Origin of the sequence: Streptomyces sp. 3211.6, from assembly GCF_003634815.1 — a bacterium.
Taxonomy (GTDB): Bacteria; Actinomycetota; Actinomycetes; order Streptomycetales; family Streptomycetaceae; genus Streptomyces; species Streptomyces katrae_A.
Genome location: NZ_RBXC01000001.1, coordinates 6351607 through 6582292 on the forward strand (window position 1 = coordinate 6351607; position 230686 = coordinate 6582292).

196 protein-coding genes, 2 tRNA genes, 5 pseudogenes and 2 riboswitches (2 of these 205 running past the window's edge) are annotated in these 230686 nt (G+C 73.6%); of the genes and pseudogenes, 128 read left to right on the forward strand and 75 right to left on the reverse strand.

Going from position 1 to position 230686, the window contains the following annotated elements; translation table 11 throughout:
* From BX286_RS29205 to BX286_RS29275, 15 genes are all read left to right on the forward strand, one after another.
* A protein-coding gene (locus BX286_RS29205; protein WP_121016763.1) for an AMP-binding protein crosses the window boundary here: on the forward strand, positions 1-395 show its 3' end. Its footprint begins 2875 nt before the window's first position; 395 of the gene's 3270 nt are visible here — the last part of the coding sequence; the start codon falls outside the window, past its left edge; it ends in the stop codon at positions 393-395.
* Positions 392-2809: an amino acid adenylation domain-containing protein gene (locus BX286_RS29210; RefSeq protein ID WP_121016765.1), complete on the forward strand. Its 2418-nt coding sequence runs from the start codon at positions 392-394 to the stop codon at positions 2807-2809. The genes BX286_RS29205 and BX286_RS29210 overlap by 4 nt, the downstream gene beginning before the upstream one ends.
* Positions 2806-3531 (forward strand): 4'-phosphopantetheinyl transferase superfamily protein, encoded by a 726-nt coding sequence (locus BX286_RS29215; RefSeq protein ID WP_079430520.1) that lies wholly within the window; start codon positions 2806-2808, stop codon positions 3529-3531. The genes BX286_RS29210 and BX286_RS29215 overlap by 4 nt, the downstream gene beginning before the upstream one ends.
* 121 nt (positions 3532-3652) lie before the next feature.
* The gene (locus tag BX286_RS29220) at positions 3653-4900 is read left to right on the forward strand and encodes a tryptophan 2,3-dioxygenase (protein ID WP_121016767.1); all 1248 of its coding nucleotides are present in this window, start codon (positions 3653-3655) and stop codon (positions 4898-4900) included.
* Positions 4900-5751, forward strand: a complete 852-nt coding sequence (locus tag BX286_RS29225) for a hypothetical protein (protein WP_121016768.1) — start codon at positions 4900-4902, stop codon at positions 5749-5751. Before BX286_RS29220 ends, BX286_RS29225 begins: the two co-directional genes overlap by 1 nt.
* On the forward strand, positions 5748-10193 hold the full coding sequence (locus BX286_RS29230) for a non-ribosomal peptide synthetase (protein ID WP_121016770.1): 4446 nt from the start codon (positions 5748-5750) through the stop codon (positions 10191-10193). Before BX286_RS29225 ends, BX286_RS29230 begins: the two co-directional genes overlap by 4 nt.
* Complete coding sequence (locus BX286_RS29235; protein ID WP_121016772.1) at positions 10190-14725, forward strand: condensation domain-containing protein; 4536 nt, start codon at positions 10190-10192, stop codon at positions 14723-14725. Before BX286_RS29230 ends, BX286_RS29235 begins: the two co-directional genes overlap by 4 nt.
* The gene (locus BX286_RS29240) at positions 14722-16308 is read left to right on the forward strand and encodes a GNAT family N-acetyltransferase (protein WP_121016773.1); all 1587 of its coding nucleotides are present in this window, start codon (positions 14722-14724) and stop codon (positions 16306-16308) included. Before BX286_RS29235 ends, BX286_RS29240 begins: the two co-directional genes overlap by 4 nt.
* A gap of 57 nt (positions 16309-16365) precedes the next feature.
* On the forward strand, positions 16366-17682 hold the full coding sequence (locus tag BX286_RS29245) for an MFS transporter (RefSeq protein ID WP_159036703.1): 1317 nt from the start codon (positions 16366-16368) through the stop codon (positions 17680-17682).
* A gap of 100 nt (positions 17683-17782) precedes the next feature.
* Positions 17783-19126 carry a class I adenylate-forming enzyme family protein gene (locus BX286_RS29250; RefSeq protein WP_121016775.1) on the forward strand — a complete coding sequence of 448 codons (1344 nt, stop codon included), beginning with the start codon at positions 17783-17785 and terminating at the stop codon, positions 19124-19126.
* Complete coding sequence (locus BX286_RS29255; RefSeq protein ID WP_100862524.1) at positions 19123-19899, forward strand: SDR family NAD(P)-dependent oxidoreductase; 777 nt, start codon at positions 19123-19125, stop codon at positions 19897-19899. Before BX286_RS29250 ends, BX286_RS29255 begins: the two co-directional genes overlap by 4 nt.
* Positions 19893-20159 (forward strand): acyl carrier protein, encoded by a 267-nt coding sequence (locus tag BX286_RS29260; RefSeq protein WP_121016777.1) that lies wholly within the window; start codon positions 19893-19895, stop codon positions 20157-20159. The genes BX286_RS29255 and BX286_RS29260 overlap by 7 nt, the downstream gene beginning before the upstream one ends.
* Positions 20160-20171: 12 nt before the next feature.
* Entirely contained in the window at positions 20172-20951 is a 780-nt protein-coding gene (locus tag BX286_RS29265) for a thioesterase II family protein (RefSeq protein ID WP_079430529.1), read from the forward strand.
* On the forward strand, positions 20951-21409 hold the full coding sequence (locus BX286_RS29270; protein ID WP_079430530.1) for a hypothetical protein: 459 nt from the start codon (positions 20951-20953) through the stop codon (positions 21407-21409). The genes BX286_RS29265 and BX286_RS29270 overlap by 1 nt, the downstream gene beginning before the upstream one ends.
* Before the next feature lie 115 nt (positions 21410-21524).
* The gene (locus BX286_RS29275; protein ID WP_100862523.1) at positions 21525-22280 is read left to right on the forward strand and encodes a thioesterase II family protein; all 756 of its coding nucleotides are present in this window, start codon (positions 21525-21527) and stop codon (positions 22278-22280) included.
* Positions 22281-22301: 21 nt separating this feature from the next.
* On the opposite strand, the gene BX286_RS29280 is transcribed toward BX286_RS29275, so the two are convergent.
* A complete protein-coding gene (locus BX286_RS29280) occupies positions 22302-23072 on the reverse strand; it encodes a GNAT family N-acetyltransferase (protein ID WP_100862522.1) in 771 nt (256 codons plus the stop codon).
* Between the two features lie 84 nt (positions 23073-23156).
* Between BX286_RS29280 and BX286_RS29285 the strand changes: the two genes are divergently transcribed.
* Positions 23157-24119 carry a phosphotransferase family protein gene (locus tag BX286_RS29285; RefSeq protein WP_187344214.1) on the forward strand — a complete coding sequence of 321 codons (963 nt, stop codon included), beginning with the start codon at positions 23157-23159 and terminating at the stop codon, positions 24117-24119.
* On the opposite strand, the gene BX286_RS29290 is transcribed toward BX286_RS29285, so the two are convergent.
* The gene (locus BX286_RS29290; protein ID WP_121016780.1) at positions 24110-25696 is read right to left on the reverse strand and encodes an AMP-binding protein; all 1587 of its coding nucleotides are present in this window, start codon (positions 25694-25696) and stop codon (positions 24110-24112) included. The genes BX286_RS29285 and BX286_RS29290 overlap by 10 nt on opposite strands.
* A 92-nt stretch (positions 25697-25788) precedes the next feature.
* On the opposite strand from BX286_RS29290, the gene BX286_RS29295 reads away from it, so the two are divergent.
* The gene (locus tag BX286_RS29295) at positions 25789-26670 is read left to right on the forward strand and encodes a LysR family transcriptional regulator (protein WP_121016782.1); all 882 of its coding nucleotides are present in this window, start codon (positions 25789-25791) and stop codon (positions 26668-26670) included.
* A gap of 11 nt (positions 26671-26681) precedes the next feature.
* On the opposite strand, the gene BX286_RS29300 is transcribed toward BX286_RS29295, so the two are convergent.
* Positions 26682-27164: an Lrp/AsnC family transcriptional regulator gene (locus tag BX286_RS29300; protein ID WP_079432031.1), complete on the reverse strand. Its 483-nt coding sequence runs from the start codon at positions 27162-27164 to the stop codon at positions 26682-26684.
* Between the two features lie 165 nt (positions 27165-27329).
* Here BX286_RS29300 and BX286_RS29305 point away from each other — a divergent pair, with 165 nt between their 5' ends.
* From BX286_RS29305 to BX286_RS29335, 7 genes are all read left to right on the forward strand, one after another.
* Positions 27330-28337 carry a DMT family transporter gene (locus BX286_RS29305; protein WP_237293153.1) on the forward strand — a complete coding sequence of 336 codons (1008 nt, stop codon included), beginning with the start codon at positions 27330-27332 and terminating at the stop codon, positions 28335-28337.
* Positions 28330-29526 carry an aromatic amino acid transaminase gene (locus BX286_RS29310; protein WP_079430535.1) on the forward strand — a complete coding sequence of 399 codons (1197 nt, stop codon included), beginning with the start codon at positions 28330-28332 and terminating at the stop codon, positions 29524-29526. Before BX286_RS29305 ends, BX286_RS29310 begins: the two co-directional genes overlap by 8 nt.
* A 133-nt stretch (positions 29527-29659) precedes the next feature.
* Positions 29660-30283 (forward strand): hypothetical protein, encoded by a 624-nt coding sequence (locus tag BX286_RS29315; RefSeq protein ID WP_123995246.1) that lies wholly within the window; start codon positions 29660-29662, stop codon positions 30281-30283.
* The gene (locus BX286_RS29320) at positions 30280-31488 is read left to right on the forward strand and encodes an MAB_1171c family putative transporter (RefSeq protein WP_079430537.1); all 1209 of its coding nucleotides are present in this window, start codon (positions 30280-30282) and stop codon (positions 31486-31488) included. Before BX286_RS29315 ends, BX286_RS29320 begins: the two co-directional genes overlap by 4 nt.
* Positions 31485-32399, forward strand: a complete 915-nt coding sequence (locus BX286_RS29325; protein WP_079430538.1) for a DNA-binding protein — start codon at positions 31485-31487, stop codon at positions 32397-32399. Before BX286_RS29320 ends, BX286_RS29325 begins: the two co-directional genes overlap by 4 nt.
* Positions 32400-32491: 92 nt before the next feature.
* Entirely contained in the window at positions 32492-32971 is a 480-nt protein-coding gene (locus tag BX286_RS29330; RefSeq protein ID WP_079430539.1) for a DUF3574 domain-containing protein, read from the forward strand.
* Positions 32972-33133: 162 nt separating this feature from the next.
* The gene (locus BX286_RS29335) at positions 33134-35197 is read left to right on the forward strand and encodes a SpoIIE family protein phosphatase (RefSeq protein ID WP_121016784.1); all 2064 of its coding nucleotides are present in this window, start codon (positions 33134-33136) and stop codon (positions 35195-35197) included.
* A gap of 14 nt (positions 35198-35211) precedes the next feature.
* Here BX286_RS29335 and BX286_RS29340 read toward each other — a convergent pair whose 3' ends face one another.
* Both BX286_RS29340 and BX286_RS29345 read right to left on the reverse strand, forming a co-directional pair.
* Positions 35212-38013 (reverse strand): SpoIIE family protein phosphatase, encoded by a 2802-nt coding sequence (locus BX286_RS29340; RefSeq protein ID WP_079430541.1) that lies wholly within the window; start codon positions 38011-38013, stop codon positions 35212-35214.
* The gene (locus BX286_RS29345) at positions 38010-38996 is read right to left on the reverse strand and encodes a GlxA family transcriptional regulator (RefSeq protein ID WP_079430542.1); all 987 of its coding nucleotides are present in this window, start codon (positions 38994-38996) and stop codon (positions 38010-38012) included. Before BX286_RS29345 ends, BX286_RS29340 begins: the two co-directional genes overlap by 4 nt.
* A 113-nt stretch (positions 38997-39109) precedes the next feature.
* On the opposite strand from BX286_RS29345, the gene BX286_RS29350 reads away from it, so the two are divergent.
* From BX286_RS29350 to BX286_RS37925, 3 genes and pseudogenes are all read left to right on the forward strand, one after another.
* Positions 39110-39706, forward strand: a complete 597-nt coding sequence (locus BX286_RS29350) for a cysteine hydrolase family protein (RefSeq protein WP_100862516.1) — start codon at positions 39110-39112, stop codon at positions 39704-39706.
* A gap of 53 nt (positions 39707-39759) precedes the next feature.
* Positions 39760-40113, forward strand: a pseudogene (locus tag BX286_RS37920) (GntR family transcriptional regulator); the annotation flags it as partial.
* Between the two features lie 340 nt (positions 40114-40453).
* A complete protein-coding gene (locus BX286_RS37925) occupies positions 40454-40681 on the forward strand; it encodes a TetR/AcrR family transcriptional regulator C-terminal domain-containing protein (RefSeq protein ID WP_315974769.1) in 228 nt (75 codons plus the stop codon).
* A gap of 297 nt (positions 40682-40978) precedes the next feature.
* Here the strand turns inward: BX286_RS37925 and BX286_RS29360 are convergent, their stop codons facing one another.
* The gene (locus BX286_RS29360; RefSeq protein ID WP_100862514.1) at positions 40979-42127 is read right to left on the reverse strand and encodes a glycerate kinase; all 1149 of its coding nucleotides are present in this window, start codon (positions 42125-42127) and stop codon (positions 40979-40981) included.
* A 143-nt stretch (positions 42128-42270) separates the two neighbouring features.
* On the opposite strand from BX286_RS29360, the pseudogene BX286_RS29365 reads away from it, so the two are divergent.
* The 3 genes and pseudogenes from BX286_RS29365 to BX286_RS29375 form a co-directional block, all read left to right on the forward strand.
* A pseudogene (locus BX286_RS29365) lies at positions 42271-42741 on the forward strand (BCCT family transporter); the annotation flags it as partial.
* 45 nt (positions 42742-42786) lie between these two features.
* Positions 42787-43287: an NUDIX hydrolase gene (locus BX286_RS29370; RefSeq protein WP_079430545.1), complete on the forward strand. Its 501-nt coding sequence runs from the start codon at positions 42787-42789 to the stop codon at positions 43285-43287.
* 55 nt (positions 43288-43342) lie between these two features.
* Positions 43343-43771, forward strand: coding sequence for a hypothetical protein (locus BX286_RS29375; RefSeq protein ID WP_079430546.1), 429 nt, complete (start codon positions 43343-43345; stop codon positions 43769-43771).
* 4 nt (positions 43772-43775) lie between these two features.
* Here the strand turns inward: BX286_RS29375 and BX286_RS29380 are convergent, their stop codons facing one another.
* The 11 genes from BX286_RS29380 to BX286_RS29430 form a co-directional block, all read right to left on the reverse strand.
* On the reverse strand, positions 43776-44279 hold the full coding sequence (locus tag BX286_RS29380) for a methylated-DNA--[protein]-cysteine S-methyltransferase (RefSeq protein WP_079430547.1): 504 nt from the start codon (positions 44277-44279) through the stop codon (positions 43776-43778).
* Positions 44276-45772 carry a DNA-3-methyladenine glycosylase 2 family protein gene (locus BX286_RS29385; RefSeq protein WP_121016786.1) on the reverse strand — a complete coding sequence of 499 codons (1497 nt, stop codon included), beginning with the start codon at positions 45770-45772 and terminating at the stop codon, positions 44276-44278. Before BX286_RS29385 ends, BX286_RS29380 begins: the two co-directional genes overlap by 4 nt.
* A gap of 389 nt (positions 45773-46161) precedes the next feature.
* Positions 46162-47022, reverse strand: a complete 861-nt coding sequence (gene pssA, locus BX286_RS29390) for a CDP-diacylglycerol--serine O-phosphatidyltransferase (protein WP_237293154.1) — start codon at positions 47020-47022, stop codon at positions 46162-46164.
* Complete coding sequence (locus BX286_RS29395) at positions 47009-47665, reverse strand: phosphatidylserine decarboxylase (protein WP_045951332.1); 657 nt, start codon at positions 47663-47665, stop codon at positions 47009-47011. Before BX286_RS29395 ends, pssA begins: the two co-directional genes overlap by 14 nt.
* Before the next feature lie 186 nt (positions 47666-47851).
* Positions 47852-49057, reverse strand: coding sequence for an acyl-CoA dehydrogenase family protein (locus tag BX286_RS29400; RefSeq protein ID WP_079430550.1), 1206 nt, complete (start codon positions 49055-49057; stop codon positions 47852-47854).
* A gap of 2 nt (positions 49058-49059) precedes the next feature.
* Positions 49060-49572, reverse strand: a complete 513-nt coding sequence (locus BX286_RS29405; protein ID WP_079430551.1) for a MaoC family dehydratase — start codon at positions 49570-49572, stop codon at positions 49060-49062.
* Positions 49573-49576: 4 nt separating this feature from the next.
* Complete coding sequence (locus BX286_RS29410) at positions 49577-50551, reverse strand: CoA ester lyase (protein WP_079430552.1); 975 nt, start codon at positions 50549-50551, stop codon at positions 49577-49579.
* Entirely contained in the window at positions 50548-52617 is a 2070-nt protein-coding gene (locus BX286_RS29415) for a protein meaA (RefSeq protein ID WP_079430553.1), read from the reverse strand. The genes BX286_RS29410 and BX286_RS29415 overlap by 4 nt, the downstream gene beginning before the upstream one ends.
* A 31-nt stretch (positions 52618-52648) precedes the next feature.
* Positions 52649-53986 (reverse strand): crotonyl-CoA carboxylase/reductase, encoded by a 1338-nt coding sequence (gene ccrA / locus BX286_RS29420; RefSeq protein ID WP_079430554.1) that lies wholly within the window; start codon positions 53984-53986, stop codon positions 52649-52651.
* A gap of 415 nt (positions 53987-54401) precedes the next feature.
* Positions 54402-55217, reverse strand: a complete 816-nt coding sequence (locus BX286_RS29425; protein WP_079430555.1) for a TetR family transcriptional regulator — start codon at positions 55215-55217, stop codon at positions 54402-54404.
* Between the two features lie 163 nt (positions 55218-55380).
* Positions 55381-57183: a 3-hydroxyacyl-CoA dehydrogenase family protein gene (locus BX286_RS29430; protein ID WP_121016788.1), complete on the reverse strand. Its 1803-nt coding sequence runs from the start codon at positions 57181-57183 to the stop codon at positions 55381-55383.
* Between the two features lie 990 nt (positions 57184-58173).
* Between BX286_RS29430 and BX286_RS29435 the strand changes: the two genes are divergently transcribed.
* Positions 58174-58743, forward strand: coding sequence for a HEAT repeat domain-containing protein (locus BX286_RS29435; protein ID WP_079430557.1), 570 nt, complete (start codon positions 58174-58176; stop codon positions 58741-58743).
* A gap of 398 nt (positions 58744-59141) precedes the next feature.
* On the opposite strand, the gene BX286_RS29440 is transcribed toward BX286_RS29435, so the two are convergent.
* Positions 59142-60752 carry an alpha/beta hydrolase gene (locus tag BX286_RS29440; protein WP_121016789.1) on the reverse strand — a complete coding sequence of 537 codons (1611 nt, stop codon included), beginning with the start codon at positions 60750-60752 and terminating at the stop codon, positions 59142-59144.
* 1077 nt (positions 60753-61829) lie between these two features.
* Here BX286_RS29440 and BX286_RS29445 point away from each other — a divergent pair.
* The 4 genes from BX286_RS29445 to BX286_RS29460 all read left to right on the forward strand — a co-directional run bounded on the left by BX286_RS29445 (position 61830) and on the right by BX286_RS29460 (position 66909).
* The gene (locus BX286_RS29445) at positions 61830-62273 is read left to right on the forward strand and encodes an SRPBCC family protein (protein ID WP_079430559.1); all 444 of its coding nucleotides are present in this window, start codon (positions 61830-61832) and stop codon (positions 62271-62273) included.
* 296 nt (positions 62274-62569) lie between these two features.
* Positions 62570-63403, forward strand: a complete 834-nt coding sequence (locus BX286_RS29450; RefSeq protein ID WP_121016791.1) for a M55 family metallopeptidase — start codon at positions 62570-62572, stop codon at positions 63401-63403.
* Positions 63396-64880 (forward strand): M20/M25/M40 family metallo-hydrolase, encoded by a 1485-nt coding sequence (locus BX286_RS29455; RefSeq protein WP_261993542.1) that lies wholly within the window; start codon positions 63396-63398, stop codon positions 64878-64880. The genes BX286_RS29450 and BX286_RS29455 overlap by 8 nt, the downstream gene beginning before the upstream one ends.
* Positions 64881-64893: 13 nt before the next feature.
* A complete protein-coding gene (locus BX286_RS29460; RefSeq protein WP_079430562.1) occupies positions 64894-66909 on the forward strand; it encodes a prolyl oligopeptidase family serine peptidase in 2016 nt (671 codons plus the stop codon).
* Between the two features lie 62 nt (positions 66910-66971).
* Here the strand turns inward: BX286_RS29460 and BX286_RS29465 are convergent, their stop codons facing one another.
* From BX286_RS29465 to BX286_RS29485, 5 genes are all read right to left on the reverse strand, one after another.
* On the reverse strand, positions 66972-67247 hold the full coding sequence (locus tag BX286_RS29465; RefSeq protein ID WP_121014619.1) for a hypothetical protein: 276 nt from the start codon (positions 67245-67247) through the stop codon (positions 66972-66974).
* A gap of 71 nt (positions 67248-67318) precedes the next feature.
* Positions 67319-68227, reverse strand: coding sequence for an IS5 family transposase (locus BX286_RS29470; protein WP_398897937.1), 909 nt, complete (start codon positions 68225-68227; stop codon positions 67319-67321).
* Positions 68228-68307: 80 nt separating this feature from the next.
* Positions 68308-68583, reverse strand: a complete 276-nt coding sequence (locus tag BX286_RS29475) for a hypothetical protein (protein ID WP_121014619.1) — start codon at positions 68581-68583, stop codon at positions 68308-68310.
* A 71-nt stretch (positions 68584-68654) separates the two neighbouring features.
* On the reverse strand, positions 68655-69563 hold the full coding sequence (locus BX286_RS29480; protein WP_398897937.1) for an IS5 family transposase: 909 nt from the start codon (positions 69561-69563) through the stop codon (positions 68655-68657).
* A 30-nt stretch (positions 69564-69593) separates the two neighbouring features.
* Positions 69594-70319 (reverse strand): hypothetical protein, encoded by a 726-nt coding sequence (locus BX286_RS29485; RefSeq protein ID WP_398898905.1) that lies wholly within the window; start codon positions 70317-70319, stop codon positions 69594-69596.
* A gap of 38 nt (positions 70320-70357) precedes the next feature.
* On the opposite strand from BX286_RS29485, the gene BX286_RS29490 reads away from it, so the two are divergent.
* Positions 70358-70936, forward strand: coding sequence for a GNAT family N-acetyltransferase (locus BX286_RS29490; protein WP_121016795.1), 579 nt, complete (start codon positions 70358-70360; stop codon positions 70934-70936).
* Positions 70937-71217: 281 nt separating this feature from the next.
* Positions 71218-73206, forward strand: coding sequence for a DUF5107 domain-containing protein (locus BX286_RS29495; protein ID WP_079432034.1), 1989 nt, complete (start codon positions 71218-71220; stop codon positions 73204-73206).
* Positions 73207-73583: 377 nt separating this feature from the next.
* On the opposite strand, the gene BX286_RS29500 is transcribed toward BX286_RS29495, so the two are convergent.
* The gene (locus tag BX286_RS29500) at positions 73584-74411 is read right to left on the reverse strand and encodes a methyltransferase domain-containing protein (protein ID WP_121016797.1); all 828 of its coding nucleotides are present in this window, start codon (positions 74409-74411) and stop codon (positions 73584-73586) included.
* Between the two features lie 195 nt (positions 74412-74606).
* Between BX286_RS29500 and BX286_RS29505 the strand changes: the two genes are divergently transcribed.
* The 4 genes from BX286_RS29505 (at position 74607) to BX286_RS29520 (ending at position 79671) form a co-directional block, all read left to right on the forward strand.
* On the forward strand, positions 74607-75179 hold the full coding sequence (locus BX286_RS29505) for a TIGR03086 family metal-binding protein (RefSeq protein WP_121016800.1): 573 nt from the start codon (positions 74607-74609) through the stop codon (positions 75177-75179).
* Positions 75180-75415: 236 nt separating this feature from the next.
* Positions 75416-76675 carry an aminotransferase class I/II-fold pyridoxal phosphate-dependent enzyme gene (locus BX286_RS29510; protein WP_107502370.1) on the forward strand — a complete coding sequence of 420 codons (1260 nt, stop codon included), beginning with the start codon at positions 75416-75418 and terminating at the stop codon, positions 76673-76675.
* A 45-nt stretch (positions 76676-76720) separates the two neighbouring features.
* Positions 76721-78061 carry an MBL fold metallo-hydrolase gene (locus tag BX286_RS29515; RefSeq protein ID WP_121016802.1) on the forward strand — a complete coding sequence of 447 codons (1341 nt, stop codon included), beginning with the start codon at positions 76721-76723 and terminating at the stop codon, positions 78059-78061.
* Positions 78062-78261: 200 nt separating this feature from the next.
* Complete coding sequence (locus BX286_RS29520; RefSeq protein ID WP_121016804.1) at positions 78262-79671, forward strand: amidase; 1410 nt, start codon at positions 78262-78264, stop codon at positions 79669-79671.
* A gap of 359 nt (positions 79672-80030) precedes the next feature.
* Here BX286_RS29520 and BX286_RS37930 read toward each other — a convergent pair whose 3' ends face one another.
* From BX286_RS37930 to BX286_RS29535, 3 genes are read right to left on the reverse strand one after another with little or no spacing between them, the layout of a single operon-like run.
* On the reverse strand, positions 80031-80486 hold the full coding sequence (locus tag BX286_RS37930) for a MazG-like family protein (RefSeq protein WP_315974770.1): 456 nt from the start codon (positions 80484-80486) through the stop codon (positions 80031-80033).
* Between the two features lie 35 nt (positions 80487-80521).
* Complete coding sequence (locus BX286_RS29530) at positions 80522-81169, reverse strand: DedA family protein (protein WP_121016805.1); 648 nt, start codon at positions 81167-81169, stop codon at positions 80522-80524.
* A complete protein-coding gene (locus tag BX286_RS29535) occupies positions 81166-81942 on the reverse strand; it encodes an MBL fold metallo-hydrolase (protein WP_079430567.1) in 777 nt (258 codons plus the stop codon). The genes BX286_RS29530 and BX286_RS29535 overlap by 4 nt, the downstream gene beginning before the upstream one ends.
* 129 nt (positions 81943-82071) lie before the next feature.
* Here BX286_RS29535 and BX286_RS29540 point away from each other — a divergent pair, with 129 nt between their 5' ends.
* The 3 genes from BX286_RS29540 (at position 82072) to BX286_RS29550 (ending at position 86344) form a co-directional block, all read left to right on the forward strand.
* Complete coding sequence (locus tag BX286_RS29540; protein WP_079430568.1) at positions 82072-82476, forward strand: hypothetical protein; 405 nt, start codon at positions 82072-82074, stop codon at positions 82474-82476.
* Between the two features lie 154 nt (positions 82477-82630).
* Positions 82631-84853: a phage holin family protein gene (locus BX286_RS29545; protein WP_261993544.1), complete on the forward strand. Its 2223-nt coding sequence runs from the start codon at positions 82631-82633 to the stop codon at positions 84851-84853.
* A gap of 75 nt (positions 84854-84928) precedes the next feature.
* Positions 84929-86344, forward strand: a complete 1416-nt coding sequence (locus BX286_RS29550; RefSeq protein WP_079430570.1) for an amino acid permease — start codon at positions 84929-84931, stop codon at positions 86342-86344.
* A 77-nt stretch (positions 86345-86421) separates the two neighbouring features.
* Here the strand turns inward: BX286_RS29550 and BX286_RS29555 are convergent, their stop codons facing one another.
* Positions 86422-88002, reverse strand: a complete 1581-nt coding sequence (locus BX286_RS29555; protein WP_185117154.1) for an RNA polymerase sigma factor — start codon at positions 88000-88002, stop codon at positions 86422-86424.
* A 247-nt stretch (positions 88003-88249) separates the two neighbouring features.
* Complete coding sequence (locus tag BX286_RS29560) at positions 88250-89011, reverse strand: methyltransferase domain-containing protein (protein WP_079430572.1); 762 nt, start codon at positions 89009-89011, stop codon at positions 88250-88252.
* A gap of 69 nt (positions 89012-89080) precedes the next feature.
* Positions 89081-89180, forward strand: a riboswitch (ZMP/ZTP riboswitch).
* 74 nt (positions 89181-89254) lie between these two features.
* Here BX286_RS29560 and BX286_RS29565 point away from each other — a divergent pair.
* Complete coding sequence (locus tag BX286_RS29565; protein WP_079432038.1) at positions 89255-90100, forward strand: bifunctional 5,10-methylenetetrahydrofolate dehydrogenase/5,10-methenyltetrahydrofolate cyclohydrolase; 846 nt, start codon at positions 89255-89257, stop codon at positions 90098-90100.
* 28 nt (positions 90101-90128) lie between these two features.
* On the opposite strand, the gene BX286_RS29570 is transcribed toward BX286_RS29565, so the two are convergent.
* Both BX286_RS29570 and BX286_RS29575 read right to left on the reverse strand, forming a co-directional pair.
* Positions 90129-91604: an NAD(P)/FAD-dependent oxidoreductase gene (locus BX286_RS29570; protein WP_261993545.1), complete on the reverse strand. Its 1476-nt coding sequence runs from the start codon at positions 91602-91604 to the stop codon at positions 90129-90131.
* A 274-nt stretch (positions 91605-91878) separates the two neighbouring features.
* Positions 91879-92682: a helix-turn-helix domain-containing protein gene (locus BX286_RS29575; protein WP_121016808.1), complete on the reverse strand. Its 804-nt coding sequence runs from the start codon at positions 92680-92682 to the stop codon at positions 91879-91881.
* Between the two features lie 190 nt (positions 92683-92872).
* On the opposite strand from BX286_RS29575, the gene BX286_RS29580 reads away from it, so the two are divergent.
* Positions 92873-93178, forward strand: a complete 306-nt coding sequence (locus tag BX286_RS29580) for a 4a-hydroxytetrahydrobiopterin dehydratase (protein ID WP_079430574.1) — start codon at positions 92873-92875, stop codon at positions 93176-93178.
* Between the two features lie 51 nt (positions 93179-93229).
* Here BX286_RS29580 and BX286_RS29585 read toward each other — a convergent pair whose 3' ends face one another.
* The 4 genes from BX286_RS29585 to BX286_RS29600 all read right to left on the reverse strand — a co-directional run bounded on the left by BX286_RS29585 (position 93230) and on the right by BX286_RS29600 (position 97587).
* Positions 93230-93631: an RICIN domain-containing protein gene (locus BX286_RS29585; protein WP_261993652.1), complete on the reverse strand. Its 402-nt coding sequence runs from the start codon at positions 93629-93631 to the stop codon at positions 93230-93232.
* Positions 93632-93734: 103 nt separating this feature from the next.
* Positions 93735-94577, reverse strand: a complete 843-nt coding sequence (locus BX286_RS29590; RefSeq protein ID WP_185117153.1) for an aldo/keto reductase — start codon at positions 94575-94577, stop codon at positions 93735-93737.
* 178 nt (positions 94578-94755) lie between these two features.
* Entirely contained in the window at positions 94756-96579 is a 1824-nt protein-coding gene (locus BX286_RS29595; protein ID WP_121017760.1) for a long-chain fatty acid--CoA ligase, read from the reverse strand.
* Positions 96580-96735: 156 nt separating this feature from the next.
* Complete coding sequence (locus tag BX286_RS29600; protein ID WP_079430575.1) at positions 96736-97587, reverse strand: LysR substrate-binding domain-containing protein; 852 nt, start codon at positions 97585-97587, stop codon at positions 96736-96738.
* A 147-nt stretch (positions 97588-97734) separates the two neighbouring features.
* Here BX286_RS29600 and BX286_RS29605 point away from each other — a divergent pair, with 147 nt between their 5' ends.
* Both BX286_RS29605 and BX286_RS29610 read left to right on the forward strand, forming a co-directional pair.
* Positions 97735-98787, forward strand: coding sequence for a bile acid:sodium symporter family protein (locus BX286_RS29605; RefSeq protein ID WP_121016810.1), 1053 nt, complete (start codon positions 97735-97737; stop codon positions 98785-98787).
* Positions 98788-98796: 9 nt separating this feature from the next.
* Positions 98797-99225: a (2Fe-2S) ferredoxin domain-containing protein gene (locus BX286_RS29610; RefSeq protein WP_121016811.1), complete on the forward strand. Its 429-nt coding sequence runs from the start codon at positions 98797-98799 to the stop codon at positions 99223-99225.
* Here the strand turns inward: BX286_RS29610 and fdhD are convergent.
* Positions 99222-100067, reverse strand: coding sequence for a formate dehydrogenase accessory sulfurtransferase FdhD (gene fdhD, locus BX286_RS29615; protein WP_079432044.1), 846 nt, complete (start codon positions 100065-100067; stop codon positions 99222-99224). The two genes, BX286_RS29610 and fdhD, sit on opposite strands and share 4 nt — an antisense overlap.
* Positions 100068-100289: 222 nt before the next feature.
* Here fdhD and BX286_RS29620 point away from each other — a divergent pair, with 222 nt between their 5' ends.
* From BX286_RS29620 to BX286_RS29630, 3 genes are all read left to right on the forward strand, one after another.
* A complete protein-coding gene (locus BX286_RS29620) occupies positions 100290-101231 on the forward strand; it encodes a beta-ketoacyl-ACP synthase III (protein WP_079430577.1) in 942 nt (313 codons plus the stop codon).
* 147 nt (positions 101232-101378) lie between these two features.
* A tRNA-Leu gene (locus tag BX286_RS29625) sits at positions 101379-101463 on the forward strand.
* Between the two features lie 82 nt (positions 101464-101545).
* A complete protein-coding gene (locus BX286_RS29630; protein ID WP_121016813.1) occupies positions 101546-103228 on the forward strand; it encodes a serine/threonine-protein kinase in 1683 nt (560 codons plus the stop codon).
* A 316-nt stretch (positions 103229-103544) separates the two neighbouring features.
* Here BX286_RS29630 and BX286_RS37055 read toward each other — a convergent pair.
* Both BX286_RS37055 and BX286_RS29640 read right to left on the reverse strand, forming a co-directional pair.
* A pseudogene (locus BX286_RS37055) lies at positions 103545-104315 on the reverse strand (IclR family transcriptional regulator C-terminal domain-containing protein); the annotation flags it as partial.
* A gap of 761 nt (positions 104316-105076) precedes the next feature.
* On the reverse strand, positions 105077-105679 hold the full coding sequence (locus BX286_RS29640; protein WP_237293158.1) for a sigma-70 family RNA polymerase sigma factor: 603 nt from the start codon (positions 105677-105679) through the stop codon (positions 105077-105079).
* Positions 105680-106070: 391 nt separating this feature from the next.
* On the opposite strand from BX286_RS29640, the gene metG reads away from it, so the two are divergent.
* A complete protein-coding gene (metG, locus tag BX286_RS29645; RefSeq protein WP_100862494.1) occupies positions 106071-107786 on the forward strand; it encodes a methionine--tRNA ligase in 1716 nt (571 codons plus the stop codon).
* A gap of 215 nt (positions 107787-108001) precedes the next feature.
* Positions 108002-109201 (forward strand): glycosyltransferase 87 family protein, encoded by a 1200-nt coding sequence (locus BX286_RS29650; RefSeq protein ID WP_121016814.1) that lies wholly within the window; start codon positions 108002-108004, stop codon positions 109199-109201.
* 82 nt (positions 109202-109283) lie between these two features.
* On the opposite strand, the gene BX286_RS29655 is transcribed toward BX286_RS29650, so the two are convergent.
* From BX286_RS29655 to BX286_RS29670, 4 genes and pseudogenes are all read right to left on the reverse strand, one after another.
* Complete coding sequence (locus tag BX286_RS29655) at positions 109284-110096, reverse strand: hypothetical protein (protein WP_079430580.1); 813 nt, start codon at positions 110094-110096, stop codon at positions 109284-109286.
* Positions 110097-110237: 141 nt separating this feature from the next.
* Positions 110238-110894 carry a response regulator transcription factor gene (locus BX286_RS29660; protein ID WP_079430581.1) on the reverse strand — a complete coding sequence of 219 codons (657 nt, stop codon included), beginning with the start codon at positions 110892-110894 and terminating at the stop codon, positions 110238-110240.
* Entirely contained in the window at positions 110882-112207 is a 1326-nt protein-coding gene (locus tag BX286_RS29665; RefSeq protein ID WP_121016816.1) for a sensor histidine kinase, read from the reverse strand. Before BX286_RS29665 ends, BX286_RS29660 begins: the two co-directional genes overlap by 13 nt.
* 131 nt (positions 112208-112338) lie before the next feature.
* Positions 112339-112539 (reverse strand): annotated as a pseudogene (locus tag BX286_RS29670) (YfcC family protein); the annotation flags it as partial.
* A 168-nt stretch (positions 112540-112707) separates the two neighbouring features.
* Here BX286_RS29670 and BX286_RS29675 point away from each other — a divergent pair.
* Both BX286_RS29675 and BX286_RS29680 read left to right on the forward strand, forming a co-directional pair.
* Entirely contained in the window at positions 112708-113277 is a 570-nt protein-coding gene (locus BX286_RS29675; RefSeq protein WP_121016817.1) for a hypothetical protein, read from the forward strand.
* A gap of 65 nt (positions 113278-113342) precedes the next feature.
* Positions 113343-114119: a DUF4239 domain-containing protein gene (locus BX286_RS29680; RefSeq protein WP_079430584.1), complete on the forward strand. Its 777-nt coding sequence runs from the start codon at positions 113343-113345 to the stop codon at positions 114117-114119.
* A 74-nt stretch (positions 114120-114193) separates the two neighbouring features.
* On the opposite strand, the gene BX286_RS29685 is transcribed toward BX286_RS29680, so the two are convergent.
* The 3 genes from BX286_RS29685 to BX286_RS29695 all read right to left on the reverse strand — a co-directional run bounded on the left by BX286_RS29685 (position 114194) and on the right by BX286_RS29695 (position 116671).
* Positions 114194-115384, reverse strand: coding sequence for an MAB_1171c family putative transporter (locus BX286_RS29685; protein ID WP_121016819.1), 1191 nt, complete (start codon positions 115382-115384; stop codon positions 114194-114196).
* Complete coding sequence (locus BX286_RS29690; RefSeq protein WP_185117152.1) at positions 115381-115938, reverse strand: toxin-antitoxin system, toxin component; 558 nt, start codon at positions 115936-115938, stop codon at positions 115381-115383. The genes BX286_RS29685 and BX286_RS29690 overlap by 4 nt, the downstream gene beginning before the upstream one ends.
* 64 nt (positions 115939-116002) lie before the next feature.
* The gene (locus BX286_RS29695; protein ID WP_042817517.1) at positions 116003-116671 is read right to left on the reverse strand and encodes a helix-turn-helix transcriptional regulator; all 669 of its coding nucleotides are present in this window, start codon (positions 116669-116671) and stop codon (positions 116003-116005) included.
* Positions 116672-117006: 335 nt separating this feature from the next.
* On the opposite strand from BX286_RS29695, the gene BX286_RS29700 reads away from it, so the two are divergent.
* From BX286_RS29700 to BX286_RS29730, 6 genes are all read left to right on the forward strand, one after another.
* Positions 117007-117879: a helix-turn-helix domain-containing protein gene (locus BX286_RS29700; RefSeq protein WP_079430586.1), complete on the forward strand. Its 873-nt coding sequence runs from the start codon at positions 117007-117009 to the stop codon at positions 117877-117879.
* A 244-nt stretch (positions 117880-118123) separates the two neighbouring features.
* A complete protein-coding gene (locus BX286_RS29705; protein ID WP_100862488.1) occupies positions 118124-119482 on the forward strand; it encodes a 6-phospho-beta-glucosidase in 1359 nt (452 codons plus the stop codon).
* Positions 119483-119577: 95 nt separating this feature from the next.
* A complete protein-coding gene (locus BX286_RS29710) occupies positions 119578-121632 on the forward strand; it encodes an MDR family MFS transporter (protein WP_187344216.1) in 2055 nt (684 codons plus the stop codon).
* A gap of 452 nt (positions 121633-122084) precedes the next feature.
* Positions 122085-122825, forward strand: coding sequence for an ATP-binding cassette domain-containing protein (locus BX286_RS29720; protein ID WP_100862487.1), 741 nt, complete (start codon positions 122085-122087; stop codon positions 122823-122825).
* A 45-nt stretch (positions 122826-122870) separates the two neighbouring features.
* Positions 122871-124088, forward strand: coding sequence for a hypothetical protein (locus BX286_RS29725; RefSeq protein WP_148710300.1), 1218 nt, complete (start codon positions 122871-122873; stop codon positions 124086-124088).
* Entirely contained in the window at positions 124085-124675 is a 591-nt protein-coding gene (locus tag BX286_RS29730) for a hypothetical protein (protein ID WP_100862485.1), read from the forward strand. The genes BX286_RS29725 and BX286_RS29730 overlap by 4 nt, the downstream gene beginning before the upstream one ends.
* A gap of 334 nt (positions 124676-125009) precedes the next feature.
* On the opposite strand, the gene BX286_RS29735 is transcribed toward BX286_RS29730, so the two are convergent.
* On the reverse strand, positions 125010-125507 hold the full coding sequence (locus tag BX286_RS29735) for an NUDIX hydrolase (RefSeq protein WP_261993546.1): 498 nt from the start codon (positions 125505-125507) through the stop codon (positions 125010-125012).
* Positions 125508-125692: 185 nt separating this feature from the next.
* Between BX286_RS29735 and BX286_RS29740 the strand changes: the two genes are divergently transcribed.
* The gene (locus BX286_RS29740; protein ID WP_121016822.1) at positions 125693-127243 is read left to right on the forward strand and encodes an NAD(P)/FAD-dependent oxidoreductase; all 1551 of its coding nucleotides are present in this window, start codon (positions 125693-125695) and stop codon (positions 127241-127243) included.
* On the opposite strand, the gene BX286_RS29745 is transcribed toward BX286_RS29740, so the two are convergent.
* On the reverse strand, positions 127207-128274 hold the full coding sequence (locus BX286_RS29745; protein ID WP_121016824.1) for an ATP-dependent DNA ligase: 1068 nt from the start codon (positions 128272-128274) through the stop codon (positions 127207-127209). The genes BX286_RS29740 and BX286_RS29745 overlap by 37 nt on opposite strands.
* 75 nt (positions 128275-128349) lie before the next feature.
* On the opposite strand from BX286_RS29745, the gene ligD reads away from it, so the two are divergent.
* Positions 128350-129381: a non-homologous end-joining DNA ligase gene (gene ligD / locus BX286_RS29750; protein WP_185117151.1), complete on the forward strand. Its 1032-nt coding sequence runs from the start codon at positions 128350-128352 to the stop codon at positions 129379-129381.
* An 87-nt stretch (positions 129382-129468) separates the two neighbouring features.
* Here ligD and BX286_RS29755 read toward each other — a convergent pair whose 3' ends face one another.
* From BX286_RS29755 to BX286_RS29775, 5 genes are all read right to left on the reverse strand, one after another.
* The gene (locus BX286_RS29755; RefSeq protein ID WP_121016826.1) at positions 129469-130467 is read right to left on the reverse strand and encodes a superoxide dismutase; all 999 of its coding nucleotides are present in this window, start codon (positions 130465-130467) and stop codon (positions 129469-129471) included.
* A gap of 70 nt (positions 130468-130537) precedes the next feature.
* Positions 130538-131968, reverse strand: a complete 1431-nt coding sequence (locus BX286_RS29760; RefSeq protein ID WP_121016827.1) for an MmgE/PrpD family protein — start codon at positions 131966-131968, stop codon at positions 130538-130540.
* Positions 131965-132834 (reverse strand): cyclase family protein, encoded by an 870-nt coding sequence (locus BX286_RS29765; protein ID WP_079430594.1) that lies wholly within the window; start codon positions 132832-132834, stop codon positions 131965-131967. Before BX286_RS29765 ends, BX286_RS29760 begins: the two co-directional genes overlap by 4 nt.
* A gap of 56 nt (positions 132835-132890) precedes the next feature.
* Positions 132891-133754 carry a CoA ester lyase gene (locus BX286_RS29770; protein WP_079430595.1) on the reverse strand — a complete coding sequence of 288 codons (864 nt, stop codon included), beginning with the start codon at positions 133752-133754 and terminating at the stop codon, positions 132891-132893.
* Positions 133751-134986, reverse strand: a complete 1236-nt coding sequence (locus tag BX286_RS29775) for a CaiB/BaiF CoA-transferase family protein (protein WP_121016829.1) — start codon at positions 134984-134986, stop codon at positions 133751-133753. Before BX286_RS29775 ends, BX286_RS29770 begins: the two co-directional genes overlap by 4 nt.
* A gap of 213 nt (positions 134987-135199) precedes the next feature.
* Between BX286_RS29775 and BX286_RS29780 the strand changes: the two genes are divergently transcribed.
* From BX286_RS29780 to ccrA (BX286_RS29795), 4 genes are all read left to right on the forward strand, one after another.
* Positions 135200-135634: a MarR family winged helix-turn-helix transcriptional regulator gene (locus BX286_RS29780; protein WP_079430597.1), complete on the forward strand. Its 435-nt coding sequence runs from the start codon at positions 135200-135202 to the stop codon at positions 135632-135634.
* 19 nt (positions 135635-135653) lie between these two features.
* Positions 135654-137069 (forward strand): MFS transporter, encoded by a 1416-nt coding sequence (locus tag BX286_RS29785; protein WP_222842061.1) that lies wholly within the window; start codon positions 135654-135656, stop codon positions 137067-137069.
* Positions 137070-137192: 123 nt separating this feature from the next.
* On the forward strand, positions 137193-137780 hold the full coding sequence (locus BX286_RS29790) for a hydrolase (RefSeq protein ID WP_079430598.1): 588 nt from the start codon (positions 137193-137195) through the stop codon (positions 137778-137780).
* Positions 137781-137881: 101 nt separating this feature from the next.
* Complete coding sequence (gene ccrA, locus BX286_RS29795) at positions 137882-139204, forward strand: crotonyl-CoA carboxylase/reductase (protein WP_079430599.1); 1323 nt, start codon at positions 137882-137884, stop codon at positions 139202-139204.
* Between the two features lie 20 nt (positions 139205-139224).
* Here the strand turns inward: ccrA (BX286_RS29795) and BX286_RS29800 are convergent, their stop codons facing one another.
* A complete protein-coding gene (locus tag BX286_RS29800; protein WP_261993547.1) occupies positions 139225-140037 on the reverse strand; it encodes a TetR/AcrR family transcriptional regulator in 813 nt (270 codons plus the stop codon).
* Positions 140038-140188: 151 nt separating this feature from the next.
* Between BX286_RS29800 and BX286_RS29805 the strand changes: the two genes are divergently transcribed.
* Positions 140189-141385, forward strand: coding sequence for a CaiB/BaiF CoA-transferase family protein (locus tag BX286_RS29805; protein WP_121016832.1), 1197 nt, complete (start codon positions 140189-140191; stop codon positions 141383-141385).
* Entirely contained in the window at positions 141385-142245 is an 861-nt protein-coding gene (locus BX286_RS29810; protein WP_100862477.1) for a CoA ester lyase, read from the forward strand. Before BX286_RS29805 ends, BX286_RS29810 begins: the two co-directional genes overlap by 1 nt.
* 10 nt (positions 142246-142255) lie before the next feature.
* Here BX286_RS29810 and BX286_RS29815 read toward each other — a convergent pair whose 3' ends face one another.
* Positions 142256-143188: a GDSL-type esterase/lipase family protein gene (locus tag BX286_RS29815; RefSeq protein ID WP_079430602.1), complete on the reverse strand. Its 933-nt coding sequence runs from the start codon at positions 143186-143188 to the stop codon at positions 142256-142258.
* 114 nt (positions 143189-143302) lie between these two features.
* Between BX286_RS29815 and BX286_RS29820 the strand changes: the two genes are divergently transcribed.
* On the forward strand, positions 143303-143539 hold the full coding sequence (locus BX286_RS29820) for a WhiB family transcriptional regulator (protein WP_079430603.1): 237 nt from the start codon (positions 143303-143305) through the stop codon (positions 143537-143539).
* Between the two features lie 15 nt (positions 143540-143554).
* Here the strand turns inward: BX286_RS29820 and BX286_RS29825 are convergent, their stop codons facing one another.
* From BX286_RS29825 to BX286_RS29840, 4 genes are all read right to left on the reverse strand, one after another.
* Positions 143555-144526 (reverse strand): acyl-ACP desaturase, encoded by a 972-nt coding sequence (locus BX286_RS29825; protein WP_079430604.1) that lies wholly within the window; start codon positions 144524-144526, stop codon positions 143555-143557.
* 247 nt (positions 144527-144773) lie between these two features.
* Positions 144774-146420, reverse strand: coding sequence for an ABC-F family ATP-binding cassette domain-containing protein (locus BX286_RS29830; protein WP_185117150.1), 1647 nt, complete (start codon positions 146418-146420; stop codon positions 144774-144776).
* 198 nt (positions 146421-146618) lie between these two features.
* Positions 146619-147035, reverse strand: a complete 417-nt coding sequence (locus tag BX286_RS29835) for an SsgA family sporulation/cell division regulator (RefSeq protein WP_079430605.1) — start codon at positions 147033-147035, stop codon at positions 146619-146621.
* 179 nt (positions 147036-147214) lie between these two features.
* Complete coding sequence (locus BX286_RS29840) at positions 147215-147691, reverse strand: (4Fe-4S)-binding protein (protein WP_121017764.1); 477 nt, start codon at positions 147689-147691, stop codon at positions 147215-147217.
* 83 nt (positions 147692-147774) lie between these two features.
* Here BX286_RS29840 and BX286_RS29845 point away from each other — a divergent pair, with 83 nt between their 5' ends.
* The gene (locus tag BX286_RS29845; protein ID WP_261993548.1) at positions 147775-148911 is read left to right on the forward strand and encodes an oxidoreductase; all 1137 of its coding nucleotides are present in this window, start codon (positions 147775-147777) and stop codon (positions 148909-148911) included.
* A 76-nt stretch (positions 148912-148987) separates the two neighbouring features.
* Here BX286_RS29845 and BX286_RS29850 read toward each other — a convergent pair whose 3' ends face one another.
* Positions 148988-149287: a YciI family protein gene (locus tag BX286_RS29850; protein WP_079430606.1), complete on the reverse strand. Its 300-nt coding sequence runs from the start codon at positions 149285-149287 to the stop codon at positions 148988-148990.
* Between the two features lie 25 nt (positions 149288-149312).
* Here BX286_RS29850 and BX286_RS29855 point away from each other — a divergent pair, with 25 nt between their 5' ends.
* Positions 149313-150014: an endonuclease V gene (locus BX286_RS29855; protein ID WP_079430607.1), complete on the forward strand. Its 702-nt coding sequence runs from the start codon at positions 149313-149315 to the stop codon at positions 150012-150014.
* Positions 150015-150086: 72 nt separating this feature from the next.
* On the opposite strand, the gene BX286_RS29860 is transcribed toward BX286_RS29855, so the two are convergent.
* Positions 150087-151322, reverse strand: a complete 1236-nt coding sequence (locus tag BX286_RS29860) for a trans-acting enoyl reductase family protein (protein ID WP_121016836.1) — start codon at positions 151320-151322, stop codon at positions 150087-150089.
* A 96-nt stretch (positions 151323-151418) separates the two neighbouring features.
* Here BX286_RS29860 and BX286_RS29865 point away from each other — a divergent pair, with 96 nt between their 5' ends.
* The 6 genes from BX286_RS29865 (at position 151419) to BX286_RS29890 (ending at position 158737) form a co-directional block, all read left to right on the forward strand.
* A complete protein-coding gene (locus tag BX286_RS29865; protein ID WP_121016838.1) occupies positions 151419-151805 on the forward strand; it encodes an MmcQ/YjbR family DNA-binding protein in 387 nt (128 codons plus the stop codon).
* A 131-nt stretch (positions 151806-151936) separates the two neighbouring features.
* Positions 151937-153073, forward strand: coding sequence for a CaiB/BaiF CoA-transferase family protein (locus BX286_RS29870; RefSeq protein ID WP_121016840.1), 1137 nt, complete (start codon positions 151937-151939; stop codon positions 153071-153073).
* Positions 153073-154098, forward strand: coding sequence for an LLM class F420-dependent oxidoreductase (locus BX286_RS29875; RefSeq protein ID WP_121016841.1), 1026 nt, complete (start codon positions 153073-153075; stop codon positions 154096-154098). The genes BX286_RS29870 and BX286_RS29875 overlap by 1 nt, the downstream gene beginning before the upstream one ends.
* Before the next feature lie 8 nt (positions 154099-154106).
* On the forward strand, positions 154107-155249 hold the full coding sequence (locus tag BX286_RS29880; protein WP_079430611.1) for an acyl-CoA dehydrogenase family protein: 1143 nt from the start codon (positions 154107-154109) through the stop codon (positions 155247-155249).
* Positions 155250-155296: 47 nt separating this feature from the next.
* Positions 155297-156511, forward strand: a complete 1215-nt coding sequence (locus BX286_RS29885) for an acetyl-CoA C-acetyltransferase (protein ID WP_079430612.1) — start codon at positions 155297-155299, stop codon at positions 156509-156511.
* Positions 156512-156562: 51 nt separating this feature from the next.
* Positions 156563-158737, forward strand: coding sequence for a 3-hydroxyacyl-CoA dehydrogenase NAD-binding domain-containing protein (locus BX286_RS29890; RefSeq protein WP_079430613.1), 2175 nt, complete (start codon positions 156563-156565; stop codon positions 158735-158737).
* Positions 158738-158799: 62 nt separating this feature from the next.
* On the opposite strand, the gene BX286_RS29895 is transcribed toward BX286_RS29890, so the two are convergent.
* Both BX286_RS29895 and BX286_RS29900 read right to left on the reverse strand, forming a co-directional pair.
* Positions 158800-159075: a hypothetical protein gene (locus tag BX286_RS29895; RefSeq protein ID WP_121014619.1), complete on the reverse strand. Its 276-nt coding sequence runs from the start codon at positions 159073-159075 to the stop codon at positions 158800-158802.
* 71 nt (positions 159076-159146) lie between these two features.
* A complete protein-coding gene (locus tag BX286_RS29900) occupies positions 159147-160055 on the reverse strand; it encodes an IS5 family transposase (RefSeq protein ID WP_398897937.1) in 909 nt (302 codons plus the stop codon).
* A 196-nt stretch (positions 160056-160251) separates the two neighbouring features.
* On the opposite strand from BX286_RS29900, the gene BX286_RS29905 reads away from it, so the two are divergent.
* Entirely contained in the window at positions 160252-160791 is a 540-nt protein-coding gene (locus BX286_RS29905) for a hypothetical protein (protein ID WP_121016843.1), read from the forward strand.
* A gap of 30 nt (positions 160792-160821) precedes the next feature.
* Here BX286_RS29905 and BX286_RS29910 read toward each other — a convergent pair whose 3' ends face one another.
* Positions 160822-161553 (reverse strand): MerR family transcriptional regulator, encoded by a 732-nt coding sequence (locus tag BX286_RS29910; RefSeq protein ID WP_079430615.1) that lies wholly within the window; start codon positions 161551-161553, stop codon positions 160822-160824.
* Positions 161554-161638: 85 nt separating this feature from the next.
* Between BX286_RS29910 and BX286_RS29915 the strand changes: the two genes are divergently transcribed.
* Positions 161639-163528, forward strand: a complete 1890-nt coding sequence (locus tag BX286_RS29915) for a long-chain fatty acid--CoA ligase (protein WP_121016845.1) — start codon at positions 161639-161641, stop codon at positions 163526-163528.
* A 277-nt stretch (positions 163529-163805) separates the two neighbouring features.
* Here BX286_RS29915 and sph read toward each other — a convergent pair whose 3' ends face one another.
* Positions 163806-164795: a sphingomyelin phosphodiesterase gene (gene sph / locus BX286_RS29920; protein WP_079432055.1), complete on the reverse strand. Its 990-nt coding sequence runs from the start codon at positions 164793-164795 to the stop codon at positions 163806-163808.
* A 141-nt stretch (positions 164796-164936) separates the two neighbouring features.
* On the opposite strand from sph, the gene BX286_RS29925 reads away from it, so the two are divergent.
* A complete protein-coding gene (locus BX286_RS29925) occupies positions 164937-165827 on the forward strand; it encodes an oxygenase MpaB family protein (RefSeq protein WP_121016847.1) in 891 nt (296 codons plus the stop codon).
* A 36-nt stretch (positions 165828-165863) separates the two neighbouring features.
* Here the strand turns inward: BX286_RS29925 and BX286_RS29930 are convergent, their stop codons facing one another.
* Positions 165864-167366, reverse strand: coding sequence for a M1 family metallopeptidase (locus BX286_RS29930; RefSeq protein ID WP_079432056.1), 1503 nt, complete (start codon positions 167364-167366; stop codon positions 165864-165866).
* Positions 167367-167694: 328 nt separating this feature from the next.
* Between BX286_RS29930 and BX286_RS29935 the strand changes: the two genes are divergently transcribed.
* The 6 genes from BX286_RS29935 to BX286_RS29960 all read left to right on the forward strand — a co-directional run bounded on the left by BX286_RS29935 (position 167695) and on the right by BX286_RS29960 (position 174173).
* On the forward strand, positions 167695-168561 hold the full coding sequence (locus BX286_RS29935; RefSeq protein ID WP_079430618.1) for an SCO6745 family protein: 867 nt from the start codon (positions 167695-167697) through the stop codon (positions 168559-168561).
* A 96-nt stretch (positions 168562-168657) separates the two neighbouring features.
* Positions 168658-171096: a Tex family protein gene (locus BX286_RS29940; protein WP_121016849.1), complete on the forward strand. Its 2439-nt coding sequence runs from the start codon at positions 168658-168660 to the stop codon at positions 171094-171096.
* A 296-nt stretch (positions 171097-171392) separates the two neighbouring features.
* The gene (locus BX286_RS29945) at positions 171393-171845 is read left to right on the forward strand and encodes an ImmA/IrrE family metallo-endopeptidase (RefSeq protein ID WP_237293159.1); all 453 of its coding nucleotides are present in this window, start codon (positions 171393-171395) and stop codon (positions 171843-171845) included.
* Positions 171835-173031: an MAB_1171c family putative transporter gene (locus BX286_RS29950; protein WP_079430621.1), complete on the forward strand. Its 1197-nt coding sequence runs from the start codon at positions 171835-171837 to the stop codon at positions 173029-173031. Before BX286_RS29945 ends, BX286_RS29950 begins: the two co-directional genes overlap by 11 nt.
* 69 nt (positions 173032-173100) lie before the next feature.
* Positions 173101-173883 (forward strand): SDR family oxidoreductase, encoded by a 783-nt coding sequence (locus tag BX286_RS29955; RefSeq protein WP_121016851.1) that lies wholly within the window; start codon positions 173101-173103, stop codon positions 173881-173883.
* A gap of 65 nt (positions 173884-173948) precedes the next feature.
* Positions 173949-174173 (forward strand): hypothetical protein, encoded by a 225-nt coding sequence (locus BX286_RS29960; RefSeq protein WP_100862462.1) that lies wholly within the window; start codon positions 173949-173951, stop codon positions 174171-174173.
* A 72-nt stretch (positions 174174-174245) separates the two neighbouring features.
* Here BX286_RS29960 and BX286_RS29965 read toward each other — a convergent pair whose 3' ends face one another.
* Both BX286_RS29965 and BX286_RS29970 read right to left on the reverse strand, forming a co-directional pair.
* Positions 174246-175883 carry an ABC-F family ATP-binding cassette domain-containing protein gene (locus tag BX286_RS29965; RefSeq protein ID WP_121016853.1) on the reverse strand — a complete coding sequence of 546 codons (1638 nt, stop codon included), beginning with the start codon at positions 175881-175883 and terminating at the stop codon, positions 174246-174248.
* Positions 175884-175921: 38 nt separating this feature from the next.
* Entirely contained in the window at positions 175922-177184 is a 1263-nt protein-coding gene (locus BX286_RS29970) for an SLC13 family permease (protein WP_121017765.1), read from the reverse strand.
* 114 nt (positions 177185-177298) lie between these two features.
* On the opposite strand from BX286_RS29970, the gene BX286_RS29975 reads away from it, so the two are divergent.
* Together BX286_RS29975 and BX286_RS29980 are read left to right on the forward strand one after the other, a co-directional pair.
* A complete protein-coding gene (locus BX286_RS29975; RefSeq protein ID WP_121016855.1) occupies positions 177299-178267 on the forward strand; it encodes a GlxA family transcriptional regulator in 969 nt (322 codons plus the stop codon).
* Positions 178268-178537: 270 nt separating this feature from the next.
* Positions 178538-179182: a DJ-1/PfpI family protein gene (locus BX286_RS29980; protein WP_079430626.1), complete on the forward strand. Its 645-nt coding sequence runs from the start codon at positions 178538-178540 to the stop codon at positions 179180-179182.
* On the opposite strand, the gene BX286_RS29985 is transcribed toward BX286_RS29980, so the two are convergent.
* A complete protein-coding gene (locus tag BX286_RS29985) occupies positions 179151-179930 on the reverse strand; it encodes an enoyl-CoA hydratase/isomerase family protein (protein ID WP_237293160.1) in 780 nt (259 codons plus the stop codon). The genes BX286_RS29980 and BX286_RS29985 overlap by 32 nt on opposite strands.
* A gap of 80 nt (positions 179931-180010) precedes the next feature.
* Between BX286_RS29985 and BX286_RS29990 the strand changes: the two genes are divergently transcribed.
* Positions 180011-180670, forward strand: coding sequence for an HdeD family acid-resistance protein (locus BX286_RS29990; protein ID WP_079430628.1), 660 nt, complete (start codon positions 180011-180013; stop codon positions 180668-180670).
* Between the two features lie 94 nt (positions 180671-180764).
* Entirely contained in the window at positions 180765-181295 is a 531-nt protein-coding gene (locus BX286_RS29995) for an ATP-binding protein (RefSeq protein ID WP_079430629.1), read from the forward strand.
* 48 nt (positions 181296-181343) lie between these two features.
* Here BX286_RS29995 and idi read toward each other — a convergent pair whose 3' ends face one another.
* Both idi and BX286_RS30005 read right to left on the reverse strand, forming a co-directional pair.
* The gene (gene idi, locus BX286_RS30000) at positions 181344-181946 is read right to left on the reverse strand and encodes an isopentenyl-diphosphate Delta-isomerase (RefSeq protein WP_079430630.1); all 603 of its coding nucleotides are present in this window, start codon (positions 181944-181946) and stop codon (positions 181344-181346) included.
* 131 nt (positions 181947-182077) lie between these two features.
* A complete protein-coding gene (locus BX286_RS30005) occupies positions 182078-183328 on the reverse strand; it encodes a bifunctional class I SAM-dependent methyltransferase/N-acetyltransferase (RefSeq protein WP_121017766.1) in 1251 nt (416 codons plus the stop codon).
* A gap of 429 nt (positions 183329-183757) precedes the next feature.
* On the opposite strand from BX286_RS30005, the gene BX286_RS30010 reads away from it, so the two are divergent.
* From BX286_RS30010 to BX286_RS30080, 15 genes are all read left to right on the forward strand, one after another.
* Positions 183758-185533 carry a DUF5941 domain-containing protein gene (locus BX286_RS30010; protein WP_079430631.1) on the forward strand — a complete coding sequence of 592 codons (1776 nt, stop codon included), beginning with the start codon at positions 183758-183760 and terminating at the stop codon, positions 185531-185533.
* Positions 185530-186282 (forward strand): sugar phosphate nucleotidyltransferase, encoded by a 753-nt coding sequence (locus BX286_RS30015; protein ID WP_079430632.1) that lies wholly within the window; start codon positions 185530-185532, stop codon positions 186280-186282. Before BX286_RS30010 ends, BX286_RS30015 begins: the two co-directional genes overlap by 4 nt.
* On the forward strand, positions 186270-187331 hold the full coding sequence (locus BX286_RS30020; protein ID WP_121016857.1) for an iron-containing alcohol dehydrogenase family protein: 1062 nt from the start codon (positions 186270-186272) through the stop codon (positions 187329-187331). The genes BX286_RS30015 and BX286_RS30020 overlap by 13 nt, the downstream gene beginning before the upstream one ends.
* Positions 187309-188088 (forward strand): CDP-alcohol phosphatidyltransferase family protein, encoded by a 780-nt coding sequence (locus BX286_RS30025; RefSeq protein ID WP_079430634.1) that lies wholly within the window; start codon positions 187309-187311, stop codon positions 188086-188088. The genes BX286_RS30020 and BX286_RS30025 overlap by 23 nt, the downstream gene beginning before the upstream one ends.
* Before the next feature lie 8 nt (positions 188089-188096).
* The gene (locus BX286_RS30030) at positions 188097-188969 is read left to right on the forward strand and encodes a glycosyltransferase family 2 protein (protein ID WP_079432059.1); all 873 of its coding nucleotides are present in this window, start codon (positions 188097-188099) and stop codon (positions 188967-188969) included.
* Between the two features lie 109 nt (positions 188970-189078).
* Positions 189079-190014 (forward strand): ABC transporter permease, encoded by a 936-nt coding sequence (locus tag BX286_RS30035; RefSeq protein ID WP_100862454.1) that lies wholly within the window; start codon positions 189079-189081, stop codon positions 190012-190014.
* Positions 190007-190789 carry an ABC transporter ATP-binding protein gene (locus BX286_RS30040; protein ID WP_079430636.1) on the forward strand — a complete coding sequence of 261 codons (783 nt, stop codon included), beginning with the start codon at positions 190007-190009 and terminating at the stop codon, positions 190787-190789. Before BX286_RS30035 ends, BX286_RS30040 begins: the two co-directional genes overlap by 8 nt.
* Positions 190790-191117: 328 nt before the next feature.
* Complete coding sequence (gene hpnC, locus BX286_RS30045; protein WP_079430637.1) at positions 191118-192068, forward strand: squalene synthase HpnC; 951 nt, start codon at positions 191118-191120, stop codon at positions 192066-192068.
* Complete coding sequence (hpnD, locus tag BX286_RS30050; RefSeq protein ID WP_100862452.1) at positions 192065-193015, forward strand: presqualene diphosphate synthase HpnD; 951 nt, start codon at positions 192065-192067, stop codon at positions 193013-193015. Before hpnC ends, hpnD begins: the two co-directional genes overlap by 4 nt.
* A gap of 337 nt (positions 193016-193352) precedes the next feature.
* On the forward strand, positions 193353-194735 hold the full coding sequence (gene hpnE, locus BX286_RS30055) for a hydroxysqualene dehydroxylase HpnE (protein ID WP_121016859.1): 1383 nt from the start codon (positions 193353-193355) through the stop codon (positions 194733-194735).
* Between the two features lie 62 nt (positions 194736-194797).
* Complete coding sequence (locus tag BX286_RS30060; protein ID WP_398898831.1) at positions 194798-195898, forward strand: polyprenyl synthetase family protein; 1101 nt, start codon at positions 194798-194800, stop codon at positions 195896-195898.
* 117 nt (positions 195899-196015) lie between these two features.
* Entirely contained in the window at positions 196016-198076 is a 2061-nt protein-coding gene (gene shc, locus BX286_RS30065) for a squalene--hopene cyclase (protein WP_079430640.1), read from the forward strand.
* A complete protein-coding gene (locus tag BX286_RS30070) occupies positions 198076-198714 on the forward strand; it encodes a 1-hydroxy-2-methyl-2-butenyl 4-diphosphate reductase (protein ID WP_079430641.1) in 639 nt (212 codons plus the stop codon). The genes shc and BX286_RS30070 overlap by 1 nt, the downstream gene beginning before the upstream one ends.
* Before the next feature lie 5 nt (positions 198715-198719).
* Entirely contained in the window at positions 198720-199751 is a 1032-nt protein-coding gene (gene hpnH, locus BX286_RS30075; RefSeq protein ID WP_079432061.1) for an adenosyl-hopene transferase HpnH, read from the forward strand.
* Entirely contained in the window at positions 199748-201163 is a 1416-nt protein-coding gene (locus BX286_RS30080; RefSeq protein ID WP_121016860.1) for an aspartate aminotransferase family protein, read from the forward strand. Before hpnH ends, BX286_RS30080 begins: the two co-directional genes overlap by 4 nt.
* A gap of 58 nt (positions 201164-201221) precedes the next feature.
* On the opposite strand, the gene BX286_RS30085 is transcribed toward BX286_RS30080, so the two are convergent.
* Positions 201222-202040: a tyrosine-protein phosphatase gene (locus tag BX286_RS30085; RefSeq protein WP_398898832.1), complete on the reverse strand. Its 819-nt coding sequence runs from the start codon at positions 202038-202040 to the stop codon at positions 201222-201224.
* Between the two features lie 310 nt (positions 202041-202350).
* Positions 202351-202509: riboswitch (cyclic di-AMP (ydaO/yuaA leader) on the forward strand.
* A gap of 4 nt (positions 202510-202513) precedes the next feature.
* On the opposite strand from BX286_RS30085, the gene BX286_RS30090 reads away from it, so the two are divergent.
* The 8 genes from BX286_RS30090 to BX286_RS30125 all read left to right on the forward strand — a co-directional run bounded on the left by BX286_RS30090 (position 202514) and on the right by BX286_RS30125 (position 210196).
* Positions 202514-203527, forward strand: a complete 1014-nt coding sequence (locus BX286_RS30090) for a M23 family metallopeptidase (RefSeq protein WP_121016863.1) — start codon at positions 202514-202516, stop codon at positions 203525-203527.
* A 165-nt stretch (positions 203528-203692) separates the two neighbouring features.
* Complete coding sequence (locus BX286_RS30095) at positions 203693-204478, forward strand: SGNH/GDSL hydrolase family protein (RefSeq protein ID WP_079430645.1); 786 nt, start codon at positions 203693-203695, stop codon at positions 204476-204478.
* 257 nt (positions 204479-204735) lie between these two features.
* On the forward strand, positions 204736-205959 hold the full coding sequence (locus tag BX286_RS30100; RefSeq protein ID WP_079430646.1) for an MBL fold metallo-hydrolase: 1224 nt from the start codon (positions 204736-204738) through the stop codon (positions 205957-205959).
* Positions 205960-206178: 219 nt separating this feature from the next.
* Positions 206179-208086, forward strand: coding sequence for an ATP-binding protein (locus BX286_RS30105; protein WP_121016865.1), 1908 nt, complete (start codon positions 206179-206181; stop codon positions 208084-208086).
* A gap of 47 nt (positions 208087-208133) precedes the next feature.
* Complete coding sequence (locus BX286_RS30110; protein WP_261993655.1) at positions 208134-208607, forward strand: roadblock/LC7 domain-containing protein; 474 nt, start codon at positions 208134-208136, stop codon at positions 208605-208607.
* Entirely contained in the window at positions 208604-209032 is a 429-nt protein-coding gene (locus tag BX286_RS30115) for a DUF742 domain-containing protein (RefSeq protein ID WP_121016866.1), read from the forward strand. The genes BX286_RS30110 and BX286_RS30115 overlap by 4 nt, the downstream gene beginning before the upstream one ends.
* Positions 209010-209654: an ATP/GTP-binding protein gene (locus BX286_RS30120; RefSeq protein ID WP_079430648.1), complete on the forward strand. Its 645-nt coding sequence runs from the start codon at positions 209010-209012 to the stop codon at positions 209652-209654. The genes BX286_RS30115 and BX286_RS30120 overlap by 23 nt, the downstream gene beginning before the upstream one ends.
* Positions 209651-210196, forward strand: a complete 546-nt coding sequence (locus tag BX286_RS30125) for a GAF domain-containing protein (RefSeq protein WP_079430649.1) — start codon at positions 209651-209653, stop codon at positions 210194-210196. Before BX286_RS30120 ends, BX286_RS30125 begins: the two co-directional genes overlap by 4 nt.
* A gap of 30 nt (positions 210197-210226) precedes the next feature.
* Here the strand turns inward: BX286_RS30125 and BX286_RS30130 are convergent, their stop codons facing one another.
* Both BX286_RS30130 and BX286_RS30135 read right to left on the reverse strand, forming a co-directional pair.
* The gene (locus tag BX286_RS30130; RefSeq protein WP_100862444.1) at positions 210227-211126 is read right to left on the reverse strand and encodes a transketolase family protein; all 900 of its coding nucleotides are present in this window, start codon (positions 211124-211126) and stop codon (positions 210227-210229) included.
* A gap of 11 nt (positions 211127-211137) precedes the next feature.
* Positions 211138-211839, reverse strand: coding sequence for a transketolase (locus BX286_RS30135; protein ID WP_079430651.1), 702 nt, complete (start codon positions 211837-211839; stop codon positions 211138-211140).
* A gap of 156 nt (positions 211840-211995) precedes the next feature.
* Between BX286_RS30135 and BX286_RS30140 the strand changes: the two genes are divergently transcribed.
* The 3 genes from BX286_RS30140 to BX286_RS30150 all read left to right on the forward strand — a co-directional run bounded on the left by BX286_RS30140 (position 211996) and on the right by BX286_RS30150 (position 215053).
* A tRNA-Pro gene (locus BX286_RS30140) sits at positions 211996-212072 on the forward strand.
* A 589-nt stretch (positions 212073-212661) separates the two neighbouring features.
* Complete coding sequence (locus BX286_RS30145) at positions 212662-214074, forward strand: sulfatase (protein ID WP_121017768.1); 1413 nt, start codon at positions 212662-212664, stop codon at positions 214072-214074.
* Positions 214075-214153: 79 nt separating this feature from the next.
* Positions 214154-215053, forward strand: coding sequence for a formylglycine-generating enzyme family protein (locus BX286_RS30150; protein WP_100862439.1), 900 nt, complete (start codon positions 214154-214156; stop codon positions 215051-215053).
* 79 nt (positions 215054-215132) lie between these two features.
* Here BX286_RS30150 and BX286_RS30155 read toward each other — a convergent pair whose 3' ends face one another.
* The gene (locus BX286_RS30155) at positions 215133-217373 is read right to left on the reverse strand and encodes a sulfatase-like hydrolase/transferase (RefSeq protein WP_121016868.1); all 2241 of its coding nucleotides are present in this window, start codon (positions 217371-217373) and stop codon (positions 215133-215135) included.
* Between the two features lie 388 nt (positions 217374-217761).
* On the opposite strand from BX286_RS30155, the gene BX286_RS30160 reads away from it, so the two are divergent.
* From BX286_RS30160 to BX286_RS30205, 10 genes and pseudogenes are all read left to right on the forward strand, one after another.
* Entirely contained in the window at positions 217762-218310 is a 549-nt protein-coding gene (locus BX286_RS30160) for a rhodanese-like domain-containing protein (RefSeq protein ID WP_121016869.1), read from the forward strand.
* Positions 218307-220640 carry an arylsulfatase gene (locus BX286_RS30165; RefSeq protein ID WP_187344217.1) on the forward strand — a complete coding sequence of 778 codons (2334 nt, stop codon included), beginning with the start codon at positions 218307-218309 and terminating at the stop codon, positions 220638-220640. The genes BX286_RS30160 and BX286_RS30165 overlap by 4 nt, the downstream gene beginning before the upstream one ends.
* A 94-nt stretch (positions 220641-220734) precedes the next feature.
* A complete protein-coding gene (locus BX286_RS30170; protein ID WP_079430655.1) occupies positions 220735-221730 on the forward strand; it encodes an amino acid ABC transporter permease in 996 nt (331 codons plus the stop codon).
* Complete coding sequence (locus BX286_RS30175) at positions 221727-222512, forward strand: amino acid ABC transporter ATP-binding protein (protein ID WP_121016871.1); 786 nt, start codon at positions 221727-221729, stop codon at positions 222510-222512. The genes BX286_RS30170 and BX286_RS30175 overlap by 4 nt, the downstream gene beginning before the upstream one ends.
* 51 nt (positions 222513-222563) lie before the next feature.
* Entirely contained in the window at positions 222564-223589 is a 1026-nt protein-coding gene (locus BX286_RS30180; RefSeq protein ID WP_121016873.1) for a transporter substrate-binding domain-containing protein, read from the forward strand.
* 54 nt (positions 223590-223643) lie between these two features.
* Positions 223644-224078 (forward strand): annotated as a pseudogene (locus BX286_RS30185) (GNAT family N-acetyltransferase); the annotation flags it as partial.
* A gap of 138 nt (positions 224079-224216) precedes the next feature.
* Positions 224217-225353: an LLM class flavin-dependent oxidoreductase gene (locus tag BX286_RS30190; RefSeq protein ID WP_398898833.1), complete on the forward strand. Its 1137-nt coding sequence runs from the start codon at positions 224217-224219 to the stop codon at positions 225351-225353.
* Positions 225354-225380: 27 nt separating this feature from the next.
* On the forward strand, positions 225381-226766 hold the full coding sequence (locus BX286_RS30195; RefSeq protein ID WP_121016877.1) for an NtaA/DmoA family FMN-dependent monooxygenase: 1386 nt from the start codon (positions 225381-225383) through the stop codon (positions 226764-226766).
* Positions 226763-227809 (forward strand): LLM class flavin-dependent oxidoreductase, encoded by a 1047-nt coding sequence (locus tag BX286_RS30200; protein WP_121016879.1) that lies wholly within the window; start codon positions 226763-226765, stop codon positions 227807-227809. Before BX286_RS30195 ends, BX286_RS30200 begins: the two co-directional genes overlap by 4 nt.
* A 12-nt stretch (positions 227810-227821) precedes the next feature.
* Positions 227822-228940, forward strand: coding sequence for an LLM class flavin-dependent oxidoreductase (locus BX286_RS30205; protein WP_121016881.1), 1119 nt, complete (start codon positions 227822-227824; stop codon positions 228938-228940).
* A gap of 313 nt (positions 228941-229253) precedes the next feature.
* Here the strand turns inward: BX286_RS30205 and BX286_RS30210 are convergent, their stop codons facing one another.
* Positions 229254-229463 (reverse strand): hypothetical protein, encoded by a 210-nt coding sequence (locus BX286_RS30210; RefSeq protein ID WP_121016883.1) that lies wholly within the window; start codon positions 229461-229463, stop codon positions 229254-229256.
* Positions 229464-230352: 889 nt separating this feature from the next.
* On the opposite strand from BX286_RS30210, the gene BX286_RS30215 reads away from it, so the two are divergent.
* Positions 230353-230686, forward strand: partial view of an alpha/beta fold hydrolase gene (locus BX286_RS30215; protein WP_121016885.1) — the beginning only. The gene runs 443 nt beyond the window's last position; the window shows 334 of its 777 coding nt (coding positions 1-334); the start codon lies at positions 230353-230355; its stop codon lies beyond the right edge, outside the window.

The following is a 230686-nucleotide window of genomic DNA, read 5'->3' on the forward strand; positions in this document are numbered from 1 at the left end:
CGCTGCGGCGGCGCTTCCTGCGGGCGCTGCGCGACGAACTCCCGTTCAACGACGTCGTGGCGGCGGCCGGCGGGGACCGAGGCCACCGGATGCCGCTCGTACAGGTCTGCATGGCCTACCAGACGGATGCCGACGCCCCCCTGACCCTGCCGCCCGCCCTCTCGCGCCCCGCCCCGACCCCGGCCGGCGACGGTGGCTTCGAGCTCACCTGGGAACTCTGGCCGAACCATGCCGCAGCCGCGGACGGCGGGATCGCGGGCACCGTGCAGTTCCGCACCGGGGCCTTCCCCGCCGGCGCGGCCCGTTCGCTGCGGGAGCGGCTCGACGCCCTGCTCAGCGCGCTGGCCGTCCCCCCGCAGCCTTCCAGCCCCACAGAAAGTGACACCACCGGATGACCCCCCCGAGTGAAGCCGTACCGAGCCCCGTGGGGCCGGGGGACCTCCCCCCGGATGCCTGGAACGACACCGTCCGCCCCTTCGGCCGGGAGACCACCCTCCCCGCCCTGCTCGCCGGGACCGCGCGCCGGGTGCCCGGCCGGCCGGCGCTCCTCGACGGCACGCGGACGCTGACCCACGCCGAACTCGACGAGCGGGCGGAGCGGTTGGCCAACCACCTGCGCACGCTGGGCATCGGCAGGGGCTCCCACGTGGGCCTGCTGTCCACCCGGTCGGCGGAGGCCGTGGTCAGCCTCCTCGCCGTGCTCAAGGCGGGCGCCACCTATGTGCCGCTCGACATCCGCTGGCCGGCGTCCCGGATCCGGTCGCTCCTCGCCGGACTGGGCGTCAGCGCCCTGCTCGCCTCCCGGGACCAGCTCCCCACCGTCGGAGCGGTCCGCTGGGACGTCCCCAGCCTGCGGCACGTCGTCGTGCACGACCTGACGACCGAGGACACCTGGCCGGACTCGTTCGACGAGGAAGCCGTCGGCGACCTGTGGAACTACGTGGCGGAGCTGCCGGACCCCCTGCAGGCCGCGGGCTTCAACCTCGCCACCTCCTCCGGACACCTCTACACCGAGGACGAGGTGACGGCCTACCGCGACCACGTCGTACGACTGGCGCGCGAGGCGCTGCCCTCCGAGGGGGGCGCGGTACTGGAGATCGGCTGCGGTTCGGGTCTGATCACGCAGGCCCTCGCGCCGCACGCCGCGCGGTACACCGCCGTCGACCCCGCCGCCTCCGCGGTGGCGGCCGCGGCGGACCGGGCCGCCCGGGCGGGAGCCGCGCTCACCGGCGCCACCGCGTTCGCCCACGAGGCCACGAGCGCCCTCGACCACCCGGTGGACCTCGTGCTGCTCGCCAGCACCGTCCAGTTCTTCCCCGACATGGACTACCTCGTACGCGTCCTGGCGGACGTGCTGGCGAAACTGGCACCCGGCGGATCCGTCGTGCTCGCCGATCTCGTCGATCCGGAGCTCGGGCGGCACACCGGTCTCAGTGTTCCGCGGTCGTTCTTCGCGGCGCTGGAAAGGGCCGTCCCCGCAGCCGCGGTCAGGGTGCTCGGCCGCGACGGCGGGCAGTGGCCCGCCGAACTGGCCGCGCGCTACGACGTGGTGATCACGGTCTCGGCGCGGATCCCCGAGGACAACGGGCTGCGCGCGCTGCGCTCCTGGACCGGCTGGCACGTCGACCGGCGCCCGGCCGCACCGGTGGCCGGCGAGCCCGCTCCGCAGGACGTCGCCTACGTCATCTTCACCTCCGGGTCCACGGGGGAGCCCAAGGGCGTCATGGTCGACCACCGGGCCGTGGTCAACCTCGTCGACTGGATCAACCGGGTCCACGAGGTGGGAGAAGACGACCGGCTGCTGTTCGTCACCTCCTTCTGCTTCGACCTGTCGGTGTACGACATGTTCGGCGTGCTCGCCGCGGGCGGCTCCGTCCGGGTGGTGCCGGACGCGGCGCTGACCGAGCCCGACCTGCTGGTGGACCTGCTCGAACAGGAGCGGATCACCATCTGGGACTCCGCCCCCGCGGCGATGGCCCACGTCATGCCGTTCCTGGAATGCCGTGACCCGCAGGGGCGCGAGGACCTGCGGCTCGTCATGCTCAGCGGTGACTGGATCCCGGTGACCCTGCCGGACGAGATCCGCGGCGAGTTCCCCGGAGCGCACGTGCTCGCGCTCGGCGGCGCGACCGAGTGCACCGTCTGGTCGAACAGCTTCCCGGTCGGGGACGTGGATCCCTCCTGGCCGAGCGTCCCGTACGGGCGTCCGATGCAGAACGCCCGGTACTACGTGCTCGACGCCGGGATGCGGCCCTGCCCGGTCGGCGTCCCCGGCGACCTCTACATCGCCGGCACCTGCGTGGCCCTGGGCTACGCGGGGGCTCCCCGGCTCACGGCCGGACGGTTCCTGCCGGACCCGTTCGTCCCCCCGGGAGCACCGCGGGGATCGGAGGCCAGGATGTACCGCACCGGCGACCGGGCCCGCTGGCTGCCGGACGGGAACCTCGAATTCCTCGGCCGTCTCGACGACCAGGTCAAGATCCGCGGGTACCGCGTCGAACTGGGCGAGGTGCAGGCGGCGTTGACCCGGTGTCCCGGCGTCAAGTCCGCCGTCGTCCTCGCCCCGGAGACCGGGCACGGGCGGGAGCTGGCGGCCTTCTACGTCCCCGAGGCGGCTGCGGCCGGCGGCGGCGCCGGGGCGGCGCCGGACGAGGTCCTGGCGGCCCTGGGGGGCCTGCTTCCCGCATACATGATCCCCAGCCGTCTCAAGGCGGTCGCCTCCTTCCCGGTCGGCCCCACCGGCAAGATCGCCCGGGACCGGCTTCTCGCGGACACCGCGGCGGGGAACGCGCACCCGGGCGTCCGGTGACCCCGGCCGCGACCCCGGCGGCGGCGGAAGCGAGGACCACGGCGGGCTTCGCCGGCGGCCTCGCCCCACGGGTGTCCGTGTGGTCGATGCGCGTGCCGCCGGCCCACGAGCTCGACGCCCTCGACCTGTCCGTGCTCGACGCGGAGGAACGCCGGCGCATGACGACGTTCCGGCACGAGGCCGACCGGGTCCGCTACGGCTTCGCACACGTCGCCCTGCGCCGCGTCCTGGCCGCCCGGCTGGACGTCGATCCGTACGCGGTGCGGTTCGGCCGCGACCCCTGCCCGCTGTGCTCGGGGCCGCACGGGCGGCCCGTACTGGACGAACCCGCCGTACGGACACGGTTCTCCCTGTCCCACAGCGGCCGGCGCGTGCTGATCGCCGTCGCCGAGCCGACGGTGGGCGTCGACGTGGAAGGCATCCCGAGCGGAACGACCGTCACGGACGTGGGACGCGCCCTGCACCCGGCGGAGCGCGCCGCGATCGCATCGGTGCCGCTCGCCGGGCGGGCAGCCGCCTTCGCCCGGGTGTGGGCGCGCAAGGAGGCGTACCTCAAGGGCATCGGCACCGGCCTGGGGCGGGACCTCGGCAAGGACGACACCGGGTCCCCCATCGCGGGCTGGCGGCTCGTCGACCTGCCCGTGGACGACGCGCACGCGGCGGCCCTCGCGGTGCACTCGCCGCTGGCGCCGGCCGTCGACATACGCGATTCGCTGCCTTAGGGCAATTCTTTCGCTTTTCCTTTGCCGCCACCGGTGTGCGTATGCACAAAGAAAAGGTTGACAGGGTCGGTCTCGGTCAACATAGTTTTTTATCGGCAAGATCATACGTGGGGGATTCTGTATGTATTTCGACGAGGGGGAGTTCGGCCTCCCGGGACTCCTGCTGATGGAGCTTGATTCCTGGCAGCAGTCACCGCTGGCCGACGAGTTTCCCTATGCCAATGTCGTGCGCTACGTCAGATCCGTCGGAAAGCACTTCCTCGCGGCGCCCGTCGTCGAGGCGCTCGTCCGGGCCCGCGCCGGCGGCCCCGAGATCCCCGGTGACGACGCGAGCCGCGACCACCTGCGGCGATTCCTCTCGGTGGTGCTGGACAAGCACGACGGGACCTACGACTACACCACCTACACGGCCCTGGACCTGCTGCGCCCGCAGAAGGCGGTACCGCTTCCGGAACTCGAGGACGAGGTCGGCACGCGCATTGCGTTCCTGCTCTACGATGCCCTCGCATTCGAGAGCGGGGCGGCATTGGGCCACCGCTCCCAGCTGCCGTGCATGCGTCCCTCCCGGGAAGTCGTGGAAAAAAGAATGCGGCACGGGCTCCGGGTCGCCGTGGAAATGGATATGCTGAGCGGCAAGCCCCTGACCCCGAAGGTCTCCGGCCTGCAGGAGCGATTCGATCAGCTCAGCGAAGTGATCCGAGCGGCGCCGCCCGGGATGGCCGCCAGGCTGGACCAGACCCTCATGCCGGTCTACGTCATCCACGATGAATACCTCTTCATCCGGGTGCTCCAGTCATTCGAGTCGATATTCGAGTGCCTGGCCCGGCTGGCGTCGGAGGCGATCCTCAGGCTCGAAGCCCGGGACGCCGAAGAAGCCCTCCTGAGCCTTTCCTCGATCTCCCGGGTGCTGAGCGGCGGACTCCCGCTCTTCTCCCTGCTCGCCACGATGCAGCGCGAGTCCTTCGAGTTCTTCAGGAAGTTCACCGAGGGCGCCAGCGCCATCCAGTCCGTCAACTACAAGACCTTCGAAGCCCTGTGCGGCACGCCCGCGCCCGAGCGCGTCGAGTCCCCGGCCTTCCGGTCCGTTCCCCAGGTGCGCGGCCGCGTCCTGCAGAGCATGACCACCGTGCGCGGGGCCGCGGACGCACTGATCGCGAGCCACGCCCACGCCCCGGAGGTCGAGGCGCGCCTGGCCAGGGAGATGGCCCAGATCGAAGCCGTCCACCAGCGCTGGAAGCGAACCCACTACCGGCTGGCCGTCCGCATGATCGGCTCCGTCAGCGGCACGGGCTACACCGAGGGCACCCCGTATTTGAGATCCGTCATCGACAACCGGCTGTTCCGCCGGGCTGAGGAGACTACGCACTAATGGCACGACGCATCGAAGAAGGCCGGCCGGGCGAGGCCAAGGCGGTTCTCAACCCCAGCGAGCCCAACCCGCTCCTGCGTTTCGAGTACGACCGCGGCAGCAACTACGAGATGGACACCCGGATCACCCTCGCGATGGCCGCCCTGGTCCCCGAGGCGGAGCTGATCAACTCCGATCACCGGATGTTCCAGATCGTCCACCTGGTCAACGAGTACGTGTGGTGCTCGATGCACAACGAACTGGGGCGTGTGGCCGGGGCCCTGGACAACGACGACTTCGGGCTGGCCGGCCGGCTCATGGCCCGGACGAACGGACTGGCGGAACTGCCCGTCCAGTGCGTCCGGATCCTGATGGACCACCTGCCCCAGGCGAGCTTCCTGCGCATGCGCGACCACCTTCCGGCGAACACCAGCGGGCTGGACTCCCCGGGCGGACGCAACCTGCGCCGGGTCTGCCGGGCGGTGTGGAAGTCGTTCGAGGCCGCCATGAAGCGGGGCGGCGTGACCTCCAAGGACCTGATCGAGGAGTTCGCCCGGGAAGGGGGCGAGGCACCCGCCGCGTGGCTGAGCGGGCTCTCGACCGTACAGACCGGACTCCACGCGCTCGACTGCAAGCTCATGGAGTGGAACCAGCTCCACCTGCGCCTGGTCCGCCAGCACCTGGGCGGCCACCCGGCGGCGCGCACCGAGCAGACCTCCGCGGCCGACGGCGCCGACGGCCCGACGAGCCTGCGCGGTGAACCCGTGAACGAGCTCGAGCGGCTGTCCGAGCGCTCCGTCTTCCCGCTCCTGTGGAAGAGCGTCGACGACGCCTACCGGCAGGCGACCCCGGACCGGACCACGCAGATATGAGCGACGTCGTCACGGCCGGAGCCGAACAGCTCGACCTCTGGCTGGCCGCGAGCCAGGAACCGGAATCCTCCCGCTACAACGTTCCCGTCTGCCTGCGGTTCCAGGGCCGCATCGACGAGGCGGCCCTGCGGGTGGCGCTCGCGCGGCTGCACGAGCGCCACCCGGCACTGCGGTCCTCCTTCCGGGCGGACGAGGACGGCGCGGTGCGGCAGACCGTCGCCGAGCACGTCGAGCCCTCCCTCCGGGTCGTCCGGTCCGACCAGGACCTCGACGACGCGCGCAGGGCGGCCTGGGCCGAACAGGCGGGGCTCCGGCCCCTCGACATGACCACCCCCGGCCTCCTGCGGTCCGACCTCCTGCTGGAGCCCGCCGGAGCCGTGCTGGTCATGACGGGCCACCACATCGTGCTCGACGCCGCCTCCGTCGACCTCCTCGTGGACGACCTCTGCGCGTTCTACGAGCAGGCCACCGGGGCGCAGCCGGCCGGGGCGCGGGCGGAGGAGGCCGGGGAGACCGGGCAGGACGACGGCGGGGAGCCCTGCGGGCAGGCGGCGGAGGACCTCGCCCACTGGCTCGCGGTCCTCCACGAGTCCTGCGAGATGCTGGAGCCCCTGCCCGACCTGGTCCGCGGCGTGCGGCCCTCGTCGGCGGCGTGCGAGGAGGCCTCGCTCACCGGCGAGTCGCTGTCGGCCCTCCGGGCCCACTTCGAGTCCGCGCTGGTCTCCCCGGCGATCGGGGTCCTCGCGGGGTGGACCGCGGTCCTCCACCAGTGGAGCGGGCAGTCCGAAGGCCTGCTGGGCATCCCGTTCAGCGGGCGGACCGGTCCGGGCCGTGACGACACCGTCGGCCTCGTCGCACGGGTGCTCCCGGTGAGATCGTCCTTCGCGCCGCAGACCCCGTGGAGCGACCACCTGACGGCCGTCCGCGGCCAGGTGATCGAGTCCTTCGAGCACTCGGGCGTGGACACCGGCGCCCTCCGCGCGGAGCTCGCGGCGCAGGGCCGGCGCTACCCCGCCTTCCGGGCCACCTTCACCCACCGCACCGAGCCCGGCGTCAAGCGGCTGTCCTCCGGCACCACCGTCACACGGGCCGACGTGCGACTGGGCGCCGTCAAGCACGACGTGGCGCTGATGGCGGTCGAGGGCGACGGCGGCCTCACCCTGAAGCTGGACTACGACGCCGGCCTCTACCGGCCGGCGACCGCCCGGGCCATGCTCGACCAGCTCGTCGGCCTCCTGCTCGCCGCCTCGGCGAGCCCGTCGGCGCCCATGGGCGCCCTCCTGCTGGAGTCCGACGCGGCCGCCGCACCCGCGGACGGCCCCGCGGTCCCGGCCCCCCACCCGACGGTGACGCCGCCGCAGATGGTCCTCGACGCCGCGAAGGCCGACCCCGGCCGCATCGCGGTCGTCCACGGCACGCAGTCGCTCACCTACGGGGAACTGGTCGCGGCCTCCTCCCAGGTCGCCCGATGGCTCCTGGAGGACGACGGCCACGCCCAGGCTTCCGCGCGCCAGTCCGAGGAACTGGTGGCGGTGCTGCTCGGCGAGGGCATCGACGCCGTCGTCGCGTTCCTCGGCATCGCCCTGGCGGGCAAGGCGTACCTGCCGATGGAACCCGGGTACCCGGACGAGAAGCTCGCGGCGATCCTGCGTGACTCCGGCGTCCGCCGGGTGCTCACCTCGCCCGACGGCGTGGAGCGCGTCTCGCGCCTCGGCCAACCGGCGCACTCCGTCACCGACGTGCGAGCGGCCGCCGCCGGCCTCCCGGACGTCCCGCCCGGTGTCGCACTCCACCCCGACATGCTCCTCAACGTGCTGTACACCTCCGGATCGACCGGACGGCCCAAGGGCGTGATGCTGTCGCACCTGGGCGTCTCCCGGCTGATGCGGGGCGACGGCTACGTCCGCCTCGAAGCGGACGACAGGATCGCCCACTTGTCCCCGTTGAACTTCGACGGCGCGACCTACGAGATCTGGGGGGCGCTCACCCACGGCGCGCGCCTGGTGATCCTCGACCGGGAGCTGGCGCTCGCACCCGCCGGCCTCCGCGACGCCATCGCGGAACACGGCGTCACCATGCTCATGGTCACCACCCCCCTGTTCCACAACCTCGTCACCGAGGCCCCCGACCTGTTCCAGCACCTGCGGATCATGGTCTTCGGCGGTGACACGGCCGCGATACCGCAGGTGGCGCGTGCCGTGAAGTGGTGCGGTCCGGGAGTGCTGCTGCACGGGTACGGGCCGACCGAGAACTCCTTCACGTCGATGTTCACCAAGGTCGACGCGGTGGAGGAGGGGAGCCGCACGCTCTCCATCGGACGCTGCGTCCCGGGAACGCAGGCGTACGTCGTCCACGAGGGGACCTTCGACCTCGCTCCCGTGGGATGCCCCGGCGAGCTGCTGCTCGGGGGCGTCGGTCTGGCCCGGGGCTACCTCGGCGACCCGCGCCGGACCGCCGAGGTCTTCGTGCCGGACCCCTTCGGCGGCCGGCCCGGCAGCCGTCTCTACCGCACGGGCGACCGGGTCCGCCTGCTGCCCGGCGGTGAGATCGAGTTCGTCGGGCGCATGGACGACCAGGTGAAGATCCGCAGCCAGCGCATCGAGCTCGGCGAGATCCGCTCGGCCCTGCTCGCCGACGCCGCGGTCCGCGCCTGCCACGTCACCACCTGGCGCAACCCGCGCGGCGAGAAGGAGATCGCGGCCTACCTGGTGATGCGGCCGGGCGGCAGCTGGCAGGACGTGCGGTCCCGGACGGCCTCGGTCCTCCCGGAATTCGCCGTGCCGACCGCCTGGGCGGAACTGGACGAACTCCCGCTCAACGCCAACGGCAAGGTCGACTGGCGCAGGCTGCCCGCGCCGCAGCGCCGGTCCGCGCCGCGTCCGGCCTCCGCCGGCCGGCCGGCGCCCGCGCCGCCGCACGGACTCGACGCCGTCCGGTCCGCGTGGGGCGAGGTCCTGGGCGAGGTCCCGGCGGACGACGACGTGAACTTCTTCGAAGCCGGGGGCCATTCGCTCCTGCTGGTGCGCCTCCAGGCCATGCTGAAGCGGCACGCCGGTCTGGAGCTGGGCATCGCCGAACTGCTCAGGTACACCACCGTCCGGGCCCAGGCGGCACGGCTGGGCACCCCCGACGGACTCCCGCCGGCCGCCCCGGCCGCCGGCGCCGCCCGCGCCGACGAGCCGATCGCCATCATCGGCGTCGCCGGACGCTTCGCCCAGGCGCCGGACGTGTACGCCTTCTGGGACAACCTGCGGGACGCCCGGGACTGCGTGGCCGGCGCCGACGCGCCGGCGGTCGAACTCGGCGACGGCCGGCTGCGCATCGACCGCTGGGGCCTGCTCGACCAGGCGCGCGCGTTCGACGCCGAGCTGCTGCGGATGTCCCCGGACGAGGCGCGTGCGACCGACCCGCAGCACGGCCTGCTCCACGAATGCCTCTGGTCGGCCATGGAGAACGCCGCGGTCACCCCGGACCGGCTGCGGGGGCGCACCAGCGTCTACGCGGGCTGTGCGGAGACCGGGGCACAGGGATCCCCCGGCGAGGGCTCCCTCGCGGAGGACCTGTCCCGGGCCTTCACCTCCAGGCCCTCCTTCGCCGCCACCCGGTACTCCTACCGCCACGACTTCCAGGGCGAGAGCGTCATGGTCGACACGGCCTGCTCGACCTCCCTCGTGGCGGTCCACATGGCCTGCGCGAGCCTGCGCTCCGGCGCCAGCGACTACGCCTTCGCCGGCGGCGTGTCGATCGCCGACCCGGAGAACGGCGGATACGTCTACGAGCCCGGGATGATCTACGCGACGGACGGCGTCTGCCGGCCCTTCGACGTCCGCGCCACCGGAACGGTGGGCGGGGACGGCGCCGGTGTCGTCCTGCTCAGGAGGCTGTCCGACGCGCTCCGTGACGGGGATCCGGTCCACGCCGTGATCGTCGGCTCGGCGGTCAACAACGACGGCAACCGCAAGGCCGGTTACACGGCGCCCGGAGCGGACGGCCAGGTGGCCGTGCTCCGCAGCGCGCTGCGGGTCGCGGGCCGCGACGCCGGGGACCTCGGCTTCGTCGAGACCCACGGCACGGGCACCCGGCTCGGCGACGCGGTGGAGGCGACGGCGCTGGGCGAGGTCGTCGGGAAGCGGGCCGCCGCGCTGCCGGTCAGCTCCGTGAAGTCCGCGATCGGCCACTGCAACACGGCAGCCGGTGTCGCCGGCCTGCTCACCGCGGTCTACGCGCTGCGGGAGAAGGTCCTTCCGGGCACGGTCAATTCGGGGCAGCCGATCGAGGAGCTCACGCAGAACGAGAGCCTTCGCCTGCTGACCGCGAACGAGCAGTGGCCGGCCGGGGACGCACTGCGGCTCGCCGGGGTGAGCTCGTTCGGAATCGGCGGCACCAATGCCTGCGTGCTCGTGGAGGAATTCACCGAGCCGACTGGGGGGACCCATCAGTGACTGTACAGAACAGGGTTGAACCACCCTTCATCCTTCCCGTCTCCGCGCGGGGCGCGGCCGCCCTGGCGCACACCTCGACCGGTCTCGCGGCCTTCCTCGAAGACCGCTGGGGCACCGCCCTGGGGGATGCGGCGCACACGCTGGTACACGGCCGGGAGGGGTTCGAGCACCGCCTCGCCGTACTCGCCGGCGACACGGAGACCGCGGCGGCCCTGCTCCGGAACCCGAAGGACCCCTCCGCCGGCGTCCGCACGGGCGTGGCCGCCGCGGGCGAGTGCCGTACGGTCTTCGCCTTCACCGGCCAGGGCGGCCAGTACACCGGCATGGCGGCGGGCGCGTACGCCGCGTACCCCGAGTTCCGGGAGTGGCTCGACCGGGCCCACGCGCTGCTGGACGGCGTGCTGCCGTACCCGCTCCTGGACTGCCTGTTCGACCCGGACGGGGCGGAGCGGCTGGCCCGGACGGACATCGCGGCACCCGCGCTGCTCGCCGTCCAGTTCGGCCTGGTGCGCGTGCTCGCCAGGTACGGGATCCGTCCCGACGCGGTGCTGGGGCACAGCGTGGGCGAGTTCGCCGCCGCGGCCGTCGCGGGTGCGGTGTCCGAGGAGGACGCGCTCCTGCTGGTGGCCGAGCGCGGCAGGCTGATGGTCGAGAAGACGGAGCCCGGCACCATGCTGTCGGTCCGGTGCCGCCCGGGCTCCGCCTGGGACACCGCCAGGGTGGCCCGGCTGGTCGCCGACGAGCCCCTGGCGGCGGTCGCCGCCGTCAACAGCCCCCGGGACCTGGTGCTGAGCGGGGAGCGCCGGGTCCTGGAGAGGATCGAGGAGCTGCTGGGCGGCGAGGGCGTGCGCACGCGACGGCTGTCGGTCTCGCACGCGTTCCACTCCCCGCTCCTGCGCCCGATGGCGGACGAGTTCCACCGGGCCGCCGAAGCGGTCGCCTGGTCGGCCCCCGCCTCCGCCGCGTGGTTCAGCTGCGCCGCCGGCCCGATGGCCACGGCACCCGACGCCGCGTACTGGCGGGAGCACCTGCTCCAGCCGGTGGAGTTCTGGGACGCGCTGTCCCAGGTGTGCGCCGGAGGAACCCCGACCGTCCTGGTCGAGGTCGGCCCGCACCCCACGCTCCTCCAGCTCGCCGGGCAGCTGGCCGACCCGCCGGGCCTGGTGCAGACGCTCGACCGTGAGCGCGACGCGGCCGCAGGCCTGGCGGGAGCGGCGGCGCAGGCGTGGTGCCTGGGCGTGCCCGCGGACCTCACCGGCGGCGTGCCCGGCCGCCGGATCCACCTGCCGGGTTACGGATTCGACCGGCGGGTCCACTCGGAGCGACCGGAAAGCAAGCCGAGCCCGAGCCCGAGCGCGGGTACGACCGCGGGCACGGCCGCCGCCGTGGCGCCGGAAGCCGGCCGGCCGTCGGCACGTGACGTGCTCGAAGGCATCTGGACGGACCTGCTGTCCGTCACCCCCGAGGACTGCGCCTCGTTCGTCGAGGCCGGCGGGGACTCGCTGGCCCTGCTGCGGCTGCGCCAGCGCCTCGAGGCCGAGCTGGGCAGCGCGCCCGGCCTGGCCGAACTGCTGGACGCCGGCACCTTCGCGGCGATGCTCGCCCTGCTGCCCGAGCCGGCGGGGGAGCCCTCCGCCGCGGCCCCGGCCCCGGCCGCAGCCGAGGCTCCGGCCGGATCCCCGCGGACGGTGGCCTACCGGCCGTCCCTGGCCCAGCAGCGGATGCTGTTCGTGGACCTGATGCAGGACGACTCCAACCAGCACAACGTCACGCTCGCGGTGGACATCGCCGGCCGGGTGGACCCGGCCGCGATGCGGGAGGCCTTCACCGACGCACAGCGCCGCCACAGCGGTCTGCGCACCGTGTTCCACCAGCGGGGCGGGCAGTTCGAGACGGAGATCCTCGCCGAGCCGGGCGTGGAGCTCTCCGTCCTCGACACGGCACACGCACAGCCCGGCCCGCTCCGGCCGCTCACCGGGGACGAGGACGTCCGGGAATGGGTGCGCGAGCTGGGCGAGCCTCCCCTGCGCTGCTTCGCGCAGCCGCCCGTGCGCGCGACGCTGGTCCTCGGACCGGAGCGCAGCCTGCTGGTGATCACCGTGCACCACGCGGTGACCGACGCGACGTCCATGGGCGTCATGGTCGAGGACCTGGCGCAGGACTACCACCGCCGCCGGGCGGGCGACGACACCCCGGCCCGGGCCAACCGCCACCAGTTCCACGACGTCCTCGCCGAACTGGAGCGGGCCGAGCGCAACGACACCACCGGGAGCAGCGCCTACTGGCGGTCACAGCTCGACGGCGCGCCGGACCTGGTGCCCCTTCCCACCGACCGTCCCCGGCCCGAGGTGCGGGCGGGTGCCGGCGCGATGTGGGGCTGCGACCTGGACCCCGCTCTGGCGTCACGGATCCGCGCCCTGTCCGCGGAGCTGAACACCACACCGTTCAGCACCATGCTGACCGCCTACGCGGTCCTGCTGCGCCACCACAGCGGCGCCGACGACATGGCGATCGCGACGCCGGTCACCAGCCGGTCCACCGAGGCGGCGCAGCGGGTCTTCGGACTGATGCTGAACACCCTGGTGCTCAGGGTGAAGCCCGGCCACGACGAGTCGTTCACCTCCTTGGCGAGGTCCGTGAGCGCGGTGGTGCTCGAAGGGATCCAGCACTCGGCGTTCCCGTTCGACAGGCTGGTCGCCGAGCTGAACCCCAAGCGGCACCCGGGCCGCACCCCGCTGTTCTCCGTGATGTTCGCGATGCCGGTGGACTTCCCGCTGCCGGCCTTCGACGGCCTGCCCAGCCGGCCGGTGGAACTGCCCGGCATCGGCGCGAAGTTCGACCTGACCCTGTACGTCACTCCGGCCGCGGACGGCGGTCTGCACCTGGACCTGGAGTACGACCCGGCGCTCTTCGACGAGGCGACGGTCCGGCAGTGGGGCGCCGACTACACGCGGCTGCTGGAAGCGGTGGTGGCCGATCCCGGCAGCCGGCCGTCCCTGCCCGCGCCCGAGGCGTCCACGGGGAACACCGGACCGAAGGAAGGCACGAACATGACCGAAGACGGCGACCGGCCGTTCAGCGATCTCGAACGCTATGTCGCGGACCTCTGGTCCCAGACCCTGAAGACCGAAGTCGGCCGCCCCGATGACGACTTCTTCGCCATCGGCGGCCACTCCCTGCAGGTGCTGACCTGTCTGGTCGAGATCCAGGAACGCTACCCCGACACCACCATCCAGGACTTCTTCGCCTACCCGACCGTGGAGCAGTTCGCCGCCCGGCTCGCGGAACTGGGCGCGGAGGCGCCCGCGGCCCCCGTCCCGGAGACGGCCGGGCGCGCCGAAGCGGTCCCCGAGGCCCGTCCGGCCCGCTCCACCGGGCCGGCGGGGGCCGACGGCGGAGAGGTCCTGCTCACCGGCGCGACCGGTTTCCTGGGCGCGCACGTGCTGGCCGCGCTGCTGCGCGAGCCCGGCCGCCGGGTGACGTGCGTGGTGCGGGGCAGCGGGGAGGTCCCCGCCGGGGACCGGCTCGCCCGGGTGGTCGAGTACTACGTGCCGGACGTCCTTTCCGAACTGCCGGACCGGGTACGGATCATCGAGGGAGACCTCAGCACGATCGGCCCCGACGAGCTGGCGGCTTCCACCGAGGGGGTCCGGGAGCTCATCCACGCGGCCGCCGAGGTGCGCCACTACGGTCCGGACGACCGCTACGCCGCGAACAACATCGCCCCGACCGCCCTGCTCGCCCGCCTGGCCCTGGAGCGGGGCTGGCGCATGGCCCACATGTCCACGCTGTCCGCCGTCGGCCCCGCGCCCGGCGACGGTCCCCTGGTCACCCTGCGGGAGGACGACTTCGACCGGGGCGAGAACTTCGACAGCCCCTACGCCCGCTCGAAGTACGAGGCCGAACTGGCCGTCAGGAAGGCGATCGCCGACGGCCTGGACGCGACCGTGCACCGCGTGGGCACGCTGGTCGGCAACACCCGGACCGGAACGTTCCTGCCCGATCCGAGCGTGAACATGATGTACCAGATCCTGCGGGTGATCCTCACCTGCGGCCTGGTCCCCTCGGCGCCGGGGTGGGGCATGGACCTGACCCCCGTCGACTTCGCGGCCGACGCGATCCTGCGGCTCTCGCGCGACCCCGCCCACTCGGGACGCACCTTCCACGTCTCCAACCCGGTGAGCCTCCCCTCGACCGACCTCGCGGTCATCCTCCGCGACCTTGGCTACGCCGTGATCCCCGCCGCCCCGCAGGCGGTGGGGGACTGGCTGGGACGGCCGGGGGCCGACGCGGCCGACGCCAACGCACACGCCTTCCTCGCCCAGTTCGTCAAGCCGGTGCAGACCCTGGTCGAGTACGACGCGCAGGCCACGGCGGAGGCCCTGGGCGACCTGCGCTGCCCCCGGCCCGACGCGGCCCTGCTGCGCACCCTCATCGGCCACGGCATCGAAACAGGCTTCTTCCCGAAGTCCCGGCTCTGGGACTTCGCGACCCTCCTCGACAACACCAACGCGTTTGGAGCAGCACAGTGATCTACGACGTCGTCACCAACGACGAGGGCCAGTACTCCACCTGGCCGGCCGAGCGGGACCTGCCCGAGGGCTGGAAGCAGACCGGATTCCGGGGCGGCAAGGAGGAATGCCTCGGCCACATCGAGGCGGAGTGGACGGACCTCACGCCGGTGTCGGTGCGCGAGCTCCTGGAACCGCAGACCAACACCCTCGGCACGGAGCGCCTGGTCCTGCGGGAGCTGACGCCCGCCCAGGTGGCCGGGCTGCTCGACGAGAACGCCACGTCCGAGGACTGGATCGAGGGCTACCCGCTGCCCGGCAGCAAGAACGCCGCCACGGGGTTCGGGCGCCGCACCGCCGACCAGATGCGGTTCGGGTTCGGCATGTACCACCTGGTCCGCGCCTCGGACGGCCTGGTGATCGGCGAGATGGGCTTCCACCAGCCGCCGAACGGCGGTGCCGTCGAAGTCGGATTCGGCCTCGCCGAGTCCTGCCGCGGCGCGGGTTACGCCACCGAGGCCCTGACCGGGCTCGCCCGCTGGGCCTTCACCCAGCCGGGGGTCGACCAGGTCGTGGGCCGCACGCTGACCGCCAACACCCCCTCCCAGGGCGTGCTGACGCGGACGGGCTTCCGGCACGAGTCCCGCGACGGGGACATCGAGCGCTTCGTCCTCCGGGCGGCGGACCTCGCGCCGGTCTCCGAGCCCCTGGGCCTCGACGACGAGGGCGCTGCCGTGATCGCCGACGTGATCGACGCGCGCCTGCCGGGCGGGCGCCGCCACGAGCTGGTCTTCGCGCCCGGCACCGACCCGCTGGTCCGGGCGGTCCGGGAGGACGGCAGCACGCTGGCCTTCGTCCAGTGCGGTGCCCTCAAGGGCGTCGACGACAAGGACAACCACTTCCTGGACATCGTGGTACGCCCCGAAGCCGCGCGCCGCGGCCTCGGCTCGCGCCTGCTCGCCGAGGCCCGCGTCTTCGCCCGGGAGGAGGGCAAGAGCGGCCTGATCGCCGCCACCGCCGACGAGGACGCGATATCCGGCTCCTGGGTCCGCAAGCACGGCTTCGAGGTGATCGGCCTGCACGGCGTGAGCAAGCGCGCCCCTGGTGCGCCGGCCGCCGAAGCCCCCGACCACCTGGCCGTCCAGCAGGTGGACAGGGCCGACGCCGAGGCCGTGGAGGAGCTCGTCGCCCTCGCGGTGGCGACCTGCTCCGAAGTGGTGCTGCCCGGCGGCGTGAAGCTCAAGCTGGAGCCGGAGACGGTCCGGCACATCGTCCTCGGCAAGGGCGAGGGGGACGGCCTGCTGTTCATCTGCCGCCAGGACGGCCGGCCCGTCGGCTGGCTCGCGTCGGACTCGGTCCGGGAAGGCGGCGTGCGCCTGGTGGACGCGCAGGTGCTCGCCGAGTGCGCCGGTACCGGTGTGCTCCAGGCGCTGCTGGCCGCGGCGGCCGGACGGGCGGACCGGGAGGGGCTCACGGTGACCTCGGTCGTCGAGGAGAAGGGCCAGCCCGAACTCGCCGAAGCCCTCGTCCGGGCCGGCTTCGTACGCGAGAGCGGCCGGACGATCTGGCGGCTCACCCTCGACACCGCCGCTCCCCAGGCCTGAACCTCCCCGCCGGCGCCAGGGCACCGGCAGCTCCCGTCGAACCGAAAGATGCGCCCCATGTCCTCAACCAAGCAACATCCGCTCCACGTGATCGGCCTGCTGCCACGCCGCGCCCAGGCGCTGCTGGTCGCCAACGCGGTGAACTCCTTCGGCGCGGGCCTGGTCATGCCCTTCCTGCTGGTGTACTTCGGAGACGTCCGCGGCCTCGACATCCGGACCGGCCCCGCGGCCATCGCCGTCACCGGCCTGTGCTCGTTCTGCTCGGGGCTCGTCTGGGGCCACCTCCTGGACAAGTTCAGCTACCGGCTCGTGATGCCGGTCGTCATGATCATCGCCGGTGCCGGCACCAGCCTCTACGCCGTCGCCGACCGGCCGTGGATCGCGCTGGCGGTCGCGGCCCTGTACGGCCTGGGCATGGGCGGCGTGGGCACGGTCACCAAGACGATGTTCGCCACGGTGGTCCCCAAGGAGCACCGCACCCTGACCTTCGGTCTCGAGTTCACCCTCTTCAACGCCTTCGTCGGCCTCGGCGTCCTGGCCGGCGGCCTGGTCGCCGCCGGCACCCTGCGCAGCTACCAGCTGCTCTACGTGGGTGACGGGCTCTCCTTCCTCATCACCGCGGTGGCCTTCCTGGTGCTCCTGCCGAAGTCCGCGCAGCCGCAGAGCCCCCAGGCCAAGGGCGACCCCGACGCGCCCAAGCCCTCCTACCGCACCGTCCTGCGCACCCCGGCGCTCGCACTGGCCCTGTTCGGCATGCTGCTGTGCGCGACCGTCTCCCTCAGCCAGTTCCAGTCCGCGCTGCCGGGCTACGTCACCGTCAACGACGCGGTCACCCCGCGCGGGATCTCGGTGGCCTTCATCGCGAACGTCGTGGTGATCGTCCTCGCCCAGTTCCTGCTCATGCCGCGGCTCACCGGGGTGCGCAGGAGCGCCCTGATCTCGGCGTCGGGCGTGCTCTCGGCGGCCAGCTGGGTGTGCGTCTACTTCGCCGGCCTGACCTCCGGGACCGCCGCCGTGGTCACGCTGATCGCGGGTGTCGCGATCTTCTCGGTCGCCGAGGTCATCGTGATCCCCGTCGTCGCCGCGCTGATCAACGGACTGGTCACCGACGAGGTCCGCGGACGCACCAACGCCCTGTTCTCCTTCGTCATCTCCGGCGGGATGATCCTCGGCCCGCTGCTCACGACCGCCCTCCTCGACGTCAACGACGGCAAGGTGCTGATCGTGGTCCTGGCGGCCGGCAGCCTGCTCGTCCCGCTGGCCGGGCTCAGGCTCCGCCGGAGCCTGTCGGACGAGCACGACCTCCCCGAGGCGCAGACCCCGGACAAGGCCGAGGCCGCCCCTCAGGAAGAACCGGCCGCGGCCACGGCCTGATCCCCGCCGGGCCCGGGCCGGAGGCCTGCGCGTCCTCCGGCCCGGCGCCCCCGCCCTCTCGAAGAAAGACAGCACTGATGACGACTGCAGCGAGGAAACCGTGACGAGTTCACTGATCGACCGGTTCCGTGACTTCGGGGACACGGACGCCCTCGTCGTCGACGGAGTCCGGTACACGTACGCGAACCTGGCGGAACGCGTCCGTGACTGGCGCACCTACCTCGACGAACAGGGGGTCGGCGCCGGCCAGGTGGTGGCCCTGGAGGGCGCCTGCGACGCCGACGTGTGCGCCGCGTTCGTCGCACTGGCCGACCGGGGCGGCATCACCGTGCCGCTGCCGCGTTCCTCGGGTGCCAAGCGCGCGGAGTACCACGAGACCGCCGAGGTGGAAGTCGCCGTCGTCGTGGACGGCAAGGGGGGACGCGTCCTCGAGCGGACCGGCCGGACGGCGACGCACGCCCTCCACGGAGGTCTGCGGGACGCCGGGACACCCGGCCTGGTGCTGTTCAGCTCGGGAACCACGGGGCGCAGCAAGGCGATCGTGCTGGACCTCGGCAAGATGCTCGCGCAGTACGGCGAACCGTCCCGGGCGCGACGCACCCTGGGCTTCCTCAGCATCGACCACATCGGCGGCATCAACACCCTGCTGCACACCCTGAACCACGGCGGCACCCTGGTCACGGTCTCCGACCGCAGGCCCGACACGGTGTGCGCGGCGATCGCCTCGTTCGGCGTCGAAGTCCTGCCCACGACACCGACGTTCCTCAACATGCTGCTCATCTCGCACGCTCACGAACAGCACGACCTGAGCTCGCTGCGCCTGGTCACCTACGGCACCGAGCCCATGCCCCAGCGCACGCTCGAACTGCTCCACCAGGCCCTTCCGTCGGTGCGGCTCAAGCAGACCTACGGTCTCTCGGAGCTCGGCATCATGTCGACCAAGTCGAAGGGCGACGGCAGCCTGTGGGTCAAGCTCGGCGGCGCGGGGTTCGCGTACCGGATCGTCGAGGGAATCCTCTGGGTCCGCTCCGACACGGCCATGCTCGGCTACCTCAACGCGTCCGCCCCCTTCGACGCCGACGGGTTCTTCAACACCCAGGACGCCGTGGAGACCGACGGCGACTACGTACGGATCCTCGGCCGCGTCACCGAACTGATCAACGTGGCCGGGGAGAAGGTCTACCCCAGCGAGGTCGAGAGCGTGCTGCTCGAAATGCCGAACGTCGCCGAAGCCACGGTCTCCGGAAGGCCCAGCCACGTCACGGGAATGGTGGTGAAGGCCACCGTGAAACTCGTCAGCCCCGCGGACCCCCGTGAGGTCACCCGCCAGGTCCGCGAGTACTGCGGACGAAGGCTCGAAGCGTACAAGGTGCCGCTCGTCGTGGAGGTCTCCGACGCCGACCAGCACTCCGACCGGTTCAAGAAGGTGCGTACCCCCGCATGACAGAGAACACCGATACCCGCAGCACGATCGTGGAGAAGGACGCCGACGAGGGCCGGGTGGCCGTCGTCAGCGGGGGCAGCCGGGGGCTGGGACGCGTCCTGGTCGAACGCCTGCTCGCCGACGGCTGGCGTGTCGCCACCTTCAGCCGCTCCGCCTCCGACTTCATCGCGGAAGCCAGCGCCGCCCACCCCGAGTCCTTCTACTGGGAGGCCGTCGACCTGGGCGAGCCGGAGACGGCCCGCGGCTTCGTCCGCAACGTCCACCGCGTGTTCGGCAGACTGGACCTGCTCGTCAACAACGCCGGCATCGTGCGTGAGGAACTGCTCTTCACCATGCCGCCGAAGGCGATCGAGGCGCAGATCACCGCCAACCTGGTGGCCCCCATCATGCTCACCCAGGCCTGCGCCCGGGTGATGACCCGCCAGGGCGGCGGGGCCATCGTCAACATCTCGTCCATCAACGCCATCCGCGGCTACCGGGGCGTCTCGGTCTACGCGGCGGCCAAGGCGGGCCTCGACGGCTTCACCCGCAGCCTGGCCCGTGAACTCGGCGGCAACGGCATCCGCGTCAACTCCGTGGTGCCCGGCTACTTCGACAGCGCGATGACCGCGGAGATGCCCGCCGCCCACCGCGGACGCATCGAACGCCGGACCCCCCTCGGCAGGCTCGCCGCGGCGGACGACGTGGCCGACGCCGTTCTCTACCTCAGCTCCCCCCGGGCGCAGTTCGTCACCGGGCAATCCATGGTCATCGACGGAGGTCTTACATGCTGAACGCACGAGAGTCGATCGAGGCGGAAATCGTCCGCCTGGTGCAGGGAGCGGGCGGGGACGCGCCCGCGCTCTCCCCGGGGACCGACCTGGTCGGACTCGGCCTCACCTCGCTCATGTTCGCCGAACTGCTCATCGGCCTGGAGATGGAGCTCGGGGTGGACCCGTTCCAGGGCGAGACCTCCATCGTCGAGATGCGGACGGTCGGCGACCTGGTCAAGGCCTACGACGACGCGCTCGGCGCAGAGTCCGCGCGAGGGTGAGGGAGGGCGACCTTGAGCATCTGCGTTCTCCGCGGCCGGTCGACCGCCGTCGTGGAACCCGCTGAACTGACCCTGATCCTCCTGCACCACGCGGGAGGGTCGGCGGGGAGCTTCGTGCCCCTGCTGCCCCACCTCCCCGAGAGCTGGCGGATCCTGGCCCCGGAACTGCCGGCGCGGGCGACCGCACCCCGCCAGCCGGTCTGCCCGAGCGTCACGAGCGCGGTGGACTCGTTCGCCGAGGGGCTGAGCGGAGAACTCTCCGGCCCCTACGCGGTCTTCGGCCACTGCCTCGGATCGCTGATCGCCTTCGAGCTCGTCCACGAACTCGCGAAGCGCGGACACCGGCCCCTGTGGGTCGGCGTTTCCGGGAGCCCGGCGCCGCAACTCGTCGTCCCCGAACCGGCGAACGGCCGGCCCGAGGACTGGACGCGCGAGCAGTACGTCGCGTACATGCGCTGGCTGGGCGCCACCCCCGAGGAGCTGTGGAACAACACCGTCCTCGCGGACCGCATGATCACCGCGCTGCGCAACGACCTCGTCGTCAACCACGGGTACCGGTACGAGGACCGCGCGCCCCTGGCCTCTCCGCTCTCGGTCATGAGGGGGGACGCCGATCCGCTGGTCAGCGCCGAGGAGATGCGGCCGTGGTCCGACCACGCGGACGCCACGGACTTCCGCACCTGGCCCGGGGACCACTTCTACCTCTTCGACCGCCCGTCGGAGGTGTCCGCCGGGATCGTCGGCGCCATCACCGAAGCGGCCGCACGAACCGAGACGACGGGAGTCCGCTGATGGCGACCCGATCCGCCCGCGCCGTATGGCGGGGCCCGCTCTTCGGCGAGCGGCCGCAGGACGCAGGGGAGGGTTCGGTCTCCCTCGACTCGGTGGGCGCCGGCCTGCGGATGCGATGGAGCAGCCGGATCTCCGAGCCCGCCGGGGAGAGCACCCCGGAGGAGCTGGTGGCGGCGGCGCTGGCCATGGACTACGCGCAGTGCCTCACCCACAAGCTGGAGGAGCGAGGCCACCTCGCCCGGGTGCTCGACGTCGAGGCCACGCTCCACCTGGAGCTCGTCGAACCCGGCCGCCACTCCCTCACCTCGGGCTCCCTGGTCGTCCGCGGAGAGGCGGACCTGCCGCCCGACCTGTTCCAGGAGCTGTCCCTGACCGCCCACCGGGAGTGCTTCCTCGTCATAGCCCTGGACCTGCCCATCTCGGTCCGGGCGACCCTGTCCGCCCCGAGCGGCGGCTAGGCAGGTGCCGGAGGCCGGGTCCGCGCGGACGTGCCGCGCGGACCCGCCCGGCCTTCGCGGGAGACCGCGGGAAACACGAACGACCGACAGACGCGACGACGAGGTGCACACGAGCATGACCACCGGCTTGGACGGCGACACCTGGTTTCGCAGGTACTCCGCGACGGACACGCCCCGCCGCCGCCTGCTGATCCTGCCTCACGCGGGTGGCTCCGCGAACTTCTTCCACCCCTGGGGCCGCGCCTTCGACGACGGCACGGAAGTCCTGGTGGGGAAGTACCCCGGTCGCTACGAGCGGCTGGCCGACCCCTTCATCTACACCATGGACGAGCTCGCCGACCAGGTGACCGCCGCCCTGCTGCCCCTCGCGGACGTGCCCCTGACGCTCTTCGGCCACAGCATGGGGGCGTCGCTGGCCTACGAGGTGGTGCGGCGCCTGGAGCAGCGGCACGAGGTGCGGCCCGCCGCCCTCCACGTGTCCAGCCGTGAGGCCCCGCACCGGGTGCCTCCCCGGGACCTCTACCGCAGGGACGACGCGGCCCTGCTCGCCGAACTGCGCAGGCTCGGCGGGACCGACTCCGCCCTCCTGGACGACCCGGACGTCCAGGAGTTCGTCCTGCCGGCGCTCCGGGCGGACCTCACCGTCGCGGACACCTACGGCCCGCGCCCCGCCGGCCCGGTCGGCTGCCCGGTCCACGCCTGGATCGGCGACGCGGACCCGTCCACGCCGGCGCGGGAGATGAACGCCTGGGCCGATGTCGCGCCCGCCGGATTCCGGCTGCGGGTCCTGCCCGGCGGCCACTTCTACCTCGTCGAGCAGCGCGACGCGGTGCTGCGCGAGCTCTCGGGCCACCTGGCCGCCGCGGTCTGAGTCCCGGCCGGGGCGGCGGTGTCAGGTCCGCTGGAAGCCGTGGTGGCGGCCGATGACCGAGAAGCCGCGGCGCTCGTACCAGTGGCGCGGCCAGTCGTCCGCGTCGGCGGTCAGGAAGCGGGTGGCGCAGTGCGCGTCGGCGGCCCCCCGCAGGGCGGTGGCCAGTACCGCGTCCGCGTAGCCGCTCCTGAGGTGGAGTTCGGAGGTGATCAGGTCCTCGATCTGGGCCGTGCCCGAGGCCGCGTCCACGTAGAGGTCCGCCCACGAGGCGACCTCGCCCTCCGGGGTGCGGGCGCCGATGAACCGCACCGCGGCGGCCCCGCGCCGGTTGGTCTCGCGCCGGTCCACGAGCTGGCGGATCACCTCCTCGTCGGCGTCGGGCAGATAGCCGCGCCAGCGGCGGGCCAGCGGTTCGCGGAGCGCGTCCAGGTCCACCTCCTGCGCCCCGCCGCCGGGCGGCACGGGGCCCTCGTGCAGCATGACCAGGTAGGTGGAGCGGGTGTACCCGGCCCGGACCAGCGGTCCGGCGCAGGCCTCGCCCACCTCGTCGTCCAGGACCATGACCAGACGGTGCGACAGGTGCCCCAGGGCCTCGTCGGCCAGGCCCGGCAGCGCCCCGGGATCGGGCGTCCCGTCGATGACCACGTGGTTGTTGGAGTAGGAGAGCGCGAACTCGTCGTCGAGCGCGGCGAAACCGCCGGGGAGCTCGACGGTCCGCGCGGCCCGGCGGCGCGCGAAGCCGGCGAGGAAGCTCTTGATCTGGTCCATCTGCTGCATCTGCGAGCCGGTCATGGGGAGGAGCCTAGGCGGCCGGACCCGTGACCGCCGCCGAATTCCGCCCCCGGTCCGTGGCATATGCACGTAGGCTGGCCTGCCATGGAGACGACGGGGGAGTCCGAGGAGAGCTGGGCCGCCACGCGCGCCTGGGTGGACAAGACGCTGTCCGGTGGGGAGCGCGTCGAAAGCGCGGCCCTGCTCCGGGGCGGCTGGACCTCCACGATGCGCAGGCTGGAGCTGACGGGCGGGGCGGAGGGCCCCAGACCCCTGGTACTGCGCTCCTTCGTCCGGCCCTTCTACCTCCGGCACGCCGAAGGGCTGCTGACGCGCGAGGCGGACGTCCTGCGGCTGCTCGACGGCACGGACGTGCCCGCCGCCGCCCTCGTGGCCGTGGACGCGACGGCGCAGTACTGCGACCACCCCTCGCTGCTGATGTCCCTGCTGCCGGGAACGGTCCGCCTCGACGGTGAGGAGGCGGACCGGCGCGCCGGGCTGATGGCCCGCCAGCTGCTGGCCGTCCACCGGCTGGAGGTGCCCGGGCGGGACCGGCCCCGCGCCTACCAGGCGTGGACCTCCGCCGAGCGGGTCAGCCCGCCGGAGCGCACCCGCCGGCCCGGGCTGTGGCGGCGGGCCGTGGACGCCATCCGCCGCGACCCCCCGCGGCACCGGGCCTGCTTCCTGCACCGGGACTTCCACCCCGGCAACGTCCTCTTCGAGGGCGCCGGCGCTCAGCTGCGGATCAGCGGGGTCGTCGACTGGGTGGAGACCTCCTGGGGCCCGGCCGACCTCGACGTGGCCCACTGCTCGACCTCCCTGGCCCTGCTGCACGGGGTGCCGGCGGGCATGGGCTTCGCCGACCGCTACCTCGCGGCGGGCGGGACCCTGGCCGAGGACCCGGCCGACCACCTCTACTGGCGGCTGCTCGACGCCCTGGCCTTCGCCCCGGACGCCGAGAAGGTCGCCGTCCCCTGGCGGGGGCTGGGCCGGTCCGACCTCACCCCGGCGGTCATGACGGACCGGCTCGAGGACTACCTCGACGCCCTCCTCGTACGCTACGGCTGAGCCGGGGGCGGGCCGCCCGGCGCCCCCAGGGCCGCCGCCAGCAGCCGCTTGTCCGGCTTGCCGACCTCGGTCAGCGGGATCCGGTCCACGGTGTGCACGGCCCGGGGCGCGTACATCGCCCCCTTGTGCCGCGTCACGTACTCCCGGATCACCCCGGCTCCCGCGTCCCGCCCCGGTACGGGGACGACCGCGGCGTGCACCTCCTCGGTCCCGTCCTCCCTACGCACCCCGAACACCGCGCAGCGGGCGACGGCGGGATGGGCGAGGAGCAGTTCCTCCACCTCCGCCGGGTGGACGTGCCCGCCGACCACGACGACCTTGTCCCCGAGCCGGTCCACGACGAACAGGTGCCCCGAGGCGTCGAGGCAGCCGACGTCCCCGGTACGGATCCAGCCGTCGCGCAGCACCTCGGCGGTCGCCCCGGGCCGGCGCCAGTACCCGCTCATCGTCATCGGCGTCCGGACGACGATCTCCCCGGTCTCCCCGGCGGGCAGGGGCCGGCCGTCGGCGCCGCGGATCTCGATGGTGACGCCGGGCGCCGCCCGCCCCGCCGTCGGCCGGCCGCCGGGGCCCGTCACCCCGTGCTCGTGCGGCAGCACCTCGGCGATGTTGCCCGCCTCGGTCTGCCCGTACCAGCCGTGCAGCACCGGCCCGAAGGCCCGGGCCGCCTCCCGCAGCCGCCCCGCCGAGGCGGCGGTGCCGCCGTAGAAGACGCGCCGCAGGGCGGACAGGTCGGCCGCCGGACGGTCCGGATGGTCCAGCAGCTCGTAGAGCAGGGGCGGCAGGAGCCAGACGTCGGTGACGCGCTCCCTTGCCAGGGCGGCCAGTACCTCACCCGCGTCGAACGCGGGCCGGAGCACGACCGTGCCGCCGGCCAGGAGGGTGATGTCCGCCAGGATGCCGGCCATGTGCGCCAGCGGGGTGCAGGCGAGCACCCGGGGCCGGCTCCCGGCCGGGATCCGGCCCGCGTAGAGGGCCAGCGCCGCGGCGTACGGGCCGTGCGCCATCCGCACGCCCTTGGGGATCCCGGTGGTGCCGCCGGTGAAGCGGACGCACCAGTCGTCCCCGGGCCGGGCCGCGCCCGCCACGGGCAGGGGCGGCCGCAGCGCCGCCGCCGCGGTGACGTCCTCGAAGCCGGGGGAGGGCCCCAGCGACAGCGCGGCGGGCACCGCCGTCCGGGCCAGCAGCTCCCCGGCGGCCGCCTCCGCACCGGGCGCCACCAGCAGCGTCACCGCGTCGAGGCTCCGCGCGATCCGGGCCCGGGCCTCCGCGGCCATGCCCTCGCTCAGGAACACCACCCGGGCGCCGAGCAGGTTCACCGCGTACCGCGCGACCAGCGCCTGGGGCTGGTTGCCCGTCAGGAAGGCGACGGTGGAACCCCGCCCGACCCCGCGCTCCGCCAGCTCCGCCGCCGTCCGCAGCACCCCGTCACGGAACTCCCCGGCCGAGACCGCGGGCCCCTCCGCCGGGACCAGGGCGGGGCGGCCGGGGTCACGGGCAAGCACCTCCAGCACGGACTCCGCGTAACTCGTGTACGGATCGGGCCGGCCGGGACTGTTCTCGGTGTTCTCGGTCATGTTCCGCAGGCTAGGAGCGCACCGCACATGCGGTCCAAGACCGGTTCTGCCATGAAAGGATGCCCCCACGGTTATGAAGGGGGCCCGCCGCGATGGATCTGTCCGCCCTGCGCTGCTTCCAGGTCGTCGCACGCCACGAGCACATCAGCCGGGCCGCCGCCGAACTGCGCGTCGCCCAGCCCTCGGTGAGCCGCACCGTCGCCCGCCTGGAAGCCGACCTCGGAGTGGAGCTCTTCGAGCGCCGAGGCCGCCGCATCCGCCTGAACCGGCACGGCGCCGCCTTCCTGCGCCGCGTCGACCGGGCGCTGGGCGAACTGGAGGACGGCCGCCGCGAACTGGCGCAGGCGGCCGGCGCCGGCAGCGGCAGCGTGACGGTGGCCTCCGAGACCCTGATGACCCTGGCCGCCCTCCTCCCCGGCTGGCGCCGCGCCCGCCCCGGCGTGGACCTCCGGCTGCGCCAGTGCCCCGCCGACGCGATGGCGCACCTGCTGCGCACCCGCGAGGCGGACCTCTGCCTCGCCGCCGAGCCGCTCGCCGGGCCGGGACTGGAGTCGGTGGAGCTGCTGCGCGAGGAGGTGCTGCTCGCGGTGCCCGCCGGGCACCGGCTGGCCGGGCGTCAGGACGTCGCCGTGGCGGAGCTGGCGGGGGAGCCGTTCCTCACCCCCGGGCCGGGACACTGGCAGCGGGAACTCGCCGACCGGCTGTTCGCCCGCGAGGGCCTGCGGCCCGCGGTCGTCTGCGAGGGCGACGAACCCGGCGCGCTGCTGGACCTGGTCGGCGCGGGCCTCGGGGTCGCCCTGCTCCCGGCGATGGCACGGGAGGCGGGCCTGCGCGGGGCGGTGGCCTGGGCGCGGCTGGAGGGCACCGACAGCCACCGGGTGCTGTGGCTGGTGCGCGACCGTACGGCCTTCCGGCCCGCCGCGGCCGGCGACTTCGCCGCCTTCGTCCTCGCGCACTTCCGCGCGGAAGGCTGACGCCGCAGCCCTCAGAGGGTCCGCGCGGCCGCTCCCGGGGTGGGCCGGGGGTAGGTCCGCGACTGCTTGACGCTGCCGAACGCGAAGCTCGACTCGATCGAGGCGATCCCGGGGATGGCGTGGATCCGGTGGCGGACCAGGGCCTCGTACGCCTCCAGGTCCTCGATCACCACGCGCAGCAGGTAGTCGCTGCTGCCCGCCATCAGATAGCAGTCCTGGATGTGCTCGATCACCGCGACGTGCTGCTCGAACTCGGCGACCGCCTCCTTGGTGTGCCGTTCCAGACGGATCCGGACGAAGACGGTGATCGGCAGCCCGAACGCCACCTGGTCCACCACCGCCGTGTAGCCGCGGATCAGTCCCGCCTCCTCCAGGCGGCGGACCCGGCGCAGGCACGGGGAGGGGGACAGCCGCACGCGGTCGGCGAGGTCCTGGTTGGACAGCCGTCCGTCGGCCTGCAGCTCCCGGATGATCTGGAGGTCGACGGCGTCCATGGCCACTCCCGGGGTTCCTCGGCGCGCTCTCGGCGATTCTTGGCAGATCCTGCCCCAAACGTATGTCCGAGCGGCAGAACTGGCAATCGGCTGCCCCGGCCCACGCCCTAACGTTGCCGGTGAACGGGCCGGACCGGCCCGCTCTCACAGGCTGGAGTGCATCCCTTGGTCGCGACCAAAACCACCGGCGCGTCCGCGCCTGTCGAAACGGCGGGCCCGCCGGCCGGAAACACCGGCCGGTCGGGGCTCTCCCCGCACGCCCAGGGCATGCTCGCCCTCGGCGTGACCGTGGCCATCTGGGCCGCCTTCGCGCTCAGCGCCCGCGCCCTGAGCGCCTCCACCCTGCTGCCCGCCGACGCCGCCCTGCTGCGCTTCGGCGTCCCCGTCCTCGTCCTGGCCCCCGCCCTGTGGCGGCGCAGGCGCAAGATCGCCGCGGTCCGCCCCGGAACCGCCCTGAAGATCGTCTGCGGGGCCGGGGTGCCCTTCTTCCTCGCGGCCATGCACGGCGGGTCCCTGACCTCGGCGGCCTTCGTCGGCTCGATCGTCCCCGGGATGGTCCCGCTCTTCGTCTCCGCCCTGATGGCCGCCCGCGGCCGCGGGCTCCCCCGGGGCGCCCAGGCGGCCGGGCTGGCGCTGATCGCGGCCGGAGTGGCCGCCCTGGTGTGGCGCTACGTCGTCCCCGTCGACGCCGCCGTACTGGAGGGGACCGCCACGCTGCTCGTGGCCAGCGGCCTGTGGGCCCTGTACACCGTGGGGCTGCGCGACGTGGACCTCGACCCCGTCGGCTCGATCGGCCTGCTGTGCCTGCCCTCCTTCGCCGTGATCGCCCTGCTGGTCCTCACCGGGGCCCTCCCGACGGGCCTGGCGCACGCGGCGGGCGCCGACATCGCCCTGTTCCTCGTGGTGCAGGGGCTCGGCGTCGGGCTGTGCGCGGGCCTGCTGTACGCCTTCGCCATCCGCCGGCTGGGCGCCGAACGCAGCTCCGCCGTCGGCAGCCTCAGTCCCGTCGCCGTCGTCCTGCTCGCCGTCCCCGTGCTCGGGGAGTCCCCGACCGCCGCCGTGCTCGTCGGCGTCCCCCTGATCACCGTCGGCGTCGTCCTCGCCAACCGGCGCCCCCGGCCCCGCACCCGTCCCTCCGCCCACCCCCGTCCCGAGGTCCCCGCAGATGCTTGAGCTCCTTCCCCCGCCGCCCACCGACCCGCTGTGGGACCTGACGTACGAGTTCGGCTCCGACGAGCGGGCCGAGCGGCTGAACCTGGTGCTCGGCGTCTACCGCGACCACACGGGCCGCACGCCGGTCATGGCCGCCGTCCGCGAGGCGGAGATACGGCTCGCGGAACGCTCCGAGTCCAAGGAGTACCGGGGCCTGTCCGGCAACTCCGCCTTCAACCGGGCCCTGCTCACCCTGGTCCTCGGGGACACCGGCCCGCAGGGCCCGGCCGGCCGGGCCGCGGCCGTCCAGACCGTCGCGGGCTCCGGGGCGCTGCGGCTGCTGGCCGACCTGATCTGCCGCACCCGCCCGGGCGCCACCGTGTGGATCAGCGACCCGGCGTACGTCAACCACCGCCCCATCCTGGAGGCGGCCGGGCTGGAGGTCCGCACCTACCGCTGGCGCGACGCCGAGGGCCGCTTCGACGCGGCCGGCGTCCTGCGCGACCTCGCGGCGGCCACCCGCGACGACGTGGTGCTGCTCCAGGGCTGCTGCCACAACCCCACCGGCGTCGACCCCGAGCCCGAGGACTGGGAGGCCCTGGCCGCGCTGGCGGTCCGCGACGGCTGGGTGCCGTTCGTCGACCTGGCCTACCACGGACTCGGCGACGGGCTGGAGGCCGACCTCGGGGCCACCCGCCTGCTCGCCGACCGGGTGCCGGAGATGCTCATCGCCGTCAGCTGCTCGAAGAACTTCGGCCTGTACAGCGACCGCACCGGCTGCGCCATCGTCCTCGGTGCCTCCGAGCGGGCCGTGCGGCACGCCGAGACGGCCCTGCAGAACGCCGCCCGGACGCTGTACTCGATGCCGCCCGAGCACGGGGCCGCCGTCGTCACCACCGTCCTGGAGGACGAGGGGCTGCGGGCCGCCTGGCGGGCCGAGCTGGAGGTCATGCGCGGCCGCATCGAGGCCAACCGCACGAACCTCGCCGCACGGCTGGCGGAGCTCGGCTGGGGCCCGCAGGCGGCCTCGCTCGCACGGCAGCGCGGAATGTTCTCCATGCTGCCCCTGACCCCCGAGGAGATGCTCAGGCTGCGCCGGCAGTACGCCATCTACGGGACCACCGCCGGGCGGATCAACATCGCGGGCATCGAGGCCGGGCGGATCCCCTGCCTCGCGCGGGGAGTCGCGGGCGTACTCGCCGGCCGCTGAACCGCTGGACAAAGCATGCAGGTCAAGAGCCCCTGGAGAATGGCCGGATAGAACTCACAGCGGGCGGTGGGCAGTTGGCCGTGTGGCATCATGGCCGCGTTGTCGACCGCTGGGTTCGCCGGAGGACTGAGGGATGAAGTTACCTGGCTCCGCGTTACCGGCGTCGGAGGACCGCAGGCTCAGGCGGCGGCTGAAGAAGGTGCGCCGGACCTGCGAAGGGCTGCTCGCGGAATGGGGCATGGAGCACGGCTGCGGCATCGACGAGCTCCACGCGCACCTCAGCGCGCGGCGCGGGCGTCCCATCCACCTGATCCCGACGGCCTTCCCCGAACGCCACCTGTTCGGGATATGGCTGAAAACGGATGACTTCGACATCATCGCCTTCGAGAAGGCGGCTTCGGCGTCGCACAAGGAACACATCATCGCCCACGAACTCGCCCACATCGCCTTCGACCACCAGGGGTCCCTGCAACTGGACCAGGCAGGCGCCGGTCCGCGCGAGCCGGAGGTGACGGGAGGAGTGGGCGAGGCGGGTGCGCTGTTCTCCGACGTCGACCCCGAGGCCGTGCGCAGCGTGCTGATGCGTTCCCGCTACAGCGACGACGAGGAGCAGGAGGCCGAGACGATGGCCTCCCTGATCCTGGCCCGGGCCAACAAGCGGTGGACCGAGCCCGCCTGGGGGGTGCCGGACGAGGCCGCCGAGATAGTGGCCCGGATAGAGAGCGGTCTGGGCAGGCCCGAGCAGGGGCCGGCGTGATCTACGCGATCCTCGCGTGGGTCTGTGCCTTCGTCGGCCTCGCGGCCTTCGCCTACCGGCTCCCGGACCTGCTGCGCAGACGGCACGACGTCGCCCTGTGGGCGCTGTGCACCTACTTCCTGTGCTCCGGGATCAGCTTCCTGGTCGACCTGGACCTGCTGCGGCTGCACATCTCCGCCTTCTTCGGGCTGCCGAACATCACCTCGCTGATCACCCAGGCGGCGGTCGTGGTGCTCACCGCCGCGCAGCAGGTGGTCCTCGTCTACTGGTCCTCACCGCCCGCCGAGGCGCGCCGGATGGCCCGCCGGCGCGTCCTCGGCTTCGGCGGCGCGCTCGCCGTGCTCGTCGTCTCCTCCTTCTCCGTCGGCCCGGTGGCGCACTCGGAGACGGCCACCTCCACCATCCTGCTCAGCATCCAGCACGGCGGATACGCCGTGTACATGTCCTTCTACCTGCTGGTCTGCGCGGTCGGGCAGTTCGAGACCGTGCGCCTGTCGCTGCGCTTCACCACCATGGCCAACCGCCAGTGGCTCAAGGTCGGCATGCGCACCGTCACCGTCGGCGCCAGCATGATCCTCGTCTACTGCGTCACCCGCGGAATCCAGATCGCCGGCACCCGCCTGGACTTCGACGGCAGCGCCCTCGACCCCATCCAGTGGACGGCCGGCAGCGTCGGCGCCCTCCTCCAGATCGCCGGCTGGACCATCCCCTCCTGGGGCATCCGCATCACCCGCGCCCGCGGCTGGATCCGCTCCTACCGCTCCTGGCACCGGCTGCGGCCCCTGTGGTGGGCGCTGTACCAGGCCTCGCCGGACATCGCCCTGGACCCGCCACGCTCCCGGCTGCGCGACCTCGTGCCCCCGCGGGACCCGCACTACCGCCTCTACCGCCGCGTCATCGAGATCCGCGACGGGCAGCTGATCCTGCGCACCTCCCTGTCCCTGGAGGACTTCTCCCGCGTGGCCCGCTCCCTGGACCTCCCCGAGGACCCGACCTCGCCCCTGGGCGAGGCCCTGCAGGTGCGCGCCGTCCTCAGCCGGCCCGCCGAGGAGCGGGCGGAGCGCGCCGACGCCTCCGAGATCCCCGCGCGGCCCCCGTACGAGGACTTCCGCGACGAGGTGGAGTGGCTGAGCCAGGTGGCCTCCTCCTTCAACCGGCTCGGCCAGGGCCGCCCCGGGCCGGTCGACGCGGGCCTGCTGTCATGACGGCACCCGGGCGGGAGCCGGGGGAGTGCCAGGACCTGGTCCCCCTGGCCGCGGGGGCCGTCGCACGCCTGGTCGCCCTCGACACCGGGCGGGGCGCGACCGCGGCCGTGGCCGCCGTACGGGAGGCCGTGCGACCGCTCCCGCAGCTGTCGGCCGCCCCGGACACCCTGCGCGGCCTCGGCCCCGACCCGCTCGCCGCCCTCGCCGAGCTGGCGGAGGTCATCGGCTGGATCCTCTTCGACGCGGGCCACTACCGCCGCGCCCACCGGATGAACGCGCGGGCCCTCGCCCTGGCGGAACTGTGCGGGGACCGCTGGACGGCCCGGCTGACCCTGCTCAACCACAGCATGCTCACCACCCACACCGGCCGCCCCCGGGCCGCCCTGGACGCCGCCGCCCGGGTGGCCGGGCCGCGCCCGCTGCCCGCCCGCGTCGCCGGCCTCGTCCTGGTCCGCCGGGCCCACGCCACCGCCCTGCTCGGCGCGGACCGCGAACCCCTCCGGCTGATCGCCCGCGCCCAGAGCCGCTTCCTGGACGGGATCTCGCCCCGGGACCCGCACTGGGCGTGGTGGATCGACCAGACCGAACTCCTCGGCCACCAAGGCTGGGTCCACGCCCGGCTGCGCCGCTGGGACCGGGCCATCCCGCTGCTCTACGAGGCCGCCACCGCACCCGGCCCCTCCTACCGGCACCTGTTCTCCGCCGAGCTCCTCGCGGCGTTCGCCGGAGCCGGCGCCTGGCATGAGGCGGAGGAGCTCATCGGACGGATCGCCCCCCGGGCCGCGGCCATCGGCTCGGTCCGCACGACCGAGACGCTGGCCGCCACCGCGGCCGGTCTGCGCCACCGCCGCGGGGCCCCGGCCTCCCTGCGGGACGCGGCGGTCCACCTGCGGGAATCCCTGCCGGCCTGAGCCGCCCGGCCCTTCGGAGGGACGGACCCGCCGGACGGCCGCCACGACGCGCGACACCGACACACCCACCACTCCACAGATTGGACGACGACATGCGCTCTCCACGGATCTCGACGCCCGCCGCCGGCCTGCTGGCCGCGGCGGCCCTCCTCTTCGCCTTCGGCGGTCCGGTGTCGCAGGCCGCCTTCGGCACGCCCGCCGCCTCGGCCGCCCCGGCCGCGCAGCCCGCCGCCGAGCAGGGCACCCCGTACATCTCCACGCACCTCTACTTCGGCACGGGCCGGCACAACGGCAACCCGCCGATCACCGAGGCGGAGTTCAACAAGTTCCTCGCCGACGTCATCACCCCCCGGTTCCCCTCCGGGCTCACCCTCCAGGAGGGCCGCGGCCAGTGGCGTGACAAGGAGGGCGACATCAACAGTGAGAGATCGTACGAGCTCACCGTGATGTACCCGGTGCGCGAGGCCGCCGCCCGCAACGCCGACATCGAGTACATCCGCAAGCTGTACTGCACGACGTGGGAGCTGGAGTCCGTGGGCCGGGCCGACGTCCGCGCCCAGGTCGACTTCTGAGTCCGGCGGGCAGGCGGCGCCGGGGGAGCGGCCTGGACGCCGGGCGCCCCTGCGCGCGCCGCCGCGCCCCCGCCGTTCCGCCCCCGCCACAGCGCCCCATACCGAGCCCTCGGATAGGGTGAATCGGTACGAATCGGACCCCTCGGGGTGAGGATCGGTGTATTGGACACGTACCAGTCGGCGAGCAGGGTGCCCGATCCGCCGGAAGCGGCCGTCGGGTACGCGGGCGTCCTGCGCGAGCTGCTGCCGATCGCCCTGTGGCGGGAGGACGCGGACGGCATCGTCGTGGAGTGGTCCCTGGCGGCCCAGGAACTCCTGGGCCACCGGCCCGAGGAGATCCTCGGCCGCCCCGGCACCGCCGTCCTCGTCCCCGAGGGCAACCGCGGACTCGCCGACGACCTGACCCGCCGCGTCCAGGCCGGCGAGACCGTCGTCGGCACCCTGCCCGTCCGCCACCGCGACGGCCACCGGGTCGCCATGGAGATGTGGATCGTGCCCGCCGCCGACCCCCGGGGCCGCAGGGGCGCCATGCTCATCGCCGTCGAGACCTCCCAGGTCCTGCGCATGCGGGACTCCCTCGCCGCCCTCCAGAGCCTGTTCACCCAGTCCCCGATCGGTCTCGCCACCCTCGGCCCCGACCTGCGCTTCCTGCGCGTCAACGACGCCCTCGCCCGGATGAACGGCGTCCCCGCCGCCGACCACCTGGGCCGGCGGCTCACCGAGGTGGTCCCCGGGGTCAACGCCACCGCGCTGGAGGCCACCATGCGGCAGGTGCTCGAGCGGGGCACCGCCGTCCTCGACGTCCGCCGCACCGGCCGCACCCCCGCCGACCCCGGCCACGACCACACCTGGTCCTGCTCCTACGCCCCCCTCCTCGACGGCAGCGGCCGCACCCTCGGCCTGATCGCCTCCCTCATCGACATCACCGAGGGCCAGCGCGCCCAGCAGGAGGCCGAACGCGCCCGCACCCGCTTCGCCCTCCTCGCCGAGGCCGGCACCCGCATCGGCACCACCCTCGACCTGGGCCGCACCGCCCAGGAGATCGTCGACCTGCTGGTGCCGCAGCTCGCCGACTCCGCCGACGTACAGCTCCTCGAAGCCGTCCTCGACCCCGACGAGACCCACGCCGCGGCCGCCGCCACCCACGGGGTCATGCGCCGCCTCGCCGCCGCCTTCCCCGACCCCACCGCCCCCACCGCCCGCCTGGTCCCCGGCCAGACCCTCCAGATCCCCGCCGGGTCCGTCTACGAACGGGTCATCGCCGAGGGCGTGCCGATGAACCTCTACGCCTCCGACGTCCCCGCCCTGATCACCGACCCCCGCGCCGACGCCCTGCGCGCCTACCTCGCCGCCCTCGGCTCGGCCCGCATGGTCCCGCTCGTCGCCCGCGGCAAGGTGCTCGGCGCCGTCGCCGTCACCCGGCTGCGCAGCCGCGAGCCCTTCGACGCGCAGGACTGCGTCCTGATCGACGAACTCGTCGCCCGGGCCGCCCTCAACATCGACAACGCCCGCATGTACACCGTCCAGCGGCACGCCGCCCTCACCCTCCAGCGCAGCCTCACCAACAGCGCCCTCCCCGACGTCCCCGGCCTCGAGCTGACCGGCCGCTACCTGCCCGCCAGCGACCACGACGTCGGCGGCGACTGGTACGACGTCATCCAGCTGCCCCGCGGCCGCACCGGCCTGGTCATCGGCGACGTCATGGGACACGGCATCCACGCCGCCGCCGTCATGGGCCAGCTCCGCACCGCCGTGCGCACCCTCGCCCGGCACGACGTGCCGCCCGCGCGGATGCTCCGCTCCCTGGACGCGGCCGTCCGCGACCTCGGCGAGGACGAGATGGCCACCTGCGTCTACGCCGTGCACGACGCGGCCACCGGCTGCTGCGTCATCGCCCGCGCAGGGCACCCGCCGCCCGCCGTGGTCACCGCCGACGGCACGGTCGCCTTCCTCCAGGGCCCGCCCGGCACCCCGCTGGGCACCGGAGGCCGCTCCTTCCCCTCCGAAACGGTCCGGCTGCCCCCCGGCAGCCTCCTCGCCCTCTACACCGACGGGCTGATCGAGGCCCGCGACCGGGACCTCGACGAGGGCATGGACCGCCTCGCCCGCGCCCTGCGGCAGCCCGCCCGGCCGCTGGAGGAGCTGTGCGAGGCCGTCCTGGCCCGGCTGCTGCCCACCGCCCCGCAGGACGACGTGGCGGTCCTGCTGGCCCGCACCACCGGCTGACCGGTGGCGGCGGCTCACCAGGCCAGGTCCCCCAGCACGTCCGGGTCCAGACCCGGCGGCAGCTGCGGCTCCCCGCCCGCCGTACGCGACAGCTCCGCCCAGATGACCTTGCCCCGCTCCGTGTAGCGGGTGCCCCACCGCTCCGCGTACTGGGCGACGAGGAACAGCCCCCGGCCGCCCTCGTCGGTGGTGGCCGCGTAGCGCAGGTGCGGGGAGGTGCTGCTGCCGTCGGAGACCTCGCAGATCAGGTTCCGGTCGTTCAGCAGCCGGACCCTCATCGGCTCGTTCCCGTACCGGATCGCGTTGGTGATCAGCTCGCTGAGGACCAGCTCGGCCGTGAACGAAAGCTCCTCCAGCCCCCACGCCTCCAGCTGCCCGGCCGCGGCCCGGCGCACCCGGGAGACGGCCGACGGGTCGTCGGGCACCTCCCACTCCGCGATCCGGTGCGCATCCAGCCGCCGGGCCTCGGCGATCAGGAGTGCGATGTCGTCGCTCGGCGCCGGGAACAGCATCGCCGCCAGCACGTCCGCGCAGGCCTGCTCGGGGCTGCGGCCCGGCCGGGCCAGGGTCCGGCCCAGCAGCTCCAGCCCGGCGTCGAAGTCCCGGTCGCGGTCCTCCAGCAGCCCGTCCGTGAACAGCACCAGCCGGCTGCCCTCGGGCACTGCCAGCCCCGTCGCCTCGAAGGGCATCCCGCCCACCCCGAGCGGCAGCCCGGTCGGCAGCTCCGGGAACTCCACCCGCCCGTCGGGGTGGACCAGCGCCGGCCCCGGATGGCCGGCGCTGGCCATCACGCAGTGCCCCGACACCGGGTCGTAGACGGCGTACAGGCAGGTGGCGCCCGTGATGCCGGCCGGCTCCTCGGCCCCCTCGCCCACCCCTTCGCCGGGCTCCTCGCCCGCGGCCGGCTCGCCGCCCTCCAGCTGGTCGATCCGGTCGATGAGCTCGTCCAGGTGGCCCAGCAGCTCGTCCGGGGGCATGTCCAGCGTCGAGAAGTTGTGCACGGCCGTCCGCAGCCGGCCCATCGTGGCCGCCGCGTGCACCCCGTGCCCCACCACGTCGCCCACCACCAGCGCCACCCGCGCCCCCGGCAGCGGGATCACGTCGAACCAGTCCCCGCCCACCCCGGCCTTCGCCGGCAGGTACCGGAACGCGGTCTCCACCGCGCTCAGGTCCGGCAGCACCCGGGGCAGCAGACTGCGCTGGAGGGTCACGGCGGTGGCGTGCTCACGGGTGAAGCGGCGGGCGTTGTCGATGGAGACGGCCGCACGCGCCCCCAGCTCCTCCGCGAAGGACAGGTCCTCCTCGTCGAAGGGCTCGGGGGTGTCCGCGGCCCGCCAGAAGTTCGCCATCCCCAGCACCACGCCCCGCGCCTGGAGCGGTACGGAGATCAGCGAGTGGAACCCGTACTCCAGGGCCACCCGCGTCCCCGCCGCGTCGGCCGCCCGCCAGCCCATCGCGGCCTGCAGGTCGGCGGCCAGCACCGCCCGCCCGGCGTCCAGGGCCTCCGCCATCGGAGCGTCGGGCACCGCGAAGAAGATGGTGTCCCCGACCGGCTGGAGCGGCTGGTCGGCGCGCACCCCCGTCATCGCCGCCCGCCGCATCCGCGCGTGCATCCCCGCTACCGGCGAGGGCTCGTCCCCGCGCAGCACCGGCTCCAGCAGCTCGACGGTGACGAAGTCCGCGAAGCGCGGCACGGCCACCTCCGACAGCTCCTCCGCGGTGCGCACCACGTCCAGGGTGGTCCCGATCCGCCCCCCGGCGTCGTACAGCAGCTGCAGCCGCTCCCGGGCCACCTCGGCGCGGCCGGACAGCGCGGCGAGCTCGGTGGTGTCGCGCAGGGTCATCACGCTGCCCGAGGGCCGTCCGCCGAACGGCGCGGTGGGCCGTACGTTGACGGCCAGCAGCCGGTCGCCCGCCAGGTGGACCTCGTCCGTGGCCACCCGCCCGGACAGCAGCAGCCCGGCGGTGCGCGGATCGAGGCCCAGCTCGCCGACGTCCCGCTGCTCGGCGTCGGGCGGCAGGTCCAGCAGCCGGCGCGCCTCGTCGTTGGCGAGCAGCAGCCGGTGGTCGGCGCCGACGATGAGCACCCCCTCGCGCACGGCGTGCAGCACCGCCTCGTGGTGCTCGTTCATCCGGGCCAGCTCGGCGGCGCCCAGGCCCCGGGTCTGGCGCCGCAGCCGCCGGCTGACCAGGGCGGCCCCGGCGGTGCCCAGCAGCAGGGCGCCGGCGGCGGCCCCGATCAGCAGCGGGAGCTGTCCCTCGACCACGTGGCCGAGGTTCTCGATCTCTATGCCGGTGGAGACCAGCCCGACCACCTTGCCCCCGGCGTCCCGCACGGGGACCACGGCCCGGACCGCGTCACTGGGCGCACCCCGGAACACCTCGGTGAAGGGCTCCCCGGCTGCCGCCCGCCCGAGGTCGCCGGTGGCGCGCTTGCCGATCAGGTCGGGCCGGGCGTCGGTGTAGCGGACGCCGTCGGTGCTCAGGACGGAGACGAAGTCGAGGCCGGAGGCCTTGCGGGCGGCGTCGGCCAGGGGCTGGAGCTCGGCGGTGGGGTCGGGGGAGGCCAGCGCGGCGGGCAGGCCGGGGGCGTGGGCGAAGGCCTCGGCGGCGGCCAGCGAACGGTTGCGGGCGTCCTTCTCGCTGTCGTGGCCGGCCTGGAAGAACAGGGCCAGCGCGGCGGCCGTGATCAGCAGCAGCACGATGAGCGCCTGGAGGGCGAACACCTGGCCGGCGAGACTGCTGCGGGCCAGCGAGAGGCGCGCGAGCAGGCTCGCCGGCCGCGTATCCCTGTGCCGACCCGAACGTCCGGTCATGAGCCATTTCTAACACTGTCACCGGTTAGGGGAGCGTTGGCCGCCGCCGTGCGGTACGCGCGCGGGCTGCGTCCGAAGGCCGCCGCGAAGCGCTGGCGGAAGGTGACCTCGCTGGCGAACCCCGCCCGGCGGGCCACCTCGGGCACCGGGTGGTCGGTGCGCTCCAGGAGCTTGCGGGCCTCGTCCAGCCGGCGGCCCAGCAGCCATTGGTGGGGCGTGGTCCCGGTGGAGGCCGCGAAGTGCCGGGCGAAGGAGCGCGGGGACATCCCCGCCCAGCGGGCCAGCGTGGCCACGTCCAGGGGCTCGTGCAGCCGGCGCAGGGCCTGCTGGCGCACGGCGGCCAGCGCCTCGGCGGTCCGGTCGGCGGCCGGGGTGGGCCGGTCCAGGTACTGGGCGTGGTCCCCGGCGCGGAACGGTCCCGTCACCATCGAACGGGCGATGGCGGCGGCGGCCTCCGCCCCGTGGGCCTCGCGCACCAGGTGCAGGCACAGGTCGATGCCCGAGGCGACCCCGGCGGAGGTCCACAGCCCGTCGTCCTCCACGAACAGCGGGGCCTCCTCCACCAGCACCGCGGGATGGCGGGCGGCCAGCTGCGGGGCCAGCCACCAGTGCGTCACCGCGCGCCGCCCGTCCAGCAGCCCCGCCTCGGCGAGGACGAACGCCCCCGCGCACAGCGCCGCCACCGCAGCGCCCCGGGCGTGCACCCGCCGCAGGGCCGCCAGTACCGGCTCGGGCGTCGGATCGCAAGGCTCCGCCAGCGCCGGCACCACGACCAGATCGGCCTCGTCGAGCCAGTCCAGTCCCCGGTCGGGGGCCAGGGTGAGCCCGCCGGGCAGGGCGATGGGCCCCGGCTCCAGCGCACAGCGGCGCAGCTCGAACGGGGGCACCCCGCTGCGGCTGCGGTCGGGCCCCCAGACCTCCGTGATGACGGCGAGGTCGAAGGCGCGGATCCCGGGCTGGGCGACGATCGCGACGCGGTGCATGCGGCCACTCTGCCAGAACCCCGCCTGGCGATCCTGCCAGTCTGGCAGGATTCCATCGTTTCGCGTCCCGGGTGCCCCTGGGGCGCCCGGCCCCCGCCCGACATGATCGAGACATGACCGAGAACGCGATCGAGATCGCCCCCGACAGTGCCCTGATCGTCATCGACGTCCAGAAGGGCTTCGACGACGCCTCCTTCTGGGGCCCGCGCAACAACCCGGCGGCGGAGGAGAACATCGCCGCCCTGATGGACGCCTGGCAGGAGTCCGGCCGCCCGCTGGTGCTGGTGCAGCACGCCTCCTCCCGGCCCGGCTCCGTCCTCGCCCCCGACCGGCCCGGGTACGCCTTCAAGGAGTTCGTCGCCGACCGGCTCGGCCAGGAGTCCCTGCTGGTCACCAAGACCGTCAACTCGTCCTTCTACGGCACCCCCGACCTGGCGGACTGGCTCACCGCCCGGGGCGTCCGCCAGCTGGTGGTCGTCGGGATCCAGACCAACATGTGCGTCGAGACCACGGCCCGGATGGCCGGGAACCTCGGCTACGACGTCGTCGTCCCGCTGGACGCCACCCACACCTTCGACCTGGCGGGCCCCGCCGGCCTGTCCCTCACCGCCGACCAGCTCGCCGCGGCCACGGCCGTGAACCTCCAGGGCGGCGGCTTCGCCCGCGTGGTCACCACCACCGAGGTCCTGGCGGCGGCGGAGCCCGCGTAGCGGTGTCACCCCGTGCATTAGGGTCCGTCCCTACCAGTGCACCAGGGGGCGGGATGACGGAGCGGCAACAGGCGCCGTACGCGCGGATCGCGGCCGAACTGCGGGGGCGCATCGAGCGCGGGGAACTGCGTTCGGGGGACCGGGTGCCCTCCACCCGGGCCATCACCCAGCGGTGGGGCGTGGCCATGGCCACCGCGAGCAAGGTGCTGGCCACCCTCGGACAGGAGGGTCTGGTACGGGCGGTACCGGGCGTCGGCACGGTCGTCGCGGCCCGGCCCGCGACCGGCAGGGGCCGTCGCTCCGCCGCCGAGGACGACACGGCCCAGCGCGCCCGGATCGTCCGCGCGGCGGTCGCCCTCGCGGACGCGGAGGGGCTGGCCGCCCTGACCATGCGGCGGCTCGGCGCGGAACTCGGGGTCTCCGCGATGTCCCTGTACCGGCACGTCAGCGGCAAGGAGCAGCTGGTGGTGCTGATGGCCGACGAGGTGTTCGCGCAGGAGCCCCTGCCGCTGCGGCCGCCACCGCACTGGCGGGACCGGCTGGAGCTGTCGGCGGCCCTCCAGTGGCGGCTGTACCGCGCCCACCCCTGGCTGGCGGGCGCCATGAACCTCAGCCGCCCCCTGCTGATCCCCCACGGCATCCGGCACATCGACTGGGCGCTCGCCGCCCTGGACGGCCTCGGCCTGGACGCCGCCGCCCGGATGCAGGCCGCCGTGACGCTGTTCGGATACGTCCCGGGGCCACGCCGTGGACCTGGAGCCGGAGTCGGCTGCCGAGCGGGCCGGCGGGGTGAGCGGGGAGCAGTGGATGCGGGCCCAGGAGGACCGGCTGGCGGCGCTGGTGGACGGCGGCGCCTTCCCGGCCTTCGCGGGCGCCCGCGCCGGGGCCGCCCTCTCCCCGGAGTCCCTTTTCCGCTTCGGCCTGGCGGCCCTCCTGGACGGACTCGCCGCCCGGATCGCGGCCGTCCCCCGCTGACCCGCAGACCCGCGCGGCCCCGGCTCCGGAGCCCCGGCACCCGGCAGCGAGGCCCGGGCACGGGCGAGGCCCGGCGCCCGGCAGCGCGGCCCAGCGCCCGGCTCCGGAGCCCCGGCACCCCGCAGCGCGGCCCGGGCACGGGCGAGGCCCGGCGCCCGGCAGCGGGGCCCGGGCACGGGCGAGGCCCGGCGCCCGGCTCCGGAGCCCCGGCACCCCGCAGCGATGCCCCCGGGCACGGGCGAGGCCCGGTACCCCGCAGCGGGGTACCGGGCCTCGGGAGCCGTGGCCGGCCGGGACTCAGAGGACCTCGGCGGCGATGTTCTGCGCGACCTGCTCCAGCAGGGGACCGGCGTTCGGAATGGACTTCGCCGGGTCGGGCTCCAGGTCTGTCAGCGGGTACGCCTTGCGGATGCCCGCCGCCTCCAGGGCCTCCTGCCCCAGCAGCAGCCGCCCGCACACCGCCACCACCGGCTTGCCGGCGGCCCGCGCCGCGGCCGCGACCCCGGCCGGGGCCTTGCCGTGCAGGGTCTGCTCGTCCAGGGAGCCCTCACCGGTGATCACCAGCGTGGCCCGCTCCAGCGCGGGGGCGAAACCGAGCACCTCCAGCATCAGCTCGATGCCCGGCCGGAAGCTCGCGCCCAGCAGCAGCGCGCCGTAGCCGATGCCGCCCGCGCCGCCCGCGCCGGGGGAGGCGGCGAGCTCGGCGGCCTTGGGGCCGATCGCCTTCTCCAGCACCTGCGCGTAGTGGCCCAGCGCCGCGTCCAGGGTCGCCACGTCCTGCGGCGAGGCCCCCTTCTGCGGGCCGTACACCGCCGCGCAGCCCTTGGGGCCCGTCAGCGGGTTGTCCACGTCGCTGGCCAGCACGAAGTCCACGTCCGCGAACCGCGGGTCGACCCCGGACAGGTCCGCCGACGCCAGCGAGGCCAGCGCCCCGCCGCCCGGGCCCACCGGCTCGCCGTCCGCGTCCAGGAACGCCGCGCCCAGCGCGGCGAGCATGCCCGCGCCGCCGTCGGTGGTGGCGCTGCCGCCCACGCCGAAGACGATCGAGTGCGCACCCGCGTCCAGCGCGGCCTTCAGCAGCTCGCCGGAGCCGTACGTGGTCGCCGTCAGCGCGGCGAAGGTGCCGGCGGGGAGCAGCTGGAGGCCGGAGGCCTCGGCCATCTCGACCACGGCGGTGCCGTCACGGAAGGCGAACGCGGCCGTGACCTGCTCGCCGACGGGACCGGTGACCCTGACCTCCCGGCGTTCGAACCCGGCCGCCACGGCGGCCGCGACCGTCCCGTCGCCGCCGTCCGCGACGGGGAGGGTCTCGACCTCCACGCCGGGTACGGCCCTGCGAAGGCCGGCCGTCACCCGCTCCGCGACCTGAACGGCCGTGAGCGAGCCCTTGAATTTGTCCGCGGCGATGAGCACGCGCGCGGCCTCAGTTACTGCTCCGTCCGTCACCTTGCTAATCCCTTGCTATCGAACAGTGCAGTCGCGCCGCCATGAGCTTATCCGGAGGATCCTCCTATGCCCATGAGTGGCCTGGGCCACATGCGGCGCGCCATGCGCCTAAATACGGATATACGCCTGCATAGTGTGGCCGGATGAGCGCGGAATCACTGGAGCAGGCACGTCCGGACGCCCCTGGCGCGGGGCCCGGCGGCGGCCCGCCGGACGACAGCCCCGACCGCACGGTCGTCACCGTCGGGGTGGCCGCCGTGCTGGCCGTGGTCGCCTGGGCGGCCCTCGGCAAGGGCTCCTTCGACGCCGCCTCGGGCTCCGCCCTGGCCTGGGTGCTGGCCAACTTCGCCTGGCTCTTCGTGATCGCCGCCGACGTCTTCCTCGTCCTGTGCGTGGTCCTCGCCGTCAGCCGCTTCGGCCGCATCCGGCTCGGCGCCGACGACTCCGAACCCGAGTTCGGCAACCTCGCGTGGATCGCGATGATGTTCAGCGCCGGCATGGGCATCGGCCTGATGTTCTACGGGGTGGGCGAACCCCTCACCCACTACCTCGCCCCGCCCCCCGCCAGCGGCGCCGCCCCGCGCACCGGCGACGCGGCCCGCGCCGCCCTGGAGTGAACCACCCGGTACGGGGCCGGGCGGGCCCGTTAGGGTGGCGGCGTGACCACCACGGATGACTACGCCACCTACATCGCCGGCCTGCCCCGGGTGCTGTCCGGCGCCGCCGCCCTCTTCCGCGACGAGCGGGGCCGCGTCCTGCTCGTGGAGCCCAACTACCGCGAGGGCTGGGCCCTGCCGGGCGGCACGATCGAATCCGACCGGGGCGAGTCCCCGCGCGCCGCGGCCCGCCGGGAGAGCGCCGAGGAGATCGGCCTCGACCTGCCGCTGGGCCGGCTCCTCGCCATCGACTGGAGCGTCGGCGCGGGCCGCCCGCCGCTGGTCGCCTACCTCTACGACGGCGGAGTGCTCGACGCCGCCCAGCTGGACTCGATCACCCTCCAGGAGGAGGAACTGCTCTCCTGGAAGCTCGTCGAGCCCGCCGAACTGACCGCGTACCTCCTCGGACCGCTCGGTCCGCGCGTCCAGGAGGCCTGCCGGGTACTGGAGTCGGGCGAGGGCACCGTGGAACTGGAGAACGGCCGCCGCCCCCGCAGCACCTGACGACGCCCGACGGCCGGCCTGTCCCGAACTCCTCCACCCAGGGCAGAATCAACAGATGATCACGATGTACGCCTGGCCGAGCACGGCCGACGGTCCCGACGCACTCCCCATGGTCCACTTCACCACCGAAGAGCAGTCGGGCGGCGAACTCTCCCCCGAGGGGATGCCGGTCTGGCTCTTCGACACCGCCATCCGCGAGGGCGGCTGGGCCTCCTTCGAGGACTTCGAGGCCTGGTCCGCGCCCGCCGAGGGCTGGCAGGCCTTCTACCGCCGCGAGGACGACGTCCTCGCCGTCACCGGCCCCGGCCCCTGCGAGGGCTGGTACCAGGGCCGGCTCGGCGCCGACGACGAATGGGTGAAGGCCGCCGCGACCCAGCAGAGCGTGGTCCTGCTCGCCGCGCCGGTCCAGCACCCCTCGCTCTACGCCTACGCCGTCGAAGCGGGCGCGGGCTTCGCCCTCCTGGTCCCCCTGGCGGTGGTCTGAGGCCCTACCGGGCGCCGGCACCACGGCTCTCGAACTCCAGCAGCCGCACCTTGCGCTCGATCCCGCCGCCGTAGCCCGTCATCGAGCCGGAGGCGCCGATCACGCGGTGGCAGGGCACGATGATGCCCACCGGGTTCTTCCCGTTGGCCAGGCCCACCGCGCGGGAGGCGCCCGGCTTGCCCAGCTCCGCCGCCAGCCGCCCGTAGGACCAGGTCTGCCCGTACGGGATCCGGACGAGCTGCTCCCAGACGCTGCGCTGGAACGCCGTCCCCTCCAGCTTCACCGGCACGGTGAACTCGGTCAGCTCCCCGGCGAAGTACGCGGCGAGCTGCCGCACCACCTCCGGGAACGGCTCCTCCTGCGCCGCGACCCGCTCGCCGAAGGACTCCTCCTCGGGGCGGTGGCGCTGGCCGGTCATGTACAGCCCGCTGAGGACCCCGTCGGTGGCGACCAGGGTGAGCGCCCCGTACGGGCTGTCCACGACGGTGTGCTGCCTGTTGCCGGTCACGACTGTGCTCCTTCTCCTTCTGCGGGCATGCGGTTGATCGGGTGGCCGTCGGTCGCCCACAGGTACTGGACGGCGTAGGCGCGCCAGGGCCGCCAGCCGGCCGCCCGGGCGGTGAGCGCGGCGGGCGTGGACGGCAGCCCCAGCCCCTGGGCGGCCTTGCGGACCCCGAGGTCGGACGGCAGGAACGCGTCGGGGTCGCCCAGCGCCCGCATCGCGATGACCTCGGTGGTCCAGGGCCCGAAACCGGGCAGGGCGTTCAGCCGGGCCCGGGCGGCCTCCCAGTCGCTGTCGATGCCCAGCGGCAGCGAGCCGTCCGCGAGCGCCGCGACCAGGGTGGTGAGGGTGGTGCGGCGGCTGCGCGGCATGGACAGGGCCTCGGGGTCGAGCCCCGCCAGCGTCTCGGGGGAGGGAAACAGGTGGCTCAGCCCGCCCTGTGGATCCTCGACGGGCTCCCCGTACGCGCTCACCAGCCGGCCCGCGTGGGTCCGCGCGGCGGCGGTGGACACCTGCTGCCCCAGCACCGCCCGTACGGCGAACTCCGCCGCGTCGACGGTCCGGGGCACCCGCCGCCCGGGGGCCTTGTCCACGAGCGGGGCCAGCAGCGGGTCGGTGCGCAGCTGGTCGTCCACGGCCTCGGGGTCGGCGTCCAGGTCGAGCATCCACCGGCAGCGGCTGATGGCGATGGTCAGGTCCCGCAGGTCGGTCAGCGCGAGCCGGCAGCCGATGTGGTCGGGGCCGGGCGTGAGGGCGACGATGCCGGAACCGTGGGGGAGCCGCAGCGTCCGCCGGTAGGCCCCGTCACGCCACTCCTCCACCCCGGGGACGGCGGTGGCGACGAGGTGCCCGAAGAGGTTGTCGGGGGTGAGCGGGGCCCGGTAGGGCAGCCGCAGGCTCAGGGTCCCGGGGACGCGGGGCTCCCGCCTCCCCGCCCGGGCGGCGCGGGCCCGCAGCTCGCCGGGGGTCAGGGCGAAGACCTCCCGGACCGTCTCGTTGAAGTTGCGGATGGAGGAGAACCCGGCGGCGAAGGCCACGTCGCCCATCGGGAGCTCCGAGGTCTCGACGAGCAGCCGGGCGGTCTGCGCGCGCTGGGCGCGGGCCAGGGCGAGGGGGCCGGCGCCGAGCTCGGCGTTCAGCTGCCGCTCGACCTGCCGGGCGGAGTACCCCAGGCGCGCGGCGAGCCCGGGGACCCCTTCGCGGTCCACGACCCCGTCCTGGATCAGCCGCATCGCACGTGCGACGGCGTCGGCGCGGGCGTTCCACTCGGGCGACCCGGGACTGGTGTCGGGCCGGCACCGCTTGCAGGCCCGGTAGCCGGCCTGCTGGCAGGCGGCGGCGCTGGGCAGGAAGCTCATGTTCTCGACCTTGGGCGGCACGGCCGGGCAGCTCGGCCGGCAGTAGATGCCGGTCGTCCGGACCGCGGTGAAGAACCACCCGTCGAAACGGGCGTCCTTCGACTGCACGGCCCGCACACAGCGGTCGGTGTCGGTGTACATGGCTCCAGCATCCCGGCCGGCCGGGCGGCGGGCTGGCGGTTTTCCGACATCAAGGCTAACCGTCCCGGGGGGCGGGGGTGCGGGCTGCCGCTGCGCGGAGCGGTCCCCCTACCCACCCTTCCACCGTTCCCGTCTCACTCGCCGACGCGGCTCAAAACACGGCGCTACCGCGCCCGCGCCTCAATCGCCGGCGTGGCTATAAACAGCCCCGCCGGCGATTGAGGCGCGGGGGTCTGGGGGCGGAGCCCCCAGGGAACGGGCGAAGGGCGGGTAGGGGACCCAGCCCCGCGCAGCGGCACCCGGCACCCCGGCACCGCCCGGGGAACGGCGAAGGCCCCGGGGGCCAAGTGGCACCCCGGGGCCTTCGGACGTACAGCCGAGCGGCAGCGTTACGGCAGCTGCGCCGCCCGCGCCTCGCGCCGGTTGTGGCGGAACGTGTTCGCCCGCCGCGTCGTCGCGAACAGCGGGATCGTCGCCGCGAGGGCGATCTGCAGCGCGCACCCCGTCTGGAGGAGCAGCTGACCGCCCGGGGCGTCGAACGCCCACGCCGCCAGCAGACCCATCGCCCCGACGATCCAGCTCAGCATCGCCGCCGCGAGGGCCCCCCGCGGCTTCGGGTACTCGACCCGGCTCACCATCAGCCAGGCCACGCCCACGATCGCCAGCAGGGTCGGCACGAACGGCAGCTCCAGCAGCACGATCGAGACGACCGTCAGTGCGCCGAAGGGGCTCGGCATGCCCTGGAACATGCCGTCCTTCATCGTCACGCAGCTGAATCTCGCCAGCCGCAGGACGACCGCCAGCAGCACCACGATCGCCGCCAGCGCCGACACCTTCTGGTGCGCGTCGTCGGCGACCATCCCGTAGACCAGCACGAAGTACGCCGGCGCGAGGCCGAAGCTGATCAGGTCGGACAGGTTGTCCAGCTCGGCGCCCATCGGGGAGCTGCGCAGCTTGCGGGCCACGATGCCGTCGAAGAGGTCGAAGACCGCCGCCAGCAGCATCAGTATCACCGCGGTCGCCGCGCTGTGCCGGGCCATGCCGGACTCGCCGCTTCCGGTGAGGTGCGGGATGAGGATCCCGGTGGTGGTGAAGTACACCGCCATGAATCCGCACGTCGCGTTGCCCAGGGTGAGGGTGTCCGCTATCGACAGCCGCAGTGAGAGCGGCATGTCGTCCTCGGCGGACTCCTCCGGGGCGGACTCGGGCACCCAGCCGGTGGCAGGAGTCTCGGGGTCAGTCACGGTCAATTCGGGTCACCCCCGCGGTGGTGGCCTGACCGACCTCGACCGCGACCTCGACGCCCTCCGGGAGGTAGATGTCGACGCGGGAGCCGAAGCGGATCAGACCGATGCGTTCGCCCTGCTCCACCTTGGTGCCGGCCGGCAGGTACGGGACGATGCGACGGGCGACGGCGCCGGCGATCTGCACCATCTCGATGTCGCCGAGCTCGGTGTCGAAGTGCCAGACGACGCGCTCGTTGTTCTCGCTCTCCTTGTTGAACGCCGGGACGAACCCGCCGGGGATGTGCTCCACGGACGTCACCGTGCCCGCCAGGGGCGCGCGGTTGACGTGGACGTTCAGCGGGCTCATGAAGATCGCGACGCGGGTGCGCCCGTCCTTCCACGGCATGATGCTCTGCACCACACCGTCGGCGGGCGAGATGACGCGGCCCTGCGCGATCTCGCGCTCGGGGTCGCGGAAGAACCACAGCATGCCCGCCGCGAGCGCGGTGGTGGGCACGGCCACGGCGGCCCAGCGGCCGGACTTGCGGGCCCGGGTCAGGCTGAGGGCCGCGGTGGCAACGGTCGGCAGAAGCCACGGCGATGCTCCGCGCGCGAGGCGTACGCCGAGTCGGCTGTCGCGAGGTGCAGAGGTTTGGCTGTGGGGCATGGATGACCTTCGTAGCGGGTGATTGCCGCGCCGCAAACGGGGGGACGGGACGGCGGCTTTACTGGAATGCTATCGGTTGCGCGCAACAACTGGGCAAGCCAGAAGCCGAGTCGATGGCCCCCAGCCAGTGACTGGCAGTGATCCTCCCACGGAAAACCGTGGGAAGAATCACTGCAAAAGGGACTTTCAGCCCTGGACTCGGTACTCCTCCAGCAGGCGGCGCCCGATGATCATTTTCTGGATCTCGGCGGTACCTTCACCGATCAGAAGCATCGGGGCCTCCCGGTAGAGGCGCTCGATCTCGTACTCCTTCGAGAACCCGTAGCCGCCGTGGATGCGGAAGGCGTCCTCGACGACCTCCTTGCAGTATTCGGAGGCGAGGTACTTCGCCATGCCGGCTTCGAGGTCGTTTCGTTCCCCGGAGTCCTTTTTGCGTGCTGCGTTCACCATCATGGCATGGGCCGCTTCGACCTTGGTAGCCATCTCGGCCAGCTTGAACTGGATGGCCTGGTGCTGGGCGATCGGCTTGCCGAAAGTGTGACGCTGCTGGGCATAAGAGACACCCAGCTCGAACGCACGCTGCGCGACGCCGCAGCCACGGGCCGCCACGTTGACTCGGCCGACCTCTACCCCGTCCATCATTTGGTAAAACCCTCGGCCGGTCTGGCCTCCGAGGACCCGATTGGCCGGAATGCGCAGTCCGTCCATGATCAGCTCGGTGGTGTCGACGCCCTTGTAGCCCATCTTGTCGATCTTGCCCGGGATGGTCAGGCCCGGACGGACCTCACCGAAGCCCGGCTCCTTCTCGACGAGGAAGGTCGTCATCGACTTGTGGGGCGCCGTGCCCTCGGGGTGTCCTTCGTCACTCCGGACCAGAACGGCCACCAGGGTCGAGGAGCCGCCGTTCGTCAGCCACATCTTCTGGCCGTTCAGGACGTACTCCTCCCCGTCCTTCACCGCCTTCGACGTGATGGCCGACACATCGGAGCCCAGCCCCGGCTCGGACATCGAGAACGCGCCGCGCACCTCGCCCAGCGCCATGCGCGGGAGGAAGTACTCCTTCTGCTCCTGCGTGCCGTGCTGCTTGAGCATGTACGCCACGATGAAGTGGGTGTTGATGATGCCCGAGACGGACATCCAGCCACGGGCTATCTCCTCGACGCACAGGGCGTAGGTGAGCAGCGACTCACCCAGACCGCCGTACTCCTCGGGGATCATCAGGCCGAAGAGGCCGAGCTCCTTGAGGCCGTCGACGATCTGCTGCGGGTACTCGTCGCGGTGCTCCAGCTCGGTCGCGACCGGGATGATCTCCTTGTCGACGAACTCCCGGACGGTCTTGAGGATCTCCTGCTGGACGTCGGTGAGTCCGGCGGTCTGGGCGAGTCGGGCCATGGCTACTTCTCCTGCGTCTTCAGCTCCGGGCGGCCGGGCTGTTCGCCGCCGCGCGCCTTGATGTACGTCTCGGTCGGGACCATCACCTTGCGCCGGAAGACGCAGACGAGGGTGCCGTCCTGCTTGTAGCCCTTGGTCTCCACGTACACGATCCCGCGGTCGTCCTTCGACTTCGACGGGGTCTTGTCGAGGACCGTGGTCTCGCCGTAGAGCGTGTCGCCGTGGAAGGTCGGCGCCACGTGCCGCAGGGACTCGATCTCCAGGTTGGCGATGGCCTTCCCGGAGACGTCCGGGACGGACATGCCCAGCAGCAGGGAGTAGATGTAGTTGCCCACGACGACGTTCTTGCCGAAGTCGGTGGTGTTCTCCGCGTAATTGCTGTCCATGTGCAGCGGGTGGTGGTTCATGGTCAGCAGACAGAAGAGGTGGTCGTCGTACTCCGTGACCGTCTTCCCGGGCCAGTGCTTGTAGACCGCGCCGACCTCGAACTCCTCGTACGTGCGTCCGAACTGCATGGTCCTAGGCCTCCGGGATCTCGAACTTGGTGGTGCGCTGCATTCCGGCGGCCCGGCCCTTGCCCGCGATGACCAGGGCCATCTTGCGGCTGGCCTCGTCGATCATCTCGTCGCCGAGCATCGCGGAACCCTTCTTGCCGCCCGCCTCGGAGGTGCACCAGTCGTACGCGTCGAGGATCATCTCGGCGTGGTCGTAGTCCTCCTGCGAGGGCGAGAAGACCTCGTTGGCCGCGTCGACCTGGCCGGGGTGCAGCACCCACTTGCCGTCGAAGCCCAGGGCGGCGGCGCGGCCGGCCACCTCGCGGTAGGCGTCCACGTCGCGGATCTGCAGGAAGGGGCCGTCGATCGCCTGGAGGTCGTGCGTACGGGCCGCCATCAGGATCCGCATCAGGATGTAGTGGTAGGCGTCCGCCGGGTAGCCGGGCGGCTGCATGCCCACGACCAGGGACTTCATGTTGATCGAGGCCATGAAGTCGGCCGGGCCGAAGATGATCGTCTCCAGGCGCGGCGAGGCGGCGGCGATCGCGTCGACGTTCACCAGGCCCTTGGCGTTCTCGATCTGCGCCTCGATGCCGATCTTGCCGACCTCGAAGCCCATCGTCTTCTCGATCTGGGTCAGCAGGAGGTCGAGCGCCACGACCTGCTGGGCGTCCTGGACCTTCGGCAGCATGATGCAGTCGAGGTTCTGGCCGGCGCCCTCGACGACCGTGATGACGTCGCGGTACGTCCAGTGGGTGGTCCAGTCGTTGACGCGCACCACGCGGGTCTTGCCGGTCCAGTCGCCGTTGTTCAGCGCGTCCACGATCGTGTGGCGGGCGCCTTCCTTGGCGAGCGGGGCGCAGGCGTCCTCGAGGTCCAGGAAGACCTGGTCGGCCGGCAGGCCCTGGGCCTTCTCCAGGAACCGGGGGTTGGAGCCCGGCACCGCGAGGCAGGAACGGCGCGGGCGCAGCCGGTTGACCGGGGAAGAGGGCGTGGTCATGCGGGGACCTCCGTGCTTTCGGCGATGGTGAGGGGGTGGAGCTTGTTGGCCTTGCGGATCTCGTCGACGATACGTCCGATGATCTCCGTGATGCCGAAGTCCTTGGGGGTGAACACGGCGGCCACCCCCGCCTCCTTCAGGGTCACGGCGTCGGCGTTCGGAATGATGCCCCCGACGATGACGGGGATGTCGCCCGCCCCCGCCGTGCGCAGGCGCTCCAGGACGTCCGGGACGAGAGCGCTGTGCGAACCGGACAGGATGGACAGTCCCACGCAGTGCACGTCCTCGGCCAGCGCCGCCGTCGAGATCTCCTCGGGCGTCAGCCGGATGCCCTGGTAGACCACCTCGAACCCGGCGTCGCGGGCCCGGACGGCGATCTGCTCGGCGCCGTTGGAGTGCCCGTCCAGGCCGGGCTTGCCGACCAGCAGGCGCAGCCGGCCCGCGCCCAGCTCGTCCGCCGTCCGGGCGACCTTCTCACGGACCAGGGCCAGCGGCGTGCCCTCCTCGGCGGCGACCGCCACCGGGGCCGAGGAGACCCCGGTCGGGGCGCGGAACTCGCCGAAGACCTCGCGCAGGGCGCTCGCCCACTCGCCGGTGGTGACACCGGCCCGGGCGCACTCCAGGGTGGCCTCCATCAGGTTCTCGGTCCCGGCGGCGGCCTCCTTCAGCCGGTCCAGGGCCTGCATCACCGTCGGGAAGACGAAGGGGTCGCCGTCGCCCTGCCGGTCCGAGGACTCCTGGCGCTCGGAGCGCCAGCGCCTGAGCCGCTCGACGGTGAACTCCTCGACCGCCGCGTCGACCGTCATGATCGCGCCGTCGAGGTCGGCGGTGAGCGGGTTCTCCTCGGTCTGCTGGAAGCAGTTCACCCCGACGATCTTGTCCTCGCCGGACTCGATGCGGGCGCGCCGCTCGGCGTGCGAGGAGACCAGCTGGGACTTCAGGTACCCGGACTCGACGGCGGCCATCGCGCCGCCCATCTCCTGGATCCGGTCGATCTCGGCCAGGCAGTCGGCGACCAGGGAGTCGACCTTGGCCTCGATGACGTGGGAGCCGGCGAAGATGTCCTCGTACTCCAGCAGGTCGCTCTCGTGGGCGAGGACCTGCTGGATGCGCAGCGACCACTGCTGGTCCCAGGGCCGGGGCAGGCCCAGCGCCTCGTTCCAGGCGGGCAGCTGCACGGCGCGGGCGCGGGCGTCCTTGGAGAGGGTGACGGCCAGCATCTCCAGGACGATGCGCTGGACGTTGTTCTCCGGCTGCGCCTCGGTCAGGCCGAGGGAGTTGACCTGGACGCCGTAGCGGAAGCGGCGCTGCTTGGCGTCCTCGATGCCGTAGCGCTCGCGGGTGACCCGGTCCCAGATGCGGCCGAAGGCGCGCATCTTGCACATCTCCTCGATGAAGCGGACGCCCGCGTTCACGAAGAAGGAGATCCGGGCGACCACCTCGCCGAAGCGCTCCTCGGGCACCTGGCCCGAGTCGCGCACCGAGTCCAGGACGGCGATCGCGGTGGACATGGCGTACGAGATCTCCTGGACCGGGGTGGCCCCGGCCTCCTGCAGGTGGTAGCTGCAGATGTTGATCGGGTTCCACTTCGGGATGTGGTTGACCGTGTACGCGATCATGTCCGTCGTCAGGCGGAGCGAGGGCCCGGGCGGGAAGACGTGCGTCCCGCGCGAGAGGTACTCCTTGACGATGTCGTTCTGGGTGGTGCCCTGGAGCTTGGAGATGTCCGCCCCCTGCTCCTCGGCGGCCACCTGGTAGAGCGCCAGCAGCCACATGGCGGTGGCGTTGATCGTCATCGAGGTGTTCATCTGCTCCAGGGGGATGTCCTGGAACAGCCGCCGCATGTCGCCCAGATGGGAGACCGGGACCCCGACCCGGCCCACCTCGCCGCGGGCGAGGATGTGGTCGGGGTCGTAGCCGGTCTGCGTCGGCAGGTCGAACGCGACCGACAGGCCGGTCTGGCCCTTGGCGAGGTTGCGGCGGTACAGCTCGTTGGACGCCTCGGCCGTGGAGTGGCCGGCGTACGTCCGCATGAGCCACGGACGGTCTTTCTGGCGCTCTGTCATCTCAGGCGATCCTTACGGCCTTTGAGCGGACTCAGACGTTGCGGAAGCGGTTGATCGCGTCGAGGTGCTTGGCGCGCATCTCGTGGTCGCGCACGCCCAGGCCCTCCTCGGGGGCGAGCGCGAGGACGCCGACCTTGCCCTGGTGGAGGTTGCGGTGGACGTCGTAGGCGGCCTGCCCGGTCTGCTCCAGGGAGTAGGTCTTCGAGAGCGTCGGGTGGATCTTGCCCTTGGCGATGAGGCGGTTGGCCTCCCAGGCCTCGCGGTAGTTCGCGAAGTGCGAGCCGATGATCCGCTTCAGCGACATCCACAGGTAGCGGTTGTCGTACTCGTGCATGTAGCCCGAGGTCGAGGCGCAGGTGGTGATCGTGCCGCCCTTGCGGGTGACGTAGACGGAGGCGCCGAAGGTCTCGCGGCCCGGGTGCTCGAAGACGATGTCGATGTCCTCGCCGCCGGTCAGCTCGCGGATGCGCTTGCCGAAGCGCTTCCACTCCTTGGGGTCCTGGGTGTGCTCGTCCTTCCAGAACTTGTAGCCCTCGGCGGTGCGGTCGATGACCGCCTCGGCGCCCATGGAGCGGCAGATCTCGGCCTTCTCCGGGGAGGAGACCACGCAGATCGGGTTGGCGCCGCCGGCCAGGGCGAACTGGGTGGCGTAGGAGCCGAGGCCGCCGCTGGCGCCCCAGATCAGCACGTTGTCGCCCTGCTTCATCCCGGCGCCGTTGCGGGAGACCAGCTGGCGGTAGGCGGTGGAGTTGACCAGGCCGGGGCTGGCGGCCTCCTCCCAGCTGAGGTGGCCGGGCTTGGGCATCAGCTGGTTGGACTTGACCAGGGCGATCTCCGCGAGGCCGCCGAAGTTGGTCTCGAAGCCCCAGATGCGCTGCTCGGGGTCGAGCATCGTGTCGTTGTGGCCGTCCGAGGACTCCAGCTCCACCGACAGGCAGTGCGCGACGACCTCGTCGCCCGGCTTCCAGGCGTTGACGCCGGGGCCGGTGCGCAGGACGACGCCCGCGAGGTCGGAGCCGATGATGTGGTACGGGAGGTCGTGGCGCTTGGTGAGCTCCGAGAGGCGGCCGTAGCGCTCCAGGAAGCCGAAGGTGGACAGCGGCTCGAAGATCGAGGTCCACACGGAGTTGTAGTTGACCGAGGAGGCCATGACGGCCACCAGCGCCTCGCCGGGGCCGAGTTCCGGCACCGGGACCTGGTCCAGGTGCAGGGACTTGCGGGGGTCCTTGTCGCGGCTGGCGAGACCGTCGAACATCTCGGTCTCGTCCTTGTGCACGGTGATCGCGCGGTACGAGTCGGGCAGCGGCAGCGCCGCGAAGTCTGCGGCGGTGGCGGACTGCGACTGAATCGCGTCCAGGATGTCCTTCACGGTGTTGCCTCCGGCTGAGCGCTGATTGAGGGTGCGCTGAGGGGTACGCGGTGCGTGCGTGGGAGCTGTGGTGTGGTCCTGCGGGTGCCGTCGGTCCGGCGGAGCTGTGGTGCGGCCGCGCCTGTGGTGGGGCGGGCGGGAGCCTGGTGACGCAGGCATCCGGGGCGCGTTCCGTGCCGAGTGGGCGTGGACCGCGGGGACGTCCGGACGGGACTCAACGTATGGCACCCCGTGTCACTCGGCAAGGCACTGCGTGCCAAAAATTTCTCTCACTTGCCGATTGACCTGCGCATATGAGCGATGATCGATCAGAGTTACCCGTGAGTAGGGGCAACTCGGACAAACGAAAGCGGCCGCCCCGGTACGGGAGCGGCCGCTGTGACGGGAAGCACCCCGGCGGTGGCCGGGGAGCTGCCTACTTGTTCTTGAGCGCTTCTTCGATGGTCCGCATGACCTCGTCCAGCGGGGCGTCGGTCCGGGCCACCGCCACGAGCACCTCGCCCTCGGTGCGGACCGCCGTCTGCGGGGCCGCGCCGGCGCCGGCCAGGGTGCGGCCCGCACCGATGCCGGAGCCGAAGGTCTTGCGGACGATGCCGAAGGCGTGGTCCAGCTGCGCCTCCACGTCCCCCTGGCCGCCGGCCCGCAGCCAGCGCCGCAGCACGTGGTTGTGCGCGGTCACCACCGCCGAGGCGGCCACCTCCGCCAGCAGCGGGTCGTCGTTGCCGTCGTGGTGGTCGGTCTCGTCGAAATGGGCCAGCAGATAGCGGGTGAACAGCCGCTCGTAGCGGGCCACCGAGGCGATCTCCCGCTCCCGCAGCGCCGGCACCTCGCGGGTCAGCCGGTAGCGCTCCACCGACACCGCCGGCGAGGCGGCGTACATCTTCATGACTTCCTTGATCCCCCGGCACACCGTGTCGAGCGGGTGCTCGTGCGCCGGGGCCACGTCCAGGACCGCCTCGGCGCGGATCAGGGTGTCGTCGTGGTCCGGGAAGATCGCCTCTTCCTTGGAGCGGAAGTGCCGGAAGAAGGTCCGCCGCGCCACCCCGGCGGCCGCCGCGATCTCGTCGACCGTCGTGGCCTCGTACCCCTTCGTCGCGAACAGCTCCATGGCCGCCGTGGCGAGCTCGCGGCGCATCTTCAGGCGCTGGGCGGCCGCCCGGCTGCCCGCCGTACCCTCCGGGGCGTCGGAGGCCGAGGCGGAGCGGGGTGAGGTCTTGGCGGGCTGGGACATAGAGCGAAAGTACTTCATCCGGGCGGGCGCGCGCGCCGGAGGGGGGTGCGAGGGGGGTGGATGCGGGGGAGGGCCCGCACTGGGCTCGGGAGGGTATGTCCGCCGTGAGGGTCCGGCGGACCCGAGCAGCCCTCCCCACGCATCCTGCTCAGGGCCCGTCGGCTTACCGGCGGGCGTACTCACGGAATCCGCGGCCGGTCTTCCGGCCCAGGCAGCCCGCCGCGACCAGGTGCTCCAGCAGCGGGGACGGGGCCAGGCCCGGGTCGCGGAACTCCTCGTGGAGCACCTTCTCGATGGCCAGCGACACGTCCAGGCCGACCACGTCGAGGAGCTCGAAGGGCCCCATCGGGTAGCCGCCCCCCAGCTTCATCGCGGCGTCGATGTCGTCGAGGCTCGCGTAGTGCTGCTCGACCATCTTGACCGCGTTGTTCAGGTACGGGAACAGCAGCGCGTTCACGATGAACCCCGCCCGGTCCCCGCAGTCCACCGCGTGCTTGCGGACCTTCCCGCAGACCTCGCGGACCGTGGCGTGCACGTCGTCGGCGGTCAGGACGGTCCGGACCACCTCGACCAGCTTCATGGCCGGAGCCGGGTTGAAGAAGTGCATGCCGATCACGTCCTGCGGACGCTCGGTCGCCCGCGCCACGGCGATCACCGGCAGCGACGAGGTGGTGGTGGCCAGCACCGCGCCCGGCTTGCAGACCTTGTCCAGGCCCGCGAAGAGCTGCTGCTTGACCTCCAGGTCCTCGGCGACGGCCTCCACGGCCAGGTCCACCTCGGCGAAGGCCTCCAGCGAGCCCGCCGGGGTGATCAGGTCGAGGGTCTGCGCGGCCTCCTCCTCGGTCAGGCGGCCCCTGGACACCGCACGGCCCAGGGACTTCCCGATCGCGGCCTTCGCGGCCTCCGCCTTCTCCTGGCTGCGCGCGGCCAGCACCACCGGGTAGCCGGCCTGCGCGAAGACCTGCGCGATCCCGCTCGCCATGGTCCCGGAGCCGGCCACGCCGACCGAGTGGACCGGGCGGCCGGAGCCCAGCAGCGAGCCGTCCAGCGGGGTCTGGAGGTCGCGGACGACCACGGAGCTGCCCGGTGCCTCGTAGGTGTAGAAGCCGCGGCCCGCCTTCTGCCCGGTCAGGCCCGCCTCCACGAGGTGGCCCAGGATCGGGGCCGGGGCGTGCAGCCGGTCGCCGGAGGAGGCGTACATGGCCTCCAGGACGGTCCGGGCGGTGTCCACGCCCACCAGGTCGAGCAGGGCGAGCGGACCCATCGGCAGGCCGCAGCCCAGCTTCATCGCCGCGTCGATGTCCTCGCGGGAGGCGTACTTGGCCTCGTACATGGCCGCGGCCTGGTTCAGGTAGCCGAAGAGCAGGCCGTCGGCGACGAAGCCGGGCCGGTCGCCGACCGCGACGGGCTCCTTGCCGAGCTCCCGGGCCAGGGCGGTGACCGCCTCGACGGCGACGGGGGCCGTCAGCACGCTGGAGACGATCTCCACGAGCTTCATCGCCGGGGCCGGGTTGAAGAAGTGCATGCCCAGGACGCGCTCGGGGCGCAGGGACTCGGCGGCGAGCCGGGTCACGGACAGCGCGTTGGTGCCGGTGGCCAGGAGGGTGTCGGGCCGGACGATCGCGTCCAGCTCCTCGAAGACCCGGTGCTTGAGGTCGTAGTCCTCCGGGACCACCTCGATCACCAGGTCGGCGTCGGCGGCGGCGGAGAGCTCGGTGGAGGTGCGGAAGCGGGCGAGGACCGCCTCGCGCTCCTGCTCGGTGAGCTTCTCCTTGGCCACCGAGCGGGCCGTGGCGGCCGCGAGGGCCCCGGCGGCCCGGCGGACGGCCGCCTCGCTGACGTCGATGCCGACGACCTCGCGGCCGGACCGGGCCAGGACCTCGGCGATGCCGGTGCCCATGGTGCCGAGGCCGACGACGGCGACGGTGCGGAGGGAGGAGGGACTGGACGTGGACGGAAGGTCCATCGCGGGACTCCAGTGGAATGAGGGTGACGACTGGGAGGGCGCGCGCGGTGCACGGTGCGCGCGGGGTGCCGTACGGCGGGGTGGTGCGGGAGCGTGCGGGGCGCCGTAGGGCGGGGTGGTGCGGGAACGCGGCGCGCGACGCCGTGCGCGGGGCCGTGCGTCGACGGGGTGCGTGGAGAGCCGTACGGAGTGCCGGGCGGCCTGCTGCCGTTCGGGGCGGGCCCCGGGAGGTCGCTCCCAGGTGGTTGCGCCCGGTGGTCGCGCCCGGAGGACGGGCGCGGCGGGCCTGGCGGCACGACCCTGTCCCGGGGTCCTGCCGTGCGTACGGGTGGTGCGGTGAACCGACTGGCACGGGGCGGCTGCGTCACCAGGCCGGTCCCGTGCGTGTGGAAGAGACAGTAACTCCGCGGTAACTCGCGCGCCAGAGCGCGGAGATGTGACCTGTACCGCCCAAATGTACCGATCATCGATGATCGATCAGCCGACTCCTCCCGCACGGAATCCCGGGGGAGGGCGGTACGGAGTCCGGGGAGGGTGGCCGGGGGCCGGGGGCCGGGGGCCGGGGGCCGGGGCCGGGGCCGGGGGCCGGGGCCGGGGGCCGGGGGAGTGGGGAGTGGGGAGGGTGCACGGGGGTCCGGGAGGGCGGCACGGGGCCGGGGAGTGCGCACGGGGTCCGGGGCGGCACGGCTCCGGGGGAGGGTGCACAGAGTCCGGGGGAGGGCGGCATGGAGTTCGGACGATGGTGCACCAGGTCTGGGGGAGGGCGGCACGAGGTCTGGGGGAGGGCGGTACGAGGTCTGGGGGAGGGCGGCACAGGGTCCCGGGAGGGTGCACGGACTCCGGGGGACGGTGGGTCCGGGTTTGGGGGAGGCGGCACTGGGTCCGGGGAGGGTGCACGGAGTTCGGGGCAGGGCGTCCCCGGGTCTGGGGTGAGGGCGGAACTCCGCCGAACCGGGCGTGGCGCGCTCTGCGGACCCCTAGGGTGGCCGCGTGAACGAGGTACTGGAGCGCCTGCGGGCGGAGGCGGACGGGTCCCCCGCGTACGCGCAGCTGCTGGCGGCCGGCCCCGACGGGCTGGCCGCCTCGCTGACTTCGGCCGGGCAGCCCCTGTGGGCCCGCGAACTGGCCGCGTACCGGCTGGGCATGGCCGGGGACCGGCGGGCCTTCGAGCCGCTGGTGCTGCTGCTCAACCACCGTGACCCCGCGCGCTGCGAGGCCGCCGCGCAGGCCCTCGGCGTGCTCGGCGACCCGCGCACCGCCCGTGCGGCCGCCGCCCTGGCCACCAACGCCCTGCGCACCGCCTACGCCCTGCACCCGGTCCGGCTGCTGGCCGCGCTGCGGGCGCCCGAGTCGGCCCCCGCCCTGATCTCGACCCTGTCGCGGCTGCTGGCCCCGCACGACCCGTACTGGCGGGTGGCGCTGGCCTGCGTCGAGGGCCTGGGCGCCCTGGCCGACGCCCGCGCCCGCGACGTCCTGGTCCGCGCCCAGGCCCACCCCAGGCTGGCCCTGGCGGCCACGGACGCCCTGAACCGCCTGATGAACCACCACCCGGACGCCTGAACCCGGGGCTTGGGGCCGGTCTGGCAGGGCCCGGTCCGGCCGGGACCGCTCGGGCGGTGGCCGGCCCGACAGGGGCAGCTCCGGGCGGGCCTGCTCCGGGCGGGCCCACTCCGGCGGGGGCCGGTCCGGCGGGGCCTGCTCCGGGCGGGGGCCGGTCCGGCGGGCCGAGGGGCCCTGTCCGCCCTTCGCCCGTTCCTGCTCGGCTACCGCTGGGGGCCCCAGAGGTCTGCCCGGAACGGGGCCGGGGCGATCCGGGCCGGGTTTGCTCGCCTCGCCGGCGGCGGCTGGGGCGGAACCGCCGGGAGCGGGGTCCGGGGCGGTGTCCCGGGAAGCGGAGAAAGGGCGGGGCGGGGAGACCGCTCCGCGCAGCGGCCCCCGCAGCCGGCCGGCCCGGACCCTCAGCCGCGGAAGCCCAGCAGGCCGTGCAGGGCCGCGCCGCCCGCCGAGGACGGGACCGCCCGGGTCTGCGTCGTCGGCTTCGGGGCGGGCTGCGCCGGACAGGTCGCGTCGGAGGCCTGACCCGTCCTCAGGTACGCCGCCAGCTTCTCGTCCAGGCACTTGTTGCCCGCCAGCGCGATGCCGTGGTTGCCCCCGCCCTCCTCCACCACCAGCGCCGAGCCGGCCAGCCGGTGCCGCATGCTCACCGCCCCCTCGTACGGGGTCGCCGCGTCCTCCGTGGCCTGGAACAGCAGGGCCCCGGGGAGCGCCGTGTTCGTCACGTCCGTGGCCTGGAGCGGCTCCGCCGGCCAGAACGCGCACGGCGCGTTGTACCAGGCGTTGTTCCACGTCATGAACGGCGCCTTGGCGTGCGTGCGCCACATGTCGGCCCGCCACTTGTTCCAGTCCCTCGGCCACGCCGAGTCCCGGCACTGCACCGCCGTGTACACGCTGTACGAGTTGCCCGCCGACGGCTCCACCGCCCCGAACCGCTCGTACGCCGACACCAGCGGCTTCGGGTCCTGCTTCACCGCGTACGCCGCGAACGCCTCGGCCAGGTGCGGCCAGTAGCCGTTGTAGTAGCCGCCCGGCATGTACGTGTCCTCCAGCTCGGCCGGTCCCACCTTCCCGCCGGCCGGCGTCCCGCGCAGCGCCTCGCGCATCCCGTACCAGCGCCGCTCGACGGCGGCCGGGTCGGTGCCCAGGTGGTAGACGGAGTCGTACTGGGCCACCCAGGCCAGGAACGCCTTGTGGCGGGCGTCGAAGGCCTCGTCCTGGGCCAGGTTGTCCTCGTACCAGACGCCGCCCGGGTCGACCACGGAGTCCAGCACCAGCCGGTGCACCCGGTCCGGGTGCAGCTTGGCGTACACCGCGCCCAGGTAGGTGCCGTAGGAGTAGCCGAAGTAGCTGAGCTTCGGCGCCCCCAGCGCCGTGCGCAGCACCTCCAGGTCGCGGGCGGCCGAGACGGTGCCCACGTACGGCAGCACGTCCGCGTGCCTGGTCCGGCAGGACTCGGCGAAGGAGCGCACCCGGTCCAGGTTGGCCTGTTCGGTCGCCGGGTCCAGCGGCACCGAGTCCGGCCGTACGGGCTTGAAGTGCCCGGCCCCGCAGTCCAGGGCGGGCTCGCTCTTGCCCACGCCCCGGGGGTCGAAGCCGATCACGTCGTACCGGGCCGCCACGTCCTTGGGCAGGGCGGAGGCGACGAACCCGGCCAGGGCGCGGCCGCTGCCGCCCGGGCCGCCGGGGTTGACCAGGAGGGGGCCCTGGAAGACGGAGGCGGAGGCGGTGTGCGGGACCCGGGTCAGGGCCAGGGAGATCTGCCGCCCGGCGGGACGCTCGTGGTCGAGGGGGACCCGCAGGGAGGTGCACTGCAGCGTCGGGTAGCGGGGCGTCGCGCAGCCGGTCCAGCGCAGCCCGGCGGCGGCCGGTGCGGGCGCGGGTGCGGGCGCCGGGGCGGCGGCGGTGACGGGGCTCGCGAGGGCCGCGGCGACCGTGGAGATCGCCAGCAGCAGCGCGGCGCGCCGCTTGACGGGGCCGCGCTGCTTCGCGGGGTGCGGAACGGGGTGGAGCATGGGGCCTCCCAGCCGAGGGGTCTGGGCGGAATCGTCCCGGAAACCGCGCCCGGAAAGCGGGATTGGGCCGCCCATTGGCCCGATGTGATGACCCCTCGGGCGGCGTCCGGCTCACGACCCGCCCCGCCGCCCCGCCCCGCACCCCCGCCGCCCCGCCCCGCCCGGGGCCGCCGCCCCGCCGCCCTGTCCCGCGCACCGCCGGTACGGGGGGCCGCAGATGGAGTACCCCGGTGTCCCCCCGCCCGGCCTGCGCCGTCTCGCTGTCCCAGGCCGCGGCCGCCCCGGCCTGCGCCCTCCCGGCCCGCCCGTGCGTGGCCGTCGCGGTCCACGCCGCCGCGCCCCGCGGCCCTCCGGCCTGCGCCCGCGCGTCCCGCCTCGCGCTCTCCCGCCCCGCGTGGCCGTATCGTCCCGCGCCGCCCCGCCCCGCGTGGCCGTATCGTCCCGCGCCGCCCCGCCCCGCGCGGCCGTCCGGCCCGCGGCAGCGCGTCCCGCCCCGCGGCCGTCCGTCCCGCGCCGCCTCGCCCCGCGCGGCCGTCCGTCCCGCGCCGCTCCGTCTCGCGGCCGTCCGTCCCGCGCCCGCCAATTCCGCCTCGCGGTCCGGCCGCCCCGCTGCCCCGGCCCCGCTGGTCCCGGCCTGCGCCGTCCCGGCCCGTGCGCGGCTGCCCCGGCCCGCGCCAGCCCGCCTCGCGCCTGTCCATCCCGCGCCTGTGCCGTCCTGGCCCAGCCCGCGTGGCAGTCGCGCGCCGGTGTCGTCCCGGAGCCGCCCCGTGTCGGGCTGTCTCGATCCGCGCCGTCGCGCTTCGCGGCCGTCCGGACCGCGCCCGAGCGTCCCGCCCCGCGGCCGTCCGGCCCGCGCCGTCCTGATCCCGTGTGGCCGCGTCGGCCCGGCCCTCGCGGGCCGGGTCGGTCGCCCCGGCGCGGGCCCCGCGCGCGCAGTCGGTCTGCCCGCGCTCGTACCGCGCAGCCCCGGCCGGACGCTTCCGGCGGGCCGGGATCCGGGTGGACCGGATTTGGGCGGCTGCGCCGGAGGTGGTTGGCTTGCCGCGAAGAACGGACACAACTGCTGGAGGAACAGGTATGGCGCAGGTCGAGGCCACCACGGAGCGCATCATCGGGGCCGACGCGGAGACCGTCTTCGACGCGCTGGCGGACTACACCGGCACCCGGGGCAAGCTGCTCCCCGAGCACTTCAGCGAGTACGAGGTGCGCGAGGGCGGCGACGGCGAGGGCACCCTGGTCCACTGGAAGCTCCAGGCCACCAGCAAGCGCGTCCGCGACTGCCTGCTGGAGGTCACCGAGCCCACGGAAGGCCAGCTCGTGGAGAAGGACCGCAACTCGTCCATGGTCACCACCTGGACCGTCACCCCGGCCGGCGAGGGCAAGTCCAGGGCCGTCGTCAGCACCGTCTGGAACGGCGCGGGCGGCATCGGCGGCTTCTTCGAGCGCACCTTCGCGCCCAAGGGCCTCGGCCGCATCTACGACACCGTCCTCGACAACCTGGCCCGCGAAGTCGAGGCCTGACCGGCGCCGCCGGCCGCGGTCAGGGCAACTGCAACTCCCTCCGCCCGGCGGCCGGCCGCGGTCAGGGCGACTCCCCGCGCCCGGCGCCCCCGGCAGCCGTCAGGGCAACTCCCCGCGCGCGGCTCACCGGTTCGGGTGGAATTCCCGGCCCCGCGGCGGACGTCCCGGCCGCCCCGGCCGCACCCGCGTCAAGCCCCGCCCCCGCGCCCCGTGCGGGCCGGGCGTGGCCCCGGGGCCGGGGGCCGGCCGGGCGGCTAGGGTGGGGCCCCTGTCGACCCGACACCACCGGGGGCCCGATGAAGATCCTCGTCTCAGCCGACATGGAAGGCGCCACCGGCGTCACCTGGCCCGCCGACGTGCTGCCGGGGACCCCGCAATGGGAGCGCTGCCGGGGCATGTTCACCTCCGACGTGAACGCCGCCGTCCTCGGCTTCTTCGACGGCGGCGCAGACCAGGTCCTCGTCAACGAGGCTCACTGGACCATGCGCAACCTGCTGCTGGAGAAGCTCGACGCCCGCGCCGAGATGATCACCGGCCGGCACAAGTCCCTGTCCATGGTCGAGGGCGTCCAGCGCGGCGACGTCGACGGCGTCGCCTTCGTCGGCTACCACACCGGCGCCGGCGCCGAGGGCGTCCTCGCCCACACCTACCTGGCCAACTCCCTCACCGGCGTGTGGCTCGACGGACTGCGCGCCAGCGAGGGCGTGCTCAACGCCCATGTCGTCGCCGAGTACGGCGTCCCCGTCATCCTCGTCACCGGCGACGACCTCACCTGCGCCGACGCCGCCGGCTACGCCCCCGACGCGCGCACCGTCGCCGTCAAGGACCACGTCTCGCGCTACGCGGCCGTCTGCCGCACCCCGGCCCGTACCGCCGCCGACATCCGGGCCGCCGCCACGGAGGCCGTGAAGCTCGCCGTCCGGCACGAACCGGTGCGCGGCGGCCCGCACACGATGGAGGTGGAGTTCGACGCGGAGCACCTGTCGATGGCCGCCACCGTCGTCCCGGGCGTCGAACGGACCGGCGAACGCCGGATCGCGTACTCCAGCGGGACCATGTACGAGGCGATCCGCACCTTCAAAGCGGTCACCACGGTCGTCTCGGCGGCTCTGGAGGAGCAGTATGGCTGACATGGAACGGCTGGACGGCGGCCCCGGCGCGGCGGACCCCCACGGGACGGACCCCCACGGGACCGGCCCCCACGGGACCGGCCCCCACGGGACCGGCCCCCACGGGACGGACCGCCACGGAACGGACCGCCACGCGACGGAGCCCCACGCGCCGGGGGAGGCGCTGGACGCGGCGGCCTTCGAGGAGGTGGTCGCGTTCACCTCGGAGCTGATCCGCATCGACACCACCAACCGGGGCGGCGGCGACTGCCGGGAACGGCCCGCCGCCGAGTACGCCGCCGAGCGCCTCGCCGCCGCAGGGCTGGAACCCGTCCTCCTCGAACGCACCCCGGGCCGCACCAACGTGGTGGCCCGCCTGGAGGGCACCGACCCCCGCGCGCCCGCCCTCCTCGTCCACGGCCACCTCGACGTGGTCCCCGCCGAGGCCGCCGACTGGAGCGTCGACCCCTTCTCCGGAGAGGTCCGCGACGGGGTGGTCTGGGGCCGCGGCGCGGTCGACATGAAGAACATGGACGCGATGGTGCTGGCCCTCGTGCGGTCCTGGGCCCGCACCGGCGCCCGGCCGCGGCGGGACGTCGTCATCGCGTTCACCGCCGACGAGGAGGACAGCGCCGTCGACGGCTCCGGCTTCCTCGCCGACCACCACCCGCACCTCTTCGAGGGCTGTACGGAGGGCCTCAGCGAGTCCGGCGCCTTCACCCTGCACACCGGACCCGGCCGGGCCCTCTACCCCATCGCCGCCGGCGAACGCGGTACCGCCTGGCTGAAGCTGACCGCGCACGGCCGCACCGGACACGGCTCCAAACCCAACCGGGACAACGCCGTCACCCGGCTCGCCGCCGCCGTCGCCCGCATCGGAGCGCACGAGTGGCCGCTCCGCCTCACCGACACCGCCACCGCCTGCATCACCGAACTCGCCGCCCTCCAGGGCCTGTCCGTCGACCCGCGCGCCCCCGGCTGCGACCTCGAAGAGGTCCTCGGCAAACTCGGCCCGGCCGCCGCCCTGGTCGAGGCCACCCTGCGCAACAGCGCCAACCCGACCATGCTCAGCGCCGGTTACAAGCTCAACGTGGTCCCCGGACACGCCACCGCCTTCGTCGACGGCCGCACCCTGCCCGGCGGCGAGGCCGAGTTCGCCGCCGTCCTCGACGAGCTCACCGGCCCCGGCGTCGACTGGGAGTTCCACCACCGGGAGGTCGCCCTCGAAGCCCCCGTGGACGGCCGGACCTACGCCGTCCTGCGCGAGGCCGTCGAACACTTCGACCCCGACGGGCACGCCGTCCCGTTCTGCATGGCGGGCGGCACCGACGCCAAGCAGTTCTCCCGCCTCGGCATCACCGGCTACGGCTACTCCCCGCTCAAGCTGCCGCCGGGCTTCGACTACTGGGCCCTCTTCCACGGCGTGGACGAACGGGTCCCCGTCGACGCCCTGCACTTCGGCGTCCGCGTCCTGGACCGCGCCCTGCGGACCCTGTGATGGGGGCCCGGTGATGGCGGCGGCGGCCGCCGCCTGCGCCCCCTACGGCAGCTGGCCCTCGCCGCTCACCGCCGCCCACGCGGCCGCCCACGACGGACGCCCCGAGTACGTCGGCACCATCGGCCCCGAGGTGTGGTGGACCGAACCCCGCCCCGGGGAGGGCGGCCGCCGCACCCTGGTGCGCCGGCCCGCCGACGGGGGCCCCGCCCGTTCGGTGCTCCCCGCGCCCTGGAACGTGCGCAGCCGGCTCACCGAGTACGGCGGCCTGCCCTGGGCGGGGGCCGCACGGGACGCCGGGGGACCGCTGGTGGTCTTCGTCCACCACGCCGACCAGCGGCTCTACGCCTACGAACCCGACGCCCCGGGCGCCCCGCCGCCCCGCCCCCTCACCCCGGTCTCGGCGGTCGGCGGCGGGCTGCGCTGGGCCGACCCGGTGCTGCGCGGCGGCGAAGTCTGGTGCGTGCTGGAGGAGTTCACCGGCCCCGCCCCCGGTGACGTACGCCGCGTCGCGGCCGCCGTCCCGCTGGACGGCTCCGCCGCCGGCGACCGGTCCGCCGTGCGGGAGCTCACCGGTGACCGGCACCGCTTCCGCACCGGACCGAAGCCCTCCCCCGACGGGCGCAGCGCCGCCTGGCTGGTGTGGGACCACCCCCGGATGCCCTGGGACGGCACGGAGCTCCAGCTGGCCGACGTCCGCCCCGACGGCACGCTCGGCCCGGCCCGTACGGTGCTCGGCGGGCCGGACGAGGCCGTGGCCCAGGTGGCGTGGGGGGCCGACGGGAGCCTGCTCGCGGTGAGCGACCTCAGCGGCTGGTGGAACCCCTACCGGGTGGACCCGGAGGGCGGCCGGCCCGTCAACCTGTGCCCCCGCGAGGAGGAGTTCGGCGGTCCGCTGTGGAAGCCGGGCCTGACCTGGATGGCGCCGCTGCCGGAAGGACCGGTGGCCGTCCTGCACGGCCGGGGCTCCTGCGTCCTCGGCGTCCTCGACCCCGACAGCGGAGACCTGGTGGACGCCGCCGGGCCGTGGACGGCCTGGCAGCCGGGCCTCGCCGTCAGCGGCACCCGCGTCTACGGGGTCGCCGCCAGCCCGCGCAGCGCGTACGAGGTCGTCGAGCTGGACACCGCCACCGGGCACGCCCGGGTGGTCGGAGCCCGGGCCGCGGACCCCGTGGACCCGGCCTACTACCCCGAGCCGCAGACCCGCACCTTCCCCGGCCCCGGCGGCCGCGAGATCCACGCCCACGTCTACCCGCCCCACCACCCCGCCCTGCGCGCCCCCGCCGAGGAACTGCCCCCGTACGTGGTGTGGGCGCACGGCGGCCCCACCGACCACGTGCCTCCCGTACTGGACCTGCACATCGCCTACTTCACCTCGCGCGGCATCGGCGTCGTCGAGGTGAACTACGGCGGCTCCACCGGCTACGGCCGCGCCTACCGCGAACGGCTGCGCGAACAGTGGGGCGTGGTGGACGTGGAGGACTGCGCGGCCGTGGCCCGCGCCCTGGCCGACGAGGGCACCGCCGACCCCGCCCGCCTCGCCGTCCGCGGCGGCAGCGCGGGCGGCTGGACGGCCGCCGCCTCCCTGGCCGCCACCGACCTGTACGCGTGTGCCGCGATCATCTACCCGGTCCTGGACCTGCGGGGCTTCGCCGCCGAGACCCACGACCTGGAGTCGCACTACCTCGACGGCCTGGCCGGCCCGCCGCAGACCCTGGAACTCCGCTGCCGCGAACGCTCGCCCGTCGCCCGCGCCGACCGGATCACCGCCCCGTTCGTCCTCCTCCAGGGCCTGGACGACCCGGTCTGCCCGCCCGCCCAGGCGGAACGCCTGCTGACCGCACTCCGCGCCCGCACCCCGGCGGTCCCGCACGCGTACCTCACCTTCGAGGGCGAGGGCCACGGCTTCCGCCGGGCGGACACGATGGTCCGGGCACTGGAAGCGGAACTCTCCCTGTACGCCCAGGTCTTCGGCCTGGACAGGCCGGACGTCCCACGGCTGGAGCTGGACGGCGACCAGGGCCGCAGCTAGGCCGTGTTTTAGAACTCGCCGACCTGCCTGGTTGGCCGTCCGGGGAAGTCGCGGGCGGCCATTCAGACGGTGAGGTCGCGGGCGATGTCGTTGATGCTGGTCGCTGTGGTGACCTCGTGCTCGTTGCGGGTGGTATCGCGGCGGACGAACTCGTAGCCGCCTTCGTCCAGGACGGCCACGGAGGCGAACCAGACGGGGTCGTCCTCGTCGGGCTGGACGACCACGAAGGTGTTGTCGGAGTCGTTGAGGTCGCTGACCATCATGAACAGCGCGTCCTCAGAGGGGTCGTCGATGCGGTCGCCGTTCTCGCTGTCGGCGCCGTAGTACTGGGCCCCCATCGCTGCTTCTCCCTCGCGTTGTTCGCCCTGGCCGCGGTCAGCATGGCATGCGGACCGACGGCCCAGGCCAGTCACAGCCATTCACCGATGGCGGCGATCAGGACGGTTGCCTCGAAGCGGACCGCGAGCTTGTCGAACCGGGTGGCCACCGCCCGGTTGCGCTTGAGCCGATTGATCCCACACTCGACCGCGTGCCGAGCCTTGTAGTCCTCACGGTCGAAGGCCGGAGGCCGCCCGCCGGCCTTCCCCCGCCGCTTGCGGTTCGCGACCTGGTCGGCGGGCTCTGGGATGGTACAGCGGATTCCCCGTTTTCGCAGGTAGGCCCGGTTGGCGCGGGAGGAATACGCCTTGTCGCCCCGCACCCGCAGCGGGCGGACACGAGGACGGCCCGGTCCGGTGCGGGGAACCCGGATGCCTTCCAGCACGGCGGCGAACTGAGGGCTGTCACCACGCTGACCTGCGGTGACCAGCAACGACAGCGGCCGTTGACCTTGCTCGCAGGCTAGATGGATCTTCGTGGTGAAACCGCCCCGGGACCGACCCAGTCCGTGGTCTTCCGGCTCGGCGCGGGTCCCGCCGGGCGGTTCCTTCTGGGCCTGTCCGTCGCGGCGGGCACCCGCGGCGTGCTGATGGGCCCGGCAGATCGTGGAGTCGACGTTGACCTCCCACGTGATCAGCCCTGCCTCATCCGCGCGGGCTTGCAGCCTGGTCAGCAGTGCAGGCCAGGTGCCGTCACGCTGCCAGCGGCGGAAGAGCCCATAGACCGTCTGCCACGGCCCGTACTCCGACGGGAGATCCCTCCACGGAGCACCAGTCCGCACCCGCCACCGAATCCCGTCGATCAGCCTCCGCCGGCCCAACGGCGGCCGCCCCAACACCGCGACCGGCAGCAGTGGTTCCAGCACGGCCCACTGACCATCAGAAAGATCCCCTCGCCCCACACCACGATCATCACGGCGCAGGGCGAGCGACAAGCCCATTTCTAAAACACGGCCTAGGCCGTGTTTTAGAACTCGCCGACCTGCCTGGTTGGCCGTCCGGGGAAGTCGCGGGCGGCCATTCAGACGGTGAGGTCGCGGGCGATGTCGTTGATGCTGGTCGCTGTGGTGACCTCGTGCTCGTTGCGGGTGGTATCGCGGCGGACGAACTCGTAGCCGCCTTCGTCCAGGACGGCCACGGAGGCGAACCAGACGGGGTCGTCCTCGTCGGGCTGGACGACCACGAAGGTGTTGTCGGAGTCGTTGAGGTCGCTGACCATCATGAACAGCGCGTCCTCAGAGGGGTCGTCGATGCGGTCGCCGTTCTCGCTGTCGGCGCCGTAGTACTGGGCCCCCATCGCTGCTTCTCCCTCGCGTTGTTCGCCCTGGCCGCGGTCAGCATGGCATGCGGACCGACGGCCCAGGCCAGTCACAGCCATTCACCGATGGCGGCGATCAGGACGGTTGCCTCGAAGCGGACCGCGAGCTTGTCGAACCGGGTGGCCACCGCCCGGTTGCGCTTGAGCCGATTGATCCCACACTCGACCGCGTGCCGAGCCTTGTAGTCCTCACGGTCGAAGGCCGGAGGCCGCCCGCCGGCCTTCCCCCGCCGCTTGCGGTTCGCGACCTGGTCGGCGGGCTCTGGGATGGTACAGCGGATTCCCCGTTTTCGCAGGTAGGCCCGGTTGGCGCGGGAGGAATACGCCTTGTCGCCCCGCACCCGCAGCGGGCGGACACGAGGACGGCCCGGTCCGGTGCGGGGAACCCGGATGCCTTCCAGCACGGCGGCGAACTGAGGGCTGTCACCACGCTGACCTGCGGTGACCAGCAACGACAGCGGCCGTTGACCTTGCTCGCAGGCTAGATGGATCTTCGTGGTGAAACCGCCCCGGGACCGACCCAGTCCGTGGTCTTCCGGCTCGGCGCGGGTCCCGCCGGGCGGTTCCTTCTGGGCCTGTCCGTCGCGGCGGGCACCCGCGGCGTGCTGATGGGCCCGGCAGATCGTGGAGTCGACGTTGACCTCCCACGTGATCAGCCCTGCCTCATCCGCGCGGGCTTGCAGCCTGGTCAGCAGTGCAGGCCAGGTGCCGTCACGCTGCCAGCGGCGGAAGAGCCCATAGACCGTCTGCCACGGCCCGTACTCCGACGGGAGATCCCTCCACGGAGCACCAGTCCGCACCCGCCACCGAATCCCGTCGATCAGCCTCCGCCGGCCCAACGGCGGCCGCCCCAACACCGCGACCGGCAGCAGTGGTTCCAGCACGGCCCACTGACCATCAGAAAGATCCCCTCGCCCCACACCACGATCATCACGGCGCAGGGCGAGCGACAAGCCCATTTCTAAAACACGGCCTAGGCGCCGGCCGGCCTACGCCCTCCCTTCGCCGTCGCGTCCGGCGGAGTGCAGCCACACGCGGAGCGGGCCGAGCGGGGTGAAGCCGGCGCGGACGGCCGTGTCGAGGTCCTCGCCGTGTTCGTAGCCCACGAGCGGCAGTTCCGGCCAGTGGCGGGCGGCCGCGCCGAGGGCGGCGGACCAGGCGGCATCGGTGTCGGTGCCGTGCAGGGCGAACACGTTGGACACGCCCACCACACCGCCGCCCGTGCTGAGGACGGCCCCGGCCGCGATCCGGCCCCCGTCGCGGCCCGCCAGGAAGAGGACGCCTTCCCGCAACAGCCCGGGGTGGAACAGCCCCGTGCTCTCCCCGCCCGACCAGGCCGCCTCCCAGAGCTCCAGTTCTCCGGGGCCCTCGACCTCGTCCCACTCCAGCCCGCCCCCGGCCGGCGCCGCGGCCCCGGCCGGGCGGTGGATCCACTGGGCCTCGAACAGCACCTCGAACCCGGCCCGGGCCAGGTCGAGCGAGGCGAAACTGTCCTTCACCGAGCAGCCGGGGCCGGTGGTGTCGACCCCGGCGAGGACGTCGGCGGCCGACGCCGCGGGGGTGAGGGTGACGGCGTCGGGGTACAGCGGCGGAGTGCGCCGGGGGCTGCACCACACGGTGAGGCGGAAGTGGCCGCTGCGGGAAACGGCGCCGCACCACTCGGCGTTGTTGCGGGCGGCGGCGCGGAGCAGCTCACAGGTGTCGGGGTCGGTGATCACACCGGGGATGCTGCCACGGACCGTAGCCTGGGTCGATGCCGTATTCCACGTCCACGTCCACGTACCTGAGGGAGGGCCCGCGCGTCGGGCTGCGCCCCTTCCGGCCCGCCGACGGACCGGAGTTCACCGCGCGGGTCCGCGAGAGCCGCGGGCTGCACCGGCCGTGGCTGTTCCCGTCGGAGACGGTAGAGGAATACGAGCCGTACGCGGCCGCGCTGGCGGAGGGGGAGCTGCGGGCCGGCTTCCTGGTGTGCGAGCTCGCCGGCGGGGCCATCGCCGGGTTCGTCAACGTCAACAACATCGTGCGGGGGGCCTTCCAGTGCGGGGCGCTGGGGTACGGGGCGTTCGCGCACGCGGCGGGGCGGGGGCTGCTGGGGGAGGGGCTGGACCTCCTCCTGGCCCACGCGTTCGCGGATGCGGATGCGGATGCGGACACGGGCGCGGGCTTGGGGCTGCACCGGCTGGAGGCGAACATCCAGCCGGGGAACGCGGCGTCCATCGCCCTGGTGCGGGGGAGGGGGTTCCGGCTGGAGGGCCTGTCCCCGGACTTCCTGCACGTCGCGGGCGAGTGGCGCGACCACGAACGGTGGGCCATCACCGCGCCGCCGGCCTGACGGTGCGGGGGCGGGTTCCGGGTGCGCGGGCGCCCCGCCCCGCCCTCCCTCCGAGCCCGGGCCCCGGACCCTGGGGCCGTATCAGGGTCTGGGGCGGAGCCCCTGGGAACGGGGGAGGGGCGGGGTAGATCTCGGCCGCGTAGCGGTCCCGCACCCGCACCCGGACGTTCGTGCGACCTCCCCCCCAGCTCCGCTGCTTCCGCGGCCCTTTGCGTAATCCTGACCGGTGGTGATGCGCGGAACCCCTGTGCACCGACCCCAGTGGCGTGTTCCATTCCCCCATGGCCACCACCGTCCGACGTGTCCCGCTGACCCTTCCCGCCGCCCCCCTGGGCCCCGACAACCCCCTGCCCGCCCTCCGCGCCCCCGACGGCGTGCACGACCTGGACGAGCGCGCACGCGAAGGGCTGCCGCGCGACATGGCCCGTCAGATCGGGTACGAGCCGCTGCGCTCCCTGCTGCCCGTCCGGATCCGCGACGGCTACGGACGGCAGCGCGAGGAGCGGGAGTTCGAGGCCGTCGTCATCGACAACGGACGGCTGCGCGCCACCGTACTGCCCGGCCTCGGCGGGCGGATCCACTCCCTCGTCCACCTCCCCACCGGCCGCGAACTCCTCTACCGCAACCCGGTGTTCCAGCCCGCGAACTTCGCCCTCAACGGCGCCTGGTTCTCCGGCGGCATCGAGTGGAACATCGGCGCCACCGGCCACACCGCCCTGTCCTGCGCCCCGTTGCACGCCGCGCTCGTCCCCGCGCCCGACGGCGGGGTGATGGTGCGGCTGTGGGAGTGGGAGCGGCTGCGCGACCTGCCGTTCCAGGTGGACCTGTGGCTGCCGGAGGACTCGGACTTCCTGTACGTCGGGGTCCGTGTACGCAACCCGCACGAACGGCCCGCCGCCGTCTACTGGTGGTCCAACACCGCCGTCCCCGAGAACTCCGGCACGCGGGTCCTCGCCCCCGCCGAGGAGGCCTGGCACTTCGGGTACGAGCGGGCGCTGCGCCGGATCCCCGTACCCAGGTGGGAGGACGCGGACCGCACCTACCCGCTGGACAGCACCTACCCCGCCGACTTCTTCTACGAGGTCGAGCCCGCGGCCGCCGGCCGCCCCTGGATCGCCGCCCTCGACGCCGAAGGGCACGGCCTGGCGCAGGCCTCCACGGGGCTGCTGCGCGGGCGCAAGCTGTTCGTGTGGGGTGCGGGGCCGGGCGGCCGGCGCTGGCAGGAGTGGCTGACGGAGCCCGGCACCGGCGGCTACGCGGAGATCCAGGCGGGGCTCGCCCGGACCCAGCTGGAACACGTACGGCTGGACGCCGGGGCGGAGTTCAGCTGGCTGGAGGCGTACGGGCCGCTGTCCGCGGACCCGGCGGCGGTGCACGGGGCCGACTGGGCGGCGGCGCGCGCCGCGGCCGGGGCGGCGCTGGACGCGGCGCTCCCGCCCGGCACCCTGGACGCGGCCCACGAGGCGTGGCGGCGCACCTCCGCCGACGCCGAGCCGGACGGCGGGCCGGGGGAGTGGCTGGCGCGCGGCTCGGGCTGGGGCGCGCTGGAGGTGCTGCGCGGGGGCTTCGCCCTGCCGGGCACGCCGTTCCCCGAGGCCGTCCTGGAGGAGGCGCAGGAACCCTGGCTGGCGCTGTGGCGGACCGGTGTGCACCCGACGCCGCGGCGGGTGGTCCCGCCGGGGCCGAGCCTGGTCGCCGCGCACTGGCGGGACATGCTGGAGACCGCCCCGGCGGACCCGCTGACCGAGTACCACCTGGGCGTGGCCCAGTGGCACGCGGGGGACACGGCCCAGGCCGTACGCAGCTGGGAGCGCGGGCTGGCGCTGGCGCCGTCGCGGTGGCCGCTGCTGAGGTGCCTGGCGGTGGCGGACGCGCTGGCCGGTGATCCGGACCGGTCGGCCGACCGGTACGCGGAGGCGTTCGAGGACCTGGCGGCGGAGAGCCGGGGCGGCGAGGCGTGGACGGCGGCGGAGTCCGCGCTCGGCCGGGAGGCCATGACCGCCCTGCTGGCGGCGGGCCGGCCGGCCGGGGCGCGGGCGGTGTGGGAGCGGCTGCGGCCGGCCCTGCGGGAACAGGGGCGCTTCCGGCTGCTGGCCGCGCGGCTGCTCGCGGCGGAGGGGCACGTGGGGGCGGCCCGGCGGGTGTTCGAGGACGGCTTCGAGCCGGCGGACCTCCGGGAGGGGGAGGAGACGCTGGCGGAGGTCTGGTCGACGGTCTCGGCGGCGCCGCTGCCGGCGCCGTACGACTTCCGCATGCGGCCGCCGAAGTAGTCCCGGGGGCCCGCTGCGCGGGGCCACCTCCCCGCCCCGCCCTTCACCCCTTCTCCGGGGGCGCAGCCCCCAGACCCCCCGGGGCTGCGCCCCAGACCCCCCGGGGCTGCGCCCCAGACCCCCCGGGGCTGCGCCCCAGACCCCCCGGGGCTGCGCCCCAGACCCCCCGGGGCTGCGCCCCAGACCCCCCGGGGCTGCGCCCCAGACCCCCCGGGGCTGCGCCCCAGACCCCCCGGGGCTGCGCCCCAGACCCCCCGGGGCTGCGCCCCAGACCCGCCGCGGGCTGCGCCCCCGGCCCGCTGGGCTGCGCCGTCGGGCATCCGTGCCCTACGCGGCGGCGGGGCGGGGCGGCCGCGGCGGGCGGTTGGTCGCGGGGGTTATGCCCGGCACAGCAGTTCGCCGTTCAGGACCGAGAACCAGGCGTCGGGGGCGTCGCCCCAGGTGCGCCAGGCGGCGGCGATCCGCTCCAGGGCGGCGTCCGTCGCGTGTCCGCCGCCCACGGCCGCCTGCGCGTACGACGACGCGGTCGTCCGGTCCGCCCACAGCTCGGACCACCACGCCACCTCCTCCGGCGTCGCATAGCACCAAGCCGTCGCCGACGCCCGTACCTCCGTGAAGCCCGCAGCCCGGGCCCACGACAGCAGCCGCCGTCCGGCGTCCGGCTCGCCGCCGTTGGCGCGGGCCACCCGGCGGTACAGCTCCAGCCACTCCTCCAGCCCCGGCGTCGCCGGGTACCAGGTCATCGCCGCGTAGTCGGCGTCACGGACGGCCACGATCCCGCCCGGCCGGCACACCCGCCGCATCTCCCGCAGGGCCCGTACCGGGTCGCCCACGTGCTGCAGCACCTGGTGGGCGTGGACCACGTCGAAGGTGTCGTCCGGGAACTCCAGCGCGTGGACGTCCGCCACCGCGAAGTCCACCGTCCCCGCCAGCCCCCGCTCCGCCGCGTACGCGCCCGCCGCCTCCAGGACGTCCGCCGCCGCGTCGACCGCCGTGACCCGCCCGCCGGGGGCCACCAGTTCCGCCAGGTCCGCGGTGATGGTGCCCGGCCCGCAGCCCACGTCCAGCACCCGCATGCCCGGCCGCAGCTCGCCGACCAGGTAGGCGGCCGAGTTGGCGGCGGTGCGCCAGCGGTGCGAACGCAGGACCGACTCGTGGTGGCCGTGCGTGTAGACGGCCGTCTCGTGCGCCTGGACCTCGTTCATGGCGGGCTCCTCCTCGTTGTCGAAGTGCTGTGATCACCGTAGGGGATCCGACCGTCATCTGAGATCTGCGTTTTGACATGTGGACAGCATCCGGGCGTGCCAAGGGGATTGGCCGGGTCGACGGCGGGGCAGTGGCAGGGCGGTGGGGGGACGAGGACAGTGGGCCGCAGGGGGACGCCGAGGACGGTGAGGACGATGCCGCAGACCCTGCCGGAGCAGCACGCCGCCGCGCTGCGGCTCTTCGGCGAGCGGGTGCGGGCCGTCGCGGACGACCAGTGGGACGCGCCGACCCCGTGCGCCGAGTGGACCGTGCGGGACCTGGTGAACCACGTCACCGGCGAGCAGCTCTGGATCGTGCCGCTGGTCACGGAGGGGCGGACGGTGGCGGAGGTCGGGGACGAGCTGTCCGGCGACCTGCTCGGCCGGGACCCGGCGGGGGCGTGGGAGCGGGCCGCGGCCGCCGGGCTGGCGGCCTTCGCCGCGCCCGGGGCCCTGGAGCGGACGGTCGGGCTCTCGTACGGGCCGACGCGCGGGGCGGCGTACTGCGCGGAGCTGACCGCCGACTGCGTCGTCCACGCCTGGGACCTCTCACGGGCCATCGGCGCGGACGACCGGCTGCCGGCCGGGCTCGTCGAGTTCTCCCTCAAGGAGGTCATGCCGTACGCCGACGGGCTCGCCGCGAGCGGGATGTTCGACGCGCCGCTGGAGGTGCCGGCCGGGGCGGACGCCCAGACCAGGCTCCTGGCACTGCTGGGGCGGCGCGGATGACGGGCCTGGCGTGACCCGGGCACGGACCACGCGCGCGGCCGGGTAGCGGGCATTATGGCGGAAATAATCGTATAAAGGGCACGTCTTAAGGGTGCGTTCCGAGGGGTGCGTCCCGAGGGCGCTTCCGCAGGCGCCTCGATCGGCGGCCGCGGCGCCGGCCGACGGCGCAGCGGGCACCCGGCACCTGGCAGTGGGCAGCGGGAAGCAGGCAGCGGGAAGGCGGGCACGTGGCGGGGATGGCCGAGGGGACGACGCAAGGGCCGGCCGGGGCCGGGGTGTGGCGCCTGGCGCCGGAGGGGCGCGGGCCGGTCAGGTACGGGCCGCCGGCCCCCGAGCCGGGGCTGCCGGTCCTGCCGGAGCTGCAGGCCGTCCTGGCCGGGGCGGCGGACCGGGCCGCCCCCGAACCCCCGGGCGGCGGGGAGCCCGTACGGGAGGCCGCCTGCCGGCACTGGGCGCGGCGCGGCCTCGCCACCGAGCCGGAGTACGTGGCCGCCGGGCCGGGCGCGCCCGCCCTGCTGCTCGCGCTGCTCGGCGCGTACGGCGGCGACGTGATGCTGCCCCGCCCCTGTCCCGCCTGGTGGACCCCGCAGGTCCGGCTGCTGGGACGGCGGGCCTACCACGTGCCCACCCCCGCCGAGTGCGGCGGCGTACCGGACCCGTACGCCCTGCTGGAGACCGTACGGCGGGTGCGCGCCGAGGGCGGTGACCCGCGCGTGCTGCTGCTGTCGGTGGCCGACGACCCGACGGGCACCGTGCCGCCGCCCGAGATGCTGCGCGAGGCCTGCGAGGCGGCCGAGACCGCCGGGCTGTTCGTGGTGAGCGACGAGAGCTGGCGCGACACCGTCCACCGGCCGCACGACACGCTCGTCCTGAGCCCCGCCGAGATGCTGCCGGACACGGCCGCCGTCCTGATCGACCTGTCGGGCGCCCTGCTGCCGGGCGGCTGGCCCGCCGCCGTGGCCCGCTTCCCCGCCACCCCGCGCGGCACCTGGCTGCGCGCCCGCACCCTCGACATCCTCACCGCCACCGGCGCACTGCCGGCCGGCCCGGTCGCGGTGGCCGCCGCGCACGCGCTGGAGGAGCCGGACGCCGTCGCCGGTCGGGCCTACGCGGCGGCGGCCCTGCACGGCGTGGTGGCGGCGGCCGTGCACCGGGAGCTGCTGGCCGTCGGGGCCCTCGCCCGGCCCCCGCAGGCCGGGCGCCACCTGTACGCGGACCTTACCCCGCTGCGCGCGGGCCTCGCCCGGCACGGGGTGGGCGACGCGATGGAGCTGGAGGACTGGCTCGGCGCGCGGCTGGGCTCCCCGACGCCCGGCGGGCAGCGGTTCGCGGACGAACTGGGCGCGCTCCGCGTCCGGCTGTCGACCGGACCGCTGCTGGGCGCCACCCCGGAGGAACGGCTCGTCGCACTCGGCTCCCGCGAACCGCTGGAGCTGCCGCACGTCCGCGGCGCCCTCGACCTGCTCGGCTCGGTCCTGGCCGGGCTGGCCGACTGACGCCGGCGCCCGCCCGCCCGGCCGCCGCTGAACGGAGACCGCCAGATGAGGGACCACCCGCAGCCCCCACTGACCAACGCCGCCACCCCACCCGCACCGGCACCCGCACACCCGTCCCCGTCCGACGCGCACCCTCCCGAGTGCCGGCCCGAGCACCGGCCCGAGCCTGCCGGACCCCCGGGCACCGGCCACCGGGCCCCGAACCTGCGGGCCCCGAACCTGCGGGCCGCGCCGCCGGCCCCGCCCGCGTGCCCTGCCCCCGCCGGCGCGCTGCCGCCCGGGGCGGCCCCCGCGGTGCGGCCCGGCGGGCCGCGTTCCGGTCCGCGGCCCCTCGGGGAGGTGCGGGTCTGGCCGGGGTCGTTCGCGGACCGGCTGACCACGCCGCTGCCCGGGGTGCGGGCGTTCGCGCGGCTGGCGCGGGAAGGGGCCTTCCAGCCGGGGCCCGAGGGGCTGCGGGGGATTCCCGACCTGCCCTACCGGCCCGCCCCGCTGCCCGCCGTGGGGCCCGGCGAGGTCTGCGTGACCTGGGCCGGGCACGCCTCCTGGGTGGTGCGGACCGGCGGGCTGACGGTGCTCACCGACCCCGTCTGGTCCCGGCGGATCCTCGGCACCCCGGCGCGGATGACGCCCCCGGGGGTGCGCTGGGAGGAACTGCCGCCCGTGGACGCCGTGGTGATCAGCCACAACCACTACGACCACCTCGACGCCCCCACCCTGAAACGGCTCCCCCGCGACACCGCCCTGTTCGTGCCCGCCGGACTCGCCCGCTGGTGCCGCCGCCGCGGCTTCCGCCAGGTGACCGAGCTGGACTGGTGGGAGTCCGCCGAACTGGGCGGCGTACGCTTCGAGTTCGTCCCCGCGCACCACTGGTCCAAGCGCTCCCTGCTCGACACCTGCCGCACCCTGTGGGGCGGCTGGGTGCTCACCGACCGCACGGCCGCCACGGCCCGCACCGGCGGCGGCCGCACGGTGTACTTCGCGGGTGACACCGGCTACGGCCACTGGTTCCGCGAGATCGGCGCCCGCCACCCCGCCATCGACCTCGCGCTCCTGCCCATCGGCGCCTACGCCCCGCGCTGGTGGCTGCGCGACGTGCACACCGACCCGGAGGAGGCCGTGCGGGCCTTCCTCGACCTCGGCGCCCGCCGCATGGCGCCGATGCACTGGGCCGCCTTCGTCCTCTCCGCGGAACCGGTCATGGAACCCCTGCACCGCGTCCGGGCCGCCTGGGCCCGCGCCGGGCTCCCCCGCGAGGACCTCTGGGACCTGCCCGTCGGAGCCTCCCGCACCCTCGGAGCCTCCCGCACCCTCGGAGCCTCCCGCACCCTCGGCGCGGACACCGGGGCGCCGGGCCGGCACCCTTCGGCCGCGCGGGAGGCCCCGTAGGACCGACTCTCATGGACCTCGGCACGGACCTGCGGACGACCGCCCCGCCCCCGTGCCGGGTGACCCTGACGGACCGCCGTACGCGGCGCAGTTGGGAGGTGGCCAGGTCCGGTCCGGCTGACATGCCCCTGTCGTAGATCGCCCGGCCTGGCATAGCGTGCCACCACGGAACATCCCCGTGGAGGAAGGCGCGTACGCACGTGGACGACGGTGAGCTGCTGTTCCTGGGCGCGGCCCGGCAGGCGGAGCTGGTAAGGGCGGGGAAGGTGACCGCGCGGGCCCTCGCGGAGGCCTCGCTGCGCCGGATAGAGGCGCTCGACCCACAGCTCGGTGCGTTCCGCGTGGTACGGGCCCGGGAGCAGGTCCTCGCCGAAGCGGACGCCCGCGACGCGGCCCTGGCGGCCGGGGCGGAACTGCCCCTGCTGGGCGTGCCCGTCGCGGTCAAGGACGAGCTGGACGTGGAAGGGGAGGTCACCACCTTCGGCGGAGCCGCCAACCGGACCCCGGCCGCCCGCGACAGCGAGGCGGTGCGGCGGCTGAGGGCGGCCGGCGCGGTGGTCGTCGGCAAGACCGCGATGCCGGAGTTCGGGCAGTGGCCGTTCACCGAGTCCGCCGCCCACGGACGCACCCGCAACCCCTGGGACACCTCCCGCACCCCCGGCGGGTCCAGCGGCGGCAGCGCCGCCGCCGTCGCGGCCGGCCTGGTCGGCGCCGCGCTCGGCGGCGACGGCGGCGGGTCCATCCGCATCCCCGCCGCCTGCTGCGGCCTGTTCGGCCTCAAACCGCAGCGCGGCCGCGTCCCCACCACCCCGCAGCCCCACCTCTGGCACGCCCTCGGCACCATCGGCCCGCTCACCCGCAGCGTGCGGGACAGCGCCCTGCTCTACGACGTGCTCGGCGGACCGGCGGAGGGCGACCGCTGGGCGGCCCGCCCCACCGCCACCACCTTCGTCCGGGCGGCCTCCACCGAGCCGGGCCGGCTGCGCATCGCCTGGTCGGCCAAGTCCGCCGTGCCCGGCGTGCGCCCCCACCCCGAGCACGTGGCCGCCCTGCGGCGGACCGCGGAGCTGCTGCGCGAACTCGGGCACGACGTACGGGAGGTGACCCCGCGCTACCCCGACGCCACGGCGGCGTTCCTGCCGCAGTTCTGCGGGGGCGTGCGGACGGAGGCGGCGGCCGTGGAGCGCCCGGAGCTCCTGGAGCGCCGCACCCGGCAGACCCTGCGGATGGCCCGGCTGGTCCCGGAGGCCGCCGTGGAACGGGCCGTACGGGCGGGAGAGCGGCTGGCGGTACGGGCCGAACGGGTCTTCGCCGGGGCGGACCTGCTGCTCACCCCGACCCTCGCCGCCCGGCCGAGGGCGGTCGGCGCCCTGGACGGGGTGGGGCTGGCGGGGGCGCTGCTGCGGTCGCGGCCGATGGTCGCGTACACCGCGCTGTGGAACATAACGGGGCACCCGGCCGCCTCCCTCCCGGCGGGCTTCGGGACGGACGGCCTGCCGCTCGCCGTCCAGCTGGTCGGACGGCCGCACGACGAACCGACCCTCCTGAGCGTCGCCGCCCAACTGGAATCCGCCCGCCCCTGGACCACCCGAACCCCGCCCCTGGGCTGAGCACCGCGCACGGGGGCGAGGGCGCCCACCCGCCCTTCCTCCGTTCCCATGGGCGCTGCCCCTGCCCCCGCGCCTCGATCGCCGGCGAGGCTGAAGGGTCCCGGGCTCCGCCCCGGACCCCGAAACCGTGCGCTGCGCGCCCGGTGCGCTCAATCGCCGCGATGCCGCGGGTGTAGACGCGGGCGACGGATCAGCCGCGCCAAATCCAGCCTCGCCGGCGCTTGAGGCGCTGGGGGCGGAGCCCCAGGTCGTTTCAGCCCCGCCGGCGCTTGAGGCGCGGGGTCCGGGGCGGAGCCCCGGGGAACGGAGGAAGGGCGGGGCGGGGAGACGGCTCCGCGCAGCGGCAACCCCGGCCGGGGTCAGGACTCGCCGTCGGGGACCGGGGCCGGCCCCGGGAGGAAGCGGCCCGCCTTCAGGGCGAGTTGGCTCGCGAAGTAGGCCGCCGCGTCCGGCCGCATCCGTGCCAGCGCCACCATCCCGGTGATGATCACGTCGCACACCTCGTCGTGCACGTCCTCCCAGCTGTGCGACCGCCCCTTCCGCGGGTTCGACCCGGTCGCCCCGATCACCGCCTGCGCGGCCTCGCCGAACTCCTCGCCGATCTTCAGCACTTGAATGACATGGCTCTGCGGCGGCACCACCCCCCGCTCCGCGGCCGCCGCCTCGAAACGGGCGGCGAGGGCGTGGACCGTCTCCCAGACGGACTCGGCGCCCCCGCCCCCCACGGCCCCGCCCCCCACAGCCCGGCCCCCCACGGCCTCGCGGCGAGCGGCCGGCTCGACCGGCCCGGCCCCGCCGCGGAGTTGATCCGTCATCGGTCGTCACCCCTGTCGTCCCGGAGGGGGCGAGCCTACCCCTCCCGCCCCCGTCCACCCCCCAGCCGCCGCCACACCCCCGGCCCCGCGCTGATCAGTACCGTCAGGGCCACCGCCGCGGCCACGCCCTTCCACGGCTCGGAGAACAGCGAGCCGCCCAGGATCCCGATCACCCCGTACGTCGCCGCCCAGGCCAGGCAGGCGGGCGCGTCCCCCCGGGCGAACCGGCGCAGCGGCAGCCCGCCCAGCAGGCAGGCCAGCATCACCGGGATCCGGCCCGCCGGAACCAGCCGCGACAGCACCAGGACCAGCACCCCGTGCTCCTCCAGCCCCACCCGCGCCCGCTCCAGCCGCTCCGGCGCGGCCCGCCGGCGCAGGGACTCCAGCATCCGCGAGCCGCCCCGCGAACGCACCCCCCGCCGCCCCAGCCAGTACAGGGCGACGTCCCCGGCGAAGGCCGCCAGCGCCGCCACCCCGCACACCACCAACACCCCCAGCGGCAGCGTCCGCTGATGGAACGCCACCACCGCCGCCGAACTCACCAGCGCGCCCGTCGGGATCACCGGCACCAGTGCCCCCAGCGCCACCAGCACGAACAACGCCGGGTAGCCCACCGCCCGCTGGGTGGTCTCCGGCGGCACCCGCCCGGCCACCTCCGCCGCCCCCTGCAGCCACCCCGTCACGGCAGCCGCACCCGTTCCCCATGCGCCGGGACCCGTACCGCCACCTTCGGCGCGAGCACCCCCGCCAGCCGGGCGAACTCCTCGCCCGGCGCATGGAACTCGTGCGGCCGCACCGCGTCCATGCCGATCGGCCAGTACGTCCCGTAGTGCACCGGCACCGCCGCCAGCGGCGCCAGCCGCGCCACCGCCCGGGCCGCCCCCTCCGCGTCCAGGTGCCCGGGCCCCAGGTACGGCCCCCAGCCGCCCACCGGCAGCAGGGCCACGTCCACCGGCCCGGTCTCCTCGGCCATGGTGTCGAACAGCCCGGTGTCCCCGGCGAAGTACGTCCGGGCCGCGCCCTGGACCACGTACCCCAGCGCCCGCACCCGTTGCGGCCCGAACGGCACCCGCCGCCCGTCGTGCCGGGCGCTCACCGCCCGCACCCGTACGCCCTCCCCGACGCGGACCTCCTCGCCGGCGACGACCTCCGTCACCACCAGGCCCCGCACCCGCTCCAGCCGCGCCAGCCCCGGCACCGCCCGGCGGGCCCCGCGCGGCACGACCAGGCGGGTGCCGGGAGCCAGCCGGGCCAGCGACGGCAGGTGCAGGTGGTCGGCGTGCAGGTGCGACACCAGCACCGCGTCCGCCTCGGCGGCCTCCGGCGGCGGCAACGCCCCGCGACGGCGCCGCAGATGGGCCAGCCGCCGCACGAACAGCGGATCCGTCAGCACCCGCACCCCCGAGTCCCGCACCGTGCACGTGGCATGCCCCCACCAGGTGATCTCCACCGGCACCGCGCACCCCTTCCCCGGACATCTAGAGCCTAAGGGCTGTCCCGTGGGCATTCCCCGCCGGATTCGCCTGGAAGCGGAACTGGACCGCCCCCTCCTCCCCGGGCCCGGATCGGAGTAGGGTCGGGCGCCATGGATGCGCTGCGCGTGGCCGCGATCGCCAGCCTGGCCCCGCTCGAAGACCTCGATGCCGACCCCTTCGCCGTGGACACCCGGAGCCAGCACGCCATGTGCGCGCGCTGGGCCGCGCAGCAGGGCTACGTGGTCACCCGGCAACTGCTCTTCTACGGGCTGCGGGCCGACCACTGCGGGCTCTGGAGCGACGTGGACGCCGGCCAGGTCGACCTGTTCGTCGCCCCCAACCGGAGGGTCCTCGCCCGCGCGCTGCGCTCGGTCGAGGAGTTCACCGCCGAGTGCGCGCGGCGCGGCGTCCGCCTGGAGACGGCCGGACTCGACGAGCCCCGCTACACCTCCGCCATGAAGGCCGAGGTGCACCGCAGGCTGTCCATGCCGACCGCCGGCTACGACGGCACCTGAGACCCCGGCCCACCCCCCCCGTACCCCCGTGCGCCATCCGCGACGGGGACCCTCCCGCGCCGCCCTGTGCGACGCTGGCGAAGGGGCCGCGGGCGCGGCGCGGGACCGGGGCACCCCCGGACGGGGTCCGGGGGAGACACGAGGCGGGTGCGTCATGGGGCGGTGGCGGGGGCGGTGGCGGGCCGCGGGCGGCGCACTGGTGCGGGTGCTCCTCGTGTGGGCGGTGTCCACGCTCACCCTGCTCGTGCTCGCCGGGCTCCTGCCCGACTTCCGCCTCCAGTCCGCCGACGGCGACAGCGTCACCCGGGTGGGACTGACCGCCGCCTGGGGCGCCGGCGCCTTCGGCCTGCTCACCGCCCTGGTCTGGCCGGTCGTCGTACGGGCCCTGCTGCTGGTGCCCGCCCTGGTGCTCGGACTGCTCGTCTTCTTCCTCAACGGCTCCCTGCTGCTCATGGCCCTCAGCCTGATCCCCGACGACCGAGGGGCGGCCGCCGCCCCCGAGACCGCCGTGGTCGTCGCCGCCGTGATGTCCGCCGTCGCCTCGGCCACCTCCACCGCCCTCGCGGTGCGCGACGACGAGGCGTACCGGCGCCGGCTCTACCGGCTGGCCGCCCGGCGCCGCCGCCGGGGCGGACCGCCTCCCGGCGGCGGCCCCGGGCTGGTCTTCCTCCAGCTCGACGGGGTCGGCTACCGGACGCTGCGCCGGGCGGCGGCCGAGGGGCTGATGCCCACGGTGGCCGGCTGGCTGGAGCACAGCCACCGGGTCATGCCCTGGCGCACCGACTGGTCCAGCCAGACCGGCGCCAGCCAGCTCGGCATCCTGCACGGCTCGACCTTCGACGTGCCGGCCTTCCGCTGGTACGAGAAGGACACCGGCGAGGTGATGGTCTGCAACCGGCCCACCAGCGCGGCCGAGCTCCAGCGCCGGGCCGTGGCACGCACCCGCGACGGCGGACTGCTCACCCTGGACGGAGCCAGCCGGGGCAACCTGTTCAGCGGGGGCGCCGACCAGCTGGCGCTGGTGCTCTCGGTCGCCGCCCGGCGCGGCCGCGCCAACCGCTCCCGGGCGGGCTACTTCGCGTACTTCTCCGACCCGGCCAACGCCGTCCGCACCGCGCTGTCCTTCGTCGCCGAGGCGGGCCGGGAGATCGGCCAGTCGCTGCGCTCACGGCTGCGCGACGAGCACCCGCGCGTGGCGCGCGGCGGGCTCTACCCGCTGATCAGGGCCTTCGCGACGGTCGTCGAACGGGACGTGGTGGTCTCGGCGGTGATCGGGGACCTGCTCGCGGGCCGGTCGGCCGTCTACGCGGACCTGGTGGCCTACGACGAGGTCGCCCACCACTCCGGCCCGCACGGCCGGGACACCGACCGGGTACTGGCCCGGCTCGACCGGAGCCTCGCGCTGATCGCCCGGGTCGCCGAGCACGCCCCGCGCGAGTACCGCTTCGTCCTGCTGTCGGACCACGGCCAGAGCCCGGGGGAGACCTTCCTGGGCCGCTACGGGCTCGCCCTGGAAGACCTCGTCCGGGCGGGCTGCGGGCTGCCCGTCTCCCGCCGGGCCGGCCGCACCCGCAGCGGGGCCGAGGCCAGGGCGGCGGTGCTGGCGGCGCTGCACCGGCCGGTGGAGGAGGACGGGGAAGACGCCCGCCCCGGGCCGGGACCCGACCCGGTGGTGCTGGCCTCGGGCAACCTCGGGCTGATCTCCTTCCCCGCCCTGCCGGGCCGGGCCGGCCGCCGGTGGATCGAGCGGGCCCACCCCGCCCTGCTGCGCACCCTGGCCGACCATCCGGGGGTGGGCTTCCTGCTGGTCGACGGGGAGGTGCTGGGCCCCGGCGGGACCTCGGCGCGGCTCGACGTACCGGGGGCGGCGCAGGAGCTGCTGTCCGCGTACGGGCCGGGCGCGGCGGACGCGGTCCGCCGGACGGACTCCTTCCCGCACGTCGCCGACATCATGGTCAACTCGGCCTACGACCCCCGGACCGGGACCGTGCACGCCTTCGAGGAGCAGATCGGCTCCCACGGCGGCCTGGGCGGGGAGCAGGGGCGCCCCTTCCTGATGTGGCCGACGGACCTGTCGGCGCCCGGGCCGGACCTGGTGGGCGCCGAGGCCGTGCACGAGGTCCTGCGCCGCTGGCTGCGCGAGTCGGACGGCCCCCAGGTCCCCCTCCCGGCACGGCCCGACGACCACCGGCCGGAGGAGCACCCGCCGGAGAATCACCGGCCGGAGGAGCGCCCGCCGGAGAATCACCGGCCGGAGGAGCACCCGCCGAACGATCACCGGCCGGACGATCATCCACCGGAGGATCACCGGCCGGAGGGCGCTGCGAACGGAACCTTTCCGTCCGCAGCGGGTGCGGCGCCGGACGAAACCCGGTGATTTGGCGGGGGCATCCCGGTGGTCAACCATGTGTTCACCTGCCCACCATGTGAGACATCCCGAGGCACACCCCTGATGACCAGCACCGCAGCCCCGCCCGCCGAGCAGAGCACCGCCCCCGGGGCCGCCGGAACCCGAACGCCGGTCACACCCGGACAGGCACCCGCTCCGGCCGACCGCCACACCCGCCGCTTCGGCCTCCCCGTCGCCATCTGCCTCGTCATGGGCAACGTCATCGGCGGCGGGATCTTCCTGCTGCCGGCCTCGGTCGCGCCCTTCGGCACCATCAGCCTCCTGGCCTTCGCCGTCCTGACCCTCGGCGCGATCGCCCTCGCCCTGGTCTTCGGCCGCCTCGCCCAGCGCCACCCGCAGACCGGCGGCCCCTACGTCTACGTACGCGCCGCCTTCGGCGACTTCGCGGGCTTCCTCGCCGCGTACAGCTACTGGATGACCGCCTGGGTCTCGAACGCCGCCCTCGCGGTGGCGTCCGTCGGATACCTCGCGGTGCTCTTCCCGGCGGTGGGGGAGCACAAGTGGTCGATGTGCCTGGCCGCCCTCGCCGTCCAGTGGCTGCCGGCCCTCTCCAACCTGGCCGGCACCCGGTACGTGGGCGCGGTCCAGGTGGTCGCGACCATCCTGAAGCTGGTCCCGCTGCTGGTCGTCGCGGTCGGCGGCCTGTTCTTCTTCGACCCGGCCAACCTCGGCCCGTTCCAGGCCACCGGCCAGAGCCCGGTCGGGGCGGTCTCCGCGTCCGCCGCGATCCTGCTCTTCAGCTACATCGGCGTCGAGTCCGCCGCCGTCAGCGCCGGCGAGGTCCGCGACCCGGCCCGCAACGTCGGCCGGGCCACCGTCCTCGGCACCATCGGCGCGGCCACCGTCTACCTGCTCGGCACCCTCGCCGTCTTCGGCCTGGTCGGCCACGACGAGCTGGTCTCCTCCGAGGCCCCCTTCACCGACGCCGTCAACGCGATGTTCGGCGGCACCTGGGGCGGCACGCTGGTCGCCGGCGCCGCCGTGATCTCCATGGTCGGCGCCCTCAACGGCTGGACGCTGCTCAGCGCCCAGACCCCGTACGCGGCGGCCAAGGACGGCCTCTTCCCGAAGGTCTTCGAGAAGAAGCAGCGCGGGGTCCCCGTGGTCGGCGTCCTCGTCACGGCCGTCCTGGCCTCGGCCCTGACCGTCTACAACTACACCGCGGGCTCCGCGGCGGTCTTCGAGGCACTGGTCCTGATCACCACCTTCACGGCCACCGTCCCCTACCTGCTCTCCACCGCCGCCCAGCTGTACTTCCTGGCCTCGGGACAGTCGGAGCGGGTCCGGCGCGGGCAGCTGGTCCGTGACGGCGTCCTCGCCGGCGTGGCCTTCGCCTTCTCGATGTGGCTGGTCGCCGGATCCGGATACGCGGCCGTCTACCAGGGCGTCCTGTTCCTCTTCGCGGGCGTCCTGGTCTACGCCCTGATGTCCGCCCGCAAGCGCCGCGCGGCCGCCTGACCGCCGCGGCGCACCAGGAAAACGCGGAGGCCCGCGCCGAACGGCGCGGGCCTCCGCTTTCGCCTGTCCCCGGGGGATCAGTCCAGGTAGTCGCGCAGCACCTGCGAACGCGACGGGTGGCGCAGCTTCGACATCGTCTTGGACTCGATCTGGCGGATGCGCTCACGGGTCACCCCGTACACGCGGCCGATCTCGTCCAGCGTCTTCGGCTGGCCGTCGTTGAGGCCGTAGCGCATGGAGACCACACCCGCCTCGCGCTCCGAGAGCGTGCCCAGGATCGACTGGAGCTGCTCCTGGAGGAAGGTGAAGGACACGGCGTCCGCGGGCACGACCGCCTCGGAGTCCTCGATGAGGTCACCGAACTCGCTGTCGCCCTCCTCACCCAGCGGGGTGTGCAGGGAGATCGGCTCACGGCCGTACTTCTGGACCTCGATGACCTTCTCCGGGGTCATGTCGAGCTCCTTGCCCAGCTCCTCCGGGGTGGGCTCGCGGCCCAGGTCCTGGAGCATCTGGCGCTGCACGCGGGCGAGCTTGTTGATGATCTCGACCATGTGCACGGGGATGCGGATGGTGCGGGACTGGTCGGCCATGGCACGCGTGATCGCCTGCCGGATCCACCAGGTCGCGTACGTGGAGAACTTGAAGCCCTTGGTGTAGTCGAACTTCTCCACGGCGCGGATCAGGCCGACGTTGCCCTCCTGGATCAGGTCCAGGAAGAGCATGCCGCGGCCCGTGTAGCGCTTGGCCAGCGAGACCACGAGGCGGAGGTTGGCCTCCAGCAGGTGGTTCTTGGCGCGGCGGCCGTCTTCGACGAGGATCTCCAGCTCGCGCTTGAACGCGGGCTTGTGGTCCTCCTCCTCTTCGAGCTTGTACTCGGAGAACAGGCCCGCCTCGATGCGCTTGGCGAGCTCGACCTCCTGCTCGGCGTTGAGCAGCGGCACCTTGCCGATGAGCTTGAGGTAGTCCTTGACCGGGTCGGCGGTGGCGCCGGCCACCATGACGGTCTGCGCCGGGGCGTCGTCCTCGTCCTCGTCGGACAGCACGAAGCCCTGGGCGCCGGCCTTGGGAGCCTCTTCCTCGGTGTCGTCGGCGAGGTCCTCGACGGCCCAGTCCTCACCCTCGACGACCGGGGTCTCGGCGTCGTCGGCGTCCTTGGCGGTGGTCTTCTTCGCGGCGGTCTTCTTGGTGGCCGTGGCCTTCTTGGCCGCGGTCTTCTTGACCGCGCGCTTCTTGGGCTCGGCGGCGGCCTCGGCCGGCACCTCCTCCGGGGCGGCGGCCGACGGAGCGGATATCGCCGCGGCGGCGGCCGGGGCGGCGGCGACCGAGGCCTTGCGCGCGCCGATGGGGCGCGGCGCGGCGGCCGCCTTCTTCGTCACGGTGCGGGCCGGGGCGGCGGCTGCCTTGCGGGGCTTCTTGGCAGGAGCCTTCGTGGCGGGGGCGGCGCTGACGTGGAGGGCGACGCCCTCTTCGTCCAGGACCTGGTTCAGGCTGCGCAGGACCCGCTTCCACTGGTCCACCGGGATGCGGCCGGCCTCGAAGGCCTGGCGCACGTCGTCACCGTTGATGTGACCCTGCTCGCGGCCGCGCTCGACGAGCGCGACGAGGGCCTCCGATTCGGCGATCTCCGGAGGGAACGTACGGGACGGGCTGAGCGACACAAGGAGCCTCTCGTTGCGAACAGATAAGGGGTGGGCGGGAATCATCGCGCGGACTCGGGAAACAGTCCCCAGGGGGGCTGTATTCCGGGGCCGCGCGAGGACACCTGTCGGTTCATCGCATGCCCGAGTCGATTCGTTACGCGCTGAATTGAGTGACCTGCGCCACGCTGTGGCCGGGCAACCGATCCGGCGCGGATCCGTCCGCGCCCCGGCGGCGGCGGATCCGCCCCGTACGCACGCCCCCGCATCAGTCCGGCTTGCGGGCCTCGATGAGGAACCGGGAGGTGTGCGCGACGAACGGGCCCTCGCGCTCGATCCGTTCGTGGAGCTCGCGCAGCCGGTCCCGGTAATGCCCGACCGTGAAGCCGGGAACCATCCAGATCACCTTCCTCAAGAAGTAGATCACGGCTCCGATGTCGTGGAACTCCGTCCGCAGCCGCTCGGAGCGCAGGTCGGTCACCTCCAGGCCCGCCTTCCGCGCGTCGGCCTCCGCGTCGTCGGGATGGCGGGCGCGCCGGACCTCCTCCGGCTGCGGGCCGAGGAAGTACTCGACGAGCTCGAAGACGCTGGCCGGGCCGACCTGCTGCGAGAGGTAGGTGCCGCCCGGGGTCAGCACCCGGGCGATCTCCTCCCACCAGATGGTCACCGGGTGCCGGCTGGCCACCAGCTCGAAGGCGTTGTCGCCGAAGGGCAGCGGCGGCTCGTCGGCGGCCGCGACGACCACGGCGCCCAGCGGGTGCAGCAGCCGGGTGGCCCTCTCGATGTTCGGCGGCCAGGACTCCGTGGCCGCCGTCAGCGGCGGCAGCGGCCCCGCCCCGGCGAGCACCTCGCCGCCGCCGGTCTGGATGTCCAGGGCGGAGCGGACCCGGGACAGGCGCTCGGCCAGCATCCGCTGGTAGCCCCAGGAGGGGCGCTGCTCCGTGGCCCGGCCGTCGAGCCAGGAGAAGTCCCAGCCGTCGACGGAGACGGATTCCGCCTCTGCCACGAGATGGTCGAAAGTGCGCGTCATGTCTCGATCGTCCCAGGCCGGGCCCCGGTCATCCACCGGATATGCCGGTGGACGGTTCGACTACAGTGGGAGCAGGGCCGTGACTGGCGTTCGGGTGGATCACCACCGGGGAGCGGCCCGGCGTACGTGCCTCCCCGTACGTCGACTGCCGCGCGCCTGGGCGAACCGCGATCCGCGAACAGCGATCCGCAGCGACGTTCAGGAGACCCCGTGACGACTGCCCCTTCGGCCACCGCCCAGCTCATGGACGGCACCGCCCTCGCCCGCCGCATCTCCGAGGAGACCGCCGCCCTCGCGGCGAAGATCACCGAGCGCACCGGCACCGCGCCCTGCCTGGCCACCGTCCTGGTGGGCGAGGACCCCGCCTCCGTCACCTACGTGCGCATGAAGCAGAACCGCTGCGCCAAGGCCGGGATCACCTCCCGCCACGTGGCCCTCCCGGCGGAGACCACCACGCAGGAGCTCGTCGCCACGATCACGGCCCTCTCCGAGGACCCGGAGATCAGCGGCATCCTGCTCCAGCACCCGGTCCCGCACCACATCGACGAGCGCGCCGCCTTCGAGGCCATCGCCCCGGGCAAGGACGTCGACGGGGTCACCATGCACTCCTTCGCCGCCATGGGCTTCGGCCTGCCCGGCTTCGTCTCCTGCACCCCCGGCGGCATCATGCGCCTGCTTGCCGAGTACGACGTGGACCTCACCGGCAAGCACGCCGTCGTGGTCGGCCGCAGTGCGATCCTCGGCAAGCCCGCCGGGATGCTGCTGCTGGAGCAGAACGCCACCGTCACCTACTGCCACTCCCGCACCAAGGACCTGTCCTCGATCGTCCGCCAGGCCGACGTCCTGGTCGCCGCCGTGGGCAAGGCCGAGTTCATCCGGGGCGAGGACATCAAGCCGGGCGCCGTCGTCCTGGACGCGGGCTACAACGAGGGCAACGTCGGCGACGTCCACTTCGAGTCGGCCGCCGCCCGCGCCTCCCTGATCACCCCGGTGCCCGGCGGGGTGGGCCCGATGACCATCGCGGTCCTGCTGGAGCAGACCGTCCACGCCGCGGCCGCCCAGGCCGGTCTGGACCTCGCGGACCTCTGAGCGCGGCGGCCCAGCCCCCGCTCCCGCCTCACGAGCGCCCCGGACCCCCGAGGTCCGGGGCGCTCGCCCGCTCTGCCGCGGCCAGCCCGGCGACCGCGCGCTCGGCGGCCGTCAGCGGCGGCGTCTTCAGGGTGCCCCGGGCGGAGGACCGCAGCACCCGCCAGAGCACGTCCGGGCGGAACCAGGCGGTGGGCGGGCTGGTCATCGTGATGACCTCGAAGAAGGCGGCCGTCAGCGGCTCCTCGACCGTGGCCCCGGCCATCAGCCGGTTCACGTACGCGTCCAGCAGGCCCGTCCCCGGCCTCGGGCGCATGCCGGTGGCGCCGGGGTAGAGGATGTCCTGCGAGGTGGCCAGGCGCCAGGCGGCGGCCACCGGCGGGGTGAGCGCCCGCTGCGCCGCCCTGCCGAAGCCGGGCCGCGACAGGCCCCCGGACCGCAGCATGGCGCGGACGGCGAGCAGCCCCTTGGCGGCGACCGTCATGCCCTGGCCGTAGAGCGGGTTGAAGGTCGCCACCGAGTCGCCCACGGCGAAGAAGCCGTCGGGCAGGGCGGTCCTCTCGAAATACAGGCGCCGGTTCGTGGTGCTCTGGGTGACGGCCACGTCGGTCAGGGGGGTGCGCCCTTCCAGCAGCTGTCCCACGATCGGGTCGCGCAGGTCCTTGGCGAACGGGACGAAGGCGTCGGGGTCGCCGGTCGGCTGCCCGCCCCGGGTGCCGGAGAGGGTCGCCTGCCACAGGCCGTTCTCGATGGGGACGATCGTCGCGGTGCGGCCGGGCACGGGAACCCGCGGGTCGGACTGGACGTTGACGATGGGGAAGCCCAGGGCGTGCGCCCCTTCGGGCGCCCGGAAGATCCGCGTCGCGTAGACCAGCCCGGAGTCGACCTCGGCCTGCGGGACGACGCCCGCGCCCAGCTCCTCCAGCCAGAGCCGGGAGCGCGAGCCGCGCCCGCCGGCGTCGACCACGAGGTCGGCGGGGATCAGCAGGCCCTCCTCCCGCGGTGTGTCGACGCGGACACCGGTGATCCGCGCGGACGTGCCCTCCAGGCCGCGCACCCGGCTCCGCTGGAGCACCGCGACCCCGGGCAGCGCGGTGACCTTGGCGCGGACCACGGAGTCCAGCAGGTCGCGGCTGCAGGAGACGGTGAACTGCTTCTCGCCGTAGCGCGGGAGCCAGCCGTGGGCGGTCATCGTCACCAGGTCGGTGGGCAGCCCGCGGCGGATCGCCCCGGCCGCCGTCCAGGCGTCCGTGATGCCCGGCAGTATCTCCTCGATGGCGCGCGCCCCGCCCGACCACATCACATGGACGTGCCGCGCCTGGGGCAGCCCGCGCCGGGGCTCCGGGCCCTCGGGGAGGGCGTCGGCGTCGACGACCGTGACCGTCGCGTGCGCGGAGAGGACGGCCGCCGTCAGCAGGCCGGCCATGCTGGCGCCGATGACGACGGCGTGGCGCGGCGGGGAGGACTCGTCCCGACCGGGCGCATCGCGGCAGGTGGCGGCTCGCACCGGGAGGTTCTCCGTATGTCGGCTGGACGTTCGAGGGGGCTCGGTGCGGTGCAGCCTAACCTCCGGCACCGCGCCGTTCCAGCGCATCCCCAACATTCGCGCCATACGGACGAGTAGGTTTTCAGCCGTCCTGGAATGTCCCGTTCAGGACCGGTCGGTCGGCCGTCATGACCTGCGGGGTAATCGACCCCGCCCTCCCCCCGGCGGCACAGTGGAGCCATCGGGTCCCGGGGCCGCGCACTCGGCCCCGGGGCCCGAGCCGAGGGACCACGGATCACTCCAGGGTGCGCAGGTACTTCACCGTCGCCGGGTCCGCCGGGAGGAAGGTCTCGATGGCCAGCTCGGCGACGGTCACGTCCATCGGCGTGTTGAAGGTGGAGATGGACGACACGAACGACAGCAGGTGCCCGTCGTGCTCGATGCGCAGCGGCAGCGCGACGTACGGCACGGCCTCGTCCGGCTCGCTCTCGCCGGGCCGCTCCGCCACCGGGTACGCGGACACCTCTTCGTACAGCGCGCGCAGCGGCGCCGAGCGCTCCAGCGCGATCTGCCGTTCCATCTGGGCCAGCAGGTGGCCCCGCCACTCCCGCAGGTTGCGGATCCGCGGGGCGAGGCCCTGCGGGTGCAGGGTGAGCCGCATCGCGTTCAGCGGCGGCGCCAGCAGGTGCTCCGCCACCCCCTCCAGCAGCATCGCGACGCCCCGGTTGGCCGCGACCACCGTGTACGTCCCGTCCACGACAAGCGCCGGGTACGGCTCGTAGCCGCTCAGCAGCCGCTCCAGGCCCTCGCGCAGGGCGCCCAGGGCAGGGTCGTCGATCGGGGTGTGCGCGTACCGGGGCGCGTATCCGGCCGCCAGCAGCAGCGCGTTGCGCTCCCGCACCGGGACGTCGAGGTGGCCGGCGAGGCGCAGCACCATCTCCTCGCTGGGCCGGGAGCGGCCCGTCTCGATGAAGCTGATGTGCCGGGAGGAGGAGCCGGCACGGCCCGCCAGTTCCAGCTGGCTGATCCCGCGCCGCACCCGCCAGGCGCGCAGCAGGGGACCCGCGGAAGGGGCGTCTGCCGAGATCGAGGTCGTCATGCCCACGACGTTAACCGAGGAACACCGGCCCGCACCGGACGCGTTCCGCGCGCCCGGACGGGACGGCCGGCCGCCCCGGGGGGAAGCACCCGGGCGCCCCGGCGCGGGAAGGGTTCACTCCGGCGCGCACCGTGGAAAACTGACTGCACATCACGGACGCGGACGAGCAACGAGCACGAGGAGGCTGCGGATGCCCAGCGAACCGCTCTCGCAGAAGGAGATCGAGGACCGGCTCCGGGAACTCCCCGGCTGGGCCTTCGAAGACGACCGGCTCCTGCGCACCTACCGGGTGGGCACGCACCGCGCCGCCAGCGCGCTCGTGGCCCACATCGCCGTGGTCCAGGACGAGTTGAACCACCACTCCGACCTCACCCTCGGCTACAACACCGTTCGCCTCGCGGTCAACAGCCACGACGCCGGCGGCCAGGTCACCGAGACCGACTTCGCCCTCGCCGAACGCGTCGAGGCCCTGGCGCCGTCCCACGGCGCGAACTGACCGCGGCCCGGGCCTTCGGGCCCGGGCCCGAAGGCCCCGCCGGGGTCACGGTCACGCCGGCTCCAGCCGCCACCACTGCGACGGCGAGTCGGTGTCCTCGGCCTGCCGGGCCCGGCCCTCGCCGTCGGCCTCCAGCAGCAGGCCGCTGATGCACGCCACCAGCGAGACCACCCCCGGATCCTCCAGGTGCTCCTCGACCACCCACTCCTGGGCGCCGAAGGCGTTGGCCCGCCACACCTGCACCCGCGCCCCGCTGTCGGTCGAGGCGTTCGCGACGTCGAGGCGCCGGCCGTTGTCCTCGCTCACCACGTGGAACACCCCCGCGCCGCCGTGCGTCGGCGCGAGCCGCCACCGCCGGGCGGCCACCGGCGCGGGCGGCCCGTCGGGGCCGACCCGCACCCGGGAGGCCCCCTCCAGCTGGAGCATCAGCCCGCTGCCCTCGTTACGGATCAGGTAGACCCCCTCCCGCGGGCCCGTACGGCCCGGGCGGGCGGCGGAAGCGGCCGAAGAGGCGGCGGAACCGGCGGATCGGGGAGCGTCCACGTCCACGTCCGCTTCAGACGTCGAAGACGGCCGGGTCCGGACCGATGCGGCGCCCGTCCGCGCCCAGCGCGTCCAGCGCCGCCAGGTCCTCGGCGTCCAGCTCGAACCCGAACACGTCCAGGTTCTCCCGGATCCGGGAGGGGGTCACCGACTTCGGGATCACGATGGTGCCCAGCTGGAGGTGCCAGCGCAGCACCACCTGCGCCGCGCTGCGCCCGTGCTTGGCGGCCACGGCGGTGACCGCCGGGAGCTCCAGCAGCTCCTTGCCCTGGCCCAGCGGGGACCAGGCCTCGGTCGCGATCCCGAGCCGGGCGTGCAGGGCGCGCAGTTCCGGCTGCGGGAACAGCGGGTGCAGCTCGATCTGGTTCACCGCCGGGACCAGAGAGCTCTCGGCCCCGAGCCGCTCCAGGTCCGCCGGGCGGAAGTTCGACACGCCGACGGCCTTGGCGCGGCCGCTCGCCGCGATCTCCTCGAAGGTCTTCCAGATGGTGAGGAAGTCGTCGCGCATCGGGCGCGGCCAGTGGATCAGGTACAGGTCGACGTGGTCCAGGCCCAGCTTGCCGAGCGAGTCGTCGAAGGCGCGCAGCACCGCGTCCCGGTCCCAGCGCCGGTCCGGCCCGTTCCACAGCTTGGTGGTGACGAACAGCTCCTCGCGCGGCAGCCCGCAGCCGGTCACCGCCCGGCCGGTACCCCGCTCGTTGCCGTAGACCGCCGCGGTGTCGACGCTGCGGTAGCCGGCCGCCAGCGCGGCCCCGACGACCCGTTCCGCCTCCTCGTCGGGAACCTGCCAGACGCCGAAGCCGAGCTGGGGCATGAGCGTGCCGTTGTTGAGCTTGATGTTCGGGACCTGGTTCACGACGGGTGTTCCTCGGGGTCGGCGCGGTGCGGTGTGCGCGGTGGCGCACGGAGGGCCACAACCGGCCTCCCGCACACCGTATTCCCGCCCCCGCCACCTGCGGCCACCCCACCACCCGGACGGCCCAGCCCGCGCGGGAGCCGTACCGGCGGGTGCCCCGGCCGCGCGGGGTGGGCGGTCAGGAAGGGTAGAGCTCCGCGATCTCCCGCGCGTACGCCGATTCGATCGCCCGCCGCTTCAGCTTCAGCGAGGGCGTCAGCAGCCCCCGCTCCTCCGTGAACTGCCCCGTCAGCACCCGGAAGGCGCGGATCTGCTCGGCCTGCGACACCAGGGTGTTGGCCGCCACCACCGCCCGCCGCACCTCCGCCGTCAGCTCCGGATCCCCCACCAGCTGCTCCGCCGACCGCTGCGCCAGCCCGCGCATCGACAGCCAGTGCGCTATCCCCTCCATGTCCAGGGTCACCAGCGCCGTGACGAACGGCCGGTCGTTGCCCACCAGGACGCACTGGGACACCAGCGGATGCGAACGCACCCGCTCCTCCAGCGCCGCCGGCGCCACGCTCTTGCCGTTCGAGGTCACCAGGATCTCCTTCTTGCGCCCGGTGATCGTCAGATAGCCGTCGCCGTCCAGCCGCCCCAGGTCCCCGGTCGCCAGCCAGCCCTCCCGCAGCACCTCCTCCGACGCCCGCGCGTCGCCCAGGTAGCCGGAGAAGACGTGACGGCCGTACAGCCACACCTCCCCGTCCTCGGCGATGTGCACCGTGGTGCCCGGGATCGGCGGCCCCACCGTCCCGTACTTCACCGCACCCGGCGGGTTCGCCGTGGCCGCCGCGCAGGACTCCGTCAGCCCGTACCCCTCGAACACCGTGATCCCGGCGCCGTCGAAGAACAACCCCAGCCGGCGCGCCATCGCCGAGCCGCCCGACATCGCGTGCCGCACCCGCCCGCCCAGGGCCTCGCGGACCTTGCCGTACACCAGCTTCTCGAAGAGCTGGTGCTCCATCCGCAGCGCGGCCGAGGGCCCCGGCCCCGTCCCGAACGCCTTCTGCTCCCGCGCCTCCGCGTACCGCACGGCCGTCTCCACCGCCCGGTCGAAGGGCCCCGTCCGCCCCTCCGCCTCCGCCGTGCGGCGCGCCGCCGCGAACACCTTCTCGAAGACGTACGGGACCCCCAGTACGAACGTCGGCCGGAAGGCGGCCAGATCGGGCAGCAGCTCCGAGGCGGCCACCGCCGGCTGGTGCCCGAGCTTGACCCCCGCCCGGACGGCGGCCACCTCCACCATCCGCCCGAAGACGTGCGCCAGCGGCAGGAACAACAGGGTCGACGGCTGCTCGCCCGGCCCCGCCCGGAACACCGACTTCCAGCGGGCGACCAGCGTGTCGGCCTCGAACATGAAGTTCGCGTGGGTGAGCACGCACCCCTTGGGGCGGCCCGTCGTCCCCGAGGTGTAGATGACGGTGGCGACCGCGTCGGGGGTCACCGCACGCCGGTGCCGGTGCACGACGTCCTCGTCCACCCCCCGCCCGGCCGCCACCAGTTCGGCCACCGCCCCGGCGTCGAGCTGCCACAGCAGCCGCAGCCGGGGCAGCCGCTCGATCACCGAACCGACCGTCATCGCCTGGTCCTCGTCCTCCACGACGCACCCGGTGCAGGAGGAGTCGTACAGGATCCAGTGCACCTGCTCCGCCGACGAGGTCGGATAGACCGGGACCGGCTGGGCGCCGATCGCCCACAGCGCGAAGTCGAACAGGGTCCACTCGTAGCGGGTGCGCGCCATCACCGCGACCCGGTCCCCGAACCGCACCCCCTGCGCCAGCAGCCCCTTGGCGAGCGCGAGCACCTCCCCGGCCAGCTCCCCGGAAGTCACGTCCCGCCACACCCCGGCCGTCTTGCGGCCCAGCGCCACCCGGTGCGGGTCCTGCCCGGCATGCTCGAAGACCACGTCGGCCAGGCCGCCGGCCGGCGGGCCGCTGACCACGGGGGGCACGGTGAACTCGCGCAACATTCCGCTCCTTGGATCCCGGGCGCCGAGACGCTACCCCACCGGCCCCCACGCCCGGCACCCCTGCGGAAACCTCCACAAGATCCCCTCGCGCACGGCCCCGCCCGACCTGCGCACTCACCCGCGCGGGGCCGGGCCGAGCCGCCCGCCGCCGCCCTACGCCGCCCGGCTCAGCCGGTCCCCGCCCGCCAGCACCGCGGCCGCCAGCGCCTCCGCGGCCGGCGTCGGGCGGCGCCCCTGGAGCAGGGCGAACTCCACCGGCCCCAGCTCCGGCAGCCCGCCCACCCGCACCAGACCCGGCGGGATCAGCCCCCGGGTGTGCGCCATCACCCCGAGCCCCGCACGGGCCGCCGCGATCAGACCGCTCAGGCTCCCGCTCGTACAGGCGATCCGCCAGGCCCGCCCCTCCCGCTCCAGCACCTCCAGCGCCCGCGCCCGGGTGATCCCCGGCGGCGGGAACACGATCAGCGGCACCGGGCGCTCCGGGTCCAGCCGCAGCCCCTCCGCCCCGATCCACACCATCCGGTCCCGCCACACCAGCCGGCCCCGCTCGTCCCCCGGCCCGCGCCGCTTGGCCAGCACCAGGTCCAGACGGCCCTCGTCCAGCCGCTCGTGCAGGACGCCCGACAGCTCGACCGACAGCTCCAGGTCCACCTCGGGGTGCTCGTGCCGGAACCCCTCCAGGATCTCCGGCAGCCGCGTCAGCACGAAGTCCTCCGAGGCCCCGAACCGCAGCCGCCCCCGCAGCCGCGTCCCGGCGAAGAAGGCCGCCGCCCGCTCGTGCGCCTCCAGGATCGTGCGCGCGAAGCCCAGCAGCGCCTCCCCGTCCTCCGTCAGCGCCACGCTGTGCGTGTCCCGGGCGAACAGCGGCCGGCCCGTGGCCTCCTCCAGCCGCCGCACGTGCTGGCTGACCGTGGACTGCCGCACCCCCAGCCGCCCCGCGGCCTGGGTGAAGCTCAGCGTCTGGGCCACCGTGAGGAAGGTGCGCAGCTGGACCGGGTCGTACACACCCCCAGACTAAGGCGGGCTCATCACGATGCGCGATGGCAGTCAGAGCGGTGTGCGGGTTTCCCGATGACCGGCGAGCGGCGACGATGGAAGCCGCCCGCCGCAACCGGGCACCCTCCCTTGGACGACAGCAAGCGAGCACCGCCCATGCCACGCCCCCGACTCCCCGCCCGGCTCCCCCTGGACCCCTACGTCCTGGCGCTGCTCGCCACCGTGGGCCTCGCCGCGCTGCTCCCCGCCCGCGGCCCCGCCGCCACCGTCGCCGACGGCGCCTCCACCGCCGCCGTGGCCCTGCTCTTCTTCCTCTACGGAGCCCGGCTCTCCACCCGCGAGGCCCTTGACGGACTGCGCCACTGGCGGCTCCACCTCACCGTGCTGGCCTGCACCTTCCTGCTCTTCCCGGCCCTCGGCCTGGCCGCCCGCTTCCTCGTGCCCACCCTCCTGACGCAGCCCCTCTACAACGGACTGCTCTTCCTCTGCCTGGTCCCCTCGACCGTCCAGTCCTCCATCGCCTTCACCTCGATCGCCCGCGGCAACGTCCCCGCCGCGATCTGCGCCGGCTCCTTCTCCAGCCTCGCCGGCATCGTCGTGACCCCCCTGCTCGCCGGAGCCCTGCTCGGCGGCGACACCGGCGGCTTCTCCGCGGACTCCCTCCTGAAGATCGTCGTCCAGCTGCTGCTCCCCTTCCTCCTCGGCCAGACCCTGCGCCGCTGGGTCGGCGGCTTCCTCACCCGCCACAAGAAGGTCCTCGGCCTCGTCGACCGGGGCTCGATCCTCCTCGTCGTCTACGCCGCCTTCAGCGCGGGCATGGCCGCCGGGGTCTGGCACCGGGTCAGCCTCCCGCGCCTGGGCGCGCTGATGGCCGTGGAGGCCGTGCTCCTCGCCGCCATGCTCCTCGTCACCTGGTACGGGGCCGGCCGCCTCGGCTTCGGCCGCGCGGACCGGATCGCGATCCAGTTCGCCGGGTCCAAGAAGAGCCTGGCCGCCGGACTCCCCATGGCCAGCGTCCTGTTCGGGGCCCAGGCCTCCCTGGCCGTGCTGCCGCTCATGCTCTTCCACCAGATGCAGCTGATGGTCTGCGCCGCCCTCGCCCGCCGCCGCGCCCGCGACCCGCAGGAAGGGGACGGCGCCCAACTCCCGGACCGCTCTGTGGCGGAGGTCTCGTCCCGGCCCCAACACCCGGCCGCGCGGGGCCGGTAACGTGCGGCGGTGACCTGGATACGCCCGCTCGCCGCCCACGCCCCCCGCCCCTGCACCCTCGTGGTCTGCCGGGGCTGCTGCTGCGGGGACCCCCGCAAGAACCCCGGCACCGACCACGCCGGCCAGCTCGCCCGGCTCCGCGAGGCCGCCGACGCCTCCGGGGGCCGGCTGGCCGTACGGACCAGCGACTGCCTCGGGCCCTGCGAGCGGGCCAACGTGATCGTGGTCCAGCCCACCACCGAGGCCCGCCGCCGGGGCGCCCGCGCCGTCTGGTTCGGCTGGGCCCTGGACGACACCGCGACGGACGAGATCATCGCCTGGGCCGAGTCCGGCGGCCCGGGCGCCACCCCGCTCCCGGCCACCCTCGACCTGCACCGCATCGACCCCCCGGAGCCGAAACCGGCCGCCACCCCGCGCCGGGGCAGGCGCCGACCCTAGGACCCCTCGGGGGCGGGCAGGAGGATCCGTTCCTCACCCGCGTAGATGTTCATGTCCGGCCCCCGCAGGAAGCCCACCAGCGTCAGCCCCGAGTCCGCCGCCAGGTCCACCGCCAGCGAGGACGGCGCCGACACCGCCGCCAGCACCGGGATCCCGGCCATCACCGCCTTCTGCGCCAGCTCGAACGAGGCCCGGCCCGACACCAGCAGCACCGCCCCGGCCAGCGGCAGCCGCCCGGCCTGCAGCGCCCGCCCGACGATCTTGTCCACGGCGTTGTGCCGCCCCACGTCCTCCCGTACGTCGAGCAGCTCGCCCTCCGCCGAGAACAGCCCGGCGGCGTGCAGCCCGCCCGTGCGGTCGAAGACCTTCTGCGCCGCCCGCAGCCGGTCCGGCAGCTCCGCGAGCAGTTCCGCGCGGAGCCGTACCGGGTCCGCGGCGAGCCCCGGGAAACGCGTCGCCGTACGCACCGCGTCCAGGCTGGCCTTGCCGCACAGACCGCAGGAGGAGGTGGTGTAGACGTTGCGCTCCAGCGTGATGTCCGGCACCGGAACCCCGGCGGCCAGCTGCACGTTGACCACGTTGTAGGTGTTGGAGCCGTCCTCCGCGGCCCCCTCGCAGTAGGTCACGGCCTGGACGTCCGACGCCCGCGCGATCACGCCCTCGCTGACCAGGAAGCCCGCCGCCAGCGCGAAGTCGTCACCGGGGGTGCGCATCGTGATGGCCAGCGGCTTGCCGTTCAGCCGTATCTCCAGCGGCTCCTCCGCGACCAGGGTGTCCGGCCGGACACCGGCCGCCCCGCCCCGGACCCGTATGACGCGGCGCCGCTCGGTGACCCGTCCCATCGCGATCAGCCCCGCCCGCTTCCGTCCTGCGTCGTGCACCGATCGTGCACCTGACGAGGACATTCTCCCGGATCGTCGACGGGCCCGGTCTCCGGGCTGGGGGATGCTGGGAATTCTCCAAATTCCGATGCCCCAATCCTGTTGGGTTGCATGCAGACGTACTCGCCGGTAGCAGGAGAAGGTGAATGATCCTGACTGCCGTACAAAAGGGGGATCCCGCCCATGACCGGTTCACGCGTGGTGGCGCTAGGGCACTACCAGCCCGCGAAGGTGCTCACCAACGAGGACCTCGCGGGCATGGTCGAGACCAGCGACGAGTGGATCCTCTCCCGCGTCGGCATCAGGACCCGGCACATCGCGGGCCCCGACGAACCGGTCGACGAGCTGGCCTACCAGGCCGCCGCCAAGGCCCTCGCCAACGCCGGCCTGGCCCCCGACGACATCGACCTCGTCATCGTGGCCACGTCCACGGCCATCGACCGTTCCCCCAACATGGCCGCCCGCGTCGCCGCCAAGCTGGGGATGGCCGGCGCGCCCGCCGTGATGGACCTCAACGTCGTCTGCTCGGGCTTCACCCACGCCCTGGCCACCGCCGACCACGCCATCCGTTGCGGCTCCGCCACCCGTGCCCTGGTCATCGGCGCCGACACGATGGCCGGGATCACCGACTGGACCGACCGCACCACCTGCGTGCTGACCGGCGACGGCGCCGGCGCCGCCGTCGTCGAGGCCAGCGCCGAACCGGCCATCGGCCCGGTGCTGTGGGGCTCGGTCCCGGAGATGGGCCACGCGGTGCGCATCGAGGGCACCCCGCCGGTCTTCGCGCAGGAGGGCCAGGCCGTCTACCGCTGGACCACCAGCCGGCTTCCGGCCCTGGCCCGCAAGACCTGCGAGAAGGCCGGGATCACCCCCGAGGAGCTCGCCGGGGTCGTCCTGCACCAGGCCAACCTGCGGATCATCGAGCCCCTCGCCGCCAAGATCGGCGCCGTGAACGCCGTCGTCGCCCGCGACGTCGTCGACTCCGGCAACACCTCGGCGGCCAGCATCCCGATGGCCCTCTCCAAGCTGGTCGAGCGCGGAGAGATCCCCACCGGCGCCCCGGTCCTCCTGTTCGGCTTCGGCGGCAACCTCTCCTACGCCGGCCAGGTCATCCGCTGCCCCTAGGGCGTCGACGACCGGGCCCGGGAAGTGTCCGGCCGCAGGTCAGCGCGGCGTGGCGGGCCGGCGGCCGGGCCGGATAACTGGTCGGAGGGCCGCCGATCCTTTGCTATGGTTGTCCATGTCGCCGCGGGAAACCGGGGCCGACCACCGGTCCGGGTGGCGGAATGGCAGACGCGCTAGCTTGAGGTGCTAGTGCCCTTTATCGGGCGTGGGGGTTCAAGTCCCCCCTCGGACACAGACAGAGAACCCCACTCCGGTGGGGTTCTTTTTCGTGTTCCGGGGCGGAGCCCGGTGGCCGGATCCGCCGGTGCGGCATCATGGGCCCGACCGGGTCGAGGGGGAACAGCGTGCCGCAGGACGAACCGCGCAAGGACGTCGTGATCGCCGGGCGGTACCGCCTGGGGAAGAGGCTGGGCCGGGGCGGCATGGGGACCGTCTGGCAGGCCTCCGACGAGCTCCTGGGACGTGCGGTCGCCGTGAAGGAACTCCACGTCGGCGAGGACGGGGAAGCGGCGGGGGCGCTGCGCGAGGCCCGGACCGTCGCACAGATCAAGCACCCGCACGTGGTCGTCGTGCACGACGTCGTCGAGGACGACGCCCGGCCGTACATCGTCATGGAACTCGTCGAGGGCGGCTCGCTCGCCGACCGCCTCACCACCACCGGCCCCCTGGACACCGGGGAGACCGCCCGCGTCGGACTCGCCCTGCTCGGCGCCCTGGACGCGGCCCACGAGCGCGGGGTGCTCCACCGCGACGTCAAGCCGGCCAACGTCCTCATGGAGGCGGGCACCGGACGGGTGGTGCTCACCGACTTCGGCATCGCCCGCCTGGCCGGTTCCACCACCATCAGCGAGACCGGCGCATTCGTCGGCTCGCCCGAGTACACCTCTCCCGAACGGATGCAGGGAGCCGCCGCCGGCCCCGCGTCCGACCTGTGGTCCCTGGGCGCCCTGCTGTGCGCCGCGCTGACCGGAGAGTCCCCCTTCCACCGCGACTCGCTGGGCGGGGTCCTGCACGCCGTCGTGCAGGACGAGATCCGCCCGCCCGCACAGGCGGGCCCGCTGGCCCCGCTGGTCCGTGGCCTGCTGGAACGCGACCCCGACCGCCGGCTGGGAGCGGCCCAGGCACAGCGGATGCTGTCGGCGTACGTGACCACCGGCAGCCTCCCCGTCCTCGGCCCCGCCACCGCCCCCGACCGGTCCGCCGCCCCCGCCCCCGCCCCGGCGGGCTGGACGCCGACCGAACGGGCCACCGCGCAGACCGGCCCCGCGCAGGAGGCGAAGCCCCGGGCGGGTCTGCGCGCCGGACTGGTCGCCGCGCTCGTCGTGACGGCCGTCGTCGGCGCCGTGGCCGTGACCTCCCTGCTCTCCCGCCCGGCGGGCGGCCGGGACACCGCGCAGGACGACCGCCCCGGCCCGGCGGCCTCCGCCACGACCGCCCCGCTGCTCCCGGCGGCCTCCCCGCCCGCGACCCCCGCCGCCTCCCCCGCGATGGCGACGGCGACGGCGACCACCACCGTGACCGCGCCCGCACCGGCCCCGCCCGCCCCCGCCGGGAAGCCCGCGCCCGCCGGGTACCGGTGGGTCGCCGACCCGGCGGGCTTCGGCCTCGCAGTGCCCCAGGGCTTCCAGCGCACCACCGACGACCAGCGGGTCTTCTACGTCTCCCCGGACGGCGCGTTCCGGATCGGCATCAAGGTGACGTCCGCGTCGCCGGGCGGAGCGCTCGCCGCGATGCGGCGCTCCGACGCGAACGGACCGTCCAACAACCCCGGTTACCGCGACGGCTCGGTCGTCCCCACCACCCACGACGGACTGCCCGCGGCCCTGTGGGAGTTCACCTGGAACGGCTTCAGCACCGCCGAGGGCCCACGGCACACCTACGACCTGGGCTGGGACCGGAACGGCCGGATGTACGACGTCTGGGTCTCGGCCCCCGTCGGCCGCCTCGCCGAGGCCAGGGCCCACTTCGACACCGCCCTCGACTCCTTCGCGTCCTAGGAGCCACGGCATCCCGTCAGGTGCCCAGGACCACCAGCCCCTCCTGGGCCGGGAGGCTGCCCGGGGCCAGGGGGCCCAGGGTCTGGGGCAGCGCCAGGCGCGGGCCCTCGCCCTCCGGATCGGTCCCGAACAGGTACGCCGCCCCTGACGCGGAGTCGCTGACCAGGTGCGGGCCGGCGGCCGACGCCGCGAACCGGGTCAGCGGGGTCCGGAAGAGCCGGCCCAGGTGGCGCAGGTGGCGCAGGGTCTCCGGGGTCGGGGCGGCGGCCGCCGGGGGCGGGGCCTGCTCCGGGGCGTCGGGTGGGATGGCACCCCACAGCAGCAGGGCCAGCAGCACCGGGACCGCCTTGCGGCGCAGGGCCTCCGTGGCCTCCTGCAGGCGGTGGGCGTGGGCGGCGGGCAGGGAGAGGGCCAGGCTTCCGGCGGCGCCGCCCGTGGCGATGGGCACCGCCGAGCAGACGACCCCGGGGGAGTACTCGCGCAGGTCGAAGACGGGGGCTCCGGGGGCCAGCGCGTCCAGGGCGCTGAACAGGGCCCGGCTGTCGGTGATGGTGTGCGGGGTGAGCCGGGCCGGGCGGTGGCGGGCCACGTGGTCGGCCCGGACCTCGTGGTCGAGCTGGGTCAGCAGGCACTTGCCGACCGCGCTGGCGTGCGCGGCGGCCTTGAAGTCCACCCACTCCCGCACCGGCGGGGCACCGGGCCCGTCCGCCATCTGGGTGATCCGGACCTCGCCCTCCGCGTACCGGCTGAGGTAGACGGCGGCGCCCGCGCTGTCCCGTGCCAGCGCCAGGGTGCGCTGGAGCTGTGCCGCCAGAGCGCCGCCGCCCGGGGCGGCGAGCCGGTCCAGCGCCGGGCCGGGCGCGTACACCCCGGCGCCGGGCCGGTAGGCGTACTCCTCCTCGCACAGCATCGACAGCAGCGGCCGCAGCGCAGCCTCCGTGAGCCCGGCCTTCCGCGCGAGCTGCCCGGCGCGCACCCCCAGCGGGTGCCGCTCCAGGACCCGTACGACGTCCAGCGCGCGCCGCGCCTGCGCCAGGGCCTCGCCGGTCTCGGCCCGCACCGCCGTCCCCCGCGCGGCCGCGGTCAGCGCGGGGTGGCGCAGCGGGCCCGCGGCGGGGCGCGGCCGGCGCGCCGGGAGCCGGGGCGGCGCCAGGAACGCGGCCAGCACCCCGGGAAGCTCCGGGCCGGGCAGCGGCACCGGGCCCAGGTCGGGATCGTCGCACTGGACGACGTGACGCAGGACGGCCGCCTGGGCGCACAGCCGCACCTCACGCAGCTCCCGGCGCCCCCCGGGCCTGAAGCCGCGGCGGCCCAGCTCGCGGGCCCAGTGGCGGGCGTCGTGGTGCTCCCCGCGCCGGGAGTGGTCCAGGAACAGGCAGTACGCGGCGGGGGCGGTGCGCGCGTTCCCGGACCCGGCGGCGAACTGCCACCAGAACCGGGCGCCCTCGCCCAGCCCCGCCAGGTGCAGCAGGCAGCCGAAGACGACCGCGCCCGGCGGGTCGGCGTGGCCGCCGTCCACGAAGCGGCAGAGGTCGCGCCGCGCGTGCGGGTCGCAGACCACGGAGAGGCAGGCGGCCTTCAGGTCCCGGCGGGCCCGTTCGGAGTCCACGGGACAGTCCCGGGCGGGGTCGCTCCAGCCGAAGGGGCGCCGCCGGCCCCGGCCGGCCGGGTCGGCCGGGGCGCCCGACGCGCGGGGGGTGCGCAGCAGGCGGGCCTCGGCGGCGCCCAGGTCGTAGTGCGGGTAGCGGTCGCGCACGCCCGCGCGGAGCAGGAATTCGGACAGGGGGCGCCGGGCCGCGGCGCGGCTCCGGTCCGCCCCGGTGCGGTCGTCGTCGTCGGCGGCGGCGGTCATGATTCGGGAGCGGTGTCGAGCAGCCGCGCGAGGCGCCGGTGGGCCTGGCCGAGCTGCGAGCGGACGGTGGCCTCGTCGACGCCCATCACGGCGGCGGCCTCGCCCGGGGTGCACTGGAGCCCGTAGCGCAGCATCACGGTGTCCCGCTGCCGCTCGGCGAGGCGGGAGACGGCCTGGTAGAAGCGGATGGTGTCGGTCAGTACCTCGTACTGGTCGGGATGCTCCTCCTTCAGGGCCGCCTCGAAGGCGCTGATGTCCATCGGCTCGGGCCGGCGCAGGCGGGGGTCGCGGCGCTGCTGCCAGTCGACGATGCGCTGTTTCAGCACGGTCCAGGCGTAGGCGTCGAGGCGGTCCATGTGCAGCATGCGGAGCCATTCGTGCATGATCGAGTCGAAGGTGGCGTCCACCGCGTCCTCGGCGTCCGCGTCGGAGCCGAGCTGGAGGTACGCGAAGCGCATGTACGCCGGCCGCCGGTTGCTGTGGAAGGCCCAGTACGACAGGCGCGCCGTCGGGTCCCACTGGCTCATGGGCGTCGGCTGCCGCCGCCGGCTGGGCAGTCCCACGGCCCCGCCGGACTCCTCCGGTCCGCCATCGTTCACCGTTCCCCACCTCATCCCCTGGTGCCGGTCCATGAGAGCAGTACCGGCGCACTCGGGGGGCGTGGATGAGGAAGCTGAAGGGATTACGTCGGGCGGTGACCGGTTCGTGAGCGATCCCGATCAGGCGGGGGGCCCGTCGGTACGTACGCATATGCCGATGCATATGCCGACGCATATGCCGACGCATGCGCCGACGCATGCGCCGGGCCCGGAGGCGGCCCCGGCGTCCGCCCTCCGGATACCGGTCGGGGTCCGGGCCCGCGGTTCGATACGATGAACCGCCTCACCATGCGTATTCGGCAGGGCACGCCCACGGCACGCCCACGGCACGTCCGAGGGGGGCCGCCGCCGCATGGATCCGTAGAAATGAACTGAAATGGAGCATCCGAGGATGGCTCGACACCTGATCACCAGCGCGCTTCCGTACATCAACGGGATCAAGCACCTGGGCAACATGGTCGGGTCGATGCTTCCGGCGGATGTGTACTCCCGGTACCTCCGCCAGCGCGGCCACGACGTCCTGTACATCTGCGCCACCGACGAGCACGGCACCCCCGCCGAACTCGCCGCCAAGGAGGCCGGGATCTCGGTCGCCGAGTTCTGCGCGCAGGCCCACGACGCCCAGAAGGCGGTCTACGACGGCTTCGAGCTGTCCTTCGACTACTTCGGCCGCAGCTCCTCCGCGCAGAACGCCGAGATCACGCAGCACTTCGCGCGGCAGCTCCAGGCGAACGGCTTCATCGAGGAGCGGGCGATCCGGCAGGTGTACTCGCCCGCCGACGGCCGCTTCCTGCCGGACCGCTACGTCGAGGGCACCTGTCCGCACTGCGGTTACGACAAGGCCCGCGGCGACCAGTGCGAGAACTGCACCCGCGTCCTCGACCCCACGGACCTGATCGAGCCCCGTTCGGCCATCTCCGGCTCCACCGAGCTGGAGGTCCGCGAGACCAAGCACCTCTTCCTGCTGCAGTCCAAGCTCCAGCACGAGGTCGAGGCCTGGGTCGCGCGCCACGAGGAGGAGTGGCCGCAGCTGGCGTCCTCCATCGCCCGCAAGTGGCTGACCGAGGGCCTGCACGACCGCGCCATCACCCGCGACCTCGACTGGGGCGTCCCGGTCCCGGCCGACACCTGGCCCGAACTGGCCGCCGAGGGCAAGGTCTTCTACGTCTGGTTCGACGCGCCCATCGAGTACATCGCCTCCACCAAGGAGTGGGCGGACGCCGACCCGGCGGGCCGCGACTACAAGTCCTGGTGGTACGAGGCCGAGGACGTCCGCTACACGCAGTTCATGGCCAAGGACAACGTCCCGTTCCACACGGTGATGTTCCCGGCCACCGAGCTCGGCACCCGCGAGCCCTGGAAGAAGGTCGACTACGTCAAGGCCTTCAACTGGCTGACGTACTACGGCGGCAAGTTCTCCACCTCGCAGAAGCGCGGCGTCTTCACCGACCAGGCGCTGGAGATCCTTCCGGCCGACTTCTGGCGCTACTTCCTGATCGCCAACGCCCCCGAGTCCGACGACTCCTCGTTCACCTGGGAGCACTTCGCGGCCACGGTCAACAAGGACCTCGGCGGCACCCTCGGCAACTTCGTCAACCGCGTCCTGACCTTCTCCCGCAAGAAGTTCGGCGACGAGGTCCCGGCCGGCAGCCCCGCCGGCGAGGCCGAGGCCAAGCTGGGCGAGCAGATCGCCGAGCTGCTGGCCGAGTACGAGGGCCACATGGAGACCCTCCAGTACCGCAAGGCCGCCGCCGCGCTGCGCGCCCTGTGGTCCGCGGGCAACTCCTACCTGGACGAGAAGGCCCCCTGGCTGGAGGTCAAGACCGACCTCGACGCCGCCGCGCTGACCCTGCGCACCGCGATGAACCTCATCCACCTCTACTCGGTGGTCTCCGAGCCGTTCATCCCGGCCTCGGCGCGCGCCATGCGCACCGCGTTCGACCTGCCCGGCGACACCGCGACCTGGGTGACCCCGGAGCAGGCCAGGGCGCTGGACGCGGTTCCGGCCGGGACCCCGTTCACCGTGCCGCCGGTCCTGTTCGCCCGTGTCACCGAGGAGGACCTGGAGTCCTACCGCGAGCGCTTCGGCGGTTCCCCGGAGGCCTGAGGCCCCCCGCGACCGCTGCCCGAAGGGCGCGACCCCACCCGGGGCCGCGCCCTTCGGCGCACCCGGGGCCGGGCTCGGGTTCCGGCCCGGTTCCGGCCCGGGGCCGGGCTCCGGACGCGCTGGAGGAGGCGGTCCCGGGGGTAGGGAAAACCCCACCGTGAAAGCTCCGCCCAGGCGTGCAGACCCGGCGGGGGCCGCGCGGCTGGAATGGGGCCATGACCCCTTCCCGTACCGCCCGGTGGACCGCCGGCTGGCTGCTGGCCGCCGTGTGGGCCCTGTCCTTCCCCCTGTTCTCCGCCCTGGCCCCGCACCGCCTGTGGGGCTGGTGCGCGGCCGCCGGATACCTCGCCGCCGCCGCGGCCACCGTCCTCGGCCGGCGCCGGGAGGCCCTGGGCGCGGCCCTGCTGGGCGCCGTCGCCGTCCCCCTCCTGTACCTGGTCCTGACCGGGCAGGGCCAGTCCGAGGTCGGCGTGATCGAGCGGTCCGGGCGGCTCCTCCTCGGCACCGGGAAGATGTACGTCGACCACCCCGCCGGGGTCGCGGAGTACACCCCCTACCTCCCGGCCATGTCCCTCCTCGGCCTGCCCCGCGCCCTGCTCGACGGCGGCTCCGGCGGGGGAGGGGGATGGGCGGTCCGACTGCTGGGCGACGCCCGCATCTGGTGCGCGGCCGTCCTGGCCGGCGGCATGTGGGCCGGCCGCCGCCTCCTCGGCGCGGCCCCCTCGCCCCTGCTCCCGCTGCTGGTGGCTTCGCCGGTGGTGGCACTTCCGCTGGCCGTGAGCGGGGTGGACCTGCCGCTGGCGGGCCTGTGCTGCCTCGCCCTCGCGGCGGCCGCCTCGGGCCGCCCGGCCCTGGCCGGGGCGGCCCTGGGGGCGGCGTGCGCCCTGAAGTGGACGGCGCTGCCCGCGGTGGCGGTGGCGGCGGCCCTCCTCGGTTCCCGCTCCGGCGCCCGGGCGGCGGTCCGCTGCGCGGTGGCGGCGGGGGCGGTGACGGCCGCCCTGGTGCTGCCGGGGGCCCTGCTCCAGCCGGCGGAGCTGTGGCGGCAGGTGTTCGCCTTCCCGACGGGCCGGGCCGAGGTGGCGACCCCGGCGGGCAGCCCCCTGCCGGGGCACCTGCTGGCGGAACTCGGGCCGTGGGGCTGGTACCTGGCGGCGGCCCTGCTGGTGCTGGGCGGGGTGGGGGTGGCCCTCTCGCTGTGGGTGCGCCCGCCGCGCACGGCGGTGGCCGCGGCGGACCGCCTCGCGCTGGGGCTGACCCTGGCCTTCCTGCTGGCCCCGGCCGGCCGCTTCGGCTACCTGGCGCTGCCGGTGCTGCTGGTGGCCTGGGCCCGCTCGGCCGCCCCCGCGGGGGCCGTCCCGTCGCGGGTGGTGGCCCGGTCCGCGGCGCGGGGGCCGCGTCCGGCGCCCGCCCGCTGAAGGGCGGGGCGGTCCCGGGGATGCGTGGGGTCAGGGCGCGCTCGGGGCAGGCGGCGGGCGGCGGGTGGGGGCGCGGGGCAGGTCAGGGCGCGACGGTCTCCTCGTACCGCTCGACCTGTTCGTCGACCGCGCGCTGGAGCGGCTGCAGCCGCTCGGACAGCTGCCGGAGGTCGGCCGTCCGGCCGTCGGACCACTGCCCGAGCGCGGCCACCACGACCCGGCCGGTGCCCGAGAAGGACTGCACCAGCCCGGCCCCGGGCCCCAGCACGGCCAGTCCCGATCCGGGCGGCGGGGCCTGGACGCCGACCTGGTGGTCGTCGGGGGCCGTCGTCAGCCCGGTCACCACCCTGACCGTGTCCGCGGGGTCCCGCAGGGTGAAGACGGCGATGGTGAACTGGTTGTTCCCGTCGTCCTTGTAGAGGGCGGTCTCCCCGCCGACGCAGCCCTTGCCCTCGGCGAGCATCGCGGCGAGGCGGGGGCCGGCGGAGTCCGGCTCGGAGCAGGAGCCCAGCACCTTCGTCGCGACCCGGACGAAGGTGCCCCCGGAGCCGTCCGGTACTTCGGCGGGGAACACGTCGGCCGGCGGGACCGCCGGCCGGCCGGCGGCCGGTGCAGCCGACGCCGAGGGGGAGGGGGCCGCGGTGGGGGAGGCCGTCCTCCTCGGCCGGACGGTGACCCGCTCCTCGTCGGACGGGTCGGTCAGGTCGAGCGTGACGAGGGCCAGGAGGCCCATCAGCAGCAGCAGCCCGAGGACGAGCGCCCACGTCCGCGTGGGCCCCGGCGCGGCGGACTCGTGGATCGAGGCGCCACGGACGAAGTCCTCGTCGAGGACCACGTTCCACTCGTCCTCGCCCGGTCCGGCCGGATCGTCGGGCATCTCATCGTTCTTCGGCACCCTGAGACCTTAGTGCCGCCCCGGCCGATCTGAACATCCCCAGGTCACGGGCTCATCACCCGGCCGACCTCGGGTCCTGCGCGCGGGCGGACCCGAGGTGAGCGCGGTCCGGCGCGGCGGCCGGTGCCGGCACGGGTACCCCTACGCGCCCGCGCCGCGCAGGTGGGCCAGGACGGCCAGGACGCGGCGGTTGCCCTCCGTCGGGTCCAGTTCCAGTTTCGTGAAGATGCTGCCCGCGTGCTTCACCACGGAGGCCTCGGTGACGAACAGCCGCGCCGCCAGAGCCTGGTTGTTGAGCCCCTCCGCCATCAGGGCCAGCACCTCGCGCTCGCGCGGGGTGAGCCGGGCGAGGGGGTCGTTCGCCGGCCGGGGCGCCAGGAGGACGCGGACCACTTCCGGGTCGATGACCGTCTGCCCCGCGTGCACCCGCCGCAGGGCGTCGAGGAATTCCTCGACCTCACCGACCCGGTCCTTGAGCAGATAGCCCAGCCCGGCCGCCGAACCGCCCGTGAACAGCTGCGTGGCGTAGGCGGTGGCCACGTACTGCGACAGCACCAGAACCGGCAGCGCGGGGTCGGCGCGGCGCAGGGCGAGCGCGGCCCGCAGCCCCTCGTCGCGCAGCCCGGGCGGCATCCGCACGTCCGTCACCACCACGTCGGGCCGCTCGGCCTCCACCGCCCGCAGCAGGGCGGGGGCGTCGCCGACGGCGGCGAGGACGCGGTGGCCGCCGAGGGCCAGCAGCTCCGTCAGGCCCGCGCGCAGCAGCACCGAGTCCTCGGCCAGGATCACCCGGAGCACGGCACCTCCATCCGCAGCCGCGTCGGCCCGCCGGCCGGACTGCTCACCGTCAGCCTCCCGCGCAGCATCGCCACCCGGTCCGCGAGCCCCGCCAGCCCCGCTCCCGCGCCGGGATCGGCGCCGCCGCGGCCGTCGTCGGTGACGGTGAGGGTGAGCCGGCCGTCCTCGACCCCGCCGGCGACGTCGACCCGGGAGGCGCCGCTGTGCTTGGCGGCGTTGGCCAGGGCCTCGGTGACGGTGAAGTACGCGGTGACCTCGACCGGTTCGGGCAGCCGTGGTACCTGGAGGTCCACCGTGACGGGGACCGGATGGCGCAGCGCCACCTCGGCGACGGCCGCGGCCAGCCCGTGGTCGGTCAGCACCTGCGGGTGCATCCCCCGCACCAGGTCCCGCAGTTGGGCCAGTGCCAGCTTGGCCTCCTCGCGGCCCCGGCGCACCAGGGCGGCGGCCCCGTCGGCGCCGGGGGCCCTGCGCAGCTCCAGCTCCGCGAGGCCCAACGTCATGCTGAGGGCGACCAGTTGCTGCTGGGCCCCGTCGTGCAGGTCCCGTTCGATGCGGCGCCGCTCCGCCTCGAAGGCCTCGACCAGCCGGACCCGCGAGCGGGTCAGCTCCAGGACCCGGGCGTCCTCCTCGTGCGGCCCGAGCAGCAGCCGCACCGTCTTCACCTGCACCCCGGTGATCAGCGCGGCCGCGTACGCGGCGAGGGCCAGTCCGGCCAGGCCCGCGGCGGTGCCGCCGAGGGCCTCCAGCGGGCCCGCCACCGCCTCGCCGGGTATCAGCATCACCGGCTCCGGGGCGAGGGCCCACACGATCACGGGGGAGACCACCAGGATCAGCGAGAGGGCCACCAGGGCCAGCACCCCGAACCCGGCCGCCCCGAAGGCCGGCCCGAGCAGCACGGCGTACCCGAACTCCCGCCAGGTGGCCCGCTCCCGCAGCCGCGTCCGCAGCCAGGCCCCCGCGCCGGCGCCGGCGAGCGAGGTGTGCGGATCCGCGACGGGTTCCGCCTCGACCCACCTCAGCCGCCGCCGCTCCAGCTCCCCCAGGGGCACCGCCCCGGCCAGGGCGCCGGCCAGCAGCACCAGACCGATCCCGGCGACCGCCAGCAGCAGCCCGAGCCCGAGGAGCAGCACGAGCGCGCACAGCACCCCGTACCCGAGCACGAACCCGCTGCCGAGATACGCCCAGCACCGCCAGGGCCACCAGGACGCCAGGAACCGCAACGGCCGCCGCAGCGACCGCCATACCGCCACGGCCGGTTCGAGGGGCGGCGCGGGGTCTGGAGCGGGGTCAGGAGTGGTGGATCCGGGCATGGGGACCAGCCTAGGCGACGGGGCAGCGCGCCCGACGGGCCGTCACACGGCCGCGCCCAGCGCCACGAACCCGCAGATCAGCACCAACAGCAGGACCAGCAGCGGCCAGACGAAGCGGAGGTAGGTGTCGAGGTGCCGACCGCCACGAGCCGGTCGTAGCCGAGCGCCAGCATCATCGGCACCAGCAGCCCGTAGAAGCCGAGCGTCTCCTCGGCGAAGCCCTCTACGGTGCCGAGGACGGAGAAGACCACCATCACGGCGGCGATCAGCAGGGCCCCGCGGTCGCGCAGCCGGTGCGCGAGGCGGGCGATGCCCCGGTCGAGGGCGCCGGAGTGGTCCGTAAGGGTGAGCGGACCCCGGGGCGCGCGGGGGCGTCATCGGCCCGGCCCGGAATCACCCCTCGGACAAGGATCTTGACCCGCCCGGCGCGTGTCGAACCGGGCCCTTGATCGTTTCTTCACCCGTAACCCTCATATCGGCTGCCGAATCGGAGGACCGCGGTGACGGCTTGGCAGTACTACGCCGGGGCGGGCATGGTGGCCGCGCTCTGCCCGCTGCACGGCCACGTGGCGGTCGCGGGCGACGGGCACGGCAGTGGGGCCCGGGTCGACATCTGCGTACCGGCCGGGCGCCCCGCGCGGCCGCCCATGCCGCCGCCGCCCGTTGCCCGGCCCGGCACCCCGGCCGTGGTCCCGCCCGCCGTACGGGTGCGGGTGCCCGGCGCCGGACGGCCCGCCGTGCACCACCCCGGCGAGGCGCCGGGCCTGCCCGGGACCCCGGCACCCGGGGCCCCGGCACCGGACGGCGGGGCGCAGCCGGCCCCGGCTCCGCCGGCGTCCCCGCCGGGGCCGCAGGCGGCGCCGGAGGCCGCAGCCTCCGGTCCGGCCGCGCCCGGGACCGCCGCGCCGGTGGGCGCCTTCCACGTCCGCCCGTACCGCTCCGTGGCCCTGGAGCGGCGCGGCCCGAACGGACTGAGCACCATGATGCTGATGGTGGTCGTCACCACCCCGGCCGTGCTCGCCGCCGCCGCGCTGCGCCCCCGCTCCAAGGGCCGGGGCTCCGCCTCCTGAGACACCGCCGCGCCGCGGCTTCGAACCGCTGACACACCGACGCATCCACGAACGGGAGATCCCTCGTGTCCGAATGGCTGGTCCTGGCCATCGCCATGGCGCTCGTCTGCGCCCTCGTCCTCGCCATGACCGTGATCCGGCACCGCCGGGTCGCGGACGACGAGGACACCAGCGAAACCCCCGACGTCATCGAGTACATGACGATGATGGTCGGCGTGGTCTACGCGATCGTCCTGGGCCTGGCCATCGCGGGGGTCTGGGAGGCACGCGGCGCCGCCGAGGACAGCGTGCGCCGCGAGGCCCAGTCGCTGTACGAGGTCACCCAGCGGGCCGACGTCTACCCGGCGCCCGTCCGCGACCGGATCCGCGGCGAGGTGGACGCGTACGTCTCGCACACCGTCAACGTCGACTGGCCGCGCCTCGTCTCCGGCCGGGAGGCCTCCCCCGAGGGCGCCCAGCTGCTCGGGAAGCTGCGGACGGACGTCACCCACCAGAGCCCCGCCAACGAGCTCCAGGCGCAGGCCTACCAGCCGCTGCTCGACCAGATCGCGGCCGCCGACGACGCCCGGCACTCGCGCACGCAGAGCGACGAGTCCACCCTGCCGAGCGTGGTCTGGGTCGGGCTGGTGGTGGGCGGCGTCGTCACCATCGGGCTGATCTTCACCCTGCAGATCCGGCGCTCGGGCCGCGAGCTGCTGCTGGCCGGTCTCTTCAGCGCCCTGATCGTGTTCCTGCTGTTCATGGTCTGGAGCTTCGACGCCCCCTTCGGGCGGGACGGCACCGACTCGGCGGGAGCCTTCCAGGACCTGTTCCCGGCCCTGTCGGTGACGGCCTCCCGCTGAGGCCCCATGGGCCCATCGGCTCTCTGGCTCCGCGGCCCCGGGCCCCGGGGCCCCGCGGTCCGGCCCCGGCGGGCTCAGCTCCCCGCCGGGGCCGCCTGCTGCCGGGCCGCGGCCACGAGCGGCGAGTGCCGCAGCGCGTGCGAGATCCGGACGAGGTCGCGCGGCCCGTCGGCGGTGACGAGCACCCGGTCCGCGTCCGTTTCCTCCTCCTCGGTCCCGGCCACCGCCTGCGGGTCGGCGGCGCAGACCAGCACCGCGGCCGCCACCATCGCCGCGTCCGCGACGGCGCGGGCCGTCTCCTCGTCCGCGCCGGTCTCCAGGGCCCGCTCGTAGGCGGCGTCGCGGTGGCGCCGGTCGAAGCAGGGGCCCAGCCTCAGGAACCCGTCGTGGATGTCGGACTCCCGCTGGATCACCCGGATCTCGGCCGGGGACCACCAGGACATCCGCACCCCCGGGGTGTCGCCCGGCGCGGTGCTCTGCACCTCGTGCCACAGCGCCCCCAGGTCCCGGTAGGTGCTCCAGGTCCGCCAGCTGTCGGACACCCGCTGGTACAGCAGGGGCAGCACGAAGCCCACCGAACTGACCAGCGCTCCGGCGGAGGCCAGCGGCGGGGCGACGAAGGTGCTCAGGAAGTCCAGGTCGTGGCCCAGCCAGCGGGCGGCGACGGCCGACATCTTCGCGGCGTCGTACGCCAGGCTGATGGCGTAGCCCGAGACGATGATCAGCAGGCCGGCCCGGAGCCAGCCGCAGACCTGGAGGGACCAGCGCCAGCACATCGAGACCATCATCATCACGGCCACGTTGTGCGCCAGCAGGTAGGAGGCGATCATCAGCCGGATGTAGGGGGTGTTCGCGTAGTACGTGTCGAAGTCGCGCAGCCGCTCGACGGGGGCCGCGCCGAGGGCGAACAGGATGACGATCGCCGTGATGACCACGGAGTAGCCGGCGATCCAGCGCATCGAGGTGTGCCTGATCTCCTCCGCGGGGCCGCCGCGCCAGTTGAACACCAGGACGAGGCAGGAGGCGCTGAAGGCCGTCATCAGGCAGTAGACCAGGGGAGCGGAGAAGTTGGCGATCCCCGTCCAGCGGTTGACGGCTTCGATGGTGGGCGGGGCGGCGAAGGTGAAGACCGCGCCGGCGAGGAGGAGCAGGAAACAGACCGACCGCAGGAGCGGATCGCGCCAGTTGGTGCGCAGGGCCGGCAGCTTGCAGACGAGGGAGACCGCCATCGCGGCCGCCGGGATGTAGTAGTCCGGTCCTTTCAACGGTCGTTCCTGTGCCCCCGGTAGCCGAGGGAGGTCTCGATCCGTCCCGCCAGCTCGTCCCGCCGGCCGGCCGCCCGCCCGCCGGAGGACCCGGCCAGCCAGGTGCGGCATCTGCTGCCGAGGAGGAGGCCGAACGTCTCGGCCTCGGTCTCCTCCCGGACGTCGGCGCGGGTGCGCGCGGCGACGCTGCGGACCGTCTCGCCGAGGTCGGCCCCGTCGGTCAGCAGCCGGGCCGCGACGGCGGCGCCGTCGACGTGGTGGCTGCAGTGGCCGGCCTGCATGTGCCAGAGCTCGTGGCCCAGGATGACCAGCTGGTGGTCCGGCGCGGTGCGCTCCTCGATCACGACCAGGTCCCGGTCCGCCATGTCGAGCCACAGACCGCTCGCGGTCCCCTGGGGGAACGCCGCCATCCGGAACTGCACCGGGCGGCCCCGGTGCCTGCTCATGCCGTCGCAGAGGGCGGTGTAGAGGTCCACGGGTTCCACGGGGCCGGCCAGCTTGATGCCGGACACCAGCTCCGCGCACAATCGCCGCTGCGCTCTGCCTATGCTCACCGTTCTCCCCGTCGACGCGGATCCGGATCAGGACTCAAGGATCAGATCCAGACTTTCGACTGGGTCATGATTCGTTCGGTTTGACGCTTTCGAGAAGCATGTCCAGCCATTCGGTCACCTTGTCCCGGTGCTTGTCGCTGGGCAGTTGGGCGGCTCGCCAGGCGATGCCCCGGACGCCGTGGTTCTGCAGGAGCCGGGCGAGCGGGTCGCCGGCCGCGGCGGCCTCGGCCGGTACGGTCTGCCGCTCGCGCCCCGCGAAGTCCTGGAGGAGCTGCTGCTCGGTGCGCTGGAGGGCGTCGGTGAGGGCGTCGGCGTCATGGGCGGTGAGGAAGCCCGCGTGCACCCCGAAGAAGCGCTGGATGGCGTCGCAGTGCTCCATGGTGGGCCGCCGGTCGCCGTTGATGAGGGCGCCCGCCTGCTGCCGCGACATCCCGGCGCCGTCCGCGATCTCCTGCTGGGTGTAGCGGCGGCCGTTGGGCTTCACCCGGGTGCGCCGCAGCAGGTCGAGGCGCTGGAGGAAGCGCGCCTGGAGATCGGGTTCACCGGCCCGCCGGCCGTCCAGGAGGGACCTGATCACGTCCGTGGGGACCCCGGAGGCCTCCGAGAGGCGGCGGAGGTCGAAGACCTGGTTCGGGTCGCGGCCCATTTTGTTCGCCAGCTCGGCGACCCGCGTGACGGTTGCCGCCAGGGGCGCGTTGGCCACCGCGACGGGAGCCGGGAAGCCGTCTGTCACCAGTGGTTCTCCTAGATCGCGCGAGGTGAGTGGGCACGTGGTCGGCCTCAGGGAATCTATCCGGTTTGTTTTGGGAGAGCCATAACTTGCCACAGCTGTGGCGCGAATGAGCTGTCGCCAGGCTGGAATTGCCACAATAGTTGACACTCGAATGAAGTCGGTAGCAGGATCGCCACACGGAAATGAAGATCCAGACCGTTGAGGAGGGGGAGCTCTCGGTGCCACATCTCGCAGCGGTGGGCCCGTCTGATGGCCTCGTCCGAGCCGGTGAGGAGCGCCTGGCGGGCGACGAGTCCGCCCGTGGCGCAGTGCGGTCGGAGCGGCGCAAGGAGATTTTGCGCCAACGCCGCGAAGAACTGGGCCTGAGCCAGGAAGACCTCGCGGCGCGCCTGCGCATCAGCGTACGCGCGTACGGGAACTGGGAGCGCGGCCTGGTCAAGGAATGGACGGACCGCAAGCTCCTCGCCCTGGCCGAGGCCCTGGAGATGAGCGAGCGGCAGTGCTTCTGGCTCTTCCGCATCATGGTCGACCGCGACCCGCCGCCGACCTGGCGCGCGGCCGAGGAGAACCGGCTGCCCCAGGACCCGGCGCAGCGCGACTACCTGGTCGACTACGCGGCCCTGATGGAGGCCGTGCCCTACCCGAGCTTCCTGGTGGACCACCGCTGGGACGTGGCCCTCACCAACTCGGCCTTCGACCGGCTCTTCCAGACGGTGAGACCGCACCCCACGGCCCTGCCGGACGACAACTTCCTGCGCTTCGTGCTGTTCCACCCGGACGCCGCCGCCGTGCTGGAGGACCACGAACCGGCCTGGTGCGTACCGCTGCTGGCCCAGTTCGCCACCGCCCTGGCGGCGTCCCCGGACGACGAGGGGCTGCGCAGCATCCGCCAGGAGGTGGCCCGTGACCCGTTCATGGAGGCGGCCTACCGCTACGGGGTCCCGCACTGGCTGACCACGCACGGGCAGGAGGCCGCCGAACAGGACGGCGCGGTGCGCACGGTGCGCCACCCCGACCCGGTCTGGGGTCTGGTGCGCTGCCGGATGGTGGCCGAAACCAGCCGGATGCTCGACGGGATGGGGCTCACCCGGATCACCCTGGTGCTCTCCGCCCCGCAGGGCCTGCCGACCGGACCGGTGCGCGGCGGCGCGGGCTTCCCGCAGCAGCAGGGAGCCCGTCTGCGGGCGGTTCCGACACTGGGCGACTGAGGCGGCGGGAGACACACTGGTCCCCACCGGGGACACTGGTTCCCCGAGCGCTGCCACGGCGCGCGCGGCGGCGGGATCCGGCGAAGCTCCGGTACGCCGCCGCCGCGCGCCGAGGATCCGATGCCACGATCGGCGACATCGAGCGGATGTCGCCGATCGTGGCATTCGTGTCGCTGTCCGGGGCGTCCCGCCCCGGGCCGCGGCGGCGACGGGTACCTCGAAAGGCCGGAAGGACGGTAGGGGCGTGCGGTTGACCATCCTCGGCGGGGGCGGATTCCGCGTCCCGCTCGTCTACGGAGCACTGCTCGGCGACCACGCCGAGGGGCGGGTGTCCCGGGTGACCCTCTACGACGAGGACCCCGTGCGGCTCGCCGCGATGGCCCGGGTGCTCGCGGACCAGGCCGCCGCCTCGGGAGCGGCCGACGCCCCGGAGGTCAGCGCCACGCGGGACCTGGACGAGGCCCTGCGCGGGGCCGACTTCGTCTTCTCCGCCATCCGCGTCGGCGGCCTGGAGGGGCGTGCGGCGGACGAGCGCATCGCCCTGGCCGAGGGAGTGCTCGGCCAGGAGACCGTCGGCGCGGGCGGGATCGCGTACGGACTGCGGACCGTGCCGGTGGTGCGGGAACTGGCGCGCAGGATCGCCCGCGGCGCCCCGGACGCCTGGGTCATCAACTTCACCAATCCGGCCGGGGTGGTCACCGAGGCGATGTCCGAGGAGCTGGGCGGCCGGGTCATCGGCATCTGCGACTCGCCGGTCGGTCTCGGCCGCCGCATCGCCCGGCTGCTGGGCGTCGCCCGCCCCGGGGAGGCCTGGATCGACTACGTCGGCCTCAACCACCTGGGCTGGGTGCGCGGCCTGCACGTCGGCGGGCGCGACGAGCTGCCCCGGCTGCTGGACGACACCGAGGCGCTGGAGTCCTTCGAGGAGGGGCGCCTCTTCGGGGCGGAGTGGCTGCGCTCGCTGGGCGCGATCCCCAACGAGTACCTGCACTACTACTACTTCAACCGTGACACCGTACGGGCCTACCAGGAGGCCAAGCAGACCCGCGGAGCCTTCCTGCGCGACCAGCAGCGCGGGTTCTACGCCGAGGCCGGCCGGCCCGGGCAGCCCGCCGGGGCGGCGCTGGCCGCCTGGGACCGGACGCGGGCCGAGCGCGAGGCCACGTACATGTCCGAGAACCGCGAGGTGGCGGGGGTCGGCGAGCGCGAGGAGAGCGACCTGGAGTCCGGCGGCTACGAGAAGGTCGCCCTCGCGCTGATGCGGGCCATCGCCCGCGACGAGCGGGCCACGCTGATCCTCAACGTCCGCAACGGCTCGACCCTGTCCGTGCTGGACGCGGAGGCGGTGATCGAGGTGCCCTGCCTGGTCGACGCGAACGGGGCCCACCCGGTGTCCGTGGCCCCGCTGCCCCTGCACGCGGTGGGGCTGGTGACCTCGGTGAAGGCGGCCGAGCGGGCGGTCCTGGCCGCCGCGGCGAGCGGCTCCCGCGCCGACGCGGTGAAGGCCTTCGCGCTGCACCCGCTGGTGGACTCCGTGTCCGTGGCCCGGCGGCTGCTGGAGGGGTACGCGGCGCAGCACCCGGGCCTGGCCCACCTGCGCTGAGCCCGGCGGACCGGACCGGCGGGACCGCCGTACGGGTTCACCCGCACGGCGGCTTGCGGCATGCGGGGCGGGCGGGCGGCTGTGACAGTGCGAGGGTGACCACTGCCCCCGCCACGGCCGCGCCGCCGCCCGCGCTCGACCGGCGGCGGCGCAACGTCGTCTTCGGCACGATCATGCTCGGCGTGCTGCTGGCCGCCCTCGACCAGACCATCGTGGGCACCGCGCTGCCCACGATCGTGGGGGACCTCGGCGGCGGGGACCACATGGCCTGGGTGGTGACCTCCTACCTGCTGGCGGAGACCGTCGCGACCGTGCTCGTCGGCAAGTTCGGCGACCTCTTCGGCCGCAAGGCCGTCTTCCAGGTCTCCGCGGTCGTCTTCATCACCGGCTCCTTCCTCTGCGGGCTCGCCGGGAACATGTCCCTGCTGATCCTGTGGCGCGGGGTCCAGGGCATCGGCGCCGGCGGCCTGATGGTCACCTCCATGGCGCTGATCGCGGACGTGGTGCCGCTGCGCGAGCGCGGCACCTACCAGGGCGCGATCGGCGCCGTCTTCGGCGTCGCCACCGTCATCGGCCCGCTGCTCGGCGGGCTGTTCACCGACCACCTGAGCTGGCGCTGGGCCTTCTACGTCAACGTGCCCATCGCGGTGCTGGTGGTCGCGGCCGCCGCCCGCACCATCCCCTCGGTACGGGCCCGGGGCAGGCCACGGATCGACTACCCGGGCATCGCCCTGGTCGCGGTGGGGTCGAGCGCGCTGATCCTGGCCACCAGCTGGGGCGGCAACGAGTACCCCTGGACCTCCGGGGTGATCGTCGGGCTGCTGGCGGGCGGGGCGCTGGCGCTCGCGCTGTTCTGCCTGGCCGAGACCCGGGCCGCCGAACCGATGCTGCCGATGCGGCTGTTCCGCAACCCCGTCTTCACCGTGTGCTCGGTGCTCAGCTTCGTCGTCGGCTTCGCCATGCTCGGCGCGATGACCTTCCTGCCGACCTACCTCCAGTACGTGGACGGGGACTCCGCCACCCTGTCGGGCGTACGGACCCTGCCGCTGGTCATCGGCCTGCTGATCGCCTCCGTCTTCAGCGGCAACGTCACCAGCAGGACCGGCCGGTACCGGATCTTCCCCATCGTGGGCTGCGCGGTGATGGGCGCCGGCCTCTACCTGCTGTCGCGGATGGACGCGGACACCGGCGGCGGGCTGGAATCCGTGTACATGTTCGTGCTCGGTGCCGGGATCGGCCTGTGCATGCAGGTGCTCACCATCGCGGTGCAGAACACCGTGGACTACGCCGATCTCGGCACGGCCACCTCCGGCGTGACGTTCTTCCGCACGCTGGGCAGCTCGTTCGGGACCGCCGTGTTCGGGACCATCTACGCCAACAGCCTGGGCCCCGGACTGAAGGCCGCCGTGGCCGGGGCCGCCCGGGCCACCGGCCGGGACCCGGCAGGGCTCGCGGCCGCGGCGCAGAGCCCGCAGGGGGTGCACGCGCTCGACCCGGCGGCGTCCGGCCCGATCGTCGGCGCGTACACCCAGGCCCTGCACACCGTGTTCCTGTGGACGGTGCCGGTGGCGGCCGTCGGCTTCGTCGTCGCGCTGTTCCTCAAGCAGGTCCGGCTGCGCGACACCGTCCGCGCCGCGTCCACGGACATGGGCGACGGCTTCGCCTCGCCGGCCACGGCCTCCGGGGACTCGGCCAAGCTGCTGGAGCTGGCCGTGGGCAAGCTGGTGCGGAACATGGGCCCGCAGCAGGCCCGGGAGATCGTCGAGGCCTCCGACACCCGGCTGGACATGGCCGGCGCGTGGGCCGTGATGCAGGTGGACCTGCTCACCCGCACGGTCGGGCACGCCGGCCTGGGGCTGATCGCCTCGCGCCGGTCGCTGCCGCCGGAGGTGCTGCTGCCGGTCTTCGACCGGATGGTGGAGGAGGGCTTCCTGACCCGGCAGAACGGATTCTTCAGCCTGACCCGGGGCGGACAGCGGGAGGCCGACGTCATCTCCGCCGCGTGGGCGCAGTGGCTCGGCGACCAGCTGGAGCGGGACCGCGGCCGTCCGCGCAGCGCGGAGCTGAGGGCGGCGGCGGACGCCATCGCCAAACGGCTGCTGGCCGAGGACCTGCGCGAGGGAAACTTCGCGCCCCGGCAGGGGGCCTAGGCGGCTTAGGCCGGTTCGAGTCGCACATCAACTCCTGGCGGGCGGGTAACGAGTCGCACCGCTGGTGGGACGGCAACACCAGCTCGGACTACACGGGCATCTACTTCTCGGGCTGCTCCGCGGACGGCGGCGGCGGGTTCAACTACGCCGGGCTGCAGCTGTGGAAGGACATCCCTTCCGCTCCGGACCGTTCCAAGGGGACCCGGACGAACTACTGCGGGTGGGTGGACTACGGCGACCCGGACGACGCGGGCAACTACTACTTCGCGCTGACGGACGTGTCCCATGGCACGTACATCTCGGTCAACTACGTCAAGGTCGGCTGGTAGTACGGTTGTTGAAAAAGTAGTACGAGGGTCCCGGTGGATTCAGCACCGGGACCCTCTCCTGTCCAATGTCCCACAACCAAAGCCATCCCACTGCCGGTGGGATAGCGGATTGTGCGTTCCTCCATGTCTCTCGTTTTTAATCACGTTTCGTTCCGGTACGGGTTAAAGACCCCCGTCTTCAATGACTTCAGTCTCCAAATCGACGCGCGGGCAACCGTCCTCCTCGGACCGAACGGAGCCGGGAAGTCCACGCTGATGGCTATCGCCGCCTCTCACCTGTCCCCCTCTTCCGGGTCGGTCACCTGCAACGGAGGCACCGCAAAGGGCCGCCATCTGGCGGCCTACCGCAAGCGCGTGGCGTGGATCCCCCAGCAGATCACCCCCATGCCCGGGCTGACCGTACGCGAGCAGGTCGCCTACGCGGGATGGCTCAAGGGCATGCCAAGAGACCAGGCATGGAAAGCATCCGGGGAAGCCCTGCGCCGCGTCGACCTCACCCCCCTCGCGGGGCGCAAGAGCCACCAGGTGTCCGGCGGGCAACTCCGACGCATGGGCATCGCGGGAGCACTGACCCACCGCAGTGAGCTGATCTTGATGGACGAGCCGACAGCCGGCCTCGACCCCACACAGCGCCTGGTCTTCCGTGAACTCGTCGGCGACCTCGTCGGCAACGTCCAGGTGATCGTCTCCACGCACCAGACCGAAGACCTCGCCGATCTGTACACGCACGTGGCCGTCCTCTCCCAAGGCCGGATCCGGTTCCAGGGCAGCCCCGCCGAATTCCACGCCCTGGCACCGGCCACCGCGGGCGGACGCGAGCAGGCCGAGGCTGCCTACGCGATGCTCGTCGGACGGGAGATCTGACCGGTGCGCCTCGCCACTCTCCTTCGGTCCTCCTCCGCCGCGCTCATGCTCGTCTTTCTCGCCGGCTACGTCCTGTTGCTCCTGTCGGAGCCGATCACAGCGGGCACCGTCCACGGTTACGGGCCGTCTGTCCTCGGCAACGCCTCCTACACGATCCCGTTCGCCGCCGCCGCATGCGCGGCGAGCGGAGCGTGGGAAGGCGCTCGCCTGCGCCGGGGCAACGTCTTCGGGCAGACTCCTTCCCGCAGCCGGCTCGCCATCGCCTTGCCGTTACTCGCCCCCGTGTGGGCGATGGGAGTGGCCGGGATGCTGATCGCGGTCGGCATCGGGGTCTCCGCGGCGGGAACGCTGCCGCCTTTCTCCCATCTGGGCATGTTCGTGGTGTTTGCGATGCTGATGGCGGCCGCTACGCTCGCCGGATACCTCTTGGGCGGTCTTCTTCCGCAACTTGCGGCCGCGCCCTTGGCGATGGTCGTCGGGTTCTGCGTGACCGCGTTCCCTGGATCATGGGACACGCCGTGGCCTCGCCATCTGGTCGCGGGTGCCTATGACAGCTGCTGCTCGGTCGGATCGGTCATCGACCCCATGGTGGTATGGGGGCCGCTCCTGTTCACCGGCGGAGTCATCGCCGCGTGCCTCCTGGTCATCGCCCAGGCCAGGCGCTGGAAGCCTCTGGTTGTACTGGTCGCCGCTTCCGCTGCCTCGGTATACCTGGTGGTGAACGTGAGCTACAGCCCAGTCACCGACCGGAACCCCGACGCACTGGTCTGCGACACCGCGGGCGCCCCGGAGGTATGCCTGTGGCCCGAGACACCGGACCGCTCCAGGATCGTGGCGACAACCCGCACCTACAGCGGACGCCTGCAGAGCGCCGGGTTCCCCATGCTCTCTTCCTTCACCCAAAACCGTGACCTCAAGCCCGGACAAGCCCACTTCGGAGGCAAAGGCCAGGTGCGCGAGCAGGACGTGGCTGCCAACCTCACCAACACGCTCCTGCCCCCCGTACCCGAATGCGCCCGCACCAGCCGCAAGTACCCTGCGTATCCCGCCCGGGGACCACTTACCGCTTGGCTGACCGCCATCGCCACCCAAACGCCCCCGGCGCCGGTCCAGGGCCGTATCTCACCCGACGACGCGGAACTCGCCCAGAAGGTCCTCACGCTGCCTTCCGACCGTCAGCGCGCCTGGTACGAGACGAACCGGGCCGCGCTCACCGGCTGTGACCAGAAGCCGACCCTGAATCCTGAAGGGGCAAGCCGGTGAACTGGTGGGCCGCATCCCGCAACGTCCTCGCCCTCGCCGTCGTCACCGCTGCGACGGCCGGTACCGGCCTGGCCTTCGGGCAGAGCCGCATCCCAGTACCCGCAATGGTCGGTGGGGCCGGACACTTCCTTCTGGGCGCACTGATCACCGTCACCCCTGCCGTGATCTGGCTTGCTTTCACGGGCCGTGCCAGAGATGCAACTGAAACGGTCGCCGTGCGGGCTGTCCACCGCCTCGACACCCTCCTCGCCGCTGCTTGTGCAGTCCTCGCACTGGGCATGGCTGTTCTCGGACACTTCATGGGCGCCGACGCCGTTGCCTTGGCGATCGGCCGGAACACAGCCTTCTACCTTGGCCTGGCGCTCATCCTCCACCCCCTCACGGGCGCTCGGATTGCGGCCCCAGTCCTCACCGCCATACCCCTGATCCTCGCTGTTGGGGGCTGGAAGAGCGGGGGGCGCGGAGCCCAAGCGTGGGCTGTCGTCCTGCACCCCTCCACCAGCCTGCCCGCCCTCGTAGCCGGTATCGCAATCCTCCTTGCTGGGACTCTGTTCAGCAGCCTCAAGCAGCCGCGCGGCACTTTCTGAAAGAGAGCCCTCCGCATATCGACCCGGCGAAGAAGCGGCCCCGGGCCTGACCGGCAACGAGGAGCCGTCGAGGTGGCCCTGAGCCCTCCGGTGACGCCGATGCCGGCCCGGGCCGTGGAGTCGGTGCCCGGCCCGGCACTGTGGGCGAACTCGTTTTCGAGCCGTGCATCCAACATGCACGGTCACCCGGACGGCTCTCGTCCGACGTCCCGGCGCGGACATCACCGCCGGCCGGTGGGAGGCTGGAAAAGGGGCACGAGTGGAGGTGGCGGTGCGTCCCATCTGGTCCGGTGCGATCTCCTTCGGCCTGGGTCACGCTCTGAACCGGCCCCACCTAGCCCTGCGTCGCGCGGGTGGCGTAGTCGTGGCCGGGGGCCGTGGGCAGTGAGGTGAGGGCGGGGTTCCAGGCGTGCAGGACCGCCGCCGAGGGGGCGTAGAGCGCTCCGGGGATCTCCTCCGGGGCGAACCAGCGCCACTGGGCGATCTTGTGCGGTTCGGTGACGGCCGGGGTGCCCGTGGCGGAGCGGGTCAGGGCCGCCGCCGTCAGCCGGGTGACGGCGGTCTCCGTCGCGGAGAGCTGGACGGCCAGCACTTCGACGGCCTCCGGGGTGGTGTGCAGGGAAGTCTCCTCGGCGAGCTCGCGCGCGGCGGCCTGTTCGAAGCCCTCCCCGGGGTCGACCTTGCCGCCGGGCAGTTCCCAGCGCCCGTCGTGCGCCTGGCCGAGCAGGACCCGGCCGTCGGGGCCGAGCACGATCAGGCCGACGCCGACGACGGCATGGGGCTGGGGGACGCCCCGCGGGGCGCCGGCGGTTTCGGGGGTCTGGGGAGTCACGCGGGGCTGTCCTGTTCCTCGTCCGGCGGGAGTGGCCATTGTCCCATCCGACGCCGCGAGGAGACGGGGCGTCAACCCGGAGCGGGGCCGGTCCATCGGACGGGTGTGCGAGTTTCGGCCAGGGCTCGTGCGTGCAGGCTCTGGCGGTCCGATCGTCGTATGTACCTCGGCTCAGGGGGCGCGCAATGGCACATGTGCTGGTGATCGGTGGTGGGGTCGCGGGGCTCGCGACGGCCCTTCTGGCGGCCCGGCGGGGGCACACGGCCGAGGTCTTCGAACGCGACACCCGGGCCCCCGGCGCCGCACCCGACCGGGGCCTCCCGGCGGGGGACGTCCTCGGCCGTGACCTCCTCGGCCGGGACGTCCTTGGCCGTGACCTCCTCGACCGGGACTTCTTCGGCTGGCACCGTCCGGGCGTCCCCCAGGCTGCGCAGCCGCACCTGCTGCTCGGCGCCGCCCGCGCCGTGCTCCGGGCCGAGCTGCCCGACGTGTACGCCGAGATGCTCCGGCTCGGTGCCCGCGAGCGGCACGAGCTCGACTGGTTCGACGTGAGACCCCCCGCGCGCCCCGGCGACGAGGACCTGGTGCTGGTCCAGGCCCGCCGCATCGTGCTGGAGAGCGCGCTGACCACCGCCCTGCGCGCGCAGCCGGGGGCGGTGGTGCGCTACGGGGAGCCGGTCACCGGGCTGACCGCGACCGGGGGCCGGCAGCCCAGGATCACCGGGGTGAGCACCCCGGGCGGCGGGTACGGGGGCGACCTCGTGGTGGACGCGGCGGGCCGGCGCGGCGGCTGCGCGTCCCTGCTCGCCACGGCCGGCTGCCGCCCGGGCACCGTCGAGCGGCACCGTACCGGCCTCGCCTACTTCTGCCGCTGGTACCGGCTGCCCGACGGCGTGGACGAGGGGCCGCGCCGCCCCTGGACGGTGACCGGCGGAGCCTTCGCGGGCTGCGCGGTCTTCCCGTCCGACAACCGGGTCTTCGCCGTGACCGTGTTCGCGCACACCGGCGACCCCACCCGGGGCGCCCTGCGCGACCCGGCCGTCTTCGAGGCCGCCGCACGGGCCTTCCCGCCCGGCGCCGCCTGGCTGGGGCTGGGCGCCGAGCCGCTGTCGGGGGTACTGGCCACGGCGGGGCTGGACAACCGGTGGAGCCCCCTGGCCGACGCGCGGGGCCCGGTGGTGAGCGGCATGGTCCCCGTCGGGGACGCCCTCACCCACACCAACCCCACCCTGGGCCAGGGGACCTCGCTCGCGCTGTGGGCGGCCGACCGGGTGGCCCGTACCGCCCACCGGGACCCCGGATCCCCCGGCTTCGCGGCCGGGTACCACGGCTGGGCGCTGCGCACGCTGAAGCCCTGGTTCGACTTCCAGGCGGGCGCGGACGCGGCCGTCGGGGCACGGCTGGCGGCCGGGGCCGGGGCCGGGGTCGTGGTGCCGGGGGGCGGGGGTGCGGGGAGCCTCGCCGGGCGGGCGCGGGAGGCGGCCGCGCTGTTCGAGTGCGCGCTGGAGGACCCGGAGGTGATGCGGGCCCGGGCCAGGGTCCGGCACCTGGCCGAACCGCCCGGACGGGCCTACGCGGACCCCGCCGTCCGGGCCAGGGTGGCGATCTGGCTCGCCCGGCGGCCCGACTGGGCGCCGAACGCGGTGGGACCGGACCGCGCGCGGTGGGAGGAGCTCACCGCGGCCGCCGCCGTGCCCCCTCAGCCGGCCTCGCCCAGGACCTCGGCCAGGTCGTAGCCGACGACCTCCTCCAACTGCTCGTACGTGCAGCTCTCCGGGGTGCGGTCGGGGCGCCAGCGGACGAACTGCGCGGTGTGCCGGAAGCGGTCGCCCTCCATGTGGTCGTACTTCACCTCGCAGACCCGTTCGGGACGCAGCGGCACCCAGGACAGGTCCTTCTTCCCCGTCCAGCGGCTCTGCGCGCCGGGCAGCCGGGCGTTCTCGTGGGCGGCCTCCTCGGCCCAGGAGGCCCACGGGTGCCCCGTGACGTCCGGCATCCGCAACGGCTCCAGTTCCCCGACGAGCTCGGCGCGGCGCTTCATGGGGAAGGCGGCGCAGACGCCCACGTGCTGGAGCGCGCCGTGGGCGTCGTACAGGCCCAGGAGCAGCGATCCGATAACCGGACCGCTCTTGTGGAAACGGAAGCCCGCGAGGACGACGTCGGCCGTACGCTCGTGCTTGATCTTGAACATCAGGCGGGCGTCGGGCCGGTAGGGCAGATCGAGGGGTTTCGCGACGACCCCGTCGAGCCCGGCGCCTTCGAACCGCTCGAACCACTCCCGCGCGAGCGCGGGATCGGTGGTCGCGGGCGCGAGATGCACGGGGGGCCGGGCTGTGGAGAGGACGTGGACCAGGGCGCTGCGGCGGTCGGCGAGCGGGGTGTCGAGGAGGGCCTCGTCGCCGAGGGCGAGCAGATCGAAGGCGACGAAGCTGGCCGGGGTGGTCTCGGCGAGCAGCTTCACCCGGGAGGCCGCCGGGTGGATCCGCTCGGTCAGCCGGTCGAAGTCCAGCCGCCCGCCGTGGACGATCACGATCTCCCCGTCGACCACGCAGCGGTCCGGCAGGTTCTCCTTGAGCGCCGCCACCAGCTCGGGGAAGTACCGGCTCAGGCTCTTGCCGGTACGGCTGCCGACCTCCACCTCGTCCCCGTCGCGGTGCACGATCGCCCGGAAGCCGTCCCATTTGGCCTCGTACTGCATGCCGGGCGGGATCCTCGCCACGGACTTGGCGAGCATCGGCTTCACGGGCGGCATCACCGGCAGGTCCATACCGCCGATTCTGCGGTGGTACGTCCGGGCCCGCTCGGTGTGCGGGGCCGCCCGCGCGCGCCTACCGTGGCGCCCATGGCTGGTAGCGCGGGTGGTGCGATCGAGCTCGACGCGGGCGGGCGGGCGGTACGCCTGTCCAGCCCCGACAAGGTGTACTTCCCGGAGCGCGGGTACACCAAGAGGGACGTCGCCGAGTACTACCTGGCCGTCGCCCCCGGGATCACCCGCGCCCTGCGCGACCGCCCCACCACCCTGGAGCGGTACCCGGAGGGGGTGGAGGGCGAGTCCTTCTTCCAGAAGCGGGCCCCGAAGAACCTGCCCGACTGGATCCCGACCGCCCACATCGCGTTCCCCAGCGGCCGCACGGCGGACGAGATCTGCCCCACCGAGCCGGCCGCCGTCCTGTGGGCCGCCAACCTGGGCTGCCTCACCTTCCACCCCTGGCCGGTGCGCCGCGGGGACACCGACCGGCCGGACGAACTGCGCATCGACCTGGACCCGCAGCCGGGCACCGACTACCACCACGCGGTGGCCGCCGCACACGAACTGCGGGCCCTCCTGGACGAGGTGGGCCTGCGCGGCTGGCCCAAGACCTCGGGCGGACGCGGGCTGCACGTCTTCGTGCCGATCGAGCCGCGCTGGACCTTCACGGACGTCCGCCGGTGCGCGATCGCCCTGGGCCGGGAGCTGGAGCGGCGGATGCCGGGGAAGGTCACGACGGCCTGGTGGAAGGAGGAGCGCGGCGAGCGGATCTTCGTGGACTACAACCAGACCGCCCGCGACCGGACCATCGCCTCGGCGTACTCCGTCCGCCCCCGCCCGCACGCCCCGGTCTCGGCGCCCCTGCGCTGGGAGGAGGTGGACGACGCGGAACCGCGCGACTTCGACATCGTGACGATGCGGGCCCGCTTCGCCGAACTGGGCGACCTCCACGCCGACATGGACGACCACGCCTTCAGCCTGGACGCCGTCCTGGAACGCGCGGCCCGCGACGAACGCGACCACGGCCTGGGCGACATGCCGTACCCCCCGGACTACCCGAAGATGCCGGGCGAACCCAAACGCGTCCAGCCAAGCCGAGCCAGACACCAGGACCCGCAGGACTGAACCACCGTAGGTTCGCCCACCGCACGGGGACTTCGAAGCCCTCGCTCGCCGGCGTGCGCGGGTCGGCGGCTAGGGGGCGGGCGCGGGTCAGAAGTCGTCCACTTCGGCGATCGTGAAGGGGACGGGGGTTCCGGCGCCGAAGGGGCCGCCCTTGTCGTACTGGGAGCGGGTGACGAGCAGGCCGTGGCCGGAGCGGAGGACGGACGTCGGGATCTGCAGTTCGGAGCTGCTGAAGACGGCCTCCTGGGTGACGGACTGCGCGGCGGGCGAAACGGCCAGGCGCACCAGGGTGTTCGTGCGGTTGAGGGCCACCCAGAGCTTGCCGTCCCGGTAGGAGAGGCCGTCGGCGTTGGGCAGGGAGACGCCGGGGACCGTGGTGACGGCGCCGGTGTCGGTGGCGATGCGGTACAGGGCGCCGGTGGTGGTGTTGGCGGTCAGCAGGGCGCCGCCGTCGACGTACGCGATGCCGTTGAGGTTGAGGCCGGAGTGCTGCGTGTAGTCGGCGGGCGTGCCGGTGAGGTCGCGCCAGGTGTCGAGCGCGGTGTCGGTGCCCTGCGTCCGGGCCTGCGTCAGCTGCTGCGGGGTGACCCGGTAGACGGCGGGGTTGAAGGAGTCCGTGAGGTAGGCGGTGCCGTCGGGGCCGAAGGCGAGGTCGTTCACGCCGCCGGAGGCGAAGGGGATGTGGAACCGGGCCACGCGGATGCCGGTGGTGTCGTCGTACACGGTGACCGACCGGTCCGTGCCGCCCGAGACCCACAGCCGGCCGGATCCGTCGGCCTTGACTCCGGCGGCGTGGGCTCTGCCGTCCGTGCCGGACGGAAGGAAGACCGACGCCTGCGTCCCGCCGGCCGGCAGCCGCAGGACGGATCCGTCGCCGTAGGCGGAGACGAACACGTCGCCGGTCGAGGGGTCCTGGGTGAGGCTCTCCGGATACAGCCCGAAGCCGGGCAGGGAGGCGGCGGTCCGGACGACGGGCGCGGCGAGGGCGGTTCCGGCGGCGAGGACGGTGGCGCACAGGGCGGCCGTGCCGCCCACGGCGAGGCGGCTCAGCCGGATGCGGAAACGGTTCGGGCTGGTGACTGACATGGTGAGGCGATCCCTTCCGGGTGTCGTGTGGGGTGGTGGCCGTGCGCCGGGCCGGGGCCGTGACGGCCGGTCAGGCGGCGGGCGAGGAGCACAGGGCGAGGAGGTCGGTGGCGTTGCCGCCCTCGGGCAGGGCGCGCACGGCCCGCAGTACGGCGTCGACGCGTGCGGGCGGGAGGGCGGTGCCGGCCGACAGCCGGAACTTGTGCTCCCGCTCTCCGGTGGTGAGCGGCACGTCCGGGCCGCCCTTGCTGGTGTCGACGCGGATCTCGTGCGTCCGGCCGTCCCGCGTGGTCACGCGCAGCACGGCCGGGAGCCGGGTGGGGAACAGCGGGTCGAGGCCGGGGTCGGGCACGCAGCGGATGAGGGCGGCGAGGGCGCGCCGGGCGGGGTCGTGGGCGGCGGCGTCGGTGAAGTCCTCGAACCAGACGCCGAGGCCTCCGCCGCCGAGGAGGGCGGTCGCCACGGTGAAGGGGCCGGAGAAGGCCGCCGCGTAGCCGGTGGCCGGGGCGGCCTTGGCGGTCGCGGGCTCGCCGATCGTGCGGTGCATGGCGGTGGGGACGCGCAGCTCGCCGTGGACGACGTCCTCGGCGCGCACTCCTTGGTCCCTCAGGCGCAGTGCGGCGTCGATACCGGGGTGCGTGAAGTGGTTGCACGGGTACGGCTTGACGATGATCTCGCTGGTCTCCCAGCGTTCCCCCAGGCCGTCGAGGACCGCCTCGGGACGGGCCCGGTCGCCGCACCAGGCCTGGAAGAACCCGAACCGCCCTTCCAGGACCGTGGGCGGCCCGGTGATGCCGGCCCGGGCCAGCTGGGCGGCCGCCACTCCGGCATGCGCCGCCCAGCCGCAGTGCATCCGCTTGACGGTGCCGCCGGTGCGGTTGGCCTCCAGCAGGCCGGCGCCGGTGCTCGCGGCGATCCCCAGGGCGGCGGCGATGGTGTCCTCGTCCGCACCGAGGAGCAGGGCGGCCGCGACGGCCGCGCCGAGGGTGCCGCAGATGGAGGTGGCGTGCTGGCCGCGTTCGAAGAACAGCGAGTTGCCGAGGTCCGGGTCGTAACCGGCGATGCCGAGCCGGATGCAGACCTCGGTCCCGACCGTGACGGCGTCGAGCAGCTGCGGCCCGCCGGCGCCGGTGGCCTCGGCGACGGCGAGGGCGGCCGGGATCACGGAGGCGCTGGGGTGCAGGACCGACAGCATGTGGGAGTCGTCGAAGTCCATGGCGTGCGCCAGGGTTCCGTTGACCAGGGCCGCCGCCGGCACGGCCAGCGCCTGGTGCGATCCGAGGACGTGCGCCGGGCCGGTACCGCCCCACTCGCGGGCGACGGCCAGTACGGCCCGGGGGGCGGGTTCGCCCTGGGCGAGGAGGCTGTTGCCCAGGCAGTCGAGGATCCGCTCGGCGGCCTCGGCGCGCAGCCGCCCGGGCAGGCCGCGGTCGCGGGCCTCGGCGGCGAAGGCGGCGAGGCGGTGGACGAGGGGGGCGGGGCCGGGCTGTGACCTCGTCATCGTGACTCCTGCGGGGCGGCCGTGGGGGCGGTGAGGACGGCGAGCGGCCGGACCGGGGACCCCGTGCCGCCGGTGATCTTCAGCGGGCTGAGGACGAACAGGAACTCGGCCGCTCCGGCGGCGGCCAGCGTCTCCAGGTTCATGTGCTCGATGAGGTGGACTCCCCGGTCCACGAGCAGCGTGCGGTGGACCGGGAGCACCGCGTGCCCCTGGCCCGCGGGGATCTGTTCGACGGCGGTGGTGTCGGCGCCGATGGCGCGCACGCCGCGGTCGGCGAGCCAGGCCGCGGCGGACTCGGTGAGGCCGGGTACGCCGGTCTCCCGGCCGATGTACGCCTCGGCGTCGCTCCACCGCCGCGCCCAGCCGGTGCGGACGAGGCACACGTCCTGCTCGGCGGGCAGGACGCCCGCGCGGGCGGCGGCGTGGGCCAGGTCGTCGGCGGTGATGCCGTAGCCGGCCGCGAGGATTTCCGTGCCGTGGGCGGCGGCGACGTCCAGGAGGACGCCGCGGCACACCATGGGCGGCACGGTGTCGATGCCGTGGACGGAGAAGCGTCCGCCCTGCTGGGCCGCGGCGGCGTCGTGGCCGCCGAAGAGCCGTCCGTGGTGGGAGGCGTGGGACAGCGCGTCGATGTGCGTGCCGACGTGCCCGCCGGTGACGATGAGCTCGTTGGCGGCCGAGCTCCCGTCCGGCCGCAGCCCGTCGCCGTGGCGGCGCAGCAGCGCCATGCGGAAGCCCGGGTGGTTGGGGGAGCACGGCATGCCGTTCTCCAGGGGCTGGGCGAGATCGTGGACGATCGTCCCGGCGGCGATGGCCGTCAGGAGGGGATCGGCGGCGGTGGCGGGGAGCGAGGGGGCGTCGGTCATGGGTTGCCTTTCACGGGCGGGCTGGGCCACGTCGCGGGAGGTGGGGAGCGCCGGGTTCACGAGGCGGGGGCGCCTGCCGAGATCGCGCCGGCCATCGTCAGGACGGCGCGGGCCTGCGCCACCAAGGGCGGCGCGACGGTGCGGCCGTCGTCGGTCACGAACACGGACGATCCCGAGTCCGGCCGGGAGGCGGCGGCCGCCAGCACGGCGCGGGCGTCGGCGACCTCCTCGGGGGAGGGGGTGAAGACCTCGTTGATGACCGGAAGCTGGCCGGGGTGGACGGCGAAACGTCCGAGGTAGCCCATGCCGCGGCCGTCCAGGCAGGAGCGGCGCAGCCCTTCCGGGTCGTCCAGCCGCGGGTAGACGCTCATGGCCGGGCTGACGAGCCCGGCGGCGCGGGAGACGAACACGCAGCGCACCCGGGCGGCGTCCATGGTGGGTCCGTCGAAGTCGGTGCGCAGGTCGGCGCGCAGGTCGTTCTCGCCGAGGCCGATGCGTTCCAGCCGGGGCGTGGCATGGGCGAGCTCGCCCAGGGCTTCGACGCCGCGTGCGGACTCGACGAGGATCTGCACGCCCGCGTCGCACCCGGCCTCCTCCAGCCACCGGGCGGCCTCGCGGATCTGCTGCGGGTGCTCGACCTTGGGCAGCCGGACGGCCGCGAGGCCGGGGCCGGCGACGGCCCGTACGTCGTCGCGGGCCAGGCCGCCGGCGACGGAGTTGACGCGTACGTACGTGGGCTTGGGCGGGGCGGCGGAAAGGATCTCGGCGGCGGCCCGGCGGGCGCTCTCCTTGCTGTCGGGCGGTACGGCGTCCTCCAGGTCGAGGACGACGGCGTCGGCCTCGCTCGCGTACGCCTTCTCCACCATGCGCCCCTTGTGGGCGGGAACGTAGAGGTAGCTGCGGTGCACGGTGGCGGTCATACGACCTTCCTTTCTGCGAGCGCGGTTAACTCCGCGTGCCCGATGCCGAGTTCGCCGAGGATCTCGGCGGTGTGCTCGCCCAGGCGCGGACCGGCCGAGCGCACGGACCCCGGCGTGTCCGAAAGCCTGAAGGCGGGGCCGGGCATGCGGATCGTGTCCAGTTCCGGGTCGGGCACGGAGATGACGGAGCCGCGTGCGGCGAGGTGCGGGTCCTGGAGGACGTCGGCGAAGTCGTAGACCGCGCCGATGGCGGCCTGGGCCTGCTCGAAGGCGTCCACGACCTCGTCGCGGGTGCGCTCGGCGATCCAGCCGCCGACGGCGGCGTCGAGTTCGCCGGCGTGCCGCGCGCGACCGGATCCGGTGCCGAACCAGGGTTCTTCGGCCAGTTCGGGGCGGCCGACCAGGCGGACCACGCGCTCGGCGATGGAGACGGTCGTGGCGGCGACGGCCACCCAGTGGCCGTCCTTGGTGCGGTAGACGTTGCGCGGGGCGTTGTTGGGGGAGCTGTTGCCCTGCCGGGTGGGCATGACGCCGGTCAGGTCGTAGGTGGCGAGGGGCCCCGCGAGGACGCCGAGCATCGACTCGACGATGGAGAGGTCGACGACCTGTCCGCGCCCGGTCAGCTCGCGGGCGCGCAGTGCGGTCAGCGCGGCGAAGGCCGCGGTGAGTCCGGCGACCGCGTCGGCGAGGGGGAAGGAGGGCAGGGTGGGCGGCCCGTCGGGGGTGCCGGTGAGGTGGGCGAGCCCGCTCATGGCCTCCCCGACCGTGCCGAAGCCCGGCCGGTGGGCGTAGGGGCCGTTCTGGCCGAACCCGGTCATGCGCAGGAGCACCAGGCGGGGGTTGTCCGCGCTGAGAGCGGCGTAGTCCAGGCCCCAGCGCTCCAGCGTGCCGGGGCGGAAGTTCTCCACGACGAGGTCGGCACCGGCCGCCAGGCGGCGGAAGATCCGCTGGCCCTCCTCGGTGTGCAGGTCGAGGGTGACGGAGCGTTTGTTGCGCGCCACGACCTTCCACCACACGGGCACGCCGTCGGCCTGTGCGCCGTAGCGGCGGGCCGGGTCGCCGTCGGGGTGCTCGACCTTGACGACGTCCGCGCCGTAGTCCCCGAGCAGGGTGGCGGCATAGGGGCCGGCGAAGAGGGTGGCGGTGTCGATGACCTTCAGGCCGGCGAGGGGGGGTGGGAAGGCGGAGGGCTCTGGGTGTTGATGGGGATCGGAGCCGGATCGGTTGATCATGCTCTCCAGACAACATGCTCAGTACAGCGAAGTAAATGCGAGCAGCGTCACACGGGGAGACTGTGTCCCTTTTTCGGCCACACTTTGCCTTTTCTTGTTAATTAATGGGGCGTTAGGCGGGGCGGAGGGGTCGGGAACGAGGTCGGAAATCCGGCGTTCTGACGGACCGGGTTGACGAAATGCCAAGCCATGCTTATAAGCTAGGCTTCGTTCGTGGATGACAATCAAGACACGATCGACCTGGCCCGGCAGACCCGCGACAGCGTGTCCGCGCTCAGCCGGCGGATGCGTCAGGAACGGCCCGCGCACGGCCTCGGGCTCACCAGCGCCTCGGTGCTGAGCAGGCTGGACCGCATCGGCGCGCTCAGCCCCAAAGAACTGGCCGCGCACGAGGGCGTCCAGCCGCAGTCGCTCACCCGCCAGCTCTCCGCCCTGGAGGAGCGAGGCCTGATCACCCGCCGGCCCCACGACCGTGACGGCCGCCAGGTCCTGATGGAGATCACCGAAGCGGGCCGCCATCTGGTGGAGGCCGACCGGCACTCGCGCGACGCATGGCTCGCGCAGGCCATCGGCACCCGCCTCACGCCGGTCGAGCGGGACCTCCTGCGCGCCGCGAACAAGCTGCTCGACCTGTTGTCCGAGACCTAGACATCCCCGAGGGGGAACCGTGGCATTACCCACCGCGCGGACCGCGAGAGAACCGGTTCCCCCCAAGCCCGCCCGCCTGCCGCTCGGCTTCCTCACCCCGATCGTCCTGGGCACCATGCTCAACGCCCTGAACTCCTCGATGCTCGCGGTGGCCCTGCTCTCCATCCAGAAGGCCTACGACGCCGGAGCCGCGGTCGTCTGGCTGGTCTCCGGCCTCTACCTGGCGACCGCGGTCGCCCAGCCCACGATGGGCCGCCTGGCCGACGCCTTCGGCCCCCGCCGGATCTTCGGCATCGGCCTGTTGCTCGTGCTGGGATCGGCCGCCGCGGCCCCCTTCGCCCCCACCCTCGGCTGGCTGATCGCCGCACGCGTGGTCCTGGGCATCGGAACCTCGGCCGCGTACCCGGCCGGCATGTCGATGATCCGCCTGCGGGCGGACTCCGGTCCGGCCGCGGCCGGCGCACCGGCCGGCGGCCTCGGCGCCATCTCCGCCGCCTCCCAGGCCGCCGTCGCCCTCGGCCCGCCGCTCGGCGGCGTGCTCGTCCAGCTCGTGGACTGGCGCGCCATCTTCTGGGTCAACGTCCCGATCGCCCTGGCCGCCATGGTCATGGCCCTGCTCTGGCTGCCCGCCGACGATCCGGCCCGGCGCGCCTCGGTCACCCTGCGCGAACTGGACCTGCCCGGCATGGCCCTGTTCACCGGCGAACTGTGCGGCCTGATGCTCTTCCTGCTCTCGCTGCCCGACCACCCGCGGTGGTGGGCCCTGGCCGTGTTCGTCGTCCTGACCGCCGTCCTGATCTGGCGTGAACTGCGCGCCCACCGGCCCTTCGTGGACCTGCGCATGATCGCCCGCAACCGACCGCTCGCCGCGACCTATGTACGCTGTATGGCGACGTACGTGGTCTTCTACTCCATCACCTACGCCCTGCCCCAGTGGCTCCAGCAGGGACGCGGCCTGTCCGAGTCGGAGTCGGGCCTGGTCATGCTCCCCGTCGCCATCCTCGGCATCGTCACCACCATGTGGGCCACCCGGCTCGTCGGCCGAGGCCTGCGCACCGTCCTGATCACCGGCTCCGGCGCCCTGTGCCTGGGCAGCGCCGCACTGGCGCTGTTCGGATCGAGCGTGCCGATCTGGCAGATCCTCGTCATCGCCGCGGTGCTGGGCCTGCCCAACGGGTTCAACAGCCTGGGCAACCAGACGCTGATGTACCGCACCGCGCCGGCCGAGCAGATCGGCACCGCCTCCGGGCTCCTGCGCACCTCCCAGTACATCGGGGCCAACCTCGCCTCGGCCCTGGTCGGCATCGCGCTCGGCCGGCAGGCCGGCGACTCCGGACTCCACCTGCTGGCCGCCGTGATCACCGGCATCAGCCTCGTACTCCTCCTCAACGCCGCCACCACGCGCCACCTGCGCGGTGCGGCAGCCCGCGGCTGAACCGCTTCCCCGGCCCAGCCGCACTCCACGCGCACGCACTCCGTGCTGCTCGTCGCCCCCGTGGCACCCCTCCCACACCTCCCACGCCTCACACGCCTCACACGCCTCCGAAAGGAACCACCCATGCCCGTCGTGGAACTCAGCCCCAAGGCCGCCCTCGTCGTGCTCGACCTGCAACAGGGCATCCTCGGGCTCCCGCTGCAGCCCCACCCGGCCGCCCAGGTCGTCGGCAACAGCGCCCGCCTGGCCCACGCCTTCCGCAAGGCCGGCCTTCCCGTCGTCCTGGTCAACGTGGCCCACGGGCCCGACGGCGGCGCCGCCCTCCAGCCCCGCGCCGACGTGCCGCACAACCCCCCCGCCCTGCAGCCCGAGTTCTCCCGGCTCTCCCCGGAGCTCGAGGCGCAGCCCGGCGACCTGCTCATCACCAAGCGGCAGTGGGGCGCCTTCACCGGCACCGAACTGGACCTCCAGATGCGCCGTCGCGGCGTCGAAGAGCTCGTCCTCACCGGCGTCGCCACCAACCTGGCCGTGGAGTCGACCGCCCGCTTCGCCTACGAGCACGGCTACCACGTGATCGTCGCGGAGGACGCGACCAGCACGTTCTCCGCCGAACACCAGGAGTTCGCGACCACGCGGATCCTCCCCATGATCGCCCGCGTCGACTCGACCGACGCCGTACTCGCGGCGCTCGGGGCAGCGCAGCAGCGCTGAGCCGCCGCTGCGGCGCGCCCGCACCCCGGACGCGCGCCCCGACGCGCATCCCGGCCCGCACCCCGGCCCTTTCGAACCGTACGACATCCGATGGAGATCCCATGAGTACGCCCCTCGCAGACGCCGTGATCGAAGGCCGCAGCGGCGAAGAGCTGCTGAGCCTGCCCCTGCCCGGCCACATGAAGGCCGTGACGATCCACAAGGACCAGACCGGGATGTTCGACGGCGTCGCGGACAAGGACGTCCGCAAGTCGATGCACGTCGAGGAAGTCCCCATGCCCGAACTCGCCCCCGACGAGGTGCTGGTCGCGGTCATGGCCGGCGCCATCAACTTCAACACCGTGTGGTCGGCCACCTTCGAGCCGGTCCCCACCTTCCGGTTCCTGGAGCAGATGGGCCGGCGCGGGGGCTGGGACGCACGGCACGACCTGCCCTACCACATCCTCGGATCCGATGCCTCCGGCGTCGTGGTGCGCACCGGTTCGGCCGTGCGCCGCTGGAACGCGGGTGACCACGTCGTCATCGGCACGGCCTACGTCGACGAGCAGGACCCGGCCACCCACCGCGACGGCATGCTCGGCGAGGACCAGCGCGCCTGGGGCTTCGAGACCAACTTCGGAGGCCTGGCGGAGTACACCGTCGTACGGGCCAGTCAGCTGCTCCCCAAGCCCGCGCTGCTCACCTGGGAGGAGGCCGCGTCCAACCCGCTGTGCGCGGGCACCGCGTACCGGATGCTCGTCAGCGACCGCGGCGCCCGCATGAAGCAGGGAGACGTCGTCCTGATCTGGGGCGCGACCGGCGGACTGGGCGCGTACGCCGTGCAGTTGGTGCGCAACGGCGGCGGCATCCCCGTCGGTGTCGTCAGCTCCGCGGAGAAGGCGGAGGTGCTGCGCAAGCTCGGCTGCGAGGCGGTCATCGACCGCTCCGCGATCGAACAGGGCGACCGCACCATGCTCCAGCGGCCCGAGGGGTGGAAGAAGCTGGGCAAGGCGATCCGCGACGCGGTCGGCGAGGACCCGCACATCGTCTTCGAGCACGTCGGCAAGGCGACCTTCGCCGCCTCGGTCTTCCTGGCGCGCCGCGGCGGCACCGTCGTCACCTGCGGGTCCAGCACCGGCTACGACCACCAGTACGACAACCGCTACCTGTGGATGAAGCTGAAGAACATCATCGGCAGCCACGGCGCCAACCTGGACGAGCAGTGGGAGACCAACCGGCTCATCGGGATGGGCAAGGTCCTTCCGGCCCTGTCCGCCACCTACGCGCTGGACGACGCCGGCGAGGCGGCGCGCAGCGTGCAGGTGAACGAGCACCTCGGCAAGGTCGGTGTGCTCGGCCTCGCCCCCAGGGCCGGCCTCGGCGTGACCGACGCGCAGGCGCGCGCCCGCGTGGGCGAGGAGCGGTTCCGGCTCTTCCAGAGCTGACCCCGCGACCCCGTACGGGGCTACGGCGGCGGACCCGGGCTGATCGCCCCGGTCCGCCGCCGTTGCGCGTCCCCGCCCGCACCGCCCGCACGGCCCGCACGGCCCGCACCGGCCGTACCCCCGGCCACATCGCCGGTGCGGTCGCCGCCGTGCGCGAGCTCCGCCGCCAGACCGTCCAGCAGCCGCTCCAGACCCCAGGTGAACTGCTCGTCCTGCGCCCCCTCCGGCGCGTACCCGGCGGCGGCGTGCAGCCGGGGGAACGACGCCGGCGGCAGGTCCGCGAGGGTGTGCCGCCACCAGGCCCGGTGGTCCTCCTGGCCCTCCGGCGTGGTCCGGCCGATCTCGTACAGCACGAAGCCGAGGGTGTAGGTCTGTACCGAGTGGTACGCCCGGACGCCGTCGCGCAGCGGCCAGCCGCCCTCCGTCATCCTCCCCAGCAGCCACTCGAAGACCTCCGCCAGGCCCGCGCTCCACATCCGACGGGTGATCAGGAGCTCGGCCAGGGCCCGGTGTTCGAGCATCCTGCGGCGCAGGGACGCGGCGAAGTCCGCCAGCGCCGGCCGCCAAGGCGCGTCGTCCCCGCGCTCCAGGGGGAAGTCCTCCAGCACGGCCCCGGCGAGCAGTTCGAGCAGGTGCTCCTTGCTGTCCACGTGGCCGTAGAGCGACATCGCCCCGCACCCCAGCTCCTGGGCGAGCCGCGGCATGCTGACCGCCGCCAGGCCCTCGGTGCGGGCCACGTCCAGCGCCGCGGCGACGATCTGCGGCCGGGACAGGGAGCCCCGCGGCCGTCTTCCGGCCCCGCCGGGCACCGCCCGCTCCGAAGGCTTCGCCATGGTGCTCCCTCCGCCGTCATCCCTGTCCGGCCGTGGCCGGGCGCGCCCTTGCGGGCCGTCCCGCACCATTCTACGGTGAGCATTACCGTAAGCCTTACGGTAATGGTTCGGGCAGGCCAGGCGTGCCCGTGGGAAGCGACGGTGATGTGCAGTGGACCCGACGACACGACTCCCCTTAGCCGGCGTACGGGTGCTCGACGCCGCCACCCTGTTCGCGGGGCCCGGTGCGGCGACGCTCCTCGGGGACTTCGGGGCGGACGTCATCAAGATCGAACACCCGGCCGGCGACCCCGCCCGCCGCCACGGCGCGCAGGTCCACGGTGAGAGCCTGTGGTGGAAGCTGGTCGGCCGCAACAAGCGCACGGTCACGCTCGACCTGAGCCGCAGCGAGGGCCAGGAGATCTGCCGGGAGCTGGTGCGCGACGCGGACGTGCTCGTGGAGAACTTCCGGCCGGGCACCTTCGAACGGTGGGGCCTGGGATACCGGCGGCTCAGCGAGCTCAACCCCGGCCTGGTGATGCTCCGCGTCAGCGGCTTCGGGCGGGTCGGCCCCATGAGGAACCGCGCGGGCTTCGGCACGCTCGCCGAGGCGATGAGCGGCTTCGCCCACTGCACGGGCGCACCGGACGGGCCCCCGACGCTGCCCCCCTTCGGCCTCGCCGACGGCGCGGCCGCGGTCATGTCGGCCTACGCCACGATGGTCGCCCTGCACGCGCGCGGCAGCACCGGCCGCGGCCAGGTCGTGGACACGGCCCTCATCGAACCGATCCTGCACCTGCTCGGCCCGCAGATCTCCGCCTACCAGCAACTCGGCACGGTCCAGGAGCGCTCGGGCAACCGCTCTCCCCACAACGCCCCGCGCAACATCTACCGGTGCCGCGACGGACGCTGGCTCGCCGTCTCCACCAGCGCCCAGTCCATCGCCGAGCGCGTGATGAGGCTGGTGGGCAGCCCCCACCTGATCGAGGAGCCCTGGTTCGCCACCGGGTCGGGGCGCGCCGAGCACGTGGAGGAACTGGACGCCGTCGTCGGCGACTGGATCGCGGCGCGCGACGCGGACGAGGTCATCGCGGCCTTCGAGGAGGCCCGGGCGGCGGTCGCACCCGTCTACACCGCCGCCGACATCGTCGCCGACCCGCAGTTCGCCGCCCTCGGCACGGTCGTCCACGTCGACGACGCCGCACTCGGCCCCCTGGCCATGCAGGGCGTGCCCGCCCGCCTGTCCGACACCCCGGGACGGGTCCGCTGGGCGGGCAGGCCGCTGGGCGCGGACAACGACGAGGTCTTCGCAGGGCTGGGCATCGACGCCCGGCGCCGCGCGCAGCTGCGCCGGGAAGGGGTCATCTGATGCCGCCGTCCTCCGCCGGCACCCGCCCGAGCCCGGTGGTCCGCACCTGGCTCTACGTGCCCGGCGACCGCCCCGAGCGTTTCGGCAAGGCCGTCGCCTCCGGAGCCGATGCCGTGGTCATCGACCTGGAGGACGCGGTGGCCCCCGCCCGCAAGGCGGCCGCCCGCGGGGCCGCCGTCGGCTTCCTGGGCTCCGGCCACGGCCGGGCGGTCTTCGTGCGCGTCAACGCCCTGGGCGACGGCGGCGAGGAGGACCTGGCCGCCCTGCGCGGCACCCGGGTCTCGGGGGTGCGCATCCCCAAGTGCGAGCACCCCGCCCAGCTCGCCGAGGCCGCCCGGCTCCTGCCGGGCGTGCGGCTCGTACCGCTCCTGGAGACGGCGCTGGGCATCGAGCACGCGTACGCGCTGGCCACCGGCCACGCCCAGGTGTCCGGCCTCGCCTTCGGCGAAGCCGACCTCGCGGCCGAGCTGGGCACCGGCCACCGCGACGTCCTCGACGCGGCCGCCCACCGTGTCCTGCTCGCCGCCGCCGCGGCCGGGCTGCCCCGGCCGCCCCTGAGCGTCTTCCCCGCCGTACGGGACCTCGACGGCCTCGCGGCGGACTGCGCGCGCGGCCGGGAACGCGGCTTCTTCGGCCGCTCGGTGGTCCACCCCGCCCAGGTCCCCGTCGTCAACGCCGCGTTTACCGCTCCGGCCCGGGAACTGGAGGCCGCGCGCCGCCTGGTGGAGAGGGTGGAGCGGGCTGAGGCGAACGGCTCGGGCGCGTGGCTGGACGAGGCCGGCAACCTCATCGACGCGGCGGCCCTGCGCCAGGCCCGCGCGGCCCTGGGCGCCGCCCGCCACCCGGGTCCGACGGCCTGACGGGACGAACCTAGGCCGTGAGGTGGCGGTAGAGGGTTTCGTGGCCCTCGGGGCCGGGGTGGATCCCGTCCGTGAGGAGATCCGCGCGGTGCTGGAGCGGGGTCCACAGGTCGACGTGGTCGACGTGGTGCTCCGCGCACCAGGTGCGCAGGGCCTCGCGCACGACCAGTGCGCGGGATTCGGTGAAGCGCAGGCCCTCGTAGTCGGCCGTGCGGGACTCGTCCAGCCACAGGGGGCCGAGGACGGCCAGGCGGGCGTTGTGGTCCCGGGCCGTGGCCGCCAGGGAGGCGAGACTGTCCGCGAGGCGGGCCGCCAGGCCGTCGGAGCCCTCGTGCGGGGCCGACGCCGGGACGGCCGAGTCGTTGATGCCGGCGGCGATCAGCAGGGTGTCCGGGCGGCGCGCGGCGAGGAGGGCCGGGGTCTGCTCGGCGACCTCGGCCAGGGTGCTGCCCGGGACGGCCAGGTTGAAGACCCGGTGGTCCCGCTCGTTCGCCGCGATGTGGCGGGCCGCGAGCCGGCCCGCCCAGCCGCCCCGCGGATCGCAGCGCCCGTACGCGATGCTGTCGCCCGCGATCACGATCCGGGCCGCCGAGCGCAGCGGGTCCGCGTCCAGATAGGCCCAGGCGCTCTCCCCGGAGGAGAGCAGCACCCGCCGGCGGACGTAGTCGTCCACCTCGTAGGCGTCGGCCGCGGCCAGCTCCTCGTCGGTCAGGCGCAGGACGACGCCGTCGACCGCGGAGCCCAGCCGGCACTCCAGGGTCAGGTGGACGTCGAGGCCGCTGGCGGCGATCACGTCCGGGTCGGCGATCTTCAGGGGCCGGGTGGCGTAGCCGACCAGCGAGGCCGGCGAGCTGGGCACGGTCCGGCCGAAGAGGGCGGTCTGGACGTGCGCCTCCTTCAGCGTGCCGAAGGAGAACAGGGCGTGCGGGCGCGACTCGGTCACGGTGGGGGCCGGGGCCTTTCTTCAGCGGATGATCATCACTCACCCTATCGGCCCCTCGGGCGGTGTTGATCGGGCGTTGATCGGATGTACATCGCGCCCGTCCAGGATCACCGCATGTCGATGAACACCACCACCGCCCCCGCCTGGTACGACCTCGCCCTGTGCGCCCAGACGGGCCCGAGCTTCTTCTTCCCGGACCCGGGCTCCTCCGTCCAGGACGCGAAGCGGCTGTGCGGGGCGTGCGAGGGCAGGGCGGCGTGCCTGGAGTACGCCCTCGCCAACGACGAGCGCTTCGGTGTCTGGGGCGGCCTCTCGGAGACCGAACGGCAGGCCCTGCGCCCGCGCGGCTGAACCGGGCGGCGGACCTCAGCCCTTCCGGGCGGCCATGCGCGCCGCGCGCGCGGCCAGGCGCTCGTCGAGCTTGCGGGCCTCGGCGTCGAGGCCGTTCATGAACAGCCCGAGCTCCTCCTGGGCCTTCTGCCCCTCCGGGCCCAGCCCGTCGATGTCCATGATCTTGAGGAAGCGGATCACGGGGCTCAGCACGTCGTCGTGGTGGATCCGCAGGTTGTAGACCCCGCCGATCGCCATCTGCGCGGCCATCCGCTCGAAGCCGGGCATGCCGTGTCCGGGCATCCGGAAGTTGACGACGACGTCGCGCACGGCCTGCATGGTCAGGTCCGGGGCGAGCTCGAAGGCCGCGGCCAGCAGGTTCCGGTAGAAGATCATGTGCAGGTTCTCGTCCTGCGCGATGCGGGCCAGCATCCGGTCGCAGACCGGGTCACCGGACTGGTGGCCGGTGTTGCGGTGCGAGATGCGGGTCGCCAGCTCCTGGAAGGCCACGTACGCCACCGAGTGCAGCATGGAGTGGCTGTTGTCGGACTCGAAGCCCTCCGACATGTGCTGCATCCGGAACGCTTCCAGCTTGTCCGGGTCCACGGCGCGCGAGGCCAGCAGGTAGTCGCGCATCACGATGCCGTGGCGGCCCTCCTCGGCGGTCCAGCGGTGCACCCAGGTGCCCCAGGCGCCGTTGCGGCCGAAGAGCGTCGCGATCTCGTGGTGGTAGCTGGGGAGGTTGTCCTCGGTCAGCAGGTTCACGACCAGCGCGATCTTGCCGATGTCGGTCACCTTCGACTGCTGCGGGTCCCAGGCCTCGCCGTCCTCGAAGAAGCCCGGGAAGTTCCGGCCGTCGCTCCACGGGACGTACTCGTGGGGCATCCAGTCCTTGGTGACCTTCAGATGGCGGTTGAGCTCCTTCTCGACCACCTCTTCCAGCGCGAACAGCAGCTTGGCGTCGGTCCACGCCTCCGAGCTGCCGAGGTGGGGAGAGGTGATCGTCACGGGGGCTCCTGGGGGGACAAAGCGAATTACCTACGGTTCCGTAGCCTACGGTCTCGTAGGTTAAGCCTGACATCAGGGCCAGCCAAGCCCCAGTCGTCGGTGTGTCCGGCTACGTCCGGTTATCTATGCAGTTGGAGGGGGCGGCAGGGGCCTTCAGAAGGGGCAGAATCACGCCAGAAGGTGGCCGGCCCCTCCGGCCTTGACGGCCGGAGGGGCCGGAGCGAGGGGGCCGCGAGGGCCCGGTGGATCAGTCCTGCCAGAGCGAGGCGCGGACCTCTTCGGCGGTGGTCGCCCGCAGTCCCCGCTCACCGTCGAGCAGCAGCCACCGGGTGATCCCGACCGACTCCAGGAACGGCACGTCGTGGCTGGCCACGATCAGCGCCCCCTCGTAGGACTCCAGCGACTCCCCGAGCCGGCGCACGCTCGCCAGGTCCAGGCTGTTCGTCGGCTCGTCCAGCATCAGCAGCTGCGGAGCCGGCTCCGCCAGCAGCAGGGCCGCGAGCGCCGCCCGGAACCGTTCGCCGCCCGACAGGGTGCCGGCCGCGCGGTCCGCCCGGCCGCCCCGGAACAGGAAGTGCGCGAGCCGCGCCCGGATCAGGTTGTTGGAGGCGTGCGGGGCGAACCGCGCCACGTTCTCCACGACCGAGCGCTCGTCGTCCAGTACGTCCAGCCGCTGCGGCAGGAACCGCGCCGGGACGTGCGCCACCGCCTCGCCCGACACGGGAGCCAGCTGCCCGGCGATGGTCCGCAGCAGCGTCGTCTTGCCGGAGCCGTTCGCGCCGACCAGCGCGATCCGCTCCGGACCGCGCACCTCCCACTCGCCTGCCACGCCGGGCCCGTGGGCCGGCCGCAGATCGGTCAGGGTCAGGACCCGTCGGCCCGGGGGGACCTGAGTGGCCGGCAGTTCGATGCGGATCACGTCGTCGTCGCGCACCGCCTCCACCGCCTGGTCCAGCCGCTCGCGGGCGTCCGCCAGCTTCTCGGCGTGCATCGTGCGGTGCTTGCCCGCCGACTCCTGGGCGGCGCGCTTGCGCGCGTTCATCACGATCTTCGGCTCGCGCTTGGTGTCGTACATCTTCTGCGCGTACCGCTTGCGGCGGGCCAGTTTCAGCTGGGCGTCGGCGAGTTCGCGCTTCTGGCGCTGGACGTCGGCCTCGGCGACCCGGACCATCCGCTCGGCCGACTCCTGCTCGGCGGCGAGCATCTGCTCGTAGTCCCCGAAGTTCCCGCCGTACCAGCGGACTTCGCCGTCGCGCAGGTCGGCGATCTGGTCGACCCGCTCCAGCAGCTCCCGGTCGTGACTGACCAGCACCATCACCCCCGACCAGGACTCGACGGCCGCGTAGAGGCGCCGTCGGGCCCGCAGGTCCAGGTTGTTGGTGGGCTCGTCCAGCAGCAGCACGTCCGGCCGGGCCAGCAGCAGGGCCGCCAGCCGCAGCAGGACGCACTCGCCGCCGGAGAGCTCACCGACCGTGCGGTCCAGGCCGATCCCGGCGAGCCCGAGCTGGTCGAGCACGGCCAGGGCCCGCTCCTCGACGTCCCAATCGTCGCCGACGGCGGCGAAGTTGGCCTCGGTGGCCTCACCCGCCTCGATGGCGTGCAGGGCCGTGCGGGCGGCGCGGATGCCGAGCGCCTCGTCGACGCGGAGCGCGGTGTCGAGGGTGGCGTCCTGCGGGAGGTAGCCGAGGGTGCCGGCCACCGACACCTGGCCCCCGGACGGGGTCAGGGCGCCGGCGACGAGCTTCAACAGGGTGGACTTCCCGCAGCCGTTGAGCCCGATCAGGCCGGTGCGGCCGGGGCCGACGGTCCACTGGAACCCCTCGAAGACGGGGGTTCCGTCGGGCCAGTCGAAGGAGAGGGCGGAGCAGGTGATGAAAGTAGGGGCATGACTCATGGAGGCCTCCAGGTTGCGTGAGTGGTGCGTGCAACGCGGGGAGACAGCCGACTGTCACAAGGGTGTGGGCGTGGTGGTCGGGTGTCTCGGACCTCAGAAGAGCAATGTCCTACTCCGTTTCGACGGCTATGGGGCACCGACGAAATTACGGGCGGCCCCAGCCGCCCGCAACCGAATAACACCGCCGTTCCGTCGGGCTCAGCAGGAGCCGCGCATCAGCTCGTCCAGGCTGTGGTCCATGTCCAGGTAGCGGTGCTCCAGCCCCGGCGGGACGAGCTCGCGGGAGCGCTCCAGGAATCTCTCGATCTCGGCCGTGTCCATCAGCACGATCGCCACCCCCTCCGGCGCGTGGAACTCGACCGTCGTGCGGTCCCCGTCGTACGGGCGCACGCGCACGTCGCCGCAGCCGGCCGGGTGCTGGATCCCTGACATCAGCAGCTCCCGCGCGAAGGTCCACGAGACCTCGACGCCCTCGAGTGTGGCGAGCGCGGGGAAGGCCATGCGGACGGCGAAGGGATCCGAGCGGTCGTAGCAGAGGGTGACGGGGACGGTCTCGACCTTCGGGGCGGTGGCGACCAGTCGTGCCTGTACGGCCTGCTCGATGACAGTGATCAAGGCTCGCTCCCTTGCAGCGGATCTGCTGCCGGGCTGTGGGGTGGAACCCGGCAACCGGATAGACGCCGGAATCGGCAAATCCGTGCAGGGCGGATGACGTGAGCTGCGTCACCGATTGGCCGGATCCCGCCGGTGCGATCGCACAGAGTGACGGGAAGGGGGGTGTGGGGAAAGGGGTCTCACTCCTTTCCGCAGGCTCCGGAGTGATCGCAATAAGGCTGGTTACCGCTCACTCCACAGGCGCAAAGCACCGCTCTGGTCTCCCTCCGGAGCCCCCCGGCGGCGGTGGTCACGCTCAGTTCCCCCCGCAGGAACAGTTGGCCGAGAGGCGACCGTACGACGCTGGTCGGCCGGTCCCCCTGCTCCGCCGGGCCGGCGGCCGTCCGGTACTGGAGCGCCCCGGACGGGCAGCGCCGGACCACCTCGGCGACCCGCTCCGGCGCGGCCCCGTCCGGCCGGATCCAGGGGCGGCGTCCCGAGTCGAACACCTCGGGCAGCCCGCCGACGCACCGGGCGGCGTGCAGGCACCGGCCGGCGTCGTAGGTGACGGTGATCCCCGCGCCCGCGTACGCCTTGGGTCCTTGCGGGGCGTGCAGGACTTGCGGGGCTTGCGGCTCGTTCGGCGCTTCCGGCTCGTTCGGCTCGTTCGCTCCCATGGAGGCCATGGGCCCACGCTAGGAACCCGCGGCCGGGAACGCACCCTGGACGGCGAAATACGGGTGCGTTAGCTTCCCGCGCCATGAGACTTCTGGGAGTTGGCATGTTCGCGGCGGCCCTGCTGGCGGCGGTGACGGCCGGGCCGGCGCTGGCGGACACCGGTACGGGCGCCGCAGCCGGTCCGGGCACCGCGGCCGAAGACCTCACCGCCGCCGGATCACGGGGCGCCGGCTGGGCCCTCAAGGACACCGGGGCGGCGGCCGCGAACGGGGTCCGCTTCCGCGGGCTGGCCGCCGTCGACCGCGCCACGGCCTGGGTGGCCGGCACCCGGGGCACGGTCCTGCGCACCGGCGACGGCGGCCGCAGCTGGCGGGACGTGTCGCCTCCCGGGGCGGTCGCGGACGGGCTGGAACTGCGTGACATCGAGGCCTTCGACGCGCGGCGGGCGGTGGCCCTGTCCATCGGGGAGGGCGCGGCCTCCAGGATCCTGCGGACCGAGGACGGCGGCGCGACCTGGACCGAGGCCTTCCGCAACCCCGACCCGCGGGCCTTCTACGACTGCCTGACCTTCTTCGACTCCCGGCACGGGCTGGCCGTCAGCGACCCGGTGGACGGGAAGTTCCGCATCCTGGCCACCGACGACGGCGGGCGCGGCTGGCGGGTGCTGCCGGACGCCGGGATGCCGCAGGCGCTGCCCGGGGAGGCGGGTTTCGCCGCGAGCGGGCAGTGCCTGGTGGCCTCCGGGCCGCGCGACGTCTGGCTGGCCACCGGGGGCGGGACGGCCGCGCGGGTGCTGCACTCCGCGGACCGGGGCCTGACGTGGCGGGCCGCCGACACCACCGTCCCCGGCGGGGATCCGGCGCGCGGGGTCTTCGCCCTGGCCTTCCGCGACCGCACGACGGGCCTCGCGGTCGGCGGCGACTACCGCACGGGCCAGGCCTCGCCCCTGGCGGCGGCCCGCTCCACGGACGCGGGCCGCAACTGGACCCGCGCGGCCACCCCGCCGCCCGCGTACCGGTCCGGCGCGGCCTGGTACCCGTACGGGCGGACGGTGGCCCTGGCGGTGGGGCCGACGGGCACGGACGTCACGGCCGACGCGGGCCGGAGCTGGCGGCCGCTGGACGGGGGCTCGTTCGACACGGTCGCCTGCGCGGCGGACGGGGGGTGCTGGGCGGCGGGGGAGAAGGGCCGCGTGGCCCGGCTGGAGCACCACCGCTGACCCGGCTGCGGGGGGCGTGCGGTCCGCCGCGCGGAGCCGATGCGCCGCCCCGCGCAGCGGGCCCGGGCCCGGGGGGTTACGACGGAAGGGACTCGCGGACCGCCGAGAGGTCCGCGGAGGTCTTCGTGGCGATGAACTCCGTGATCCGGTACTCGCACACCCCCGCCACCGTGAACGGATCCTCGGCCGCGATCTTCTCGATCTCCGCCCGCGACACCCCGCGGGCCAGGATGATCCCGCCCTGCCGCGGGACCTGGCGCCCCGAGGCGAGGAAGACGCCGGACGCGTAGTACCCGTCCAGCCACGCGATGTGCGCGTCCAGTTCCTCTTCGACGGCTTCGATGGGCGCGATGTAGGTGAGCTCCATGACGAACATGATCGCCAGGCTACTCTCGCACTCCATGACACGCGTGAAGACCCCCGCCGACGCAGCCGAGGCCCGGGCGGTACAGGACGAACTCCGCAAGGGACTGGTGCTCGACGAGCCCGGCCCCGAGCCCGGCCGCGGGCTGGTCGCCGGCGTCGACGTGGCCTACGACGACGACCGCGACCTCGTCGCGGCCGCCGCCGTCGTCCTCGACGCCGCCACCCTCGAGGTCGTGGCCGAGTCCACCGCCGTCGGGCAGGTGAGCTTCCCCTACGTGCCCGGCCTGCTCGCCTTCCGGGAACTGCCGACCGTCCTCGCCGCCCTCGACGCGCTCCCCGTCACCCCCGGCCTCGTCGTCTGCGACGGCTACGGCCTCGCCCACCCCCGCGGCTTCGGCCTCGCCTGCCACCTCGGGGTGGTGACGGGCCTGCCCAGCATCGGCGTCGCCAAGAACCCCTTCACCTTCACCCACGAGGAGCCCGGCGCCCCGCGCGGCGAGACCTCGCCGCTGCTCGCCGCCGACGGCTCGGTCGTCGGGCGGGCCCTGCGCACCCAGCACGGGATCAAGCCGGTGTACGTGTCCGTGGGCCACCGCGTCTCCCTGGACAACGCCTGCGCCCACACCCTCGCGCTGAGCCCCCGTTTCCGGATCCCCGAGACCACCCGGCAGGCCGACTCCCTGTGCCGCCGGGCCCTGCGCGAGGCCGTGGAAGGGGCCGCGGGCGAGGAAGCCTAGAGGCCGCCCGGGACGGCCGCACGGACAACGCCCGTGCGGCCCCCTCTTCCCGGCCCCGCCTCGCCGCCGCCGTCAGGGCCGCCCGGCAGGCGCGGCCTGGGACCGGGCCGCCACCCGGAAGCGGATCCCCGCCTTCTGGAGGCGGTCCAGCAGGGCGTCGCCCATTGCCACCGCCGTCGTCAGCTGGCCGGAGGTCTCGGGCAGGGCGTCGTACGCCAGGCACAGCGCGGACTCCGCCAGCATCTTCGCCGTCTCCCCGTAGCCCGGGTCCCCGCCGGCCACCTCGGTGAACACGCGGCGCCCGCCGCCCTCCCCGACGAAGCGGACGGTGAACCAGCTGCGGGCGCGCCGCTCCGCGTCCGGGCCGCTGCCCGGCTCCCAGCGGGCCATCAGCCACCGCCGCGCCGCCGGGACCTGGGCCAGCGCGGCCGCCGCCCCCAGCGCCGCCGTCCCGCCGAGGGCCACCGGCAGACGGCGCACGGAGGCGTAGTGCCGGTAGCGGAAGTCCGGCCCGTAGCGTTCCAGCGCGGCCGCCGACCGGGTCACCACCCGGGGGTCCAGCGTGGGCAGCGGCAGCGCCCAGGTCCCGGTCTCCCGGCTGAACCGCGGGACGCCCACCGGACCGCGCACCCGCCGCCCCGGCAGCCGGGGCTGGTACAGCCTGCGTTCCCGCGCGGCGGCCAGGGTCTGCGGGCCCCGGCCCAGGGCGGTGAGGGCGGAGGCCAGGGTGCCGCCGGAGGCCAGCGCGGAGGAGCGGACGAACCCGTCCACCCGCAGCGGCACCCCGTCCGGCAGCAGGCCCACCGTGAAGTACGCCCCAAGGTCGGCCGGAACGGAGTCGAACCCGCACGCGTGCACCAGCCGGGCCCCCGTCTCCCGGGCCCGCGCGTCGTGCGCGACGTACATCCGGTCGACGAACTCCGGCTCCCCGGTGAGGTCCACGTAGTCGGTGCCCGCCTCGGCGCAGGCCGCGACCAGCTCCGCCCCGTACCAGACGTACGGGCCGACGGTGGTGGCCAGCACCCGGGTGGCGGCGGCCAGTTCGCGCACGGCGGCCCCGTCGGCGGCGTCGGCGCGCAGCAGCGGCAGGCCGGCGCAGGCCGGGTTCAGGGCGGTCAGCCGCTCGCGCAGCCGCTCCAGCCTGCCGCGGTCGCGCCCGGCCAGGGCCCAGCGGCAGCCCGCCGGGGCGTGGAGCGCCAGGTACTCGGCCGTCAGCGTGCCGACGAACCCGGTCGCGCCGAAGAGCACGAGGTCGAAGTCCCGTCCCGGACCCGGCTGAGGGCGGCGGCGGTGGACGTGCTCGGTCATGGAACGTTCCTCCCGGCTGGTGTCGGTGGCTGAGGCTAGCGTGGTGGTCGACTGTCCGTACGAGCAGGTGTGACCTGCGGTAAGCGGGAGGGTGCGATGAGGGCTGCGGTACGCAAGTGGGAGGCGGTGCGCGCGTTCGCGCTGGGGCTGCCGGAGGCCGTCGAGGAGCATCCCTGGGGCCCCGAGGACGGGGTGGTGAAGGTCAACAAGAAGATCTTCGTCTTCCTCGGCAGCGCGGACGGTCCCGAACCGCCGGGCCTCTCCGTCAAGCTCAGGGACGAGGTCCTGCACGGGCACGCGCTGGCCGCTCCCGGCGCCCGGCCCACGGCGTACGGCCTCGGCCGGGCCGGCTGGGTGTCGGTGCCGCTGGGGGAGGAGGGGGCGCCGTCGGCGGAGGTGCTGTGCGAGTGGGTGGAGGAGAGCTACCGGACGGTCGCGCTCAAACGGCACGTCAAGGAGCTCGACGCGAGAGGCCGGGGATGAAGGCGGCACGGCGCGGGGGAGATTGAGCCAATCGGCTAAGCGCTTGCTCTTGTGCTGAGGGGGACGCCTTCCTAGCATCGCTGGTGTTACATCAGTTGTGTCACACCCGCGCCAGGGACACTGGGGGCCCGATGACAGAGGCGAAGACAGGGACCGGCCCGCTCGCCGGGGTGCGCGTGGTGGAACTGGCGGGCATCGGGCCCGGGCCGTTCGCCGCCATGCTCCTCGCCGACCTCGGCGCCGACGTCGTCCGCGTCGACCGGCCCGGCGGGGGCGGGCTCGCCATCGACCCGGCCTACGACGTCACCAACCGCAACAAACGCTCCGTCCTGGTCGACCTGAAGTCCCCCGAGGGCCCCGCCCGGGTACTGGAACTGGCCGAGCGGGCCGACGTGCTCATCGAGGGCTTCCGCCCGGGGGTCGCCGAGCGGCTCGGCGTCGGCCCCGAGGAGTGCCTGGCCCGCAACCCCGGGCTGGTCTACGGCCGGATGACCGGCTGGGGCCAGGAGGGCCCCCTCGCCCAGACCGCCGGGCACGACATCGCGTACATCGCCGTCACCGGCGCCCTCGGCATGATCGGCAGCCCCGACGGGCCCCCGGCCGTCCCCGCCAACCTGGTCGGCGACTACGCGGGCGGCTCCCTCTACCTGGTCATCGGCGTACTCGCCGCCCTCCGGCACGCCCGCACCCCCGGCGGCGCCGGCCAGGTCGTGGACGCGGCGATCGTCGACGGCACCGCCCACCTCACCGCCATGATCCACGGGATGGTCGCGGCCGGCGGCTGGCAGGACCGGCGCGGCGCCAACCTCCTCGACGGCGGCTGCCCCTTCTACGGCACGTACGAGACCTCCGACGGGCAGTACATGGCCGTCGGCGCACTGGAGCAGCAGTTCTACGACACCTTCGTCACGCTCCTCGGCATCGCCGACGAGGCCCCCGCCCGCAAGGACCTGGCCCGCTGGGGCGAGCTGCGCGAGGCCGTCGCCGCCCGCTTCAGGACCCGTACGCGCGCCGAGTGGACGGAGGTCTTCGAGGGCACCGACGCCTGCGTGGCCCCCGTGCTCTCCCTGGGCGAGGCCCCGCACCACCCGCACCTCGCCGCCCGCTCCACCTTCACCGACTTCGGCGGTATCACCCAGCCCGCCCCCGCACCCCGCTTCTCCGCCACCCCGACCGCCGTGACGAGCGGCCCGGCGCGGCCGGGGGCGGACACCGAATCCGTGGCCCGCGACTGGGACGTGCCGGGCCTGAGCGCGAAGGGCGCCTGATGGAACTGTCCATGCTCCTCGACTACGCCGGCGACCCGCGCCGGGCCGCCGACGAGGCCGCCGCGCTGGAGTCCGCCGGCCTCGACGCGGTCTGGGTCGCCGAGGCCTGGGGCTTCGACTCGCCGACCATCATGGGGTACCTGGCGGCCCGGACCGAGCGGATGAAGATCGGCTCGGCCATCGTCAACGTCTACTCCCGCACCCCCGCACTCATCGCCCAGACCGCCGCCGGACTCGACGCGATGTCCGGCGGCCGGGCCCTCCTCGGCCTCGGCGCCTCCGGCCCCCAGGTGGTCGAGGGCTGGCACGGCAAGCCGTACGACAGGCCGCTGGGCCGCACCCGCGAGACCGTCGAGCTCTGCCGGCGCATCTGGCGCCGCGAGACCATCGACCACCACGGCATCACCGACATGCCCCTGCCGCCCGAACGCGGCGGCCGCCACGGCAAGCCGCTGAAGATCCTCACCCGCCCGGTCCGCGACCGGATCCCCGTCTACATCGCCTCCCTCGGCCCGGCCAACGTGGCCCTGACCGCCGAGATCGCCGACGGCTGGCTGCCCACCCTCTTCATCCCCGAGAAGGCCGGCACCGTCTGGGGGAGCGCCCTCGCCGCGGGTGCCGCCCGGCGGCCCGCGGAGCTCGGCCCGCTCCAGACCGTCGCCGGCGGCCTGCTGGCCATCGGCGAGGACGCGGCGAAGGCCCGGGACCTGGCACGCCCCCAGATCGCCCTGTACGTCGGCGGCATGGGAGCGCGCGGCCGCAACTTCTACAACGACCTCGCCGTGGCCTACGGGTACGAGGAGGAGGCCCGGAGGATCCAGGAGCTCTACCTCTCCGGCCGCAGGCGCGACGCGGCCGCCGCCGTCCCCGACGAGTTCTGCGAACTCATGACCCTCTGCGGGCCGGAGGGTTACGTACGCGAGCGCGTCGAGGCCTTCCGGGAGGCGGGCGTCACCATGCTCAACGTCACGCCCGTCGGCCCCGAGCCGGCCCGGCTGATCGAAACCGTCAAGAGCTGGCTCTAGGGGGACCCATGCAACGCCGCATCTACGACGCCGACCACGAGGCGTTCCGCGAGACCGTCCGCACCTTCCTCACCAAGGAGGTGCTGCCGCACTACGACCAGTGGGAGAAGGACGGCATCGTCAGCCGCGACGCCTGGCGGGCCGCCGGCCGGCAGGGCCTGCTCGGCTTCGCCGTCCCCGAGGAGTACGGGGGCGGCGGCAACCCCGACTTCCGCTACGCGGCCGTCCTCGCCGAGGAGTTCACCCGGGCCGGCGCCCCCGGCCTGGCCATCGGCCTGCACAACGACATCATCGGCCCGTACCTCACCTCCCTGGCCACCGAGGAACAGAAGCGCCGCTGGCTGCCCGGCTTCTGCTCCGGCGAGACCATCACCGCCATCGCGATGACCGAGCCCGGCGCCGGCTCCGACCTCCAGGGCATCCGGACCAGCGCCGAGGACCGGGGCGACCACTGGCTGCTCAACGGCTCCAAGACCTTCATCTCCAACGGCATCCTCGCCGACCTCGTGATCGTCGTCGCCAAGACCACTCCCGAGGGCGGGGCGCACGGCCTGTCCCTGCTGGTCGTCGAACGCGGCATGGCGGGATTCGAACGCGGCCGCAACCTCGACAAGATCGGCCAGAAGTCCCAGGACACCGCCGAACTCTTCTTCAACGACGTCCGCGTCCCCAAGGAGAACCTCCTCGGCGAGCTCAACGGAGCGTTCGTCCACCTGATGACCAACCTCGCGCAGGAGCGCATGGGCATCGCCATGGCCGCCATCGCCGCCGCCGAGCACCTCCTCGAGATCACCACCACGTACGTCAAGGAGCGCGAGGCCTTCGGCCGCCCGCTCGCCAAGCTCCAGCACATCCGCTTCGAGATCGCCGAGATGGCCACCGAATGCGCGGTCACCCGGACCTTCCTCGACCGCTGCATCACCGACCACGCGAACGGCGAACTCGACCACGTCCACGCCTCCATGGCCAAGTGGTGGGCCACCGAGCTCCAGAAGCGGGTCGCCGACCGCTGCCTCCAACTGCACGGCGGCTACGGCTACATGACCGAGTACCGCGTGGCGCGCGCCTTCACCGACGGCCGCATCCAGACCATCTACGGAGGCACGACCGAGATCATGAAGGAGATCATCGGACGCTCCCTCCTCGGCTGATCCCCGCCGCCCCGGCCCACCCCGGACCTCCCCGAAAGGCAAGACCTGTGAGCACCGAAGCGTACGTGTACGACGCGATCCGCACCCCGCGCGGGCGCGGCAAGGCCAACGGCGCCCTGCACGGCACCAAGCCCATCGACCTGGTCGTCGGCCTCATCCACGCCCTGCGCGAGCGCAACCCCGGCCTCGACCCCGCCACCATCGACGACATCGTGCTCGGCGTCGTCGGCCCGGTCGGCGACCAGGGCTCCGACATCGCCCGCATCGCGGCCATCGCCGCCGGACTCCCCGACACCGTCGCCGGCGTACAGGAGAACCGCTTCTGTGCCTCCGGCCTCGAAGCCGTCAACCTCGCCGCCGCCAAGGTCCGTTCCGGCTGGGAGGACCTGGTCCTCGCGGGCGGCGTCGAGTCCATGTCCCGCGTCCCCATGGCCTCCGACGGCGGCGCCTGGTTCGCCGACCCCATGACCAACTGGGACACCGGCTTCGTCCCCCAGGGCATCGGCGCCGACCTCATCGCCACCATCGAGGGCTTCAGCCGGCGCGACGTCGACGAGTACGCCGCCCTCTCCCAGGAGCGCGCCGCGACCGCCATCAAGGAGGGCCGCTTCGCCGGCTCCGTGGTCCCCGTCACCGACCGCAACGGCCTGGTCGTCCTGGACCACGAGGAGTTCGTCCGCCCCGGCACCACCGCCGACACCCTCGCGAAGCTCAAGCCCTCCTTCGCCGACATCGGCGACCTCGGCGGCTTCGACGCCGTCGCCCTGCAGAAGTACCACTGGATCGAGAAGATCGACCACGTCCACCACGCCGGCAACTCCTCCGGCATCGTCGACGGCGCCTCCCTCGTCGCCATCGGCACCCGCGAGGCCGGCGAGCGGGGCGGCCTGCGCCCCCGCGCCCGCATCGTCTCCGCCGCCGTCTCCGGCTCCGAGCCCACCATCATGCTCACCGGCCCCGCCCCCGCCACCCGCAAGGCCCTCGCCAAGGCCGGGCTGAGTATCGACGACATCGACCTCATCGAGATGAACGAGGCCTTCGCCGGCGTCGTCCTGCGCTTCGTCAAGGACATGGGCGTCTCCCTCGACAAGGTCAACGTCAACGGCGGCGCCATCGCGCTCGGCCACCCGCTCGGCGCCACCGGCGCCATGCTGCTGGGCACCGTCGTCGACGAACTGGAGCGCCAGGACAAGCGCTACGGCCTCGTCACCCTCTGCGTCGGCGGCGGCATGGGCGTCGCCACCATCGTCGAACGCGTCTGATCCGTCCTGATTCCCGATCCCTGATCCCACCCCGACACGGAAGTAGCGAACATGAGCGAGTCCACAACGATCCGCTGGGAACAGGACGAGACCGGCGTCGTCACCCTCGTCCTCGACGACCCGAACCAGTCCGCCAACACGATGAACCAGGCCTTCAAGGACTCCATCGCGGCCATCGCCGACCGCGCCGAGGCCGAGAAGGACTCCATCCGCGGCATCATCTACACCTCCGCCAAGAAGACCTTCTTCGCGGGCGGCGACCTCAAGGACATGATCGGGCTGCGCCCCGAGCACGCACAGCTGGCCTTCGACACCGGCACCGCGATCAAGCGCTCGCTGCGCCGCATCGAAACCCTCGGCAAGCCCGTCGTCGCCGCCATCAACGGCGCGGCCCTCGGCGGCGGTTACGAGATCTGCCTCGCCTCCCACCACCGCGTCGCCCTCGACGCCCCCGGCTCCAAGATCGGCCTGCCCGAGGTCACCCTCGGCCTGCTGCCGGCCGGCGGCGGCGTCACCCGCACCGTCCGCCTCATGGGCATCGCCGACGCCCTCCTGAAGGTCCTGCTCCAGGGCACCCAGTACAACCCGCAGCGCGCCCTCGAGGCCGGCCTCGTCCACGAACTGGCCGCCACCCCCGAGGACATGCTCGCCAAGGCCCGCGCCTTCATCGACGCCAACCCCGAGTCGAAGCAGCCCTGGGACGTACCCGGCTACAAGATCCCCGGCGGCACGCCGTCCAACCCGCGCTTCGCCGCCAACCTCCCGGCCTTCCCCGCCAACCTCAAGAAGCAGCTGAACGGCGCCCCCTACCCGGCGCCGCGCAACATCCTGGCCTGCGCCGTCGAGGGCTCGCAGGTGGACTTCGAGACCGCGCTGACCATCGAGGCCCGCTACTTCACCGAGCTGGTCACCGGCCAGACCGCGAAGAACATGATCCAGGCCTTCTTCTTCGACCTCCAGGCCGTCAACGCCGGCCGCAGCCGCCCCCGGGGCGTCGAGCCCCGCACGGTCCGCAAGGTCGCCGTCCTCGGCGCCGGGATGATGGGCGCCGGCATCGCCTACTCCTGCGCCCGCGCCGGGATCGAGGTCGTCCTCAAGGACGTCAGCGCCGAGGCCGCCGCCAAGGGCAAGGCCTACTCCGAGAAGCTGCTCGACAAGGCACTCGCCAAGGGCCGTACCACCGAGGCCAAGCGGGCCGAACTGCTGGCCCGGATCACCCCCACCGCCGACGCCGCCGACCTGGCCGGCTGCGACGCCGTCATCGAGGCCGTCTTCGAGGACACCGCCCTCAAGCACAAGGTGTTCCAGGAGATCCAGGACGTCGTCGCCCCCGACGCCCTGCTCTGCTCCAACACCTCCACCCTTCCCATCACCGGCCTCGCCGAAGGCGTCGCCCGCCCCGCCGACTTCATCGGCCTCCACTTCTTCTCGCCGGTCGACAAGATGCCGCTGGTGGAGATCATCAAGGGCGAGCGCACCGGCGACGAGGCCATCGCCCGCGCCTTCGACCTGGTCCGCCAGATCAACAAGACCCCGATCGTCGTCAACGACTCCCGCGGCTTCTTCACCTCGCGCGTCATCGGCCAGTTCATCAACGAGGGCGTCGCGATGGTCGGCGAGGGCATCGAGCCCGCCTCCGTCGAACAGGCCGCCGCCCAGGCCGGCTACCCGGCCAAGGTGCTCTCCCTGATGGACGAGCTCACCCTCACCCTCCCGCGCAAGATCCGCAACGAGACCCGCAAGGCCTTCGAGGCCGAGGGCCGCGCCTGGACCGAGCACCCCGCCGACACCGTCATCGACCGCATGGTCGACGAGTTCGGCCGCCCCGGCCGCAGCGGGGGCGCCGGCTTCTACGAGTACGACGAGAGCGGCAAGCGCACCCGCATCTGGCCGGGCCTGCGCGAGCACTTCGCCAAGCCGGACGCCGCCCAGATCCCCTTCGAGGACATGAAGGAGCGCATGCTCTTCGCCGAGGCCGTGGACACCGTCCGCTGCCTGGACGAGGGCGTGCTCACCTCCATCGCCGACGCCAACATCGGCTCCATCATGGGCATCGGCTTCCCCGCCTGGACCGGCGGCGTGATCCAGTACATCAACGGCTACGAGGGCGGCCTGCCCGGCTTCGTCGCCCGCGCCCGCGAACTCGCCGCCACCTACGGCGAGCGCTTCACCCCGCCGGCCTCCCTGGTGGCGAAGGCCGAGCGCGGCGAGACGTACACCGACTAGGCCGTGTTTTAGAACTCGCCGACCTGCCTGGTTGGCCGTCCGGGGAAGTCGCGGGCGGCCATTCAGACGGTGAGGTCGCGGGCGATGTCGTTGATGCTGGTCGCTGTGGTGACCTCGTGCTCGTTGCGGGTGGTATCGCGGCGGACGAACTCGTAGCCGCCTTCGTCCAGGACGGCCACGGAGGCGAACCAGACGGGGTCGTCCTCGTCGGGCTGGACGACCACGAAGGTGTTGTCGGAGTCGTTGAGGTCGCTGACCATCATGAACAGCGCGTCCTCAGAGGGGTCGTCGATGCGGTCGCCGTTCTCGCTGTCGGCGCCGTAGTACTGGGCCCCCATCGCTGCTTCTCCCTCGCGTTGTTCGCCCTGGCCGCGGTCAGCATGGCATGCGGACCGACGGCCCAGGCCAGTCACAGCCATTCACCGATGGCGGCGATCAGGACGGTTGCCTCGAAGCGGACCGCGAGCTTGTCGAACCGGGTGGCCACCGCCCGGTTGCGCTTGAGCCGATTGATCCCACACTCGACCGCGTGCCGAGCCTTGTAGTCCTCACGGTCGAAGGCCGGAGGCCGCCCGCCGGCCTTCCCCCGCCGCTTGCGGTTCGCGACCTGGTCGGCGGGCTCTGGGATGGTACAGCGGATTCCCCGTTTTCGCAGGTAGGCCCGGTTGGCGCGGGAGGAATACGCCTTGTCGCCCCGCACCCGCAGCGGGCGGACACGAGGACGGCCCGGTCCGGTGCGGGGAACCCGGATGCCTTCCAGCACGGCGGCGAACTGAGGGCTGTCACCACGCTGACCTGCGGTGACCAGCAACGACAGCGGCCGTTGACCTTGCTCGCAGGCTAGATGGATCTTCGTGGTGAAACCGCCCCGGGACCGACCCAGTCCGTGGTCTTCCGGCTCGGCGCGGGTCCCGCCGGGCGGTTCCTTCTGGGCCTGTCCGTCGCGGCGGGCACCCGCGGCGTGCTGATGGGCCCGGCAGATCGTGGAGTCGACGTTGACCTCCCACGTGATCAGCCCTGCCTCATCCGCGCGGGCTTGCAGCCTGGTCAGCAGTGCAGGCCAGGTGCCGTCACGCTGCCAGCGGCGGAAGAGCCCATAGACCGTCTGCCACGGCCCGTACTCCGACGGGAGATCCCTCCACGGAGCACCAGTCCGCACCCGCCACCGAATCCCGTCGATCAGCCTCCGCCGGCCCAACGGCGGCCGCCCCAACACCGCGACCGGCAGCAGTGGTTCCAGCACGGCCCACTGACCATCAGAAAGATCCCCTCGCCCCACACCACGATCATCACGGCGCAGGGCGAGCGACAAGCCCATTTCTAAAACACGGCCTAGCCGACCGGGCCCGTCCGGACACCGGACACGGCGAGGGGCCACCCCGGGGACGTCCCCGGGGCGGCCCCTTCGCGCAGGACCAGGGCCGGGATGCGGGGGCGCCCGATGCGGTGCACCAGACGGGTCGAACATCGAGGTTCCCGACGGTTACACGCACGGCGTCGCGAGCCGCGACTCGATGCTGTTCTACAACGCCGACACCGGTGCCGGGGAGAGCGGCACCTTCAGGGGAGGCAAGTACACCCGCGTCCAGACCTACGACAACTTCTCGACGGCGTGGACCCACGTCGTGGCGTCGGGTGACTCGGCCCTCTTCTGCAACGCCGACAACGGCCAGGGCGGCACCGGCACCCTGCGCAACGGCCGCTACCACCACGTCCGCTCGTACGACAACTTCAGCACGGGCTGGGATTCCCTCGCCGCCTCGTGTGACACGGCGGTCTTCGTCAAGTCCGGCGAAGTCGGCCTGGCCCTGGCGGACAACGGCTCCCAACTCCGCTACCGCATCGCCCGGGCGACCGACGGCAAGGTCGGCGCCTTCCGCGACATCGGCACGTCGGGCGTGTGGGAGGAAGAGGGCCGGACCGGCGACAGCCTGTTCTTCTACAAGACGGACGGCACCGCCTGGACCTCGAAACTCAGCGGGAACACCTACGCCAACGTCGGATCTCTGCCCGGGGTCTCCTCGGGCTGGTCGTTCCTCGTGGGCGGCGTGTGAGTCCCCAAGCACCTTTTCAGCGGGCGGCGTTCACCCGGATTCCGGGGCGAACGCCGCCCGCAGTTCATCCTTCAGCGACCGTTGGAAGGCCGTCACCAGGGCCTGCACCACCATCGGCTGCATGTGCGCCGACAGGGCCTTCATCGACTCGATCCGCTCCTGATCGCTCTCACCCTCGGTGAACGGCCCCCACACCTCGTCCCGGAACAGCGCCGTCAGCTCGTGCGCCGCCGTCCGCGCGTGCTCCAGCAGGATCCCCCGCGCCACCAGCAGCGTCTCGTGCGCGATCGGCACGTCCAGCAGCGCCACCCCCAGCCGCAGCAGCCCCGCCTCCACCCGGAAGCCGCCGTCCGACTCCGCCACCACGTTCATCGCGGCCAGCCGGCGCAGGTCCTCCTCCGACAGGCTCCGCCCGGCGCGCTTCTCCAGCTCCGCCCGCGACACCTCCAGCGCCGCGTCCGGCGCCCAGGTCGCCACCAGCGCCCGGTGGATGGCCAGGTCGTGCGGGCTCAGGTCGTCGGGGAGGGCGTCGAGGTAGCGCTGGATCGCCGACAGGGTCATGCCCTGGTGCTGGAGCTCCTCGATCAGCGCCAGCCGCGACAAGTGCTCCGGGCCGTAGTGGCCCACCCGCCGAGGTCCGATCACGGGAGGGGGCAAAAGGCCGCGCGTGCTGTAGAACCGTACGGTGCGGACGGTGACACCGGCCCTCGACGCCAGCTCGTCGACGGTGAGCATCGGCTCGGTCGCCCGGTGGTCGGCCATCGTCCGCTCCTTGCTCTCTGCTGCACGGCTTGGGTTCAACAGTATTGCTGTCGCACCAACGATGTGAAACGGCCAGGAGCTGCCCATGACCACGAACCTGCGACTGCCCGGACGTCCCGAAGACCTCACCCTGCCCGCTCTGCTCGCCCGCAACGCCGCCGAACACCCCGACCTGCCCGCCCTCTCCTGGCGCACCGGGGGCGTGGGCGGGGGCACGGACGGGGGCGCGGACGGGGGCACGGGCGCGGAGGGAGGCGGCGCCGGCGGGTGGGAAACCCTCACCTGGAGCGAGGCCCGCCGCCGTGTCGCCGTCCTCGCCGCCGGATACACCGCCCTGGGCGTCGCCCGCGGCGAACACGTCCTGCTGATGATGGGAAACCGGCCCGAGCACTGGCTCAGCGACCTCGCCCTCGTCCACCTCGGCGCCGTCCCCGTCACCGTCTACGGCACCTCCGCCCCCGAGCAGATCGCCCACATCGCCCGCCACAGCCGCGCCCGGCTGGCCGTCGTCGAGGGCGCCCGCGAACTCGCCCGCTGGGCCCCGCTGCTGGACGACCCCGCCACCCCGCTGGAGCGGCTCGTCGTCGTGGAGGCCGCCGAAGCCGGCCCGCACGCCACCTACGGCTCCCTCTACGCGAGCGGCGCCCGCCTGCACCGCCCCGACACCTTCGAGAAGGCCTGGCAGGAGAGCCGTCCCGAGGACCCGCTGACCGTCGTCTACACCTCGGGCACCACCGGAGACCCCAAGGGGGTGCGGCTCAGCCACCGCAACATCCTGCTCCAGTCGGTGCGCCTCGACCGGCACGTGGAGCTCCCCGAGCACGCCGAGCACATCTGCTACCTGCCCTTCGCCCACATCGCCGAGCGGATCCTCGGCATCTACCTGCCGCTGCTGCGCGCCGCGCACGTGCGGCTGGTCGCCGACCCCACCGCCGTGGCCGGCGCGGTGCGCGAGCTGCGGCCCGTGCAGTTCTTCGGCGTGCCACGGGTGTGGGAGAAGCTCGCCGCCGGCGTACGGGCGGTGCTGGCGGGGCTTCCCGAGGAGCAGCGGCGGGCCATCGACGGCGCGGGGGACGTGGCCCGGGCCCTGGCCGGGCACCGGGAGCGCGGCGAGGAGGTCCCGGCCGCGCTGGAGGCCTCGTACGCGGAGGTGAAGGAACGGGTACTGGACCCGCTGCTGCGGCTGGCGGGTCTGGACCGGCTGGTCTGGACGGCCAGCGCCACCGCGCCGATGCCGATCGACGTGGTCCGCTTCTGGGCGGGCTGGGGGATCACCATCATGGACGCCTGGGGCCTGACCGAGACCTCGGGGGTGTGCACCGTCAACAGCAACACCCCCGGCGGCTTCCGGCTGGGCTCGGTGGGCCGGCCCATCGAGGGGCTGGAGCTCAGGCTCGCCGAGGACGGGGAGGTCCTGACGCGCGGAGCGACCGTCTTCGACGGCTACCTGCGGCCCGACGGCACGGTGGAGGGCGCCGCCGACGCCGAGGGCTGGTTCCCCACCGGGGACATCGGCCGGCTGGACGAGGACGGCTTCCTGTGGCTGACGGACCGCAAGAAGGAACTGATCATCACCTCGAACGGCAAGAACGTGGCCCCGGCCCTGGTGGAGAACACCGTCAAGGAACACCCGCTGATCGGCCAGGCCCTGGTCCACGGAGACGGCCGCTCCTACCTGGTGGCCCTGCTGGTCCTGGACCCCGAACTGGCCCCGGCCTGGGCCGCCGCCCGGGGCATCGAGGCGGCCACCCTGGCGGACCTGGCCGCCCACCCGGCGGTCCTGGAGGAAACGGCCCGCGCGGTCGAGGCCGCCAACGCCCGCCTCAACCGCACGGAACAGATCAAGCGCTACCGCCTGCTGGCCGAGGAATGGGGCCCGGAAACGGGCGAACTCACCCCGACGCTGAAACTGCGCCGCAGGGTGGTGCGGGAGAGGTACGGAGCCTTGCTGGAGGGCTTGTACGAGGGACCCTGAGCCCCGGGCCGGGGGGCCTGGCGGCGGGCTCGCGGCGCGGGCCCGCCATCTCCCCCTCGAGGGGTCCCGGCCGACCGGTGCTTGCCCACCCGCCTCCCCGGCTGCGGGGCGGCGGGTGGTCCGGCCCCTCCCTGGGGAGCGCCCTTGACAGGGCGGCCCGAACCGGAAGGACAGTGGGACTGACGGGAAAGCCCCAACCCGTCCCTGAGACCGCCCCGCCGGGATCCCGCCACTGCGAGGTCCCGGCCAGCTCTTGGCTACCGCCCGGCGGCCGTCGCTAGCGGCCCACCACCGGGTAGTGGTCCGAGAGGTTGGAGTAGGTGTACGACGTGCCCCAGCTGGAGACCGTCCAGGGGGTCGACTCCTCCTTGACCACGTTGTTCTCCCAGCCCGACGGGCGGGCGTTGCCCTTGCGGTAGAGGACGTAGTCCAGGTCCTCGCGGGGGTCCGTGGGGTAGCGGTAGTTGGCGATCGAGTTGAGCGCCGTGTCGAAGGAGTACGGGTGGCCCGTGCGCGTGTCGGCGGGGGCCAGGTCGAGGTCGGTGAGCATCGAGGAGTACTCCGGGCTGCGGGAGTCGACGTTCATGTCGCCCGCCACGATGACCTGTTCGTCCGCCGGGATGTTCTTGGCGTCGAGGAAGGCGTCTATCGCCTTGAACTGGCGGCTGCGCATCTGCGCCGCCTCACCCGTGCCGCAGCCGGAGTCGGTGGACTGGGCGTGCGTGCCGACGACGTGCACCTTGGTGCCGTTGACGTCCAGGACCACGTACGCGAAGCCCTTGTTGGACCACCAGTCGGAGCCGCAGGCGTCCTTGTAGATCACCTGCTCCTTGCGCAGCACCGGCCACTTGCTGAGGATCGTGACGCCGCCGTCCTCCGGGGTGGTGGCGGAGTAGGAGCCGCCCGTCGCGTCCCAGCCGCTCTTGCTGCGGCCCACGACCGGGGTCTGGTACGGGTACTGGGCGGCGGCGTTCGCCTTGAGCGCGTCCGACGCGCCGTTGTCGAAGGCCTCCTGGAGCACCACCACGTCGCGGCCCTGGAAGAAGGAGGCCTTGGGGATCTCCGCCGCCCGGTGGTCCTGGCCCCAGTTCGGGTACAGGTTCTTGCTCATCAGGAACGTGTTGTACGTCAGGACGCTCAGCCGGGGAGCGGAGCCGCTCTGGGCCGCCGTGGCGGCGGGGGCGCAGGAAAGGGCGAGGGCTGCTGCTGCGGCGGTCGCGGCGACGGCCGTGGCGGCGGCGCGGCTGCGGTGCGAGATCTGCGGCATGGAGGTCTCCAACATGTCCGGTGGAATCCTGCGGGGGAAGATCGACGCCGTCATCCAAGCAGCCACGGTTACTTCGGGGTAACACCCGTGACAAGACTTTCTGTCCGGACCAAGACTTCTCGCGCTCGCATAATTGACCTCATGAACCACACTGGTCACATCACCCCCCAAAGCCCCCCGAGGCGTCTCGATCCCGAGCCCCCGCCGCCGGGCGGGGTGCTGTGGACCACCGCCGGGGACATCCGCTCCCTGCTGACCCTGCCCGCCGCCTTCACCATGCAGGTCGCCCACCCCGCCGTCGGCGCCGGCGTCGACCAGTACTCGGTCTTCCGCACCGACCCCTGGGGGCGCGGCGAGCGCTCCCTGCGCTCGGTGATGCTGTGGGTCTACGGCGGGGACGAGGCCGCCGCCGAGGGCCGCCGGGTGCGCCGCCTGCACAAGGAGATCCAGGGCACCGACACCCGGGGCCGGCGCTACCACTCCCTCGACCCGGCCTGCTACGCCTGGGTGCACGCCACCGGCTTCCCGGTCGCCCAGTACGCCGGCCGCTACCTGTTCCGCCCCATCACCCCCGCCCAGGAGCGGCAGATGTACCGGGAGTGGCTGCAGGTCGGCCGGATCCTGGGGCTGCGCGACCGGGACATGCCGCAGACGGTCGAGGAGTTCTGGCCGTACTACCACCGGATGCTGGCCGAGGAGATAGAGCCGACCAAGGTGGCCCGCGAGCTGGTCGCCGTCGATGCCGACCTGCCCCGCCCCGAGCCCGCCTCCCCGGCCCTGCGGCTGCTGCTGCGGCTCACCTGGCCGCTCCTGCGCACCGGCTACCTGCGCTTCCGGGCCTTCGTCACCGTCGGCTACATGCCGCCCGACGCCCGGGCGGCCATCGGCCTGGAGTGGACCCCGGCCCAGGAGCGCCGGCTGCGGCGGTTCAGCACCGCCGTACGGATCCTCGTGCCGCTCCTGCCCGAACGGCTGCGCTACCTCCCGCAGGCCCGCGCCGCCCGGGCACGGTGGCGCGCCGGGGCCCGCTGAGGGGCCCCGGCGCGCCGGTCCGCGTACCGTCGTGGATCAGTGGTCGTGGATGTTGTTCGTCGCGGCGATCTTCTTCCAGGACTTCGGCTCCACGGCCGGCTTCGCCGGGGCCTGGAGGGAGCGGGCGCCGGGCTTGGCGGCGGGGGCGCCGAAGGCCGGCTTGCCCGGGGTGTACAGCCAGGTGTCGAAGAGCTGGGCGAGCGGCTTGTTCGAGATCTTCTCCGCGTACCGGACGAAGTCCCCGACCTTGGCGTTGCCGTAGGCCCGCTCGGTGGGCCAGCCCTTGAGGATCTGGAAGAACGTCTCGTCGCCGACCTCGTTGCGCAGCGCCTGGATGGCGATCGCGCCCCGGTCGTAGACGGCCCCGTGGAACTGGTTCTCCGCGCCCGGGTCACCCGGCTTGACCTGCCAGAACGGGTCCTCGGCCGGGCGGGTGTCGTACGCCCACTGGGCGAGCTCCTGGGCGGTGCCCTCGCCCTCCTTCTCCGACCACAGCCACTGGGCGTAGCGGGCGAAGCCCTCGTTGATCCAGATGTCCTTCCAGTTGTCCACGGACACGCTGTCGCCGTACCACTGGTGCGCCAGCTCGTGCACGACGACCGAGACGTTCGCGCCGTTCGCGAACTGGCGCGGGCTGTAGAACGGCCGGGTCTGGGTCTCCAGCGCGAAGCCGGAGGGCACGTTCGGGACGTAGCCGCCCAGCGCGTTGAAGGGGTAGGGGCCGAAGACCGACTCCAGCCACTCCGCGACCTCGCCGGTCCGCTCGACGCTCGCCCGCGCCGCGCCCGCGTTGTCGCCCAGGTCCCGGCTGTAGGCGTTGAGGATCGGCAGGCCGCTCGCCGTCTTGTCGGTGGTGATGTCGAACTTGCCGATGGCGAGGGTGGCCAGGTAGGTGGCCTGCGGCTTGTTGGAGCGCCAGTTGTAGCGGGTCCAGCCGAGCCGGGAGGACTGCGACTGGAGCACGCCGTTGCTGATGACCTGGGTGCCGTCGGGCACGTTGACCGAGATGTCGAACGTGGCCTTGTCCAGCGGGTGGTCGTTGCTCGGGAACCACCAGACCGCCGAGTCGGGCTCCTGCGCCGCGATGCCGCCGTCCGGGGTGCGCTGCCAGGCGGACCAGCCGTCGATCTTGAACTCCGAGGGCTTTCCGGCGTACTTGACGACCACGGTGGCCTGCTTGCCCTTGGCCAGCGGCTGCGCGGGGGTGACCTCCAGCTCGTGCGCGCCGGAGGTGGCGAACTTCGCCTTGGCGCCGTTGACCCGGATCTCGCTCACCTTCAGGCCGAAGTCCAGGTTGAACCGGGACAGGTCCTGCTTGGCGGTGGTCAGGAGGGTGGCCGTGCCCTCCAGCAGGTCGGTCTTCGGCTGGTACTGCAGGCGCAGGTCGTAGTGGGAGACGTCGTAGCCGCCGTTCCCGCTCTCCGGGTAGTAGCCGTCGCCGATGCCCGGCGCGCCCTGGACGGTCCCGGCCGCCGACGCCGGGATCACCAGCAGGAGGGAGGCGGCCAGGACGCTCGGGGCGATCAATTTGCGGTACACGAAGAGCTCCAAGGGGTAGGGGAGACAGATCGGTTCATCCGTCGACGGTCGTCGGTCGTACGTCGTACGTGGTCCGACCGTATTCACCCGTGGCGACTCAGGTCATGTCCATGGCCCCTGCTGTCACACGATCGCCATTCGGCCGTCACGATCACGGCCCACCACGGTGTCCCGGCCGTGGGACGGGCGGCCCGGAAGGCGCTTTCCGGGGCCCGCCCCTGCCCACGGGGCCGGGCGCAGGTTGGCGCGAATGCGCCCGCCCGCGCTCGAGGGACGCCCGCCAGGGCAGGGGGTGTGCTCCATACCGGCTAGTCGGTAGGGTGCGGTCATGACGATCGACGCCCCCCACGCCGCACGCCGCTGCTGGCACGCCGCCATCAACCCCCTGCACGCCACGAGCTACTTCTCCCCGGAGCTCTTCGAGGAGCTGGGCGCCCTCGGCGTCACCGACCGGGTGGCCGTCAACCTGGCCAGCCGCTCCGCGGCCATGGGCGCCGTCGGCCCCGGCGTGGTCACCGCGACCTTCTACAACTACCGCCACGACCTCGTCACCCGGCACCTCCCCGCCGTCTGGGACACCACCACCCCCGAGCAGGTCCTCGCCGCCCGCCTGCGCGCGGTGGACCGCTCGCTGCGCCGCCTCCTCGGCCCGGAGACGATCGCCTCGCCCGAGCTCGCCGAAGCCGCCGACCTCGCGATACGCGCCACCGAGGCCTGCACCCGGCACGGCCGCACCCTCTACGCCGCCCACGCCGACCTCCCCGTCCCCGAGGAACCGCACCTGCGGCTCTGGCACGCCACCACCCTCCTGCGCGAGCACCGCGGGGACGGGCACCTCGCCGCGCTCCTCCTCACCGGCCTCGACCCGCTGGAGGCGCTGGTCAGCCACACCGCCACCGGCCGCGGCATGACGGAGAAGTGGGTCAAGTCCATCCGCGGCTGGGAGCAGTCCGACCTCGACGCCGCCGCCGACCGGCTGCGCGCCCGCGGGGTCCTCGACGGCGACGGGGAGCTCACCGAGGAGGGCCGCGCCCTGCGCGAGCGGCTCGAGACCGAGACCGACCGGCTCGACGCCGCTCCGTACGAGCACCTCGGCGCCTCCGGCGTCGCCCGGCTCCACGCGCTCGGCGGGGCCCTCGTCCAGCAGGCCATCGGCGCCGGCGCCTTCCCGCCCGACCTCTTCGGAAAGGGCTGAGGGGCTCCCCGCAGCCGCCACCGGCACCTGCCACAATTGCAGCCTTCCACGCATACGCACGAAGGCACGAAGACAGGCGGGACCGCAGTGACGACGATGTCCATCGAAGGCCGGATCGCCGAGGAGCTCGGCGTACGGGAACGGCAGGTCAAGGCCGCCGTCGAGCTGCTCGACGGCGGCTCCACCGTGCCGTTCATCGCGCGCTACCGCAAGGAAGCGACCGAGATGCTCGACGACGCCCAGCTGCGCACCCTGGAGGAGCGGCTGCGGTACCTGCGCGAGCTGGAGGACCGCCGCGCGGCGGTCCTCGACTCCGTACGCGAGCAGGGCAAGCTCGACGCCGAGCTGGAGGCCCGGATCAACGCGGCCGACACCAAGGCCCGGCTGGAGGACATCTACCTGCCCTTCAAGCCCAAGCGGCGCACCAAGGCCCAGATCGCCCGCGAGGCCGGCCTGGAGCCGCTCGCCGAGGGGCTGCTGGCCGACCCCTCCACCGAACCGGCCGCAGCCGCGGCCGCGTTCGTCGACTCCGCCAAGGGGGTCGCCGACGCGGCGGCCGCCCTGGAGGGCGCCCGCGCCATCCTCACCGAGAAGTTCGCCGAGGACGCCGACCTCATCGGCGACCTCCGCGAGCGCATGTGGGGCCGCGGCCGCCTCGCCGCGAAGGTCCGCGAGGGCAAGGAGGAGGCGGGCGCCAAGTTCTCCGACTACTTCGACTTCGCCGAGCCCTTCACCGCCCTGCCCTCCCACCGCGTCCTCGCCATGCTGCGCGGCGAGAAGGAGGACGTGCTCAGCCTGGAGCTGGAGCCCGAGGAGCCCTCCGACACCCCCGGACCGTCCACCTACGAGGGCCTGATCGCCCGCCGCTTCGGCATCGCCGACCGGGGCCGGCCCGGTGACAAGTGGCTGGCCGACACCGTCCGCTGGGCCTGGCGCACCAAGATCCAGGTCCACCTCGGCATCGACCTGCGGACCCGGCTGCGCGCCGCCGCCGAGGACGAGGCCGTACGGGTCTTCGCGGCCAACCTCCGCGACCTGCTGCTTGCCGCCCCGGCCGGCACCCGCGCCACCCTCGGCCTCGACCCCGGCTTCCGCACCGGCGTGAAGGTCGCCGTCGTCGACGCCACCGGCAAGGTCGTCGCCACGGACGTGATCCACCCGCACGTTCCCGCCAACAAATGGGACCAGTCCCTGGCGACCCTCGCCCGCCTCGCCCGGGAGCACGGCGTCGAGCTGATCGCCATCGGCAACGGCACCGCCTCCCGCGAGACCGACAAGCTCGCCGGGGACCTGATCACCCGCCACCCCGAGCTCGGGCTCACCAAGGTGATGGTCTCCGAGGCCGGCGCCTCCGTGTACTCGGCCTCCGCCTTCGCCTCGCAGGAACTGCCCGGCATGGACGTCTCCCTGCGCGGCGCCGTCTCCATCGCCCGCCGCCTCCAGGACCCGCTGGCCGAGCTCGTCAAGATCGACCCGAAGTCCATCGGCGTCGGCCAGTACCAGCACGACCTGTCCGAGGTGAAGCTCTCCCGCTCCCTCGACGCGGTCGTCGAGGACTGCGTCAACGGCGTCGGCGTCGACGTCAACACCGCCTCCGCGCCCCTGCTCTCACGCGTCTCGGGCATCAGCGGCACCCTCGCCGAGAACATCGTGGCCCACCGCGATGCCAACGGCCCCTTCCGCAGCCGCAAGGGCCTCAAGGACGTCGCCCGCCTCGGCCCGAAGGCGTACGAGCAGTGCGCCGGCTTCCTGCGCATCCGCGGCGGCGACGACCCGCTCGACGCCTCCGCCGTGCACCCCGAGGCCTACCCGGTGGTGCGGGCGATGGGCAAGAAGGCGGGCGGCGAGGTGGCCGCGCTGATCGGCAACACCTCCGTCCTGCGCTCCCTGCGCCCCGACGAGTTCGTCACCGAGGCCTTCGGCCTGCCCACCGTCACCGACATCCTGCGCGAGCTGGAGAAGCCCGGCCGCGACCCGCGCCCGGCCTTCAGGACGGCCAGCTTCAAGGAGGGCGTGGAGAAGATCGGCGACCTGGCCCCCGGGATGGTCCTGGAGGGGGTCGTCACCAACGTGGCCGCCTTCGGCGCCTTCATCGACATCGGCGTCCACCAGGACGGCCTGGCCCACGTCTCTGCCCTGTCGAACACCTTCGTCAAGGACCCGCGGGACGTCGTGAAGCCCGGCGACATCGTCAAGGTCAAGGTCCTGGACGTGGACATCCCGCGCAAGCGGATCTCCCTCACCCTGCGGCTGGAGGACGAGGCCGGCGCGGAACGCGGAGCCGGTGCGCCCCGCCAGCGCGACGAGCGCCGCGGCGGCGGCCGTCCCCCGCAACAGCGCGGCCAGGGCCAGGGCCAGGGACGCGGCGAAGGCCAGGGCCAGGGCCAGAGCCGGCGCGGCGACGGCCGGCGCCAGGGCGGGCAGGGCGGCGGCGAGCGGTCCGGCGCCCCGGCCCCCGCCAACAGCGCCATGGCCGATGCCCTGCGCCGCGCCGGCCTCACCGGCGGCGGCCGGGACGACCGCCGCAAGCGGTAGCCGGCCCGGCGGGCGGGGCCGGCAGCCCTGGCCGGAAAACGCCCACGTGGGAGGGCCGTCCTTGCCAACTCCCGCACGTGATCTGTAGGCATGGTGGAACGCCCGTTCGTCTCGCGCGGACGGGCGTTCCGCGTTTCCCCTCAGGACCGCACTCCCGAGGCCGCCTCAAGGCACAGGACGTTATGCCGATGCCCACCCACGCCTACCGACGCTGCCCGAGAAAGGGTCCGAAGAGGGAACACATGCCCTACCGGAATCTCAGCCTGCGCAGACGCTGCGAGATGATTCTCGGTCACATGGATCTGACGCACCCGTTCTCCCTGGACACCCTGTGCGCCCGCATAGCCGACCGCAGAGGCCGTCCGATCCGTCTCCACCCGCTGCCCCGCGAGGCCGCCGAATCCGGCGTCTGCGGCCTGTGGGTGGGCACCGAGACCGTGGACTACGTCTTCTACGAGGCCCACACCACCCCCCTGCACCGCGAGCACATCGTGCTCCACGAGCTGGGTCACATCCTCTTCGGCCACCACTCCCTGGAGGGCGAGGAGATCGACGGCCAGGCCCCGGTGGTCCTCGGCCGCACCAACTACACCACCCGCCAGGAGCAGGAGGCGGAGATGCTCGCGAGCATGATCCGCATCCACACCTCGGGCACGGCCCACCCCCGGCCCGCCCCCGGCCCGCGCGGCGCCCTCGCCCGGCTGGAGTCCGCCATGGGGTACGAGCGGGGCCACCGCCATGGCAGCTGACCTCGCCGCCTTCGGCGACAGCCTGGCGGTCCCCAGCGTGGTGTGCCTGTGGGCCGCCGTCCTGCTGCGCGCCCCCGGCGCCCTGCGCTCCCCGCAGCAGCGCGGGCTCTGGCTCGCCGTCGCCACCGCGGCCGCCGCCATGACCCTGAACCTGCCCGACGTCGTCACGTACGCCATGAGCCGCGGCGCCTCGTACGCGCACACCATCGGCCTCGTCCGCAACCTGATCGGCGTCCTGTCGGCCGGCGCCGTGCTCTACTTCGTGGCCGCCGCCACCCGAGGGCGAAGGCTCCCGCTCGCCTCCTGGGTGGGCACCCTGGTCTGGCTGGGCGTGCTCGTCGCCCTGGACGCGGCCGCGCCGGCACACGGCACGCACACCATCCCCAACTCCGGCGCCCCCGTCCCGTCCTTGCCGTACTGGCTCGTGCTGATCTCCGCCCACCTGATCGCCAACACCATCTGCGTGTACGTGTGCTGGCGCTACAGCCTGCGCACCGAGAGCCGCGGACTGGCCGCCGGGCTGCGGCTGTTCGGCCTGGGCACCGGCCTCGCCTGGCTGTTCTGGTTCGCGTACCTGCTCAAGGCCCTGTTCGCCAGCACCTGGGCGGTGCCCGCCCTGCCGCTGCTGATGAACCTGCACGGACTGCTGCGCGCCGCCGCGATCCTCGTCCCCACCCTCTTCACCCTCCGCCACGCCCTCGCCGACACCGCCACCGCATGGCGGCTGTGGCCGCTGTGGCGGGACCTGGTCCAGGCCGTTCCGCACGTGGTCCTCTCCCGGCCCCGCGCCGGACGGGTGCTGGAGCTGATCTGGCCGCCCGTTCCGCGCAACCTGCTCGTCTACCGCAAGGTCATCGAGACCCGCGACGCGATCCTGATCCTGGGGGAGTACGTGGCCCCCGGAGTGCCCGAGCTCGCACGCGGCCACGTCGCGGGCAGCCGGATCCCCGAGCAGCGGCAGACGGCGGCCGCGCTGGCCTGCGTACTGAAGGAGGCCCGGCGGGCCAAGCTCGCCGGACTGCCCGGACAGCCGGCGCAGGCCCCCGCCCTGGAGCTCCCGGCCGCGATGCAGACCTCCGCGGAGGGCGGCGGCCTGAAGGACGAGGCCCGCTTCCTGGTGGACGTCGCCCAGGCCTACGCCTCACCCGAGACCTCCGCCTTCGCCCCCGGACCGGGCGCCACGTGAACCGGGCGAGCCGCACGAACCGGGTGCACCACCGGCACCCGTCCGCAACACCGAGGAAGTGACACCCCTTTGACCACCACCGTCCTGATCACCGGGGCCAGCGCCGGCCTCGGCGCCGCCTTCGCCCGCGGCTTCGCCGCCAAGGGCTGCGCCCTGGTCCTCGTCGCCCGGGACAAGGCCCGCCTGGAAGCCGTGGCCGCGGAACTCGCCCGGGACTTCGGGACCGTCAGCGAGGTACTGCCCGCCGACCTCCTCGACCCCGACGGCTGCGCGGCCGTCGCCGCCCGGCTCGCCGACGCCGCACGGCCCGTCGACGTCCTGGTCAACAACGCCGGGTTCGGACTGCCCGCGCCCTACCCGTACAACCCCGTCGAGGACGAGGAGCGGATGCTCGACCTCCTGGTGAAGGTCCCCCTCCGCCTCACCCACGCCCTGCTGCCGGGGCTCCGGGAACGCCGCCGGGGCGCCGTGCTCAACGTCTCCTCCGTCGCGGGACTGCTGCCCACCGGCACCTACGGGGCGGCGAAGGCCTGGGTCACCGCCTTCAGCGAGTCCCTCCGGGTCGACATGGCACCGTACGGGGTCCGGGTGCTGGCGGTGGTGCCCGGCTTCACCCGCACCGAGTTCCAGCAGCGCGCCGGGTCCGACGTCAGCTCCCTGCGCGACGGCGTGTGGCTGGAGCCGGAGGCGGTGGTGGCCAAGGCCCTGCGCGACCTCGCGCTGCGCCGCCCGGTCAGCATCACGGGCCGCCGGTACCAGGCGTACGCCCTCGCGGTCCGCCACCTCCCGCGCACCTTCGTGGCCGGCCGGATGGCCCGCAAGCGCAGGGCCCCCGCGGACCGGACGGGCTGAGCCGGCCGGTTTGCGGGGCCGCCGCCGGGGAAGCCGCCGGACCGGGGGACAGAGGAGGTTGTGCCATGGACGAGCAAGGCGGCGCGGGCGGCGTCCCGCTCCACGACGACGACGGGCAGCAGCGGCGCAAGCCGCACGCGCGGCGGGGCACGGCCGGGGACCCGGGGCGGAAGTCACCCGGACCGGTCCGGCGCGAGGACACGGACGAGGCCAGCCGCCTCGACCGCCCCGGCACCCCGGACCCGGCGGACCCCCGCAAGCAGCGCGGCCACGCCCACGGCCACGGCTAGGCGGCCCCGACCGGACCGCACCGCGCGGACGGCCCGGGCCCCGAGACGTTCCAGGGGCCCGGGCCGCCGTGCTCAGAGCTCGGTGACCTTGCCGTCCGCGACCTCCAGGCGCCGGGTCACGTGCACCGCGTCCAGCATGCGGCGGTCGTGGGTGACCAGCAGCAGGGTGCCCTCGTAGGCCTCCAGAGCGGACTCCAGCTGCTCGATCGCCGGCAGGTCCAGGTGGTTCGTCGGCTCGTCCAGGACCAGCAGGTTCACCCCGCGGCCCTGGAGCAGCGCCAGCGCCGCCCGGGTGCGCTCGCCCGGGGAGAGGGTCGCCGCCGGGCGCAGCACGTGCGCCGCCTTCAGGCCGAACTTGGCCAGCAGCGTCCGCACGTCCGCCGGCTCGGTGTCCGGGACCGCCGCGCAGAAGGCCTCCAGCAGCGGCTCCTCGCCGAGGAACAGCCCGCGCGCCTGGTCGACCTCGCCGACCAGGACGCCCGAGCCGAGCGTGGCGGAGCCGGAGTCCGGGGCCAGCCGGCCCAGCAGGACCGCGAGGAGGGTGGACTTGCCGGCACCGTTGGCCCCGGTGATCGCCACCCGGTCCGCCCAGTCGATCTGCAGGCTGGCCGGCCCGAAGGTGAAGTCCCCGCGCTTGACGGCCGCTTCGCGCAGGGTGGCGACGACCGAACCGGAGCGCGGGGCCGCCGCGATCTCCATGCGCAGCTCCCACTCCTTGCGCGGCTCCTCGACCACCTCCAGCCGCTCGATCGCCCGCTGCGTCTGGCGTGCCTTCGCGGCCTGCTTCTCGCTGGACTCCCCGCGCAGCGCCCGGCCGATCTTGTCGTTGTCGGAGGACTTGCGGCGGGCGTTGCGCACGCCCTTGTCCATCCAGTTGCGCTGCATCTGCGCGCGGCCCTCGAGGGCGGCCTTCTTGTCGGCGTACTCCTCGAACTCCTCGCGGGCGTGGCTGCGGGCCCGCGCGCGCTCCTCCAGGTACGACTCGTAGCCGCCGCCGAAGAGCTTGATCTGCTGCTGCGCCAGGTCGAGTTCGAGGACCTTGGTGACGGTCCGCGTCAGGAACTCGCGGTCGTGGCTGATGACGACCGTGCCCGCGCGCAGCCCCGTCACGAACCGCTCCAGCCGCTCCAGACCGGCCAGGTCCAGGTCGTTGGTGGGCTCGTCGAGGAGGAACACGTCGTAGCGCGACAGCAGCAGCGACGCGAGGCCGGCGCGGGCCGCCTGGCCGCCGGACAGGGCCGTCATCGGCAGGTCCAGGCTCACCGCCAGGCCCAGCTCGTCCGCGGTCTCCTGGGCCCGCTCGTCCAGGTCGGCGCCGCCGAGGTCCAGCCAGCGGTCGAGGCTCTGCGCGTACGCGTCGTCGGCGCCCGGGGTGCCGTCCACCAGCCCCTGCGTGGCCTCGTCCAGCGCCGCCTGCGCGGCCGCGACGCCGGTCCGGCGGGCCAGGAACTCCCGTACGGTCTCGCCCTCCCGCCGCTCCGGCTCCTGCGGGAGGTGGCCGACCGCCGCACCGGGCGGGGAGAGCCGCAGCTCACCGGTCTCGGGGGTGTCCAGCCCGGCGAGCAGCCGCAGCAGGGTCGACTTCCCGGCGCCGTTGACGCCGACGAGGCCGATGACGTCGCCGGGCGCGACGACGAGGTCGAGGCCGGCGAAGAGCGTGCGCTCGCCGTGCGCGGCGGTGAGGTTCTTGGCGACGAGGGTTGCAGTCATGATGCCCCGATCCTATCGGCGCGCCGCGCGCCGCCGGCCTACCCGCCGGTCAGCCGCAGCCCGGCCCACAGGGCGGCCACCGCCGCCGCGAGGGCGGCGGGGGTGGTGAGCAGCCCGAGGCGGGTGAAGTCGCCGAGGCGGACGTCCTCGCCGTGCGCGTGCAGCATCCGCCGCCACAGCAGGGTGGCCAGCGAGCCCGCGTAGGTCAGGTTGGGGCCGATGTTCACCCCGATCAGCACGGCCAGCACCACGCCCGGCCCGCCCGGCGCGGCCAGCGGGAGCAGGGCGAGGACCGCCGGGAGGTTGTTGATCAGGTTGGCGAGCACGGCGGCCACCCCCGCCACGGCCAGCAGCGCGGGCAGCGCGTCCCCGTCGGGCAGCAGCCACTCCAGCCCGTCGCCGAGCCCGTGGTCCACCACGGCCCGTACGACCACGCCCAGCGCGAGCACGAACACGCAGAACGCGGGCGCGGTGGAGGCCGCCAGCCGCCGCGGGGTGGTCTCGCGGCGCCACAGGGCCCGCACGCCCAGCACCACCGCACCGGCCAGCGCCGCCCAGGCCGGGCTCGCCCCCGCGAGCGAGGCCACCGCGAAACCCGCCAGGGTCAGCACCAGCACGGCCGTCGCGAACCGGGGCAGCGGCGCGGGCTCCGCCACCCCGGGCACGTGCTCGGGCGGGGCCGCCAGGTCGGCCCGGAAGTACCGGCGGAACACCGCGTACTCCACCGCGACGGCCACCGCCCAGGGCAGGGCCATCAGCACCGCGAACCGGGTGAAGGTCAGCCCGCTCGCGGCGAAGGCCAGCAGGTTCGTCAGATTGGACACGGGCAGCAGCAGCGAGGCCGAGTTCGCCAGGTGGGCGGTGGCGAACACGTGCGGGCGCGGCCGGGCGCCCAGCCGGGCGGACGTGGCCAGCACCACCGGCGTCAGCAGCACCACCGTGGCGTCCAGGCTGAGCACGGCCGTCACCGCCGCGGCCACCAGGAACACCCCGCCCAGCAGCCCCGCCGCCCCCCGCCCGGCCGCCCGCCGGGCCACCGCGGCCCCCGCCGCACGGAACAGCCCCTCGTCCGCGCACAGCTGGGCGAGGGCCAGGATCACCGCCAGGAACCCGACCACGGGCAGCAGCCCGCACAGCTGCTCCCAGGCGTCGGCCGGCGACACCACCCCCAGCGCGACGAGCAGCCCGGCCGCCGGCACGGCGGCCGCCGCCTCGGGCAGCCGGCGCGGGCGCACCACGGCGAACGCCAGGACGAGCAGCAGCAGGGCGCAGGACAGGGACTCGGCGAGGACGGTGTTCAGGGGGGCACTCCGGACGGGGCGGGAAGGACCGGCCAAGGATCGCACGGGCTCCGTGTCCGGAAAGGTGGGACGCCCGTCATTGCGGCCATCGTGGAGGCGTCACACCATGGAGCCATGCCACAGCGAGACGTGCTCGTCGTCCTCTACGACGGGGTCCAGAGCCTGGACGTGACCGGCCCCGTCGAGGTCTTCGACGGAGCCGGCCGCTGCCGCCCGGGCGACGGCGGGTACGCGGTCCGTACGGTCTCCCCCGGAGGCGGCCCGGTCCGCACCGGCAGCGGGCTGACCCTGGTCCCCGACGGGGACCTGGAGGACGCCCGCCCCGGCCCGGACACCACCCTGCTGGTGCCCGGCGGCCGCTACACGGGGGACTTCGACCCGAGGATCACCGACTGGCTGCGGGCCCACGGGGGCCGGGCGGGCCGGCTGGTGTCCGTCTGCACGGGCGGCCTGCTGCTGGCCGAGGCCGGGCTGCTGGACGGGCGGCGGGCGGCCACGCACTGGTCGGTATGCGAGCGGATGGCACGGGACTACCCGCGGGTGACGGTGGAACCGGACCCCATCTACGTCCGGGACGGCCACGTGGCCACCTCGGCCGGGGTCACCGCCGGGATCGACCTCGCGCTGGCTCTGGTGGAGGAGGACCTGGGGCGGGACGTGGCCCTGCTGATCGCCCGGCACCTGGTGGTGTTCCTGCGCCGGCCCGGCAACCAGGCGCAGTTCAGCGCCCAGCTCGCGGCGCAGACCGCCCGGCGGGAGCCGCTGCGGGAGGTGCAGCACTGGATCAGCCAGCACCCGGGCGGCGACCTGAGCGTGGAGGCCCTGGCGGCCCGGGCCGCGCTGTCCCCGAGGCACTTCGCGCGGGCCTTCCAGGCCGAGACGGGGGTGACGCCGGGGCGGTACGTCGAGCGGGTGCGGGTGGAACACGCGCGGCGGATGCTGGAGGAGTCGGGGGAGGGGGTGGCCCGTATCTCCCGCGAGTGCGGCTACGGCACTCCGGAGGCGCTGCGCCGTGCCTTCGTCCGGACCCTCGGCCAGTCCCCGACCGAATACCGCCGCCGCTTCGGACCCCCGGCGGTGTAGGCGCCCGCAGGGGCTCCGGCCCCAGACCCCCGTACGTATCGCCCCCCAACGGCGGCGGGGCCACCCATGGCCCCGCCGGCGTTTGAGGCGCGGGGTCAGGGGCGCAGCCCCTGGGAACGGGCGAAGGGCGGGTGGGGGACCAGCCCCGACCAGTCCCGACCAGTCCCGACCAGCCCCGCGCAGCGGAAATCCGGGCTCGCGGGCCCGGCGCACCACGGGCAGCCCCGCCGGGGCGGCCGTCAACGTCACAGCAACCCCTCCGGAGGAGACGTGCAGATCGCCGTCCTGCTCTACGACCGCTTCACCGCCCTCGACGCCATCGGCCCCTACGAAACCCTCAGCCGCCTCGACGGCGCCGAGACCGTCTTCGTGGCGGAGCACAAGGGCCCCGTGCGGACCGACAACGGCGCGGCCGTCCTCGTCGCCGAGAAGTCGCTCGACGAGGTGCCGCGCCCCGACATCGTCATCGTCCCGGGCGGCCCGCACCCCGAGGTGGAGATGAAGAACCCCGCCGTCCTCGACTGGCTGCGCTCCGTGGACGCCACCTCCACCTGGACCACGTCCGTCTGCACCGGCTCGCTGCTCCTGGCCGCCGCCGGACTGCTCGACGGGCGGCGGGCGACCAGCCACTGGCTGTACCTCGACCAGCTCGCCCCCTTCGGGGCCGAGCCCACCGGCGAGCGGGTGGTCTTCGACGGGAAGTACGTCACCGCCGCCGGGGTCTCCTCCGGCCTGGACATGGGGCTCGGCCTGCTCGGCCGGATCGCGGGGGACACGTACGCCCAGACCGTGCAGCTGATGTGCGAGTACGACCCCCAGCCGCCCTACGACGCGGGCTCCCCGGCCAAGGCCCCGGCCGAGATCGTCGCCCGGCTGCGTTCCGCTAATCCCCTGACGGACCGGGGCGCCAGCTGAACGACGGGTCCCGGCGTTCCAGGAAGGCGGCGACACCCTCCGCGGTGTCGCCGCTCGCGGCCGCCTGGCCGCTCCAGTACGCGTCCCGGTCGGTGCGGCCGTCCGCGAACTCCTTCGCCGCGGCCTGCGTCAGCTGCGAGCGCGCGGTCAGGGTCCGGGTGAACTCCGCCACCCGCTTGTCCAGTTCGCCGGCCGGCAGCAGCTCGTTCAGGAACCCGGCCCGCAGCGCGGTCTCCGCCCCGATCAGCTCGGCCGAGAAGAGCAGGTACTTCGCCCACGCCGGGCCCACCACCGAGGCCAGCCGGCGGGTGGAGGACGCCGGGTAGACGATGCCCAGCTTCGCCGGGGTCACCCCGAAGCGGGCGCCCTCCTCCGCGAACCGCAGGTCGCAGGCCGCCGCCAGCTGGCTGCCGCCGCCCACGCAGAAGCCGCGGACCGCCGCGACCGTCGGCTTGGGGAACGCGGCCAGGGCCTCCTCCGCCGCGACCGCCAGGGCCGGCGGATCCTCGTCCCCGGTGAGGGAGGAGATGTCGGCGCCCGCACAGAAGGTCGGACCGGCCCCGGTCAGCACCAGGACCCGTACGGCCGGGTCGGCGGCCAGCCCCGGCAGCAGCTCCGGCAGCGCCCGCCACATGGCGGCCGTCATGGCGTTCCGCTTCGCGGGGTGGGAGATGGTGACCGTGGCCACCCCGTCGGCGACCGTGTGGCGGAGGGCTGCTTCCCGGGCGGCGTCCATGGCTGCGTCCATGCGCCGGATGCTATCCGGGGGTGACGATCCTATGATCAAGGGGACTCCGTCCCCCGGGGGGTGCAGGAGGTGGCATGCCCATGAGCGCCGACCGAAGGGCCGAGCGGAAGCAGCCGCAGCAGCAGGAGAAGAAGAAGCTCAACCGCAGCTTCGGGCTGCTGGCGCTCCTCGGGGTGGTCCTGGTGCTGGCCGGGCTGGTGGGCCTGGTCTACGCCGGGGTGGCGACCCTGACCTCGATGTTCCTCTTCGGCTGGCTGCTGCTGATCGGCGGCCTGGTCGGCCTCGCCCAGGCGGTCCAGTCCCGCAAGAGCAACTACTTCTGGCTGGCCGTCATCGTCGCCGCGGTCAACCTCGCCGCCGGGTTCGTGATCCTGCGGCGCCCCGAGGCGGGCGCCGAGGCGCTGACCATGTTCGCCGCGCTGCTCTTCCTCACCGGCGGCGTGTTCCGCCTCGCGGGCTCCCTGGTGGTGCGCGGGCCCAACTTCGGGCTGTCCCTGATCCAGGGCGCCTTCGGGATCCTGCTCGGCATCCTGATCCTCTGGGAGTGGCCCGGCAGCAGCCTGTACGTGATCGGGACCTTCTTCTCCCTGGCCCTGCTGTTCGACGGGCTGAGCCTGGTGGCGGTGGGGATGGGCGCCCGGCGGATCCTGGGTCTGGTCAGGGAAGACGCGGGGAACGGACAGGACACGGCAGACGCTGCCAAGCGGAGCGTGGCGGATCAGGAACAGTCCAACAACTGACTCCGTCATACGCCGGCGGTCAGAATGTGTGCGATTGCTGCTGACTTCTGGTCAGCGGAGCGGTCCGGACCAGGCGGCTCGCCACTCTTGACGCGTGGAGACGATCGAGCGTGAAGACGGGGGCCGGAAGATGGACGACAGCGGGAGCATCCCGCAGGCCAGGGGAGGTGAGCCGGCCGCTCCGGCCGACCCCCTCATGTACGAGGGAGTGTGGCGCTTCACCGCGCCGGCGGTAGAAGAATCCGTTCCGCAGGCGCGCCGGGCGGTCCGCGACCTGCTCGGCCGCCAGGGGGTGCCGGCCTCGCAGGACCTGGTGTACTCCCTGCTGCTGATCGTCTCCGAGCTGGTGACGAACTCGGTCCGGCACGCCGCCCTGCTCTCCCCCGAGGTGGCCGTCGAGGTGGCCGTGGGCCCGGACTGGGTCCGGGTGGCCGTCGAGGACGACCACCCGTACCGGCCCAAGGCGCTGGAAGCCGACTTCGGCCAGACCGGCGGCCGGGGCCTGCTGCTGGTCAGGGAGGTCACCCTGGAGGCCGGCGGGGTGTGCGACGTCGAGCACACCTCCACCGGCGGCAAGGTGATCTGGGCCGCACTGCCGCTCAAGGCCCCGGCCCGGCCCGTGTGAGACCCCGGCCCGCCGACGGGCCCGCACCGCACCCGAACGGCGCAGCGGCTACCAGCCGGCCGCGTCGCCGGTCAGCTCGCGGATCGCGGGACGCGCGGCGTCGAGCACCGTCATGAACCAGGCCGAGAAGGGCGCCTCCGCATGCCGCTTCGCCAGCTCCTCGGCCGTGACGAAGGCGGTGTCCCCGACCTCTTCCGGATCCGGGGCCGGCGACGCCTGGGCGAGTCCCACGAACAGGTGGTTGTACTCCTGCTCGACCAGCCCGGACGCGGGGTCCGGGTGGTTGTAGCGCACCGTCCCCGCCTGCGCGAGCAGCGAGGGCGAGAGCCCCAGCTCCTCGTGGGTGCGCCGGGCGGCCGCCGCGAACGGGGACTCGCCGGGGTAGGGGTGACCGCAACACGTGTTCGACCAGACGCCGGGGGAGTGGTACTTCCCGAGGGCGCGCTGCTGGATCAGCAGCCGGCCCTGCTCGTCGAAGAGGAACACGGAGAACGCCCGGTGCAGCAGACCGGGGGCCTGATGGGCGGAGAGCTTCTCCGCCGTGCCGATGGTGTTGCCGGACTCGTCGACCAGTTCGAGCATGATCGATTCTTGAGCGCCGGTGCCGGCGGACGCGCTGTTGTTGGCGTCAGTGGCTGATGTGGTCGGCATACCCATCCTTCGCTTCGGACTTCGGTCTTCAGTCTGCCGTACAAAAGGGGCTTGTCCCCACTTCGGTCATCCGCGCATGTCCGGCCCCCGCCGCGTGGTAAACGGCGGGGGCCGGACGGCCCGTCAGGGCCTCAGAGGCCGAAGGGGGCCGGATACCCGATCGTGCCCGCGGGCACCGGAACGGAATCGTCCAGCACCAGCGCCATCATGGCCCCGTCCGGCACCTCGAAAGGAGCCCGGATCCCGTAGCGCGACGCCGGGACGAACCCGAAGCGCGGGTAGTACGACGGATGCCCCAGGACCAGCACCAACGCCTCCCCCCGCGCCGCGGCGGCCGCGAGCAGCGCCCGTACCACCGCACTGCCGGCGCCCGAGCGCTGGAGTGCGGGAACGGCCGCCACCGGAGCGAGCGCGAGCGCCGGCGCGCCGTCCACCTCGCAGCGGGTCAGCAGGGCGTGCGCCGCCACCGACCCGTCCGGGCCCTCGGCCACGTACGACAGCCCCGGCAGCCAGGAACCGTCGGCGCGCAGCGCGTCCACGAGATCGGCCTCCAACGGGGTCTCGAAGGCCGCCAGGTTGACGCCACGCACGGCCGTCGCGTCGGCCGCGGTCTCGGGCCGGGTCTGCCAGCGGCCCCCGTCCGGGGCGGGGTCTCCCGCGGTCACCGGGGCCAGCACCCAGCCCCGGTAGCCGTACTCGTGCCCGTGCCGCTCCCGTACGGCGAGCTCCTCGCGCACGGCGGCCAGCGCGGCGGACTGCGCCGGGGTGGCGGCGGTGAAGGCGGCGGCGCGCTCGCCGAGCGGCCCGTAGTACCCGGCCCAGTCGGAGTCCGGCTGGAGGACGTCGCCCAGCAGCCGGTAGCCGGCCGCCTGGACGGCCGCGGTGTTGCGGGCGGTGGAGCGCAGCGGGTACTGGGGGTCCCAGAAGGCCCGGGCCCCGGCCGAGGGCTCCTCGGCGGTCCACTCGCACTCGCTGAGCACGATCCGGCCGCCGGGGGCGAGGAGCCGCTTCCATGCGGTGAGCGCCCGGTCGAAACCGAGGACGAACGCGGAGCCCTCCGCCCACACGAGGTCGAAGGAGCCGTCCTCGAAGGGGAGCGCCCCCATGTCGGCGCGCACCGCGCGGACCCGTCCGCCGAGGCCCCGGGCCGAGGCGGCGGAGCGCAGCTCGTCCAGGAACGGCTCGTACAGGTCGACGGCGGTCACCTCGGCGCGGCCCGCCCCGCCCGCCTCGGCGGCGAGCAGCAGGGCGCTGCGGCCCGGACCGCAGCCGATGTCGAGGACGCGCGGCCGCTCGGGCAGCGGTCCGCACAGGGACAGCAGGTGCCGGGTGGTGGTGTCGGAACCGGGGGACTGCCGGGGCAGCCCGCGGTGCAGCTCCATGAACGCCGCGAAGACCTCGCCGGCGGAGCTGTCGTGGTCGGTGGTGCTGGTGGTGCTGGTGGTGTCGGTCAACGTGAACCCTTGAACGGGGGCTCCGGCCGACGGGGCCTGTCGCTGGGTGAGGGAAGGATCAGGCCCGGCCGGACGCCCGGGAAGACGGGGAGACGTACCGGAGCTCGCTGCGCACGGCAGCGATCGCTGCGACGGTCATCAATCCACCTCTTCCACGTTCTCTTCCAGGTTCCGGAGCGGCGTCCACCCTAACATCCGCCCGCAAAGCGGACGGATGGGGGCCGAACGGCTGATGAATGCCGTCTTCCATTCATCCGATAGCCTCTGCCGACAGCCGCAGCCGCCGCGCCGCCGCGCTTTCTGTAAGCCGCCCACGGGGCGCCCGCCCGGAATGTTCGTTGCAAGGAGTGAGTCCGTCTGTCGACCGTCATCCTCACCGGCCTGCCGGTTCCCGGATCACCGCTTGAAGACGAGCTCCGTTCGCTCGGGTTCGACGTCCGCCCGGTCCCCGCTCCCGAAGACGCCCCCGAGGCGCTGGCCGGCGTGCCCGCCGGGCAGCGGGTGGCCGTCGTCGACAGCGGCTTCGTCGGGCACCCGCACGCCCTGCGCCTGGCGCTGACCGACCCGCGCTTCGAGGCCTGCGCCGTGACCGGCGCCTTCGCCGTGCAGCCCGGCGCCCGGGCCGCCCTGGAGCGGGCCGCGGCCCTCGCCCCGGACGGCGAGGGCCCTTACGCGGACCGGCTCGCCGCGGCCGTCGAGGCCTCCGGGACCCCCGTCCAGCGGCCCGAGCTCGGCACGCTGGTCGCCGCCGTGCCCGCCGGAGAGGCGGAGCGCGCCGAGGCCCTGGCCGCCGTCGCGGCCGTGGACGACGAGGCGGTACGGCTGCGCAGCGCGGTGAAGGCCCGGGACGGGTTCTTCACCACCTTCTTCATCAGCCCGTACTCGCGCTACATCGCCCGCTGGTGCGCGCGCCGCGGCCTGACCCCGAACCAGGTCACCACCGCCTCCCTGCTCACCGCGCTGCTCGCGGCGGGCTGCGCCGCCACCGGCGAGCGCTGGGGCTACGTCACCGCGGGCGTGCTCCTGCTCGTCTCCTTCGTCCTGGACTGCACCGACGGGCAGCTCGCCCGCTACTCGCTGCAGTACTCGACGATGGGCGCCTGGCTGGACGCGACCTTCGACCGGGTGAAGGAGTACGCCTTCTACGCGGGCCTCGCGCTCGGCGCGGCCCGGGACGGCGACGACGTGTGGGCGCTCGCGCTCGGCTCGATGGTCCTGATGACCTGCCGGCACGTGGTCGACTTCTCCTTCAACGAGGCCAACCACGACGCCACGGCGAACACGAGCCCCACCGCCGCCCTCTCCGGCCGGCTCGACAGCGTCGGCTGGACCGTCTGGGTCCGGCGGATGATCATCCTGCCGATCGGCGAGCGCTGGGCGATGATCGCGGTCCTGACCGCCGTCACCAGCCCCCGGATCGTCTTCTACGCCCTGCTGGCCGGCTGCGCCTTCGGCGCGCTCTACACCACTGCCGGACGCGTCCTGCGCTCCGTGACCCGCAAGGCGAAGAGGACCGACCGGGCCGCACGGGCGCTGGCCGACCTCGCGGACTCGGGCGTGCTCGCCTGGGCCGGCGCCCCGCGCCCGGGCAAGCGGGCCTCGGCCGCCGCCCTGCCGATGGCCGCCGGGGCGGCCGTGGTGATGGCCGGCGGGGCCCTGGTCCGCGACTTCGGCTCGACCTCGCTGATCGCGACGGCGGGGCTCTACGTCCTCCTCTCGGGGGCTGCGGTCTCCACGCCGCTCAAGGGCCCCCTCGACTGGCTGATCCCGCCGCTGTTCCGCTTCGGCGAGTACGTCACCGTCCTCGTCCTCGCCGTCAAGGCGGACGTCCCCGGGGCCGTTCCGGCCGCATTCGGACTGGTCGCGGCGGTCGCCTACCATCACTACGACACGGTCTACCGCATCCGCGGTGGCTCGGACGCCCCCCCGCCCTGGCTGGTGCGGACGACGGGCGGTCACGAGGGCAGGGTCCTGCTGGCCACGGTCCTGGCCGCCGTCCTCGCCCGTGACGCGTTCCCCGTCGCGCTCACGGCCATGGCCGTGTTCGTGGCCGTGGTGGTGCTCGCGGAGAGCATCCGTTTCTGGGTCTCCGCCGGAGCACCCGCCGTACACGACGAAGGAGAACCCGCATGATCGGCCTTGTCCTCGCTGCCGGTGCCGGACGCCGTCTGCGTCCCTACACCGACACCCTGCCCAAGGCCCTCGTGCCCGTCGGCCCCGAGGGCCGGGAGGACAGCCTCACCGTCCTCGACCTGACCCTGGGCAACTTCGCCGAGGTCGGCCTGACCGAGGTCGCGATCGTCGTCGGCTACCGCAAGGAGGCCGTCTACGAGCGCCGGGAGGCGCTGGAGGCCAAGTACGGGGTCAAGATCACCCTGATCGACAACGACAAGGCCGAGGAGTGGAACAACGCCTACTCCCTGTGGTGCGCGCGTGACGTCCTGAAGCAGGGCGTGATCCTCGCCAACGGCGACACCGTCCACCCGGTCTCCGTCGAGAAGACCCTCCTAGCCGCCCGCGGCAACGGCCAGAAGATCATCCTCGCCCTCGACACGGTCAAGAACCTGGCCGACGAGGAGATGAAGGTCGTCACCGCCGACGGCCAGGGCGTGCGGAAGATCACCAAGCTGATGGACCCGGCCGACGCGACCGGCGAGTACATCGGCGTCACCCTCATCGAGCCCGAGGCCGCCGAGCAGCTGGCCGAGGCCCTGAAGACCACCTTCGAGCGCGACCCCGACCTCTACTACGAGGACGGCTACCAGCAGCTCGTCAACGACGGCTTCACCATCGACGTGGCCCCGATCGGCGACGTGAAGTGGGTCGAGATCGACAACCACGACGACCTCGCCAAGGGCCGGACGATCGCATGCCAGTACTGACGCGGCTGATCCCCTCGCCGGTCGTCGTCGACATCAGCCGCGGGGCGATGGACAAGCTGGACGGCATCCTCGCCGACCAGCGGATCTCCGCGTCCGGCCGGCTCGCGATCGCGATCAGCGGGGGCTCCGGGCAGGCGCTGCGCGCCCGTCTGGAGCAGGCCCTGCCGCACGCCGACTGGTACCCGGTCGTCGACGGCACCATCGACTCGGCGGTCAAGCTCGCCGACGACATAAAGGGCCGCCGCTACGACGCCGTCGTGGGCCTGGGCGGCGGCAAGATCATCGACGTGGCCAAGTACGCCGCGGCGCGGGTCGGGCTGCCCATGGTGGCCATCGCCACCAACCTCTCCCACGACGGCATCTGCTCCCCGGTGTCCATCCTGGACAACGACAACGGCCGGGGCTCCTACGGGGTGCCCACGCCGATCGCCATGGTCATCGACCTCGACGTGATCCGCGAGGCGCCCACGCGCTTCGTGCGCGCCGGCATCGGCGACGTGATCTCCAACATCTCGGCCATCGCCGACTGGGAGCTCTCGCACCGGATCACCGGGGAGTCCGTGGACGGCCTGGCCGCCGCCATGGCCCGCACGGCGGGCGAGTCCGTGCTGCGCCACCCCGGTGGCTGCGGCGACGACGAGTTCCTCACCGTGCTCTCCGAGGCCCTCGTGCTCTCCGGCATCGCCATGTCGATCAGCGGCGACAGCCGCCCCTCGTCCGGCGCCTGCCACGAGATCAGCCACGCCTTCGACCTGCTCCACCCCGGACGCTCCGCGCTCCACGGCGAGCAGGTCGGCATCGGCGCCGCCTTCGCCATGCACCTGCGCGGCGCCCGCGAGCAGTCCGGGCTCTTCGCCGAGGTGCTGCGCCGCCACGGCCTGCCCGTGCTGCCCGAGGAGATCGGCTTCAGCGCCGACGAGTTCGTCGCGGCCGTGGAGTACGCCCCCCAGACCCGCCCGGGACGGTTCACCATCCTGGAGCACCTCAACCTGTCCGCAGCCGAGATCAGGGACGCTTACGCCGACTATGCCCAGACCATCCGTAGCTGAACTGCGCCCCGTCGTTCACCCGGCGGGCGTCAAGGACCGGCGCAGTGGCGAGCACTGGGGCGGCCGCCTCTACATGCGCGAGATCTCCCTGCGCATCACCCGCCTCCTGGTCACCACCAAGGTCACGCCCAACCAGCTGACCTACGTGATGACCCTCGCCGGCGTCCTCGCCGCCCCGGCCCTGCTGGTGCCGGGCGTGTGGGGCGCCGTCCTCGGCGTGGTCGCCGTCCAGCTCTACCTGCTGCTCGACTGCGTCGACGGCGAGGTCGCCCGCTGGAAGAAGCAGTTCTCGCTCTCCGGCGTCTACCTGGACCGCGTCGGCGCCTACCTGTGCGACGCCGCGGTCCTCGTGGGCTTCGGGCTGCGCGCGGCCGACCTGTGGGGCGGCGGCCGGATCGACTGGCTGTGGGCCTTCCTGGGCACCCTCGCGGCCCTCGGCGCGATCCTGATCAAGGCCGAGACCGACCTGGTCGGCGTCGCCCGTCACCAGGCGGGCAAGCCCGTGGTCCAGGAGTCCGCCGCCGAGCCGCGCTCCTCCGGCATGGCCCTGGCCCGCCGGGCCGCCGCCGCGCTGAAGTTCCACCGCCTGGTCCTCGGGATCGAGGCCTCGCTGCTCATCCTGGTGCTGGCGGTCCTCGACCAGGTCCGCGGCGACCTGTTCTTCTCCCGCCTCGGTGTCGCCGTCCTGGCCGGCATCGCGCTGGTGCAGACGGTGCTGCACCTGGTGTCCATCCTCGTGTCGAGCAGGCTGCGGTGACCGCCCCGCTGCGCGTCGGTGCGGTGATCATCACCATGGGCAACCGCCCCGACGAGCTCAAGGCGCTCCTGGACTCGGTGGCCCGCCAGGACGGCGACCCCGTCGAGGTGGTCGTCGTCGGCCAGGGCGTCGAGGTCACGGGCCTGCCCGAAGGCGTGCGCACCGTGCACCTCCCCGAGAACCTGGGCATCCCCGGCGGCCGCAACGTCGGCATCGAGGCCTTCGGCCCCGGCGGCCGCGACGTGGACGTGCTGCTCTTCCTCGACGACGACGGCCTCCTGGAGCGCACCGACACCGCCGAGCTGTGCCGGCAGGCCTTCACCGAGGACCCCGAGCTGGGCATCGTCAGCTTCCGGATCGCCGACCCGGACACCGGTGCGACCCAGCGCCGCCACGTGCCCCGGCTGCGCGCCTCCGACCCGATGCGCTCCTCCCGCGTGACCACCTTCCTGGGCGGCGCCAACGCCGTCCGCACGAAGGTCTTCGAGCAGGTGGGAGCGCTGCCGGCCGAGTTCTTCTACGCCCACGAGGAGACCGACCTGGCCTGGCGGGCCCTCGACGCCGGGTGGCTGATCGACTACCGCGCGGACATGGTGCTGCTGCACCCGACGACCGCGCCCTCCCGGCACGCGGTCTACCACCGTATGGTGGCGCGCAACCGGGTGTGGCTCGCCCGCCGCAACCTGCCCGCCCCGCTGGTGCCGGTCTACCTGGGGGTCTGGCTGGCGCTGACGCTCGTGCGCAGGCCCTCGGCGCCGGCGCTCAAGGCCTGGTTCGGCGGGTTCAAGGAGGGCTGGACCACCCCCTGCGGTCCCCGGCGCCCCATGAGGTGGCGTACCGTGTGGCGGCTGACGCGACTGGGCCGACCGCCTGTCATCTGAGAAGCTCGCGTCTGGGACCATAAGCCCCGATCACGAAGCCCGATCACGGGTCCGGCGCTCCAGGCCCGATGCCCCACCTGCGCATCTTGAAGACGGAAAGTTTCAACTTGTGAGTGACACAACCCACGACGGCGCCCTCGCCACGAGCAAGCCGCCGTCCGACGACGCGGGGCTCAGCCCCGCGGAGCTCGCCAGGAAGTACGGCTTGTCCGTCAGCGGCGCGCGGCCCAGCCTGGGCGGATACGTGCGGCAGCTCTGGGGTCGGCGCCACTTCATCATGGCCTTCTCCCAGGCCAAGCTGGTGGCGCAGTACAGCCAGGCGAAGCTCGGGCAGATCTGGCAGGTGGCGACCCCCCTGCTGAACGCGCTCGTCTACTACCTGATCTTCGGCCTCATCATGAACGCGGGCCGGGGCATGCCGAAGGGCGTCTACATCCCCTTCCTGGTGACGGGCATCTTCGTCTTCACCTTCACCCAGAGCTCGCTGATGGCCGGCGTCCGGGCCATCCCCGGCAACCTCGGCCTGGTCCGCGCCCTGCACTTCCCGCGCGCCTCCCTGCCGATCTCCTTCTCGATGCAGCAGCTCCAGCAGCTGCTGTACTCGATGATCGTCGTGGTGATCGTCACGGTGGCGTTCGGCAACTACCCGCGGCTGTCCTGGCTGCTGGTCATCCCGACGCTGGCGCTCCAGTTCGTCTTCAACACCGGCCTCGCGCTGATCTTCGGGCGGATGGGCTCGAAGACCCCCGACCTCGCGCAGCTGATGCCGTTCATCACGCGCACGTGGATGTACGCCTCGGGCGTCATGTTCTCGATCAGCGGGGCCCTCAAGGGCCGGCACGTGCCCGGGTGGGTCACCGACGCCCTCCAGTGGAACCCGGCGGCCATCTACATGGACCTCATCCGGTACGCGCTGATCGACGACTACGGCGCGCGCAACCTGCCGCCGCACGTGTGGGCCTTCGCCGTCGGCTGGGCCGTCGTGATCGGCCTCGGCGGTTTCGTGTACTTCTGGAAGGCTGAGGAGCGTTACGGCCGTGGCTGACAACACCCAGGGCCGCGTGCCCACCGTCATCGCCGACGAGGTGCACATCGTGTACCGCGTCAACACCGGCAGCTCCGGCAAGGGCAGCGCCACCGCCGCGCTCAGCAAGATAATGCGCCGCGGCAAGGGCGACGCCCCGGGCGTCCGCCGGGTCCACGCCGTCCGCGGGGTCTCCTTCACCGCCTACCGGGGCGAGGCCATCGGCCTCATCGGCTCCAACGGCTCCGGCAAGTCCACCCTGCTGCGCGCCATCGCCGGCCTGCTGCCCTGCGAGTCCGGCAAGGTCTACACCGACGGCCAGCCCTCGCTGCTGGGCGTCAACGCCGCGCTGATGAACGACCTCACCGGCGAGCGCAACGTCGTCCTCGGCGGTCTCGCGATGGGCATGAGCCGCGAGCAGGTCAAGGAGCGCTACCAGGACATCGTCGATTTCTCCGGGATCAACGAGAAGGGCGACTTCATCTCCCTGCCGATGCGCACCTACTCCTCCGGCATGGCCGCGCGCCTGCGGTTCTCCATCGCCGCGGCCAAGGACCACGACGTCCTGATGATCGACGAGGCGCTCGCCACCGGCGACCGCAAGTTCCAGGTCCGCTCCGAGGCGCGCATCCGCGAGCTGCGGGAAAAGGCGGGCACGGTCTTCCTGGTGAGCCACAACAACAACTCCATCCGCGACACCTGCAGCCGGGTGCTGTGGCTGGAGAAGGGCGAGCTCCTGATGGACGGCCCCACCGAAGAGGTCGTCGCGGCGTACGAGAAGGCCAGCGGCCACTGACCCGCCGCCCCTCGCAGACAGGCCCCCGCCGCTCCGCGCGCCGGGGGCCTGGGCATGTGGCCGACATTCCGGGCGTGGTGGCCACCCGATAGTCCTGCGTGGTGTTGTACGGCGTAAGCTGTACCAGTTCTGAATCGCGCCAAGAGGGGACGATTCCCCGCAGCGGGTTCCCCCGGGACACTCCCGGATACTCCCCGGTAAACTCCGCGGCGTGTCCGAAATGGGATGACTTGGGTCGGCAGTGTAGAACGGGAGACGTGACGGCAATGGCTACGGGAATTCTGCGGCCCCCAGGCACAGCGGCCGTCCCGGCCCCGGGCGGCGGGCGGTGACCCCCGGGCACGGCGTCCGTCACCCGTCGGCCCCGGCCCCCGGCAGCGCCCCCGGCGCGCACGCCGGAGCCACCCTCGCCAAGGCCGCCTCGGAGAACTTCCCCGTCGCCCCCGCCTTCCTGCCCCGCGCCTGGCGCCAGGGCCTCATGGCGGTCTACGGCTACGCCCGCCTCGTCGACGACATCGGCGACGGCGACCTCGCCCCCGGCGGCCGCGACGCCGTCCTCCTCGGCCTCGACCCGGCCGCCGCCGACGACCGCCTCGCCATGCTCGACGCCTTCGAGGCCGACCTGCTGCGCGTCTTCGGCGGCACCGACGGCCCCCCGCGCCACCCCCTGCTGCTCGCCCTCCAGCCCGTCGCGCGCGAGCACCGCCTCAGCCCCGAGCACTTCCTCGGGCTCATCGAGGCCAACCGCCAGGACCAGCGGGTCGCGCGCTACACCACCTACGGGGAACTCCTCGCCTACTGCGAGCTCTCCGCCAACACCGTCGGCCGCCTCGTACTGGAGCTCACCGGCACCAGCACCCCCGAGCGGATCCGCCGCTCCGACGCCGTCTGCACCGCCCTGCAGATCGCCGAACACCTCCAGGACGTCACCGAGGACCTCGCCCGCGACCGGATCTACCTCCCGGCCGAGGACATGCGGCGCTTCCACGTCGCCGAGGCCGACCTCGGGGCCCGCTCCGCCGGAGCCTCCGTACGCTCCCTGATCGCCTTCGAAACAGAACGCACATACGAACTCCTGAATGAAGGCACCCCACTCGTGGGTAGCGTGCACGGCAGGCTACGGCTGTTGCTCGCGGGGTTCGTGGGAGGGGGGCGAGCCGCCCTGCGGGCGATCTCGGCCGCAGGCTTCGACGTCCTGCCCGGCCCGCCCAAGCCCACCCGAGGCCTGCTCCTCCGCGAGGTGGCCGCCGTCCTGCGCACAGCGCCGAGAAAGGGGTGAGCCCGAACGTGGAGGGCCCCAACCACGCGTCCGTCCCGTCCGCCCCGGTCCTCGCCGCCTACAGCTACTGCGAGGCCGTGACCGGAACCCAGGCGCGCAACTTCGCCTACGGCATCCGGCTGCTGCCCACCGACAAGCGGCAGGCGATGTCCGCGCTGTACGCCTTCTCGCGGCGCGTCGACGACATCGGCGACGGCACCCTCGCCCCCGAGGCCAAACTGGCCCGCCTGGAGGACACCCGCGCCGTCCTCGGCCGGATCCGGGCCGGGGAGGTCGACGAGGACGACACCGACCCGGTCGCCGTGGCCCTCGCGCACGCCGCCCGCCGCTTCCCCATCCCGCTCGGCGGACTCGACGAGCTCATCGACGGGGTCCTGATGGACGTCCGCGGCGAGGAGTACGAGACCTGGGACGACCTCAAGGCGTACTGCCGCTGCGTCGCCGGCGCCATCGGCCGGCTCTCGCTGGGCGTGTTCGGCACGGTCGGCCCCGGCGAGCACGCCGAGGAGTACGCCGACACCCTGGGCCTGGCCCTCCAGCTCACCAACATCCTCCGCGACGTCCGCGAGGACGCCGGCAACGGCCGCACCTACCTCCCCGCCGAGGACCTCGCCAAGTTCGGCTGCTCCGAGGGCTTCCGCAGCGGCCGGCTCCCCGCCGGCTCCGACTTCCCCGGCCTGGTCCACCACGAAGTCCGGCGCGCCCGCGCCCTCTTCACCGAGGGCTACCGCCTGCTGCCCATGCTCGACCGGCGCAGCGGCGCCTGCGTGGCCGCGATGGCCGGCATCTACCGCCGCCTGCTGGACCGCATCGAGCGCGAACCCGCGGCCGTGCTGCGCGGACGCGTCTCGCTGCCGACCCACGAGAAGGCGTACGTGGCCGTGCGCGGCCTCTCGGGCCTCGACGCCCGCACCATCTCCCGCCAGACCGCCCGGAGGCGCGCCTGATGCCGCCCACCCCGGCCCCGCCCACCCCCCACGTCCCGGCCCCCACCCCGACCGGGCCCGTCGCCCAGGCCCCGTCCGCCGCACCGGCCCGCATCCTCGGGCCGGTGCGGGGCTCCGCCCTGGCTCGGCCCGCGGCCCTGGCTGAGGGCTCCGGTCCGGCCTGCGGCGTGACCGGGCTGCGCCGATCGGGCCCGGGCCGTCAGGCCCCGGACCCGGTGGCCGTGTGCCCCGGCCGGGCAACCCGCGGGCACGCGGGCGCGTCCTATCGTCCGGGCTCCGCCCGTACCGCGGCAGCACCCTCCGGCCCCGAGGGCCGGCGCACCACACGGGAGGCATCATGAGCGGCAGCGGAACCGGCGGCGCCGTCGTCATCGGCGGGGGGCTCGCCGGAGTCACCGCCGCCCTCGAACTGGCCGACGCCGGACTGCGGGTCACCCTCCTCGAAGGACGCCCCCGGCTCGGCGGCCTCGCCTTCTCCTTCAAACGCGGCGACCTGACCGTCGACAACGGCCAGCACGTCTACCTGCGCTGCTGCACCGCCTACCGGTGGTTCCTCGACCGCGTCGACGGCGCCGCCCTCGCCCCGCTCCAGGACCGCCTCGACGTCCCCGTCCTCGACGTGGCCCACGCCGCCGGCCCCCGCCTGGGCCGGCTGCGCCGCAGCGCCCTGCCCGTGCCCCTGCACCTCGCCGCCTCCCTGGCCCGCTACCCGCACCTCTCCCTCGCCGAGCGGGCCTCCGTCGGCCGCGCCGCCCTCGCCCTGCGCCGCCTCGACCCCGCCGACCCGGCGCTCGACGGCCTCGACTTCGCCACCTGGCTCGCCCGGTACGGCCAGAGCCCGCGCACCGTCGAAGCGCTCTGGGACCTCGTCGGCATCGCCACCCTCAACGCCACCGCCCAGCAGTCCTCCCTGGGCCTGGCCGCCATGGTCTTCAAGACCGGCCTGCTCTCCGAGAACGGCGCCGCCGACATCGGCTGGGCCCGCGTCCCGCTCGGCGAACTCCACGACACCCTCGCCCGCAAGGCCCTCGACTCCGCCGGCGTGCGCACCGAGCTGCGCACCCGCGTCACCGCCGTCACCCGCGGCGAAGACGGGAACTGGCGCGTCGACACCGACGGGGAGTCCTTCGACGCCGGCACCGTCGTCCTCGCCGTCCCGCAGCGCGAAGCCCACGGCCTGCTGCCCCCCGGCGCCCTCGCCGACCCCGACAAGCTCCTCGACATCGGCACCGCTCCGATCCTCAACGTCCACGTCGTGTACGACCGCAAGGTGCTCCGGCAGCCCTTCTTCGCCGCCCTCGGCACCCCCGTCCAGTGGGTCTTCGACCGCACCGACTCCTCCGGACTCACCGACGGCGGCCAGTACCTGGCCCTGTCCCAGTCCGTCGCCCACGACGACATCGACGAGCCCGTCTCCATCCTGCGCGCCAAGTACCTGCCCGAACTGGAACGGCTGCTGCCGGCCGCCCGGGGCGCGAAGGTGCGGGACTTCTTCGTCACCCGCGAGCGCACCGCCACCTTCGCCCCCAGCCCGGGCGTCGGCCGGCTGCGCCCGGGCCCCCGGACCGACACGCCGGGGCTCTATCTCGCCGGTGCGTGGACCGCCACCGGCTGGCCCGCGACCATGGAGAGCGCCGTCCGCAGCGGCCTCGGCGCGGCACACGCCGCGCTCGCCGCGCTCGGCCGCCCCCGCGAACATCCTCTGCAGGAGGCGGTATGACGACCAGCACGAGCACCACCAGCACGACCCGCACAGCACGTACAGGAAACAGAGGAGAGCCAGTGAACCCGGGGAACCCGGCTGTCGAGAACACGGATGCCGACGCGGGCACGGCCGGCGGGGGAGCGGAGAAGACCGGCACCCTCGCCCTCCTCGAACGCGGCCGCACGCTGTCGACCCCCGTGCTCCGCGCGGCGGTGGACCGGCTCGCGGCGCCCATGGACACCGTCGCCGCCTACCACTTCGGCTGGATCGACGCCCAGGGCAACCCGGCGGACGGCGACGGCGGCAAGGCCGTGCGCCCCGCCCTCGCGCTGCTCTCCGCCGAGGCGGCCGGCGCCCCTGCCGAGGCCGGCATCCCCGGCGCCGTCGCCGTGGAACTCGTCCACAACTTCTCGCTGCTGCACGACGACCTGATGGACGGCGACGAGCAGCGCCGCCACCGCGACACCGTGTGGAAGGTCCACGGCCCCGCGCTGGCCATCCTCGTCGGCGACGCCCTCTTCGCCCTCGCCAACGAGGTGCTCCTGGAGCTCGGCACCGCCGAGGCCGCCCGTGCCACCCGCCGGCTGACCACCGCCAGCCGCAAGCTCATCGACGGCCAGGCCCAGGACATCTCCTACGAGCACCGCGAGCGCGTCAGCGTTCGAGAATGCCTCGAGATGGAGGGGAACAAGACCGGAGCCCTGCTCGCGTGCGCGGTCTCCATCGGCGCCGTGCTCGGCGGTGCGGACGACCGCACGGCCGACAAGCTGGAGGAGTACGGCTACCACCTCGGCCTCGCCTTCCAGGCCGTCGACGACCTCCTCGGCATCTGGGGCGACCCCGAGTCCACCGGCAAGCAGACCTGGAGCGACCTGCGCCAGCGCAAGAAGTCCCTGCCCGTCGTCGCGGCCCTCGCCGCGGGCGGACCCGCATGTGAGGAGCTTGCGAGGCTGCTCGCGGCCGACGCCAAGAGCAACGACTTCGAGAACTTCTCGGAGGAGGAGTTCGCCCACCGCGCCGCCCTGATCGAGGCCGCCGGCGGCCGTCAGTGGACCGCCGACGAGGCGCGCCGCCAGCACGCGATCGCCGTTCGAGCCCTCGACGACGTGGACATGCCGCAGCGGGTGCGCGAGCAGCTGGTCGCGCTCGCGGACTTCGTCGTCGTGCGCAAGAGGTGATCTTCGCCGGAAAGTGGATATGAATCGCGAGTCGCCGGGCGGGGGCCCCTCCTCCTGAGAGGTCCCCGGCCGACGGCAGACCCTGGCACAGCCGACGAACGGTACGAAGGGGAAGCCATGACAGCGACGACCGACGGCGGCGGTGCGATCACCGGCGGCGCCGATCCGCGACACGACAGCACGGCGGTCCCTGCCGCCGTGGCCGCAGGGCCGTCCGGCGAGGACACCGGCCTGCTCAAGGGAGTCCAGGAGGCCACCGACCGGGCCGTCCGCGAACTGCTGGACCGCCAGGACGCGGACGGCTGGTGGAAGGGCGACCTCCAGACCAACGTCACCATGGACGCCGAGGACCTGCTGCTGCGCCAGTTCCTCGGCATCCGCGACGAGGCGACCACCCGGGCCGCCGCCCTCTTCATCCGCGGCGAGCAGCAGCCCGACGGCACCTGGGCCACCTTCCACGGAGGCCCGCCCGAGCTCTCCGCCACGATCGAGGCGTACGTGGCCCTGCGGCTGGCCGGGGACCTGCCCGACGCCCCGCACATGGCCCGCGCCTCGGCCTGGATCCGCGAGCAGGGCGGGATCGCCTCCGCCCGGGTCTTCACCCGCATCTGGCTGGCCCTCTTCGGCTGGTGGAGCTGGGACGACCTGCCCGAACTCCCGCCCGAGCTGGTCTTCCTGCCGTCCTGGGTGCCGCTGAACATCTACGACTTCGGCTGCTGGGCCCGCCAGACCATCGTCCCGCTGACCGTCGTCTCCGCACTGCGGCCCGTCCGCCCGGCCCCCTTCGCCCTCGACGAGCTGCACACCGACGCCCGCGACCCGAACCCGGCCAAGCCGCTGGCCCCGGTGGCCAGTTGGGACGGCGCCTTCCAGCGCATGGACAAGGCGCTGCACCTCTACCGGCGCATCGCCCCGCGCCGGCTGCGCAAGGCGGCCATGGCCGCCGCCGGCCGCTGGATCGTCGAACGCCAGGAGAACGACGGCTGCTGGGGCGGCATCCAGCCCCCCGCCGTGTACTCCGTCATCGCCCTGCACCTGCTCGGCTACGACCTCGGGCACCCGGTGATGCGGGCGGGCCTGGAATCCCTCGACCGCTTCGCCGTCTGGCGCGAGGACGGCGCCCGCATGGTCGAGGCCTGCCAGTCGCCGGTCTGGGACACCTGCCTCGCCGCCATCGCCCTGGCCGACGCGGGCGTCCGCCCCGACCACCCGGCGCTGGTGAAGGCCGCCGACTGGATGCTCGGCGAGGAGATCCGGCGCCCGGGCGACTGGGCCGTGCGCCGTCCCGGACTGGCCCCGGGCGGCTGGGCCTTCGAGTTCCACAACGACACCTACCCCGACATCGACGACACCGCCGAGGTCGTCCTCGCCCTGCGCCGCATCCGCCACCCCGAACCGGCGAAGGTCGAGGCCGCCATCGCCCGCGGTACCTCCTGGACCCTCGGGATGCAGTCCAAGGACGGGGCCTGGGCCGCCTTCGACGCCGACAACACCAGCCCGTTCCCCAACCGGCTGCCCTTCTGCGACTTCGGGGAGGTCATCGACCCGCCGTCCGCCGACGTCACCGCCCACGTGGTGGAGATGCTGGCCGCCGAGGGGAAGGCCGGCGACCCGCGCGCCCGGCGCGGCATCGCCTGGCTGCTCGCCGAACAGGAGCCGGAGGGCGGCTGGTTCGGCCGCTGGGGCACCAACTACGTGTACGGGACCGGCTCGGTGGTCCCCGCGCTGACCGCGGCCGGGATCTCCCCCCGACACCCCGCCGTGCGGCGGGCCGTCGCCTGGCTGGAGTCCGTACAGAACGCGGACGGCGGGTGGGGCGAGGACCAGCGCTCCTACCGGGACCGCTCCTGGGCAGGCAAGGGCGCCTCCACCGCCTCGCAGACCGCCTGGGCGCTGATGGCCCTGCTCGCGGCGGGGGAGCGGGAGGGCGAGGCCGTCCGGCGCGGGCTCGCGTACCTGGTGGAGACCCAGCGCGCCGACGGCACCTGGGACGAGCCGTACTTCACTGGGACCGGCTTCCCCTGGGACTTCTCCATCAACTACCACCTCTACCGGCAGGTGTTCCCGCTCACCGCCCTGGGCCGCTACCTGTACGGGGAGCCCTTCGGCCCGGCCGCGGCCGCCCGCCGCGCCGGCCAGGCCCCGGCCGCCGCCCCCGTTCCGGCCGAGGGGGCCTGATGTCCGCCCGGGCGGCCCCGTCAGCGCCGCCGCTGCTGATCGCCTGCGCCCTGCGCATCGAGCGGGCGGCCCTCGGCGGCGCGGGCCGCTCGGCCGCAGGGGGCACGGTGCTGCGGACCGGGATGGGCCCGCGCGCCGCCGACCGGGCCGTGGCCCGGGCCCTGGGGCGCCCGGGGATGGAACGCGCCGCCGTCCTCGCCACCGGCTTCTGCGCCGGCCTGGTCCCCGGGATGAACCCCGGAGACCTCGTCGTCGCCGAGGAGACCCGCGATCCCCGCGGGGCGGTCTCCTGCACCGGTACCGCCCTGCTCGCCGGGGCACTGGCCCGCGCCCTTCCGGGGCGGACCGTGCACACCGGCGTACTGACCGGCTCCGACCACGTCGTCCGGGGACAGGAGCGCGACCGGCTGCGGGCCGCCGGCGCGATCGCGGTCGACATGGAGTCCGCGGCCACCCTGTGGACCGCTTCCGGGGCGGGTCGCCCGGTTGCGGCCGTCCGGGTGATCGTGGACGCTCCGGAGCACGAGCTCGTCCGTATCGGCACGGTCCGCGGTGGAATATCTGCCTTCCGTGTACTACGTGCCGTACTGCCCGCTTTTCATGAATGGCACCGTTCGTTGCTGATTCCCAGGAGGTGAACCAGATGGCCATGCCGCTGCGACAGTCCATCAGGGTCGGGACCTATCTTCTCGAACAGAAGCTCCGCAAGCGCGAGAAGTTCCCGCTGATCGTCGAGCTGGAGCCGCTCTACGCGTGCAACCTGGCCTGTGAGGGGTGCGGGAAGATCCAGCACCCGGCCGGGGTGCTCAAGCAGCGCATGCCCGTCGCCCAGGCGGTCGGCGCCGTCCTGGAGTCCGGCGCGCCCATGGTGTCCATCGCGGGCGGCGAGCCCCTGATGCACCCCCAGATCGACGAGATCGTCCGGCAGCTGGTGGCCCGGCGGAAGTACGTCTTCCTCTGCACCAACGCCCTGCTGCTCCGCAAGAAGATCGAGAAGTTCACCCCGTCCCCCTATTTCGCCTTCGCCGTGCACATCGACGGACTGCGCGAACGCCACGACGAATCCGTGGCCAAGGAAGGTGTGTTCGACGAGGCCGTCGCCGCGATCAAGGAGGCCAAGCGCCGCGGATTCCGGGTGACGACCAACTCCACCTTCTTCAACACCGACACCCCGCAAACCGTCATCGAGGTGCTGAACTACCTCAATGACGACCTCAAGGTGGACGAAATGATGATCTCGCCCGCCTATGCCTACGAAAAGGCCCCCGACCAGGAGCACTTCCTGGGCGTCGAACAGACCCGCGAACTCTTCAGGAAGGCATTCGCGGGCGGCAACCGGCGCCGCTGGCGGCTCAACCACTCCCCGCTCTTCCTGGACTTCCTGGAAGGGAAGGCGGATTTCCCCTGCACCGCCTGGGCCATTCCGAATTACTCCCTCTTCGGCTGGCAGCGCCCCTGCTATCTGATGAGCGACGGATACGTGCCCACCTACCGGGAGCTGGTGAACGACACCGACTGGAGCAAGTACGGCCGCGGCAAGGACCCGCGCTGCGCCAACTGCATGGCGCACTGCGGCTACGAGCCCACCGCCGTCCTCGCCACCATGGGCTCCCTCAAGGAGTCCCTGCGCGCCGCCCGCGAGACGGTCGCCGGGAACCGGGACGCGTCGGCATGACGGCGCCGCAGGCGGGGGCGGCCGGCGGGGGAGGGGGCTTCGACCTGGCCGCGCTGCTCGCCGAGCGCGGCGGGGAGCGCTACGAGCTGCACGCCCGCCACCTCAACCACCAGCTGCCCCGCATGCTGCGCACCATCGGCTTCGACAAGGTCTACGTGCGCGCCGAGGGCGCCCACTTCTGGGACGCCGAGGGCAACGACTACCTCGACATGCTCGCCGGCTTCGGCGTCATGGGCCTGGGCCGCCACCACCCGGTGGTCCGCCGGGCCCTGCACGAGGTGCTGGACGCCCAGCTCGCCGACCTGACCCGCTTCGACTGCCAGCCGCTGCCCGGGCTGCTGGCCGAGAAGCTGCTCTCCCACAGCCCCCACCTCGACCGGGTGTTCTTCGGCAACAGCGGCACCGAGGCGGTCGAGACCGCCCTGAAGTTCGCCCGGTACGCCACCGGCCGGCCCAGGATCCTCTACTGCGACCACGCGTTCCACGGGCTCACCACGGGCTCCCTGTCGGTCAACGGCGAGGGCGGCTTCCGCGACGGCTTCGCCCCGCTGCTGCCCGACACGAAGATCGCCCTCGGGGACCTGGGGGCGCTGGAGCGCGAGCTGCGCCGGGGCGACGTGGCGGCCTTCGTGGTCGAGCCGATCCAGGGCAAGGGGGTGCACGCCGCCCCGCCGGGGTTCCTGCGCGCCGCCCAGGAGCTCCTGCACCGGCACAAGGCCCTGCTGATCGCCGACGAGGTGCAGACCGGCCTCGGACGGACCGGGGACTTCTACGCGTACCAGAACGAACCGGGCGTGGAACCGGACCTGGTGTGCGTGGCCAAGGCCCTCTCCGGCGGGTACGTGCCCGTCGGCGCGACGCTGGGCAAGGACTGGATCTTCCAGAAGGTCTACTCGTCCATGGACCGCGTCCTGGTGCACTCCGCGAGCTTCGGCTCCAACGCCCAGGCGATGGCGGCCGGGCTCGCGGTCCTGCACGTCATGGAGGACGAGCAGGTCGTGGCCAACGCCCGGACCATGGGCGACCTGCTGCGCGGGCGGCTGGCCGCGCTCGTGGACGAGTACGAGATGCTCCACGAGGTGCGCGGCCGGGGGCTGATGATCGGCATCGAGTTCGGCCGGCCGTCCTCGCTGGGCCTGCGCAGCCGCTGGACGATGCTCCAGGCGGCCCGCAAGGGGCTGTTCGCGCAGATGGTGGTGGTGCCGCTGCTGAACCGGCACCGGATCCTCACCCAGGTCTCGGGGGACCACCTGGAGGTCATCAAGCTGATCCCGCCGCTGATCGTGGACGAGGCGGACGTGGACCGGTTCGTCGGTGCCTTCCGCGAGGTCATGGACGAGGCGCACGGCGGGGGCTCGCTGATGTGGGACTTCGGCCGGACCCTGGTCAAGCAGGCCGTCGGCAACCGCTAGGCCATCCCTCGCGCAGTCGGCGGGACGGGGCCCCGGCAGGCCGGGGCCCCGTGCGGGCTCACTCCAGCAGCCGGTCGCGCAGCCGCTCCAGCGTCGCCGGGGTCAGCCCCAGGCCCTCGGCGAGGTAGCGGTCCGGCCCGCCCCAGTGCACGTCGACGGTCTCGTACGCGGCGAGCAGGTACTCGGGGCGGGCGTCGAACAGCGGCGCCAGCAGCTCCGTCACCTCGGCGGGACGGGTCTCGGGCGTCTCGTCGCCGCGCCGCATCCGGTAGCGGTTGTGCGGGGCGTTCGACTCCAGGTAGTCCGCCACGACGGCATCGCGGTCGACCCCGAGGGCGAGCAGGGTGACGGCGACCGTCAGGCCCGCCCGGTCCTTGCCCGCCGCGCAGTGCAGGAGCGCGGGCACGCTGTCCTCGGCGAGCGCGCGCACCACCCGGCCGTGCTCGGCCGTGCGCTCGCGGATCATCTCCCGGTACGACTCCGCCATGCGGGCGGCCGCCCTGCCGCCGCCCAGGAGCCCGCGGAGCTGGTCGATCCCGCCCTCGCGGACCATCCGCCAGAACTCCCCGCCGTCGGCGGGGTCCGAGAGCGGGATGTTGACGTTGCGCACGCCCGGCAGTTCGACGTCCGGGCCCTCGACGGCCCGGTCGGCGGCGTTGCGGAAGTCGAAGACGGTGTGCAGGCCGAGGGAGGCGAGGAATTCCGCATCGGTTTCGGTGGCATGTGCCAGATGTCCGCTTCGGAACAGTCGTCCCGGCCTGACCCTCCGTCCATCCGTGGCCGGCAAGCCGCCCACGTCACGGAAATTACGCACTCCGGTCATCTCGGGCGTGGGTTCGGGGTGCGCGGAAAGGTCCTGCGGTATCTGCTGGGTCACGTGTACTCCTCCGCGGTGTGCCGCGTGTCCGAATTGCTCTGGTTGAGACCAACTTGCCATAGGTGGACGCGAGATCGGGCCGAACTCCGTGAGCCAGATCATACGGTGACCGTGCGTGCCTGATCGTGAAACGCGAATTCCCATGCCGGGGCGGCCGTTGCCGTTCCGGAATGGACGCAGGGTGACCGGAATTCCGTTGATCCCTCATGCCTGCTATTCCGTCAGGGAATTCACGGCTTGTTGCCCGTGCCTCCGCTGGATTACCTTCGCGAGCGATCCGGGTGGACCGCCTAATCCTGCCGCCGCCCGGGAACCGCACCCGACCAAGACGCGCGGCAGGAGCGGGGGACCCATGCAGGCCGCCGGGCCGGACCGAATCCGGCGCGGCTCGGGGTGAAGCCGTACCCGTACGGCCGGACATCTCCAGTCCGAACCCGACAGCTCACCTCGCAGGCGCCGGAGAGGAATTCGCCATGCCCGGAAAGGGTAAGCACCGCCGTCCGAAGTCCCGTTCCATATCCCGCGGCCTGGCCTTCGCCGGCACCGGGGGCGCGGCCCTCGCGCTGCCGCTGATGGGCGCCGCGGGGGCCCACGCGGCCGCCCCGGCCGCCGTGACCCCGGCCGCCGCTCCCGTCCAGGCTCCGGAGGCGTTCCGGACGGCGGCTCCCGCCGCGGCCCCGGCCGCCGCCCAGGCCGCCCCGGCCGTCTACACGGTGGTGCCCGGCGACTGCCTCTCGACCATCGCCGCCGAGCGCGGCCTCTCCGGCGGCTGGGAGCAGCTGTACGCCGCCAACCGCGAGGCCGTCGGTGACGACCCCTCCCTCATCCACCCGGGCCTGCGCCTGACCCTCGACGGGGACGCCGCCCCCGCCCCCAAGCCGGCTGCGGCGCCGGCCGAGGAGTCCTCGAGCGGAACTCCGGCGGCCGGCGCGGACACCGCCGGTGCCGCCCCGGCCGAGGACGACGGCGCCGGACCGGGCACCGCCGGCTCCTCCGCCGCCGCGCCGCTGAAGGGCTCCGCCGCCCCGTCCCGCGGAATGAAGCAGTCCGCGCCGGCCGCCCAGTCCGCGCCCGCGAGCGCCGCCGGGTTCGTCGCCCCCGTCAGCGGCGGCATCTCCACCCAGTACCGCACCCCGGGCGCCATGTGGTCCTCCGGCTACCACACCGGCGTCGACTTCATCGCGAGCACCGGCACCACCGTCCGGGCCGTCGGCGCGGGCACCGTGGTTTCCGCAGGCTGGGGCGGTGCCTACGGCAACCAGGTCGTCATCCGGCACGCCGACGGCAAGTACTCCCAGTACGGCCACCTGTCCCAGCTGAACGTCTCGACGGGCCAGACCGTCACCGCCGGCCAGAGCATCGGCCTCTCGGGCGCCACCGGCAACGTGACCGGCCCGCACCTCCACTTCGAGATCCGCACGGGTCCGTCCTACGGCTCCGACATCGACCCGCTGGCCTACCTCCGCTCGAAGGGCGTCAGCGTCTGACGACCGCCCGTGCGGCGGAGCGCCGGCACGCGCGGGGCCGGGACCCGAGGGGGGTTCCGGCCCCGCGTGTACTTATTCCTTATCCCCCGCGTGGTATAGATCACGGTCCGTCAACCCCTCATTACGTTGGCGTAGGTTGGCGACGGGGGTGAAGGATGGGTTCCCGTGGCAGCGACGAAGACGACACTCAAGACCATCGGCTCGTACGCGGCGATCGGGGACAGCTTCACCGAAGGCGTGGGGGACCCGGGACCCGGGGATTCGTATCTCGGCTGGGCCGACCGGCTCGCCGTACTCCTGGCGGATCAGCGCGACGAGCACGACTTCCGGTACGCGAACCTCGCGGTGCGCGGCAAGGTGCTCGACCAGATCGTGGAGGAGCAGGTTCCGCGGGCCAAGGAACTGGCCCCCGACCTCGTCTCCTTCTGTGCGGGCGGCAACGACATCATCCGGCCCGGCAGCGACCCCGACGACGTGGCGGAGCGCTTCGAGGCGGCCGTGGCCGACCTCACCGGCGCCGTCGGCCTCGTCATGATCACCACCGGCTTCGACACCCGGGGCGTGCCCGTCCTCAAGCACCTGCGCGGCAAGATCGCGACGTACAACGCCCACGTGCGCGCCATCGCCGACCGCTACGGCTGCCCGGTGCTCGACCTGTGGTCGCTCAAGACCGTCCAGGACCGCCGGGCCTGGGACGACGACCGCCTCCACCTCTCGCCCGAGGGGCACACCCGCGTCGCGCTGCGCGCCGCGCAGGTCCTCGGGTACGAGGTCCCCGCCGACCCCGACCAGCCCTGGCCGCCGGCCGCGCCGCGCGGGTCCGTGGACGTCACCCGGGACAACATCCAGTGGGCGCGCGAATACCTCGTGCCCTGGATCGGGCGGCGGCTGCGCGGGGAGTCCTCCGGCGACAACGTCGAGGCCAAGCGCCCCGACCTGCTCCCGCTGTAGCCCACCAGGCCCGGGCCTGGTCCCGCCCGGCCCGGGCCCGGCCCGGGCCTGGTCCCGGCCGGGCGCGGCCCCGGTCCCGCCCGGACCGGCTGCCGGACCGGGGGAGCAGGACGCCGGCGGCCGGGCGCGGGAAGCCGCCCGGCATCCGGACGGCGGCCGGGGGGAAACGGCCGGGCGGAATCCTGGGAGGCCGGTGCGCGTTGGGATGGTCGTGGGCGTAACCCGCCCCACCCCACCCGCACTACCCAGGAGGCGCCTTGACCGGCTCCCTTCCCCTGCGTCCCCGGCTGCGCGCCCTGCGGCCCGAAGCCTTCGGCGCGGACCCGTCCGGCGCGCGGCTGGAGCGCATCCTGAGCTCGCCGAACTTCGCCGACGGCGTCTTCCAGAACCCGGTGGGGGCCCGGACCAGGCCTTCCGGCTCGATGCTGGAGTTCGCCAAGATCTACTTCCACAAGGAGCAGCGGATCCGGCGCAACCCCGGCGCGCCCGTCCCCGTCCACCCCACCACCCTCGCCGAGCTGGCCAAGCCGCCGGCGAGCGGACTGCGCCTGACCTGGATGGGGCACTCCAGCGTGCTCGCCGAGATCGACGGCCGCCGCGTGCTCTTCGACCCCGTCTGGGGCGAGCGCTGCTCCCCCTTCCCCTTCGCCGGACCCAAGCGGCTGCACCCCGTGCCGGTACCGCTGGCCTCCCTCGGCGAGGTCGACGTCGTGGTCATCTCCCACGACCACTACGACCACCTGGACCTGCCCACCATCAAGGCCCTGGCCGGCACCGGCACGGTCTTCGCCGTCCCCCTGGGCGTCGGCGCGCACCTGGAGCGCTGGGGCGTCGCCCCGGGCCGGCTGCGCGAGCTCGACTGGAACGAGTCCACCGAGGTCGCGGGCCTCTCCCTGACGGCCACCCCGGCCCGCCACTTCTGCGGGCGCGGCCTGCGCAACCAGCAGTCCACCCTCTGGGCCTCCTGGGTGGTGGCGGGCGAGGAGCACCGGATCTTCCACAGCGGGGACACCGGCTACTTCCCCGGTTTCAAGGAGATCGGCGCCGAACACGGCCCCTTCGACGCCACGATGATCCAGATCGGGGCCTACTCGGAGTACTGGCCCGACATCCACATGACCCCCGAGGAAGGCATGCGCGCCCACCTCGACCTCCAGGGCGGCGCCCCGTCCGGCACGATGCTGCCGATCCACTGGGGCACCTTCAACCTGGCCCCGCACCCGTGGGACGAGCCCGGCGAGGGCACCGTGGCCGCCGCCGTGGCCCAGGGCGCCGCCATCGCCCTCCCCATCCCCGGCCGGCCCTTCGAACCGGGCGCCCCCGACGTCCCGGCCGCACCCTGGTGGCGCCCCTACGTCGCGGGCCCCGTGACCCCAGCGGACACCCCGGCCACCCCGGACACGCCCGCCGCGGCGGGCGTCCTCGATCCGGCGCCGGCGCCGGCGGCCGGACTAGGGGAACCGGAGGCCGTCGGGTCGTGAACCCGGGAGCGCGCACGCCCCGACCTGCAGGGGCGTGCGCGCTCCCGGCGCATTCGGGCTGTCGTGCGAGCGCTCCATCGGGAGCGGGAAGCAGCCCGGCGAAGTTCCCCAACTCGGCAACGGTCGTGGGAGCGTGCGGTCTAGCTTGGGTATCCGGTGATCAACACCGGGCCCCGGGAACTGGATCCGGGGGCCGGGCCCCACGTACCGAGGACGCCGATGTCCGGACTCCGCGCCGCCCGCCACGCCCCGTCGAGACACGCCGCCACGGGTCCCGGCCGGCAGATACGCCCCCAGCTGGTCCGTGCCGCCGTGCTGCCCACGCTCGCCGCCGCGCTCAGCGGCACCGCCGCGGTGATCTTCACCCTGCAGCTCGGCGGCGGCGCCGGACACCGGGACGCGCGGCTCTGGCCGGTGCTCGCGGGCTGCGCCCTGCTGGCCGTCGGGGCGCTCGCCGCCGCCCTGCTGGGGGCCCAGCGCGCCGCCAAGGCCGTCCGGGACCGGTGCGAGGCGCTGCGGCGCTCCAGCATGCGCGGCCGCCAGGAGCTGCGTACGACCGCCGAGCGCCTGGAACGGGGCGAGCGGCCGGCGCGCCCCGTGTGGGCCGGGCGGGGCACCGTGCCGCCGGAGGCCGCGGGTCCGGCCCGGGTGGACGAGTTCTGGCTGCTGGCACAGGAGTTGCGCGGCGCCCGCGAGCAGGCGCACGAAGCGCTCGTACGGCTGGCCGCCCCGGCCGCGCCCAGCGACAGCGACCGCAAGGTGGAGGTCTTCGTCAACCTCGCGCGCCGGCTCCAGTCGCTGGTGCACCGTGAGATCTCCCTCCTCGACGAGCTGGAGGACACGGTCGAGGACCCCGACCTGCTCCGGCAGCTCTTCCACGTCGACCACCTCGCCACCCGGATCCGCCGGCACGCCGAGAACCTGGCGGTGCTCGGCGGGGCCGCCTCCCGGCGCCAGTGGACGCGGCCGATCGACCTGAGCGAGGTGCTGCGCTCCTCGGTGGCCGAGGTGGAGCAGTACACGCGGGTCAAGGTGGTGCCCCCGGCGGGCGGTACCGTGCGCGGGCACGCCGTGGCCGACGTGGTGCACCTGCTGGCCGAACTCGTGGAGAACGCCACGGTGTTCTCCGCCCCCGACACCGACGTCGTGGTGCGCGCGGAGCGGGTCACCGCCGGGATCGCGGTGGAGGTGGAGGACCGCGGGCTGGGCATGCCGCCGCAGGAGCAGAACCGGATGAACACCCTGCTGGGCGACCCCGACCAGGTCAGCGTCCGGCACCTGCTGGCGGACGGCCGGATCGGCCTGTTCGTGGTCTCGGCACTGGCCCGGAGGCACGGGATCGCCGTCGAGCTGAAGTCCAACATCTACGGCGGGGTCCTCGCCGTCCTGGTCCTGCCCCAGGGCCTGCTGGGCGCCGAGGCCCCGGGCGCCGCCGACGCACTGGGCGGCTCCCGCGCCACCTCCTGGGGCACGGCCGAGACCACCCCGCCCCTGGAACCGGCCCGCCTCACCGAGCCGCCGGCCCCCGGTCCGCGACGGGCCGCCCCACCACCCCCGCCCGGCGCGGGCGGCACCGCGGCAGCCGGCCCCGGCCGGCCCGCCGAGACCTTGCGCGCACCGGATCCCTGGTGGTCCCGGGACGCGGGCCCCGTGTCCGCCTCCGGCGCGGAGCCCGGCGGGGACGCGGGGCCCCCCGCCTTCGCCCCCGCCTCCGGCCCGGCTCCCGGCGCCGGCCGGTCCGTGGACGCCCACGGCACCGGGGCCGCCGGCCGCATCCCCGACCCCGGGCACACCCTCGACCTCGGCCTGGTCCCCGCCTCCCCCGAGGGGTTCGCGGCCCCGGGCACCGCACACGCACCCGTGTGGGCCCGCGGCGAGGAAGCCGGGGACGGCGGGACACGGCCGGCGCCCCTCCCGCGCCGCATCCCCGCCGCGCGCGCGGACCGGGACGACCGGCCGGCGCTGCCCCGGCGCCGGGCCCAGACGCACCTCGCACCGCAGCTGCGCGAGACCCCAGCCCCCCGCCGCCCGGACGGGGACGCCGAACGGCCCGTGCACGACCCCGGCCTGATGGCGGCCTTCCAGCGGGGCTTCGGCCTCGCCCAGTCGTCCGAGCAGCAGACATGACCCCCCGCGTGTACACCCGCACGAACCCCAGCAAGGAGCACACCCCCATGGCCGGCGAAGTGGCGACGCAGACACAGACGCAGACGGAGACGAAGCCGCTGTCGAAGACCGGCAGCCTCTCGGACCTCGACTGGCTGCTCGGCGGACTGGTCCAGCGCGTCCCGTACACGCGCGCCGCGGTGCTGCTGACCAACGACGGGCTGGTCACCTGCGTGCACGGCCTGGACTCCGACAGCGCCGACCACATGGCCGCCCTCGCGTCCGGCCTGTACTCCCTCGGCCGCAGCGCCGGCGCCCGCTTCGGCGACGGCGCCGAGGTCCGCCAGGTCGTCGTCGAACTCGACACCGCCCTCGTCTTCGTCTCCGCGGCCGGCTCCGGCACCTGCCTGGCCGTCCTCGCGGACCGGGAGGCCGACGCGGGCGTACTGGGCTACGAGATGGCCATGCTGGTCAAGAGCGTCCGGCCCTACCTCGCGGCCCCGCCGCGCCGCCCCGTCGCCGACGCCGAAGCCGGGCGATGAGGGTCTGGGCGAAGGGGGCGCGGGGACCCGGGGCCGGGGGGCCGCGCGACACGCCCTGGCTGGACGACTCGGCCGGCCGGGTCATGCGCCCGTACACGGCCAGCGGCGGCCGTACCCGGCCCGCCGTCGCCCTCGACCTGCTGTCGCTGGTGTGCGCCACCGGGGTCCGGCCCAGGGTCCCGCTCGGCGCCGAGCACGTCCTCGCCCTGCGCTGCTGCGCGGCCGCTCCGGCGGTGACCGTCGCCGAGGTCGCCGGCCACCTGCGGCTGCCGGCGGTGGTGGTCAAGGTGCTGCTGTCCGACCTGATGGAGTACGGGGCCGTGCGCGCGCAGGCCCCGAGGTTCCCGGGCGGCGGGGGGTCCTTCGCCGCCGACGACCAGACCCTGCTGAGGGCGGTGCTCGATGGCCTTCGCCGGCGGCTCTGAGGCCCCGGCCCTGCCCGCGACCCTGAAGATCCTGGTCGCGGGCGGGTTCGGGGCGGGGAAGACCACCTTCGTGGGCGCGGTCAGCGAGATCGAGCCGCTGTGCACGGAGGAACTGCTGAGCGGGATCGGCGCGGCCGCCGACCCGCTCGACGGGGTGGAGGCCAAGACGGCGACCACGGTGGCCCTGGACTTCGGCCGGCTCACCCTCGACGACCGCCACGTCCTCTACCTGTTCGGCACGCCCGGCCAGCAGCGCTTCTGGTTCCTGTGGGAGGAGCTCTGCGCGGGCGCGCTCGGCGCCGTCGTCCTCGTCGACACCCGCCGCCTCGCCGACTGCTTCCCCGCCGTGGACTTCTTCGAACGGCGCGGCATCGGCTTCGTCGTCGCCGTCAACGAGTTCGACGGCGGCCACCGCTACACGGCCGAGGAGGTCCGCGAGGCGGTGGGGCTCGGCCCGGAGGTTCCCGTCGTCCGCTGCGACGCGCGCCTGACGGGCTCCGGGACCCGGACGCTGGCCGCCCTCGTCCACCACCTGCTGACCACGGCCCGGCGCTCCGCCGGGCCCCGTCCGGCAGTCCAGCACGCCTACGCACACCACTCCGCACCGGGGGAACCGCCATGAACCGCTATGAATCGACCGGACATCTGCTGCTCACCCCCGTGGACCGGGAGGCGCCCGCACGGGTGGTCCGGCTGCGCGAGATGAACCTGGGGGACCGGGTGGACGCCGAACTCGACGCCTTCGCCCGCCGGGTCGCGCAGACCCTGGAGGCCCCGTACGCGGGGGTCAACTTCGTCGGCGAGGACCGCCAGTTCTTCGCCGGACTGCACCACGGCCCGGACGCGGCCGCGAGCGGCTACCCCGCCCGGGTGCTGCCCCGCGACCACGGCTACTGCCCGCACGTGGTGGTGCGGCGGCGGGCCCTGGTCCTGGAGGACGTACGGGACTTCGCGCGGTTCGCGGGCAACGCCGTCGTGGACGAGAGCGGGATCCGCTCCTACCTGGGCGCGCCGCTCACGGACCGGCGGGGCATCGTCCTCGGCACGGTGTGCGCGGTGGACGTGGTGCCCCGGCGGTGGGGGCTGGCGGGGCTGACGACGGTCAAGGCCCTCGCCGCGGAGCTCGCGGAGCTGCTCCAGGCGCGCGCGGACCGCCCGGCCTGAGGCCGCCCGCGCCCGGCTCGCGGAGGGGGTTCAGCCCAGGAAGGCCGTGATCCGCTGCCGCAGCGAGCCGGCGTCCAGTCCGTGGGCGGCGGTGTGCTCCTCGATGGTCCCGAACCGGCGCAGCTCGGCGCGGCCCACCCCCAGCGGCAGCACCCGGTGCGGGACGTCGAGCAGCGCCTGCCCGGCGGCGGCCGCGGAGGTCCCGGCGAGGTACGGCTCCACCAGGACCACGTCGGCCGAGGCCCGGGCCACGGCGGCGCGCAGGACCGCTTCGTCGAAGGGGCGCACGGTGGCCGCGTACAGCACGGTGACGTCAAGGCCCTCGGTCGCCGCGAGGACGCCGTCCAGCATCGGGCCGACGGCGAGCACCACCCCCGCCCGCCCCTCCCGCACGGTCTGGAACCGCAGCCCGTCGGCCCCCGGGCGCGGAGCGGCGTTCGACATCTGGGAGAGCCGGACGTAGACCCGGTCGTCCCCGGCGGCGTACGCGTGGCGCAGCAGGGCCTCCGCCTCGTCGGGGTGGCCGGGCACGTGCACGGTCCAGCCGTCGAGGGTGTCCAGCAGGGCCACGTCGCCCGGGGCCATGTGGGTGTAGCCGCCGGCCGGCCAGTCGTAGCTGGCGCTGGAGCTGACCAGGACCCCGCCCGTGTCCTGGTGCCCGAAGTCCAGCTTGACCTGCTCGAACGGCCGCTCCACCAGGAAGCTGGCGAAGGTGTGGACCACCGGCCGCAGCCCGGTGAGGGCCAGTCCGCCGCCCACGCCGATGAGCAGCTGCTCCCGGATCCCGACGTTGATCACTCGGTCGGGGTGGCGCCGCTGCGCGGGCCGGAACCCGTCCATGGTGATCTCGGCGAGCACGAGGGCCAGCCGGGGGTCCTCGTCGAGCAGTCGCGACGTGACCGAGATGAACCGCTCCCGCATGGTGTCCATGACGTTTCCCCTCAGAACTTCTTCTCGACCCGGGCGACGACGGCGTGCGGCCGGCCCGGGTGCGGTGTGGTGAACGCGGCGTGCAGTGCCGCGTGGTCGCGCCCGTCGACGGTGGCCGTGCTCCAGCCCGCGGCCTCGAAGCGGGAGGCGATCCCGCCGCGCCAGCCGTGCGTGGCGGAGTCGTTGTCGACGACCACGGTGTGCAGGGCCTCCAGCCCGGCCGAGCCGGCGTAGGCGATGGCCTCGTGGTTGCTGCCCTCGTCGAGCTCCGCGTCCCCGATCAGCACCCAGACGGCGGGCTCGTGGAGCCCCTGCGCCCGCAGGCCGAGCGCGCTGCCGACGGCGAGCGGCAGCCCGTGCCCGAGGGAGCCGCTGGCGATCTCCACGCCGGGGATCAGGACCCGGTCGGGGTGGTGGCCGAGGGGGGAGTCGAAGGTGCCGAATCCGGGCAGCCAGTCCACGGGGAGGAAGCCCTTGGCGGCGAGCACGGCGTAGTAGGCCATGGGCCCGTGCCCCTTGGACAGCAGGAACCGGTCCCGGCCGGGCTCGTCCGCGCTCGCGGGATCCACGCGCAGTACCCGGTCGTACAGCACCCACAGCACGTCGAGGGTGGAGGTGGCGGCGGGCCCGTGCTTCTCGTCCCCGGTCATGAGGGCCATCAGGCGGCCCAGGTCCTCGTAGCGGAAGCCGGGCTCCGCGGTTGCGTGTGTCATACAGGAACCATGTGACCTCAAGCGCGCTTGAGGTCAAGCGCCCGCGGTCGCGTCCGTCAGGTCCCGCCGCCCGGGAAAGGCGCGCGCAACCACCCGCGGAAGTGCGGTATGGTTCTCGTGCCGGTTGAGCCGGGGGAAACCCCAGGTCAGCGGCACCGGGACGTGGCGCAGCTTGGTAGCGCACTTGACTGGGGGTCAAGGGGTCGCAGGTTCAAATCCTGTCGTCCCGACCAGCGTTTTCGCAGGTCGGAGGCCGTTCTCTCATCCGTGAGAGGGCGGCCTTTCGTGTATCCGGAGCCATGGTGGCCGCAATGTGTCCGGCGGGGATGGTGATCGTGGCGGCCAGGTGCCGCAGTCGTGGGGCAGTGGGCACCGAGCTGGTGGTGCTGCGTGTTCCTGCAGCCGCAGCGGCGGTAGATGCGGCCGCGGCCGACGCTGGTACGCATAGGGATCACCTCCGTGACGCGGAGAGAAGTGAGTACCCCTGGCCTGCGACAGGTGGGTACCGTGGCTGCGCCGGCGCCCCACGGCCCGCTTCCCATTTCATCTGCTGTACATGGAACCGCGGTTCCGGTTCACCTAGTCTCATCGCCATGGCAGCAGGAATCCTCACTGCGCGCCGCCACGTCGACCAAGGGCGCCTGGCGAGCGCCCTGTGTACGGTCGTCCCGGCGCGCTGAACGCGCCTCCTCCCCACGGGATCCCCACCTGGCGCCCCTGCCTGACTCCCGTCTCTTCCCCTTCCGCACCGCAGTCGGCGGCTTCCGGCCGCCCGCCCTGCCGTGCCTCCATGCGCCGACGCACCCAGGAGGAATGGACATCATGAGCGAGAACAGCGAGAACAGACGATCCCCGGTGAGCCGCCGCGGCTTTCTCGGCGGTGCCGCCGCCGTGGCGGCCGCCACCGCCGTACCCGCCCTCGCGCAGGTCGCCGGAGCCGGTCCCGCCGCTGCCGCCGGCCGACCGAACATCCTGCTGATCGTCACCGACGACCAGCCCAAACACACCGAGTGGGCCCTGCCCAAGACCGTCGCCTGGCTCGCCGACCAGGGCGTGAAGTTCACCAACGGCCACGTCACCACCCCGCTGTGCGCGCCGTCCCGGTCCAGCGTCTTCTCCGGCCGCCACGCCCACAACCACGGCGTCCGCAACAACGGCGCCTCCCACGCCCTCGACCAGAGCACCACCGTGCAGAAGTACCTCAATCAGGCGGGCTACCGCACCGGCCTGTTCGGGAAGTACCTCAACTCCTGGACCCTCGCGGACAACCCGCCGCACTTCGAGGAGTTCGCCCTCCTCCAGCCCGGCTACGTCGACGCCCAGTGGAACGTCAACGGCACCGTCCAGACGATCAACGGCTACACCACGAACATCATCAAGAACCGCACGCTGAACTTCCTCGACAAGGCCGCCACCGACACCAGGCCCTGGTTCGCGTACGTCACCCCCTACGCTTCCCACGGCCCGCGCACCCCCGAGGCGAAATACGCGGGCACCCCCGTACCGGACTGGAACGGCCGGCCGTCGGTCCCCGAGAACGACCGCAGCGACAAACCGGCGTACATCCGGAACGCCACCGGCACCCTCGCCGACGGTCAGGCCATCCGCGCCGAGCAACTGCGCACGCTGCTCTCCGTCGACGACGCGGTGCAGGCCTTCAAGGACAAGCTCCAGGCCCTGGGCCAGCTCGACAACACCCTCGTCATCTACATCGGTGACAACGGGTTCAGCTGGGGCGACCACGGCTGGACCGCCAAGTCGGTGCCGTACCGCCCTGCGCACGAGGTGCCGTTCTACCTCTCCTGGCCGGCCGGCGGCCGAGGGGCGGGGACCGTGGACAACCGGATCGTCGCCAACATCGACATCGCGCCGACCATCCTCGACGCGGCGGGCATCACTCCCGCCGCACCCCAGGACGGCCGCTCCCTGCTCTCCTCCTACAGCCGCGACCACTTGCTGGTGGAGTGGTGGAAGCAGGGCACCGGCACCGGCGGGGCACCGACCTGGTCCTCGTACGTGGCCAAGGACAAGCAGTACACCGAGTACTACGACCTGACCACCGACGCGAACGGGACCGTGTCCGGTACCGGCCAGGTGAAGTTCCGCGAGTACTACGACCTGGAGGGCGACCCGTACCAGCTGATCAACAAGCTGTACCAGGCCACTCCGGCCGAGGAGCAGGCCCTCGGAATACCCGCTCTGGCCGCCCAGCTCGCCGCCGACCGCGTGGCCTGACCTACACCCGCACCCCCGGCCGGGCGCCCGTACCGCGAGGCACGGGCGCCCGGCCGCCTACCGTCCCGACGGAGCCGTCATGCCCGCATGCTGCACCCCCGGCCACGCCCACGCCCCGACGCTCACCCTCGCCCCACCGCCCCCCACACCGCCGCTCTCCCGCGTGGCCCGGCAGCTGCTCAGCCTGCCCGGCGGCAGCTTCCTCATGGGAACGGACGACCCGGAGGGCTTCCCCGCGGACGCCGAGGGGCCGGTCCGCGAGGTGGCCGTGGAGTCCTTCCGTATCGCGGCCACGGCCGTGACCAACGCCCAGTTCGCCACCTTCGTCAAGGCCACCGGCCACACCACCGAGGCTGAGCGCTTCGGCTTCTCCTTCACCTTCGGGGCCTTCCTCGCCGAGGAGGTCGCCGCGGTCTCCCCGTCCGTGGCGGCCGTCCCGTGGTGGCGGGCGGTGGAAGGGGCCAGCTGGCGCCACCCCGAAGGGCCCGGCTCGCACGTCACCGACCGGCAGAACCACCCCGTCGTCCACGTGTCCTGGCACGACGCCCAGGCATACTGCGACTGGTCCGGGACCCGCCTGCCCACCGAGGCCGAGTGGGAGTACGCGGCACGCGGTGGCCTGGAGCAGTGCCGTTACCCCTGGGGAGACGAGCTCATGCCCGACGGCCGCCACATGTGCAACATCTGGCAGGGCGACTTCCCGGTGCTCAACACCGCCGCGGACGGGTACGCGGGCACCGCGCCGGTGAAGTCCTTCCGGCCCAACGGCTTCGGGCTCTACAACACCGTCGGCAACGTCTGGGAGTGGTGCGCGGACTGGTTCACACCGGGTGAGGAGACCGCACGGGCGATGCGCGGCGGTTCGTACTTGTGCCACGACTCCTACTGCAACCGTTACCGGGTGGCCGCGCGCAGTTCCAATACGCCCGACAGTTCGACCGGCAACATCGGGTTCCGGGTGGCCGCCCACCCTGCCTGATCCGGTCCGGCGCGTGCCGGAGAGGCCGTTCCGGGAGCGACGCTCCGGAACGGCTTCTCCGGCATGTGGGCTGGAGGGTTCACTCCACTGTGACGTGGGCCAGGGCCCAGGAGGTGTGGTCGAAGGAGGTGCGGTTGTTGGCGTCCTCGACCACGAGGCGCAGTACACGTACCCCGCGGACGTCCAGGTCGACGCGGACCGGGCCGGTGGCCGCCGTGAGCGTGGGGGTGGTGAGGAGCAGGCGGTCGTCGCCGTAGACCTTGGCCCGGGTGGCACCGGCGCTGCTCTGCTGGGCGGAGAAGTCGTCGATACCGACCAGGGACGTGAACCGGACGGCAGCACCACCGAGGTGGTAGGCGATGTCGCTGGGCGCGTGGACGCCCAGGCCCTTGGGGTACGTCGTACCGCCGAACGAGATCAGCGGGCCGTCGCCGGCGGCGTTCTTGCCGTTGGAGGTGTCGCGCTCCACCGGCCCCCAGCCGTTGGTGGCGCTGATCCAGGTGAGGTCGGAGAGGTAGGAGTCGCGGACGGGAGCGGGCGGCGGGGTGGGGACGGTGCCCGTCGCCGGGTAGCGGACCGGCCCGGACGGAGTGTCGGCGGTGCCTTCCGCGGTGAGCGCCCACGCGGTCGCCGGGGTGGCGTTCGCGGGCGGGGTCACCTGCCAGGAGGTGGTGAGGCGTCCGCCGGCGGCGAGCTGGTCCGCCGTGGCCGGGGAGGCGGGGGCCACGGTCCAGCCGGTGGGGGCGCGCAGGGCGAGCGCGGCGTTGGTCCAGGGCCGCGCGGAGCCGTTGTCCAGTGTGGCGGTCACGGTGAACGCCTCACCGGGGACGGCCAGCCTGGGCAGGGTCAGCCGCGTGCCGAACGGTGTGCGGGGATAGGTGTCCTTCCAGGAGGAGCGCATCAGCGCCACGAGTTCGCCGGCCTTGGACGAGTGCTTGTCGATGACGTTGCGCGTCTCGCCGGGATCGGTGGCCAAGTCGTACAGCTCCACCTGCCACTTGTCGTCGGGGAGGCTGTGGTCCCGCTCGGGGGCGAAGCGGACGGCCTTCCAGTTGTCCCGGCGGACCGCCTCGGCCAGCCACGTGGCGCGTTTGTTGTCCTGCGCGTTGGCCCGGCTGGTGACGCCCCACTCGTCGCGGAACCAGTACAGGTGTCCGTGGAGGGCCGAGTCGGCGCTGCCGGAGAGCAGGGGAGCGGCGGACAGGCCGTCCACATCGGTGGGGGAGGGGGCGCCACCGAGCTCGGCCAGGGTGGGGAGCACGTCGGTCAGCGGGGTCGGACGGTCGCTGGTGCCCTGCCTGACGCGGCCGGGGCCCCAGGCGATGAGCGGGACCCGTACCCCGCCCTCGTAGAGGTTGCGCTTGTAGCCGCGCAGCGGGCCGTTCGCGTCGAAGAGGTCGGGGTTGACCCCTCCCTCCTCGTGGGGGCCGTTGTCGCTGGTGACGAGGACGACGGTGTCCTGCTCCAGCCCGCGGGCGCGGAGCCGGTCGACCACCTTGCCGACGAGCGCGTCGAAGTAGCTGACCTGGGCCGCGTGCCCCTTGTTCGCGGCCGTCCAGCCGCGGTCGGCGTACGCGCTGGTGTCGGGTATGTCGCTGGGTGCGTGCGGCACGTTCGGGGTGAGCAGCAGCAGGAACGGCTCGTCGGCGTGCGCGTCGATGAACTCCAGGGCGTGCTGCTCCAGCAGGTCGGGGGCGTACACGGCTTTGACGCCGCCGGCGTTGGCGGCGATGGGTTCCTTGGCGTCGTTGTGCCACAGGTACTCGGGGTAGTACTCGTGGGCGTGGCCGTGGTCGATGTAGCCGTAGAACTCCTCGAACCCGCGGGCGGCCGGATGGCTTTCCTGGCCGGCCGTCTCCGGTCCGAAGCCCCACTTGCCGATCACGGCGGTCCGGTAGCCGCGGGCCCGGAGCACCTGGGCGAAGGTGGTGTCGGCGGCGGTGAGCGAACCCTGGCCGCCTGACGAGGGGTTGGCACGCACGGTGGAGTGGCCGGTGTGCAGTCCGGTCAGCAGGGAGCAGCGGGAGGGCGCGCACACGGCGGCGGTGGAGTATGCGTCGGTGAAGCGCAGTCCCTCGGCGGCGAGCCGGTCCAGGCGGGGTGTGGTGATCAGCTTCTGGCCGTAGGCGCCGAGTTCGCCGTAGCCGAGGTCGTCCGCAAGGACGACGACGAAGTTCGGAGGCCTGCTGACCTGGCCGTCCCCCGTCTCCGGGACCGCCACCGAGGCCGCTGCCTGCTCCGGCCCGGCGACGGTGGTAGTGGCGGCGGTCAGGCCGAGCACGGCGGACGAACCGGCCAGGAAGGTACGGCGGCTGGGCATGGGTGACTGCTCCTCGATGGCGGCTGCGGGTGTTCAGCCGATCATGGGTCGGCGAACCAGACCTGTTCCATGCACGGGGCATGAAGAACATGTGTCGGCGCCCTGCGCCGCGGAGCCGTTTCCTTCGCTCGCCCTGGCGCACCCGTCGTCCAGCCGGACGTCCGCCACCGTCCCCGTGCCCCGCCGGTGTCCCACGGCATCGACGATGAACGCCCCATGGAGACGTCCGGGCGAGCCCCGGTTGTTGCCGCTGCATGGCGACCTCATGGCAGTCGTCCGGGCCTCCCGTCCGGGCGGCCCGGAAGTGCCTAACATCCCCGGCACGGCCTGGGCCCCATGGACCCGGTAGGCCGTGCCCGTTCCGACTCAGCCAAGGAACAGTTCCGCCATGAGCGTTTCCCCCACCCTCAGCGTCGGCGAAGCGAAGGCCCGCCTGCCCCAGCTGACCGTCGTTGACGTCCGGACCCCCGGCGAATTCACCTCCGGTCATCTGCCGGACTCCGTCAACGTCCCCCTCGACCGCATCGAGCGGAGCCTGCCCGAGCTCCGGCAGGCCGCCGAGCGGGGCTCCCTGTTGCTGGTGTGCGCCTCCGGAGCCCGATCCGGGAAGGCCGCGGCGGCCCTCGCCGCGCACGGGGTCCCCGCTGCCAGCCTCACCGGCGGCACCAGCGCCTGGACGGCCGCCGGCCACGGCCTCCATTCCCCGGACGGCCCGGCCCGGGCCGTGTGGGGAATGGAACGCCAGGTCCGCTTCACCGCGGGCGCCCTCGTGCTGCTCGGCCTGCTCCTCGGACTGTTCGTGCACCCGGTCTTCCAGCTGCTGTCCGTGGCGATCGCCGCGGGCTTGGTGTTCTCCGCGCTCACCGACACCTGCGGTATGGCGGTGGTCCTCGGCCGACTGCCGTTCAACCGCCGCGGCAGTGAGGCCCGCCCGTGACCGAGCCGACCGGTATCCCGAACCGTCGCGACCCGTACGAGGGGTTCGCGGGCCACGTGGGCCGCACCTTCGCCGAGTCCGAACCCGCCTGGCCGCCGCGGCGCACGCCCGGCGGCGCCCCGAACATCGTCGTGGTCCTCGTCGACGACATGGGCTACAGCGACATCGGCCCCTTCGGCGCCGAGATCGCCACCCCCGTGCTCGACGGGCTGGCCGCGAACGGCCTGCGGCTGGCCAATTACCACACCATGCCGCTGTGCTCCCCCGCCCGGGCGGCCCTGCTCACGGGCCTCAACCCGCACCGCGTCGGGTACTCGACGGTCGCCAACTCCGACCCGGGATTCCCCGGTTACGGCATGGAGATCGGCCAGGACGTCCCCACCCTCGCCGAGGTGCTGCACGAGGCGGGATACGCCACCTACGCGGTCGGCAAATGGCACCTGACCCGCGACTCCGCCTCCAACGCCGCCGACGACCGGCACAACTGGCCGCTGCAGAAGGGCTTCGACCGGTACTACGGCGTGCTGGAGGGCCTGACCAGCCTGTTCCATCCCCACCAACTGGTCCGCGACAACAGCCCACTCGACATCGACGAACTGCCCGACGGCTACTACTACACCGACGACATCACCGACGAGGCCATCGCCATGGTGAAGTCGCTGCGCGCGCACGACCCCGACAAGCCGTTCTTCCTCTACCTCGCGCACAACGCCGTCCACGGTCCCCTCCAGGCCAAGCCCGAGGACATCGAGCGGCAGCGCGGCCGCTACGACGGCGGCTGGGACGCGCTGCGCGGCACCCGCTTCGCCCGCCAGATCGCCGACGGCCTGTTCCCCGCGGGCACGGCCCTCCCGGACCGCAACTCCGAGGCCGGTTTCGACGTCGGCCCCTGGGAGGAGCTCACGCCCGACCAGCAGCAACGCTACGCCCGCTACATGGAGGTGTACGCGGCGATGGTCGCCAACATCGACCAGAACCTCGGTCGGCTCACCGACACCCTGCGTGCCCTCGGTGAACTCGACAACACCATCGTGCTGTTCACCTCCGACAACGGCGGCACCGGCGAGGGCGGGGCCGAGGGCACCCGCAGCTACTTCAGCCGCTTCGTCCACCAGCCCGTCCCCGACGACTGGGACCCGGACGTCGCACGGGACACCGAGCTCATCGGCGGCCCGCGGAGCCTGGTGCACTACCCGCGCGGCTGGGGAATGGCCTCCAACACCCCGTTCCGGCTGTACAAGGGCCAGACCTACGCGGGCGGGGTGCGCGTCCCGTTCGTCATCTCCTGGCCGGACGGGCTGCGGCGCGGCGGTGACGACCCCGGCATCCGCCACCAGTACCAGTACGTCACCGACGTCACCCCCACCCTCCTGGACCTGGCGGGCGTACGGCGGCCCGGGCAGTGGCGTTCGCGCCCCGCGCAAGAGCTGGACGGGGTCAGCTTCACCCCCGTCCTGCGCGACGCCAGGGCCCCGGGCGCGCACACCGAGCAGTACTGCGAGATGTCCGGGAACCGCAGCTACTACCGCGACGGCTGGAAGCTGGTCACCCTGCACCGGCCGGGCGCCCCGTACGACGACGGCGAATGGGCGCTGTACGACCTGACGACCGACCCGACCGAGACCACCGACGTCGCCGCCGACCACCCGGAGGTGGTGAAGGAGCTGGCCGCGGCCTGGGAAGCGGCGGCCTGGCGCAACGGCGTCTTCCCCCTCTCCGACGGCAGCGGGGCGCTCGCCCGGCGCCATCCCGCCGAGGAGCGGTTCCACCGCCCCCTCACGCTCCTGCCGGGCACCCCGGAGCTGGAGCGCTACCGGTCGTCCCGGCTGATCTCATTCCGCTCCTTCGACATCTCGGTCGAGCTCGACGAGCACGGCGCCGGCGACCAGGGCGTGCTGGTGTCGCACGGTGACCAGGGCGGCGGCTACAGCCTGTACGTCGAAGACGGGCGGCTGCGCTTCGCCTACAACGAGTACGGCAGGCTGCACGAGGCCGACGCAGGTCCGCTGCCCGTCGGACGACGGACCGTCACCCTGTCGGCCACCGCGCTGGAGGGCCTGCGCTGGGAGTTCCGGCTGCTGGTCGACGGAGTGCAGACGGGGCGATTGGCCGGCAGCGTGCACCAGCTCATCGGGATGGCCCCGCTCCAGGGCATCAGCGTGGGAGTGGACCGCAAGTCGCCGGTCTCCTGGCCGGTGTACGAGCGCCACCGGGGCTTCCGCTACACCGGCGGCCTGCGATCCGTGACGTACACGCCCGGCGCGCAGGCGCCGTACGCCCCGGAACTGGTGGCCCGCGCGCTGCGCGAGGCGGCCGCCGCATTCGAATGAACCGCTGTGCATTGTTTCCGGCGGAGGCGTTGTGTGTCCCGCCCGTGAATTCGCCGCTACAGCCGGCCCGATACCCGTTCCCGGAATTCCGAATATGACCGAGCCTGCGGGAGTGTCCTTGACCGAATCGATTCTCCTGACCGCGCCGTCCGGCCCTTCCGGACGGTCCGGTCCGCCCGCTCCGGCAGAGCGGGTGCTGCCGCTGCGGCGGCCCGGGCGGTGGGTCGCCACCGTCGTCGTGCTGGTGTTGGCCTCCCAGGCCGCGCACGGGCTGCTGACCAACCCCTTCTACCAGTGGGACCGGTTCGCGTACTGGGTCACCCGGCCGGTGATCCTGGACGGTCTGCTCGTCACACTCCAGGTGGCCGCGTCCAGCGCGGTCCTGGGGCTGCTGGGCGGCATCCTGCTGGCCCTCGGCAGGCTGTCGCCCAGCCCGGTACTGCGGACGGTGAGCTGGACGTACATCTGGCTGCTGCGCTCCGTGCCGCTGATCGTCGTCCTGCTCTTCCTCTACAACCTGGGCGCCCTGTACCCCACGCTGAGCCTCGGGGTGCCGTTCGGTCCGGCCCTCGTCACCTTCGACGAGTCGAAGCTGGCCACCGACATGGCCGTGGCGGTCGTGGGACTGAGCCTGGTCGAAGCGGCGTACGCCGCGGAGGTGGTCCGGGCCGGGCTGCTCTCCGTGGACCAGGGCCAGCACGAGGCCGCCGCCGCGCTCGGACTGCCCAAGCGCTACCAGTTCGCCCGGATCGTGTTCCCGCAGGCCCTGCGCTCCATCGTGCCCAGCTACGTCAACCAGCTGATCGGGCTCGTCAAGGCCACCTCGCTGGTGTTCTACGTGTCACTGCTGGACCTGTTCGGCTCGGTGCAGAGCCTGGGCGCCACCTACCCCGGGGACGTGGTGCCGCTGCTGCTGGTCGCCACCGCCTGGTACGTGGTCCTGACCAGCGTCGTGTCCGTCGTGCAGTTCTACGTCGAGCGGTACTACGCGCGCGGGGCACTGCGGACCATGCCGCCCACCCCCCTGCAGCGGGCCCGGGCGGGCCTGCGCGAGCTGCGGGCACGCTTCCGGAAGGAGACCGCGCGATGACCACCACCGCCACGACGGGTCCACCCGCCGCCATCGAGGTGCACGACGTGCACAAGTGGTACGGCGACCGGCGGGTCCTGGACGGGGTGAGCCTGAACGTCCCGCCGGGCACGGTCACCGTGGTGATCGGCCGCTCCGGCTCCGGCAAGTCGACCCTGCTGCGGGTCGTCAACCACCTGGAGAAGCCCGAGGCCGGCCAGGTCAGCGTGGGGGGCGAGCTGGTCGGCGTACGGAGGCACGGGACACGGCTCAAGGAGCTGAGCGAACGCGCGATCCTCGCCCAGCGCGCGCGGATCGGCTTCGTCTTCCAGAACTTCAACCTCTTCCCCCACCTCACCGTGCTCGACAACGTGGCCGCCGCGCCGGTGGCGACCGGACGGCTGCCCAGGCCGCAGGCCCGTGCGCTCGCCCGTGAGCTGCTGGAACGGGTCGGTCTCGGCAGCCGGGCCGACGCCTACCCGCGGCAGCTCTCGGGCGGGCAGCAGCAGCGGGTGGCCATCGCCCGCGCGCTCGCGCTGCGGCCCGGCGTCATCCTCTTCGACGAGCCGACCTCCGCGCTCGACCCGGAACTGGTCGGCGAGGTGCTGGCCGTCATCAAGGACCTGGCCGGCGGCGGGACCACCCTCCTGATCGTCACGCACGAGATCGGCTTCGCCCGCGAAGTCGCCGACGAGATCGTCTTCCTGGACGACGGCCGGATCGTCGAGCAGGGCCCGCCCGAGCAGGTCCTGGACAACCCGGTCCACCCCCGGACCCGGGAGTACCTGAGCAACGTGCTCTGACCGCGTACCCCGCCCCCTAACCCTGACCCGCGAGTCGAAGGAACGTCACCCATGCACCGCCTGAAGCCATTGCGCAGAGCCCTCGCCACCGCGGCCGCCGCCGCGACCCTCGTCGCCGGGCTCACCGCCTGCGGCGGCAAGAGCGCAGCCACCGCAGCCGGCGGGACCGGTGTCCCGGCGGGCACCGCCACGGTCACCGTCGGCGCCCTGTCCAACGGCGCCGCGCAGCAGACCGACCTCACCGTCCCGGTGGAGGAGTCCCTCCGGGCGAAACTGCCCGGGGCCGTCCGGGATCGGGGGGAACTGGTCATCGGGGTGGGCGCGCTGCCCGCCGGGTTCCCGCCGCTGGCGTACGTCGGCACCGACCAGAAGACCCTGACCGGCGCGGAGCCGGACCTCGGAAGGCTGGTGGCCGCAACGCTCGGGCTGAAGCCGGTGGTGAAGAACTCCACCTGGGAGAACCTGTTCGTCGGCATCGACAGCGGCAAGGTCGACGTGGGCTTCACCAACGTCACCGTCACCGAGGAGCGGAAGAAGAAGTACGAGTTCGCCTCGTACCGGCAGGACAACCTGGCCTTCGAGGTGCTGAAGGACAACCCCTGGAACTTCGGGGGTGACTACCGCAACCTCGCGGGCAAGACGGTCGCGGTGGCCCGGGGCACCAACCAGGAGAAGATCCTCCTGGAGTGGCAGGCGAGACTGCGGTCCGAGGGCAAGGACATCGACGTCAAGTACTTCCCGGACAGCAACAGCACCTACCTGGCGCTCAGCGGCAAGAAGATCGACATCACCTTCGTGCCGAACCCGTCCAGCGCCTATCACATCACCCAGACGGCCCACAGCGGCACGCCGACCCGGAACGCGGGTCAGTTCTCCGGCGCGGGGGAGACCCTCCAGGGGCTGATCGCGGCGACAGCCAAGAAGGACAGCGGGCTGGCCGGGCCCGTCGCGGCCACGATCAACCACCTGATCCAGAACGGGCAGTACGCGAAGTTGTTGGCGGCCTGGAACCTGTCCGAGGAGGCCGTGAAGACCTCCGAGGTCAATCCGCCCGGCCTGCCCCTGACCAACTCCTGAGCCACCGATGCCACCCCATGTCCTGGACAATCCCGCCTGGGCCTCGCTCTGCGGTCCGGACTGCGCGCCGAACCGGCGCCCGAGGCGGTGCGCCTCGGTCCGGCCGACGTACCGGAGATGCTCGACCTCGTCGCCCTCACCCAGCCGGGCCCGTTCCTGCCCCGGACCGTGGAACTGGGCAGGTACCTCGGGATCCGCCACGAGGGCCGGCTGATCGCGATGGCGGGGGAGCGGCTTCGGCCACCCGGCTGGACGGAGATCAGCGCGGTGTGCACCCACCCCGGCCACCGGGGCCGGGGGCTGGCGACCCGGCTGGTGCGCGCGGTGCCCGCGGGCATACGGGAACGCGGGGAGGTGCCGTTCCTGCACACCGGGGCGTCCAACACCGCGGCGATCCGGCTGTACGAGTCGATCGGCTTCACGCTGCGCAGGCGGCCGCTGTTCCTCGCGGTCCGGACACCGGGCAACAAGGCTGCCAAATTCCCTTAATACTGCGGTCATTGTGCCGCTGTTCCGTACGCCGTAGCGTTTTTCCGAGCCGGTCCGGAAGAATTCCCGGACCCGTTTTCCCTCCTACCCCTTCTTTTCCTTCCTTCACCACGGTCGATCAGAAAGGCGTTGTTCGACGTGTCCGAACTGCACCTCGCCGTCGCGCTCGACGGCGCCGGCTGGCACCCGGCTGCCTGGCGGGAGCCGGGCGCCCGGCCCGCTGAACTGTTCACGGCCCGGTACTGGGCCGACGTCGTCGCCGAGGCGGAGGCCGGGCTGCTGGACTTCGTCACCTTCGAGGACGGTCTGGCCCTCCAGTCGTCCGCGGCGGCGCAACCCGACGCGCGCACGGACCGGGTGCGCGGGCGGCTGGACGCGGTGCTGACCGCCGCCCGGATCGCGCCGCTGACCCGGCACATCGGTCTGGTCCCGAGCGTGACGGCCACGCACACCGAGCCCTTCCACATCTCGAAGGCGATCGCCACGCTCGACTACGTCAGCCGGGGCCGGGCGGGCCTGCGCGTACAGACCTCCGGACTGCCGTACGAAGCCCGGCACTTCGGGCGCCGCGAGTTCCCCGCGCCGGTGGGCGAGCTGGCCGAGGAGGCCGCCGACCACGTGGAGGTGGTGCGCCGGCTGTGGGACAGCTGGGAGGACGACGCGGAGATCCGGGACGTGGCCACCGGCCGGTTCGTCGACCGCGACAAGCTGCACTACATCGACTTCGAGGGACCGCACTTCAGCGTCCGGGGGCCGTCGATCACCCCGCGTCCGCCGCAGGGACAGCCCCTTGTCACGGCCTCGGCCGGCACGGTGGCCCCCCGCGCCGCCCTGGTCGACCTCGTGTACGTCACCCCGCGCGACCTGGACGAGGCACGGGCCGCGGCCGCCGTGCTGCCCCCGCCACCCGGCCTTCGGCACGTCTTCGCCGACCTCACCGTGTTCCTGGACGAGGACGGCCCGGCGGCCGCCGCCCGCCGCGACCGGCTCGACCGGGTCGCGGGCGCCCCAACCCCCACCGACGCCGCCACGTTCAGCGGGACCCCCGCCGAGCTCGCGGACCTGCTTCAGGAGTGGCGGGAGACGGGCCTGACCGGTTTCCGGCTGCGTCCCGGCGTCATGGCCCACGACCTGCCCGCCATCACCCGCCGGCTGGTGCCCGAGCTCCAGCGGCGCGGCGTGTTCCGCAGTACGTACGAGGCGTCCTCGCTGCGCGGGCTGCTGGGTCTGGAACGCCCCGCCAACCGCTACGCCGCCGCAGCCCTCACGGCCTGACCCCGGATCCGGAACCGGAAGGACACCATGAGCACCAAGCCGCTCAAGCAGATCCATCTCGCGGCCCACTTCCCCGGGGTCAACAACACCACGGTGTGGAGCGACCCCGCGGCCGGCAGCCACATCGAGTTCGACTCCTTCGTCCGCTTCGCGCAGACCGCCGAACGCGCCAAGTTCGACTTCCTCTTCCTCGCCGAAGGGCTTCGCCTGCGCGAACAAGGCGGGAAGATATACGACTTGGATGTGGTCGGGAGGCCGGACACCTTCACCGTGCTCGCCGCGCTGGCTGCCGTCACCGAGCACCTCGGCCTGACCGGCACCATCAACTCCACCTTCAACGAGCCCTACGAAGTGGCCCGCCAGTTCGCCTCCCTGGACCACCTCTCCGAGGGCCGGGCCGCCTGGAACGTGGTCACCTCCTGGGACGCCTTCACCGGGGAGAACTTCCGCCGCGGCGGATTCCTGCCCCGCGAGGACCGCTACACCCGGGCCCGGGAGTTCCTGGCCACCGCGACCGAGCTGTTCGACTCCTGGGACGGCACCGAGGTCACCGCCGACCCCGTCTCCGGCACCTTCCTGCGCGATGCACGCGCCGGGGCCTTCGCCCACCAGGGCCGCCACTTCGACATCGAGGGCCGCTTCAACGTGCCGCGCAGCCCCCAGGGCCGCCCGGTGGTCTTCCAGGCCGGCGACTCCGACGAAGGCCGCGAGTTCGCCGCCGCATCCGCCGACGCCATCTTCGGCCGGTACGCAACCCTGGAGGAAGGCCGGGAGTTCTACGCCGACGTCAAGGGACGCTTGCCCCGGTACGGCCGCCGCCCGGAGGAGTTGCTGATCCTGCCGGCCGCCACCTTCGCCCTGGCCGACACCGACGCCCAGGCCCGCGAACTCGCCCACGAGGTACGGCGCTCCCAGGTCAGCGGGGCCACCGCGATCAAGTACCTGGAACACGTCTGGAACCGCGACCTGTCCGGCTACGACCCCGACGGGCCGCTCCCGGACGTCGACCCCGACCCCGGCGAGAACACCATCGCCCTCGGCCGCGCGAGCGTACGGCAGTTCCGCGACCCGCTGGCCACCGCGCGTCAGTGGCGCGAGCTCGCCGAGGCCAAGAACCTCTCCATCCGCGAGCTGGTGATCGCCACCACCGCCAAGCAGACCTTCGTCGGCTCTCCCGCGACCGTCGCCGAGTCCATCAACAGCCTGGTGCAGGCGGACGCCGCCGACGGCTTCATCCTGGTCCCGCACCTCACCCCCGACGGACTGGAGGGCTTCGCCGACACCGTCGTCCCCCTCCTTCAGGAACGCGGCGTCTTCCGCAGCGAGTACACCGGCACCACCCTGCGCGACCACCTCGGACTCGACGTGCCGGCGGTCCGGCCGGCCGGCGAGCGGCAGGCCACGGCCTCGTGAAGTTCCTGGCCATCACGCTGATCGTGCACGCCCCGGACCCGGTCACGGGCCGGCTGACCCCCGTCCGCAAGCGGTTCCGCGAGGTCGTCGACAGCGCGCTGGCGGCGGAGGAGCTCGGCTTCGACGGTTTCGGGGTCGGCGAGCGGCACGAGCGGCCGTTCCTGTCGTCCTCGCCGCCGGTGGTGCTCTCCCACATCGCCGCGCTGACCCGCCGGATCCGGCTCTTCACCGCCGTCACCACGCTGAGCCTGCTCGACCCCGTCCGGGCGTACGAGGACTACGCGACGCTGGACCACCTGTCCGGCGGCCGGCTGGAACTGATGATCGGCAAGGGCAACGGCACGGCCCAGCGGGAGCTGTTCCACGTCACACCCGAGGACCAGTGGGAGCGCAACAGCGAGGGTTACGAGCTGCTGCGGCGGCTCTGGCGCGAGGACCGGGTGACGGCGGAGCCCCGGTTCCGGCCGGCGCTGAAGGACGCCGAGGTGCTGCCCCGCCCCGGTGGGCCGCCCCCGCGGGTGTGGCACGGCAGCGCGACCAGCAGGGAGTCCGTGGACCTCGCCGCCCGCTACGGAGATCCGCTGTTCTCCGCGAACGTCACCCATCCGATCGGCCCGTACGCCGAGCTGATCCGCCACTACCGGGAGCGCTGGGAGCACTACGGGCACGACCCGGCGCTCGCCGTGGTGGGCGCGGGTACGGCCGGCTTCCACGCGGCCCGCACCTCGCAGCAGGCGGTGGCGGCGTACCGGCCGGCCTTCGAGCAGTACCTCGCCTTCCACGAACAGGCCGGCGTGGAACCGGTGTTCCCGCACCTGGACGACTTCGTGGAGCGCAGCTCCGCGCTGATCGGCAGCCCCCAGCAGATCATCGAGAAGGTGCACCGCTACCACGAGCAGTTCGGCCACACCGTCCTGCACCTGCAGGCCGAGCCGGGCGGTCTCCCGCCGGCCGCCCACCGCGCCTCGCTGGAGCTGTTCCAGTCCGAGATCGCGCCGGTGCTGCGCCGCGAGATCCCCGATCCCCCCTTCGCCGATCTGTAAGGAGACCTGGCCATGTCCGGCATCCCGCTCGGGGTCCTCGACCTCATCCCGATCCCCTCCGGCTCCACCGCCGCCGACGCCCTGCACAACAGCATCGATCTGGCCCGGCAGACGGAACGACTCGGCTACGCCCGCTACTGGTTCGCCGAGCACCACCTCAATCCCGGTGTCGCCGGGACCTCCCCGGCGGTGGTGCTGGCCCTGACCGCCTCCGCCACCTCCACGATCCGGATCGGCTCCGGGGCCGTACAGCTCGGCCACCGCACGGCGCTGTCCACGGTCGAGGAGTTCGGCCTGATCGACGCCCTGCACCCGGGCCGTCTCGACCTGGGCCTGGGCCGCTCGGCGGGCCGGCCTCCGCAGCGGGCCGGGGAGGCGGAGCCCTTCGTCGGACACACCCCGAACGGGCTGCGCATCCCGGAGCGCTTCTCCTTCGCGCACCTGGCGGCCCATCCCCGGTTCGCGCTCCAGCAGAAGCTGCTGAACCTGCCCGGTGCCCAGCCGCAGGACTACGGCGAGCAGGTCGACGACGTCCTCGCGCTGCTGCGCGGCGAGTACCGGTCCGGCGAGGGCATCGAGGCGCACGCCGTCCCCGGCGAGGGGGCCGACGTACAGGTGTGGATCCTGGGCAGCAGCGGCGGCCAGAGTGCCGAGACGGCCGGCCGCAACGGCCTGCGGTTCGCCGCGAACTACCACGTCAGCCCGGCCAGCGTGCTGGAGGCGGCCGAGGGCTACCGGGCCGCGTTCAAACCCTCCGCCGAACTGGACCGCCCGTACGTCACCGTGTCCGCCGACGTGGTCGTGGCCGAGGACGACGCCACGGCCCGCGAACTGGCCGCCGGATACGCGCCCTGGGTACGCAGCATCCGCACGGCCGAAGGCGCCATCCCCTTCCCGTCCCCGGCAGAGGCGCGGGCGCTGACAGGCACCTGGACGGACGCGGACCGGAAGGTGGTGGCCGACCGGGTGGAGACACAGTTCGTCGGCTCGCCGCGGACCGTCGCCGATCACCTCGAACGGCTCCAGGAGGCCACTCGCGCCGACGAGCTGCTGATCACCACGATCACGCACGACCACGCCGACAGGGTCCGCTCCTACCGTCTCCTGGCCGAGGAATGGCGCCGCCGCTGACGTGCCCGCCGGGCCGTGCGGGGCGCCGGCCTCCACCGGGCCGTGCGGGGCGCCGGCCTGCCTGCGTCGTCACCCCGATTTCAGATCGGCAGCGCGAGTGCTGGTCGTCCCATGCGGGACGGGGGCAGCCCGCTTTGAGGGACCGGCCAGAGGTCTGGCAGGCATGCGCGGTGGCACTCGATCCGCGGCGACACCGCCGAGCGGCCGCCGGGGTGACGGCTGGTTGGGGACCAGCTGGGGACCAGCGCCCCTGCCCGCAGGTGCACGACACGCGCATTCACGCACATCCCCCGCCCTCAAATTTGCATATGTCCTATCGCGCCATGGTGGTCGACCTGAGCACGAGCGCCTTGGCGGCCGGCCAGGTACACAGGTAGTCGTCCACGCTCTGGTTCGGGTCGGCATTGAACCCGCCGGCCTCGCCCTCCAGGAACCTCCGCAGCGCCCCCGCGGCCGCATCGTGGTTGCGGATCCGCCACGGCGGACGGTTCTCGTGTGACCACCTGCGACCGCCACGACCCATGCGCCTCCCGTGACCTGCGCTTCCCCCTGTCTTTGCGCCAAGGGCCCCATTCCGGAAAGCGTCCGCAGGTTCTTCCTCTCTTGGCAGCCGCGTGCCGTTGACCAGCGGGAGACGTTGGTCTTGGAGCCCCCAGGTCCGCAGTCTGGTCCGGGAAGGTCCGAATCCTGGCGGTGTCGGCTCCTGGGGGCTCTCGCCATGTCGCGGATGGCGGATCGCAGCGATGGGCGCTGGCGAATGCGTCCATCGCTTCCGTCAGGGACACCGCCCCGCACTCCGAGGAGGGCGGTTACGTCCACTTCATGGCCGACGAGGACGAGATCCTGGCGGTGATGCTCGCTGACAGCGGAGAGACTATTGCGGACCTGGCCGTGCTGCGGAGCCAGACCGAAGTGTCCGGCTCCGTCGCCTCGACACCGACGGCCTGGCGGCTGCTCGCCGACGGTGACAGGCGGGCACTGAATTGTCTGCGTTCGGGCCGCGCTTCGGCTCGGGAAGCCGCCTGTCTGCAGGCACCCAGACCGGGGCAGCGTGCTCGCCGCCCGGGTCGCCGGACGCATGCTGCCCGGCCTTGTCCTGGAGCTCGACGCCACGCTGGCGCCCCTCCGAGAAGGGGGCGGCGGCACCCACATACAAGGGCAGTTTCGCGTTCCACCGGCTGGTGTGCTTCCTGGCCGCCACCAGCGAGGTGTTTGCGTGGCTGCAAGCGGCCGGACGGCCAGGTGGCCCTCACGGGATCGTCCTGGAACTTCCCGGGCCGGGGTGGACCTGACCGGCAGGATTCATCTGGCCTGCGACGCCTTCGGTCGCCCGCTCACGCTGCTACGCCGTTGGAGCGAATCCACAAGCCGACGGGATTCCGGGCCCGGTCCGGAGGGGGAGACCCAGCATTGTGACAGGCCATGTAGCAGGACACGTCATTCCGTACGAGGTACAGGGCAACGGTCCGGAGCGGGTCCTCGCACTCCACCACTGGCTGAGCGACAGGTCGAGTTTCGGCCATCTGCGGCGGTACCTTGACGGAGGCGCGTTCAGTTACGCCTTCGTGGACTGCCGTGGGTACGGCGAGGCGATGGACACCCCCGGTACGTACACGATGGAGGAGGTCGCGGCGGACGCCCTCGCCGTGACCGACGACCTCGGCTGGGACACCTTCTCGGTCATCGGCCACTCCATGGGCGGCAAGGCGGCCCAGCTGATGTTGCTGGACGCCCCCTCGCGGGTCC

Bases quoted from the DNA above. Each gene is read 5' to 3' on its own strand.
- BX286_RS29210 (WP_121016765.1), top strand. From the start codon at position 392: ATGACCCCCCCGAGTGAAGCCGTACCGAGCCCCGTGGGGCCGGGGGAC.
- BX286_RS29220 (WP_121016767.1), top strand. From the start codon at position 3,653: ATGTATTTCGACGAGGGGGAGTTCGGCCTCCCGGGACTCCTGCTGATG.
- BX286_RS29225 (WP_121016768.1), top strand. From the start codon at position 4,900: ATGGCACGACGCATCGAAGAAGGCCGGCCGGGCGAGGCCAAGGCGGTT.
- BX286_RS29230 (WP_121016770.1), top strand. From the start codon at position 5,748: ATGAGCGACGTCGTCACGGCCGGAGCCGAACAGCTCGACCTCTGGCTG.
- BX286_RS29245 (WP_159036703.1), top strand. From the start codon at position 16,366: ATGTCCTCAACCAAGCAACATCCGCTCCACGTGATCGGCCTGCTGCCA.
- BX286_RS29255 (WP_100862524.1), top strand. From the start codon at position 19,123: ATGACAGAGAACACCGATACCCGCAGCACGATCGTGGAGAAGGACGCC.
- BX286_RS29260 (WP_121016777.1), top strand. From the start codon at position 19,893: ATGCTGAACGCACGAGAGTCGATCGAGGCGGAAATCGTCCGCCTGGTG.
- BX286_RS29270 (WP_079430530.1), top strand. From the start codon at position 20,951: ATGGCGACCCGATCCGCCCGCGCCGTATGGCGGGGCCCGCTCTTCGGC.
- BX286_RS29275 (WP_100862523.1), top strand. From the start codon at position 21,525: ATGACCACCGGCTTGGACGGCGACACCTGGTTTCGCAGGTACTCCGCG.
- BX286_RS29280 (WP_100862522.1), bottom strand. From the start codon at position 23,072: ATGACCGGCTCGCAGATGCAGCAGATGGACCAGATCAAGAGCTTCCTC.
- BX286_RS29285 (WP_187344214.1), top strand. From the start codon at position 23,157: ATGGAGACGACGGGGGAGTCCGAGGAGAGCTGGGCCGCCACGCGCGCC.
- BX286_RS29290 (WP_121016780.1), bottom strand. From the start codon at position 25,696: ATGACCGAGAACACCGAGAACAGTCCCGGCCGGCCCGATCCGTACACG.
- BX286_RS29295 (WP_121016782.1), top strand. From the start codon at position 25,789: ATGGATCTGTCCGCCCTGCGCTGCTTCCAGGTCGTCGCACGCCACGAG.
- BX286_RS29300 (WP_079432031.1), bottom strand. From the start codon at position 27,164: ATGGACGCCGTCGACCTCCAGATCATCCGGGAGCTGCAGGCCGACGGA.
- BX286_RS29310 (WP_079430535.1), top strand. From the start codon at position 28,330: ATGCTTGAGCTCCTTCCCCCGCCGCCCACCGACCCGCTGTGGGACCTG.
- BX286_RS29315 (WP_123995246.1), top strand. From the start codon at position 29,660: ATGAAGTTACCTGGCTCCGCGTTACCGGCGTCGGAGGACCGCAGGCTC.
- BX286_RS29325 (WP_079430538.1), top strand. From the start codon at position 31,485: ATGACGGCACCCGGGCGGGAGCCGGGGGAGTGCCAGGACCTGGTCCCC.
- BX286_RS29330 (WP_079430539.1), top strand. From the start codon at position 32,492: ATGCGCTCTCCACGGATCTCGACGCCCGCCGCCGGCCTGCTGGCCGCG.
- BX286_RS29340 (WP_079430541.1), bottom strand. From the start codon at position 38,013: ATGACCGGACGTTCGGGTCGGCACAGGGATACGCGGCCGGCGAGCCTG.
- BX286_RS29345 (WP_079430542.1), bottom strand. From the start codon at position 38,996: ATGCACCGCGTCGCGATCGTCGCCCAGCCCGGGATCCGCGCCTTCGAC.
- BX286_RS29350 (WP_100862516.1), top strand. From the start codon at position 39,110: ATGACCGAGAACGCGATCGAGATCGCCCCCGACAGTGCCCTGATCGTC.
- BX286_RS29375 (WP_079430546.1), top strand. From the start codon at position 43,343: ATGATCACGATGTACGCCTGGCCGAGCACGGCCGACGGTCCCGACGCA.
- BX286_RS29385 (WP_121016786.1), bottom strand. From the start codon at position 45,772: ATGTACACCGACACCGACCGCTGTGTGCGGGCCGTGCAGTCGAAGGAC.
- BX286_RS29395 (WP_045951332.1), bottom strand. From the start codon at position 47,665: ATGCCCCACAGCCAAACCTCTGCACCTCGCGACAGCCGACTCGGCGTA.
- BX286_RS29400 (WP_079430550.1), bottom strand. From the start codon at position 49,057: ATGGCCCGACTCGCCCAGACCGCCGGACTCACCGACGTCCAGCAGGAG.
- BX286_RS29405 (WP_079430551.1), bottom strand. From the start codon at position 49,572: ATGCAGTTCGGACGCACGTACGAGGAGTTCGAGGTCGGCGCGGTCTAC.
- BX286_RS29410 (WP_079430552.1), bottom strand. From the start codon at position 50,551: ATGACCACGCCCTCTTCCCCGGTCAACCGGCTGCGCCCGCGCCGTTCC.
- BX286_RS29415 (WP_079430553.1), bottom strand. From the start codon at position 52,617: ATGACAGAGCGCCAGAAAGACCGTCCGTGGCTCATGCGGACGTACGCC.
- BX286_RS29425 (WP_079430555.1), bottom strand. From the start codon at position 55,217: ATGTCCCAGCCCGCCAAGACCTCACCCCGCTCCGCCTCGGCCTCCGAC.
- BX286_RS29430 (WP_121016788.1), bottom strand. From the start codon at position 57,183: ATGGACCTTCCGTCCACGTCCAGTCCCTCCTCCCTCCGCACCGTCGCC.
- BX286_RS29440 (WP_121016789.1), bottom strand. From the start codon at position 60,752: ATGCTCCACCCCGTTCCGCACCCCGCGAAGCAGCGCGGCCCCGTCAAG.
- BX286_RS29445 (WP_079430559.1), top strand. From the start codon at position 61,830: ATGGCGCAGGTCGAGGCCACCACGGAGCGCATCATCGGGGCCGACGCG.
- BX286_RS29450 (WP_121016791.1), top strand. From the start codon at position 62,570: ATGAAGATCCTCGTCTCAGCCGACATGGAAGGCGCCACCGGCGTCACC.
- BX286_RS29455 (WP_261993542.1), top strand. From the start codon at position 63,396: ATGGCTGACATGGAACGGCTGGACGGCGGCCCCGGCGCGGCGGACCCC.
- BX286_RS29460 (WP_079430562.1), top strand. From the start codon at position 64,894: ATGGCGGCGGCGGCCGCCGCCTGCGCCCCCTACGGCAGCTGGCCCTCG.
- BX286_RS29465 (WP_121014619.1), bottom strand. From the start codon at position 67,247: ATGGGGGCCCAGTACTACGGCGCCGACAGCGAGAACGGCGACCGCATC.
- BX286_RS29470 (WP_398897937.1), bottom strand. From the start codon at position 68,227: ATGGGCTTGTCGCTCGCCCTGCGCCGTGATGATCGTGGTGTGGGGCGA.
- BX286_RS29475 (WP_121014619.1), bottom strand. From the start codon at position 68,583: ATGGGGGCCCAGTACTACGGCGCCGACAGCGAGAACGGCGACCGCATC.
- BX286_RS29480 (WP_398897937.1), bottom strand. From the start codon at position 69,563: ATGGGCTTGTCGCTCGCCCTGCGCCGTGATGATCGTGGTGTGGGGCGA.
- BX286_RS29490 (WP_121016795.1), top strand. From the start codon at position 70,358: ATGCCGTATTCCACGTCCACGTCCACGTACCTGAGGGAGGGCCCGCGC.
- BX286_RS29495 (WP_079432034.1), top strand. From the start codon at position 71,218: ATGGCCACCACCGTCCGACGTGTCCCGCTGACCCTTCCCGCCGCCCCC.
- BX286_RS29500 (WP_121016797.1), bottom strand. From the start codon at position 74,411: ATGAACGAGGTCCAGGCGCACGAGACGGCCGTCTACACGCACGGCCAC.
- BX286_RS29505 (WP_121016800.1), top strand. From the start codon at position 74,607: ATGCCGCAGACCCTGCCGGAGCAGCACGCCGCCGCGCTGCGGCTCTTC.
- BX286_RS29510 (WP_107502370.1), top strand. From the start codon at position 75,416: ATGGCCGAGGGGACGACGCAAGGGCCGGCCGGGGCCGGGGTGTGGCGC.
- BX286_RS29515 (WP_121016802.1), top strand. From the start codon at position 76,721: ATGAGGGACCACCCGCAGCCCCCACTGACCAACGCCGCCACCCCACCC.
- BX286_RS37930 (WP_315974770.1), bottom strand. From the start codon at position 80,486: ATGACGGATCAACTCCGCGGCGGGGCCGGGCCGGTCGAGCCGGCCGCT.
- BX286_RS29540 (WP_079430568.1), top strand. From the start codon at position 82,072: ATGGATGCGCTGCGCGTGGCCGCGATCGCCAGCCTGGCCCCGCTCGAA.
- BX286_RS29545 (WP_261993544.1), top strand. From the start codon at position 82,631: ATGGGGCGGTGGCGGGGGCGGTGGCGGGCCGCGGGCGGCGCACTGGTG.
- BX286_RS29550 (WP_079430570.1), top strand. From the start codon at position 84,929: ATGACCAGCACCGCAGCCCCGCCCGCCGAGCAGAGCACCGCCCCCGGG.
- BX286_RS29560 (WP_079430572.1), bottom strand. From the start codon at position 89,011: ATGACGCGCACTTTCGACCATCTCGTGGCAGAGGCGGAATCCGTCTCC.
- BX286_RS29565 (WP_079432038.1), top strand. From the start codon at position 89,255: ATGGACGGCACCGCCCTCGCCCGCCGCATCTCCGAGGAGACCGCCGCC.
- BX286_RS29575 (WP_121016808.1), bottom strand. From the start codon at position 92,682: ATGACGACCTCGATCTCGGCAGACGCCCCTTCCGCGGGTCCCCTGCTG.
- BX286_RS29580 (WP_079430574.1), top strand. From the start codon at position 92,873: ATGCCCAGCGAACCGCTCTCGCAGAAGGAGATCGAGGACCGGCTCCGG.
- BX286_RS29605 (WP_121016810.1), top strand. From the start codon at position 97,735: ATGCCACGCCCCCGACTCCCCGCCCGGCTCCCCCTGGACCCCTACGTC.
- fdhD (WP_079432044.1), bottom strand. From the start codon at position 100,067: ATGGGACGGGTCACCGAGCGGCGCCGCGTCATACGGGTCCGGGGCGGG.
- BX286_RS29620 (WP_079430577.1), top strand. From the start codon at position 100,290: ATGACCGGTTCACGCGTGGTGGCGCTAGGGCACTACCAGCCCGCGAAG.
- BX286_RS29630 (WP_121016813.1), top strand. From the start codon at position 101,546: ATGGGCCCGACCGGGTCGAGGGGGAACAGCGTGCCGCAGGACGAACCG.
- metG (WP_100862494.1), top strand. From the start codon at position 106,071: ATGGCTCGACACCTGATCACCAGCGCGCTTCCGTACATCAACGGGATC.
- BX286_RS29650 (WP_121016814.1), top strand. From the start codon at position 108,002: ATGACCCCTTCCCGTACCGCCCGGTGGACCGCCGGCTGGCTGCTGGCC.
- BX286_RS29665 (WP_121016816.1), bottom strand. From the start codon at position 112,207: ATGCCCGGATCCACCACTCCTGACCCCGCTCCAGACCCCGCGCCGCCC.
- BX286_RS29720 (WP_100862487.1), top strand. From the start codon at position 122,085: ATGTCTCTCGTTTTTAATCACGTTTCGTTCCGGTACGGGTTAAAGACC.
- BX286_RS29725 (WP_148710300.1), top strand. From the start codon at position 122,871: ATGCTCGTCTTTCTCGCCGGCTACGTCCTGTTGCTCCTGTCGGAGCCG.
- BX286_RS29740 (WP_121016822.1), top strand. From the start codon at position 125,693: ATGGCACATGTGCTGGTGATCGGTGGTGGGGTCGCGGGGCTCGCGACG.
- BX286_RS29745 (WP_121016824.1), bottom strand. From the start codon at position 128,274: ATGGACCTGCCGGTGATGCCGCCCGTGAAGCCGATGCTCGCCAAGTCC.
- ligD (WP_185117151.1), top strand. From the start codon at position 128,350: ATGGCTGGTAGCGCGGGTGGTGCGATCGAGCTCGACGCGGGCGGGCGG.
- BX286_RS29755 (WP_121016826.1), bottom strand. From the start codon at position 130,467: ATGTCAGTCACCAGCCCGAACCGTTTCCGCATCCGGCTGAGCCGCCTC.
- BX286_RS29760 (WP_121016827.1), bottom strand. From the start codon at position 131,968: ATGACGAGGTCACAGCCCGGCCCCGCCCCCCTCGTCCACCGCCTCGCC.
- BX286_RS29765 (WP_079430594.1), bottom strand. From the start codon at position 132,834: ATGACCGACGCCCCCTCGCTCCCCGCCACCGCCGCCGATCCCCTCCTG.
- BX286_RS29770 (WP_079430595.1), bottom strand. From the start codon at position 133,754: ATGACCGCCACCGTGCACCGCAGCTACCTCTACGTTCCCGCCCACAAG.
- BX286_RS29775 (WP_121016829.1), bottom strand. From the start codon at position 134,986: ATGATCAACCGATCCGGCTCCGATCCCCATCAACACCCAGAGCCCTCC.
- BX286_RS29790 (WP_079430598.1), top strand. From the start codon at position 137,193: ATGCCCGTCGTGGAACTCAGCCCCAAGGCCGCCCTCGTCGTGCTCGAC.
- ccrA (WP_079430599.1), top strand. From the start codon at position 137,882: ATGAGTACGCCCCTCGCAGACGCCGTGATCGAAGGCCGCAGCGGCGAA.
- BX286_RS29800 (WP_261993547.1), bottom strand. From the start codon at position 140,037: ATGGCGAAGCCTTCGGAGCGGGCGGTGCCCGGCGGGGCCGGAAGACGG.
- BX286_RS29810 (WP_100862477.1), top strand. From the start codon at position 141,385: ATGCCGCCGTCCTCCGCCGGCACCCGCCCGAGCCCGGTGGTCCGCACC.
- BX286_RS29820 (WP_079430603.1), top strand. From the start codon at position 143,303: ATGTCGATGAACACCACCACCGCCCCCGCCTGGTACGACCTCGCCCTG.
- BX286_RS29830 (WP_185117150.1), bottom strand. From the start codon at position 146,420: ATGAGTCATGCCCCTACTTTCATCACCTGCTCCGCCCTCTCCTTCGAC.
- BX286_RS29840 (WP_121017764.1), bottom strand. From the start codon at position 147,691: ATGGGAGCGAACGAGCCGAACGAGCCGGAAGCGCCGAACGAGCCGCAA.
- BX286_RS29845 (WP_261993548.1), top strand. From the start codon at position 147,775: ATGAGACTTCTGGGAGTTGGCATGTTCGCGGCGGCCCTGCTGGCGGCG.
- BX286_RS29850 (WP_079430606.1), bottom strand. From the start codon at position 149,287: ATGTTCGTCATGGAGCTCACCTACATCGCGCCCATCGAAGCCGTCGAA.
- BX286_RS29855 (WP_079430607.1), top strand. From the start codon at position 149,313: ATGACACGCGTGAAGACCCCCGCCGACGCAGCCGAGGCCCGGGCGGTA.
- BX286_RS29860 (WP_121016836.1), bottom strand. From the start codon at position 151,322: ATGACCGAGCACGTCCACCGCCGCCGCCCTCAGCCGGGTCCGGGACGG.
- BX286_RS29865 (WP_121016838.1), top strand. From the start codon at position 151,419: ATGAGGGCTGCGGTACGCAAGTGGGAGGCGGTGCGCGCGTTCGCGCTG.
- BX286_RS29870 (WP_121016840.1), top strand. From the start codon at position 151,937: ATGACAGAGGCGAAGACAGGGACCGGCCCGCTCGCCGGGGTGCGCGTG.
- BX286_RS29875 (WP_121016841.1), top strand. From the start codon at position 153,073: ATGGAACTGTCCATGCTCCTCGACTACGCCGGCGACCCGCGCCGGGCC.
- BX286_RS29880 (WP_079430611.1), top strand. From the start codon at position 154,107: ATGCAACGCCGCATCTACGACGCCGACCACGAGGCGTTCCGCGAGACC.
- BX286_RS29890 (WP_079430613.1), top strand. From the start codon at position 156,563: ATGAGCGAGTCCACAACGATCCGCTGGGAACAGGACGAGACCGGCGTC.
- BX286_RS29895 (WP_121014619.1), bottom strand. From the start codon at position 159,075: ATGGGGGCCCAGTACTACGGCGCCGACAGCGAGAACGGCGACCGCATC.
- BX286_RS29900 (WP_398897937.1), bottom strand. From the start codon at position 160,055: ATGGGCTTGTCGCTCGCCCTGCGCCGTGATGATCGTGGTGTGGGGCGA.
- BX286_RS29905 (WP_121016843.1), top strand. From the start codon at position 160,252: ATGCTGTTCTACAACGCCGACACCGGTGCCGGGGAGAGCGGCACCTTC.
- BX286_RS29910 (WP_079430615.1), bottom strand. From the start codon at position 161,553: ATGGCCGACCACCGGGCGACCGAGCCGATGCTCACCGTCGACGAGCTG.
- BX286_RS29915 (WP_121016845.1), top strand. From the start codon at position 161,639: ATGACCACGAACCTGCGACTGCCCGGACGTCCCGAAGACCTCACCCTG.
- sph (WP_079432055.1), bottom strand. From the start codon at position 164,795: ATGCCGCAGATCTCGCACCGCAGCCGCGCCGCCGCCACGGCCGTCGCC.
- BX286_RS29925 (WP_121016847.1), top strand. From the start codon at position 164,937: ATGAACCACACTGGTCACATCACCCCCCAAAGCCCCCCGAGGCGTCTC.
- BX286_RS29935 (WP_079430618.1), top strand. From the start codon at position 167,695: ATGACGATCGACGCCCCCCACGCCGCACGCCGCTGCTGGCACGCCGCC.
- BX286_RS29940 (WP_121016849.1), top strand. From the start codon at position 168,658: ATGTCCATCGAAGGCCGGATCGCCGAGGAGCTCGGCGTACGGGAACGG.
- BX286_RS29945 (WP_237293159.1), top strand. From the start codon at position 171,393: ATGGATCTGACGCACCCGTTCTCCCTGGACACCCTGTGCGCCCGCATA.
- BX286_RS29950 (WP_079430621.1), top strand. From the start codon at position 171,835: ATGGCAGCTGACCTCGCCGCCTTCGGCGACAGCCTGGCGGTCCCCAGC.
- BX286_RS29960 (WP_100862462.1), top strand. From the start codon at position 173,949: ATGGACGAGCAAGGCGGCGCGGGCGGCGTCCCGCTCCACGACGACGAC.
- BX286_RS29965 (WP_121016853.1), bottom strand. From the start codon at position 175,883: ATGACTGCAACCCTCGTCGCCAAGAACCTCACCGCCGCGCACGGCGAG.
- BX286_RS29975 (WP_121016855.1), top strand. From the start codon at position 177,299: ATGCCACAGCGAGACGTGCTCGTCGTCCTCTACGACGGGGTCCAGAGC.
- BX286_RS29985 (WP_237293160.1), bottom strand. From the start codon at position 179,930: ATGGACGCAGCCATGGACGCCGCCCGGGAAGCAGCCCTCCGCCACACG.
- BX286_RS29990 (WP_079430628.1), top strand. From the start codon at position 180,011: ATGAGCGCCGACCGAAGGGCCGAGCGGAAGCAGCCGCAGCAGCAGGAG.
- idi (WP_079430630.1), bottom strand. From the start codon at position 181,946: ATGCCGACCACATCAGCCACTGACGCCAACAACAGCGCGTCCGCCGGC.
- BX286_RS30005 (WP_121017766.1), bottom strand. From the start codon at position 183,328: ATGGAGCTGCACCGCGGGCTGCCCCGGCAGTCCCCCGGTTCCGACACC.
- BX286_RS30015 (WP_079430632.1), top strand. From the start codon at position 185,530: ATGATCGGCCTTGTCCTCGCTGCCGGTGCCGGACGCCGTCTGCGTCCC.
- BX286_RS30020 (WP_121016857.1), top strand. From the start codon at position 186,270: ATGCCAGTACTGACGCGGCTGATCCCCTCGCCGGTCGTCGTCGACATC.
- BX286_RS30025 (WP_079430634.1), top strand. From the start codon at position 187,309: ATGCCCAGACCATCCGTAGCTGAACTGCGCCCCGTCGTTCACCCGGCG.
- hpnE (WP_121016859.1), top strand. From the start codon at position 193,353: ATGAGCGGCAGCGGAACCGGCGGCGCCGTCGTCATCGGCGGGGGGCTC.
- shc (WP_079430640.1), top strand. From the start codon at position 196,016: ATGACAGCGACGACCGACGGCGGCGGTGCGATCACCGGCGGCGCCGAT.
- BX286_RS30070 (WP_079430641.1), top strand. From the start codon at position 198,076: ATGTCCGCCCGGGCGGCCCCGTCAGCGCCGCCGCTGCTGATCGCCTGC.
- hpnH (WP_079432061.1), top strand. From the start codon at position 198,720: ATGGCCATGCCGCTGCGACAGTCCATCAGGGTCGGGACCTATCTTCTC.
- BX286_RS30080 (WP_121016860.1), top strand. From the start codon at position 199,748: ATGACGGCGCCGCAGGCGGGGGCGGCCGGCGGGGGAGGGGGCTTCGAC.
- BX286_RS30090 (WP_121016863.1), top strand. From the start codon at position 202,514: ATGCCCGGAAAGGGTAAGCACCGCCGTCCGAAGTCCCGTTCCATATCC.
- BX286_RS30105 (WP_121016865.1), top strand. From the start codon at position 206,179: ATGTCCGGACTCCGCGCCGCCCGCCACGCCCCGTCGAGACACGCCGCC.
- BX286_RS30110 (WP_261993655.1), top strand. From the start codon at position 208,134: ATGGCCGGCGAAGTGGCGACGCAGACACAGACGCAGACGGAGACGAAG.
- BX286_RS30115 (WP_121016866.1), top strand. From the start codon at position 208,604: ATGAGGGTCTGGGCGAAGGGGGCGCGGGGACCCGGGGCCGGGGGGCCG.
- BX286_RS30120 (WP_079430648.1), top strand. From the start codon at position 209,010: ATGGCCTTCGCCGGCGGCTCTGAGGCCCCGGCCCTGCCCGCGACCCTG.
- BX286_RS30125 (WP_079430649.1), top strand. From the start codon at position 209,651: ATGAACCGCTATGAATCGACCGGACATCTGCTGCTCACCCCCGTGGAC.
- BX286_RS30130 (WP_100862444.1), bottom strand. From the start codon at position 211,126: ATGGACACCATGCGGGAGCGGTTCATCTCGGTCACGTCGCGACTGCTC.
- BX286_RS30135 (WP_079430651.1), bottom strand. From the start codon at position 211,839: ATGACACACGCAACCGCGGAGCCCGGCTTCCGCTACGAGGACCTGGGC.
- BX286_RS30145 (WP_121017768.1), top strand. From the start codon at position 212,662: ATGAGCGAGAACAGCGAGAACAGACGATCCCCGGTGAGCCGCCGCGGC.
- BX286_RS30150 (WP_100862439.1), top strand. From the start codon at position 214,154: ATGCCCGCATGCTGCACCCCCGGCCACGCCCACGCCCCGACGCTCACC.
- BX286_RS30155 (WP_121016868.1), bottom strand. From the start codon at position 217,373: ATGCCCAGCCGCCGTACCTTCCTGGCCGGTTCGTCCGCCGTGCTCGGC.
- BX286_RS30160 (WP_121016869.1), top strand. From the start codon at position 217,762: ATGAGCGTTTCCCCCACCCTCAGCGTCGGCGAAGCGAAGGCCCGCCTG.
- BX286_RS30170 (WP_079430655.1), top strand. From the start codon at position 220,735: ATGACCGAGCCTGCGGGAGTGTCCTTGACCGAATCGATTCTCCTGACC.
- BX286_RS30175 (WP_121016871.1), top strand. From the start codon at position 221,727: ATGACCACCACCGCCACGACGGGTCCACCCGCCGCCATCGAGGTGCAC.
- BX286_RS30180 (WP_121016873.1), top strand. From the start codon at position 222,564: ATGCACCGCCTGAAGCCATTGCGCAGAGCCCTCGCCACCGCGGCCGCC.
- BX286_RS30195 (WP_121016877.1), top strand. From the start codon at position 225,381: ATGAGCACCAAGCCGCTCAAGCAGATCCATCTCGCGGCCCACTTCCCC.
- BX286_RS30205 (WP_121016881.1), top strand. From the start codon at position 227,822: ATGTCCGGCATCCCGCTCGGGGTCCTCGACCTCATCCCGATCCCCTCC.
- BX286_RS30210 (WP_121016883.1), bottom strand. From the start codon at position 229,463: ATGGGTCGTGGCGGTCGCAGGTGGTCACACGAGAACCGTCCGCCGTGG.